This is a genomic window from Massilia sp. CMS3.1 (genome assembly GCF_051262535.1).
In the GTDB taxonomy this organism is placed as follows: Bacteria; Pseudomonadota; Gammaproteobacteria; order Burkholderiales; family Burkholderiaceae_D; genus Telluria.
Map to the genome: position 1 here is coordinate 517,760 of NZ_JBIMES010000001.1, position 228,283 is coordinate 746,042.

Consider the following 228,283-nt stretch of genomic DNA (forward strand, 5'->3'; position numbering starts at 1 on the left):
GCGGCGCTCTACCTGCGCCCGTTCATGATCGCCACCGAAGTCGCGCTCGGCGTGCGTCCGGCCGCCGAATACCTGTTCTGCATCTTCGCTTCCCCTGCCGGTAACTACTTCAAGGGCGGCGCCGCCGGCATCACGCTGTGGGTGTCCGAGACCTACATCCGCGCAGCGCCCGGCGGCACGGGCGACGCCAAGTGCGGCGGCAACTACGCCGGCAGCCTGGCCGCGCAAGCCGAAGCGACGCGCGAAGGCTGCGACCAGGTCGTGTTCCTGGACGCTGTGGAGCGCAAATGGGTCGAGGAACTGGGCGGCATGAACATCTTCTTCGTGTTCGAAGACGGCTCGATCCAGACCCCGCCGCTGACCGGCACCATCCTGCCGGGCATCACGCGCGATTCGCTGATCGTGCTGGCGCGCGATCATGGCATCACCGTGCGTGAAGAGCCGTATTCGATCGAGCAGTGGAAGGCGGACGCAGCGAGCGGCCGCCTGAGCGAAGCCTTCGCTTGCGGCACGGCAGCAGTCGTCACCCCGATCGGCAAGGTCAAGGGCAAGGGCTTCGAGGAGCAAATCGGCACCGGCGAGGCAGGCCCCGTCACCACGCGCCTGAAAACCGCCCTGCTCGACATCCAGAACGGCCGCGCCGAAGACAAGCACGGCTGGATTCACCGCGTGTTCTAAGCAGGCACGATATGTGGGCGCGGCCTGCCGCGTCCACAGCAACTTTCCTCGGCGGCACAGACAAATGTTTCATAAACACAACAAATGTCGGTTGCACGTTGCATTGGGGCAATTGCCTCTTTATCAGTCAATCCACGGCACACGCAAGCCTGCGTCGTCCCGAACGATTCCCTCCATAACGACATGAAAAAATTTGCACTCGCATTCGCGCTTACCGTCGCCTCGCTCGCCGCCGCGCAGGCACAAACCTTTGTCCAGGTTCCGGACGCCGCAAGCAAGCCGCTGCGCTATGTGGCTGGCGCCGGCATTACCTACGGCGGCGAAAAGATCGTCACGGTCAACTACGAGGACGGCGACACGATCGACATCGACGGCGGCGGCAGCATCGCTTTCCTCGCGGGCCTCGACTACCGCGTCAACCCGCAGTTCTCGGTGCAGGGCACGGTCGGCTACCACGTCGACAACGCCAGTGGCAGCAATGGCGACGTGCGCTTCGAGCGCGTGCCCTTCGAACTGCTCGGCTACTACCATGTGAACGACAAGGTGCGCGTCGGCGGCGGCCTGCGCTACGTCACGGGCACCGCCCTGCGCTCGAGCGGCGCCGCCGAAGACATCGGCGACTACAAATTCAAGGACAGCACCAGCCCGGTCGCCGAAATCGAATACCTGTATTCGCCACAGCTCGGCTTCAAGCTGCGCTACGTGAACGACAAGTTCGAGGAAAAGCGCTTCGGCGCCGAGGTCAAGGGCGACCACGTCGGCGTGCTGATGAACTTCTACTTCTGAAGCGCACAGTAAACAGCAAAAGACCACGAGCGATCGTGGTCTTTTTTTTTACTTGTACAGCACGCCCGGCAGCCACAATCCGATCGCAGGGAAGGTGTACAGCAGGATGATCCCCAGCACCTGGATTCCCATGAACGGCAGCATGCCCATGAAAATCTGGTTCAGGGTCACGTGCGGCGGCGAGACGCCCTTCAGATAGAACGCCGACATCGCCACCGGCGGCGACAGGAAGGCCGTTTGCAGGTTCATGGCCACCAGCAGGCCGAAGAACAGCGGGTCGATGTTGAAGTGGGCCAGCAGCGGCACGAAGATCGGCATGAAGATCACGATGATCTCGGTCCACTCGAGCGGCCAGCCGAGCAGGAAAATAATCACTTGCGCCAGTAGCATGAACTGCACCGGCGTCAGGTTCATCCCGAGCACCCATGCGTTGATGATTTCCTGGCCGCCCAGCAGGGCGAACGCGGCCGAGAAAATGCTGGAGCCGACGAACAGCCAGCACACCATCGCCGTCGTCTTGGTGGCCAGGTGGGCCGACTCGCGCAGCAGGTTGAAATTGAAGCGACGGTAGGCGATCGCCAGCAGCAGGCCGCCGAACGCGCCCATCGCCGCCGCCTCGGTCGGTGTCGCCAGGCCGAGCACGATGCTGCCGAGGACCGCCAGGATCATGAACGCCAGCGGAAACAGGGACCCGAGCAGCATCTTGAAAATCTCGAGGCGCGCGAAGCTGAAGAAGACGTAAAAGAGCACCAGCACGACGGCGCCCACGGCCAGCGCGATCCAGAAATTCCTGGACGCCGGTTTGGCGACGGGGTCCGCAGCCGCCGCGGGTGCGGCGCTCGCCTGGGTCGGCGCCACGACCGGCGCTGCCGGCGCCGCCGGTTCCGCCACGGCGCCCTCGACTGCAGGCTCGGCGAGGCCGCCCTCGGTGGGCGGCTCGGCCAGGCCCCCTTCGGCTGGCGGCTCGGCCAGTCCGCCGGCGTCGCCGCTGCCCGCGAAGGTGTCGACATCTTCCTGGGCGCCCATTTCGACCAGCTCAGTGCGGGCCGCTTCCGGCGCCGTCACCATCTTGTAGCTGATGCCCATGACGGCCACGAATGCGAGCGCAGGCAGGGAGGCGACGAACAGGTTCGCCAGCAGCGTGCGGCTCGGCACGTTGGCCGCGCGCGGGCCCTTGATCGCTTTCACCAGGCCGGACACCGCCCCCTTGTGATAGGCGTTCGGAATGGCGTCCGTAAACGCGGGCAGCGCGACGATGCGCTCGCTTGCCGGCAGCGGCGGCGCGGCAGACGGTTTGATCTTCGCGACCAGCAGCACATAGCCTATATACAGGCCGGCCAGCATGATCCCCGGGAACAGCGCACCCGCGTACAGCTTGACCACCGAGACACCGGCCGTCGCGCCATACACGATCAGCAGCACCGAGGGCGGAATCAGGATGCCCAGGCAACCGCCCGCCGTGATGCAACCGGCCGACAGCTGGGTGCTGTAGCCGGCTTTCAGCATGGCAGGCAGCGCCAGCAGGCCCATCAGTGTGACGACCGCGCCGACGATGCCGGTGGCGGTGGCGAAAATCGCGCAGGTCACGATGGTCGCCACGGCCAGCGATCCGGGCACGCGCGCCATGGCGATGTGCAGGCTCTTGAACAGGCGTTCGATCAGGTTGGCGCGCTCGACCAGGTAGCCCATGAAGATGAACAGCGGGATCGAGATCAGGACATCGTTGGCCATGACCGAGTAGGCGCGCTGCACCATCAGGTCGAGCGTGAGACCGACCGCCTGGTCGGGGTCGGTGCTGTGGAAGGCGAACCAGGCGAACATCATGCCCATGCCCATCAACGTGAAGGCGGTCGGGAAGCCGAGCATGATGGCGACCACCACCAGCGCGAGCATCAGGAGGCCAAGGTGGCCGTTGGTCATGTCGGCGGGCGCCGGCATGAGCGCGAACAGGGTGACGACGATCGCCAGCAGGATCGAGAGCCCGAACCAGATTTCCTTTCTCATTTTGCAGGCCTTTCATCAACGTGCACCATCGCCTTGAGCTTGTCGACGTCGACTTCCTCGACATCGGGTTCGCGCGCGGGCCATTCGCCATTACGCAGGCACACGACGCAGCGCACGATCTCCACAAAGCCCTGCAGCAGGAGCAGGATGCCGGCAAACGGAATGACCATCTTGAAGGGATACAGCGGCGGGCCGTTGGCAGTCAGCGTCGAATGTTCGCGGATGGCGAACGACTCGGCGGCGTAGGTATAGCCGGCCCAGCACAAGGCGACCACGCCGGGGACGAAGAAGACGATGTAGAGCAGCAGGTCGAGACCGGCCTGCAGGCGCGGCGGAAAGAAGCTGTACAGCACATCGCCGCGCACGTGGCCGTTTTTCGCCAGCGTATAGGCGCCGGCCATCATGAAGGCGGCGCCGTACATCATGATCATCAGGTCGAAGGCCCAGGGATTCGGGGTATTGAGGACATAACGCGCAAATACTTCCCAGGTGATGAGGAAGGTCAGCGCCACGATCAGCCACGAAAAGGCCTGGCCGACCAAGGTGCTGACCCGGTCGACAAAAAATAATACGTTCTGCATGAAACGGCTCCCGGTCGCAAGAAATTGCCACCCCGGGGCACCGGGGCGGCATACATGACTGCTGCGGATAAACGCCTACGCCTTCTTTGGCGCCGCCGCCTTGCGGCCGAAGTAGTGGTTGTAGGCCATGCGGCGAGGGTTGTTGGTATCCATGTCCCACTTCATCGCCCGTTCGGCAAACGCGCGCATGGATGCCTCGACCTTCTTGAACAGCGGATTGTTGGCCCCTTTCGCGGCCACCACCTTGTCCCAGACCGCCAGCTGCTCCTGCAGCACGGCGTCGGGCGTCTTGTAGAACTTGACGTTGTCCTTGGCCTGCATGTCGCGATAGTCCTTCGAGTAGCGGTCGACGGCTTTCCAGGCCATGTCGGACGACGCCGCCTCGACCGCGTTTTCGATGATCGATTTCATCTTGGCCGGGAGCGCGTTGTACTTGGTCTTGTTGAAGGTGATCTCGAAGGTCTCGGAGCTCTGGTGGAAGCTTTGCAGCATGCAGATCTTCGACACGTCGGGAAAGCCGAGCAGGCGGTCGGAACTGGCGTTGTTGAATTCGGCGCCGTCGAGCAGGCCGCGGTCCATCGCCGGCACGATCTCGCCGCCGGGCAGTGCGTTGACCGCAGCGCCCATGGCCGTGAACAGGTCGATCGCCAGGCCGTTGGTACGGAACTTCATGCCCTTCAGGTCTGCGGTCTTGCTGATCGGTTTCTTGAACCAGCCCAGTGGCTGGGTCGGCATCGGTCCGGTCAGGAAGGAGACGACGTTGGCGCCGATCCCGTTATACAGTTCGGCCAGCAGTTCCTTGCCCCCGCCGTATTTGTGCCAGGCGAGGACCATGTTGGCGTCCATGCCGTAGGCCGGGCCCGAGGTCCAGAGCGCGATGGCGCTCTGCTTGCCGTAGTTGTAGCCCATGACGCCGTGGCCGCCGTCGAGCGTGCCTTTCGAGACGGCATCGAGCAGGCCGAAGGCAGGCACGACGGCGCCGGCCGGCAGCACCTCGATCTTCAGCTCGCCGCCGGTCATGTCGTTGACCTTCTTGGCGAAGTCCAGCGCGTACTCGTGGAAGATGTCCTTGCTTGGCCAGGTACTCTGGAAGCGCATCTGCTTCGGTGTCTGGGCAGTGGCGATCATCGGCAAGGCCAGTGTGGTGCCGGCGGCGGCGGTGCCGAGGAACTTCCTGCGGTTTGCTACGGATTGCTGCGACTCCTTGTCATCCTTCTTCATGCTTATGTCTCCTGTCTGGATTTTTATAAAACGGACTGAATCGATACACACGTTCTGGCTTCAAGCGAACACCCCAGCTAAAAGCCGGCACATCAATTCGCAGGATGGCCCTGTTTCCTTACGGATTTCTTACACCGGGCTTACGAAGGAAATTGTCGCTTAAAATCCGTGTCACCGCCATCGAAACCGATCCGCATGCTCAAACTCAGCCTGGACGCCCTGCTCACCGTCGACACCATTGCCCGCCGCGGCTCGTTCGCCGCCGCCGCGAAAGAGCTGTTCCGGGTGCCCTCGACGATTTCGTACACCGTCGCGAAGCTCGAGGAAGACCTGGGCGTGCAGTTGTTCGAGCGCTTCGGCCCGCGCGTCGAACTGACGAGCGCGGGCGCCGAACTGCTCAGGGAAGGACGTTATCTGTTGAAAGCCGCGGCCGACCTCGAGCGCCGCGTGCGCCGCGTCGCCTCCGGCTGGGAGACCGAATTCACGCTTGCCATCGACTCGATGCTCTCGCCCTGCGCGCTAATCGAGGACATCGCCGCGTTTTATGACGTGGCCGACCAGACGCGCCTGCGCCTGCTGAAGGAAGAATTGTCCGGGACCTGGGAAGCACTGCTCGAACGGCGCGCCGACCTGCTGGTGGGCGCGGCCGGCAGCGGGCCATCGGGAGGCGGCTACACGGCCGAGCCGATCGGATCGATGTCCTTCGTGTTCGTGGTGGCGCCCGGACATGCGCTGGCAAGCATCGCGCGTGCGCTCTCGAAAGCGGACCTCGCCGCGCACCGCGCCGTGTCGGTAGCCGATTCGGCGCGCCAGTTGCAGGCACGCACCGTCGGCCTGCTGTTCGGCCAGGACACGCTGTCGGCGCCGGACATGCAGACCAAGTACCATTTCCAGCGCGCGGGACTGGGCTTCGGCTTCCTGCCCGCGTCCTGGGTGGTCGATGACGTCGCGCAGGGCCGCTTCGTCGTCAAGGAAGTCGAGGAACCGAAGCCTGACGAGACGCTGTATCTCGCCTGGCGCACCGGAGAAGAAGGCGCGGCGCTCGGCTGGTGGCGCGAGCGGCTGCGTGGGGGCGCGGCCATTGCGCGCATGGCGCTGTCGCGCTAGCGCCGGCGCGCAACGCAACTTTCGTACCGGTTGAAATCCCAGCGCCTCCGGCTGCTTACTGCGGCAAATCGAACAGCAGCACTTCCGCGTCAACAGCACCATCCAGACGCACCGCCGCCTCGTCGTCGACGCGCACCGCATCGCCCGCTTTGACCGCCACGCCATTCACGTTCAGCGCGCCGCGCGCCACGTGGACATAGCCGATACGTCCCTGCTGCAGCGGGAAGCTGACAGCATCGCTCCCACCCAGCACGGCCGCATAAATCGACGCATCCTGGCGCATCGACACCGACCCTTCCCGTCCATCCGGCGAGGCCACCAGGCGCAGGCGCCCGGTTTTCGAGGCCACGTCGAAGTGCTTCTCTTCGTAACCGCCTGGCGCCCCAATTTCGTTCGGCTGGATCCAGATCTGCAGGAAGTGCACGGGATCGGTGCGCGAATGATTGAATTCGCTGTGCACCACACCGGCGCCGGCGCTCATGCGCTGGACGTCGCCGTAGCGCAGCACCGAACCGTTGCCCATGCTGTCCTTGTGTTCCAGTGCGCCGTCCAACACATACGAGATGATTTCCATGTCGCGGTGGCCGTGCGAGTCAAAGCCGCGGCCGGCGGACACGCGGTCCTCGTTGATGACGCGCAGCGGGCCGACGCCCATGTGGGCCGGGTCCTGGTAGTGACCGAACGAAAAGGTGTGTTTCGAATCGAGCCAACCGAAATTGGCGACGCCGCGCTCTTCGCTTTTACGGACTTTCAACATGATGCGTTCCTTTTTTGATCGGCCGTTCGAACGATTCGAATATCAGCTTCGGTCGGGTTCCTGCTTGCTTTCCCCCGTTTCCAAGCGTGGCCGCTGTGTGCATGGATTGGATTATGCGCGCCCACTCCGCCGACAAAAAGCGAGTAGTTTGCAGATCTATCATCGAAATTTTCGAACTTCACCTGATCGCCTGCGCTCAGGCGAAGCGCGCGAGTTCTTCCTCGGTGAAACCGGCGCGCCGGCGCGCCTCCAGGTTGAAAGGCCCCTTCAGCACCGGTGCCCGGTACTGAACGGCGAGGTCGTCGTAGGTGGCGCGCAGCGGCAGGCCGCGCGCTTCGCACAGGAAGCCGTACCAGCGGTTGCCGATCTCGACATGCCCGACTTCGTCGCGCAGGATGATGTCGAGGATGGCGGCGGCTGCCGCGTCGCCGGCCTGGGCGATCTTTGCGCGCAGCGGCGGAATCGCATCGAGCCCGCGCGCTTCGAGCGTGCGCGGCACCAGGGCCATGCGCGCCAGCACGTCGCCCTTCGTGTTCTCGACCATTTCCCACAGGCTGTCGTGGGCGCTGAAATCGCCGTAGGCATAGCCCAGCGTCTGCAGGTGATCCGCAAGCAGCGTGAAGTGGTGGGCCTCTTCTTTCGATACTTGCAGCCAGTCGGCGTAATAGGCGTCGGGCATGCCGGGGAAGCGCCACAGCGCGTCCAGTGCCAGGTTCACCGCATTGAATTCGATGTGGGCAAGCGCATGGACCAGCATGGCTCGGCCTTCCAGCGTGGCCATCGAGCGGCGCCCAACCTGGCGCGGCGGGACCAGTTCGGGACGCGCCGGGCGGCCCGGGATGGCGCCGGTTTCCTCGAGCACGGCTGCGCCGTCGAGCGTGACCGTGCCAGCGGCGGACGCACGCGCCAGCGCGGCGACGGCGCAGGCCTTTGCAGCCGGATCGGCCTCGATCAGGCAGCGCAGCGCCTGGGTCCGCAGTTCGAGCGCGTGGGACATCGTGATTCTTCCTGCAGCCAAAGGCGGCAGTGTAGCAAATCCGCTCGAGCGCCGTGCATTCCCCTGGCACCGCTCGGTCATGCGGGTAAACAAGGCCGCAAGGCTGGGGTCGACCTGACCCCAGTTGTGCATTTGTGCGGGGAAGCGCGCCTGCTAAGTACTTGACCGGGAATAAATGTGAATTTTGGCAAACAGGACCGGATGCGGTGCAAGGCGGCGAGTGCGCCGCAGTGCGAGCACTGCAAGCACGAGGCAACGCAGCAACGCGCCGGTTCTGGCAGCCAAAAAGACATTTATTTCTGGGCGAGTACTTAGACTGTCTGCTTGCCAACCCGGTTTCCGCCCCCACCTGCCTGCGATGAACGACCGCGCTCCCGCACCGCTGCTGCACCACGACTTCCACCCCGCCGTGGCAAGCTGGTTCGCGGCCAGCTTTCCGCGCGCGACCGAAGCGCAGCTGCGCGCATGGCCGCTGATCCAGGCAGGCCGCCCGACCCTGGTCGCCGCCCCGACCGGCTCCGGCAAGACGCTCACCGCCTTCCTCGCCGCGATCGATGAACTGGTGCGCGAGAGCGAAAACGGCCCCCTGCCGGACGCGACCCAGGTGCTCTACGTGTCGCCATTAAAAGCGCTGTCGAACGACATCCGGGTCAACCTGCAGGGCCCGCTCGAGGGAATCGGCGCCCAACTGGCGGCCATGGGCGCAAGAGCGCATGGCATCCGCACCGCCGTGCGCACCGGCGACACCACGCCGGCCGAGCGCAACGCCATGAAAAAGCGTGCGCCGCACATCCTCGTGTCGACGCCCGAATCGCTGTACGTCCTGCTCGGCTCGACCAGCGGGCGCGCGATGTTGGCTACCGTGCGTACCGTGATCGTCGACGAGATCCATGCCGTCGCCGGCAGCAAGCGCGGCAGCCACCTGGCGCTCAGCCTGGAGCGCCTCGACGCCCTGTGCGGACGCCGCACGGTGCGCATCGGCCTGTCGGCCACGCAAAAGCCCTTGTCGCTGGTCGCCGATTTCCTGGTCGGGCGCGCCGGCGGCGATTGCGCCGTAGTCGACGTAGGCCACATCCGCGCGCGCGACCTGGCGCTCGAACTGCCGCCGGTGCCCTTGGAGGCGGTGTTGCCGAACGAAGTCTGGGAACGCGTCTACGACCGCATGATGGAGCTCGTGGTGCTGCACAAAACCACGCTCATTTTCGTCAACACGCGGCGCATGGCCGAACGCGTCGCGCGCCACCTGGGCGAGCGTGTGGGCAGCGAACACGTAGCCGCCCACCATGGCAGCCTGGCCAAGGAGTATCGGCTGGAAGCCGAGCAGCGCTTAAAACGCGGCGACCTGCAGGTGCTGGTGGCCACCGCCTCGCTCGAACTGGGGATCGACATCGGCGACGTCGATCTGGTCTGCCAGGTCGGCTCACCCCGGAATATCGCGGCCTTTCTGCAGCGCGTCGGGCGCTCGGGTCACCAGGTCGGCGGCACGCCCAAAGGCCGGCTGTTTCCGACCTCGCGCGACGACCTGGTCGAATGCACGGCGCTTCTCGACTGCGTGCGGCGCGGCGAACTCGATCTGCTGCGCATCCCACGCGCGCCGCTCGACGTGCTGGCGCAGCAGATCGTGGCCGAAGTGGCTTGCCAGGAATGGAGCGAGGACGCGCTTTTTACGCTCGTGCGCGCCGCCGCGCCGTATGCACAGCTCGAGCGCAGCCGGTACGACGCGATCCTGCGCATGCTGGCCGAGGGCTACACCACCCGCAACGGCGTGCGCGGCGCCTATATCCACCGCGATGCGGCAACCGGGTCGCTGCGCGGACGGCGCGGCGGCAAGCTCGCGGCCGTCACCTCGGGCGGCACCATTCCCGAGAACGCCGACTACACGGTGCTGCTCGAGCCGCAAGGGCATTCCGTCGGCACGGTGAACGAGGATTTTGCCGTCGAGAGCCTGGCCGGCGACGTCTTCCAGCTCGGGAATACCTCATACCGCATCATGAAGGTCGAAGCAGGCAAGGTGCGGGTCGAAGACGCCGGCGGCGCCGCGCCGAACATCCCTTTCTGGCATGGCGAAGCGCCGGGGCGCAGCGACGAGCTGTCGATGGGCGTGGCGCGCCTGCGCGCGGAAATCGAGGCGCAACTCACACGCAGTTCAGGCCAGGCGGCGCTCGATCTCGCCGTCGACTGGCTGCTCGAGCATCTTGGCTTGCACGAAGACGCCGCGCGCCAGATCGTCGACTACCTGGCCCGTTCGCGCGCGGCGCTGGGCGCCCTGCCGACCCACGACACCCTGGTGATGGAACGCTTCTTCGACGAATCGGGCGGCATGCAGCTGGTGCTGCACACGCCTTTCGGCAGCCGCATCAACCGCGCCTGGGGCCTGGCGCTTCGAAAACGGTTCTGCCGCACTTTCAACTTCGAGCTGCAGGCCGCCGCCACCGAAGACGCGATCATCCTCTCGCTCTCGACCAGTCACAGCTTCCCGCTCGACGAGGTCTGGCGCTACCTGAAGTCCGCCACCGCCGAACCGATCCTGGTCCAGGCCCTGCTGGACGCGCCGCTGTTCAACGTGCGCTGGCGCTGGAACGCGACCACGGCCCTGGCCCTGCCGCGCTTTGCCGGCGGGCGCAAGGTCGCGCCCCAGCTGCAGCGCATGAAGAGCGACGACCTGCTGGCCTCGATCTTCCCGGACGGCGTGGCCTGCCTCGAGAACATCGTCGGCGAACGCGAACTGCCGGATCACCCGCTCATCCAACAGACGATGGACGATTGCCTGCACGAGGCGATGGATAGCGATGGCTGGCTGGCCCTGCTGCGCCGGATCGAGACCGGCGCCGTGCAGTTGGTAGCGCGCGACCTGCCCGCCCCCTCGCCGCTGGCGGCGGAAATCCTCAATGCCCGCCCATACGCTTTCCTCGACGACGCGCCGCTGGAAGAACGCCGCACCCAGGCCGTGATCAACCGGCGCTGGAGCGACCCCGCAAGCACCGACGACATGGGCGCGCTCGACATCGATGCGATCGCCGGCGTGGCCGAGGAAGCCTGGCCCGCCGCCCGCAACGGCGACGAGGTGCAGGAAGCACTGGTCGCGCTGGCACTGGTGACGGTGGAGGAAGCGCGGGCGCGCGAAGGCTGGCCGCGCTGGCTGGAAGAGCTGGCCGAAGCCGGGCGCGCGGCGCGCGTGCGCGGCGACGGCCTGCAGGCCTGGGTCGCCCTCGAGCGGCTCGACTGCGTGCTGGCTGCCTATCCGGCTGCGGTCGCGACGCCTGATTTGACCATCCCCGACAGCCACCGCGGCAACGACGGCGAGGCCTGGACCCGCGACGACGCACTGGTCGAGATCATGCGCGCGCGCCTGACCGGCTTCGGCCCGCAGCCGTTATCGAGCATCGCAGGAACGATCGCTTTGACCGAGTCCACGGCGGCGATCGCCCTCGGCGCGCTCGAGGCGCAGGGTTATGTCATGCGCGGGCGCTTCACGCCGGGTGCGCTCCAGGAAGAATGGTGCGAACGCCACCTGCTGGCGCGCATCCACCGCTACACCATCAAGCGCCTGCGGCGCGAGATCGAGCCGGTCGAGATCCGTGACTTCATGCGTTTCCTGTTCGACTGGCAGCACCTGACCGAGGATACCGGCTGGCAGGGCCAGGAGGCGCTGCCGCTCCTGCTGAACCTGCTCGAGGGCTACGAGGCCGCCGCCGGCGCCTGGGAAGCGGACCTGCTGGCCCTGCGCATGCGCGACTACTCGATGCTCTGGCTCGACGACCTGTGCCGCGCCGGCAAACGCGTCTGGACGCGGATCGGCGCGCCGCGCGCCGCCGCCGGCGGTCCGGTGCGCGGCACGCCGATCGTGCTGCTGCCGCGCAGGCAGGTGGCGCTCTGGCATGCGCTGCCGCTGCCCGCGGGTCCACCCGAGATGTCGCCGCGCGCGGCCAAGGTACTCGAGATGCTGCGCCGCGATGGCGCCATGTTCTTCGACGAACTGCAGTTCGATGCGCGCATGATGCCGGTCGAACTGGAGACGGCGCTGGGCGAACTGGTGGCCACGGGCCTGGTGAACGCCGACAGTTTCGGCGGCCTGCGCGCGATGCTGCTGCCGGCAAGCAAACGCGCCAGCAATGACAAGAAGCGCCGCCGCGGCGCCGGCCCGACAATGGAGGAAGCGGGCCGCTGGGCAGTGGTGCGGCGCGCCGAACCGGTGGCCGAATTGGCGGCTACCCCACCACGCCGGCGCAAGCTCGATCCCGAGACGCTCGATCATGTCGCCATGACGCTGCTGCGCCGCTACGGCGTCATGTTCTGGCGCCTGCTCGAACGCGAGGCGGCCTGGATGCCGTCCTGGCGCGAGCTGCTGCCGGTGTACCACCGGTTGGAGGCGCGCGGCGAGATCCGCGGCGGACGTTTCATCGCCGGCTTCTCGGGCGAGCAGTTCGCGCTGCCGGAAGCGATTCCGCTCTTGCGCGAGGTGCGCCGGCGCCCGCCCGATGGCGCGCTGGTGTGCATCTCGGGCGTCGACCCGCTGAATGTATGCGGCACCCTGCTGCCGGGCGACAAGGTGCCGGCACTCGGCGCGAACCGCATCCTGTTCCGCGACGGGATTCCGGTGGCGACCGTCGTCGCGGGCAAGATCGCCTACCTGCTTGACCCCGGTGCCGACCGTGAACTGCTGCGTGCGCGCCTGGTCGGGCCTTACTGACGAATCGGCCGCTGCGCCTCAGCGATGCGCCCGGCTTGCCGCAAGTCGGATAGGATAAGGGCCAATCCGTCTTGCATCGACCCGACGTCCATTCCTCTCTCGCCGTCCGACTTACAATGGAAGCATCATCCCTGTACCAGGCAGTCTTTAACAGTTCTCCAACAGGGAATTACCTGTTGTCGCCCACTCCCGAGGCAATCATTCTCGCGGTAAACGACACCTTCCTGAAAGCATCGGGGCGCCGGCGGCAGGACCTGGTCGGCGTCAGTCTGTTCGCTGCTTTCCCCGCCAATCCGAATGATCCTGGAGATACAGGCGAGACCGCTCTGCGCCGTTCTCTCGCGCGTGTCATCGAAACAGGGCAGTCCGATACCTTGCCGGCCATCCGTTACCCGATTCGGGTCGAGCTGCCTTCCGGCGAAGTGCGCTATGACGAGCGTTTCTGGAATGCGGTCAGTACGCCCATTTTCGGAGAAGACGGGAAGCTGGTCTGCATATCGCACAGCACGAACGATGTCACGTCCCTGGTCCGCGCGGAGGCTGCGCGGAGCGAAAGCGAGAAACGCTTCCGGGCCCTGGTCAGCGCGAGTGCGGAAGTGGTCTACCGCATGGGACCCGACTGGACCGAATTGCAGCAGCTCGAAGGTCGCGGCTTCCTGCAAGATGCGCGCGACCCGAGTCGCTTGTGGATCGACGACTATATTCCTCCTGAAGAGCACGAACGGCTGCATGAGGCCATCCGGCTTGCGATCCTTGGCAAAACGGTCTTCGAGCTGGAACATCGCGTGCGCCGCGTCGACGGGACCTTCGGATGGACGCATTCGAGAGCGGTGCCCATGCTCGACCAACACGGCGACATCTACGAATGGATCGGCGCCGCCAGCGATATTACCAAGCGCAAAGAAGCCGAAGAACAGCTGGTGGAATCGGTCCGCCGCAAGGACGAGTTCCTCGCCATGCTGGCGCACGAGCTGAGAAACCCGTTGGCGCCGATCAGCGCGGCGGCGCAGCTGCTCCAGACGATGAAGCTCGATGAGAAACGGGTACACCACAGCTGCCAGATCATCAGCCGCCAGGTCCGCCACATGACGGGGCTGATCGATGACTTGCTGGACGTGTCACGCGTGTCGCGGGGACTGGTCGAACTGAACCAGGTACCGCTCAACATCCGCGACATCGTGGGCAACGCCGTGGAACAGGCCAGGCCGCTGATGCAGTCCCGGGGCCAACATCTCGACGTGCGTGTGCCGCCCGACAACGATATGGTCATGGGCGACGAAAAGCGGCTCGTGCAGGTGTTTGCGAACATCCTGAATAACGCTGCGAAGTACACACCCGGGGGTGGACATATCTCGCTGGAGATCGGCGTGCATGAATCCGAGGTACTCGTCGACGTCGTCGACGATGGCATCGGTATGGAACCCGAGCTGACATCGCGCGTCTTCGACTTGTTTGCGCAAGGACGGCGCAGCGCCGACCGTTCATCGGGCGGCCTCGGTCTCGGGCTTGCCTTGGTCAAGAGCCTGGTTGCGCTACACGGTGGATCCGTGACCTGCGCCAGTGCGGGGAACGGTCAGGGAAGCAGGTTCTCCGTCCGCTTGCCGCGCCTGTTCAAGGACCGGCGCCGCCATCAGCGACACGCCGGCCCTGGCGGTTTCGGTGTGTCGGAAAACCCCTTGCGCGTCATGGTCGTGGACGACAACGTCGATGCGGCCTCGATGCTGGCCATGCTGCTTGAAGCTTCAGGTCATCAGGTGCAGGTCGAGCATTGCCCTTTGCGCGCACTGGAACAAAGCCGGAAAACGGCGCCGCAAGTGTTCCTGCTCGATATAGGCTTACCCGAGATCGATGGCAACGAACTGGCGCGGCGGCTGCGGTCGCAGGCTGAAACCGCCGCTTCCGTCCTGATCGCAATCACAGGCTATGGCCAGGAAAACGATCGGAACGTCACCGTCGCGGCGGGCTTCGATCACCACCTCGTCAAGCCGGTCGATACACAGGTACTCGCGTCGATACTTGCCCGGACCGACGCGACTCGGTTCCCCGCGGCGCATGCTGCTTCCGACACCCCGCAGCGGCGCGCAAACGAACGGCTGCGTTAGCGCTTGCAGCCAGGGCCGGCAATCAGAACGTGTGGCGCACGCCCAGGTTCAACGCCCGGTCGCCGGTGCCGGCATCGGTGTTGTTCGCCACCGTGTACCCTGCGCCGTTCTTGTTGACCATGTGCCCGTAGACGGTATAGATGGTCGAGCGCTTCGAGAGCGCGTACAGGTAACCGATGCCCCAGGAACGCGCGTCCTGGTCGAAGCTGGTCTGGTCGTCCTTGCGCATGAGGGTCGCGATCACATTGCCCGGGCCGACAGGCGCCACCACGCCCAGCAGCACCTCGTTGCCGTCGGTCGATGCCGTCGGCCTGCGGAAGCCGTAGGGATTGTTGGCGTTGCCGAGGGGCGCCGCGTTGAAGCCCTTGTCGACGCTGAAGGCCAAGTAGGCTTTCACCACCTTGAAGTCGTAGTTTGCCGCCAGCAGCTTGTTGCTGCCGCTGCTGCGCACGACCGGCGCCACGCCGGGAGCCGCCGCCACATCCGAGTTCTTGTTGTTGTACGCCAGGCGCACATTCAACGGACCCTTCGCGTAGCCGAGCGAGGCGCCGATGTTGCGGCCGGCCTTGCTGCTGCCGGACTGCTCGCCCATGGCGTAGGCGATGTCGCCCACGAAGCCGCCGACAGCCGGCGTCGTATACATCACCGTGTTGCTGGTGCGGACATTCGCGCCGAAGTCCGGGAACACGTTCTTCGAGCCGCCGGCGTAACCGGTCGCGAACGGGTCGCCGACCTGGGCCAGCGCCTGGTGCCACGGCGTGTACTGGCGCCCGATCGTGACCATGCCGGCCTTGCCCTTGATGCCGACAAAGGCCTGGCGATTGAACATCGAACCGGCGGCGTCGACTTCGCCGGTGTCGAGCCGGTGGCCATTCTCGAGCGTGAACAGGGCCGTCATGCCGCCGCCGATCTCCTCGCTGCCGCGAAAGCCGATGCGCGAGTACGAGCCCATGCCGCTGCCGATCTTGTTGACGGTGCCTGCCGAGCCGCCGCTTTCGCGCAGCAAGCCGGCGTCGGCGATGCCGTAGATGGCGATGGCGCTCTGGGCTTGCGCCGCGCCGGCTGCAAGGGCGAGGACGGCTGCCGCGATGAGGGTCTTGTTCATGCATGTCTCCTGAGTGTTGTAATTTTGATCAATCATGGATGACCGACTGTCTGCTGAGTCAGTCAGCAGTGATCTTACCGACTTCCATCACGTTCTTCCAGCGCGCCGATTCCACCTTCTGGAATTGCGCGCACTGTTCCGGGGTATTGGCGACCATGTCGAAGCCCTGCTCCTCCAGCTTGGCCTTGATGTCCGGCTCATTGAGCGCGGCGACGATGGCGGTGTGCAGCTTGCCCTTGACGTCTTTCGGCAGCTCCTTCGGCGCCGCGAACGCCTGCCATGAATGGATATCCACCCCGGGCACGCCTGACTCGGCCAGGGTCGGCACTTTCGGGAGAATCGCGGCGCGCTGGTCGCCCGTCACGGCAAGCACCTTCAGCCTGCCGGCCTTGGAGTATCAGCCGCGAGCGCTTGCGCCGGGCGCAGGAGGCCGGCGAGAGCGCTCGTTAAGGGTCCGCCTCTCAGGCCGCGGCCATCATGGCTGGCCAAGGATATCGAGGGTATGGCGGGCGATCATCAGTTCTTCGTTGGCCGGCACTACCCAGACCGACACGGTGCTCGATGCCGTGCTGATCCGGACCACGCCGCCGCCGGGGGCGGCGTTGGCCTCGGGGTCGAGCGTCACGCCGAGCCAGGCCGCATCGCGGCACACCGCGGCGCGCAGCGCGACGCTGTTTTCGCCGATCCCGCCCGAAAACACCAGAGCGTCGATGCCGCCCAGCGCCGCCGCCATCGAACCGAGCTCGCGCCCGATCCGGTAGACCATCAGGTCGATCGCCAGCTGCGCACGCGGCTCGCCGCTCGCTTCGAGCGTGCGCATGTCCGACGAGATGCCGGACACGCCCAACAGGCCCGACCGCAGGTACAGCAAGTCCTGCACGGCCGCCACATCCATCCCGAGCTGGTCGATCAGGTACAGCACGACACCCGGGTCCACGGCGCCGCAACGCGTTCCCATCGGCAGGCCATCGACGGCCGTGAAGCCCATCGAACTGGCGACGCTGCGCCCCCTCGCCATGGCGCACATGCTGGCGCCGTTGCCCAGGTGCGCGGCCACCACCCTGGCCGACGCCAGCGCCGGATCGGCATCAGGCAGGCGGCCGGCGATGTATTCGTAGGACAGGCCATGAAAGCCGTAGCGCCGGATACCGAGGTCGGTAATGTCCGGCGGCAGTGCGAATGCCTGGGCCAGTTCCGGTTGCGCGCGATGGAAGGCGGTGTCGAAGCAGCCGACCTGCGGCACGCCAGGCGCCATCGCGATCGCCGCGCGCACCGCGGCCAGGTTGTGCGGCAGGTGCAGGGGTGCCAGCGCCACCAGCGCCTCGAGCGCGGTCAGCACCGTGTCGTCGAGCCACTGCGGGCCGCTGTAGAGCGCGCCGCCGTGCACGATGCGGTGCCCGACCGCACGCAGGTCGCGCCCGCCCGGCTGCTGCGCGAGATAGTCGAGCAAGGCGCGCATGCCGGCCGCATGGTCGAGCGGGTCAGGCCAGGACTGTTCGTGCACGACCTCGTTGGATGTGTCCTGCACCACGAAACGCGTCGGCCCGCTGAACAGGTTCTCGATCCGCCCCTTGAACAGCAAGCTGGGCGCGGTGCCGCCAAAGAGCGAAAACTTGATGCTCGACGAGCCCGTGTTCAGGACCAGCACCTTGTCGTTGGCGGCCATCTCAGGCGCCGAGCAGGCGTTCGCCCGTCAGCTTGCGGTGGGCGACCAGCACCGCCACGGCGCAGGAGGCCAGTCTGGTGTCCACCGAATCGGCGCGGCTGGCCAGGATCAGCGGAACTCTGGCGCCGAGTACGATGCCGGCGGCGCCCGCCCCGGCCATGAAGGAGAGGCTTTTCGCCAGCATGTTGCCGGCCTCCAGGTCCGGCGCGATCAGCACGTTCGCGCGCCCGGCGACCGGCGAGTGCAAGCCCTTGATGGCGGCTGCTTCCGGATCGATCGCATTGTCCATCGCCAGCGGCCCGTCGAGAATGGCGCCGGTGATCTGCCCGCGGTCCGCCATCTTGCACAGGGCCGCCGCATCGATCGTGGACGGCATCTTGGCGCTGACCGTCTCGACCGCCGCCAGGATGGCCACGCGCACCTCCGGAAACTGCAGCACGTGCGCCAGATCGATGGCGTTTTGCACGATGTCGACCTTGTCGGCCAGGGTCGGGTTGATATTCACGGCGGCGTCCGTGATGATCAGGGGTTCGTCCCGTCCCGGCACCTCCATGACGAAGCAGTGGCTCAGGCGTCGCGCGGTGCGCAGGCCCGTGACGCTGTCGACGACCGCGCCCATCAGCTCGTCGGTGTGCAGGCTGCCCTTCATCAGCGCCTCGGCCTTGCCCTCGCGGACCAGTTCCACGGCGCGTGCCGCCGATGCATGGCTGTGCGGCGTGTCGATCAGCACCAGCTTGCCGATGTCGAGGCCGGCCTCCTCGGCCGCATGCACGATGCGCGCGCGCGGACCGATTAGGACGGGGATGATGAGGCCCATCTCCGCGGCGTCCAGGGCGGCTTCGATGGAAAACCGGTCGCACGGGTGGGCGACGGCGGCCCGGACAGGGCCCACGCGGCGTGCAGCCTCGATCAGGCGGTCGAATTGCGGATGCGTCATCGTCGGTGTGGTCATGCTTTCTCCTCGGGATCTGATGACCCAGAATAACAGCAATGAGCCTGCTCAAGCGGGATGGCTCAGGACGCCAGCAAGGCCTGCCTGGCCGCCACCGCCACCGCGCCGCCCAGTTCATCGAGCATGCCCCAGCCCATGGCGCCGAGCGAGGCGGCGACAAAGGCTTCGGTCGAGGGCAGCGTGTGCGGCGGCAGAATTCGGCTCGCGCCGGCTGGCGCCCCTGTTCGCCCGCCCGCGCGCCTGGCAGGTACTCGACGGCCTGATCGGCTTGACCATGTTCGTGCTCTGCGCCATGCTGGTGCGGCACGCTTTCATTGGCATTTGAGGAGTTCACCTATGTATGTCAGGCAGGATCACCGGTTCACCGACGTCGACGCGCAGTACGCGCTGATCGAGGATCACGCGCTCGGCGCATGGGTCATCCACAGCGAGGACGGCCTGGTAGCGAACCACGTCCCCTTCCTGCTCGAGCGCAGCCGCGGTCCGCACGGCACCCTGGTCGGCCACGTCGCGCGCGCCAATCCTGTGTGGCGCGCGCTGGACACGGCGACGGCGTCGCTGGTGATGTTCCAGGGACCGCAAAGCTATATCACCCCGAGCTGGTATCCGGGCAAGGCCGAGCACGGGAAGGTGGTGCCGACCTGGGACTACGCCGTCGTCCATGCGCATGGCGTGGCGCGGGCAATCGAGGACCCGGCATGGCTGATGGACATGCTCGAGCGCCTGACGAACGCGAACGAAGCCGCCCAGCCGGCGCCCTGGCGCGTGAAAGACGCCCCTGCCGACTACATCGACAAACTGCTGCGCGCGATCGTCGGCATCGAGATTCCGATCGCGCGGCTCGAGGGCAAGCTGAAAGCGAGCCAGGACGAGGCGGTGCGCGACAGGCTGGGCACGGTGGAGGGCCTGCGCGGCCTGCTGCGGCCGAAAGCTGCGATGGCGGACCTGGTCTTGACGGCGCTCGAAGGGGAACGCAAGGGCCAGCCCTGATCGGCCCTTCGCACGAGTAAATTGGCGTGGCTGCTTGCTACGCGCAGGAAGCCGAGCGCCTCGGTGAACTTCGTCGTCTACAACCGCGACCGCTGCACACTGGACGCCGCCTGGTGGAGGGCTAAACCTGCGAGCGCCGGTTCAGCGCGGGAACCAATCATGGCTCGGCAGCGTCGAACCATCCGAAAGGCGCATCGGCCATGGATAGAATCGACACAGAGCGCATTGCGGCAACAAAGGCGGCTGCCGGGCCGAAGCCCCTGCTCGGCCTGCGCGAGGCCGTGGCCCTGATCGTCGGTGTCGTGATCGGGGCCGGCATCTTCAAGGCCCCGTCCATCGTCGCCGGGCTCTCCGGCAGTGCCGGGAACATGTTCGGCATGTGGATCCTGGGCGGGCTGGTGTCGCTGGCCGGGGCGCTGTGCTACGCGGAACTGGCCACCTCCTGCGCCCATCCGGGCGGCGATTACTACTTCCTGCGCCGCGCTTACGGGCGATCGGTCGCCTTCCTGTTCGGCTGGGCACGCTTTTCCGTCATTACCACCGGTTCCATCGCCCTGCTCGCCTTCGTGTTCGGCGACTACATGCAGCAGGCCTGGCCCCTCCCGGGCCTGCCCGCGGCCTGGGGTCCGGTCGCCTACGCCTGCGCGGTGATCGCCCTGCTCTCGCTGGTGAACCTGCGCGGCCTGCGCAGCGGCGCGGCCACGCAAAGCTGGCTGACGCTGGCCGAGGTCGCCGGCCTGCTCCTGATCGCGGCCGCCGCCGCCCTGTTCGCCGGTCCCGGTACCGCCCAGCCGCCGCCCGCAAGCGGCGCAACCGTTTCCTTCGGCATGGCCATGGTCTTCGTACTGCTCACGTATGGCGGCTGGAACGAGGCTGCGTATATCAGCGCCGAGGTGCGCGACAGCCCGCGCAACATGGTGCGCGCGCTCATGCTGTCGATCCTGATCATCACCACTCTCTACCTGCTCGTCACCTGGGCCTGCTGGAAGACCCTGGGCATGCAGGGCATGGCGGCCTCCGAGACGCTCGCCACCGATGTCATGCGCAAAACAATGGGCGCCGGCGGCGAAAAGGCGATGTCGCTGCTCGTGGCCGTCTCGGCGCTGACCTCGATCAATGCGACCATGATCGTCGGCGCGCGCTCGGGCTATGCCATGGGCTGCGACTGGCAGCGCCTGCGCCGGTTGGGGCGTTGGGACGGCGAACGCGGCACGCCGGCAGTGGACATGCTGGTGCAGGGCGTCGCCGCCCTGCTGCTCGTCGCTCTGGGCGCGGCCTTCGGCGGCGGCTTCAAGTCGATGGTGGAATTCACGGCGCCCGTGTTCTGGCTGTTTTTCCTGCTCGTCGGCCTGTCGCTGTTCGTGCGGCGCCGGCGCGAGCCCAGCCTCCCGCGTCCCTACAAGGTCCCCCTGTTTCCGCTGCTGCCGCTGCTGTTTTGCGCCACCTGCGCCTGGATGCTGTACTCGAGCCTGTCGTATGTCGCCAGCCAGTCGCTCGGCGGCATGAACGCCGCCTGGATCGGCGTGGCCGTACTGGCGGCCGGCGTACTGCTGCTGCCGTGGCTGGCCACGCACCCGGATCCGGAATCCTGAGCTGCCCCCATCATCCACCACAGGAGAATGACGATGACTTCGCTACCACGCCGCCATACCCTGACCCGGCTCGGCGCCACCGCCGCCGGTTTGCTGCTGCCCCAGGCCTATCTGCTGGCCCAGCCTGCCGCCGCTCCGCAGTCGCTCGACGTGCCCTATGTCCCGACGCCCCAGGAAGTGGTCGAGCGCATGCTGCAGATGGCAAAAGTTGGCAAGAAAGACGTTCTCTTCGACCTCGGTTGTGGCGACGGGCGCATCGTGGTGACGGCGGCGAAAGAACACGGCGCGCGCGGCACCGGCATCGACCTCGATCCCCAGCGCATCCGCGAAGCGCGCAAGAACGCCGAGCAGGCCGGCGTGGGCCACCAGGTCAGCTTCAAGGTGGCCGACCTGTTCGAGACCGACGTCTCGGCCGCGTCGGTCGTGACGCTCTACCTGCTGCCAAACGTCAACACCCGGCTGCGTCCGCAACTGTGGAAGCAGTTGAAGGTCGGCTCGCGCGTGGTGTCGCACGCCTTCGACATGGGGCCCGAATGGCCGCCGGAGCAAACCGACACGGTCGAGGGCCGCGCGATCTACTACTGGACCATCAAGGCTGCGCACAAGCGAGCGCTCCAGAGCTGATCGCCTGATCGATCCGGCCATCCGGCGCCAACGGGTGCGTCATCGTCTCCTGCTTCGTGCTATCGTCCCCAGCACTGGCCGGCGCGCCGGAGCGCGCCTGGATCGGTCGGCGCGGCTTACGGGTCAGCGCCGACCCATCCGGAGACGACATGTCCAGGCTACTGGCGCGCTCACTGCTGATTGCCGGTCTGCTCCTGCCTGCGCTTGCGCCGGCAGCGCCCCTGCGCGTGGTCATGGACCATAACTACCCGCCCTACTCCTACCGCGACGCGGACGGCAAGCTGCAGGGCTATACGATCGACCTGTGGCGCCTGTGGGAGCGAAAGACCGGGCGGCCGGTTGAACTAATCGGGGCCAACTGGGCGCAGGTGCCGCCAATGCTGGCGACGGGCCGTGCCGACGTGATCGATCCCATCTTCCTGACACCGGCGCGTGCCCCGCGCTTCGATTTTTCGCCGCCATATAGCTTCGTTGCAACCTATATCTATGCCAATTCGGCGATTGGCGGCATCCATGACCTGCGCAGCCTGCAGGGTTTCGAGGTCGGGGTCCAGGAGGGCGATGCCTGCGGCGAGCGGCTCGGCCGCGCCGGGGTGACGAACGTGCGCGCGTTCGCCACGTATGAAGCATTGATCGGCGCCGCGGCGCGCCAGGAGCTCAAACTCCTGTGCATGGACGAACATTCCGCCGACTACACGCTGTACCGGCAAGGGCTGCACCGCACTTACGTCAAGACCTTCGCGGTGGCCCGCGACGGCCTGCGGCGCGCGGCGCGCCGGGGCGATGCCGCCACGCTGACGCTGGTCGAGCGCGGCATGGCCCGGGTCACGCCAGCCGAACGCGATGCGCTGCACGACAAATGGATGGGAAGTGCGCTGGTGTCGCCGCGCTACGCCGAACGCCTGCTCGAGGTGCTGGTCGTGCTGGGCGCCCTGGTGCTGTTGCTGGGCACCTGGCTTGCCACGGTAAGGCGGGCGGTGCGACTACGCACCGGCGACCTGAAGCGCGAACGGGCACAATTGCGCACACTGTTCGAAAGCAGTCCCGACCTGATCTGGCTGAAAGACCACGACGGGCGCTACCAGGCCTGCAATGCGCGAGCAGAGGAGGTCTTCGGGGTACCGCGCGACGGGATCCTCGGCAAGCGCGACGCCGACCTGTTCGACGTCGAGACGGCCGAGGGCTTCGTGCGCGGCGATGCCGCCGCCCTGCGTGCCGGCGGGCCGGTCACCTTCGAAGAAACCGCACCGCCCGGCCCCTGGGAGCGGCACGTGTTCGAAACCATCAAGACCCCCGTCACCCAGCCGGACGGCACGGTGATCGGCCTCTTGGGCGTGGCGCGCGACATCACCGAACGGCGCGGGCACGAGCACACGATCCGCGAACAGGAGCGGCTGCTCCAGGAAATGAGCGCCCTGGCCGGGATCGGCGCCTGGGAGATCGACCTCGGCACCGACGCTTTCTACTGGACCGACGAGCTGGCCCGGATCTACGAAATCCCGCCCGGCCTGCCGGTGACGCCGGCCACCTGCACGGCCTGCTACCAAGAGGAAGACCGCGTCCTGATCGGACGTACGCTGGACGCGGCTGCCAGGGAAGGCCGGCCGTTTACGATCGAACTCGAGATGGTCAGCGGCGCCGGCAAGCGCAAGTGGGTGCGCTCGGTCTGCGGCGCCGTGATGGAACACGGCCGTCCGGTGAAACTGCGCGGCACGGTGCAGGACGTGACGCAGCGGCGCGACCTCGAGGAATCGATGCGCATGGCGAACCTGATCTATCAAACGAGTCCGGAAGCGATCGTCGTTACCGACGAAGCGAACCTGATCGTCGACGCCAACCCCGCGTTTACGCGGCAGACGGGCGATGAGCTGCGCCATGTGCTCGGCACGACGCCGACGCTGTTCGATTCGCAGTTGCACGACAGCGGCTTCTATGCGCGCCTGTGGCAGGACTTGCTGGCGAACGGCCATTGGCAAGGCGAGATCCAGGACCGCAACGCGGACGGATCGTTCAGTGCCAAGTGCTTCGACATCCGCGTGATCCGCCATGCCGACGGGCGTGTGCACCGCCATGTGGTGCAGTTCCATGACATCAGCGAGCAAAAAGAGAAGGATGAACTGATCTGGCGCCAGACCAATTTCGACGCCCTGACCGGCCTGCCGAACCGGCGCCTGTTCCTCGACCGCCTCGAGCAGGACCTAAAGAAGGCGGCAGGCGCGGGCCAGGGCCTGGGCGTGCTGCTGCTCGACCTGGACCGGTTCAAGGACATCAACGACAGCTACGGCCACGCGAAAGGCGATGCCGCGCTGGTCGAACTGACGCGGCGCCTGGGCCGCTGCGTGTCCGAAGGCGCCACGGTCGCTCGCCTGGGCGGCAACATGTTCGCGCTGGTGGTGAGCGAATTCGAAGGCCGACGGCACCTGGAGACAACGGCCGACGCCATCATCTGCGCAATTGCAGCCCCGCTCGAGATGGACTCCGAGTCCGTCGCCTATGTGTCGGCCAGCGTCGGCATCAGCGTATTTCCGGACGACGCCTACGACGCGATCGAACTGGTGCGAAATGCCGAACAGGCCGTCTACCTTGCCAAGGGCGCCGGGCGCGGGCGCTTCCAGTATTTCACGCCGGCCCTGCAGCAGCACGCACGCGACAAGCTGGCATTGACGAACGACCTGCGCGCCGCGCTCGCGCGCAGGCAGCTGCAGGTGCATTACCAGCCGATCGTCGACACCGCCACCGGGCGCATCCGCAAGGCCGAGGCCCTGCTGCGCTGGCAGCACCACGAGCACGGCATGATCAGCCCGGCACGCTTCATTCCGCTGGCCGAGGAAGCGGGCCTGATCCACGAGATCGGCGAGTGGGTACTGGGAGAAGCCATCGCCAGCATCGAACGCTGGCAGGACGTCTACGGTCTCACGGTCGAAGTCTCGGTGAACGTGTCGCCGGTGCAGTTCGAACAGCACGCCGGGCTGCCCTGGCTGAACCGCGTCGTGAACGCGGGCCTGCCGCCCAACAGCATCACGATCGAGATCACCGAAGGCGTGCTGGTGAGCGACGCCGAACAGTTCACGCGCTGCCTCGGCGCCCTGCATGCGGCCGGCGCCCGGGTGTCGATCGACGACTTCGGCACCGGCTTTTCCTCGCTCTCCTACCTCAAGCATTTTGACGTCGACTACCTCAAGATCGACAAGTCCTTCATCGACAACCTGACCGAGGACGGCAGCGACCGCGCCCTGACCGAGGCCATCGTCGACCTCGCGCACCGGCTCGGCATCGAGGCGATTGCCGAAGGCGTCGAGACCGGCGCCCAGCGCGACATCCTGGCGGCGCTGGGCTGCGACTACATCCAGGGCTATGTGTACTCGCCGGCCGTGCCGCGCGAGGCCTTCGAGCGTTTCCTCGACCTGCAGACGGTGCACTGAGCAGGCGCGGGATTCTTTTCGTTCACGTATGATGAGCGAACACCCATCGACCAGGGGCCGCGCATGCGCGCAGCATGAGAGCGATCTCGTGCGCGCCGGCCAAGGCTTCGTAAAGGAGACCACATGAGCACTGAAACCAACCAGGACGATTCGCGCGATACCCAACTGCGCGCGGACGCACTCGAATACCACCGCAGCCCGGTGCGCGGCAAGATCGAGGTGGTGGCCACCAAGCCGCTGTCGAACGGACGCGACCTGTCGCTGGCGTATTCGCCAGGCGTGGCCTATGCCTGCGAAGAGATCGCGCTGGACCCCGCCATGGCCGCCGAGTACACTTCGCGCGGCAACCTGGTGGCCGTCATCACCAACGGCACCGCCGTCCTCGGTCTCGGCAACATCGGGCCGCTGGCCTCGAAGCCGGTCATGGAAGGCAAAGGCTGCCTGTTCAAGAAATTTGCCGGGGTCGACGTGTTCGACCTCGAACTCGACGAAAGCGACCCGGACAAACTGATCGACGCGATCGCGATGCTCGAACCCACCTTCGGCGGCATCAACCTCGAAGACATCAAGGCGCCCGAGTGCTTCTACATCGAGAAGAAGCTGCGCGAGCGAATGAACATCCCGGTCTTCCACGACGACCAGCACGGCACCGCGATCATCTCGAGTGCCGCCCTGCTCAACGCCCTGAAAGTGGTCGGCAAGGATATCGGCAGCGTGAAGCTGGCCGCCAGCGGCGCGGGCGCGGCGGCGATTGCCTGCCTCGACATGATGGTCAGCCTCGGCGTCAAGCGCGAACACATTTTCGTGGCGGACTCGAAAGGCGCAATCTACACCGGGCGCGACGCCAGGATGGAAGAGAACAAGGCGCGCTATGCGCAGGACACGAGCGCACGCACCCTGGCCGACATCGTCAAGGACGCCGACGTCTTCCTCGGCTGCTCGACCGCCGGCGTGCTCTCCGCCGAAATGGTCAAGACCATGGCGCGGCAGCCCGTGATCCTGGCGCTGGCCAATCCGGAACCGGAAATCCGGCCCGAAGTCGCGCGCGCCGCGCGGCCCGACTGCATCATCGCGACCGGCCGTTCGGACTACCCGAACCAGGTCAACAACGTGCTCTGCTTCCCCTACATCTTCCGCGGCGCCCTCGATTGCGGCGCGACGCGCATCACCGACGAGATGAAGCTTGCCTGCGTCTCCGCGATCGCCGACCTGGCCGAAGCGGAAGCGAACGACGCCGTGGCAGCGGCCTACGCCGGCGAGGATTTGCGCTTCGGTCCCGACTACATCATCCCGAAACCGTTCGACCCGCGTCTGATGGCGGCCATCGCACCGGCCGTTGCCATCGCCGCCGAACGCTCAGGGGTCGCCGCACGCCCGATCACCGACATGGCGGCCTACCGCGAGCGCCTCGCCGAAATGATCTATCACACCGGCTTCTTCATGAAGCCGGTGTTCACCCAGGCCAAGGCCAACCCGCGCCGCGTGGCATATGCCGAAGCGAACGACGCGCGCGTGCTGCGTGCGGTCCAGACCGTGGTCGACAGCGGCCTGGCGCAGCCGGTGCTGATCGGCCGCGCGGCCGAGGTGGCGCAGGCGATCACCGACAACGGCCTGCGCCTGCGCGAAGGCGTCGACTACACGCTCGTCGATGCGCTCGACGACACCACGCTGCAGGGCGCGCAGATGCTCGCCTCGGGCGAGGTCGACGCCCTCATCTGCGGCATGCGCGGCAGCTACGACAGCCACCTGAATCACGTCCGCAACGTGATCGGCATGGCCCCGGGCGCCAAGGTGCTGGCGGCGATGAACGCCCTCGTGCTCGACAAGCTGACCCTGTTCATCACCGACACCTACGTCAACGACAGCCCGTCCGCCGAGGAACTGGCGGCGATCACGCGCCTGGCGGCGGCGACATTGCGCCAGTTCGGCCTGGAGCCCAAGGTAGCGCTCTTGTCGCACTCGATTTTCGGCTCGTCCGAACGTCCGTCGGCGCGCAAGATGCGTGAAGCGCGGGCCTTGCTGGCGGACTCGGATCCGGCACTGGCGGTTATCGGCGAAGTGCACGGCGACGCCGCTTTGTCCGAGGATATCCGCCGCCTGTACCAGAGCGAGAGTGCGTTTGCCGGCAGCGCCAACCTGCTGGTGATGCCCTCGCTCGACGCCGCCAACATCACCTTCAATATCCTGAAGGTGTCTTCGGGCAAGGGCGTGACGGTCGGCCCGATCCTGCTCGGGGCGGCCAAACCGGTGCATATCCTCAGTCCCAGCGCGACCGTGCGCCGCATCGTGAACATGACGGCGCTGGCGGTGGCGGGCGTGCAGTAGCGGCATCGGGAGAACCGGACGGCGATGGCCCGCGCCCGGCTCACGGGGCGGGCTCGCTATTTGGGCTCGCCCTTGATACTGTACTTTTCGATCCGATAACGCAGGGCATCGCGGGACAAACCAAGCATTTTCGCAGCCCGCGTCACGTTCCACTTCGATGTTCCCAGGGCGGCAATCAAAAACCGGCGCTCCATGCCTTCGAGATTGAAGGCCTGTTCCGCGTCCGAAGCAGTCCGGACAATGGGAAGCGTTCCCGGGTCATGACCCGTCGAGGCGGACGGTAGCAATAGCTCTTCCAGGGTAATTGCATCATGCTGCGCCATCAGCGCAACTTGCTCAAGCATATTACGAAGTTCCCGCACATTGCCCGGCCAGTGCCAATGGATCAGCGCTCGCTGCGCATCGGCGGTCAGATGCAGGTTGGGCTTGCGGTAGCGCGCGCCATGGGCCGCCAGGAATGCCCGGGCCAGCAAAAGGATATCCCCTGGACGTTTGCGCAAGGGTGGCAAGGCAAGCTGCACCATCTTCAACCGGTAATAAAGATCTGCCCGAAATTTACCATCCAGAACGCTGCTCTGCAGATCCTGATTGGTCGCTGCGATCACGCGGAAATTGATGCGGTGTTCGCGCAGGCCGCCAAGCCTGCGCACCTTCTTTTCCTCCAATACTTTCAGGAGCTTGGTCTGCATCGCAAGTTCGAGCTCAGCAATTTCGTCCAGGAACAAGGTTCCGCCGTCGGCTGCCTCGATCAGGCCGTATTTTCGTTCGCGCGCGTCGGTGAACGCTCCCCGCTCGTAGCCGAAGAGCTCGGCTTCGAGCATCTGTGGCGGGATGGACGCGCAGTTAAGTTCGACGAAAGGCTGGGTTTTGCGCGCCCCCTCGTAATGCACCGCCCTGGCGACAAGCTCCTTGCCCGTTCCCGTTTCGCCAGTAATCAGTACTGTGGGCAAATCATCATCCAGCAGCAAGCATTCGGCCTGTGCGAGCCGACGGATGGTCTCTTTCAGCGCCAGCATCGGGGGCGACTCGCCCAACAGGTTTTTCAGTTCGCTTCTGCTGGCCTGCTGCGCTTGCATGTAACTCAGCGTTTTTTCTACACGCTCGTGTCCCAGTGCACGGTCGACAATCAGCTTCAGTTCGCGCAGCACAAGTGGCTTGGACAGGTAATCGAACGCACCGAGCTTCATCGCCTGAACCGCGACCTCGACGGTTGCATTACCGGTGATCATAATCACCTTGATGAGTGGAATCCTCCTGCGGATTTGCGCGAGCACCTCCAGGCCATTCATCTTGGGCAAGTGATAATCCAGCACCACCACATCAGGCATGAATGACTCGAGTCGCTCGATACCCTCCTCTCCCGAATGCACGGCGACCGCCTCATACTGATAACGCTCGAGATAGGCCTTCATGTTCTTGGCAAGAACCAGTTCGTCCTCGATGATCAGGATGGCGTGTGTCATCGGTCAGGCCGTCGCAAAGCGCATGGTGATGACGGTACCCTTCCCTTGGGTGCTTCGAATTTGCATATGGCCGCCAAAACGTTTCACAATGCGTTGTACCAGGGTGAGCCCGACCCCAAGTCCTCTGGCTTTTGTCGTGAAAAATGGGTGAAAGATCTTCGTCATGTTGTCGGGGCTGATGCCGGCACCGGTATCGCTGATCTCGATATGGACGCCCTCCTGCCCGGCCTTTCTGCCACCGGTAATGACAATGGATCCGCCATCGGCGGATATTGCCTCGAGCGCGTTACAGATCAGGTTGTTAAATGCCTGCATTAACAAGGATGCGTTCCCGTGGATCTTCGGGAGCCCATCAGGCATGTCCAGTTCGATCGTGACCTGGCGGCGCTTTGTTTCCAGGGCAAAACCCGCAATGCACTCGTCAATGAGCGGCCGAAGGTCGACTGCTTCCTTGCGGTAGTCGGGGGCGTGCGAATAAGTCAGGAGCTCACGGATCCATCGCTCGATCCGGTGGACTTCGGAAATGATGTCGTTGGCCGAGTCCACACCAATTGCGCCCGGTGCGTCATGCCAAAGCTCTGCCGATGACCTGATCGACGACAGGGGATTGCGTATGCCGTGGGCTACCGCGGAAGCCATCTCGCCCAAGGCACTCATGGTTTCGGATTCGACCAGCCGCTCTTGCTGCGAGCGGATCAGGTGATCCGCGCGGCGGACAATCCAGAACAGGACCAGGTATAAAAACAGGCCGACACCGATCGAAATCATCCAGGTCAACGCGGTGCCCGCATTGATCGCGCGAGACAAGGCGTTCGGGATGCGATAGACCTCCACTACACCGATCACCGCACTGGTGCCGGCATCGCGCATCGGAATGTACAGTTCGACGAAGCGCATCGGCGTTTTGCCGAGATAAAAGTGTTCAGGTTTCGCGGCCGCACCCGTCGGTCCGACACTGCCGCTTTCAATTGCAAGCTGTCCTTTCAGCGCTTTCACCAGTTCGGGATTGTTGCCATATTTTTTCCCCTGATCCAAACGATCCTCGCTGGACCACAACAAGGTCGTGTCCTTGCCATACACGTTGGCCCGTGCCACATCGGGCAGCTTGGCAACGTGCTTGAGAAATCTGACAAGCGACTCGGTCGCCTTCGGGTGCCCGAGCGTATAGTCTTGGCCAATTTCGATTTCCACCATGTTCTGCACGAAATCCCTGGTCAGCTCTGCATCGCGCTGAAGCAGGTGATGCGTCAGGAAACGCGACAGCAAGGTAGCGGAAACCACGGAGGCGAGGCAGATCGCGATCGAGCTGAGCAACAGAAATCGACGCATGAGGTCGAACGGGCTGTCGGCGGCGGTGTCAGTGCGATTCACGATGATCGTTTCCCGCGAAGGTGAGCGAAGGAATTGCTTTAGAAGCGTCAACGGCAAAAGACGGACAATTTTTCTACCCGCCGCGCATACATTCATATTACTCCCGCCCGCTTCGCTAACACATTCATTGAGTTAATTTTTCTACATCGCCATACCTCACTGCGCTGACGCAGAAATGGGTGGGGGATAACACACGCTGGGTGGGGGAAATGGCCCACATTTTTTTGTTGCGGCAACAGAATCGGCATCCGCCTGCGTTTGTCGCCCCACGCGTGGTCGAAATCATGCTTGGCATGAAGATTGCTACGGTCTAGTACTGTGACACCGATGAAGCCGCAGCCATCCAGCGTTCCGCCCCGATACCTATCCAAGGTCGCAGAACCCAAGCCGCAACCGCCAATGACATGCCAGGAGATTGAGATGACGACTAATTACACTGCTTCCTGCACTTCCCCCAATTCGTCGAAGTTGCAGAAGCGACGAACAACTGTTCGCGGTTCCTGCCTGGCATCGCTGGCATTGCTTTTCTTGTCGGGGTTCGCCGGCCAGGCCAGCGCAGCGTCTTCCGATGGTTGCGAAGGCGGAGGATTCACAGTGCTTGGCTTGCAAGCTCCGCAAGATCGCACGATTCCTCCAACGGCACTGGGCAGCGGGGACGTCATTTCTGTGCGCGGAAAATACGTTCAGTTCGATATCGACAAAAAAACCTTCGGCATCCTCAATTACACGCTCACTGGCGCGCCGAACCGGCTAGACATTACTGGCAACAGGCGTACACCGGTCTTCGATAGCAAACTTCCGGATCACCGCGGCCTCGCCTTGACCGGCGAGGTAGAACTTGAGTTGAAAGAAGAGGCACTTGTGATTCTTCGCGAGGGGCCGGGCCTGACAATGAAGGTTCAGGCCAAGGATTGCGCGAATGGCGGACTATTCCAGATGGAACCGGAGCGTGCTGACCAGACGAGCACACTGTTTATCCATGTGCTGGCCCAGGAGACATTTTATTTCGACAACGGCAATTTCCGGCAACGTGAGGGAGAAGTCGTCCGGTACAAGGACACGACGATCGTTGTCCCATCTCGTATTAACTTTGGGAACGATGTTTCGCGGAAGTTCGTCGGCCGCGACAGCCCACAGGTTGCCGAGCGTGTCGATGAGCAGAGGTGCATCAATCTCATCAACAGGCGTATCGGCACGCCCGACACCGTCCGGCATTGCGGCAGGGTATCCCGGTGGATGGTCGCCAGCGGAGGACGCATGGGCCAGGTCATGGGCGAGGATGCCGTCGAGGTTGCGCCGCCAGCGACAGTGTGCGTAAAAAAATGCCAGGGACGAAATCGGGTGCGAGGACAATCCGTGGTTCTCGGATTCCCGTTCCCGGTTCCAATCGATCAGCGCCTGAAGCCACCCTTCCCGTAATGTCGGGCAGAACTGTGCAGGCCTTCATCAGCGCCGAAAGCAAATTTTTTGACGGAACCTAGGGGGTTTACCCGGCGAATCGCCGGGTTTTTTTGTCGCTCAAGCGCGCAAGCGGTAAGAACCCGGCAATCAGACCACGCAACAGCTTCGCGCAACGGTCAATTGCAGTACCCAAGCGGAATTTTTCGCCCACCTTCCTTGCATCGTCCAATTTCCAGCCTTATTGCAGAGCACCCAGATGCTGGCCTCGGGCGAGGTCGACGTCCTCATTTGCGGCATGCGCGGCAGCGACGACAGCCACCTGAATCATGTCCGCAACCTGCAAGGATATCCGCCGCCTGTATCAGGGCGAGAGTGCGTTGCCGGCAACGCCAACCTGCTGGTGATGCCCTCGCTCGGGGCCGCCAAGATCACCTCCAATATCCTGAAGGTGTCGTCGGGCAAGGGCGTGACCGTCGGCCCGATCCTGCTCGGGGCGGCCAAACCGGTGCATATCCTCAGTCCCAGCGCGACCGTGCGCCGCATCGTGAACATGACGGCGCTGGCGGTGGCGGGCGTGCGCCAGGAGTACGGGGCGGGGGTCCCCCCCCGCCTTTTCACGCGTGGCGCGTCGTCGAATGCAATCGATAGCCGGCCGGACTGGCCACGTACAGGTAGCCGAACAAGGCAGCGAACCCGAAATTGAGGATCACGTTGAACCACGCGGTGTCCGGCACGGTGTCGACCATGAGCTGGCGGTAGAGCGTGATCACGAAGCCGAAGGTAAATGCGACCAGGTTGCCGATCAGGACGTAGTGGATTTCGGCGACATCGGGAGCACGGCTGGCAGCAAAGTTCATGACGGCGAAACCGGTCAGTACGGAACCGTACAGCATGGCCATGCCGCGCCCGGGGGTGTTGAGGCTGTCGGCTCCATAGGTTCTCAGCAGTGCATCCGGTCCGAACATCAACGCGAGACCGAACACGATGCCGACAAACGCGGCGAGCCTGAGGATGAGGCGATATTTCATCATACTCTCCTGATAATCCGACTTTTTCGGCGGACCGGACAGGCATGTGAACATGCCGCCGCGCCGCCATAGGGTGTGCCTATTCAGCTTAGGCGACAATCCGGCCGATACAAGCACAAGCTGGGGTCCGGTCTGACATTCCGACACAGGCTCGTCCGTACAGAGCGGACCAGCAATCGGCCAAGGCAGAGGCCGTGTCCGAAGGTTAGCGCTGCTCCAGCCCTCCCCGGCATCCACCTGGACCGGCGTGGCCGCTCGTCGTCGCCGTATCGCTGGTCCTGGCCCATCACACGCCGGAGCAAACGGGCGCACCTATCTGAAGTTACTGTGATTTTCGCCCAACGAGACCCCATAAGGAGGTTAAGGGAAGAGCGGAAGCGGATAAATTCGACTTCATCTGCCCACACCGTCGGCGCATTTGCGAAAGGATTCGTACCATGCTCTGCCTGAAATGTAAAACAGATGTCGCTGTGCTCGTCGAGGTGCGCGTGTGGCGCAGACACGGCCAAACCATTAATACCGTCTTCGACACGACGGAGAACTCGACTTCATTCAAGGTGCTGGAACAGGCGTCCGGTAGCGGTTCGGCTTGACTGCCGACTGCCTGCACTGCGCACGGCGGGCAGCAGGCAGCGTCGGGCAAATCGCTGCTGCTCCTGGCCGTGCATGTGCTGGTCATTGCGAGCCTGATCGTCGGCGTGCCCATCATCGCGATTCTCAAGCACGGCTACGCCGCCCGGCTTACACCAACCCGGTCATGTAATACACGGCGATCACGAAGAACACCGCCAGCGTCTTGACGATGGTGGAATGACACGGGTGCTCCTCTTCTCTAGTAGATGCCGGTCGCGTGATGCGGACGGGCGGTGTTGCTGTTTCTTCGATGCTCGGCGGCATGCCGACGCAAGGGAAGCCGCAGGCCCGGCCGGGGCCGGCCACGCGGGGGCACGATTATTCGTGATCGTTGATGTAATTGAAATACGTAGAACTACCGTATGGAACAGCGTTTGGGACGGGTCGGCGTCGGCCCGGTGGACAAGTGAAGCGCTTATCGCGCGCGCATCAGCCACACCCGGCTGCGCACACCCGGCAGCCGGCAGCTGTTCACAATCGCGATCCGTCCCCCGCGGTCGACGGCCAGCTTCCGGCCCAATAAACCTTGCTCGCTGCCGTTGCCGGCGCCTGCGAACGCGTCGCTGCCCGGCACCTTCGCCGGTGCCGTAAAACTGCGTCCGCCGTCGCGCGAGAGCGTGATGCCGAGCGATTCCGGGCGTCCGTCGGTTCCCATGGTTTCCCAGATGACGCTCAACCCTTTGGCGCCATCGCTTGCCAGCATCGGGTAGGCCGCGCCGCTACTGCCCGCGCTTCTCGAGAGCGTGCGCGCCGGGCCGAATACGCCATCCCGCCCCGCTTGCGTGTAGCGCACCTCGGAGCGATCGCGTGGACTCGGGCGCTGCGCAAAGACCAGGTGCAGCCTGCCGGCGGCGTCGAACGACAAGCGCGGCGCGTCGGCCTGGCCGGCACCGCCGTCGACCAACCGGGGTGCGCCGAAGCTGGCGCCATTGTCGACCGAGCGGGCGACGCGTATCGCGGTCTGGGGGTCTTCGCCGACAGTCCAGGCAAGGTGGACGATGCCGCCGGGTCCGACGGCAAGCGATGGCGCGCGGGCCGGACGCGCGTCGTCGCCGGCGATCCGGCGCGGGTTTGAGAAGCTGGCGCCGCCGTCGAGCGAGCGTGCCATCCACAGCGCGCCGTGGTATTCGGTCCAGGTCGCCAACACAGTGCCGTCGGCCTTGACAACCAGGTCGAGGCTGCCGTTCGACCAGGTCGCGCGGTCGAGACGTCCCTTGCCGTCGCCCCCTTGTGAGCGGGACAGGTTCAAGGGCGCGGCGAAGGTCTTTCCGCCGTCGCTTGACCGGGCGAACAGGATGTCGCCGCCGTGCGAGCCGCCGGAAAAAATGATTTCCTGCCAGAGCAGGCAGATGCGTGCCCCTTGGCGCGGATCGATGGCAATGCGCGGCAGCCAGGACAAGGTGGCCGGGCTGCGCGAGACGTTCACCGGCGCGCCGAGCCGGCCGCTCGGGGCGACGCTGCGCAACCAGACATCCTTGCTGCCCTGGTCGACCCAGGCCACCACCTGCCCGCCGTGCGCGGAAAAAGCGACAGTCGCGTCGTCGACATAGTCGTAGCGCGAGTCGTTCTGCCGCCAGGGAGCTTTCTCGCCGCCTCCGCTGGCGATTTCGACCGGGTACTCCCACGCCGGCCCGGAAGAAGCGGCGCCGCCGCTGCCGGGCACTGCCGGCATGGCAGCAAACAGAGCGAACAGGAATGCACGATCCATGAAAACCTCCCGCCATGACGTTAACACTCCCGGTGCGGGGCCGGCGCCGCGTGCACGACACCGAAGCAGTTCGCGCGCCGCTCGCCGTGCCATCGGACTAATATGGATGAGTGATGCGCGGTGCGCGTTTTCGGGTTGCCGCACGAATAAGGATGAGCGTTGCAGGGAGTGCAATTGCGGTTTTCCCTTAGTTGCATATCAGTCTATTTGCTGGTACAACCAAGCCTGCGTACATACCTGTTCAACAGGATTTCGATCGCGGCGCGTTCCTATGCAAAGGGAGCGGCGCGGATCGTGCATCGGCTGGACGGTTGGGCATAACTTATAAACAGAGACCGAGGAAGACAACATGAAACTTACCCTGATGCGCGCCGCCGCATGCCTGGCATTGTTTGGCAGCGCAATGGCGCATGCACAGACCTACCCGACCAAGACGATCACGATGATCGTTCCGTTCGCCGCCGGTGGCCCTACCGACACGGTCGCGCGCCTGGTGGCTCAGTCGATGGGCACCAAGCTCAAGCAGCAAATCATCATCGAGAACGTCGGCGGTGCCGGCGGCACGATCGGCGCCGCGCGCGTCGCCAAGGCCGCACCGGACGGCTACACCCTCTTCCTGCACCACATCGGCCAGGCCACGGCGCCGTCGCTCTACCGCAAGCTCAGCTACAACGCGATGGACAGCTTCGAGACCGTCGGCCTCGTCACCGACGTGCCGATGATGATCGTCGCACGCAAGGACTTCCCGGCCAAGGACTTCAAGGAATTTCTCGCCTACGTCAAGGCCAACAAGGACAAGGTCACCTACGCCAACGCCGGCGTCGGTTCCGCCTCGCACCTGTGCGGCATGCTGTTCATGACCGCGATCGGCACCGACCTCACCACGGTGCCTTACAAGGGCACGGGCCCTGCCATGAACGACCTGCTCGGCGGCCAGGTGGACTTCATGTGCGACCAGACCACCAACACCACCAGCCAGGTCAAAGGCGGCAAGATCAAGGCCTACGGCGTGACCACCAAGGCGCGCCTGCCGTTCATGAAAGAACTGCCGACGCTGGCCGAATCGGGCCTGCCGGGCTTCGAAGTGGCGGTCTGGCATGGCCTGTACGCACCGAAGGGCACCCCAAAGCCGATCGTCGACACGCTGGCCAGCGCGCTCCAGACGGCGCTCAAGGATCCAACCGTCAAGCAGCGTTTCGCCGACCTCGGCACCGAGCCGGTCGCGGAAAAACGCGCGACGCCGGACGCGCTGCGCGCGCACGTCAAGTCGGAAATCGAGCGCTGGGCGCCGATCATCACCAAGGCCGGCATCTACGCCGACTAAGGCGGGCAGCAAGCATGGGCGGATCGGCCGGGAACACTTCCCGCGACCGATCCGCCGTGCGTGCGGCCGCAAGGCGGGAGACATCCTTGCGGCCGCAACGACACGCAGGACCGCATTCAACAAGCAATAAAAGGAGCGCGCAGTGCCATCATTCATCCGCCATCCAAAAGATTTCTGGACCGGCATTATCTTTCTGTTCTTCGGCCTGTCGGCGGTCATCATCGGCCTCGACTATCCGATGGGCACCGCCGGCCGCATGGGCCCGGCCTACTTCCCGGCGGTGCTCGGCGGCCTGCTGAGCCTGGTTGGCCTGGTGGGTGTGATCCGTTCCTTCCTGCGTCCCGGCGAAGCGATCGGCAAATTCCATATCAAGGAGCTGGTGCTGATCCTGACGGCCGTCATCCTGTTCGGTTTCCTGATGCGCGGCGCCGGCCTGGTTCCTGCGGTGCTGGTGCTGGTGCTGCTGGCCGCCTACGCCAGTCCCAAGTTCACCTGGGGCGCCTCACTGCTGCTGGCAGGCGGCCTGGCCATCTTCGCGGTCGTCGTGTTCGTCAAGCTGCTTGGCCTGCCGATGCCCATCCTCGGCCCCTGGTTCGGCTTTTAAGAAGAAAATATGGAAATCTTTACTAATCTCGGACTAGGCCTGGAAACGGCCTTCACCCTTACCAATCTCGCCTACTGCCTGATCGGCGTGTTCGTCGGCACCGCCGTCGGCGTGCTGCCTGGCCTGGGCCCGATCGCGACCATCGCGATGCTGTTGCCGGCCACCTTCGGCCTGCCGCCGGTGTCGGCGCTCATCATGCTCTCGGGCATTTACTACGGCGCCCAATACGGGGGCTCGACCACAGCCATCCTGGTCAATTTGCCGGGAGAATCGTCCTCGGTGGTGACCGCCATCGACGGCTACCAGATGGCGCGCCAGGGCAATGCCGGCAAGGCCCTGGCCACGGCCGCGCTCGGCTCGTTCTTCGCCGGCACCGTGGCAACCGTCCTGCTGGCCCTGTTCGCGCCGCCACTGGCCGAACTGGCCCTGAAATTCGGCCCGGCCGAATATTTCTCGCTGATGGTGCTGGGCCTGGTCGCATCGGTCGTGCTGGCGAGCGGCTCGCTGCTTAATGCGATCGGCATGGTGGTCCTCGGCCTGCTGCTGGGACTGGTCGGCACCGACGTCAACTCGGGCCTGGCGCGCTACACCTTCGACCTGCCTGAGCTGGCCGACGGCATCAACTTCGTGATCGTTGCGATGGGCATGTTCGGCATCGGCGAAATCATCCGCAACCTCGAGCACGACGAGTCGCGCACGGTGATGATGAAGAAGGTCAAGGGACTGATGCTGACCAAGGACGACTTCAAGCGCATCATCGCGCCGATCCTGCGCGGCACCGCACTCGGTTCGGCGCTCGGCATCCTGCCCGGCGGCGGCGCCATGCTCGCGTCGTTCGCGTCGTATTCGATCGAGAAGAAAATCTCGAAAAACTCGGCCATGTTCGGCAAGGGTGCGATCGAAGGCGTCGCCGCGCCGGAGGCGGCCAACAATGCCGGCGCCCAGACCTCGTTCATCCCGATGCTGACCCTCGGCATCCCGTCGAACCCGGTGATGGCGTTGATGATCGGCGCGATGATCATCCAGGGCATCCAGCCTGGACCGGCCGTGATGACCGAGCAGCCGGCACTGTTCTGGGGCCTGATCGTCTCGATGTGGTTCGGTAACCTGTTCCTGGTTGTGCTGAACCTGCCGATGATCGGCCTCTGGGTCAAGATGATCACGGTGCCTTACCACCGCCTGTATCCGGCGATCCTGATGTTCTGCTCGATCGGTGTCTTCAGCCTGAACAACAACGAGTTCGACGTTTGGCTGATGGCCTTGTTCGGCCTGTTTGGCTACATCTGCGCAAAACTGGGCGCCGAGCCGGCCCCGATGCTGCTGGGCTACATCATCGGCCCGATGATGGAGGAATACCTGCGCCGCGCGCTGCTGCTCTCGCACAGCGACCCGCTCGTGTTCGTCACCCGACCGATCAGCGCCACCATGCTGGCCCTGGCGGCGGCTGCCATGATCGTCGTGCTCTTGCCTGCGCTGCGCAAGAAACGCGAAGAAGCCTTCCACGAAGAGTGATGGCGTCCGCACCCCCGCAATGCTTGCCGGGGGTGCGGTTTTCACATCCGGCGCACCACTGCGGTGCACCGTTCCGGACATTCCCGTCCAGATCTATCTCATATTGAACACACTTCCTGTGCGATTTTGCACAAACACTTCGCAAGTGGCATGAAGTCGTTGACAATATTGACGCATGAAAATACAGTTTCATTATAGATGGCACAGTTCCACCAAGAGAAACGCCGCCGCTATACCCGCAGTACCGCCGTCCGGCCTCGTCGGGGCCGGAGCATACAGAAAACCAGGAGACCGTTTTAATGAAGAAGACCATCCTCGCAATGGCCGTACTCGCCGCCTGCATGTCGACCGCTTCGGCACAGACCAGCGTCACCATTTACGGCATCGTCGATGCCGGCGTCACCCATGTGACCAATGACGGCCCGGTCGGCGACCGTACCACGGTCGAAGCTGGCCAGCTGCAAGTGTCGCGCTGGGGCTTCAAGGGCACCGAAGACCTGGGCGGCGGCATGAAGGCCCGTTTCGGCCTCGAAGGTACCTTGTTCAACGACACCGGCGCTGCCGGCGTCGCCACTGGCGCCGTCCCAACGACCGCGCTGTTCGACCGTGAAGCCACCGTCGGCCTGTCCGGCGCCTTTGGCTCGATCGACCTTGGTCGCCAGAACATTCTCGGTGTCGGCTCGGTCGGCCTGGCGGACCCGCTCGGCCTGTCGTTCGCCGCAACCAGCCCGAACGTGCTCTTTGGCGCGCTGAACAACTCCGGCGTGTATGGCGCCTACGGTGCCAATGGCAGCGGCAGCGGCCTGCGCCAGAGCAACTCGATCAAGTATGTCTCGCCGACCTTCAGCGGTCTGGGCTTTGCCGTGATGCGCGCTTTCGGCGAACAGGCCGATGGCATCCAGAAGAGCTCGTACCAGGGCGTATCGACGTTCTACAACGCCGGCCCGTTCGGCGCCGCAGCCGCCTATGCCCGCCTGAAGAACAACCTCAATACCGACAGGCTCACGTCCATCGGTCTCGGCCTGAAGTACACCATGGCGGCGTTCGTGCTCAAGGGCACCTACATCTCGAACGAGACCGATCTGAACAACCGCAAGATCACGATCGCCGGCGTCGGCGTCGACGTTCCGGTCGCGCCAGCGATGACGGTCACCGGCGCCGTGTACAACACCAAGCGCTACGGCGACCTGGTCGACAGCTCGCAGCAGTACCACCTGATCGGCAAGTACGCGCTGAGCAAGCGCACCGTGGCGTATGCAGCCTATAGCCGCGCCAACACCGATACCGTCATCACCGCAACCGGGATCAACCTGGCGCAGGGCGTCGTGGCAGTCGGCAGCGACCAGGCCAACCGCTTCACGACCGGCGTGATGCACATGTTCTGATGTCAGGCAATCGCTTGACAGGGTAAGATGCGGTACCACGGCGGCCCTCGGGTCGCCGTACTTTTTTGGGCTACCCGGATGTTGAGATGACACTACAAGACGACGACGGCAATGTGCCGGAAGGATTCGAGCGCCTGAAACGAGGCGGCCCCTACATGGCCAGCCTGGGCGACCTGTATTGCCGGCGAGACGCCGACAAGATCGTGATCGCCATGCGCATTACCGAGCGCCACACCAACATGCGCGGCATCGCCCACGGCGGCATGCTGGCCAGCCTGGCCGACTCGGCCTTGGGCCTGGGCCTGACGATGTCCTGCGATGGGCGCAATTCGTTCGTTACCGTCAACCTCGGCACCGATTTCATCGATGCCGCCCGGCCCGGCGATTGGGCCGAGGCGCAGGTGCACATCGGGCGCATCGGCTCGCGTGTGGCGTTTGCGGAATGCAATCTGATGGTGGGAGACAAGCGCGTGCTGCGCGCGAGCGGCGTGTTTGCGGTGATGAAGGCGCTGACGGCGGCGCAGCTCGATGCCGGGTATTGAAAGAACAGCCCCTTCGGTGATGAACAACGGACCAGTCACTGAACGTTGACGGCAAAAAGCCGCCCACTTCGCAGTGCGCGGCTTTTGTCTTGCCTCGGCCGCAATCAGCGGCGGCAGCTCAAGCGCAGCGTTTCATTTTCGCGCGCAACAACCCGTAGCGACTCGCTATCGCCGCAACGATAGACGACGCTCAGGCGCTTCTGTACGCCAGGAGCCGGGTCGCCGCACAGCCCATTTCCGGCGCGGACGGCACCACCACTGCGCTCGACTTCATCGCGCACCGCGCGGCGCGCGTCGCACATTGCACCCCGTGCACCATACTCGGCTTCGACGACGCGAAGGCGGTTTCCCCCTCCCGGACGGCCGCGGTCGTCTTGCGCGGCGCGCTGGCCGGCTGCATAACCCTCGTCGTAACCACGGCGGTAATCGGCACTCTGGGCGAATGCGGATGTGGACGCCGCAGTCAAGGCGAGCACGGCGGCGATACGGATGATGTGTTGTTTAGCAAGTCGCATTTTTTTCTCCTGGTGTCATTGTGGTCGATACTATCGCGCACCCTCCGGCCGCTCTGTACGTACGGCCACAGTGTGTCAGCAAAATCCGCCAAAAGCTGTCGATTCCCCTGTAAGAAACGTTTCAATCTGTAAGCGCACAGCTGGGGTCAGGTTGAGGTAGTCCGGTTTTCAAGACTCCAGCCGGGCCGCGATCTCGATCAGGCGCGGGCGCACTTCTTCCAGCAGGAACCGTTCCGACACACTCGACGACGGCCCGCCGCAGTTGATCGACATCAGCTGGCTGCCGCCGATCGGATAAAACCCGACCGCGATCCCGTTGACATCCTTCTGCCACTCGCCGAACGAGGTGGTGCAGCCGTACTGCGCATAGTCGCGCGTGCCGCGTTCGATCGCATCCTGCACCGCCTTGTAGGCCATCTCGTCGATCTCCAGGTAGCGCGCCAGGATGTCCTGGCGCTCCTGGTCGGTTGCCTTGACCAGGTAGGCGCGGCCGATCGCCGACACCGCCAGCGGCATGCGCGAGCCAACCTGCAGCGCCAGGGCCAGGGCCGCCGTGCTGCGGCAGACCTCGATATAGATCATCGAGAGCCGGTCGCGCACTGCGATCGACACCGTGGTGCCGGAAAACTCGGCCAGCTCCTGCATCATCGGGCGCGCCAACTGGCGGATGTCGAGGCGCGCCAGCATTGCCGCGCCCAGGCCCAGCGTGGCCGTGCCGAGCACGTAGCGCCCGCCGCCGTCCTGCACCAGGTAGCCAAGGCGCGTGAGCGTGTAGGTGAAGCGCGTCACGGTCGACTTGGGCAAGCCGCAGCGCTCGGCAATCTGGTGGTTGGTCAGGCCCTTGTCGGCCGAGCGAAAGCAGGCCAGCACCTCGAGCCCGCGCGCCAGTGCGGTAATGAAATAGCGCTCTTCGTTCTTGCGGGAAGGGTCAAGGGGTTCACCGCCTTCCGGCGCCTTCCCGCTCATGTTCGTATCGCTCGATTGCATTGGATGACCCTGGTCTGGACGGTGGGCATGCGCGCCTACTGAAAGAGGCTTTGCCGCGAAGCGCAAGGCATGGCACACTGGCCTTGCTGTATTGGCAGTTGAGTTGCATCAACACATGAGGTCGTTTCGTTCACGTGCGCCGCGTGCCGTTTGCGGATCGCTAACAAAACGTTGCTACTCACCTGAAATTATCGTATCCTTTTTTTGTTCCATTTTACACCCACTAGTTTCGCGTAGCAAAACCAAAATCGCAGAACGCACCGGGTGCGTCCACCGCGCGCCCATTTCGAGGAGTCGCATGTTCATACACCATGTGTTGGCGAATACCAGGGCAAGCAGCCTTGCCGACGCCGCTACCAGCGGCCTCGCTCCCTCCTCGTGCACCTCCCCCCTGCCGAACACGCACGCGCATTCCCCCATGACCTTCACGCAACGAGGTGCGCTCATGCGGTAAGAACGCGCTCGCGGCAGCATCCAAATCAAACACGATCACACCTATAACGGAGACACGATTTTGGAGCTTTTCCTGCAACAAGTCCTTAACGGGCTGACCCTTGGAGGGGTCTACAGCCTGGTCGCACTCGGGCTCACGCTCGTCTACGGCATCCTGCACGTGCCGAATTTCGCCCATGGCGCCTTCTACATGGCGGGCGCCTATTCGGCATTTTTCATCATGAGCAAGCTGGGCCTCGGCTACTGGTGGGGCATGCTGGGCGCCGCCGTCATCGTGGCGCTGATCTCGGTGCTGTCCGAGCGCCTGGTCTTCCATCCGCTGCGTAAAGCGCCCTACCTGCACCACATGATCGCCTCGATCGGGATCCTGCTGTTCCTCGAGGCGGGCGCCCAGGCGATCTGGGGCGCGGACTTCCACCGCATGGAGACGCCGTATACCCAGCTGCTCGAATTCGGCGGACTGACCCTGCCGGCCCAGCGCCTCCTGATCATCGCGGCGGCCTTCCTGCTGGTCGCCCTGCTGCAGCTGTTCCTGAAGAAGACGGTCACCGGCGCGACGATTGTCGCCATGGCGCAGAACCGCGAGGGCGCGGCCCTGGTCGGCATCGACGCCACCCGCGTGGCGATGCTGACCTTCGCCATTGCCGGCGCACTGGCCGGCGTCGCCGCCGTGCTGTATGCGCCGATCAACCTGGTGTACACCTCGATGGGCAACTTGGTGATCACCAAGGCATTCGTGATCATCGTGCTGGGCGGGATGGGCAGCGTGCCTGGTGCGATCGTCGGCGGCCTGATCCTCGGCTTTGCCGAAGCCTTCGGCGCCTTCTACATCTCGACCGACTACAAGGACATCATCGCCTTCGCGATCCTGGTGCTGATCCTGTCGGTGCGCCCGCAGGGCCTGTTCGCCAAGGGAGCCCACTGATGAAGTTCTTCAATCCCACCGTCGGCTGGAGCGCCCTGCTGCTGCTGGCCCTGGCCTTCCCCTTCCTGGCCGGGAACGACTACCATCTGACCGTCATGTCGACCGCGTACATCTACGCGATCGCCACCATCGGCCTGAACCTGATCACGGGTTACACCGGCCAGTACAACCTGGCCCACAGCGGCTTCATGGCGGTCGGCGCTTACACGGTCGGCATCCTGACGGTCGATTACAACGTGCCGTTCTGGGTCGCGTTTGCCCTGGCCGGCGTCTTCGCCGCCTTCCTCGGCTTCTTCGTCGGCCTCGTGTCGCTGCGCCTGAAAACCCACTTCTTCTCGATCTTCACCCTGTGCGTGGGCTACATCATGTACCTCGTGATCGAAAAATGGGAAAGCCTGACCCACGGCACAGTCGGCATCATCGGCATCCCGGCGCCGCCTTCGATCGGCAGCATCGACTTTTCCGAGGCGCGCCCGCAGTACTACCTGGTGCTGTTCTTCCTCGTTGCCAGCCTCTGGATCATGCACCGGATCGTGCGCTCGCTGATGGGCCGCACCTTCATGGCCATTCGCAACGGCGACGACCTGGCCCAGGCGCTGGGCATCAACCTGATGCGCACCAAGCTGATGGCCTTCATGCTGTCCGTGTTCTTCTCGGGTCTGGCCGGCGGTCTGTACGCGGGTTTCGTGCGCTTCATCGGCCCCGGCGTGGCGAGCGTCGAGCACACCTTCGACATGACGATGTACATGCTCATCGGCGGCATCGGCACCCTGCTCGGACCACTGTTGGGTGCGATCGGCGTGCCCTGGCTGACCCAGTACCTGCAGGTGCTGCAGGATTACCGTTTCGTCGTCTTCGGCCCGCTGTTGGTGCTGCTGGTGATTTTCCTGCCGTACGGGATCGTCGGCACCTACATGAACCGCAAGCGGCGCAAGGAAGCGCTGGCCGCGCAAGCCGCAGCCACGCCGCATCCCGCGCGCGATATTGGCGCAGTGCCGGCCGCGAAAGGAGCGACCCATGCTTGAAATCGATTCGCTCACCAAGCGCTTCGGCGGCCTCGCCGCCGTGAACGACGTCAGCGTGAAGTTTGCGCGCGGCACGATCAACGCCATCATCGGTCCGAACGGCGCCGGCAAGACCACCTTCTTCAACCTCGTCAGCGGCGCGATTGCCCCGACCTCGGGCCGCATCATGTTCGACGGGCGCGACGTGACGGGCCTGCGCGCCGACCAGGCAGCGCGCCTCGGGATGGGGCGCACCTTCCAGAGCACGACCCTGTTCGATACCGCGACCGTGCTCGACAACCTGATCGTCGGCCACCGCCTGCGCACCAAGTCCGGCCTGCTCGACGTCGTGCTCGGCACGGCACGCCTGAAGGAAGAAGAACGGATCTGCCGCGAAAAGGCGCGCGCCGCCCTCGACTTCGTGGGCCTGTCCCACATCGAGAACCGCATCGCCGGCGACATCTCGCAGGAAGAAAGGAAGCGCGTGGCGTTTGCCCTGGCGCTGTCCACCGACCCGACCCTGCTGCTGCTGGACGAACCGGCCGGCGGCGTGAATCCCGAGGAGACGGTGGGTCTTGCGAACCTGATTCGCAAGATGGCCGCCAGCGGCCTGACCGTCTGCCTGATCGAACACAAGATGGACATGATCATGAACCTTGCCGACAAGATCCTGGTACTCAATTACGGCGAAAAGATCGCCGAAGGAACGCCTGCCGAAATCCGCGCCAACCCGGTCGTCATCGAAGCCTACCTGGGGAGCGAACATGCTGCGGCTTGACAAGGTATCGCTGTCGTATGGCAGTTTCCGCGCCCTGCACGACGTCTCGATCCATGCCGACGAAGGAGAACTGGTGGTCTTGCTGGGCTCGAACGGCGCGGGAAAAAGCTCGATTTTCCTCACCATCAGCGGGCTGCAGAAGGCATCGTCGGGCAGCATCCGCTTCGGCGACCAGCAACTGGTGGGACGCAAGCCTTCGCAAATCGTGGCCGACGGGCTGGTCCACTGTCCGGAGGGTAGGAAACTGTTTCCCGGCATGTCGGTGCTGAAGAATTTGACGTTGGGGGCCTACGTGCACCGGCGCGACTCGAAAGGCACGCAACGTTCGCTGGAAGAAGTCTTCGAGCTGTTCCCGATCCTGTTCGAGAAGAAGGACATGGCGGCCGGGTCGCTGTCCGGCGGCCAGCAGCAGATGGTGGCAATCGGCCGCGCGCTGATGGGCCGCCCGAAAGCGCTGCTGCTCGATGAACCGTCGCTGGGCCTGGCGCCGCTGGTGGTCAAGCAGATGTTCGAGGTGATCGCGCGCATCAACCGCGCCGGCACCACGATCCTGCTGGCCGAGCAGAACGCGTATGCGGCGCTGAACATCGCCAGCCGGGCGTATGTGATCGAACAGGGTCACATCGTGATGGAAGGCGGACGCGAGGAATTACTGAACAACGCGCAAGTGCGCAAAGCGTATATCGGCGCATAGATGCCGACCCACCCCCAGTAGCAACCACAACAAGTAAATATTAGGAGACGCAAACATGAAAGTGCAAGCCAAGTTGTCCCGCCGTACCCTGCTGGCCGCAGCCGCGGCTACCCTCGCCTTCGCCGCCGGCGGTGTTCAGGCGCAGGAAGTCATCAAGATCGGTTTCTCCGGTCCCCTCTCCGGCGGCGCCGCCCTGTACGGCAAGAACGTGTTGAGCGGCATGGAAATGGCTGCTGCCGAAATCAATGCCAAGCCGCTCGCCATCGGTGGCAAGACCTACAAGGTCGAGATCGTCGCCCTGGACGACAAGTACAACCCGGCCGAGACCGGCATCAACGTGCAGCGCCTGATCCAGCAGCACAAGACCGCGGCAGTCCTCGTGCCGCACTCGGGCGGCATCTTCGCGGTCCAGGGCATGAACGAGAAAGCGAACATGCTGCTGCTCGCCTACACCAGCCTGCCGCAAGTTACCGAGCGCGGCAACAAGCTCACGATCCGCATCCCGCCTGACTTCACCGGCTACATCGCCCCGTTCACCAAGGCCATGATGGCCAAGCACGGCAAGAACGTGGCCATGCTGCAAGCGGACCACGACTACGCGAAAGCCTGGTCGGCCGCCTTCAAACCGGCCTGGGAAGCTGCCGGCGGCAAGATCGTCGCCGAAAACCCGATGTCGTACAACAAGGCCACCGATTTCTACAGCGGCGTCTCCCGTGCGATGCAGTCCAAGCCCGACGTCCTGTTCATCGGCGGCGCCTCCGAGCCGACCGCGCTGGTGGCCAAGCAGGCACGCGAGCTGGGCTTCAAGGGCGGCTTCATCATCCTCGACCAGGCCAAGATCGACGAAATGGCCAAGGTGGTCGGCGGCATCGCCCCGCTGGAAGGCTCAATCGGCGTGATGCCGCTGGCAAACGACGACCGTCCGGAAGCCGTCGCTTTCACCGCGCGTTATCGCAAGCTCAATCCGGGCAAGGATCCTAGCACCGAGATCAGCCTGAACTACTCGGCCGTGCACGCAACTGTCGCCGCCATGAAACTGGCCGGTACCACGAGCGACGCGACGGCCATTCGCGCCCAGATGGAAAAGGCCTTCACCACCCTGCCTGCGGCGTACAACCCGAACGACATCGACGGTCTGGACAGCAAGGGCGGCACGATCGCCAATACCATCCTGGGCACCGTCGAGGGCGGCAAGATCAAGGGTCAGTTCCTGCGCGCCATGAACGCAGGCAAATAAGGCTGGTAAATAAGCACTAGCGTACTAGCCTTACCGTGTCCGGCCGCCTCCCAGGCCGCCGGACACGACGCTGTTATTGAACTCGGCGCGTTCCGAATACAGCGGATTGGGTGCGACATACACACGCACCACACGGTCAAGGGACCCGACTGGGGCGACCTGGGACAGGTCGAACACCTGCACCAGCGGACTGGTATCGAAAGACCAGGCAAACGCCTGGCTGCCAGCCTCGAAACGCACGACGTCGCCGCCGGTGACGTTCACGTACTGGGTGCCAGAGGTAAGTGCGACGGTACGATTGGCTGCCGCCGGCGGAACCGGGGTGCCAAGCAGATCGGCGCGCGGCGTAACCGCGCTGGCCGACAGGGAGGCCGTCAACAAGCTGACGATGACGACCGGGACAAGTGGACGGATTGACATGGTAGGCTCCCCGAAATAGACAAACGCTTGTTCCAATCTATGCCGTGGACGGCGAGAATTGAAGCACGACAGTGACAAATAATTTCGGGTGTTGGCGTGAGGAATCGAGCGGTGTGTGTCGCCCACGCGTTCAACCCCAGCCGGCACCGACGCACCGGCCGTGATGAACGAATCAAACGACGCCGCGTTCCTTCAGGCCTTTCAGCGTGTCTTCCGACAGCCCCAGCAAGTCAGCCAGCACTTCCTGCGTCCCCTCGCCCAGCGTTGGCGGTGCACTACGCACCGGCAAGCGCTCGCCGTCGAAACGGTAGGGCGAAGACATCACGTCGACACAACCGGCAACGGGATGCGCCATGCTCGTCACCAGCCCCGACTCGACCGCGCGTGGCGAAGTCATCGCTTCGTACAGGCCGGCGACTTCGCCGCAGGGAATACCGACCTGGGCCATGCGGTCGAGCAGGTCGCGGCGCTTGCGTTTGGCCACTTCCTGGCGCAGCTGGGGCGCCAGTTCCTCGCGGTGCCTGGTGCGCTCCAGGTTGGTCTTGAAGCGCTCGTCGCTGGCGATGTCGGGCCGGTCGATGACCTCGGTGCAAAAGCGCAGGAACTGGCTGTTGTTGCCGACCGCGATGACCAGCGGCCCGTCCTCGGCCTCGTACACGCCATACGGCATGATCGACGGGTGGGCATTGCCGTAGCGCGGAGGATCGTTCCCGCGCAGCAGCGCTTCCAGCCCGTAATACGCCGTGATCATCAGGCCGCAGTCGAACAAAGCCATGCCGATGTGCCGTCCAAGCCCGGTCCGTTCACGCTCGTACAGCGCAGCGAGCACGCCTTGTGCCGCATACATGCCGGTCATCATGTCGACTGCTGCCACGCCGAATTTCAAAGGCGGCTGGGTCGGCTCGCCGTTCAGGGCCATGAGGCCCGCCTCGCCCTGGATCACGAGGTCGTAGCCGGGCCGCGCCGCTTCCGGTCCGGTGCGGTCGTAGCCCGTGATCGAGCAGTAGATCAGGCCCGGTTGCTCTTTCTTGAGTTCGTCGTAACCCAGGCCCAGGCGCTCGATGTCGCCGAACTTGAAGTTCTGGATGACGATGTCGCTCTTGCGAATCAGGTCGCGCGCGATTTGCTGGCCTTCCGGGGTCTTCAGGTCGAGGCAGACCGAGCGTTTGTTGCGGTTGACGCTGTTGAAATAGGCCGTCTCGGTGGCGCCGACGCGCATGCCCCAGTCGCGCGTGTCGTCGCCGCGCACCGGGTGTTCGACCTTGATGACCTCGGCGCCCATGTCGCCCAGTACCATCGCGCACCAGGGGCCGGCCAGCACCCGCGACAGGTCGAGCACGCGTACGCCGGCTAGCGGCAGGGAGGGATTAGTTGTCACGTTGTTCTCCAGTGCGACCGCGCAGGGCCGCAAAATCGGGCGTGCGCTTGTCGAAAAAGGCCTTGATGCCTTCCTGCGCCTCGTCGTCGCCCTGCGACTCGGCCATGTAGTGCGCTTCCAGGTCGAGCTGTTCTTCCAGACTCACGTGGCCGGCATGCTCAACCAGATGCTTGATGCGTGCGGCCGCATTCGCAGGTCCCTGCGCGATGCGCTCGGCAAGCTCGATCGCTTGCGTCAGCGCCGCGCCGCGCTCGGTCAAACGGTTCACGGCGCCCAGCGCATGCAGGCGCTCGGCGGGAATCCGTTCGCCGAGCAGGCACAGTTCCATCATCTGCTGGCGCGACAGGCATTGCGACAGGAAGGAAGTGGCGCCGCCATCGGGACTGAGGCCCACCTTCACATACGCCATGGTGAAGAAGGCATCCTTGGCTGCGACCAGCATGTCGCAGGCCAGTGCCAGCGACATGCCGGCGCCGGCCGCACCGCCCTCGACCGCCGCAATCACGGGTTTCGGACAGGCGCGAATCGCGCGAACCAGGTCATGCAGGCGCTCGATTTTTTCGCGGCGCCCCTCCGGAGCGAGCGCGCGCCGGGTGGCCAGCTGGCGCAGGTCGCCGCCGGCGCAGAAGAAGTCGCCCTCGCCTGCAAATACGATCGCACCGACCGACGGGTCAGCCGCAGCCTCGATCAGCGCTGCCGGCAAGGCGTCGTACAGTGCCGGGGTAATCGCATTGCGCGCGGCCGGGTTGCTGTTGACCAGCACCCGTACCGCACCCTGCGTGCTTACCAGCAGGCCCGTGCTCATGCCGCCTGCTGCCGGCCGAGCGCGATGTAGCGCTCCAGGTGATGGTCTTCGTCGCCGAGCTGGTGGTCGATCATCACCAGGCGCTTGGCGTAGTGCGCCAGCGGCAGTTCCCAGGTCATGCCGATGCCGCCGTGGAGCTGGATGCATTCCTCGGCCACGAGCGCACCGATGCGGCCGATGCTCATCTTGGCGGCGGACAGGGCGCGCTCGCGGGTGAGGCGATCCGCGTCGAGTGCGGCTGCCGCGTTGATGACGGCGGAGCGCGCCTGCTCGATTTCCAGCAGCAGGTCGGCCATGCGGTGCTGCAGCGCCTGGAAGCTGCCGATCGGGACGCCGAACTGCTTGCGGGTGCGCAGGTAGTCGAGCGTGGCCGCCTTGGCCGCCTCCATCGCGCCCAGCGCTTCGGCGCAGAGGGCCAGGATGCCGCGACCCGTTGCGCGTTCGAGCGTGGAGAAGCCCTTCCCTTCAGCACCCAGTAGGGCATCGGCGCCGAGGCGCACACCGTTGAAGCTCAGCTCAGCCACATGGCCGCCGTCGATGGTCGGCGTGCCGCGTACGGCCAGGCCTGCGGTGTCGCTTGGCACCAGGAACAGCGAGATGCCCGCTTCGTCGTCGATCGCGCCGGAAGACCGTGCCGACACGACGAAGACTGTCGCCTGCGCGCCCTGCGGCACCACCGATTTGACGCCGTTCAGCACCCAGCCATCGCCCTCGCGCTGGGCAGTAAGGCCGACGCGCGCGAGTTCGTAATGCGTGTCCGGCTCGTCATGCGCAAAGCTGGCGATCGTGCTGCCGTCCGCAATGCTTTGCAACAGGTCGCGCTGCGATTCGTTGCCTGCGCTGGCAATCGCCTCGCCCGCCAGCACGGCACTGGCCAGCAAGGGTTCGAGCACCAGGCCGCGCCCGAGCGCTTCGAAAACGACGGCGATATCGAAACCGGCGCCGCCGAAGCCACCGTCTTCCTCGCGCATCAGGACCCCGATCGCGCCCAGTTCGGCAAAGTGGTTCCACATCTCCGGCGAATAGCCTTCGTTCGTCGCGGCGATCTTGTTGCGGGTCTCGAAACCATAGCGCTCGGCGATGAAGCGGTTCAGGCTGTCGGCGAGCATGCGCCGTTCTTCGGTATGTTCGAAATTCATTTGCGTTCCTTTACAGTCCCAGAATCATCTTGGAGATGATGTTCTTCTGGATCTCGTTGGAGCCGCCGAAGATCGACAGCTTGCGGTTGTTGAAGTACTGCGCCGAAGCGGCCGCTGCAAAATCCGGACCGAACTGTTCGCCCTGATAGTCGGCATCGAGCATGTCCTGACTGAACGGACGCGCATGCACGCCCATCGCACGGCGTGCCAGGGAGGTGATCTCCTGGCGGATCTCGGTGCCGCGGATCTTGAGCATCGAGCTTTCCGCCCCGGGCACGCCGCCGCCGGCGACCGCCGCGATCACGCGCATATTCGTCGTCTTCATGTTCTCGAGGTCGATCTCCACGCGCGCGAGGCGGGCAGCGAACGATGGGTCGTCGAGCAGCGGACGGCCGTTACGCGTCTGGCGTGCGGCAACACGCTTCAGGCGCGCCATTGCCGCGACCGAAAAACCGACGCCGGCGATATTCGTGCGCTCGTAGGTCAGCAGGTATTTGGCGCAGGTCCAGCCGGCGTTTTCCTCGCCCACCAGGTTCTGGACCGGCACGCGTACGTCGGTGAAGAAGACTTCATTGACTTCATGCTCGCCGTCGAGCGTGATGATCGGACGCACGTCGATGCCGGGCGAGTTCATGTCGATCAGGAGAAAACTGATGCCGGACTGTTTCTTCGCTTCGCGATCGGTACGCACCAGGCAGAAGATCATGTTCGCGTACTGGCCGAGCGTGGTCCAGGTCTTCTGGCCGTTGACGATGTAGTGTTCGCCCTGTTCGTCCGTCCCGCGCACGGCGGTGGTCTTCACCGCGGCCAGGTCGGAACCCGCGCCCGGTTCCGAATAGCCCTGGCACCACCAGTCGTCGCCGTTCAGGATGCGCGGCAGCCAGTAGGCCTTTTGCGCGTCGTTGCCGTACTTGATCAGGACGGGCCCGAGCATGTTGACGCCGAAAGGCACGATGCGCGGCGCGTGCGCAATCGCGCTCTCGTTCTCGAAGATGAATTTTTCGATGGCGCTCCAGCCCGGGCCGCCGTAGGCCTCCGGCCAGTGGTTCGCCAGCCAGCCGCGTTCATTCAGGACGGCGTGCCACTCTTCCATGTCGGCCTTGGAGAGGTGCTTGCCCTCGGCAACCTTGCTTGACAAGCGTGCAGGCAGCTTCTCGGAGAGAAAAGCGCGCACTTCGCTGCGGAAGGCTTCTTCTTGCGGGGTGAAATTCAGGTCCATGACGTTCCTTAATAAATCTCGAACAGGCCGGCGGCGCCCATGCCGCCAGCGATGCACATCGTGACGACGGCGTATTTGGCGCCGCGGCGGCGGCCCTCGATCAGGATATGTCCGGCCAGGCGCGAACCGGTCATGCCGAACGGGTGGCCGATCGAGATCGCGCCGCCGTTCACGTTCAGGCGTTCATCGGGAATGCCGAGCTTTTGCTGGCAGTAGATCGCCTGCGAGGCAAAGGCTTCGTTCAGCTCCCACAGGTCGATATCGTCGACCGTCAAGCCGTGGCGCGCCAGCAGTTTCGGCACCGCGAACACGGGACCGATGCCCATCTCGTCCGGCTCGCAGCCGGCCACTGCCATGCCGCGGAACACGCCCAGCGGCTGCAAACCCAGGCGTTCGGCTTCTTTCGCTTCCATCATCACGCAAGCCGAAGCACCGTCCGACAGCTGCGAGGCATTACCCGCAGTGACGAATTTCCCCTCGCCCATCACCGGCGCCAGTTTTGCCAGGCCCTCGTAAGTCGTGCCGCGGCGATTACACGTGTCTTCGCCGACCGTGACTTCGCGCATGCTGACCGCCTTGGTGTCCTTGTCGGTCACCGACATGGTCGTGGTGCAGGCGACGATCTCCTGCGCATAGCGCCCGGCCAGCTGGGCTTCTTCCGTCTTGCGCTGGCTCTCCGCGGAAAAACGGTCCTGCGCCTCGCGCGAAATGCCGTAGCGCGTGGCGACGATGTCGGCGGTCTCGATCATCGGCATGTACAGTTCCGGCTTGTTCTCGAGGATCCACGGGTCCATGCCCGAGTCGCCGCTGTCGCGGGTGCGGATCTGCGAAATGCTCTCGACGCCACCGGCGATGATGGCCGGCGCGCCGTCGACGACGATGCGTCCGGCGCCGATCGCGATCGCCTGCAGGCCCGAGGCGCAGAAGCGGTTCACGGTGGTGCCGGCGATGGTGATCGGCAGGCCGGCACGAATGATGGTCTGGCGCGCGACGTTGCGGCCGGTCGTGCCTTCGGGATAGCCGCAGCCGAGGATCGCGTCCTCGATCAGTCCAGGGTCGATCCCGGCGCGCTCGACGGCGGCGCGCACGGCAAAGGCGGCCAGTTGCGGGCCGGAGGTGATGTTGAATTCGCCGCGGTGCGCTTTGGTCAGCGGGGTGCGGGCGGTTGAAACGATGACGGCTTCGCGCATGGCAAGTCTCCTGTGGGTTTTAGTTATTTGGTGTGGTTCAGGCTGGCGAAGTTGGCGCCGCGCGCGACCAGCTCGAGCAGCAGCGGCGACGGTTGCCAGAACAGCGGATCTTCTTTCGCAAACTCCTGGATGTCGGCCAGGATTTTCTCGAGACCGACCGTGTCCGCGTAGTGCATCGGGCCGCCGCGGTAGCGCGGGAAGCCATAGCCGTGGACAAAGGTCACGTCGACGTCGAGCGGACGCAGCGCGATCTTCTGGTGCACGACATTCGCACCTTCATTGACCATCGCGGCCAGGTAGCGGCGCACGATGTCTTCGTCCGTAAAGCTTTTCGGGCTAATGCCGGCGCGCTGGCGTTCCGCGTCGATGATGGCTTCGACTTCCGGATCCGGCGTGCCGACGCGTGCGGCTTCCGGGTACAGGTAGTAGCCGCGGCCGGTCTTCTGGCCGAACCAGCCGCGCTCGGCCAGGCGGTCCGGAATCTGCACGTAGCGCGCTTGCGGATCGCGGGTGGCGGCGCGGCGCTTGCGCGTGGCCCAGCCGATGTCGCCGCCGGCCAGGTCCGAGACCTGGAATGGCCCCATCGGATAGCCGAAATCGCGCACCGCCTTGTCGATCTGGTAGGGCGAAGCGCCGTCTTCCATGATGGCTTGCGCGGCGGCGCCGTAGACGGCGAGCACGCGGTTGCCGATGAAGCCGTCGCACACGCCGGCGCGCACCGCGGTTTTTTTGAGTTTCTTCGCCAGCTCGAAGGCGGTGGCGACGACGTCGGCGGCGACCTTGGCCGGCACCACGATTTCGAGCAGCTTCATGATGTTCGCCGGCGAGAAGAAGTGCAGGCCGATGACATCCTGCGGGCGCGAGATCGATGCGGCGATCTGGTCGATGTCGAGATAGGAGGTATTCGTGGCCAGCACGGCGCCGGGTTTGCAGACGCGGTCGAGTTCCTTGAACACGGCCTGTTTTACCGCCATGTCCTCGAACACGGCTTCGATGACGAGGTCGACTTGCGACAGCGCGTCGTAGGCGGTGCTGCCGCTCCAGCGCGCCATGATGGCGTCCTTGGCGTCAAGCTTCATCCGCCCTTTGGCGATCAGGCCGGTATAGACCTTGTCGACGTTCGCGCGGCCGCGGGCCAGCGCTTCCTCGTCGCGTTCGATCATCACGACCGGCAGCCCGGCATCGAGCACCGCGACCGCGATGCCTGCACCCATGGTGCCGCCGCCAATGATGCCGACGCTGCCAATGGAGCGTGGCTGCGCCGCACGGGTCTCCGGCGCCTTGGCCGCTTCGCGTTCGGCGAAGAAGGCGTGCACCAGGCCGGCGCGCTGCGGGCTGTCCAGGCATTCGATGAACAGCTTGCGCTCGAGCGCCAGGCCGTCTTCAAACGACAGGTCGAGTGCGCCCTGCACCGCATCGACGATTTTCAAAGGCGAGAACAGGCCGCGTGTCTTTTTGCTCGTCTCGGCACGGGCGGCGTCGATCGCCGCCTGCGTGGTGTCGCGATCGCTCAAGGCGGCGGCCTGGCTGGTACGGCGCGGCGCGGCGCCGGCTTGAATCAGTTCACGCGCGTAGGCCAGACCCGCAGCGGCCGCGTCCTCGCCATCGGCCAGGCGCTCAGCTACCCGATCAACCAGGCCGAGCTTCGCTGCCTCGGCAGCGCCGATGTGGCGGCCGCTGAGCATCAGTTCGAGGGCGGCGGCAGCGCCGATCAGGCGTGGGGTGCGCTGGGTGCCGCCGGCACCGGGCAACAGGCCCAGCAGCACTTCCGGCAGGCCGAGTTTGGCCGTGCCGAGCGCCACGCGGTAATGCGCGCCGAGTGCCACTTCCAGGCCGCCGCCGAGCGCCGCGCCGTGGATGCTCGCCACCACCGGTTTGGAACAGGCTTCGATGCGGTTGCAGACATCCGGCAGCGCCGGCGCCAGCGGCGGCTTGCCGAATTCGCGGATGTCGGCGCCGCCGAGAAAATTGCGGCCGGCACCGACCAGCACGACGGCCAACACTTTCGGATCGGCATCGGCCGTTTCGATGGCTTCCACCAGGGCGCGCCGCACGTCGACGCCGAGCGCATTCACGGGTGGATTATCGATGGTGACCAGGAGGATGTCGTCGTGACGACGGGTGCTGACGAATGCGGGTGCGGCGGAAGTGTTCAAGCCTGTCTCCTTGTAGGAAGTTTCGCTGTGCGAAACATTGTTTTGCAGTTTTCGGCAAAAGCAACGATAACTCATTTTCAAGAGGCCTGCAAATGGCCAGATTCGACATGGCAGGCCTGTCTGTACGCCCGGCAAAAAAGCAACTCATCAATAAAGAAGTCGATCGCTTCATAGGAGCGAACGAAAATAGTTTCGCTGTGCGAACGGCTATTTCACGAAACAGTTGACACTTTTCTTTTGCATGTGTGAATATTCGACCAGACCCGGCCCCAGACGCCAGGCACCGAGACACATCAAGGAATACATGCAACACGAGATCGAGACCTTCGAAGAGGATGCAGCCAAGGACCGCCAGTTCGTGACGGCCCTTGCGCGTGGTCTGGAAATTCTACGCTGCTTTCGCCCCGGCGAGACCTATCTCACGAACAGCGAGATGGCCAAGCGCACGGCGATGCCGAAGCCGACGATTTCACGCCTGAGCCATACCCTCACCAAACTCGGTTACCTCAACTATTCCGCCGACCAGGGCCGCTACCAGCTTGGTGCAGCCGTGCTGGCCCTCGGCTACACTCTGCTCGCCAACCTCGACGTGCGCAAACTCGCGCGCCCCGCGATGCAGGAACTGGCCGAACACGCGCAATGCAGCGTGGCCATCGGCATCCGCGACCGCCTTTCGATGGTGTACGTGGAAGCCTGCCGCGGCAGCGCGGCAGTGACGCTGCGGCGCGATGCCGGCTCGCGCATCCCGCTGGCCACCACCGCGATGGGCAAGGCCTATTTGTGCGGCCTGCCGCAGAACGACCGCGACTTCCTGATGGACCATATCCGCCTGCAGACCGAGACCAACTGGCCGAAGATCAAGGCTGATCTCGAGCAGGGCTTTCGCGACTACGAGGACCGCGGGTTTTGCATGTCCTCGGGCCTGTGGGACGCGAACATCAGCGCCGTCGGCGTGCCGCTGGTCGACCCGGACCCGGCCAAGACGATGGCCTTCAATTGCGGCGGCCCTTCTTTTCTGCTGCCGCAGGAAAAACTGATCGACGACCTGGGCCCGCGCCTGGTGCAGCTGGTGCGCACCGTGGAAATGAGCATGGGCCGCAACCTGGGTTGAGCAAGTAACCAACTTCGCCGGTGGTGGAAGCATCACCGGCTGCAGCAAAGCCGGTCCTTAACAATAAGGACCAGTTCGTGAACATAACTGAAAAGGTGGAGACATGAAGAAGACAACAAGCATCGTCCTGACAATGATGGCAGCGGCCGGCACGTTCGGAGCAAGCGCGGCGCAGGCGGAAGAATTCAAGGTCGGCGTACAGATCCCCCTGACCGGTCCACTGGCCCGGGTCGGCATGGGCACCCAGGAAGGCATCCGTGTCGCTGCCGAAGTATTCAACAAAACCAATGGCAAGCACACGATCAAGCTGGTGACGGTCGATGATGAGTCGGCCCCGGCGAAAGCCGTGGCTGCAGTGGAAAAGCTGGCCAGCGAAGGCGTGGTCGCCGTCACCGGCGGTTACGGCTCGAACAACATCTCGCCGGCGTCGGACGCGGCCAACAAGCTGGGCCTGGCCTACATCACCTCGGGCGGCGTCGATGACGGCCTGGTGCAAGCCGGCCGCAAGAACTTCTTCCGCATTAATAACACCGCCGGCTACCAGAAGGCGCTGGTCGGCCTGATCTCGGACCTGGGCGTGAAATCGGTCTCGATCATCTATTCGACCAAGGATGCGACGCATGGCCTGGCGACCGACGTCGAGGGAACCCTGAAGAAAATGGGCGTCAAGGTCGCGATGCACGCGTTCGACCCGGCGATCACCGACTTCAAGCCGATCATCAACAAGGTCAAGCTGCGCGACCGTTCGGAATTCGTCGCCATGGTCGGCTACGAGAACGATTACGTCGGCATCCTGCGCGCAGCCCGTGTCCTGAAGCCATCGGTGAAAGCAATCGCCGGCGTCTGGTCGCTGGCCACGCCGAAGATGGCGGCCGACTTCCCCGACCTGATGCCGAACGTATACGGCACCGCGGTGCTGCCCTTCCCCGTGAACTTCACCACGCCTGAAGGCAAATCCTTCGGCGAAGGGTACAAGAAGCTGCACAACAAGGAACCGGACTACCTGGGCCAGTTCGGCTATGTGCAGTCGATGCTGCTGTTCGAAGCGATCGCACGTGCGGCCGACAAGGGTACGATCAAGAAAGGCGGCGTGATCGAGGAAATGCGCAAGACCGACAGCCAGACCCTGATCGGCCGCGTGCGCTTCAGCGAAAACGGCGACAACCCGGGCTTCGTCCAGCGCATGGGCCAGCACCAGGGCAAGCAGGTCGTCCTCGTGTGGCCAAAAGACGCAGCGAACGGCAAACCGGTCTACCCTGGCCTGCCTTGGTAAGGTCGTAAGGCAGTCAAGTAGTCAGGAGTGGGCGCAGTTGCGCCCACTCCCCCGCATTAACTTGAATGGAATGCAGACATGACCGAATTAATATTGCAGTCCGTGTACTCCGGACTGCTGCAGGGCGGCTCGTACGCGCTCATTGCCCTGGGCCTGGCGCTGGTGTTCGGCGCCATGAAAGTGATCAACCTGGCGCACGGCGAACTGGTGCTGCTGGCGGCGTATATCGCCTATACGGTCGAATCGAAACTCGGCTGGAACCCGGCCGCGGCGATTCCGATCGCGGTGCTGGTCGTGACCATCACCTCCGCCCTCCTCTACTTCCTGGTTGGCCGCATCAAGACCAACCGCGAAATCAATTCCTTGACCCTGACCTACGGCGTCGGCGTCATTTTGACCAACCTGGTGCTGATGATCTGGAGCGCCGACGTGCGCACGACCAACTCGACCTGGATGCAGGAAGCCTTCGTCGTCGGTGAGCTCTACAGCATGCGCAGCGAAGTCGTGTTCTTCTTTGTCTCGCTGATCCTGATTGTCGGCCTGTGGTGGTGGTTGTCGCGCAGCTGGTATGGCCGCGCGGTGCGCGCCGTCTCGAGCAACCGCGACGCCGCCAAACTCATGGGCATCAACCCGGGCCGCACCGAACTGGTCTCGTTCCTGGTGGCGGGCCTGCTGGCGGCCTTCGCCGGCGTGGCCCTGTTCAGCTATGGCGTGGTCAGCCCGGCTACCGGCGGCGTGCTGACGGTGAAGGCCTTCATCATCACGGTGCTGGCCGGTATCGGCTCGATTCCGGGTGTCCTGATCGGCGCGGTATTGCTCGGCATTGCCGAAGCGCTGACCGTGACCCTCGCCAGCTCGGCCCTGCAGGAACTGGCCGGCATGGGATTGTTCCTGCTGGTTCTCTTTGTCATGCCTAACGGCTTGTTCGGTGCTGCCGGGAGGCGCGGATGAAACTCAACAAACTCCTGATCGTGGTCCTGGCGGCCGCGTATGTCGGCGTGCCGCTCGTGCTGGGCGGGAACGCCTATGTCATGAGCCTGGTGATCGCCTCGCTCGTCATCGGCGGCGTCGCCCTGTCCTGGGCGCTGCTCGGCAACCTGGGCGGCATGGTGAGCTTCGGCCACGCGGCCTTCTTCGGGGTCGGCGCCTACACCTCGGCGGTGCTGACGATGAAGCTCGGCCTGCCGGTGTTCATCGGCCTGGCGATGGGCGGCCTGGGGGCGGTGGTATCGGCCCTCCTGATGCTGCCGGTGCTGCGCCTGCGCGGCCCTTACTTTGCGCTGGCCATCCTCGCTTACGCGCATATCTTCCGCATCCTGGCCACCGAATGGACCTCGGTGACGAACGGTTCGGCCGGCATCTCGTCCATTCCGCGCCTGCCTGAACTGTTTGGTGTCGACTTCGGCGGCAAGACCGGCAACTACCTGGTGATCCTCACCATCGTGCTGCTGTTCGCCCTGGCCTACGACATGATCCGGCGCAGCCCGCACGGCCTGGCCCTGCGCGCCATGCACGACAGCGAGGATGCAACCCGCGTGGTCGGCGTCAATAACACCCTGCTCAAGGCCCTGATGCTGCTTGTCTCGGCCTTCATGTGCGGTGTGGTCGGGGCCTTCAACGCCCACTACATCAACTTCCTGGAGCCGGACTACGCGTTCTCCGCCCTGTGGGTGACGATCCCGATCGTCGCGGCCATCTTCGGCGGCTACCGCACGATCACCGGTCCCCTGGTGGGCGCGGTCGTGGTCTACCTGGTCGACCAGCTGTTCGTGAAGAACATCATGCCAACCGGCCACCAGATGGTGCTGGGCGTGGTGCTGGTGGGGATGATCCTGGCCAGCCCGGACGGCCTGTTTGGCCTGGTGCGCAAGTTCATGAGGAAAAAAGATGCTACAGCTTGAAAACGTGACCGTGCGCTTCGGCGGCCTGACCGCAGTGAACGACGTCTCCCTGAACATCGGCACCGGTGACGTGGTCGGCCTGGTCGGCGCGAACGGCGCTGGCAAGACCACGCTGTTCAATGCCATTTCCGGACTGGTGCGTCCCACCTCCGGCCGCATCGTGTTCAACGGCATCGACGTGCTGCGCGCGCCGATGTACCAGCGCGCCCGCATGGGGATCGGCCGCACCTTTCAGATCCCGCAGCCGATGCACGAACTGACCGTGCGCCAGAACCTGCAGGTCTCGCAGCGCTTCGGCACCGGGCGCCTCGATGAGCGGCGCCTGGACGAGATTCTGGAATTCACGGGTCTCAGCGCCAAGGCCGAACGCGACGCCTCCACCGGACTCGCGCTGACCGAACTCAAAGCCCTGGAAGTGGCCAAGGCGCTGGCCACCGACCCGAAACTGCTGCTGCTCGACGAAGTGCTGGCCGGCCTGGAGACGAACGGCAAGCGCGCCTTCATGAACATGCTCAAGGGCTTGCATGAAAAATTCGCGGTCGGGATCTGCATCATCGAGCACGACATCGAAACCATCAGCAACCTGTGCCCGCGCGTGGCAGTGCTGAACTTCGGCCAGCTGATCGCCGAGGGCACGCCGCAAGAGGTGTTCAGCAATCCGGCGGTCGTGAAGAGCTATACGGGAGCGGACCATGCTTGAAATTACCAACCTGCGCGCCGGCTATGGCGCCATCAACGTGCTGTGGGACTTGTCGCTCTCCGTCGCCCCGGGCAAGCTGACCACCATCATCGGCCCCAACGGCGCCGGCAAGACGACCCTGCTGCGCGCCATCATGGGCCTGGTGCCCGTCAAGCAGGGCTCGATCACACTGAATGGCAAGCAGCTCAACGGCACGCCGACCTGGGAAATGAACGACGTCTCGATGGCCATGATTCCCGAGGGACGCATGGTGTTTCGCGACATGACGGTCGAGGAAAACCTGATGCTGGGCGCTTTCGCGCCCCAGCACCGTGCGAATGCTTCCGCCAACCTCGAGAAATCGTATCTGATGTTCCCGCGCCTGCGCGAACGGCGCAAGCAGCTCGCCGGTTCGCTCTCGGGCGGCGAAGCGCAGATGCTGGCGATGTCGCGTGGCCTGATGAGCGACCCGAAGCTGCTCATCATTGACGAGCCCTCGCTGGGCCTGGCACCGGTGATGGTCAACGAATTGTTCGAGATCCTTGCGCGCCTGAAGGGCGACGGGCGTACCATCGTGCTGGTGGAACAGAACACCCAGCGCGCGGTCGGCATCGCCGACCACGTCTACCTGATGCAAAGCGGCAAAGTCGTGCTGTCGCAGGCGGCTTCTGAAGTCAGCCTCGAGCATTTGCACGACCTGTATTTTGCGCGCTGATGCGCTTACCAACTGATTAAGAGACCATCATGACCAAAACCGCATTCCACTGGGACGATCCGCTGCTCCTGAACAGCCAGCTAACCGATGACGAGCGCATGATCCGCGAGGCGGCCAACTCGTACTGCCAGGACAAGCTGCAGCCGCGCATCCTCGAGGCCTTCCGCTACGAGAAAATGGACAATTCGATCTTCCGCGAGATGGGCGAACTCGGCCTGCTCGGTCCGACCATTCCCGAGCAGTACGGCGGCCCTGGCCTGAACTACGTCGCCTACGGCCTGATCGCGCGCGAAATCGAGCGCGTCGATTCCGGCTACCGCTCGATGGCCAGCGTGCAGTCCTCGCTCGTGATGGTGCCGATCTACGAGTTCGGCAACGAAGAGACGAAGCAAAAATACCTGCCGAAACTGGCCACCGGCGAATGGATCGGCTGCTTCGGTTTGACCGAGCCGAACCACGGCTCCGATCCCGGTTCGATGGTGACCCGTGCGCGCAAGGTCGACGGCGGCTATTCGCTCACCGGCTCGAAGATGTGGATCACCAATTCGCCGGTGGCCGACGTGTTCGTGGTCTGGGCCAAGGATGACGAAGGCGCGATCCGCGGCTTCGTGCTCGACAAAGACTCGAAAGGCTTGACCGCCCCGGCGATCCACGGCAAGTTCGGCTTGCGCGCGTCCGTCACCGGCGAAATCGTGATGGACAACGTGTTCTGCCCGGAAGAGAACGCCTTCCCGGAGGTGCGTGGTTTGAAAGGTCCGTTCACCTGCCTGAACTCGGCGCGTTACGGCATCGCCTGGGGCGCTCTGGGCGCTGCCGAAGCGTGCTGGCACACGGCGCGCCAGTACACGCTCGACCGCCACCAGTTCGGCAAACCATTGGCGGCAAACCAGCTGGTGCAAAAGAAGCTGGCCGACATGCAGACCGAGATCACGCTCGGCCTGCAGGGCTGCCTGCGCCTGGGCCGCATGAAGGACGAGGGTACCGCTGCGGTGGAAATCACCTCGATGATGAAGCGTAATTCCTGCGGCAAGGCGCTCGACGTGGCACGGGTGGCGCGCGACATGCTGGGCGGGAATGGCATTTCGGACGAGTTCGGGATCATCCGCCACATGGTCAACCTGGAAGTCGTGAACACCTATGAAGGCACACACGATATCCACGCGCTGATCCTGGGCCGTGCGCAGACAGGCATCGCGGCGTTTTAAGCGTTTCGGGGCGGCCAGGCCTGGCCGCCCACCCGCCGGAGGCGCGCGCCCGCCATTCTTGAAACCCTCCACAATGCTGCCATATTGACCATTCAAGCAAAGTGGAGGTGCCCCCGTGAGTCCGCAAGATACCCAGCTGTTAGAAAATTTCCTGAACCAGCTCATCCAGGCGCGTGGCCTGCCGAAGGATCCCGCAGCCGAGGCCATGATCGCGCAGGCCGTGTCCTACCAACCCGATGCCGCCTACCTGCTCGTCCAGCGCGCCCTCTTGCAACAGCAGGCGCTCGACAATGCGAAGGCCGAGATCGCGCACCTGCAGCAGCAGTTGCAAGGCGGCGCAGGAAGCCGCGGCTCCCAGGGGAGTCGTTTCCTCGACCCGAATGCCTGGGGCAACAGCGGTCAGCAGCAGCAGGCGCAAGCCTACGGCAGCCAGCCGGCGCAAGGCGGCTACCCCCAGCAGCCTTACCAGCAGCCATCGCTGGCTAGCCGCGCAAGTAACTTCTTCCGCGGCGGCAGCATGGGTGGCGGCATGGGCGGCGCACTCGGCAGTATCGCCTCGACAGCGGCCGGCGTCGCGGCCGGCGCCTTCCTGTTCCAGGGACTCGGCAACCTGCTGGGCAATGACAATCACGACGGCAACGGCTTTCTCGGCAACAACGATAGCTTCTCGTCGCTGACCTCGTCCGTCGATGAGTTTGCGAACAGCGCAAACGGGGCCGGCGACAGTTCCAGCAGCCTGCTCGGCGACAGCAATAGCGACAGCGGCAACGCGCTGCTCGACGATGCCGGTTCAGGCGGCGACGATGTCGCGGGCGACTCCTACGATGGCGGGATGGACGACGCGTCTCTGGGTTGACGGCAAGCCGCCGGCGCGGGCCGCCGTGTTAACATAGCGTGCTGGCGGCAGGGTACGCTCCGGTCCGCCCGGCGTCGGCACACCGCACGTTTCCTCACCCCGGCCTGTCGCCGCAACCCTTTTCACAGAATGTATGGCGCTTCACATCTCCCGGATCCTGCATGCCGGTTATGTCTTCGAATGCGAAGGCACGCGGATCGCCTTCGACACGATCTTCGAAAATCCCTTCAGCCGCAACTGCCACGCCTTCCCCGCGGTGCGCTTCGATCAGGCCAAGATCCGGCAGTTGCGCTTCGACGCCGTCTTCATCTCGCACTTCCACGACGACCACTGCTCGTTCGACAGCCTGGATCTGCTCGATCGCGCGACGCCGATCCACATCTACTGCCTGTTCGACGAACTGTTCGCCATGGTGCGCGAACTCGGTTTCGTCAACGTGCATGCCCTGAGGGTCGACCTGCCGGTGCAGGTCGGGCCGTTGACGGTGACGCCGCGCATCGCGATGGATCCGGACGTCGACTCGATGTTCCAGGTCGAAGCAGATGGCCTGAAGGTGCTCAACGTCGTCGATTCCTGGATCGACCCGGACACGCTGCCGGCGCTGGTCCAACACGGTCCGTGGGACATGGTGCTGTGGCCGTACCAAGCCATGCGCGAGATCGAGGTGCTGTCGCCCTCGCGCGCTTCTACCGCGCCAGAACACCTGCCAGCCGAATGGATCGCGCAGCTGCAGGCCTTAAGCCCGCGCTATATCGTGCCCAGCTCCTGCCAGTTCCTGCAGGAGAGCTGGTCCTGGTACAACCACGCCTTCTTCCCGATCAGCTATCGCCAGTTCGAAGCCGAGATCGGCGCCGCGCTGCCGGATGCGCGCGTGGTGCGCATGAATCCGTCGGTGTCGATGCGGCTCGACCGGGATGGGTTGACGCCCGCACCCAGCCTGGACTGGGTCGTCCCGGTTGGCGCGCAGGATGTCGATTACGACTACGATGCGCAAGCCTTGCCGCCGCCGACAAGCGAGATCGCGCGCCGCTTTCCGGCCTTGAGCGCGGAGCAGGCGGCGCATGTGGCCGAGTACTGCCGCAGCGGCCTGCTCGACAGATACCGCGACATGGAACTGCCCGAGGACAGCTTCTTCGAGCAGGCGCGCGTGTGGCGCCTGTCCGTATTCGATCACGAAGGAATGGCAACGCGCTACCACTACCGCGTGGAGAAAGACAGCATCGCGCCTGCCGCCGCCGATGCACTCCCCCTGTCCTGGAGCACCGACATCCCGACCGCCAAGCTGTACGCGGCTTTGGCCATGGGCGAGTCCCTCACCTCAATGTACATGCGGATCAACGACATGCGGTTCGACGACGCCACCGAAGCCGACCTCGCATCGGCTGAACTGGTGGACGACCCTTTGATCCGCTGCCTCTTCAACGACGCCTTTGGCGCCTATCAGGCCGCGCAACTGCGTCGGCTGAAAGAATCTGAATGACGATCACCATCCTGCCCTACCGGGCAAGCCTCGAGCAAGCCTGCGACTGGCTGGAACAGCAGCTCGAGACCCCCTGGACGCTCGCCGAGCTGATTGAACATGGCGTGACGCCCTATGTCTGGCTCGATTACGACGCCACTTACCCGGAGCTCTTCGGCGACGCCAACGGCGGCTATGCCGCGCCGATCTTCTTCGAGGGCGACACCGCGCGCCTGGCGGCCGGCAGCGACGACGTCCTGATCACGATAACGAAGGACGCCTACAAGATCGTGACCACCCTGCCCGCACCGGGCTTTCGGCGCAAGCTGCACGAACTGCGCTTCCTGAAGAAGGAACTGGAAAAGCTGGTCAAGACCGTCAGGCGCGCCGCCGAGCCGCCACCGGAACCGAAGGCAGCGAGCGAATCGACCTCAGGCATCTACAAGGAACAGGCGATCGCCGCCTTCGGCGCACTGGTAAAACTCGACCTCGATGCGGCCTTGACCGGCGCCGGCGGCATTTTTGGCGACGAGGGCGCGCGTATCAAGGCCAGCACGAAGAAGGCGAAGTCGAAGATCGTCTGGAATCCGGTCGTGCTGGCGCTCGGCCTGCACGACGTGCACCGGGTGCCGATGCGGGGCTTGACGCGCGCGTTCGAGACGCACGCGTTCCTCGATCCGTGGCATGCCGAGTGGGAGCGCAGCCTGGCGCTGCTGGGACACTAAGCGCCTATCCCTGTTCAGCACGCGGTCGGCTTCAACTTTTCCACTTCCAGACCGAAGAACGGACGCAGGCGCGTGCCGATCACGTTGCCGGCGAAGGCGAAGACAAGCCACAGCCAGCCGTGCAGGCTGCCCGACACGATGCCGCTGAAATACGCACCGATGTTGCAGCCATACGCAAGGCGGGCGCCGTAGCCGAGCAGCAGGCCACCGGCGACCGCGGCGATGATCGAGCGCAGCGGCAGGCGCCATACCGGCGCGTAACGACCGGCAAGCGCCGCTGCGAGCATCGCGCCGAGCACGATGCCGATGTCCATCACCGAGGTCACGTCGTGCGACACCGGCGCGGCGAGTGCCGCGGCGTTGGCTTTGGTCGACCAGTAGGCCCAGCTTGCGGTGTCGATCCCGATGGTCGACGCCGCTTTCGCGCCCCACAGCGCGAAGGCGGAGGTCACGCCCCACGGCCGGCCCGACAGCGCGAGCGTGGCGAAATTAAGCACCACCAGCGCGAGCGCGCCTGCCACCAGCGGCCACGGGCCATGCAGCCACGGCGAGCGGTGCGGCGGCTGCACGTGGGAGGCCACGAGCTTGCCATGGCGGCGCTTTTCGACGAGCACGGTGATCGCCGCGATCGCCGCGAACACGCTCCAGTTCAGCAGCAGCGCCGGCGTCAAGCCCAGGGTCTTGACGAGCGAGATGGGTTTCAGCTGGGGCAGCGACGTCCAGAACGGCATGTGGGCGGTGGCAATGACCGAGCCCGCGATGAAGGCGATCAGCGTCACGATCATGCGCGTGCTGCCGCCGCCGACCGTGTAGAGCGTGCCGGACGCGCAACCGCCGCCCAGCTGCATGCCGATGCCGAAGATGAAGGCGCCTACCATGACTGAAGTACCTGCCGGCGACACCAGGCCGGTGACGGGGTTGCCGAACAGCGTGCCGTTGGCCAGCGCCGGGAAGAACAGCGCCACGCCGACGGCGAGCATCAGCATCTGCGCGCGCAGGCCGGCACCGCGGCCATCGGCGATGAACACACGCCAGGCCGACGTGAAGCCGAAGGCGGCATGGTACAGCGCCAGGCCGAGCAGCGCGCCGACGACGAACAGCATTGCCTGGCGCGGGCCGACGGCGCCGCCCAGGTACCAGGCCCCGAGTACGATCAGGACCAGGGACACGCCAAGCGGGGTCGGGTTGATACCGGCGCCGGGACGCAGGGTGGGAGATACGGTAGTGGACATGGCGGAAGGCGGCAGGAGACGGGAAAGCGCACTATTTTCGCGCACTTCGCGGTTTCCTGCAGAGGACGGCTCCGTGTTGGCAATGAAACTGACTGCTGGGGTCAGGTCTGACACAGGGGGGATGTCAGACCTGACCCTAGCTGTGACGATCCTTTAGTTGTGAATATACTTCGCAAACACGTCACTGAAATCGCGCTTGGTGTGCGTATCGAGCATGGCCGTGTTCAAGGCCGCCAGCAGTTCGCCGAATTGGCTGACGAGACTGCCTGCGCCGGGCGCGATATTGAGCTTGTGCACGGAGGCCGTGGCATCCAGCGTACGCAGCGCATTGTCGCGCGACACCGCGTCCCGTTGCTGTTGCTTTCCGATGGTGATCAAGGCCTTGTAGATGTCCTTGAGTTGTTCGATGAAGGTCTTCTTGACGTCGATCGAGAACGCCGTGTTGTCCAGTTTGAACTTGAGCTCGATGTCCATGTCCAGCGTGCCGGCGGTCTCGATGCTGACGCCCGAAATCTGGTGCGAGGAATAATCGTAGCGCTTGATGGTGCGCTTCGACGAAACGGCGGAATCGCCATCCACGTGGATCAGCGCGAGGTTGGTGAAGCAGTATTCGTCTTTCTTGCTTTTGATAAGGAAGAAAATCTGTTCACCGTCCTCGCTGAACAGGTAATCGTCCGCATCGACCTTGCTGTAGTCCGCAGGACCGACGATGACACCGATATCGCTGATGCCCAGTGCTTCCGCCGCAAATTTCTTGAACATGATCGCCCTCGTAGTATGAAAGCAGCCAGATTAACATTGTTCAATTCTGCCAAGTACTCGTCGAGGGTAAGAACAATGGTATTTTTCAGCCTGGGGCGCAGGCCTCGAATGCCGCTTTCGCAGCCAGGAAACGCCGCAGCGCCGTTTCCGGATCGAGCCCGGCCATCACCAGGTTGATGACTTCCTTCTTGTCGCTCGAGGTGATGCTCTTGCAGGCATCGCGGTGCGCGCAGAAGTACGCGTACCAGGACACTTCGGCCGGACGCTCCTTGCGCGGTTTCCAGCGCGCCGGCACGCTCGCCTGCATGGCGCGCGCATAGTCGGCCAGCTTTGCCGGCAACTGCAACCAGTCGCAGGCCAGCACGGCGCGCTGCTCCGTTTCATGACCTGGCGCCAGTTGCGTCGACGCCGGATGCACGGCCAGGCACGCCAGATTCGGATACCCGTTCGCCTTGCAGAACTGAGCAACGAAGCGCAGCTTCATGCCGATACCCAGCACTTCGGCACGGCCCATCGCCGCATCCTTCGGGTCGAAAAAGCGCGCCAACTCGAGCAGATCCGCATAAGCAATCGGCGCACCCTCGGTCTTGTTCGCGTGCTGCACGAGTGCCAGGGTCAGGCGTGCGCCGATCTCGATATCGTTGAGCGTAAGCTGCTCGGCCGAGCCGGCAGGATCCGCCATCAGAACCATGCGTCCTGCATATCGAGCGTGGTGGTGTCGATCGTCTCCAGCAGGTCGAGCTGCTGCGCCGACTTCGGCAACTCCCAGTGGAAGAAGTAGCGGCAGGCCTGCAGCTTGCCGCGGTAGAAATCGTCATCCCCCGCCTTCGCCGCCACCAGCGCCTGCTCCAGCCACATCCAGGCGATCACCACATGCCCGACCGCTTCCAGGTACAGGCTCGCGTTCGCCAGGGTCTTGTTCATGTCCCCGGCGCCGTAGAGCGTCGCAGTGACTTTACCGATGCGCTGCCACAGCGTGTCGAGCTGGCCCGCATAGCCCTGCAGATCGGACGAATCGACCGCGCGCGCCTTGGCAATGGTCGCAGCCACCTCCTCGCCGACCGCCTTGAACAGTGCGCCCTGCTGGATCGACACCTTGCGTCCCAACAGGTCGAGTCCGTGGATGCCGTGCGTGCCTTCGTGGATCGGGTTCAGGCGGTTGTCGCGGTAGAACTGCTCGACATTGTATTCGCGCGTGTAGCCGTAGCCGCCGTGGACCTGGATCGCGAGACTATTCGCCTCCGTACACCATTGCGAAGGCCAGGACTTGGCGATCGGCGTCAGGAAGTCGAGCAGCATGCCGGCGCGCGCCTGCGCATCAAGCGACTCGCCCGTGCGCTGCTCGTCGACCAGTTTTGCGCAGTACAGGATCAGCGCCAGCGCGCCCTCGGTGTATGCCTTCTGCGCCAGCAGCATGCGCCGCACGTCGGTGTGTTCGATGATCGCTACCTGGGGCCTGGCCGGGTCCTTCTCGGCCGGAGGGCGTCCCTGTGGACGGTTGCGCGCATAGTCGAGCGCGTGCAGGTAGCCGGTCACGCCCAGCACGGTGGCGCCGAGACCGACGCCGATGCGCGCCTCGTTCATCATGTGGAACATGTTGGCCAGGCCCTTGTGCGGCTCGCCGACCAGGTAGCCGATGGCGCCCGCCTTCCCCGCCGGCTTGAATTTCCCCTCGCCGAAATTGAGCAGGCAGTTGGTCGTGCCGCGGTTACCCATCTTGTGGTTCAGGCCCGCCAGCGCGATGTCGTTGCGCTCGCCGAGCGAACCGTCCTCGTTCACCAGCAACTTGGGCACGATGAACAGCGAAATGCCTTTTACACCCGGGATCAGCTTGCCGTCCGGGCCGGGAATCTTGGCCAGCACCAAGTGCACGATATTCTCGGCGAGCTCGTGTTCGCCTGCCGAGATCCACATCTTGTTGCCCCTCAGGCGATACTGGCGCTCGCCCTCCGGGCCGTCGACCAGTTCAGGTTCGGCGCGGGTGGTGATGTCCGACAGGCTGGAGCCTGCCTGCGGTTCGGACAGGCACATGGTGCCGAAAAAACGGCCCGCCAACTGGGGCCGCACGAAGCGCTCGACCTGGCGCGGCGTCGCCGTTTTCAGCAACGTGTTCGCATTGCCCATCGTGAGGAAGGTGTAGGCCGAGGTCGCCACGTTCGCCGCCGTGAACCAGGCGGCGATTGCCTTCTCCACCACGCAGGGCAGCTGCATGCCCTCGTACTCGACATCCTGGCCCGCCGCCATGAAACCGGCCGCGCAGAAAGCGTCGAGCGCGGTTTTCACTTCGGGGATGATCGTGACTCGCTCGCCATCGAAATGCGGCTCGTTGGCATCGCTCTTCTTGTTATGCGTGGCGAACAGGTCGGTCGCGATCTGCTCGGCGGTATCGAGGGCCGCATTGAACGTTTCGCGGCTGTGGTCCTGGTAGCGCGCGCGCGCCGTCAAGGCGTCGACGCCTAGCCATTCGTAGAGGAGAAAATCGATGTCGCGGCGGTTCAGGATGGTCGATTGCATGGTGTCCCTTTTATTGTCGTTCGGTCCATTGCAAGGATAACCGATCCGTCCGCGCCGTGCGACCTGCGGGCGACAGCGTGCCAATGGGAGCGCGCGTTCTGGGCTATAGTTATCGACACGACCACCTGTCCGCGCCCTGCCCTTCGGGCGCCGACCACACTTTTTTGAGCCGATACCATGATCCAACCAACCGCGCCCGATACCGCCCTCCCCCTCGACATGATCATTTTCGGCGGCATGGGCGACCTGGCCATGCGCAAGCTGCTGCCGGCGCTGTACATGGCTTACCTGCACGGCAACCTGCCGCCGTCGACCCGCATCCTGTCCACCGGACGCCAGGAACTCGCGCGCGAGGCGTATCTCGCCCATGTGGAGGAGCATTCGCGTTCCTTCATCGCGTCCGAGAACTTCAACGACAAGACCTGGGACGGCTTCCTGCAGGTGCTCGAATACGTGGTGCTCGACGTCCAGGCCGCGCCCGACTTCGCGGCGCTCGGCGCAGCGTCCCGGCCCGGCGCCCAGCGCGTCTTCTATCTGGCGACCGCGCCCTCGCTGTTCACGCTGATCTGCGAAAAACTCGCGGGCGCCGGACTGGTCGACACCAACGCGCGCGTGGTGCTGGAAAAACCGCTCGGGCGCGACCTCGCAACGGCGGTCGAGATCAACGAGGCGGTCGGCCGCCATTTTGCCGAGTCGCAGATCTACCGGATCGACCATTACCTCGGCAAGGAGACGGTGCAGAACCTGATGGTGCTGCGTTTCGGGAACTCGATCCTCGAACCCATCTGGCGCGCGCCGAACATCTCGAGCGTGCAGATCACGGTAGCCGAGGAAGTCGGCGTGGGCAGCCGCGCGGGCTTTTACGACAGCACCGGGGCGATGCGCGACATGGTCCAGAACCACCTGCTGCAACTGCTGTGCATCGTGGCGATGGAGCCGCCCACGTCGCTCTCGCCGGACGCGGTGCGCGACGAAAAACTCAAGGTGCTGCGCTCGCTGCGCCGTTTTGGCCTGGCCGACATCGCGCGCGACACGGTGCGCGGGCAGTACGGCCATGGCGTCAGCGGCAACCAGGAAGTGGCCGGTTACCTGGAAGAGCGCAACGTGCCGCCGGAGACGACGACCGAGACCTTCGTCGCGCTGCGCGCCCACGTCGATACCTGGCGCTGGTCGAAGGTGCCGTTCTACCTGCGCACAGGTAAACGCATGGCGCGCCGCTCCTCGAAGATCGTCATCGAATTCGCAAATCCTCCCTTCCCGCTGTTCCCGAGCACCGTTGGTGGTGTCGCGAACCGCCTGGTCATCGAATTGCAGCCGGAAGAAGCCATCAAGCTGCAAATCATGGCCAAGGAACCCGGCAGCGGCATGCACATGCAGCAGGTGGCGCTGAACCTGGACCTGCAATCGGCCTTCCAGCAGCGCCGCGCCGAAGCCTACGAACGCCTGCTCATCGACGTCGTGCGCGGCCGCCTGACCCACTTCATGCGCCGCGACGAACTGGAAGCGGCGTGGGCATGGGCCGATCCGATCATCGACGGCTGGGGCGTGCTGGGCGAAAAGCCGCATGCCTACGCCGCCGGATCGTGGGGGCCGCCGGAGTCGTTCGCACTGCTGGCGCGCGACGGCTTCAGCTGGGTGGAATAAACCGCCCCCACGCTCCACACCGCGACTGCGGTCGCTCGCTCGCCCTCCCCCCTGTCACCACCATCGCCCCCCCCCCCGGCATCAGCCGGCGCGGGGGCCGACCCGCTTCGCCCTTCCCCACCTGGCTTTCATACGCCGACCAAGATTCTGCCGCTGTAATTTACAAAAAGAAAATATTTACTTGCGCCAAGTGTAATTTCAGCAATACTATCGCTGTCGCGTCCTTGCATTGTTTGCATCGAACGCCGCCTTCCACGGGGCGTACCGGCAGAACCTGAAAAAAGAAGAACGCAAGAACACACCGAATTCCAAACCAGTCGCGAAAGGACATTGCATGAGCTTGAAAGCCTCGACCCCGCCGGATAACGGCGGGCTGCAACAGATGCGCACTTCCCCGGGCAAGCCACGCTTTCTCGCTCTGTGCGTTGCACTGGCCTTTTCCGCCGCGGCGCCGCTCGCGCTGGCGGCCGCGGCCGATGCGCCGGCAGCATCGAACCAGCGCGCAGCACCGTTCTGGCAGGACGTTGCCCTGCCGGCCGCCGCGACCGGCAGGGCATTGACGAAATCGTCGGCCGGTGCAACCTCCGGCACCGCGGCCAGAACACCGGCGCTCAAGCTCAAGCGCTTGCGCGGCGCCGTGCTGGACATGGCCGGCATGCAGTCGCTGACGGCCGGCGCGCCATCCGAGCGCAGCAGCCGCGCGATGGCCAGCCCCTTGACGATCGACCTGCCGCACCCGGACGGCGGCTACCAGCGCTTCACGCTGGTCGAATCGTCGATCATGGAGCCGGGCCTGGCCGCGAAACACCCGAACATCAAAACCTACAAGGGCCGGGGCATAGACGACCCCGGCGCGACGCTGCGCATGGACATCACGCCGCTCGGCCTGCACGCCTCGGTGCGTTCCCCGCGCGGCGGCTGGTATGTCGACCCCTACTATCACCTCGACACCAGCCTGTACGCCAGCTACAGCCGTGCCGACCTGATCAACCAGCACGGCCCACTGGTCGAGCGCGCGGCTCCCGAAGCGCAACTCTCCCTGTCGCGCTCCTTCTACAAGGAAGGCGAAGCGGTCGACGTGCGCGGCTCGGGCTTCGCGCCCGGCGCCAGCGTCCGCCTGAGCGTGCGCGGCGAGGATGACGCGCCGGCGCTGCAAAGCGCGACCGCCACGGCCGACCAGAACGGCGCCATCGCCGTTACGCTGCCGGGTGGCGCAACGCGCAGTGGCGCCTTTGAAGTCAGCGCCACCTCCGGCGAGCAGACCGGCGCCGCGCCGTTTCGCGTAGTCGACGGTGAGCTGGCCCCGAATGCGGCCGTCGGCGGCAACCTGCGCACCTACCGCCTGGCACTGGTTACCGACCCGACCTACGCGGACTATTTCGGCGGCGGCGCCAACGTCACCGCGGCCAAGGTCACCCTGATCAACCGTGTCACCCAGATCTACGAGGACGAAACCTCGATCCGCCTGGTCCTGATCGACGCCACGGATGCGCTGAACCTGAATACCGCGGCCGAGATGACGGGCGCGAACGGGCCGTGCGGCGGTGCTGCCTGCTACACCGCTGCCCAGGCATCGGGCTGCGTCAGCTCCACGCTGACGCGCAACCGCGTCGTCACCGGCCTGCTCGCCGGCGCCGGCAACTTCGACATCGGCCACATCGCCTTCGGCCTGGATGGCGGCGGCGTCGCCAGCCTGGGCGTCGTCGGCGCCAACGCCAAGGCGCAGGGCTGCACCGGCCTGCCGCAGCCGACCGGCGACTTCTTCGCGGTCGACTATGTGGCGCACGAGCTGGGCCACCAGTTTGCGGGCAACCACACCTTCAATGGCACCGTCGGCAGCTGCAGCGGCGGCAACCGCAACCAGACTACCTCGGTCGAAAACGGCAGCGGCTCGTCAATCATGGCCTACGCCGGGATCTGCGGCAGCGACAACCTGCAGAGCCACAGCGATCCGTACTGGTCGCAGCGCAGCTTCGACGAGATCGTTGCCCTGACCTCGAGCGCTGAAAGTACCCTCAATGAAGTCCAGATCGCTGCGCTGACGGGCTTCAACGCAGACGGAAAGCAGTTCCAGGTCGGCTTCAACGGCGCTTTCTCGGCGCCTGTCGTGCGCGGCACGAACTATACAACCGCCGGCGTCAAGGCCGCGATCGAAGGCATCGCCGGCTGGCCGGCCGGCGCCACGGCCACCGTGTCGGCCCTGAACGACACGGCGTTCACCGTCACCTTCGGCGGCACGCTGGCAGGCGTGAATGTGGCGCCACTGCAGCTGGCGAATTGCACCCCGGGCTGCAGCGGCTTCTTCGGCGAAATCACGGTCGGCGGCTTGACCACGCGCCGCGGCGCCGTCTCCGGCGACGGCAACACGGCGCCAACCGTGACCGTCCCGGGCAGCTATGCCATTCCCGTACGCACGCCTTTCGCGCTGACCGGGGGCGCCGTCGACGGCGACGACGATCCGCTCACCTACCTGTGGGAGCAGAACGACCGCGGCGCCGTGACCGGCACCAGCTTGATCAGCAATACCAAGCTCAATGGTCCGCTGTTCCGCCAGTTCGGCACGCGCGCGGTGGTCACCAACGCGCAAACGCTCGAGTACAACTCGGCCGGTGAGAACCAGGCCACCAATGACCCGACGCGGGTTTTCCCCGACATGGCGCAGATCCTGGCGAACAACACCAACGCGCTCAGCGGAGTCTGCCCCACTGCCAGCACGACGCCTACTGTTGCCCAGATCGAGTGCTTCTCGGAGTACCTGCCGACCGCAGCCTACGTCGGCGTCGCCGGTGTGAATGCCGCGCCGGCCTCGCTGAACTTCAAGATGACGGCGCGCGACGGCCGCGGTGGCGTCAACAGCGGCACCACGACCCTGGTGCTGGCGCCAGGAGCAGGACCCTTCCTGGTGACCGCGCCGAATACGGCGCTGACGCTCGACAGCGGCGCGCCGCTGACGGTGACCTGGAACGTGGCCAACACCAACGCAGCCCCGGTGAACACCGCAAGCGTGAAGATCACCTTATCGAGCGACGGTGGCAAGACCTGGCCCCATGTCTTGGCCGAATCTGTCCCGAACAGCGGCAGCGCAAGCGTCAAGTTGCCGGCGGTCGTCACGCAGGCGGCGCGCATCAAGGTCGAAGCCGTCGGCAACGTGTTCTTCGACGTCTCGAACGCGGACTTCGCGATTCGCCTCGGGGGCGATGCGAATGGCGACGGCGCGGTCGATTGCGCCGACCTGGCCGTGGTGAAGGCGTCGATCGGCAAGCGCACGGGCCAGGCCGGCTTCGACCCACGCGCCGACGTGACCGGCGACGGCATGGTCGATATCCGCGACGTCGCGTACGTGGCGCAGCGCCTGCCGAAAGGTACCGCCTGCAGCTAAGCAACCTGGCCGGCCGGATGAGCTCATCCGGCCGGCATTCAACAAGCTTCATTTTAAGGACGAATCAATGATCAAGTGGAAAACCTGCCTCGCCGCCGCCCTGCTGGCCGCCTCCTCCCAATCCTGGGCAGCGCCCATCCTGACGGCCGAGGCCACGCCGAATCCGGCCACGCTCGGCTCGGCGGTGGACGTCGACGTGCGCATTGCCGACATCGCCGACCTGTACGCCTACGGGTTCACGGTGAACTACAACGCCAACCTGCTGCGGGCCATCAATATCACCGAGGGCGCTTTTCTCGGCAGCGCCGGCACGACCTACAGCTACGGCGGGGACATCGACAATACGGCAGGCACCATCTCGTTCATTTTCAATTCGCTGATCGGCCCGATCCCTGGCGCCTCCGGCAGCGGCAGCCTGGCGCAGGTCCGTTTCGAGGCGATCGGCAACGGCAGCGCGGCGCTGTCGTTCTCCGACCTGGTATTCCTCGACAGCGCACTGGCCGATATCGCCGTCGATACCGGCACGCTGCAAGTGGGCGTCGTGCCCGAGCCTGCCAGCTACATGCTGTTCGGGATTGGCCTGATCGGCGCCGCAGCGCTGCGCCGCCGTTCGCAGGCGGTGCGCGGCTGAGACCAGCCGCGGATATCATCAACCAGGCGGCGCCGGCGCAATGAGCGCCATCCCGCGATGCTGCACGAAGCCCCTGATCTCAGGGGCTTTTTTACGTCCCCGGGTATGGACGCGATATCATGACGGGTTACACCCATAAAGGCAGGAATCGTGTTTGATGTTCTCTCGCTCGACATGGGCGCCGCCATGAAGACCCTCGTGCTCACGCTCGACCTGGTCGGCACCTTCGTCTTCGCCCTCAGCGGCGCCACCGCCGGCGCCCGGCGCCGCCTCGACATCTTCGGCGTGCTGGTGCTGTCGTTTGTCGCCGCCAATTCCGGCGGCATCGTGCGCGACCTCCTGATCGGCGCCACCCCGCCGGCCGCGATCAGCGACTGGCGCTACCTCGCCGTCTCGCTGCTGGCGGGGGTCGTGATCTTTTTCTGGTACCCGGTCATCAACCGCCTGCGCTCCCCGGTCCTGTTTTTCGACAGCGTCGGCCTGGCGCTGTTTTGCGTGGCCGGCGCCCAGAAGGCGCTGGTGTATGGCCTGGAGCCCGTGATGGCGGCGCTGCTCGGCATGCTGACCGGGATTGGCGGCGGCATCGCGCGCGACGTGCTGCTCTCGAACGTGCCGGCCGTCTTCAGGTCCGACATCTATGCGGTCGCGGCGCTGGCCGGCGCCTCGGTGGTGGTGGTGGGCGACGCACTGCAGCTGCCGACCACGGCCACCGCGGTTGCCGGCGCGCTGCTGTGCTTCGGCCTGCGCATGGTGGCGGTCCGGTATGACTGGCACCTGCCACACGCACGCGTGCCGGAACACGGGGGTAGCCAGCGCGAAGCCGATGAGCGGGACGATAACCGCTGAGGCCTGCGTATCAGGCCGGCCGGCCACCCAGCGCCAGCGGCAGCGTGCGCGACCACCGGTTCGACGACAGTGAAAACGTCAGCGAACGCACCTGGTGGTACCACCCGGCCGGCACGTACAGCAGGTCCCCCGGTTCGACGACGATCTCCAATAGCGCCGCCTGGCGCGCCAGCGGGAAGCGTGCGAAGTCCGGCGCTTCCGGATCGAACGGAGAGCCGAACAGCAGCGCGTTCGCCTCGACCGGGTAGAGGAATGCGTCGTGGTGTGGGGGCGCCAGGAAGATCCGCTTCGAACCCCAGACCTGCACGAAGATGTTGTCGTCGTAGTCCGCATGCAGCGGCGTCACCGTGCCGGCCGGCCCGAGCCAGAAACGCGGCGGGCCGGGCTTCGCAAAAAAGGCCGGCCAGTGGCAGAAGCGGTTCAGTTCGCGCAATTCCAGGTTGCCGAGATACGGCGGCAGGCCTTCGGCGCCGCCTGCCGCCAGGTCGAGATATTCCAGCATCGACATGTCCTGCATCGCCCGGTCCGGCGCAAACGCCGTGTTGACGTAATCGCCGACGCGGGCACGCACAGGCACTGCACTGAAGCGCTCGCGCAGGGTGTCCGGCGTGAGCTCTGCGAGCGGCCAGCGCGCGGCCAGACCGGGAACCAGGAATGGCAGCCCCCGGGCGGCGCGTTCGAGGAAGGCCGCTGCGCCCAGCTTGCCGACGCGCGGCACCTGCGTGATCAGCGGGAGCTGCCGTGCGGCGTCCTTGATCGCTGCGCGCATCGCATCGATCGAGGTGACGCCGCGCATCTCGGCATCGCGGCGCTCGCGGGCGGCCTTTTTCGCGAGGGCGTCCGCGCCGGCCGTCGCATGCAACCTTGGTGGCAAGCGCGCCAAAGCGCTCCCTCCTGCAGGTTCTCCAATGGACGCTGCTGGATCGTTCTTCTCTACCATTCGCTTTTACAGAGCTCTTGCATCATTCTAGATCCAGCAGATTGTACCGGGCAGGAGGATAGCGTATACGCAGAAAATTCCCCAAGCGTGCAATGGCGCTACCGTCTGCCGCAACTGCGCACAATACCTTACATGTGGTTTCTACCCGACTGGCCGGCAGCCCTCACCCGCGCGCTATTTTTTTCATGAACCAAGTCGCCTGGTCTATCGAAAATGGCAGGCCCTGGTGCTGCCTGCATGGAAGCGGGCGACACCTCCAGCCCGGCTGAGTCGCCCCCACCTTGGTCGCGAATTTTTGTTCGACTGCCTGGTTGGTGGAATTCTCTGACATCAGTACCGAAGTCCTTGGCGGTTGAATATCGGGGCTATTTTGAATTACACGTTGGTTAGTTACATTTTTTGATTGAACGGCGCTCGACGTTGACGGCACGGCGGCTAGCGCCCGTTACTGATCCCGGGAACCCCTGAGCCGTCAAGTCAGCATCGACGGCCGCGTCCGCGAATCAATCCGGAACGTCGTCAGTGCCAGGCCTTGCGGCCGCGCAAACCAGGAATCGCCCGGGCCAAGCCATCAAACATCATGGCACCCTGCCCCGCCAGCCACCCGGTTTACGACGCCAGCAAATGCGGCCCGATCTCACGCACCGATTTCACGCCGGTGAGCACCATGTTCGTGCGCAGGTCCTTCTCCATGATGGCGAGCAGCTGTTCGACCCCGGCCTGGCCGCCGGTGGCCAGGGCGTACACAAAGGCCCGTCCCAGCAGGACCCCGTCGGCGCCGAGCGCGAGCATGCGGAACACGTCGGTCCCGGTGCGCACGCCGCCATCGGCGAAGATCGCCAGCTTGCCCTTGACCGCCTCGGCGATCGCCGGCAGCACCCGCGCCGAGGACAGGGTGCCGTCGAGCTGGCGGCCGCCATGGTTCGAGACGACGATGCCGTCGGCGCCGAAAGCGAGCGCGTCGCGCGCATCCATCGGGTCGAGGATGCCCTTCAACACCAGCTTGCCCTGCCACTCGTCGCGGATCCATTGCAGGTCTTGCCATGCGATGTCGGGATCGAAATTCGCCCCGAGCCAGCCGATGTAGTCGGTCAGGCCCGTGGCGTGACCGCGGTAGGCGGTGATGTTGCCGAGATCATGAGGACGCCCGTGCACGCCGACATCCCAGGCCCAGCGCGGATGCAGCATGGCCTGCAGCACGCGCCGCAGCGGACCGTTGGCGCCGCTCATGCCGCTGTGGGCATCGCGGTAGCGGTTGCCCGGCACCGGCATGTCGACCGTGAAGACCAGGGTCCGCGCGCCCAGTTCCCAGGCGCGCCGCATCACGTCGCGCATGAATGCGCGGTCCTTCAGCACGTACAGCTGGAACCAGATCGGCCTGGATGCCTGCGCCGCCACTTCGGCCAGCGAACACACCGACACCGTCGACTGGATGAAAGGAATCGAGCGACTGCAGGCCGCGCGCACGGCCTGCACTTCGCCGCGCCGCGCATACATGCCAGCCAGGCCGATCGGCGCCAGGGCGATCGGCAGCGCGTACTGCTCGCCGAAATAGTCCACGTCCAGTTCGAGCTTGTCGGAGCCGCGCAGCACCCGCTGGCGCAGCTTGACTGCCTGCAGGTCCTCGACATTGCTGCGCAGCGTCTGCTCGGCGCCGGCGCCGCCATCAAGATAGTGGAACAGGAAGGGCGGCAGCTTGCGCCTGGCGGCCTCGCGGAAGTCGGTTGCGGACGAAATGATCATGGAGAGTCGGCAGTTCGGGTGGTTGTTCAGCTTAGGGTAACACGTGCCCGTCCGGCAACACCCGCAGCGCTGCTCAATCCAGCGCCCGATTGCGCGACTCGACGTCGACACAGGCGATCGCCAGCGCGCCGACGACCAGCAAGAGCGCCAGCATGGCCAGCGACAGCGTGAAGTGCGTCGCCATCACCGGCGCGATGAGCGTCGGCGCGAACAGGCCGCCGAAGCGCGCCACTGCCCCGGCCATGCCCATCCCGCTGGCACGCAGCTCGGTCGGGTAGACCTCGGGTGTGAAGGCATACAGCGCGCCCCAGGTGCCGAGCAGCGCAAAGCTCATCAAGAGTGTCGATCCCACAACGACCGCCGTCGAACTGCCGAAGCTGTAGAACATGCAGCCGACGGCGCTGAGCAACAGGAAGCCGATCAGGGTCGGTTTGCGCCCCCAACGCTCGACGCCGTACGCCGACAAGGCGAAGCCCGGCAACTGCACCACGGCCAGCAGAATCAGGAACTCCTGGCCGCGCATGAAGCCGAATCCCTCGCCGGCGAGTTTCACCGGCAGGTAGACGAAAATGCCGTAATAGGCGATTGAAATGAGCGCCCAGGCCACGCACAGCGCGATGCTGCGGCGGCGCAGGATGCCGGAGAATAATGCCGAGAGCGAGCGCTGCACGGGCGCATCGGGCTGCAATGGCGGAATCGTCACCTTCCGGCCATTCACGGCGGCGACCCGTGCCAGCACGGCGCGCGCCTGCTCCGACTTGCCGCTGCGATTGAGGTACATGGGCGACTCGGGGATGTACAGGCGCAGCATGACCCCGACCAGGGCCGGCAGCCCGGTCACGAAAAAGATCAGGCGCCAGGCATCAGGCCCCCAGCTCACCGCCACCAGGGCCAGCACCGCCAGCAGGATGGTGCCGACCGCCCAGAAGGATTCGAGCAGCACCAGCCAGCGCCCGCGCCGGTCGCTCGGTAAAAACTCGGCCATCATCGTGTAGTCCACCGGCAGCGTGCCGCCCACGCCGATACCGGTCATGAAGCGCAGCACGAGCAGCCAGGTGAAGTCGGGGGCAAAGGCGGAGGCCACGCCGAAGCAGGCGTCGAGCACGACCGCCGCCATGAGCACCGGCCGGCGCCCGATGCGGTCGGCCAGGCGCCCGAAGGCGAAGGCGCCGAGCAGCATCCCGACGAAGAACAGGGTCCCGGTCTGGAGCGCCTGCGGCACCCCGATGCCGAAGGTCTTCGCAATCGACGGTGCGGAAAAGCCGATCGAGAGCACCTGCATGGCGTCGGCCATCCAGACCAGTCCAAAAATCATGAAGAGGCGGTACTGGAACTTGCCGACGCCCGCGGTCTGAATGCCCTGCTCTACCGTGATCGGCAATGTCGACATCGTGTTTTTCCTTGAATTGAGTTTTTCTAATGTTTTACCGCGCGATTCAGCGGGGCTTCACCGGAACGCGGGTGCATTGGCAAAGCAAGCGCCAGTGTGCACAAGAGTGCTGTTGCGAACAGTGCAGTGGGATACATAGGTGCAACAAAAAAGCCCGCAGGCGGGCTTTTGTCGCGCTTTTCACCACAATAATGGGATTAGCCGCCGATATCGCGGAACGGATCGAGCGCCAGATCGATCAGCCGTCGCTCGCGCACGACGATCTCCGCCACCGCCGTCATCCCGTAGCGCAGCGGATAGCTCGTCTCGCCGACCTTGTACTGGGCCCGGTCGAGCGAGACTCGCCCTTCGTACACCGGCTGCTTGCCTGCCAGCGACGGCCTGGTGGCCGGCGAGATGGTTTGCAGCGTACCGCGCACGAGGCCGTAGCGCTGGTACGGAAACGCATTGAATTTCATCTGCACGGCTTGCCCCTCGCGCAGGAAACCCCGGTCGTGCTCGGCGATCTCGATCTTCAGGATCGGCTTCGCGTTCTTTGGCGCGATGCCGCCCAGCGGTGCATTGGCCTGGATCTTGTCGCCGGGCTGGGTCGAGGTCACCTCGGTGATGACGCCGTCGACCGGCGCGACGATGCGCAGAAAGTTTTCCTTGTCGATGTTTTCAAAACGGATGCGCGCCGCCGCGTCGGCCACCAGGCGCGCGGTCTGCACCTGCAGCCGCAGCTTGTCCTCGGCGTTGGCCACTTCGCGGTTGGCAGACTCCGATTGCAGCCGCAGCTTGTCGAGGTCCTGGCCGCTCGTTTCCAGTGCGGAGCGCGCCTGGGTCGATTCAAGGCTTTGCCGCGCCGCCAGCTCATTGACCCGCGCCTGGGCCACCCGCATGGCGTTCTCCGCCGCCTGCAAGGCGTTGCGCTTGCTCTCGACCTGGAGTTGCGACACCCCACCGCCGCCGGGCAAGGCAAACAGGCGCGCATACTTGTCGGCCTCGTCGCGGGCGGCGTCGCGCGCGCGACGGGCGTCCTCGACATTGGTACGCGCTTCCTGCTGCTGCGCACTCTGGCCCTGCGCCAGCTGGCTGGTGCCCTCGGCGAGGCGACGCCGGTGCTGGCGCTCTTCGACCTCGGTCGCTTCGCGCAGCGCGGCGGCGTTGCGTTCCATCAGCGCCTTCTTTTCTGGGAATGCTTTCCACTCGCGCTCGGCGTCCTCGAGTTTCAACCGGGCCTCGAGCGCATTCCTGGCCGCCTCGATGGCGCCGCGCGCATAGATCCGGGCCACGACGTCGCCCGCCTGCACCGGCTGCCCCGCGGCGATGTAGATGGTCGACAGTTCGCCATCGATCGGGGCGTACAGCCGCCGCACTTCGGATGCCGGCGCCAGGATGCCGCCCGCCGTCACCAGCACGTCGGCGTGGCCGAAGAAGGACCAGACCAGGGCTGCGACGACCAGCGCGACCATCGAATGGACCAGCGCCCGGGTGAAGCGCCACGGATTGGCGGTGAGGATCGAGATCCCTTCCGCGCTATGGTCCTCCAGCGCCTCGGCGAGCGGCCTCAAGGCCTGCGGCTTGATCCAGTCGCGCTTCATGGCTGCCCCCTTGCCAGGGCCAGCCGGCGCACATCGCTGAGCGCGTCGGCATAGGCGTCGCGGTAAGCCGGCACATGGGCCGACATGGTCTCGAAGGCGCGCTGGTAGGCTTCGTTGCGTGCTTCCCATTGCGAGAGGAATTGATTCACCCTGGCGCCGTCAGCCGCGTCGCGCACCGGCGCCTGCGCGCCGCCCCGGGTCGCCACAAAGGTTTCCAGCGCAAGGATCCAGTCGAGCTCGTCCAGCAAGGGCCCGAGTTCCGGATTGTTGCGCACGTGCGGCCGCATGGCGGCGACCTGGCGCGCCGCACGCGCATACTCTCCCGCCTTGAGCTGCGCCATCCAGACCGGCAGGTTGGCCTTGAGCAGCGCCTCGGTGCCGAGCGAGGCCAGCCGGCTGTTGCCGGGGTCGTCCGCCAGCGCAGCGCTCGCCAGCGCCGCCGCCTGCGCGTACGCGTTTGCCGCCAGCAGGTCCTCGACCTTGCGCTCGGCGCTGCCGATGCGCAGGCCCACCCACGCCAGCACGACGATGAGCGCCAGCGCCGCGAGTGCCCAGTTGCGCAGGCGCCGCAGGTCGGGCCGCCCCTTGCCGCCGAGCGCCGCATGCAGCCCGGCCAGCATGACCGCGGCGCGGCTCCCTTGCCGCTGCGCCCCGTCGTCCTGCGCTCCCCCCGCAGGCAGCGCGGCGGCATCCGGCGCATCCTCGCCAGGGCCCGCAGCGTCGACGCAGAAGATGTCGAGGAAGGAGTCCGCCGCGGCGACAAAGGTGGTCCTGTCGGCGTCCGGCGCAATCGTGTTGAACGCGGCGCCGATACGCGTGAGGGTCGGGTCGCGCGCCGCCGCTTCCCACGCGAGCTCCACCCTGTAGACGAAGTGGCGCCCGCCGAACGCGAGGACGTCGCCATCGGCCAGCGCGACGGCGTGTTCGTCCAGCCGAGTGCCGTTGACGAAGGTGCCGTTGGTGCTGCCCAGGTCTTCGACATGCAGTTGACCACCGCTGAGGAAGATATGCGCGTGGCGGCGCGACAGGTAATTCACCTGCGCCGGGTCGCTGTCCTTGTAGCGCGCGAAGGTGTCGTCGGCCTTGCTGACCATGAAGGGAAACTCGGTGACGACGATCGGCTGCAACTGCGTGATGCCCTCTTCGGGAGCGAGCGTCAGGCGCGCCAGCCTCGCATGCGGCGGCTCGCGCGCAGCCGGCTCGAACTGCACGCGGTACATCAGCGTCTTGCCGAGACCGAGCAGGTCGCCGTCGCGCAGCGTGGTGACTCCCTGCCGGACGGGCACGCCATTCACGGTGCTGCCGTTCTTGCTGCCGAGCTCGGCAATGTAGACGGCGCCATGTTCGCAAAAGATGCGCGCGTGGCGGCGCGACAGGTCGGCGGCCAGCTCTGGCGGATAGGCGTCGAACGGCGCTTCGGTGCGCCCGATCGCGAACAGGGTCTCGTGAATCCGGATCGGCGCGAGGTTGGGGTGCGAGACGGGCACGAGCACGATCATCAAGCGCCCTGCCGGCGCGGCGCGGGGGGCAGCCAGCATCGCGTCGGGCGCCGTCATGAGCTGCTCCTTTCAGGGCCGCGCCGCATTGCGCACGTCCACTGCCGGCCAGCCGCCGCCGAGGGCTTTATAGAGCAGCACGGTATCGGACAGGATCTGCTGGTGGTTGGCCAGCAGCGCCAGTTGCGACGCCAGCAGCGTGCGCTCGGCCTCGAACACTTCCAGCTGCGACACCACGCCTTCCTGCATCTGGGCGCCGACCTGGGCCGCGACGATGCCGAGCCGCTCGGCCTGCTGCTGGAGTTCGACCCGCTGGCGCCGGTGCGCGTCGAGGTTGACCAGCGCGTTCTCGACTTCCTCGAACGCCGCCATCACGACGCGCCGGTACTCGCCCTCGGCCACCCCGGTGCGCGCTTCGCTGGTCTTCAGGCGCGCCTTGACGCCTGGATCGAAGATCGGGAAATTGATGCTGGGGAGCAGGCCAAAGGTGAACGATTTGAGCAGCGAACCGAGCGCGAAACTCGAGCTGCCGCCGCGCCCGGTCAGGCTGATCGAGGGCAGCTGGGCCAGCTTCGCCTGCCCGACCAGGTCGTAGGCCACCAGCACCCGGTATTCGGCTGCCACGACGTCGGGCCGGCGCTTGAGCAACTGGGAGGGGAGGCCTTCCGGCACCGTGGGCAACTGCACCCGTCCCTGCAGCGAACCGGTGGGCACGGTGAATTCCCCGGCCGGGGTGCCGAGCAGGGTCGCCAGCGCATTGCCGGCCAGGGCGCGCAGGCGCCCCAGCTCGATCAGGTCGCGGCTCTGCCGGTTGATCTCCGCGCCCTGCTGCAGCACCCGCGTTTGCGGCAACAGGCCCTGCCCCATCATCGCCTCGTAGGTCGCCAGGATCGCCTTGTTTTTTGCCAGCGTCTGTTGCTGCTGCCTGATCTGCTCGTCGAACTGCAGGATCTGGAAATAGGTCGTCGAGACATCCGACACCAGCGACAGGTAGCCCGCGCGCCAGTCGGCCTCGGTAGCGCTGAACTCGGCGCTCTGGGCCTCGACACCCTTGGCCACGCGGCCCCAGACGTCGATCTCCCAATTGACCTGGGTGCCCAGGTTGAACTGCTTGGTGAACTTCTGCCCTGTGCTTTTTTCGAAACTCGCGCCCGCCCCGGCGTCGAGGGTCGGCAAGGCGCCGGCGCGCGCTTCGCCGATCCCGGCACCGGCGACGCGAATGCGCGCGGCCAGCACCTTCAGGTCGAAGTTGGAATCGAGCGCCCGGTCGACCAGGCCATCGAGATAGGGGTCGCGGAACTGCTTCCACCAATCCGGCGCGATCATCTCGCTCGGGGCAATCGGCAAGCCCTTCTGGCTCGACCACGCCGTCTTGGCTGGACCGACGGGCGTCTGGTAGGGCTTCATGCTGACATCAGCGCAGGCCGACAAGAGTCCTGCCAGCGTGACGGCCAGCACCGCGTTCCAAGGTAAGCTCGTGTGCGCGTTCATATGCAACCCTGTCGGCCAGCCCGTCAATCACGCGTGGGCGCGTGCCTCCCATCCCTTCGAATCGACGAAGACCTTGAACAGCCGCGCGTCCAGGTGCCCTGCGCGGCACTCCTCCGCGATCAGGTCGAGCGCGCGCTCGACCGGCACCGCCTCCTTGTACGGCCGGTCGCGCGCGGTCAGCGCGTCGAAAATGTCGCTGATCGTCAGGATCCTGGTCTGCAGGCTGATCTCGCTGCCCTTCAGGCCCATCGGATAACCCGATCCGTCGAGCTTCTCGTGGTGGCCGTGGGCGATCGCCGGCACGCCGGCCAGTTCGCGCGTCCACGGGATCAGGATCAGGAACGAATAGGAGTCGGCCACGTGGGCCTCGATCTGGCGCCGTTCGTCCGGTGTCAGGCAGCCCTTGCCGATGGAGAGCGCTGAAAATTCATCGTCGCTGAGGAGGCGAAAGCCCGCATCCTCGCAGCCCGCGCAGGCGTGGCTGCGAATCGCTTCAAGCTCGGGCGGCGCGCTCGAGTGCGAGATCGACGGTTCGTTGGCGCGCACGATGGTGGCGAAGAAGGCGTCGAGCCGCGCTCCCTCCTCTTCCAGCTGCGCCTCGATGCGCTCGCACTCGCGGCGAAACAGCGTCATGCCAAGCTCGCCCTCCAGGTGTTGCTGCGCCAGGGCGCGCCACGCATGCCGTTCGAGGCACGCCCTGGCGTAACGGAAACGCTGTTCGAGCAGGCGCATGTCGGCATGGTGCAGTTTTTTCTCCTTGCGCAGCACGTGCTCGCGCACGCCGACCTTGCCGAAGTCGTGCAGCAGCGCCGCATAGCGGATCTCGCGCAGCTGGGCCGGCGAAAAAGCGGAGCGGCGCAGCAAGGCGTCGTCGGCGCGTTCGATGGCCATGGCAAGACCTTCGGCATAGTCGGCCACCCGGAACGAGTGCCCCGCCGTGACCGGGTCGCGCTCTTCGATCGCCTGCACCGAGGCGCACACGAAACCATCGAGCAGGCCCTTGATGTCGGAATACAGCTGGAAGTTCTTCAGGGCGACGGCGGTCTCGGCGCACACGCCGCTGAGGATTTCAAGGTCGGCTTCCTGGAAGGCATGTGGATCGGACGAGGTGTCCACCTGGATCAGGCCGAGCACCTCGTCGCCCAGGATCAGCGGCACGCACATCACGGACAGGATCGCCTGGGCGACGATCGACTCATGCGCCGCATACTGGCGGTCGGCCAGCGTGTCGACCGAAAGGATCGCGCGCTTCCTGACCAGCACCTGGTCGACGATGGTGCGCGAGATCCGCACCTGCGCCGGGTCTTCCACACCTCCGCCGCGGCGCCGCGCGGCGACCGGCCGCGGCAGTTCGTTTTCGTCCGTGCGCAGCATGATGAAGGCGCGCTCGGCAGGCGGGAACAGATCGAAAATAAAGTTCATGATCTTTTCGATCAGGGTAGCCTGGTCGGTAACCGCGCCCAGCGCGATGCTGACCTGGGCCATCGCATGCAACCGGTGCACGGTTTTTTCCAGGTCGGTGCGCGCGGCATTGGCGGCGTCGACCACGGGCGCGAAGCGGGTGGCGTCGACCGAGCGTGTGATGACGGTCGCCGCGTTCGGGCTCGAAGCCAGCATCAGCGAATGGAAGACCAGCTGCGCCGACGCCAGCGCCAGCTCGTCGCCGTCGCGCAGCAGGTGCCAGGCGCCGGCTGCAAGGCGTTCGCCGCAGACAAAGGTGCCATTGCGCGAGTGCAGGTCTTCGACGAAATAACTGGCGCCGCGGCGCCGTATTCGGGCATGGCGGCGGCTGATGGTTTGTTCGGGAATGCAGATGTATTTATCGGAGGCGAGGGCATCCTGGCGGTCGCGCCCCAGCACGGCCTCGTCGTGCAGCGGAAACACCGCCGGCCCCGGCGTTTGCGCCCCCAGCCATTCGACATAGGCCCGGACCGGATCGCTGGCGCCGGATGCTGCGTCCGGGAATGCTGGGTTCGGTTCCATGGGCGTCTACCGGACGGTGATCGTGATTTTTTTGGAGATGACCGGCGGCACATGCGGGACGTGGTTTGCGTCCCCCATCAACAGCTGCAGCGTGTGCTTGCCGGGCGCGAGCTCGATCATCGTCTCGGTCTCGCCGGCGCCGTAGTGCAGGTGGTTGCGATCCGACGGAATTGGCTGCCCCGCCGGCGGCAGCTCGGTGTCGATCAGCAGGTGGTGGTGGCCCGTGTTTTCAAACGCCACGTCTTTCGGCGCCACGCCCATGTGGCGCAGCCCGAACCAGACCCGAAACGGTTTACCCGCCGCCATGACCTGGCCATCGAGCGGCCAGCCGATGTAGCAGTAGGCATTGGCTGGCGCATTCGTGGCGCCGGTCGTCCCGCTTGTCAGTAGCGCCGTCAGGGCAAGGGCGGCAAAAAGTGTGCGCATGGTGCCTCCATTTTTCGTCGCCTAGCGGACCGTGACGGTGATCTTTTTCGACACCACGGGCGGCTTGTGCGGCACGTGGTTCAAGTCCCCCAGCAGCAATTGCAGGGTGTGGCTGCCGGGCGGCAGTTCGATGCGGGCCTCGGTCTCGCCCGCGCCGAAATGCAGGTGGTTACGGTCGTTGGGGATCGGTTCCGTCATCGACGGCAAGGGGGTGTTGATCAGGATGTGATGGTGGCCGGTATTCGCCATCGCGGTGCCTTTCGGTGCGACGCCCATGTTGCGCAGTCCCATCCGCACCCAGAACTTGCCGCCCGTGATGACGGTGCCGTCGTAGGGCCAGATGAAATAGACCTGGGGACTGCCGGGACTCGGCGCGGGCGCGGCGGCAGGCCCGGCCGCAGCGACACCAGTGGCTGCACCGGCATGCAGGACTGCCACCAGTAGCACGGAAAGAACAGCGGTGTGGCGCATGATCGAAAACTCCAGCCGAGGTCGTATGGATGTGCGCATCGAACCATCTAAATCTGGCACACTCTCACTCAGATCGCAAGTCAAATCCTGTCGAAGGCAGCACGAAAGAGGGGCCGCGTATGTCGCAGAAACTCTTTGATAGCTTAATACTGGCAGGGCTCGCACTCGCGTGTTGCGGTAATGCGCAAGCGCGCGCGCCCGACATGCAAGCGCCCGGCATTGTTCCGCGCGCCAGTCCCGAACAGTTCGAGCTGGCGTTCTGGAATTCAATCAAGGACAGCATCCACGCCAGCGATTACGAGGCTTACCTGAAGGCGTATCCGAAGGGACGCTTCGCGGCATTGGCGCAAGCCAGGATGGCGCGGTTGCGCACGCCGCCCGCGCAGGGCACGCCTGCCGCGCAGGGCACGGCGGCGCAGGGATCACCTCCTCCTGTCAGGCAGAAAACCGCGCCCGTCAAGCCGGCCGCGCCGGCGCCGCGCGTTGCGGCGTCCACGGCGCGACATGGCGGCGAGATCAGGGATTGCCAGTCCTGCCCCGCCCTGGTTGCCCTTCCCGCGGGAACATTCACCATGGGGAACAACGCCAGCGACCCCAGCGAGCGGCCGGCGCACCAGGTCACCATCGACACCCCGTTTGCGATCGGAAAATTCGAGATCACCGTGCAGCAGTGGAATGCCTGCGCAACCGCCAACGGCTGCCAGAAGGTGGCGCAAGCGCCCAACACCAGTCCGAGTGCGCCGATGCGTGACGTCAGCTGGGACGATGCGCAGCAGTATGTGAAATGGCTCGGCCTGATCAGCGGTCAGCCCTATCGCCTGCCGACCGAGGCTGAATGGGAATTTGCCGCCAGGGGCGGCACGGCAAGCCCCTATTGGTGGGGCCAGCAAATGGCATCGGGAAAAGCCAACTGCAAGGAGTGCGGCCAACCCTGGAGCAGCGACAGGCCGGCCAATGCGGGAAGCTTCCCGCCGAACCCCTATGGAGTGCACGACACCAGCGGCAGCGTGTGGGAATGGGTCGCCGATTGCTGGCACAACAACTTCAAGGATGCGCCGCCCGACGGCCGGGCGTGGGACGAGCCTAACTGCAGGGTGCGGGTGATCCGCGGCGGATCGTGGCGCGAAGGGGCTGCCTACATGGTCACCTCCACGCGCTTCAGGTACGACACCGGCGTGCGCCAATCGCAGAACGGCTTCCGGGTCGCGCGCAGCCTGAAGTGACCGGCGTGCCCCTAGCGCCCGCGCGGACGCGTCGCAACCGGCAGGAACTCGACCCCAATGGCGCCGGCGCTGCTGCGCGCGCGCATCTGCGCCAGACTTGCGGCGACGCTCGCCAGGTATTGATCGCTCGGCTCGGACTCGCGGCGCAGCGTCCCGAACAGCGGCGCGGGCGTGGTGACCAGCACGACGACCATGCCCGCCCGCGGCAACTTCCCGACCACCCAATCGCCCGGCCTGCCGACGGTCGCGCGATGCCCTGGAGGCGCGCGGTTATTCAGCGCAAGCGCGTTCGGCAGCAGATGGATCACGCTGGCGTCGGGCGAATAGGCGTCGACCGTCATGAAGGATGCGGCGCCCGGGGTCCTCACGTCGACCACCAGTGAATCGCCCTCCTTCAAGGCCGGGCTTGCCGTGCCGGCCAGGCGCAGCGCTGCGCCCCCGCCGGCCTGGCGGTGCGCGACCCAGTAGGGCGCGAAGGTCGAGACCACCGGACACATGGCAGGGTCGACTTCCCGCACATCGAGCTCCACTGTCGCTACGCCGGGCATTGCCAGCAGCGGCTCCCTGATGCCGGCCTGGCCAAGCGCTGTCGAGACAAAGCCCTGCACGCGTACCGTATTGGCATTGACGCCGGCAACGAGCGCCGCGCACGGAATCCTTGCCAGGGCAGCCGCAACGGCGGCCGATGCGGGCGGTGCGACGGGCGGCGGCGCAGGCGGCGGCACCGGTTCGGCTGCGGCCGGTTCGGCAGGCGCTTGCGCGGCGGCCTGAGGCGGCGCGCTGTCCTGGACGCCAGGTTCGCGCGTGAGAAAGTGGCGGCCGCCGAGCGTCAGCGCCCCAAGCGCGACAATCCCCGCACTCCATGCTGCCAACTGGCTGGAGCGGGACGTCGGCGCGCCCGCACCGAAGTCGGCGAGAAATTTTGTGACCGCAGGCGTGCGGTCTTCGCGTTCCAATGCCAGCGCGCATTTCAAGGCCTGCCATTGCGGCCGCCCGAGCTTGGCCGGACGCTGCGGCTTCATGCCGGTGCCGCGTGCCTGCGCCGACGACAGGCGGTTGAACGGGTGGTGCCCGGTGAGCAGTTCGTAGGTGATACAGGCCAGCGCGTAGATGTCGTCGCGCGGATCGGGTTCGCGTTGCTCGAGCATTTCGGGACTGGCATAGGCCGGCGTCAGTGCGCCCAGACTGCCTGGGTCGAACACGGTGACGTCGACATCTTCCCCGGTCTTCTGGAACACGCGCGCGATCCCGAAATCGATGACCTTCACAAGGCCCGCGTCGGTCACGATCACGTTGCCGGGTTTGAAATCGCAATGCACAAAACCGCGTCCGTGCGCATAGGCCAGCGCATTGCCCATGCCGCCGACAATCGGCAGCACCTGCGCGTAGGGCATGCCGCCAAAACCCGGCGCGCGCAGCACCTGGCTCAGCGGTTTGCCCTGCAGGTATTCCATGGTGAGATACACCATCGGCCCGTCGCGGTCGAAATCGTAGACCGAGACGATGTTCGGATGGGCCAGGGCTTGCGCCTTCCTCGCTTCGCGTTGCAGGGCAATGAGCGACTTCGGGTGGCCGCGAAACTGGACGTTCAGCACCTTGATGGCGATATACGGATTGCGGTCGGAGGCCTCGAGTTTGCGCAGGTCGAGCGCCTTGTACACGGTGCCCATGCCGCCGAAGCCGATGCATTCTTCCAGCACGAAACGGCCGTTCAGGGTTTCGCCCACGCCTTTCATGCGCTCCGGCTCGGCGCCTGGCGGTGCGTCGCCGAGCCGCGGTGGCAGCGACGGCGGCGCATTCGGCACCGTGTGTGCGCCGGGCCTGGTCTGGACAAACGTGTCGTCGCCACCCAGGCGCTGGCGCGCTGCGATCAGGCGTCCGATGCGCAGCTGCACTTCCTGGTAGAGCTCGCCCGGCAGTGGGCGGCGCGCATGCTCTTCGCTCAGCAGCTCGAGCAGGCGACCGGGGCTCTCGGGCGCGCTTTCCAGCACCCGGTCAAGCTGCGCCAGGAATGCGGGATGCTGCAAGGCGCCGCTTTGCAACTGGTGTAACGCGTGCGCGAAACTGTCCATGATGTGGTGGTCTGCATGTCGGGCTGCTGGTGTGAGACTAGCATGAAGCGGACGATGATCAAGCGTTTGCGGCAGCTCAATCCCGCCCGGCACACACCATGTCGGGCCGCACCCAACACCTTGCCTGAACCTGTTTGGAGCGGCCGTTCTTCGCAAGCCCTCGCGCATTCTTCGAGCTCACCCGCTGGCTTCTGAATAAAACGGGATAAACCGTTTGTTTTCAATGACTTGCCTGCCGCCTGCGCAGGTTCGGGCGCACCTGGCACGCCTTTCGCTATATGTCCATTGAGCGCAAACCACATGCCTCATTTAAACCACTTACCACTTCAGGAGAATCACCATGAAAACTTTGACCATCAACGACCTGGCCCGCACCGAAGAACTGGACCGCAGCGCCATGGCGTTTGTGCGCGGCGGCTTCAAGATGGGATCGCCCGGCTACGCTTACGGCGACGTGAACTACGCCCCGACATTCGACTCGTCGATCACAGCCACCCAGAACCTGGTGCAGATGCAGGAAGTCTTGAGCGCAACCGCGAACGGCTCGGCCTTCCTCAGCGGCGTGCACGTCGACAGCAAGGTCGACCAGCACGGCGAAAACAAGATCGTGCGCCACTCCCCAGCAGCCTGAACACGATTGAATCATCCACACACTCGAGGAGCATCACCATGAAAACCCTGACCATCAAGGACCTGGCCCGTACCGAAGAACTCGACAGCCACGCCATGGGGCTTGTCCGTGGCGGCTGGAGCATGTATACGCCTGGCTACAAAGTCGGCGACCTGAGCTACGCGCCGTCCTGGGACTCGTCGATGACGGCCACGCAGAACCTGCTGCAGCAGCAGAGCGTGACCACGGCCACCGCCAACGGCGCGGCGTTTGTCCACGGCGTGCATGTGAACAGCGACGTCCACCAGGACGGCCAGAACAACATCATCGGCTAAGCCAGGGGAACTCCATCATGTCATCCATTGCAATCCACGACCTGGCGCATTCCTGCGAGCTCGACACGCACGCAATGTCGGCGCTACGCGGCGGGAGCGGTTTCGGCGGCGCTTTCGGGAACGGCTTCAACGTGAACGTCAACGTGAACCAGCAGATCGGCCAGTTCCAGCAGATCGGCATCGAGGTCCTCAACAACAATGGCGTGATCGGCGCCGGCTTCACAGGTCCGGACATCGATGTCGCCGCCGCGCTGTGGGCGGAGAACAAGGTGCTACTCTGACCGCATCGCGCCGCAGTTTGTCCCTCCATCCCGGTGGCGGGATGGGCTCCGTTAACGCTGCCTGTTCCCAGGAGGCTTCATGGCTACCATTGTGATTAAAGATTTACCTGAAAGTACTGAACTCGATCGCCAGGCGATGCTGGCGATTGCGGGCGGGTCGCGCTTGCGTACGGGCGCCGTCACTGTCAACGCCGCCCGCGCGCAGCGAATGCGCTTGTTCGACCTCAGCCCGCGCAGGGCGATTGCGCAGGCTGCAGCACGGCCGCCGCCGCGTTGAACAGCGTGTGCTTCATGCCGAACGGTCTAGAAAACAGCTGGACGGTTTTTTTTCGACCACGCGCGAGGCACGCGTGTTGGGCCACAACCGACATCGCCTGGTCAAGCTGTTGTCCCTGGCCCGACGCTTCGCGTGCGCTGTCGTCCCGAACGCCCGTTCTTCCTTGGCTAAACCAATTTCCCTGGGCTGGCACGCCTCGTGCTGTATTGACGTCGTGGGCGAAACAAACGCTCCGCACTTGTCGAAACCAGCCACTCAAGGGGAATAGCATGAACATCCACAAGCACATGGAAGCCATCTTCGTCGTCACCCTCGTCGTCGTCAGCGCGGGCACGTTTGCGTTCGACAACGTCAAGGAAGCCGAGGCCGGACTGTCGGCAGCGGTCGCGCGCGACAGCGTGACGGAGGCCCGGGCCGCCGTGGTGCGCGCACCGATGCTACCGCAGCGTGCGTGAGTGCGGGTGGGCGGCTGCGCGCATGCGCGGCCGCCTGCGATGTGTGATGACAGCGGTATTCTGAGCAAAACTTCCCCTCCTCGTTCTTCCCTTCTGTTCCTGCCCCATTGCGGGCGCCTCCCCTTTCTTTCATGTCCCTTGGCAAAGTCTTGGCGCTTCGGTAGCTCACGATATACGTGCCGGACGACGCGACTGTGCCATACCGCGTGGGCACAAGTGCCCGGTGATCCCGTCATTGGGACCATTGGCCCCAATGACCCCTACGTGTGCATCAGCCACGCCCCCATTTCTTCGCCACAGAACCTGTTGTGCCATGCCGAACAGGCTTCGAAACCTGTTGGTTCCTGCCCGTCACCCTGCGTGTTGTCGCGTGTTGACAAGCTGCTTTCACCAACGCCGCTCAACGATATAAACCGTGTAAATTCAAAGGGTTACCTTACCCAATCGATCTGGCGAAGCATCTGGCACGCGTTTCGCTATATGTCCATTGAGCGCACAGCACATGCCTCACTTAGCCCACTTACCACTTCAGGAGAACCACCATGAAAAGCTTGATCATCACCGACCTGGCCCGTACCGAAGAACTGGACCGCGGCGCCATGGCGCAAGTACGCGGCGGCTGGAAAATGGGTGGCCCCGGCTACTCGCTCGGCGACGTGAACTACGCCCCGACCTTCGACTCGTCGATCACTGCAACCCAGAACCTGGCGCAGATGCAGGAAGTGGTGACCGCCACCGCCAATGGCTCGGCTTTCCTGAGCGGCGTGCATGTCGACAGCAACGTCGACCAGCACGGCGAAAACAAGATCGTCCGCCGGTCCTGATCTGTCCAGACACGATTCAATCAATTCAATCATTCACACATTCAAGGAACATCACCATGAAAACCCTGACCATCACCGACCTGGCCCGTACCGAAGAACTCGACAGCCGCAGCATGGCCGCAGTGCGCGGCGGCTGGAGCATGACCACGCCGGGCTTCACAGCGGGCGACCTGAGCTACACGCCGTCCTGGGACTCGTCGATCACGGCCATGCAGAACCTGCTGCAGCAGCAGAGCGTGACCACCGCCACCGCCAACGGCGCGGCGTTTGTCCACGGCGTGCATGTGAACAGCGACGTCCACCAGAACGGCCAGAACAAGATCATCGGCTAACCGTTCCCGTCGCGCGGCAAGCCCGCTTGCCGCGCAGCGCGCTTCCCACATCAAGGAGAAAACCCATGTCATCCATCGTCATCCAGGACCTGGCGCACAGCGCCGCACTCGACCACCGGGCCATGTCGGCTGTATCAGGCGGCAACGCCTTCGGCCGTGACGTCAACGTCAATGTCAACGTCAACCAGCAGATCGCCCAGTTCCAGCAGATCGGCATCCACGTCCTCAACAACAATGGCGTGATCGGCGCCAACTTCAAGGGCCCGGACATCGATGTCGCCGCCGCCCTGTGGGCGCAGAACAATGCCGTCTTCTAAGCCCTGCTTTCAACATCCATGCAATCGAATCACTTCAGGAGAATTACCATGCACACCTTGACCATCACCGACCTGGCCCGCACCGAACAGCTTGACCGTCCAACCATGGCCGCCGTGCGTGGCGGTTGGAAAATGGGCGCACCCGCCTACGCTTTTGGCGACGTTAAATTTGCCGGCACCTTCGACTCGTCGATTACGGCCACGCAGAACCTGGCGCAGATGCAGGAAGTCGTCACCGCCACCGCCAACGGCTCGGCTTTCCTGAGCGGCGTGCACGTCGACAGCAACGTGGACCAGCGCGGCGAGAACAAGATCGTTCGGCGCTGACCTGCAAAGATGGCGGAAGTTGATCTACACTGGGAAGACCGGCCCCGCTCTTCCCAGCGTGGATCCTCCATTTCCATAAGGAGATGCATCATGGCCAGCATTACCATCAGCGACTTGCCAAGCAGCGCGACACTCGACCGCAAGGCGATGTCGGAGATCCGCGGCGCGGGCGCGCCCTGGGTATTCGGCTGGATCCGTCCCTTCGTCGCCCCATCGCCGAGCCAATATCCGGTGATGAATTTCTACCAGATTAATAATTTCGCCGACCAAATGATCAACCAGTTCCAGACGGTCTCGGTGAACAATTCCGGTGCCGGCTCCACGCTCAACGTGATCGTGGACGAAAGCAGCGTGAACGAAGCGCTGCTGCGCTGAGGCGCACGGGCAAACCAACCTGGACGATGCGATGGGCGTTGACAGTGGCTTGCATTGGACTTCCGCCGCGCGCACCGACATTGGCCTGGTGCGCAGCCGCAACGAGGATGCTTTTCTCGCCCAGCCGCAGCGCGGCCTGTGGGCGGTGGCGGACGGCATGGGGGGCCATGCGTTCGGCGACTTCGCCAGCGGCGCCGTGGTCGATGCGCTCGCCGGCCTGCCGGGTCCCGACACGCTGACGGACTTCATCGAGCTCGCACGCGGCCGCTTGCAGCAGGTGAACGCGAGCTTGCGCATGGAAGCGCGCGCGCGCCAGGTCCCCGTGATCGGCAGTACTGTCGTCGCCCTGCTCGCCTGCGGCCCTGACGCCGCCTGCGTGTGGGCCGGCGACAGCCGCATCTACCTGCTGCGCCAGGGCCGCCTGCAGCAACTCACGCGCGACCACAGCCAGCTCGAGGCCTTGAGGGCGAGCGGCGCCGACATGACAAGCACCACGGCCAGCCCCAACATGATCACGCGCGCGATCGGCGCGGCCGACAACATCGCCTTCGACGCGGTGAGCCTGAGCGCGCGCGATGGCGACATATTTCTCCTCTGCAGCGACGGGCTCAGCACGCCGGTGGAGGAAGGGGCGATCGCGGCCACGCTGGCAAGTGGCGATTGCGCAATGGCGGCCGCGGAACTGGTGGCGCTGGCACTGGCCAATGGCGGGCGCGACAACATCACGGCGGTCGTGGTGCGGGTCGACGATCTGTCGGGCGATAAGACGGTCGTGAACCCGACGCTGTGAAGGGATGCCGTCAATGCTCTTTGTTACGGAAATCCTTGGAATGCAGGCCATGCTTCTTGAGCAGGATCTGCAGGTGCGACCGGTTCATGTCCCAGCGCCGCGCCAGCTCCGCCACCGTGCCGCCGACCTCCTGCAAGCCACGCTCCAGGCAACTGCGTTCGGCCTCGTCGCTCGCCAGCCGCTTCGCCTCGGCCATTGAGGTAGCTGCCGCCGTTGCTTCAGGCGCGACGATACCGCCCGGCACCGCGGGCCGGATATCCTCCGGCAAATGCGACAGGTCGGCCGTCTCGCCCGCCAGGCAGGAAATCCGGTACATGATGTTGCGCAGCTCCCGGATGTTGCCCGGATACCCGTAACGCAGCAGGAAGTCGCGCAGGCGCGGCGTCAATGCCACCGGGCGGCGCTTGAGCGCCTCGCTCGACTCGTCGCCGTACCAGGCGATCAAGAGCGGTATCTCGTCTTTCCGTTCGCGCAGCGGCGGCAGCGTCACGTGGATCACGCTCAGGCGGTAGAACAGGTCTTCGCGAAATGTTCCCTGCTCGATCAGCCGGCGCAGGTTCTTGTTGGTCGCGGCGACGATGCGTGCATCGACCGAGATGGTCTCGTCGGAGCCGACGCGCTGGATTTCGTGCGACTGGAGGACGCGCAGCAGTTTCACCTGGCCCGGCAGGGGCAGCTCACCGATCTCATCCAAAAAAATCGTCCCCTTGTGCGCGCTTTCGAACTTGCCCTTGCGGTCGTTGGCCGCGCCCGTGAACGCGCCGCGCTTGTGGCCGAACAGTTCCGATTCGAGCAGATTCTCGGGGATCGCGCCGCAGTTGACCGAGATATACGGCTTGTCGGCGCGCGAACCGTTGGCGTGGATCACCTTGGCCATCAGCTCCTTGCCGGTGCCGCTCTCGCCATCGACCAGCACCGGCAGGTCGGTCGGCGCCGCCTTCTCGGCGATTTCCAGGGCGTCGAGCAGCTTCGGGTTGTCGCCGAAGGTGCCCTCGAAGACGAAACTGCGCGCGAGCAGCGCCTGGCGGCGTTCGCCGGCCGGCAACTCCGGCGCCGGCTCGGCTGGGGCATCGGCGCGCCGTTCGCTGTCGATCGCCTGGACGAAGCGCTCCTTGTGCGACAGCCCCATGACTTCGTCGCGCAGGGTATTTGCCTGGCGCAGCAGCTTCTCGATGTCGGGCCGGTCGATGCGGGTCGCCCAGCGCAAGGTCGAGCGCATGATCTCTATCTTTTCCAGCAATGCCGCGTACGACATCGCCGAGCCGCGCTCGCCACCGGGGTTGTACAGTTTCATCGCATGTCACCCTGAGCCCAGCTGCTTTTGCACCAGCTCGTAATACATGCCGCGCCGCGCCAGCAACTCGTCGTGGCGCCCCTGCTCCACGATCTTTCCTTCAAACAGCACCACGATTTTGTCGGCCCGCATGATCGTACTCAGGCGGTGCGCGATGATGACGGCCGTGCGCCCCGCCAGGATCGCCTCCATGTTGGCCATGATGTTGCTCTCGGACTGGGTGTCGAGGGCCGAGGTCGCTTCGTCGAACACCAGCAGGCGCGGGTCAATGTACAGGGCGCGCGCGATGCACAGGCGCTGCACCTGGCCGCCCGACAGTCCCACACCGCGCTCGCCCACCACCTGCTCGTAGCCGAGCGGCATCTTGCTGATGAACGCGTGGGCATCGGCCATTTTCGCCACTTCCTCGATGCGGCGCCGGTCCGGGCTCTCGTCGCCGCTGGCGATGTTCTCGGCGATCGTGCCGGAAAACAGCAGATTGCTCTGCATGACATAGCCGACCTGGGCCCGGTAATAATCCTTGTCGATCACGCTCATGTCGTAGCCGTCGACGAAAATCTTGCCCTCGACGGGAGGATAGAAGCCCACCAGCAGTTTCGCCAGCGTCGTCTTGCCCGACCCGCTGCGCCCGACAATGGCCACCAGCTCGCCGGGCTTGATGTCGATGCTGATGTCTTCCAGCACCCAGGGCGTGTCCTCGCCGCCATAGCGGAAATACATGTGTTCAAACCTGAGCTCGCCTTGCAAGTCGGGCAGCACCACGCGCGAGGCCAGGTCGGCCGGCTTTTGCTCCGGCTCGATGTCGAGCACGTCCCCCAGCCGCTCCATGGCGACGGTGGCGTCCGCCATCCGGCTCCACAGGCCGACCAGGCCCATCAGCGGTCCGAGCACGCTGCCCATGAGCGCATTGAAGGCCATCAGCTGGCCGATCGTCAGCTCGCGCGCCAGCACCAGGGTCGCGCCGGCCCACAGGATCACGATCGTGGTGGCTGAATTGAGGATCTGGCTGGCCAGACCCACCAGGATGTTGAACTGTTGCGAGCGGTACTGCACCTCGAGCGCCTTGACGTATTTCTTTTCCCATTTCAGGCGCACCGGGCGTTCGCTGCCCATGCCCTTGACCGTCTCGATGCCGCCCAGCGCTTCCATCAGGAAGGATTGGGCGTCGGTCGAGACGTTGAACACCTCGCGCGCGTAGTCCTTGATCTTCGGGTTCACCAGCACGGTGAGCACGATGATTGGAATCACGAACCCGATCAAGAGCAGGGTCAGTTTCACGTTGTACAGGAACAGGATGGTGAAGTAGATGAACACCATCAAGAGGTTCAGCAGCGTGGTGACGGTCGACTCGGTGAGGAAGGCGCGGATCGTCTGGTTTTCGGAGAAGCGCGCCAGGATGTCGCCCGTCTTGCGCTTGGCGAAGAACGAGTACGGCAAGGACATCGTGTGCTTGAAAAACTGCGCCATCATCGAAAAATCGAGGTTGCGCACCATGTAGTTCGACAGGTAGGCGCGCAGCGTCGCCATGATCTGGCTGAACACGGTGGAAATGACCAGGCCGAGGATCAGCAAGTGCAGCAGCCCCAGGTTCTGGTGCACCAGCACGCCGTCGAGGATGTTCTGGATGATCATCGGCGGCACGATGCCGAGCATCTGGATGACGAAGGTGGCGAGGAACAGCTGCAGCAGGATCTTCTTGTAGGGCTGCAGATAGCTCACGAAACGCAGCCAGGGCGAGCGCGCAGTGTGCAACTGGGCCAGTTGCCCCACTTGCTGGCCGGGCGTGAACACGAGGCAGGTGCCGCTCCAGCCGCGCTCGAACTCTTCCACGCTCATCTTGCGAAAGCCCACGGCAGGGTCGGCCACCCATACGTGGGTCGCCGAAACGCCGTAGACAATGACGTAGTGGTAGCCTTCCCAATGCACGATGAAGGGCAGTTCGAAGCCGAGCAGCGCATCGAAGGTGCATTGCACCCCGCGCGCGCCGAATCCCAGCGCCTCGCCTGCGCGCGCCAGGCTATCTAAGGTTGCCCCTTGCGTGGTGACGTTCGCCAGCTCGCGCAGTTTTCCGAGGGTCATGTTGATGCCGTAATGACGGCACAGCATCGCCAGGCAGGCCGCGCCGCAATCCATTTCCTCGGCCTGCTCGACCAGGGCGAAACGCTTGATGATTTTTTCGCCGGCCTTCGGTTGCGAGGCGAGGTCGAGGATGACGGGGCGCTTGCGGCGTTCGGCGAGGCGCTTCTGGCGATGCAGTTCGCGCTCGAAGAAGCGCACACGCTCTTCGATTACCTCGCGAAATTTGGCATTGCGCTCCAGGATGAAATGGGCCGACTTTTCCGGGACGACGAGCAGGACGCTTTCCGTCGCCGCCACTACCGCGGCCGGCTGCTCCTGACGCATCAGGCAAGCTTTTTCGCCGAAAATTTCTCCTGGGCCGAGCGTGGCCAGCACATACTCGTCGCCGCCATCGTCCACCACGACGCGCACCTGCCCCTGGCGCACGACGTACAGGCGGCGGTCGTCGCGCGCGTTTTGCTTGAGGATTTCCTTGCCGGCACCGACGCGCTTGACGCCGACGCTGCGCACGAACTCTTCCAGCTCTGGTTTACTGACCTTGCCGCGCAGGTCGAACAGGCGTGCCACCAGGCCGCCTGCCGAGCTGATCGCCACATAGTTGTTGATGAAGTCGAGCGCTTGCGCGTTGCGGGCAAGGACCGGCTCGATCGCAGAGCGCGCAATGAACCACAACTCGGTTTTCAGGGCGGCGCGTACCGACAGCTCATGCCGGTAGGGACGCAACATGGCGATCTCGGCGAAGACTTCGCCCGCCTTGCGCACGCCCATGCTGATTTCCTTGCCGTGTTCCTCACCAAACACGCGCACCGAGCCGGACTTGATGATGACCAGGCCGTCGGCCGCATCGCCGGCGCTGCAGATGGTGTCACCAAAAGCATACGAGCGCGTCTCGACCGCTTCGGCCAGCGCGTCCAGTTCGTCCGCGGTGAGGCTCGAGAGGATGTCGACCGACGCCAGGAACTCCGCGAAAGCATGCCGTTGTTGCGCTGATGCGTCCATGTCGGTGGCTGCCGGGCTTTGCGCGTCATCCTCAGCGCGCCGGGACAGCTTCGATGATGTGCTCCTGCGCCCGCGCCGCCAGCCATTCCTCGCGCAGCAGGCGGCGCACCTCGACTGCGGTCTCTTCGTCGAGCGTGGCCGGATACTTGGCATTGACGGCAAAGATCTCGTAGAGGGTGCGGTCGTTTGACCGAAACGGTCCCAGCAGGTCGCCGGCGGCGGCATTGAAGACGCGCGCCTCGAGGTCCGGTTTCAGGGAACCGCGCAACACCTTGCCGATCACCCCGCCGTTTTCGCGCGCCTCGCCGACCGAATGTTCGCTCACCATCTCGGCGAAACTGTCGGGATCGTCGGCAAGGGCCGACATCATCTCCTTGGCCTTGCCTTCCGAATCGAGCACGATATGGCTGATCTGGACGCTGTCGAAGCGGGGAGAATTGAGCTTGAAATACTGTTCGACGGCCTGCTCGCTGCAGACCTGCGCCATCATTTTCTCGTGGTACAGGCCGGCGGTCACGAAGTCTTCGAACTCGTCGAGGCTGACCCCGAGCGAATCGAGGTAATGGTTCATGTCGGCGGCCCGGTGCAGCCCCTGAATGCGACGGAACTGGTCGGCCCGCTCCTGGATGTCTTCAGGGGCGACCGGCAGCCCCGCCTTCTTTGCAGCGTGCACGGTCAGCTTCTCGCGCACCAGTTGCTCGACAAGTCCCTCGAACTGTCCGGTGAGCTTCAATGTCCTGATGAAGTAATCGGTGTCGATGACTTCATCGTCGATGCGCACAATCCCGGCCATACTGTCTCCTCGGCGTCATCCCCCTATGCATGGGACTCCCTGGCGCGAGATTTGTTCCACACATGCCGTCATGCTTCAGGCGCTTGCACGTTTCACCCGGGTGAACCCATCCGCGCTCCAGAGCTCGCTGCCCACGCCATGGTGAACGACGAAGAGCCCGTCCGGGTCGACTGCCCCTTTTACGCGTGCCAGGCGCGCGTAATTGCTGCCCCAGTAGGCGTCCTGCCAGCGGGCCTGGAAATAATCGCTTTCCGACACATAAGCGCCGGCATTCGGCGCCGCTGTCAAGACGGCGTCCATTGCGCTGCGGATGCGGGTCGCCGCTTGCCGCGCCCGCGCTTCGTCGACTGCCTTCCCCGGCATGCCGGGAAAGGCAGGGCCGCCACCGCCTGCGATGATGACCAGCGCGAACGCATCGAGCACGGCCGGATTCATCGCCGTATTGCGCGTCGCGTCCAGGGCCCACTTCGGCGCACCCGCCAGGGCCTTGTTGAAGTGCAGCGCGACGTCCCACTGCGCGGCTGCCGCGCACAGCGCGTCGACCAGCAGCGCCTGGCGCTCTGGGGCGAGCAGCCTGGCGGGCAGCCAGGCCGACTGGTAACCGTGGATGAACCAGCCGGCTTGTTCGCCATCACCGGTCCAGTAATGATGGTCGGGCGAGGCCCCCGCGCGATCGTCCACCGTGATGAACCCGGGCGCATGTTTCTGGAAGAACTTCGAGTCCCAGAAGTGACGTGCCGGGATCGCCATGATGGTCGGCTCGGGAAAGCTGTATTCCTTGCGCTCTTTTACCCAGGCAAAGAACGGCGCCCACGCGGCCCGCGCCTGGGCATCGTCGAGACCCTGGAACACCATCGACAGCTTCAGGGTCTTGCCATCCTTCAGCGTGACCGTCTCGCCCCAGTGCTCGTTGAACAGGCTGGCGCCATAGAAGTCGACAAAGCGCGCCACCAGCGCGCGCCAGGCCTCGTTCGAGCTTGCGCTGACCTCGCCGAACACGGCGCCAAAGAAAGCGGGCAACGCGTGGGTGCGCAGGGTCATGCGCGTGACCACGCCGAAACTGCCGCCACCGCCGCCCTTGAGCGCCCAGAACAGGTCCGGGTTGGTGCAGGCGTTGGCGATGCGCACTTCGCCGTCGGCGGTGACGACTTCGGCCTCGATCAGGTTGCCGGCGGCCGTGCCAAAACCCTTCGAGAAGTTGCCGAAGCCGCCGCCCTGCACCAGTCCGGCAACGCCGACGGTGGTGCAGCCGCCGCCCTGCACGTAGCGCCCGCCCCGGGTAGTCACTTCGGCATACGCATCGGCCCACATGGCGCCTGCGCCGACATGCACGGCCGGCTGGCTTGACGCCTGCGGGCAGCCTTGCGCGACAAATGCGTCGACCATCGTGACCTCCTTCATCGCGCGCGTCCACACCAGCAGGGAGTCAGGCGCATTCGAGGCGCCAAAATAGCTGTGCCCGCCACCCTTGACCACCAGGCGCAGATTGTGGCGACGCGCGAACTTGACGGCAGCGGCCACGTCGGCCGCGTGAACCGCCGCCACCGCGTGGGCGCTGACGCGCGAAGACCAGGCGTCCTGCCAGCCGCTGGTCTGGGTCAGCGCCGGGTTGTCGCCGATGTAGTACGGATTCTTGATGCCGGCCACAGCCTCAAGGCGCACGGCCTCGCTCTGCCCGTGCGCGAAGGGCGAGGTCAAGGTCAGGAGGCGTCCCTCTGTCTGCGTGCGCAAGGCTTGCCATTCTCTGGCGCCCGGCCATTGCGCCGTGCCGGGGCGGGCCCGGGTGCGGCCCGGGACATCCGCCTTGGTGACGCCCCTTGCCAGTGCTGCGGTGGGCATGGCGCCATGCAGCAGTGCTGCGGACATTGTTACGCCTAACAGATCGCGTCGTTTCATCCCATCCCCTCGGTGAATGTCCGCGGCCGGACACCGCTGAGTTTCCTGGAGGATAGCAATTTGCCAAGCCGCGGGCAAGGCATATGTGACTTGGCATCGTTTATTGGAGTGGCTTCATGCAGGATGAGTAATTTGGCTGTTTTCTGCAGTATCGGCCACAATGGACCGCCCCCCTTCGCACTCGATCCGTGAAAGAACCATCCGTCATGTACTCCGAACTGAACCGCGCGTCGATCACCACGCTGGTGGACGACTTCTATGCCGACATCCGGCGCGAAAGCCTGCTTTCGCCGATTTTTAACGGCGCCATCGCTACCAACTGGGAACCACATCTCGAGCGGATGGTCGATTTCTAGTGCTCGGTCATGCTGGCCAGTGGCGAATTCAAGGGCAATGTGTTTGGCACACACATGCAGATCCAGGGGGTGGAAATGGAGCATTTCCGGCGCTGGCTGACGCTGTTCGAGGCGCACGTGCGGCGGCTGTTCCAGCCCGAGGTGGCCGAGCAGTTCATGGCGGCCGCCCGGCGGATTGCGGCCAGTTTGCAGTACGGTTATTTCGGCCGCACCGAAATCATTTAACGGGAGCGCCATGAAAACCCTGCCTGCCGATGTCTCTCACTACAAAACGACGCCGGAGTTCACTCAGGACACTGTCCCGGCGGGATTGCAGCGCGACCACACGACCGCCGCCGGTGTGGGGGCGCATCGTCGTGCACGAGGGCAGCTTGCGCTATGTGATCGAAGAGCCGGACATGGAAGAGCACCTGCTCGTGCCCGGTACGCCGGGGATCGTCGAGCCACGGATTGCGCATCATGTCGTGATCGATGGGCCGGTGCGTTTTTGCCTTGAGTTTTACCGGTAGTCGGTCACTACCTGGCCATGGCTGCGGTTTTGTTTCGACTCGCAAAGTCCCGCAACACCTCGCGCGCAGCATTATGTCCCGGTGCCCCGGTAACACCGCCACCTGGATGCGTCCCAGACCCGCAGGTATACAGCCCAGCAACCGGTCCACGGTAATCGGCATGCCCCAGCATCGGCCGCGCCGCGAACAGCTGGTCCAGCCCCAGCGCGCCATGGAAGATATCGCCCCCGACGAGTCCAAACGTGCGTTCCAGATCCAGCGGACTCATGATCTGGCGGCCGAGCACGGAGCGCTTGAAATTCGGTGCGTGGCGATCGACGGTGTCGATCATCAGGTCGGCCACGCGGTCCCGGTGCGTGTCCCAACTCGACCCATCGGGCAGCTGGGGCGCGACGTGCTGGCAGAACAGGCTGGCCACGTGCCGGCCGGGCGGCGCCAGCGTCGGGTCGAGTGTGGAAGGAATCAAGACCTCGACGATCGGTTCGCGCGACCATCCAAAGGTGCGCGCGTCGTGATACGCGCGCTCCATGTACTGCAGGCTGGGGGCGATAATGATGCCGCTGCCGTGGTGCTCAGCCACCTCCTTGCCGGGCAGGCAGTTAAAATCGGGCAATTCCGACAAGGCCACGTTCATGCGGAAGGTGCCGGAACCGCAGCGCCAGGCCCGCATGCGGCGCAGGAAATCGTCCGGGAGCGCGCCAGGGTCGACCAGCTTGGTGTACAGCAGGCGCGGGTTCAGGTTCGACACGACGACTCTGGCATCGACACGTTCGCCTTTCACCGTAACGACACCGATCGCACGCCCCTTCTCCAGCAGCACCTCCTCCACCGCGCAACCGGTACGAATCTCCACGCCCAGCGCGCCGACAGCCTTCGCCATCGCCTGCGTGATGGCGCCCATGCCGCCGATCGCGTGCCCCCATGCGCCCTTCTTGCCGTTGACCTCGCCGAACACGTGGTGCAGCAGCACATAGGCCGATCCAGGCGAATACGGGCTGGCGTAATTGCCCACCACGCTGTCGAAACCATAGACCGCCTTGATCGGCGCGCTGTCGAACCAGCCGTCGAGATAGTCGCCCGCCGATTTGGTGAACAGGTCGAGCAGTTCGCGCTGCGTCGAGAGCGACAGCTTGCGCATGCGGTTGCCGAGTTTTCCGGCCTTGATCAGCTCGGGCAAGGCCGTGAGCCAGCTGACCTGCCCCAGGTTCGGCGGCGTCTGCAGCACCAGCTCGCGCAGCAGGTCGGCCGCGCTGTCCAGGTGAGCGCTGTAGGCATCGAGCCGGTCGGCGTCGCGCTGCGAGAATTTGGCGACTTCGGCGGCCGTGCGGCCTGCGCCGATCTTCAGGTAGTTGCCATCGTCCAGCGGAAGAAAATTCGACAAGGGGCGCTCGACGATGCGCAGGCCGTGACTGGCCAGGTCCATGTCCTGGATGACCTTGGGGTTGAGCAGCGAAACGGTATACGCCGCGACCGAGTTGCGAAAGCCCGGGTGGAATTCCTCGGTCACCGCCGCGCCGCCGACGACATCGCGCGCCTCCAGCACCGTCACCTTCAAGCCTGCGCGAGCCAGGTAAAAGGCGCATACCAGGCCATTGTGGCCACCTCCAACGATGATTGCGTCGCGCATCCGCTTTCTCCTCATGTCACAACTGCATTATCTAACGAGAAACGCAAAAATTGCACTTGATATTGTTGGGAAAATGCCCCCCACGCTGGATGTCCCCTTTCGGGTGTTTCCAGTCACCCATTTGTCCGGCCGAAGGCGCTGCACGAGGCAAAAGTTGTACAACGGCGATGCCCAACAGCGCGCACGCTTGCGCGCTTCATCACCATGAGCGTCTCCGCCAATCGTCGGCGCTATACTGAATGTGTTCCTGCAGCGACCGAATCGTTTAGCCGAATCCGGTCGGTACCGTGCATTCAACCGCTGACTGTCGAGGGGAGAGAAAATGGATACGTATTTACAGCAAATTCATTCCCAAGGATTAATTAATCAAGAGGAATATGATGCCTTGCTCCCGACGGGTGTCCAATCTGCGGAAGAGTTATATGCGGTGACCCTTCATTTCCCATCCTTGGCCGATGTCATTCCTGGACATAATCTGGCCAAGATTTCCGCAATTTCTGCGCGGGGGACACCGATCGCCTTCCGAAACCTGGCCTTGAGTCAATCCATGTCACCGATTCAATTCGCTAATGGCGCTGAACCACCGTCGAACGCCAGATTTCCGCTCGGCTCAACCACGAGTACCGTTCTTCCGAAGACATCTTCCAGCCCGGGCATCCCATTGAACCGTATCGACCACCACAGCACGGCCCGCGGCATCGGGTGGCCAGTGCGTGACCAGGGCAGACGTGGAACCTGTGTCGCCCATGCGCTCGCGGCATGCAAAGAGTTACTCAGCCTCCAGTCGGGCACGGCACCGATCGGTGACGCCTCTGAACAATTTCTTTTTTGGGGAGCAAAGCAATTCGATCCGAACGCGAATTCGGATGGGACCATGCATGTGCATGCACTCAATGCGCTGCAACACCATGGCTTGTGTCCCGAGGCGGACTGGCCATATGTCCCGCTGGCAGCCGCGACTGTCCATCAGGGTCCACCTCCGGCGTCCGCGCAACACGCCGCATCCCAGAATCTGCATACGGGCGGAACCATCACCAACAATGGCAATGCGGCCCAGCTCTACCAGGCATTGAGCAAATTTCCGGTCGCCATCGGTGTTCCGGTCTTCGCCGACCCGAACGCCCTGACGCACGACAATTGGAATGTCAGCGGCCTCCTGGAATTCGGTCGCGTACTCGACCCGCAGCCACGATCCGTCGTGACCGGCGGCCACGCCGTGTGTGTTGTCGGATTCGAACCGGATCCCCGCGAGCCATCCGGCCATGGATGGTTCATAATACGTAATTCTTGGGGAACCAATAATTGGGGGCACCGCTTGCCCGTGCCCGGATCCTACTGGGGTCCGGAAGCAGGGTATGGACAAATCAGCTGGTACTACGTTGATTCTTTTCTTTGGGAAATGTGCTCGTTAACGTAGAGCCTGCCACTATCTTCGTAGAGGGAACCGTATGAAAATGAGTGCCGACGATAATATCCTGGCTTCGCCGGGAGATTTTTCAACGCGAATCGACGAAGGCGTGCTGATTGCGCCGCCCGCGCTTGTCGAACTGGCGCAAGCCCAGAACCTGGGGTCCGCCGAAGAGTTCGTAGGCTATGCCCGCAGCTTCCCATCCGCAGTTGCCGCTTCCTTAGGGTGGCAGCCGTCCGCCGCCATCGCGGCAGCGCAAACGCTTAGCAACCAGTTGTTTGATGCGGGGATCCTGAATGTCGAAGCAATTCCAAGCCGCGTGTACGGACTTGGATAGTTCGCCATGAAATCCGCCATGTCCTGTACATGGCGGACCAAGACCGCGACCTCACCGGCGGAGGGCGGCTGCGGTATGCGCTCGCCGGCCAAGCAACGGTGTGATGTTCTCCACCAGCGTGAAACAGGCTGGTAACATGCTTATTCGCGCCGCGCCGGTGGCGTGCGACTGTTCGACGGCGCGGCCTGCGGCCCGCTGCTCGGCCCGGCGGTGACCGGCCTGTCGCCCTCCCAATCGAGCCGGTCGATACACATCCGCCGCGTGGTCTGGTCCACGTCCCAGGCATGGTAGACGATCCAGGTCTGGCTGCCGTCGGGCGAGGTGGTGAACGAATGATGGCCCGGACCGATGACCGCGTCCGGCCGGCTGCGCATCAGCAGCGCCTCGTGCCCGCCTTCGGGACGGCGATACGACCCCAGCGGATGATCGGCCACGACATGGCTGATGCCGTCGGTTTCGCGCTCCCAGGCGCCGCCGCTGTAGAAGCAGTAGACCTGGCCATCATGCACCTGCACGAAGGCGCCCTCCACCGTATGCCAGTCGTGGACCCCGCCGTACATGGGGCGATCCTTGCGAAACACATGCCAGTCCTGGTACGGGCGCACCACCACCTGGGGCTGGCCGGCCAGCGTGTGCATATCGAGCAGGCGGTCGAGCATGATGCCGGTGCGGACCCGGTGTTCGCCCACCTCACCAGCGAGGTCGCGGGCGTGAGCGCGGCGCCGGCGCGCCGGATCAGGACCTCGCCATACCAGGTCGGCACCACCCCGCGCGGCAGGCGTTCGAACAGCGCCACGCCGACTGCGTGCTCGAGCTCACCGATCAGCTTCGAGGCGCCGGGCTGGGTCAGCCCGGCCGCTTCGGCGGCATGCACGATTGATACGTGACGACCAAGTTCGACCAGCAGCACCAGGCGGCGCGTCTTGAAGTGAAAACGGATGAAGCGGGTCGAGGATGAGTCGCGCATGCCACATTATGAAATTTCTATCAATAAATCAATAAGCACCCGATGATCGAAGGTCACATCGGCGTGCCGTGGTTTGTCACCATTCGGCAACGTCGGCGCGCAACAAGCGATCAACAAAAAAGCCCACCGCAGTGGGCTTTCCTGCAAGGGAATATCCCCTTATTTGACCGTGACACCGATATCGCCCTTGAAGATGGCCATCTGCAGCTGAAAGTCATCGACCACGCCGCCGGGCCTGCCGTCGACCAGCACGGCGATGGCGCGGCCGCCCTGGACCTGTTTCATTTCGTCGTGCGATAGCGAACGCGCAGCGCCGCTTTCGCTGTGTTCCGATACCTGGGTGACTGCCAGGTTCTTGATAACCAGGGTTTTCATGATCGTGCTCCTCAATGCGAGTGGATGGAAAGGGAATGAGCTTGCCGAATGCGCTCGCTACCAGTCATGCATCAAATGTGCCAGGCTGTGGGGTAGGCCATTCAAGCCCGTCCTGGCGTCTTGATGGTCGTGCCGGAACCAACAGATCGCGAAACACGGGTGGGCGACACCAAACACTCCATAAAGCGGACCGGAAGTGTGGCAGGATCGTGGCTGATGCAAACTTCCTGCACAGGCAAACGAGCAAGCCATGACCCAGATGACCCACCGTGTCGGCACCCGGACCTACACCTTCGCCGACCTGCGCGACCTGCTGGCCAAGGCATCGCCGGCGCGCTCCGGCGACTACCTGGCCGGCGTCGCGGCCGGCAGCGCCGAGGAACGCGTGGCGGCGCAGATGGCACTGGCGGACCTGCCCTTGACGACCTTCCTGAACGAGGCCCTGGTGCCCTACGAGCTCGATGAGGTCACGCGCCTGATCGTCGACAGCCACGACGCCGCGGCGTTCGCGCCGATCCGCCACCTGACCGTCGGCGGCCTGCGCGACTGGCTGCTCGGCGACGCGGCCGACGAGGCGCAGCTTGCGCGCATCGCCGCGGGCATCACGCCCGAGATGGCGGCCGCCGTCTCGAAAATCATGCGCATCCAGGACCTGGTGCTGGTCGCCCGCAAGTGCCGCGTCGTCACGCGCTTCCGGGGCACCATCGGCCTGCCGGGCACCCTGTCGACCCGCCTGCAGCCGAACCACCCGACCGACGATGTCTCCGGCATTGCGGCGAGCCTGTTCGATGGCCTGATGTACGGGAGCGGCGACGCCGTCATCGGCATCAACCCGGCCACCGACAACCTGCCGCAGGTGATCAAGCTGGTCCGGATGCTGGGCGATATCATCGAACGCTATGCGATCCCGACCCAGTCCTGCGTACTGACCCATGTGACGAATACGATCGCCGCCATCGAACGCGGCGCGCCGGTCGACCTCGTGTTCCAGTCGATCGCCGGCACCCAGGCGGCGAACGCCAGCTTCGGCATCGACCTGGCGCTGCTGCACGAAGCCCGCACGGCCGCCCTGTCCCTCAAGCGCGGCACGCTGGGCGAGAACCTGATGTATTTCGAGACCGGCCAGGGCAGCGCGCTGTCGGCCAACGCCAATCACGGCCTCGACCAGCAGACCTGCGAGGCGCGTGCGTACGCGGTGGCACGCGCCTTCAAGCCGCTGCTGGTCAATTCCGTGGTCGGCTTCATGGGGCCGGAATACCTGTACGACGGCAAGCAGATCATCCGCGCCGGCCTGGAAGACCATTTCTGCGCCAAGCTGCTTGGCCTGCCGATGGGTGTCGACGTCTGCTACACCAACCACGCCGAAGCCGACCAGGACGACATGGACGTGCTCCTGACGATGCTGGGGGCGGCCGGTTGCACCTTCGTGATGGGCATTCCCGGTGCGGACGACATCATGCTGAACTACCAGACAACGTCCTTCCACGACGCCCTGTATGCACGCCGCGCCCTTGGTTTGCGGCCGGCGCCGGAATTCCATGCGTGGCTGCGCGACCTCGGCATTTTTACGGACGACGCGCAGGCCACGCTGGGCCGCGCGCTGCCGGCGCCGTTCCAGCGCGCGCTGCTGCAGCTGCCTTGAAGGAGATGTCATGTCGGAGATGACAGTCAAACCAGATCCCTGGCAGGCATTGCGCCAGTTCACGGCCGCGCGCATCGCGCTCGGGCATACCGGGGTCAGCCAGCTGACGGGCGCCCAACTCGACTTCCAGCTGGCGCATGCGCGTGCGCGCGACGCCGTGCACCATGCACTCGACACGGCGCACTTGTCGCGCTCCCTCGCCCAAGCATGGCCGCAAGCGCCCTCCCCGCTGTTGCTGCACAGCGCAGCGGAGAATCGCCACGTCTACCTGCAGCGGCCCGATCTCGGCCGCAGGCTTGACCTGCCCTCGCGCGCCCTGCTCCTGGCTCAGCGCAACAGTACCGTCCATGAACCTCCCTACGACCTTGCCATCGTCGTCGCGGATGGTTTGTCCGCACTGGCCATTTCGCAGCACGCCCCCCCCTTGCTGCAGGCCTTGCGTGCACGCCTGATCGAGGAGGCATGGGTGCGGGCACCCTTGGTGATCGTCGAACAGGGCCGCGTGGCGGTCGGCGACGAAGTCGGCGAACTGCTGGGCGCGAAGATCGTCGTGGTCCTGATCGGCGAGCGGCCGGGCCTCAGTTCGCCCGACAGCATGGGCCTGTACATCACCTGGGCACCGCGCGTGGGACTGACCGACGAGCGCCGCAACTGCATCTCGAACGTCCGGCCGGCCGGGCTGGGATTCGATGACGCAGCGAGCAAGCTGCATTACCTGTTGCGGGAGGCGCGCAGGCGCCAGCTGACTGGCGTCGGGCTCAAGGACGAGACCGACAATGTGGATCAATTAATCGATGCTGGCGGGCGCAGCTTTCTGCTGTAGCGCCCGCCGCGAACTTACACGCCGACCATCGACACCGCCTTGGTGTTCAGATAGCCCTCCATCGCCTCCGGCCCGCCTTCGGTGCCATAACCCGAATCCTTGATGCCGCCGAACGGCAGCTCGGCGCTCGGCGTGGCCGGCTGGTTAATCCACAGCATGCCCACTTCCATGCGGTTCATCAGGAGCTGGGCATTCTTGATCGAGCGCGTAAAGGCGTAGCCGGCCAGGCCGTACGGCAGGCGGTTGGCCTCGAGGATCGCCTCTTCCAGGCTGTCGAAACCGCGGATCGCGGCGACCGGACCGAAGGGCTCGTCGTTGAACACGCTCGCGTCCAGCGGCACATCGGCAAGAATGGTCGGCGCGAAGAAGTTGCCGGTCTCGCCGATGCGCTTGCCGCCGGTGGCGAGGATCGCGCCCCGGGCCTGCGCATCCTCGACGACTTTCGACAGCGCGGTGACGCGGCGCGCATTGGCAAGCGGCCCCAGCGTCGTGCCCTCGACCAGGCCATCGCCCAATGTGAGGCGCTCCGCATGCTGCACGAAGGCGCGCGTGAATTCTTCCTTGATCGCGTTGTGCACCAGGAAGCGGGTCGGCGAAATGCAGACCTGGCCGGCGTTGCGGAACTTGGCGCCGCCGGCGGCTTTGACCGCCAGTGCCACATCCGCGTCCTCGGCGATGATGACCGGCGCATGGCCGCCCAGCTCCATCGTCACGCGCTTCATGTGGGCGCCGGCCAGGGCGGCCAGCTGCTTGCCGACCGGCGTCGAACCGGTGAAGGTGACTTTGCGGATGACCGGGTGCGGAATCAGGTAGCCCGAGATCTCGGCCGGGTCGCCGAACACCAGGCCCACCACGCCAGGCGGCAAGCCGGCATCGACGAAACACTGCAGGAGCGCCGCCGGCGAGGCCGGGGTTTCTTCAGGCGCCTTGCACAGGAACGAGCAGCCGGTGGCCAGCGCGGCGGCGAGTTTACGCACGATCTGGTTGATCGGGAAGTTCCACGGGGTGAAGGCGGCCACCGGTCCGACCGGCTCCTTGAGCACGAGCTGCTGCGCAGCGGGATTACGCGACGGGACGATGCGCCCATACACGCGCATGCCTTCGGCAGCGAACCAGTCGATGATGTCCGCACCGGCCAGGATCTCGCCCTTGGCTTCCGCCAAGGGTTTACCCTGCTCCTGCGTCAGCAGGCGCGCGATATCGCCGGCGCGTTCGCGCAGCAGATTGGCTGCGCGGCGCATCGTGGCCGCACGTTCGGCTGCCGGCACGGCGCGCCAGGTCTCGAAGCCCTTCTGGGCGGCGGCAAGCGCGCGGTCCAGGTCGGCGATCGTGGCGTGCGCAACCTTGCCGATCGGCTGGCCGGTGGCCGGGTTCAGCACGGGGATCGTCTTGCCGCCGGTGGCATCAAGCCATTCGTTGGCGATCAGGAGGCGGGTGTCGGGGTAGCTGGACGTCGTCATGGCGGGTGGGGTCCTGTGTTGGGGAAAGATGGATAGTAACCCGAGTGCCGGCCGCTTGCAGGCGAGATGCAATGTGCGCATGCCAGCTTGCCGACGAGTTCAACGCGCGTCGAACGCTCAGAACAGATCGAGGTTCGGCGACGGCTCCGTCAACTTGCGTGACGCGGCGGGCGCCGCCCAGTCGCGCATGGCGGCTGCCGGATAATGCCGCAGGAAGCTGCGCGCCGACTCGATGTCGGTGCACGCAAGCCAGTCGCCGACCTCGTCGCGCGGGACGATTACGAGCGAACGTTTCTCGTCGTCCGGCTTGTGCATGCGGCGCATCAGGGCATGGTCGTCGGCGTTGATGGTGATCTGCGTGAACGATGACGCCACAGCGCCATCTTCCTCGCTCCAGTCACGCCACAGCCCGGCCACGAAAAACAGCGACTCGTCAGCCATGCCGATCGCATGCCGCACGGCGCGCCCGCTCTCGTAACAGGGTTCGTAATACCAGGCCATCGGCACGGCGCACAGCTGCAGCCGGCGCCAGGCCTGGGCGAAGGAGCGCCGTTCGCCGATCGATTCGGCGCGTGCGTTCATGGTGTCGAACGGTTTTACGTCAGGGGCGATCTTGCGGCGCGGGACCATGCCGTAGCTTGCCAGGCAAGCGGCCGGGCGGCCGTCACGCCCCGCACGCAGGATCGGGGCGGCGTAATCCTTCCAGGTTTCCTCCGGCCAGCGCCAATCGGCGGGCAGCTCGCTGAAGGCGCCGAGCGTGCCGAATTGTTCCGGCGTGGGAGGACGGTAGTTGACGCACATGTTGCGGTCGGATCAAAAGCCTTCGAGCACGATGTCAAGGTGGGTGACGCTCGGAGCGCCGTCGAAGCAGTGACCGACGAGGCGGCGCCACTCCTGGAAGTCCTCGCTGCCGCGGAAATGGACGGTATGGTCTTCGAGCGTCTCCCAGCGCACCAGCAAACGGTAGGCGCGCGGGTTCTCGATGCCGCGCTGCAGCTGCATGCCTTCACAGCCGCGCGCACGCTGGAACAGCGGCCTTGCCTGGCGTACGGCGGCTTCGAATTCGGCTTCCATGCCGGCCTTGATCATCAGTTCCGCACTCTCGAGTACCATCGTTCAGCCCGCCGCGTCGAGGAAGAAAATGGCGTGGGCCTTGGCCGGCGTTTCCACGGTCGGCTTCTCGACCTGCAGCTGTGCACAGTCTTGCGCGACCAGGCTGCGCCAGTTGCGCATGCCGGCGTTGGCGAACAGCGGATTGGCCTTGGCCGCCAGGCTGATGTCAAGCGCCAGGCGCGCATTGCGCGGGCCAGTTTTGGCATAGCTGACGCCCCGCAATTCGATCCCGAAAGCGGCCAGCCACGGCTCCCACAGGCCCGATTCGGTGCCCGCTACGATGCGTTCGAGCATGTCATTGAAGGAAACGCCCTTTTTGACCACGCCGCGCAGCAATTCCAGCGATGGCGCGAAGCGCGCGTCGGTGCTTTGCTTGCCCGCGCCGTGGTCGGCGATCGCCTTCAACTCTTTCGAGAAGGTGGCATCGCGCTCGGTGTAATCGCGCACGCGGTCATAGAACCCGGCATCGATAAATGGATTCTCTGGCCGCCCGGCAGGCGCGCCCTCTGGTTTGCCCGCTGGAGGCTGTTTTTTGTTCGTCATGGCTTCTGAAACTTCGATGGTAAGGCGGCAGTTTATCACTGTATCGATCGGGCCTGCGCAATGCCGGCGCACATCGATCCGGCTTCTTATCCTACGAAACGCCCCGCCAAGTCCTTACATGCTGCACCGCACCATTTCACTATACTGGCCAAAAGACATACCGGAGACGCCTGAATCGCCATTGATGAGGCAACCATGATTAACCTAGCAACTGGAAACTGGCCTTTTTTTGGCTTCAACCCTTGGGCCGGCGTGCTCGAGAGCCCCGACGTCTCGCGCAAGACACCCCCAGCCGGAGGCGAATTCCTGTCGGGGACATTCGACAACGATTCGCGGTCCTTACAATATAAACTGTATATACCGAGCGGCGACAGGAATGCGCCGCTGCCGCTCGTGGTGATGCTCCACGGTTGCGGACAGAGTGCGGCTGATTTCGCGCTTGGCACGGGCATGAACGAACTTGCCGAGGAAGCGCAATGCCTGGTTCTCTATCCCGAACAGTCCTCGCAGGCGAACTGGAACCGCTGCTGGAACTGGTATGAGGAAGCGCATCACGAGCGTGACGAAGGCGAACCCGCGCTCATCGCGGCCCTGACGCGCAAGCTGATCGCCGAATATGCCGTCGACGAGTCGCGCGTATCGGTCGCGGGCCTGTCCTCAGGTGGGGCAATGGCAGTCATTCTCGGACGGACCTATCCCGACTTGTTCAAGGCGGTCGGCTGCCACTCGGGCCTTGCGCATCGCAGCGCAACGGACGGTTTCTCGGCCATGACCACCATGCGCGATGGCGCCGATCCGGCCTCGATGAAGCAGGCAATTCCCCAGTCCAGCATCCCGGTCATCGTGTTCCATGGCGATGTGGATCGCACGGTACACCAGAAAAACAGTGCCGACGTGGTGCAGCAAACCATCGCCTGCCATATGGCACAGGTGCCTGGCGAAACGCGGGAAATGGCCATGCACGAGGAAACCGGCGAGGCACGCGGACGCAGTTTCACCCGGCATACGCATCGTGACGAGATGGGCGACGTCATCGCTGAACACTGGACCATCCATGGTACCGGTCACGCCTGGTCGGGCGGGAATTCGCACGGCAGCTACACCGATGCGAGCGGACCCGATGCGAGCAGGGAAATGCTGCGTTTTTTCGCCGGGCAATAAGCGGGCCCGCGCCGGCGTGGTCGATCAGCTGAGCGACCACGGCAGTCACCTGCCTCCAGAACATCAGCGTCATCCTGAAGCCCTGCGTCCGCCGTCACCCGGCGGCAACGCATCATGACGATGGGGAGTCCTCACCACGCGCGCCAGGTCACGTCCGCCCTGTCGACCTGCGGCCCTACTCTCGGTAACTCACGCGTGAATGCTAGACTTTGCCATCAATGGCTTTACCGGCCGTCGCTCCGCACCCCGGGTAGCCGCGCCACACGGCTGCCCCAGTCAAAGGACATGTTTTGAGTACCCGTTTTATGCCGTTCAAGTTAATCCTCCTTTTTATGGCCGCTCTGGTCATGCCGGCAAGCGCGGCCCCCTTTGGCGAGCCGGACACACCTGCCACTGCCGTCGCCGAGCCCGACCCGCTCGGCCGGGACACACCGCGCTCGATGATTTCAGGGATGATCAAGGCTCTGGCCGAACACGATTACGACCGCGCCGCCCAGTTCTTCGACCTGCCTGGCAACAGTAACCGGCAGCGCGTCAACGCCGCGATCCAGGTACGCGGCTTCCAGGCGCTGCTGGACGATGGCGGCTCGCTCGAACCTTACGTCGCCTTGTCGAATGAGGCTGTCGGCAGGATCGACGACGACCTGCCCATCGACCAGGAACGCGTCGGCCAGATCACGATCCAGAACAAGAAAGTGCCGGTCCTGCTGGCCCGCAGCGAGGAGGCCGGCCAGCAGATATGGCGCATTTCGCAGGAGACGGCGAGCCAGATCGCGGCGGCGACCAGGCAGCCCGCTGCGGCCCAGGCCCTGGAACCGGACAAATTCGTTATCGCCGGCGCACCCTTGAAGGACTGGGCGCTGCTGCTCGGGCTCGGGGTGTTCATCTTCGGCGGCTTGTGGGTCGTGTCGGCACTGCTGATCGGCGCCGTGCGCCGCCTGGTGGCCGACCCCGCGGCAAGTGGCTTCTACCGCTTCCTCGAGGCTGCCCTGCCGCCGCTGAGCCTCCTGGTCGCCGTCATCCTGTTCCTGAACTGGGCAGAACGGCTTCCGGTCGCTATCGTGGCCCGGCAAACCTTGCTGCGTTATACCGGCATCCTGTTCGTCATCGCCTTCGTCTGGTTCGGCCTGCGCCTGGTCGATGCAGTCGCCGAGCTGGCCATCGTGCGCATGCAGCAGCGCCAGCGCCGCCAGGTTGTTTCCGTGATTACCTTACTGCGGCGTAGCGCGAAAGTGTTGTTGCTGGTGTTTTCCGGGATCGGCATTCTCGACACCTTCGGCATCGACGTCACCACGGGGATTGCGGCGCTCGGCATCGGCGGTATTGCCCTGGCGCTCGGCGCCCAGAAGACGGTCGAAAACCTGGTAGGCAGCGTCACCGTGATTGCCGACCGGCCAGCACAGGTGGGCGACTTCATCAAGGTTGGCGAGGTCGTCGGCACGGTCGAAGACGTCGGCATCCGCTCTACCCGCATCCGCACCGGCGAGCGCACGGTGGTGACCATTCCCAACGGCGACCTGTCGGCGCGCCACATCGAGAACTTCGCGACGCGCGACCGCTTCCTGTTCAACCCGGTCATCGCGGTCGATTATGGCGTCTCGTCCGCGCGGCTCAGGGAAGCGATCGGCATCGTCCAGGGGGTGCTCTCGGAGCACGAGCGCATTGCCGAAGGCGCGCGCGCCAACCTGGCCAAGATCGGCGAACGCTCGTTCAACATCGACGTATTCTCGTATATCGACGTGCCGGACTTCGACGAAAGCGTCCTCATCCGCGAGGACTTGCTCCTGTCGATCTACGAGGGTCTCGAAGCGGCGGGAATCGGCCTGGCGTTCCAGACCAGGACCATCGTGTTTACGCCCGAGCAGTTCCAGGCAATGAGTGCGCGGCCGGCCGTCGCCGAATTGCAGATCGCGCCATGACGCGTCAGTTACCGCAATACCGCTTCCGCCCTTCCCCGCGCCTGATGCAGTTTCTTGTAGCTGTCGATCAGGCGGTGATGCCTGTCGAGACCTTCCAGTTTCATGCTCGTAGGCGTTAAGCCGAAGAAGCGCACGCTGCCGTCCACCGAGCCCAGCACCGCGTCCATCCGCGGGTTGCCATACATCCGGCGGAAATTGACGACGTAATCGTCCAGTTCCAGTTCGTCGTCGAGCGTTACCTCCAGCACCACATTCAAGGCCTGGTAGAACAACCGGCGTTCGACGGTATTATCGTTGTACTGCAGGAAGGCCCCCACCAGCTCGTGCGCCTCGTCGAACTGCTGCAAGGCGAGGTTGATCAACAGCTTCAACTCGAGTACCGTCAGCTGACCCCAGTCCGTATTCTCGTCGAATTCAACCCCAATCAGGGTCGCGATGTCCGAGTGCTCATCGAGCTCATTGTTCTCCAGGCGCTCGAGCAGTGCCGCCAGGCTGGCATCGTCCAGGCGATGCAGGTTCAGGATATCTTCGCGAAACAGCAGTGACTTGTTCGTGTTATCCCAGACCAGATCTTCTACCGGATAAATTTCCGAATAACCCGGCACCAGGATACGGCAGGCGACGGCGCCCAATTGGTCATATACCGCGGTGTAGACTTCCTTGCCCATGTCTTCGAGGATGGCGAGCAAGGTCGCGGCTTCCTCGGCATTCGAGTTTTCGCCCTGGCTTGAGAAATCCCACTCGACAAAATCGACGTCTGCTTTGGCGCTGAAGAAGCGCCACGACACCACACCGCTCGAATCGATGAAGTGCTCGACAAAGTTATATGGTTCCGTCACGGCTTCGCTTGCAAAGGTAGGCTGAGGCAGATCGTTCAGGCCTTCGAAACTGCGGCCTTGCAGCAATTCCGTGAGACTGCGTTCCAGCGCCACCTCGAAGCTCGGGTGCGCGCCAAACGAGGCAAAGACACCGCCGGTGCGCGGATTCATCAAGGTGACGCACATGACCGGATAGGTCCCGCCGAGCGATGCATCCTTGACCAGCACTGGAAAGCCCTGCTCTTCCAGGGCCTCAATCCCAGCCAGTATGCCGGGGTATTTCGCCAGCACTTCCTGCGGCACATCAGGCAAGGCCATTTCGCCCTCCAGGATTTCGCGCTTGACCGCCCGTTCGAAAATCTCGGACAGGCATTGCACCTGCGCCTCGGCCAGCGTATTGCCCGCACTCATGCCATTGCTGGCGTACAGGTTTTCAATCAGGTTGGACGGGAAATAGACGACTTCGCCATCCGAATGCCGCACGAACGGCAGCGAAACGATACCGCGCTGCGCATTGCCGGAATTGGTGTCGATCAGGTGCGAACCGCGCAACTCGCCGTCGGGATCGTAGATGCCCAGGCAGTACGCATCGAGAATGTCGCCTGGGACCGCATCGCGTTTGCCAGGCTTGAACCAGCGCTCGTTCGGGTAATGCACGAAGTCGGCGTTGGCAATGTCCTCGCCCCAGAACGCACCAGCATAGAAATGGTTGTTGTTCAGGCGCTCGATATACTCGCCCAGGGCCGATGCCAATGCACTTTCCTTGGTCGCGCCCTTGCCATTGGTGAAACACATGGGCGAATGCGCGTCGCGGATGTGCAGCGACCACACATTCGGGACGATATTGCGCCAGGAAGCGATTTCGATCTTGATGCCCCAGCTTGCCAGCATGGCCGACATATTCGCGATGGTCTGCTCGAGCGGCAGGTCCTTGCCGGGGATGTAAGTCTGCGATCCCTCATCCGCCTGCAAGCTCAGCAGCGCCTGCGCGTCCGCATCCAGGTTCGCGACCTCTTCGATCACGAACTCTGGTCCTTCCTGCACGACTTTCTTGACGGTGCAGCGCTCGATAGAGCGCAGGATACCCTGGCGGTCCTTGTCCGAGATATCGGCCGGCAGCTCGACCTGGATCTTGAAAATCTGCTTGTAGCGATTTTCCGGGTCGACGATATTATTTTGCGACAGGCGGATGTTTTCGGTCGGGATATTGCGGGTATTGCAATACAACTTCACGAAATAGGCCGCGCACAGGGCCGACGAGGCGAGGAAGTAATCGAAGGGACCGGGCGCCGAGCCGTCGCCCTTGTAGCGGATCGGCTGGTCGGCGATGACGGTGAAGTCGTCGAACTTGGCTTCGAGCCGCAGTTTGTCGAGGAAGTTGACTTTGATTTCCATGGGAGAATTCCGAAGTGGTGCTGAAAACGATGAATCCGACATTATCCGTCGTTTCAGCCCCGGCTCCTATGCAAAACATGCAGCCTGTAAAACCCGAACGCATTCCCGCCCTCATTTCGGGCCGAGAACATCGCCGATGGCAGCCCTGCTCAGCGCCACTTGCGCGGCATCCTCTTGCAGCAGCCGAAGCCGTCGCTGCAGCGGCGCCCAGCCGGGCCACTCCGCGATCCAGGTCGTCCGCCCTTGCGACGGCGCTGGCCCACCTCCAGGCGCCGCGCCCAGGCTGGTCCTAACCTCGGCAAACATGCTCTCGAGCGCTGCCTCGACCTCCCGCGCGGGCAGGTTCTGCGCATAGCGCTGCAACAGCAGGCGCAGCGAGGCCATGTGGGCCGCCAGCAGATAATTCTGCACGGTAAAGCGGTTCAGTTCATCCGGCGCACGCCGCTTCGCCGCCGGTTCGTCGAGCATGCGCCCGATCGCCCCGCTGAGCATCGCCAGGCTGTCCATGAAACGCTTGCGGCTGATCCGGTAATGGACGTCGTCGTCCGTACGCCGCAAGAGCAAGTCGGCGGCCGCATCGATGTACTTGCGGTTGGCCTCCAACACCGCATCGACCAGGCGCGGCAGGTTCTGGTACTCCCAGCTCGGCAGCACGTAGCTGAAGAAGGTGGCGATCAGGGTCCCGAGCAGCGTGTCCAGCAGCCGCTCGGTGATGCCGCTGCCCCCATGCGGCACCGTGAGTCCAATCAGCAACAGCGCCTGCACGCTGGCGGCGACCGCCGTGTAGCGGTATTTGATCGCCAGAAAGCTCGAGGCCGCCACGGTCGCGACGAACATGAAACCGATCAGCAGCGCGGGCGTGTGCACAAAATGCAGGATCACGGCGGTAATCATGCAGCCGATCAGCGTGCCGATCAGGCGGTCGGCACGGCGCTGGCTGGTCAGGCTGAAGCTCGGTTTCAGGATCACGGCGATGGTCAGCGCCGTCCAGTAGCCATGCGAGGTATACGGCAGCCAGCGTGCCGACACGAGACCGATTGTAATCGCCATCGCCACCCGCAGCGCGAAGCGAAAGACCGGCGAACTCCAGCGCAGGTTCGCCAGCAGCATGCCGACGCTGTAGCGCTGCTGGGTGAGGAAGGGCGTCATGTCCGAACGGGACATCATCGGCAGCGCGCTGTGGGACGCCTGGCTGGCAGCATGCAGTTGCCCGATCATCGCGATCACTTCGCTGATCTTGTTGACAGTGGCGCGCAGCGCCGCCTGCGCATCGAAGTCCTCGTCCTCCCCCGAAGGCAGCTCGCGCAGTACGGCGTCGAGGGCGCGCAGCGCATGCTCGTAATCGACCGTGGAGGTTGACGGCTGATCACGGGTCATCGCGTACGCCACTGCCTCGATGTCGCGCGCAGCCTTCCCGATCAGGTCGCCCAGCAGCGCCAAGGTGGTGCCGCCGGCAAAATGCTGGCGCAGCACGCCATAGTCGGTGTCGGTCGACAGGACCAGTTCGTACAGGTCGAACATGGCGTAATGCACCTGCACCAGGATCGCCTCGTCTGGCGCGGGCTTGCCACGCAGGATCAGGTCGCGCGAGGCTTGCTGGCGTTCGGCCAGCACGCTTTGCTCGCGCACCAGCTTTTCCATCTGCGCCGGCAGGCTGGTGGCCGGGTCGTAGCATCCCGCCTTGATGTTGGTATAGACCGCCAGTTCGTACAGCGCTTCGGCCAGCACCTGCTGCTTGAGACGGCGCCGCAGCCGCCACACGACAACCATGGCATAGGCCATGTATCCGGCGCCGCCGGCAAAGAACAGTGCGGCGTGCTGGAGCGCCTGCAGCGGCGTGGCCGGCGCCTCGCTCGCCAGCATCATTACGAACAGGGCCGCAAATTGCAGCGGCATCGCCTTCCTGCCGTAGACCACCATCATGCTGGCCAGGAAAGAGACCAGCACGATGACCGCCAGCAGGAGCCACTCCACTCGCGAACTCAGGCTGACGACCAGCGCCACAACCGAGCACAGCAGCACGCCTGCCAGCATCTCGTTGAACTTGTGGCGCAAGGGGCTGGGCATGTCCATCAGGCTGGTGCACAAGGCGCCCATGGCAACGGCGACCGCCGTCGGGAGGTCGGCGACCACGTAGGCCAGGTAGGTCAGGCCAATGATGCCGGTGGCGATGCGCAGGCCGGTGTAGAAATAGTGGCTGAAGAGGAAGGTCCGGGGAGCGAGGGCGTAGTGCATGGGGGTGGGTCGCTCGCTTTCGTGGATGAGCCAATGCGGGAGGGAATGTTGAGTTGATTATAAAACAAGGTGAGCTGAGCGCCCATCGGGCGCGGCGTTCCGGATCAACCAGCCCTGTCAGTGCGCTTGCCGCTCCGGTATCATTCGGGGATGAATGAGATTTTTTCCCCTCCCTTTATCATTGGTGTCGCCGGCGGCAGCGGCAGCGGCAAGTCGACGGTGACCCAGCAAGTGCTGGCGTCATTCGGCGCCGATATGGTGTCGGTCGTGATGCAGGACGATTACTACCGCGACCAGTCCGATCTCACCCCGGAAGTGCGCCGCAGGCAGAATTACGACCATCCGCAGGCCTTTGACTGGCCGCTGCTGATCCAGCACGTCCAGGCCTTGCGCAATGGCGAAGCGATCGAGATGCCGGAGTACGACTTCACGATCGACAACCGCTCGACCAAGACCATTCCTGTCAAACCAGCTCCGGTTATCGTCATCGAAGGCCTGTTTGCCTTGTATGACGCGCACTTGTGCAACATGATGTCGCTGAAGATCTTTGTCGACACCGCTCCGGATGTGCGCTTCATCCGCCGCATGCAACGGGATATCGCCGACCGCGGCCGTTCGACCGAGAGCATCGTCAACCAGTACCTGGAAACGGTGCGGCCGATGCACAAGCAATTCATCGAGCCGACCAAGCGCAACGCCGATGTCATTTTGCCGCATGGTGCGAATGGGCCGGCGGTCGATGTGATTACGACCAAGGTGGCGAGCGTTATTGGGCGGTTGAAGCGGGTTTGATCGTATCGCCCGCTTGCGGCCCGATTGTCTTCTTAGTTTATTTTTGCCAGCATTCCTCGATCTACTCCATTACACGGACGGGGGCGAATGCAAGCGTCCATCAGTTTCCGTTTGCGTGCGCGAATGCCATGCTTAACCCGCGCTGTATTCCTCGAGGCCGGCGGGATTGACCTCGCCATTGGCTACCTCCCGGACCGGGAGGCGCGCAACTTCTTCCAGCAGCGCCTGTTCACCCACTCCTTCATCAGCCTGCTCAACGCAAAGCATCCGGTCCGCGGCAAGCGCATATCGATGGGAGACTTCCTGCGCATCGGCCACGCCGTGATCCGCGCAGAGCGACGCAGTCAGGAAGTCTTTGAGCAGCTGCTCGCGAAGCAAAGGATCGAGCGACGCATCCTGCTGTCGGCGCCGCACTTCATATCGATCCCGTTCATCATCACGTCGACCGATTTAGTGCTGACGGTGCCATATGCGATCGGAAAACCGTTTGCCAAGATTGCGAACATCCGGCCGACTTGGCCAAGCGTAAATCGCCCGTGAATGAAAAAACCTTAACCTGAAAGCGCTACCTGTCATACCATCGACGGAGAACCACTGCGGTTCGTTCCAGAACGGGAAACAGGAGACGACAACGATGAACTTGCGCGCAAGTTTCAGCGATATGAAGGACAGTACCCGGGAAGACTGGCAGCTGATCGGCCAGGAATTCTTGCCCTTTGCTAAAGGCCTGCCCGACCGCATTTTGGAGGCGGCCATTTTGAAACCTTTTGTCAGCGACGCCAATCACTGGATGGTGCAGAACCACAGCGTATTCCAGGGCTATCACTTCTTCCATCATCTGGGCTTGAACCGCGAGATGCGCGACCAATTCACGGGCCATTCTTTCTATGGCACCACGGTCGAATTCTGGGACCTGTATGACGCGCCGGCATTCGACAAGCATGCGGAAACACTCCCACCCACCGAATTCGAGCCAATGCTGCGCCGCGTGTTCGAAAAGCCGCGCCGCAGTCTCTATCGCGGGGCCAACCCACCTGAACAACCGGCCTGAACCCACATCATCCAAGGAACCGTCATGAATATCCCCTCCATCAAAGACCAGGTCAGCGCCGACGAGTGGCAACTACGATGCGATCTGGCCGCCTGTTACCGGCTCGTTGCGATGTACGGCTGGACCGATTTGATCTTTACGCATATCAGCGCCCGGGTCCCTGGGCCTGAGCACCACTTCCTGATCAACCCCTACGGAATGATGTTCGATGAGATCACCGCATCGTCCCTGATCAAGGTCGACCAGGACGGCAACAAGCTTTCCGAGTCGCCCCTGCCGGTCAACCGCGCCGGTTTCGTCATCCACAGTGCCATTCACGCCGTGCGTGACAACGCCCAATGCGTGATTCATACCCATACCCGCGCCGGGGTGGGAGTCAGCGCCCAGCGCAATGGCGTGTTGCCGATATCCCAGCAATCGATGTTCGTTCTCGCCTCGCTGGCGTATCACGACTACGAAGGCGTCGCGCTGCATGACGCTGAAAAGCCGCGCTTGCAGGACGACCTGGGCATGGCCAATTTCCTCATGTTGCGCAACCACGGCTTGCTGACGGTCGGCTCCAGCATCGCCGACGCCTTTCTTTCGATGTACACATTCGAAAACGCGTGCCAGATCCAGCTGGCAGCACAGGCGGGCGGCGGCGAATTGCGAATGATTGCACCAGAAATCCTGGGCAGCGCCGCCGAATCGCTCAGGGCCCAAACGTCGGGACTGGGTGGGGCATTCGCCTGGCCTGCGCTGATACGCAAGCTCAACCGCGTCGACGAGAGCTACCTGACGTAAGCCATCCTGAATACAAACGATAAGGAAACATGCATGAACAGTTTTATCACGCTGTTGCCGACCCTGCTGATCGGCGCACTCGCCCTGATCATGTTTGGACTGGGCCTGTCGCTCACCCTTGCCGACTTTCGCCGGCTGCTCGGGCATCCCAAACCGGTGGTGCTGGCACTTGTGTTGCAGGCATTGGTGCTGCCTGCGATCTGTTACGGCCTGATTGTGGCGCTGGACGTGTCGCCGGTATTTGCCGTTGGCCTGATGCTGCTCGCTGCCTCACCGGGCGGCGTATCGGCGAACTTGTACAGCCATCTTTTCGGCGGCAACGTTGCAATGAATATTTCGCTGACGGCCATTAATACGGTGCTATCGATCGTCAGCCTGCCCCTGATCGGCAACTTTGCGATCAACAGCTTTGCCCGAACTGGCCAGGTTGTGCCAATGCAAACGGGAAAAGTGATCGAGGTGATCGCGATCGTGCTGGTGCCGGTGGTGATTGGCATGTTCGTGAAAAGCCGTGCGCCGGCTTTCGCCGCTCGCTCGGAAAAACCCATGAAACGCTTTTCGATGGTGGTGCTGGCCGCGCTGGCACTGATCGCCATCGCCAAGGAGTGGACCGCTTTGAGCTCCTCGTTCGCCTCGATCGGATTAGCCGTCATTGCCTTCAACGCCATCAGCCTGGGACTGGGTTACTACGTACCGCGTCTCGTCGGGCTGGACAAGCCGAATGCGATAGCGATCGGCTACGAAATCGGCATCCATAACTCGACGCTGGCGATTTTTGTCGCGGTATCGGTGCTGGGCGACTTCCAGCTGATGGTACCGGCGGCGATCTACTCCGTCAGCATGTACGTGCTGGCCACGGCCTTCGGTTTTCTTGTATTGGGAAGGCAGCCGGCCGCGGTTGCGGCGCGGGCCTGATGTCGATTCAGGAGATGGCGCTTGCCAGCGGCGCCATCTCGACCGCCACGCCGGACAGGACTGCGTTACCCGACAATGGGTCGCGCAGGTTCTCATCAAACAGGGCGTTCAGGTTGACACCGGGCCGCTCGGCCGCCACGCCGAGACGGGTGCCGGCCAGGTCATGGCCCCAGCCATGGGGCAGGCTGACCACGCCAGGCATCATCTCGTCGCTCACTTCCACCTGTACGTCGATGCGCCGCGCGCCGTTACGGATCTGCGCCATGCCGCCATCAAGCAGGCCGAGCCGGGCGGCGTCGATCGGATGAACCAGCGCCGTGCAGCGGTAGGCGCCCTTGGCCAGCACCGGCAGGTTGTGCATCCAGCTGTTGTTCGAGCGCAGCTGGCGCCTGCCGACGATCACGAGATCCGGTTCGGGCGCGGCCAGCTCAAGCGCCACACGCGCCAAGTCATCCAGCAACATGGGCGGGGCAAGTTCGATCTTGCCGGACGGCGTGCGTAAGGCTTCCGGAATCCGCTGGGTCATCGGTCCCAGGTCGATGCCGGACGGGGCGTGCCTGATTCTATCCAGCGTGAGCCCGCCGGGCACCCGGCCGAACCCGTCGCCATAAGGGCCGGTGCGCAGCGCCAGGTCGAGCAAACGCTCCGGCCCGCGCTGCGGGGCCAGCGCCGCCGAGACCAGCCCGGCGGCCGGACCAAACGCCTTGTCCAGCTCCTGCGCCAAAGCGGCGTCGTCAAACGCCTCGATGTCGGCCCTGGCGCCCTGCCCTTTCGCGATCGCGGCGATGCGCAGCAGGCTCTCCCATTCATCGGGCTCACCTGGCTGGCGGGCCAGCACCGGCGGGCTGTAGCGCGCGTGATTATGGTGCGAGAACTGGGTGAAGGTGACGTCGTAGTGCGCGTCCTCCAGCGGCGACGGCCCGGGCAGGATCACGTCGGCGTGGCGCGACGTTTCGTTGAGGTAGATGTCGAGGCTGACCATGAACTCCAGCTTGTCCAGCGCGGCGGCCAAACGCGGGCCGTTGGGAGCCGAGAGCACCGGGTTGCCGGCGATCGCGATCAGCGCCTTGATCTGTCCCGGGCCGGGCGTATCGATTTCTTCGGCCAGGCAGGTGATCGGCAACTCGCCCGCCACCTCTACCGCGCTCGAGACGCGCGAGCGATGGCGGCCGCTGACGACCCCGCGACCGACGCCCGGCTTGCCGCGCGTGTTGGCGCCGAATGCCGCGGCCTTGGGAAACATGGCGCCGCCCTCCTGGTCCAGGTGGCCGGTCAATACATTGATCACATCGATCAGCCAGGAGCACAAGGTGCCGAACTGCTGGGTGCACGTGCCGATGCGGCCGTAGATGGCCGCGCGCGGTGTGGCGGCGAGCGTACGGGCCAGGCTGCGGATGGTGGAGGCATCGATGCCACAGCGCGCGGCAACGCGTTCGGGCGCGTAGTCCCTAACGGCCGCGGCAAGCTCCTCAAACCCATTGCAGTGCCCGGCCAGCCGGCCGGGCCGCACCAGAGCTTCTTCGAATAGCGCTTGCACCATGCCGAGCAGGAAAAAGACATCGGCGCCGGGACGAATGAAGTGGTGGGCATCGGCCACCCCGGCGGTCTCGGTGCGGCGCGGGTCCACCACGACGATCTTGCCGCCGCGCGCGCGCAATGCCCTGGCCTTGCCGCGGAAGTCAGGCACGGTCCACAAGCTGCCGTTCGACACCATCGGGTTGGCGCCGAGGATCAGCAAAAAATCGCAACGTTCGATATCGGGGACGGGAACCGACAGCCAGCTGCCGAACATGAGACCGACCGAAAGCATCTTGGGTACCTGGTCCACGCTCGATGCCGAGAACATGTTGCGGGTGCCCAGTGCCTTGGCCAAACGCGGGAAGTAGAGCATCAGGCTCATCTTGTGCGAGACCGGGTTGCCCAGCACTGTCGCCACCGCGTCCGGCCCGCCAGCCGCGATAATGGCGGGGAGGCGCCGCTCGATCTCCGCATAGGCCTCGTCCCAGCTGGCTTCGACGAACTTGCCGTCACGCTTGATAAGGGGTAGGCGCAAGCGGTCGGGGTCGTCGTGCAGGTCCTTGAGGCCGATTGCCTTGGGGCACAGGAAGCCCTTTGAGAACACATCGTTTTTATCGCCGCGAATGCGGACGACGCGGCCCTGCTCCAAGTCCAGTTCAAGACCGCAACTGGCCTCGCAGAAGGGGCAGATACGGTGGGCGACTGCGGTCGAACTTGTCATGGCGACCCTTTTAAAAGGAAAACCGAACGGTCGTGCGATTGTGGGTCAGGGGTGGCGCGGCTGTCAAGCAGCTAGCGGAGGCTAGGATAATTGCCGGCAGCCGCGGCGGCTATTCCTCATAGCCTGCCACGCAACGAAGTAGCGTGTTTTTGTGTCGGAAGCGTTGGTTATGAAATGCCTCCATGTAAAAAAGCCCCGAACTCGAGGCTTTTCAAAAATCTTTGGAACGCGCAACCTGAAATATGATCACTCGCACTCGATGATCAACGGCTGAGCCAACCCATTGATTGTGCGGGAGATCTCATCAATACCGCTGATCGATACCACGCGCCGTACCATGGCAGGCTCGCGTATAGGTTCGGACCCTCAGATGGGGAATAATACAGCCTTTGACAGGGTCTCCGTCGGGATTGCTCGTGATCAAGGTGGCGCCATAATCGGCGCACGCCGCCAGCTACCCGGTGCGCGCGGCCGGCGCGCCTTCGAGCGCGTCGATTATCTTTAACAGCTGGCGCATTCGCCCTGGTTGGCGGCAGCCGGCGCAGGTTTCCCAAAGCAGGTCGAATTCGGCCACGGCCGCCTGGTAGTCGAGTGGCTCCGGACAAAGGGCCGCCGCATGTGTCGACTCGGTGCGGTCTTCGTGCTGTCCTGGTCTCATGCGCAGACTCCTGAGGATTTACTTTACGCCGCGCCACCAAGGCTGTCCGGCCTGCGGTTGTTTGAGGCTGACGGCTTCGCCTATCTGCGGTGTCGTCAGCGAGACGCGCTGCTGTGCGGCCAGGGCCGCGATGCGCTCGAACGGCGCCTGCCATCGGTGCAGGCCGAGATCGAAGGTCCCGTTGTGGACCGGCAGCAGCCAGGCGCCCTTGACGTCCGCAAACGCCTGCAGGGTTTCCTCGGGCTGCATGTGGACGTCCGGCCACTGCTTATCGTAGGCGCCGTTTTCGATGATGGCCACGTCGAACGGCCCATACTTGGCGCCGATCTCCTTGAAGCCGCCAAAGTATCCGCTGTCGCCGCTGTAGAACAGGCGCACGTCGCCATGCATGAAGACCCACGAAGCCCACAGGGTGGCGTTGCCGTCGGTAAGGCTGCGTCCCGAGAAGTGTTTGGCGGGCGTGGCCACGAAGCGCAGGCCGTCGATTTCGCCGCCCTCCCACCAGTCGAACTGCTGCACCTTCGCCGCATCCACGCCCCAGTCGACCAGGCGCTCGCCGACGCCGAGCGGCGTGAGGAAGAACTGCGTCTTTTTCGCCAGCGCCTTGATGGTGGCGTGGTCGAGGTGATCGTAGTGGTCGTGTGAGATGAAGACCCCCTTGATCGGCGGCAGTTCCTCGATGCTGATCGGCGCCTCATGGAAGCGCGCCGGGCCGGCCCATTGCACGGGCGAGGCGCGTTTCGAGAAGACCGGGTCGAGCAGGTAGAACTCGCCCCCGAGCTTGATCAGGGTGCTCGAGTGCCCGAGGCGGTACAGCGTGTTGTCGGGTGCGGCCAGGAGCGCACTCCTGGTCATGGCCCGAACCGGTATCGCGCCCGCGGGCACGGTGCCCTCGGGTGCGTTGAACATGAAGTCCCATATGAGGCGCGCCATTTCGGTGGCACTGTGCTCGGGCATCGGGTCGGCGTTGTGGAACTGGCCCTCGCGGAACTGGGGCGACGCGTGCCTGGTGCCGGACGCCGAGGTCGCCGCGAACACGGACACACCCAGCAACAGGCCGCTCAGGATGGCGACGATCAGGGGACGCATGGTCCGGCGCCTTCGCACTGCGCTCCATACCTCTGCGGGCTCTGCAGGACGAGCGCGCGGATGTCGCTCGACTCGAGCACCCGCACCGATGCGCCGCGGCGCAATAGGCCAAGCATCGCTTCGCCCAGTAACTGCGTGCTCAGCACCGCGCCGGGCGCAATCCAGCGCAGCAGCGGCAGCACGGGAGCGAGGATGCGGTACAGCACGCGGTAGGAACGGGTCTTCGAGCGCGCGCCGTGCAGCGGCTGAATCAGGGCCGGGCGCAGGATGAAGCTGTTGGCGAACGGCAGGCGCAGGATCGCGTTTTCGGTCTGTCCGCGCACCCGGGCCCACATGCGCCCGTTGCGCTCCGTACTGTCGGCGCCGGCGCCGGACACGTAAACAAAGACCATGCGCTCATTCATGGCGAGCAGCTTGTTGGCCACCGCCAGCGTCAAGCCGTACGTGAACTTCTTGTACGCCTCGGCGGACATGCCGGCGGAGCTGGCGCCGATGCAGAAGAAACAGCCGCTCACGTCTTTCAGCTGGGCGCGGTGCAAGCTCAGGTCGAGCAGGTCATCGACGACGATCTGGCGCAGTTTCGGGTGGTTCGGCGCCAGCGCCTGGCGCACGACGACGATCACCTCGGTGACGTCGGGTGCCAGCAGACTTTCGCGCAGCGCGCCCTGTCCCACCATCCCACTCGCTCCAAACACCAGAATCTTCATGCCGCTCTCCAAATTAAACGTGTACCGCTTTCCAACTAACTAGTTGGTTGATATACTGTAGGCTGCAATCCCCAGGTTGTCAACCAACTAGTTGGTTTATTTTTGAGTCAAACCGGAGCGAAAATGAGAAACCCCGAAGAGACCAGGCGCCGCCTGCTCGAGGCCGCGACGGCGGAGTTTGCCGCCTACGGCATTGCCGGGGCGCGCGTCGACCGTATCGCGGACGCAGCAGGCTGCAACAAGCAGTCGATTTATGGCTATTTCGGCAGCAAGGATGGCTTGTTCGAAGCGGTGCTGGACGCGATCGTGGCGCGCGCGGTGTCCGAAGTGCCAGTCGACGCCAACGACCTGGCGGGCTATGCGGGGCGCGTCTTCGACTGGTATGGCGATAATCCCGAGGTGCTGCGCCTGTGGAACTGGATGCAGCTCGAACAGGGCGACCCCAAGCAGATGAGCGAGGCCATGCTCGCGGCCCGTACCGACAAGCGCGAGAAGGTGCGCGCCGCGCAGCAGGCCGGCGTCATCACGGACGCCATCCCGGCTGAACAGCTGCTCGGTTTCGTCAACCGCCTGGCGTCGACCCAGATCGACTATTGCAGTCTCGATTCCTGCGAACGCAGCGCGCTGCGCGCGTCCCTGGTGGAAGCGGTGCGGCGCTTGGTCGCACCTTGACTGAAAGGCGCGTACGGCAGCCGGTCAAGGCAATCGGGCAGCTTTGGTGTCTTATACGATGCGCTGCCAGGCGTTGACGCTGGCCGCTCCCGCATGCGCGCATACCAGGCGCGCATCGCTATATAAAACCGCAGTGGATCGCCACGACAATTGTAGACTCCTAAGCCATAATTCTGGGCACAAAATCTCTCGGGCATGCACGAGCTGACGCCTTGAACGATGACGAAAGCCGTTGACCATTCACTCGGAATGATCAACGGCTTTCAGTTTTCATTTCAAAATCAGTTGCTTAGAGGACTCCGGTCACTCCCACTCAATCGTCGCCGGCGGCTTCCCCGAAATATCATAAACAACGCGATTAATCCCGCGCACTTCATTGATGATCCGGTTCGACACCTTGCCCAGCAGCGTGTGCGGCAAATGCGCCCACTGCGCCGTCATGAAGTCCAGCGTCTGCACCGCGCGCAGGGCGACCACGTACTCGTAAGTACGGCCGTCACCCATCACGCCCACCGACTTCACCGGCAGGAACACGGCAAACGCCTGGCTCGTCGCTTCGTACCAGTTCACCGGCGCTTTGCCGGCATCGATGCCGGCCACCGGCGGCAGTTCGAACGGGGTGTTGCGCAGTTCTTCGATAAAGATGGCGTCGGCTTCGCGCAGCAGGTCGGCGAATTCCTTCTTGACTTCACCCAGGATGCGCACGCCCAGGCCCGGGCCCGGGAACGGATGGCGGTAGACCATGTCGTGCGGCAAGCCGAGGGCGACGCCGAGTTTGCGCACTTCGTCCTTGAACAGTTCGCGCAGCGGTTCCAGCAATTGGAGGTTCAGCGTTTCCGGCAGGCCGCCCACGTTGTGGTGGCTCTTGATGGTCTGGCCCTTCTTGCCCTTGCCGGCCGATTCGATCACGTCCGGGTAGATCGTGCCTTGCGCCAGCCATTTCGCGTTCGTCAGCTTGCCGGCTTCGACCTGGAACACTTCGACGAATTCGCGGCCGATGATCTTGCGCTTTTGTTCCGGGTCGTTCACGCCGGCCAGGTGGCCGAGGAACTGGTCTTCGGCGTCGATGCGGATGACCTTGACGCCCAGGTTCTTGGCGAACATGTTCATCACCATCTTGCCCTCGTCCTTGCGCAAGAGTCCATGATCGACGAAGACGCAGGTCAGCTGGTCGCCGATCGCGCGGTGGATCAGGGCTGCGGCGACGCTCGAATCGACGCCGCCCGAGAGACCCAGGATGACGTCATCCGTGCCGACATGCGCGCGGATTTTTTCGACCGCTTCGCCGATGTAGTCCGGCATGTTCCAGTCGGATTTGCAGCCGCAGATGTCGTGCACAAAGCGGCCGATGATGGCTTCGCCTTGCGTCGTGTGCGTGACTTCGGGATGGAACTGCAGCGCGTAGAAACCGCGCTCTTCGTCGGCCATGGCGGCGACGGGGCAGGAATCGGTGCTGCCCATCAGCTTGAACCCTTCCGGCATGTCGAGCACCTTGTCGCCGTGGCTCATCCAGACTTTGAGCATGCCGTGGCCTTCATCGGTGATGAAGTCGTTGATGCCGTTCAGCAGTTTGGTGTGGCCGCGGGCGCGCACTTCGGCGTAGCCGAATTCGCGCAGCTTGCCGTTTTCCACTTTACCGCCGAGCTGGGCGGCCATGGTTTGCATGCCGTAGCAGATGCCCAGCACCGGGACGCCGAGTTCGAACACGGCTTGCGGGGCGCGTGGCGAGTCGCCTTCCAGGGTCGAATTATGGCTGCCGGAGAGGATGACGCCGGAGGCGCCGTAGGCACGCACGAAGTCGTCACTGACGTCATACGGGAAGACTTCGGAGAAGACGCCGGCGTCGCGCACGCGGCGGGCGATGAGTTGGGTGACCTGGGAGCCGAAGTCGAGGATGAGGATTTTGGAGTGCATTGAGGCAGTCAAAAAATAAGAATTTTGTGGTCGCGGGTGGCCGATCAAGGTCAGCCACAGAAGCAAATGCTAAAAGCGGCCGTCTCCGGCCGCTTTTCACTTACTCCGAACGGTAGTTCGGCGCTTCCTTGGTGATCTGGACGTCGTGGACATGCGATTCGCGCATGCCGGCCGAGGTGATCTCGACGAATTCCGCCTTTTCGCGCAGTTCGTCGATGGTCGCGCAGCCGCAGTAACCCATCGACTGACGCACGCCGCCGACCAGTTGATAGATGATCGCAAGCACGCTGCCTTTGTAGGCGACGCGGCCTTCGATGCCTTCCGGTACGAACTTGTCGGCTTTCGCCGTCGCATCCTGGAAGTAGCGGTCGGCCGAGCCCTCGGCCATCGCGCCCAGGCTGCCCATGCCGCGGTAGGACTTGTAGCTGCGGCCCTGGTACAGGATGACTTCGCCCGGCGCTTCTTCGGTGCCGGCAAACATCGAGCCCATCATGACGGTCGAAGCGCCCGCTGCGAGTGCCTTCGAAATGTCGCCCGAGAAACGGATGCCGCCGTCGGCGATGCAGGGCACGCCGCTGCCGGCGAGTGCTTCGGCCACGTTCGAAATCGCGGTGATTTGCGGCACGCCGACGCCGGCAACGATACGGGTGGTGCAGATGGAACCAGGGCCGATACCGACTTTCACGGCGTCAGCCCCATGTTCGACCAGCGCCAGGGCGGCGGCGGCGGTGGCGATGTTGCCGCCAATGACATCCACGTGCGGGTAGCGGTCCTTGATCCACTTCACGCGATCCAGAATGCCTTGCGAGTGGCCGTGGGCGGTGTCGACCACGAGCACGTCCACGCCAGCGGCGACGAGCAGCTCGATGCGCTCTTCGTCGCGCTGGCTGACGCCCACCGCCGCCCCGACGAGCAGCTTGCCCTGCGCATCCTTCGATGCGAAGGGGTGCTCGTGCGACTTCATGATGTCTTTCACGGTGATCAGGCCGCGCAGCTCGAACTCGTCGTTAACGACCAGCACGCGCTCGAGGCGGTGCTTGTTCATCAGGCGCTTGGCTTCTTCGGTGTTCGCTTCCTCGTTCACATACACCAGCTTTTCGCGCGGGGTCATCTTGGTGCGCGCCTCGGCGTCGAGGTCTTCTTCGAAACGCAAGTCGCGGTTGGTGATGATGCCGACCACCTGCTTGCCTTCAACGACGGGGAAGCCGGAGAAGCCGTGCTGGTGCTGGAGGGCGATGACGTCGCGGATTTTCATGCTTGGAGGCACAATGATCGGGTCGCGGAGCACGCCGGCCTCGAAACGTTTTACACGCGCCACTTCACGCGCCTGGTCCTTCGGACCGAGGTTCTTGTGGATGATGCCGATGCCGCCCTCCTGCGCCATCGCGATCGCCAGACGGGCTTCCGTCACGGTATCCATCGCCGCCGACAGCAGCGGGATATTGAGCGTGATGTTGCGGGTCAGCTTGGTGCGAAGGGAGGTATCGGCCGGAAGAACGTTGGAGTAGGCCGGGACGAGCAGCACATCATCGAACGTGAGTGCTTTTTGAAGTAAACGCATAGCATTTTCCTATAGGCGCAAAAGCGAATTATACAGAATGCAGCGAACCCCGTCGCACGTCGCCAAAAAAAGACCATTCGCTTTTCCCGCATTGACAGCCCTGGTGAATCGTGGAGAATCCCTAAGTTAGTTACCACAGGAAATATTTCGACCATGTCTTCAGCTCTCCGCCCCCGCTTGTCCCGGCTCGCCACCCTGCTCTTGTTCTGCTGTGCCGGCGCCGCACAGGCCCAGTTCGTCTGGATTGGCCCGAACGGCACGCGCCAGTACTCGGACCAGCCGCCACCGCCCGGCACGCCGCCATCGAAGGTCCTGAAAGCACCCGGTCGCCCCGCGCCGGCACAGGACTTGCCGCAAGCCGCGGCCGCCGTCGATACCGTCAAGCCGAAGGCGCCGCCGACGCTGGCCGAGCGCGATGCCGACTACCGCAAGCGCGCCAAGGAGCGCGAGGAAACGGAACGCAAAGCGCAGCTCGCCTCACAAAGGGCGGTCGCGCAGGCCGCGTATTGCGAGGGCGTACGCAAGGACAAGCGCCTGATCGAATCGGGCATCCGCATCGCCGACATCGGCCCGGATGGCGAGCAGCGTTACCTGAGCGACGCCGAACGGACGGCGCGCAGCGAACGCATCGCCCAACAGATGAGCGAATGCCTCTAGTTTCAAGTGTCGGAATTCCTTACAGCTGAGATTTGGAATTTTTAATGCCACAAATAACTTGTTGTTTCTATTAAATAAATTTTCCTGGCACGGTAATTGCTAATTCTGCCACATTACTTACCAAATGGAAAATTTCATGAAACACTTGACCACAACTCTCGCCGCTGCCCTCGCCTTCACCTTCGCCGCCTCGGCCCAGGCCGCGCCTATTCCTTATGCCAATGAAGGCACCGAGAGTAATGTGCAGTATGAATTCCGTGCGGCGGCGACCGGCGACGTGGTCGCCTATTTCGCCGGCTCCGATGCTTCCTACATGAATGAAATCGCCTTGCTGGTGAATGGTGTCGATACCGGAATCCGCGGCCTCAACAATCAAACCTCCGTGTACGGACAGATGCTGAACTTCGGCCTCGTCAGCGCCGGTGACCGCCTGGTGTTCAAGCTTGTCAACCTGAACCCGGCCGATGTCGGCCCGTTCTACTCCGACCGCTCGCTCAATTCCGACGGCTTCAATCACATCTATTCGGCCGCGTACGGTGGCGACGGCGAGATTCCTGCCGGTATCGCCGTCGGATTCGAGGACCTGCGCAATGGCGGCGACTTCGACTACAACGACGAAAATTTCGTGTTCGTGAATGTGGCCAACGCGACCGATGTGCCTGAACCGGCATCGATCGCCCTGCTCCTGGCCGGCGTTGCGGGCCTGGGCATGAGCCGCCGCGCGAAGCGCGCACGCAAGGCCTGAACCTCGTTCAGAACCTGCTCTCACTGCGCCCGCCGGTGCGCTCGACGCGCGCCGGCACCGGCGCACTGACCACCCGATTGCGCCCGCCGGCCTTGGCGGCATACAGCGCGGCGTCGGCCCGCGCCATCAGGTCGACGAGTGTTTCGTCCCGCGCCAGCGTCGCCACCCCGATACTCACCGTATAGCCGATCCGAATGGTCGACGGCGCCTGGTGCAGCGCACTGTCGAGCGCGGTGCGCAGGCGCGCCGCGACGTCCAGCGCCGTCTGGAGGTTGGCGTCGGGCAGCAGCACGGCAAATTCCTCGCCTCCCGTCCGGGCGCAATAATCGATCTTGCGAATGATTTCCTGTGCCTGCGCCACCATGGCGCGCAACACCCGGTCGCCCGTTGCATGGCCATGGGTGTCGTTGATGCGCTTGAAATGGTCGGCATCGAACACCAGCAGCGACAGCGGGCCTCCCTTGCGCTCAGCACGTGCGTGCTCGTGCTCGGCAAACCTGAAAAATGCCCGGCGCGACCAGGCGCCGGTGAGGTGGTCGTGGTCGGCGGCGTAGGCGGTCTCGAAGAGCACCTTGGCATTGGCCATCATCACCGCACCCAGCGTCACCGCCGGCAGCGCGAGCGTGCCGAGGGCCACGAAGGCCAGGTTCCAGGCCGCGGCATCGTCGGATGCGGAAGGCGCCCAGCTTTGCACCGCATAAAAAGCGCCGCGGAAGGCATGGGCCGCGCCCAGCACGAAGGCGGCCGCACAGGTGAAGCCGAACGGGTAGCGCAGGCGTGGCTCGACGCTGTGCCCGATGCTGGCGGCGATGCCGAAACATACCGCGGCGTGATAGATCGACACGCTCACAATGCGCAGCGGGACCGAGTCGATGAGGTAGTGAAAGACGGCGACGCCGCCGAGGGCCAGCACGCCACCCAGAACCAGCGGCAGCGTCGACACGGGCAGGGACAGGTGGCGCCGAAAGCCCAGGTACATCAGCGCAATCGTGACCAGCAGCAGGCCGTTCGCCACCTCGATCGACAGGACGTCGGGCACGACGCCGCGCGCAGCGAACAGCAACAGGCCCAGGACCGCGATGCCGTTCGCCTGCGCCCATTCGCGCACGCCGGCCACCTTGCTGTCGATAAGCGAGGTCAGCACGAACAGCATGACCACCGACAAAGCGGTCGTGACCAACAGGAGAATCAGGGCAATGGGCATCGGGGCATGGCGGATGGCAGCGAGCCCATGTTAGCAAAGAATGCCCTGCAGTACAGTTTCAGTAAGAACGCTGTAACGACAGATGGTGTCTCAGGTGGCCGGCCTGGACGCGGAGGCGTCTTTTTTGGCGGCGCGTTTGCGGCGCGAATCCTTGGGATCGGCCACCAGCGGGCGGTAGAGCTCGATGCGGTCGCGCGCGCGCAAGACCGTGTCGAGCGTCTTCTTTTTGGCAAAGATGCCGACCGGCTGGGTCACCAGGTTGATCTCCGGGAAGGCGGCGAGGACACCACTCGCTTCAATCGCCTGGCCGACCGTCGTGCCTGGCGCGACCGCGAGGGGAAACAGAAATTCCTGCATTGGCGTCGCATAACAGACGACGACCTCCAGCTTCTCAGCCATACACCGTCTCGGCGCGCTTGCAGAAGGAATCGACCATGCTGTTGGCGATCATGCCGAACACCGGTCCGACCAGCTGTTCGAGGATAATGCTGGAGAATTCGTAATGCATGTCGAAATCGATCTTGCAGGCATCGGCGCGCAGTGCCTTGAAGTTCCAGGTGCCTTCCAACACTTTGAACGGACCGTCGACCAGGTGCATCTTCATCTGCGTCGGGCGCATGTTGTGGTTCGAGGTGGTAAAGCTTTGCTTCACGCCATGGAAATTGATGGCCAGGCTAGCCATCAGCTTGTCCTCGCCGCGCTCGATCACTTTGACGCCGCCGCACCAGGGGAGGAACTTCGGATAATCTTCCACTTTCGCCACCAGATCGAACATCTGTTCGGCGCTATAGCCCAAGAAAACTGATTTGTGCACTACTTCCATTGGTCAACCGTTTGTTATGATGTTGGACAAGTTGCAATCTGCGCCCTTCCCGGGCGCGACAGCTATAGTTTAACCGACCCGGGGATTTTCGCTATTTCATGAGCATCGCTGACAATAAAAAAGCATTTTTTGATTACTTCATCGAGGACCGCTACGAAGCGGGGATTGTGCTCGAGGGCTGGGAAGTCAAAGCCATTCGCGACGGACGCGTCAACATCAAGGAAGCCTACGTCGTCGTGCGTGGCGACGAGCTGTTCCTGTTCGGTTGCCACGTCAGTGCGCTCTCCACCGCCTCCTCGTTCAGTCACCCTGAAGCCCTGCGCACGCGCAAGTTACTGTTGCATCGCGCCGAAATCGACAAGCTGCGCGGCAAGGTCGAGCGCTCGGGCTATACGCTCGTGCCGCTCAACCTCCACTTCAAGGGCGGGCGCGTGAAGTGCGAAGTGGGCCTCGCCAAGGGCAAGAAGCAGCACGACAAGCGCGCGACCGAGAAGGACCGGGATGCCAAGCGCGAGGTGCAGGCGGCGATGAAGACGAACAAGCGCTGATTGCGACCGCGCCGGTGTGAACATCGGCGCGGCATGCACATGCACGTCAAGCGCGTGGAGTCGGGACTCCCCCCCTACGCCAGCTTGCTCGCCCGCCACGCCGCAAAGCTCAGCAGCAGCCCCACGCCGACCCCGCACGCCAGCTTGAACGCGCTATCGAACAGCATCGGCGCCACCAGCCCCGACACCAGCGCAAACGACATCATCTGGATAAACCCGAGCATCGACGAGGCCAGCCCTCGGTTGTCCGGAAACAGCCCCAGCGCGCTCATCTGGATTGCCGGCATCGCCACCGCGAGGCCGAAGGTATACATCGCCAGCGGCAGTACCGCCCATGGAATCGCCGCCGGGAAGAACGCGTTGTAGCCGATGTTGAGCACGGCAGCAAGCGCCATCGTGCCGAAGCCGATCCACTTCATGCGGCCAGGCGCCATGCCCGCCGCGCGCTTGCCGCCCCAGGCCGACCCGAGCACCATGCCGCCGATCAGCGGGATGAACATCCAGGCGAAGGCCGTCTCCGCCAGGCCGAGGATCACCATCACGAAGTTCGCCGCCGAGCCGATGTACAGCGACAGGCCGCCGAAGGCGAAGCCGACCGCCAGTGACAGGAGCAGGAATTGCGGGTGCCCCAGCACCTTCAGGTAGTTGCGCGCGATGCTGCCGAAATGAAAGGCGTGGCGCTTTTCGGGCGGCAGGCTTTCCGGCAGCAGGCGCAGCGTCAGCACGATCAGCAGTGCGCCGAACAGCGCCAGGAACAGGAAGGTCGAGCGCCAGCCGAAGTGCACATGCAGCCAGCCGCCCAGGATCGGTGCGATGGCCGGCGCCAGGCCGAACACCATCATCATGTTCGACATCATCTTTTGCGCTTCGGCGCCCTTGAGCCGGTCCTGCACGATGGCCTGGCCGACCACCGAACCGGCGCCCGCCGACAGCCCCTGCAGCGCACGGAAGGCCAGCAACCAGCCAAAGGTCGGGGCAAAGGCCGCGCCGACCGAGCCGATCGTGTACAGCACCAGCGAGACAAGGATCACGCGGCGCCGGCCGAAGGAATCGGACAGCGTGCCGTAGAACAGCATCATGAAGGCGAAGGTAAACAGGAAGACCGACAGGGTTTGCTGCACGGCCACCGGGCCGACGCCGAATTCGCGTCCGATGGCGGGCATCGAGGGCAGGTAGGTATCGATTGCAAGGGCGCCGGCCATGCCGAGGCAGGCCAGGACGACGGTGAGGGTTCTGTACATCAGGAGCTTTCAAAACATGGCGCGCCGTAACAGGCGGCGCGCGAGGCGGCGATTGTACCGAGTTTCCACGGCCCATGCCTGAGCTCGCCCTTCCGCAAACATCCCTTGTGCTTGGTCAGCGCTGTCCTACACTGAGTTATCCGCAATGGGTAAGCGTTTTACCCGCATTGCGGCAAGCCGACTTCGCGACACCCCGCTGACCCGCGCGGCGCCTGTCCCGAAAACTGACCAGTGCTTCGTGAAGGAACGATCATGCGACCCCTGTCTTCCCTGCTTCCCGCATCCCTCTTCGTGCTTGCTTCCGGCGCGCTCGCCCAGGCCCTGCCCTATCCGCAGGCTGAACCGCTCTCGACCGTACAGGTGACGGCGCAGCGGTCGGTCTGGCTCCGGGACGACCATGCCCGGCAGATCGCGGGCTACTACGCGATGTCGAATGGCTGGCAACTCAAGGTGCGGCCCTCGGCGCGTTTCATCGACGCCACCATCGACGGCCAGCCGCCGTTGCGGCTTCTCCATGTCGCGCCGGATAAATTTGTATCCAGCGACGGCAACGTGACCATGGAATTCAATCGCGGCGAGGCGGGCGACGAGATGTCGATGCGCTATGTACCGGACCCGCGCCTGGCACAGGTCGTCGTCATTTCGTCGAAGATGGCGCAGCGCTGAGCGCCGCCGGTGCAGACTTTTCAATGCCTTGTGAAGGAACGATCATGCGTCTTTTATCCATCCTGATTCCAGCATCCCTGCTTGCGCTCACTGCCGGCGCAGGTGCCCAGGATCTACCCTATCCAAGAACCGGCACGGAAGCGATGTCGACCGTGCAGGTGACGGCCCCGGCGAAGCCGGTCCTGATCCAGGACGACGAGGCCGAGGTGGTTACCGGAGCCTATGCAATGTCGAACGGCTGGCGCCTGAAAGTGGACACCGGGTCGCGCCACATCAACGCGACCATCGACAAGCAAAAGCCAATGCGGCTGCTTGCGGTAGCGCCATATAAATTCGCGTCCAGTGACGGCAATGTGACCATGGAATTTAACCGCGGTCCCTGGGGCGACGACATGGTGATGAGTTATGTACCCGATCCGCGCCTGGCCCAGGTGATCGTTATCTCTTCGAAGATGGCACAGCGCTGAGCGTCACTGACGCGTCTCGATCGCTTGGTGCTAGTCGCGCAGCGACATGCCGAAGCGATCGAAGCGCGGCGCGTAGTGACCGAGCATATCCGCCGACACCAGCACCCGCTCGGCGCGGCCGATCAGGAGCGCGCGCGGCACGAAGCCGATGTAGCGCGAATCGGCGCTGTTGTCGCGGTTATCCCCGAGCATCATGTACTGGCCGGGCGGCACCGTCACCGGTCCGAAATTGCGGGCGGGCGACTGCGCTTGCGGGATGAACTGGACGCGGCGCGCATGCCCGTCGACATGTTCGGAAAGGCGCAGCGCCGCAACCTGGCCCTGGCCCGCCGGCTCCATCACCTGCTGGACTTCGTCGTACCGTGCCTGCTGACCATTGATGATCAACAGCTCGTTGCGCAGCTCGACCACGTTGCCCGGCACTGCGACCAAACGCTTGATCAGGCGCGTCCCATCGACGGGGGAACTGAAGGTGACGACGTCGCCGCGCTGCGGTTCGCCCGTGTGCGTGATGACGTGGTCGGTCAGCGGCACCTTGACGTTGAATGCGAGGCGGTTGACGAAGACGACATCGCCTTCGAGGAGGTTGGGCCGCATCGAAGCCGAGGGAATCGGGTTCCAGTCCGCGACCGCCGTTCGGAACACGCCGAACAGCAACATGAACAATATAAAACCCTTGTTGGCGCGGATGAAGCCCTTCATTGCAGTCTCCCGATGTGATGGTTGGTGTCCACTTTATACGGGGCAATACTTTGGCGATGCTTAAGACTTCGGCAAGGTAAGGAAGGCTTCAGCAAGACTTAATGGAAGCAGCCGCGCAGGGTATGCCAGGCGCCGATCGCAACCGGCGCGCCGAGCGTGAAAGCGGACACGATGTCCCAGATCCCGTCGCCCAGCAGTGCGCTGATGAGGCCGATCGTGGTCAGCACGCCGAGCAGGACCGGCATTGCCCACAGGTGCGTGAAGCGGCGCTTCATTGACCCGTTCCCGAACGCACCAGGGCCGGCGGCACCAGATTCTCCCCTTGCGCGACAGCCAGCGCGTGTCGCTTCACCGCGCGGCCGCGTTGCACCCACAAGTACAAGCCGCTGCCGAGCACGATGATGGTCGCCACATCGAGCAGCGCCCACAGGAACTGCATCCAGGCGCCGCCGTAGTCGCCGAAGTGCAGCGGCTGCGAGATGAGCAAGGCCGTCAGGTACCAGGGCAGGTCGCGCTGGTCGGTGATCGCGCCGGTCTGGGCGTCGATCAACACCGGCTTGTACAGGCGCGAAGAGAAGGCCTCGTCCCCGCGCATGTAGACGCCGAAGTGATGGGGACTCGCGAAGGGCGTGCCCGGGAAGGCGACGAAGGCGACCTGCATGCCGGGGGCCGCGGCTTGCGCGGTGTTGACGGCCGCCTCCATCGAGGCCAGCCTGACCGGCGCCGCCGCACCTTTATACGGCTCGAGCATGTCGGCGATCTCGGTCGCCTGCCAGTACTTGAGCAGCACGTCGGCCCAGGTATTGACCATGCCGGTCGCGCCGACCACCAGCGCCCAGACCAGCGTGACGATGCCCAGTACATTGTGCAGATCCAGCCATTTCAGGCGTGCGGTGCGGCCATGGCGCACGGTGCCGAATTCGAGCTTGCGCATGAAGGGCGCGTACAGCACCACCCCGCTGATGATCGCCACGATCAGCAGCAGGCCCATGAAGCCGAGGAAAAGTTTACCCGGCAGCCCTGCGAACAGGTCGACGTGCAGGCGGAACATGGTCGACATGAAGGCGCCGCCCTCGAACGCCGGCTCCGTAATCACTTTCGCGGTGCGCGCATCGACCGCGATCGGCTTGTAGTGTTCGTCGGTCGGTGAATCGCCCAGGGTGACGTTCCAGATCGCCGGTTCGTCTGCCTCCTGCGACATGTACATCATGATCTTGTTCGGATACAGGGCGCGGCCGGCGGCAATCACGTCGTCGAGATTCGCGCGTCCGGCGCCCGGCGCGAGCGCGGGCGCCTCGACATCGTTGCCCAGCAGGTGGCCGATTTCGTGGTGATAGATCAGCGGCAGGCCCGTCAGGCACAGCAGGAGCATGAAGACGGTGCAGACCAGGCTGCTCCATTTGTGGATCCAAGACCAACGGCGTAGGGAGTGCGATGACATGGGATTCGGATTCGATGATGAGTCCAGATAATAATGGTTCTCATTTACAGTCGCAAGCTTTGCGCGCATAATAATGATACTTATTCTCATCTAACAGCCATTGTCCACCATGAACCAGCCCCGCTTCACGCTCACTCCCCTCGCCTTCGGTGCCTTCCTGCTGGCCGCCGGCCATGCCGCGGCCCAGACCACTGCGCCAGACACCACCGGCCAGCCGATGCAGACCGTGGTCGTGACGGCATCGGCCGACGCCTCGGCCCAGGGCTTGCCGAGCGATTACGCCGGGGGCCAGGTCGCGCGCGGCGGCCGCATTGGCCTCTTGGGCAATGTCGACATGATGGACACGCCCTTCAACACCACCAACTTCACCCACGCGCTGATCCAGGACCAGCAGGCCAAGAGCGTTGCCGACGTGGTGCAGAACGATCCGTCGGTGCGCGTTGCGCGCGGGTTCGGCAATTACCAGGAGCTGTACGTGATCCGCGGCTTCGCGGTCAATTCCGACGACCTGGCCTATAACGGCCTGTACGGCCTGCTGCCGCGCCAATTCGTCGCTTCGGAGTTGCTCGAACGCGTCGAAGTCTTCCGCGGCGCGAACAGCTTCGTGAACGGCGCGGCGCCGGGCGGCGGCGGGGTCGGCGGCATGATCAACCTGCTGCCCAAGCGCGCACCGAACAAGCCCTTGAACCAGGTCACGCTGGGCGTTGAAACCGGGGGCCAGGCCTACGGCGCCGCTGACCTTGCGCGCCGTTTCGGCCCCGAGAACCGCGCCGGTTTGCGCATCAATGCCGTGCGGCGCGAGGGCGAGACCGCGATCGAGGGCGAAGAGCGCGAGCTGAGTGTGTTCTCGATCGGTGCGGATTACCGGGGGCGCGGCTACCGCGTTTCAGCCGATGCGGGCTACCAGAACCACGCGCTGCGAATTGCCCGTCCGAGCGTGACGATCGCCGCCGGCCTGCCGATCATCGAAGCGCCCGACGCCGACAGCAACTGGGCCCAGCCCTGGACCGTGTCGAAAGAGCGCGACGTCTTCGGCACCCTGCGCGCAGAGGTCGACCTGCCGCATGGCGCGGTGGCCTGGGCAGCGCTCGGCGCACGCAAGGGCAACGAATCGAACATCCTGTCGTCCGCCACCGTCACCGGCCTTGACGGCAGCGCAACCATGACGCGTTTCGACAACGTGCGCGTCGACCGCGTGCGTACCGGCGAACTCGGCGCGCGCGGCCAGTTGCGCACCGGCACCGTCAAGCATGGCCTGTCGGCCACGGTGTCGGGTTTTTACATCGAGTCCTTGAATTCCTATGCGTTGAGCGACTTCGCGGGTTTTGCGACCAACATCTATCGTCCGGTCGCTAGCGCTGCGCCATCAAATGCCTTCTTCACCGGTGGCAACCTGGCCAATCCGGTGCGGACCCAGCGCAGCATCCTGACCAGCGCGGCCGTCGCCGATACGATGTCCTTTGCCGACGACAAGGTGCTGCTCACGCTCGGCCTGCGCCACCAGCGCATTCGCGACGCGGGCTACAACTATGGCAGCGGTTCCGTGCTGCCCGACTACGACGCGAGCGCCAACACGCCAGTCGCCGGTCTGGTTTACAAGCCGGTGCCGGGTCTGTCGCTGTACGCGAACTATATCGAAGCGCTGCAAAAGGGCACGGTCGCCAGCAACGGCGGCTTCGGTCCGCCGCTGACGAACCAGGGCGCCGTATTCGCTCCCTACACCTCGCGCCAGAAGGAAATCGGCGTGAAGGTCGATGCCGGCAAGTTCGGCGCCAGCGCCGCCCTGTTCACCACCGCGCAGCCGCTGGCCTATGTGGCGAACAATACTTTCGGTTTGTTCGGCGAGCAGCGCAACCGCGGGCTCGAACTGTCGGTATTCGGCATGCCGGCGCGCGGCCTGCGCCTGCTGGGCGGCGCCACCCTGCTCGACAGCCAGCAGCGCCGCAAGGTCGATGGTCTCACCGATGGCCGCGAAGCGATCGGCGTGCCGGAAATCCAGTTCAACCTTGGCGCCGACTGGGATGTGCCGGCCGTGTCGGGCCTGTCCCTGAATGCGCGTGCCGTCCACACCGGCACGCAGTTTGCCGACGCGACCAACCTGCAAAAGCTGCCCTCATGGAACCGCCTCGACATCGGCGCGACCTGGATGACGCGTCTGATGGAGCGCGACTTCACCCTGCGTGCGCGCATCGACAACGTCGCCGACAAGAACTACTGGGCATCAAGCGGCGGGTATCCGAACTTCGGCTACCTGGTGGCGGGTGGACCGCGCACGGTGACGGTGTCGGGGTCGATCGACTTCTGATGGACTCAAGCGGCCTGCGTGATTGTTCCTGCGAACATTCCCAGGCCCGCCGCCAACATCAGCAGAAACGCATACCCAAGGCAGCACAACAAGGCGCGCAGACGCCGGCCGCGCTCGCGGCTGCGCAACAGATAGACAGGAATGGCAACCGGCGCCAGGAAGACGATGCCCGCGTTCATCCAGCGTGAACGCCGGTAGGCGCGCAGGTCGCTGTCGAGCCGGTACCAGTAAAACGGCAGGAAATTCTGCAGGACGGCGAACAGCACCGTGGACACGAACAGCAGCCAGGGCCCGGGTGTGCGCTCTTCGCTCAGGCCCGCCACGAAAATCACGACCAGCAGCGTCCAAAGGACGTTGCGCGCGCGCTGTTTCTCCTCTGCTTCGCGCTGCCCGCTTCCCTCGACCACTCCCCGCCCTATTTCTGCGTCTTGACGATCTGCAGCGCGCTGGCAATGAGCCCGCTCATCTCGCCCAAATTCGCCGGCACGATGATCGAATTGTTGGTCTTCGCCAGCTTGCTGAAGGCATCCACATAATGCTCGGCCACCCGTAAATTCATCGCATCCTCGCCGCCCGGCTCGCGAATGGCCGCGCCCACCTGGCGCAGCGCCGTGGCGCTTGCTTCAGCCAGGGCGACGATCGCGCTGGCCTCGCCCTGCGCGCGGTTGATCGAGGCCTGGCGCTCGCCCTCGGAGCGCGCGATCGAGGCTTCCCGTTCACCGCTGGCGATGTTGATCTGTTCCTGGCGCCGGCCTTCGGAGGCGGCGATCAGCGCGCGCTTTTCGCGCTCGGCGGTGATCTGGCGCTGCATCGAGTGCAGGATCTCGGCCGGCGGCGTCAGGTCCTTGATCTCGTAGCGCAGTACTTTTACCCCCCAGTTCGCGGCCGACTCGTCGATTGCATTCACGATCGTGGTGTTGATGTGGTCGCGCTCTTCGAATGTCTTGTCCAGTTCCATCTTGCCGATCACCGAACGCAGCGTGGTTTGCGCCAGCTGGGTGATGGCCTGGACATAGTTCGAGGCGCCGTAGGACGCGCGCATGGCGTCGGTCACCTGGTAATACAGGATGCCGTCGACCTGCAGCTGGGTATTATCCCTGGTGATGCAGACCTGCGGCGGCACGTCGAGCGGGATTTCCTTCAGGACGTGTTTATAGGCGATGCGGTCGATAAAGGGAATCACGATGTTCAGTCCGGGCGCGAGTGTCGCATGGTATTTGCCGAGACGCTCGACGACCCAGGCGTGCTGCTGCGGTACGACATTGATCGTCTTGAAGACGAACACCATCGCAATGATGAAGATAACCAGCGCAACGATTTCGAACGAAAATTCCATGGGCTTTTAATAATTTTTATTTTGAACAATTAATATCGCGAGTCTAGCGCGTTTTGGCGTAGAGTCAATCCATTCACCATGGCGTTTTTTTCCCGCATGCCCGGCACAGCCGATGCAGATCAATCGTGCACCGTTAGCCGCTACGCATAATCGCCAGGATTCACCCATCATTCACCTTCCCGAGGTTCACAATGCGCAGCCAGATGAGCGAAGAGATCACGTTCCGCAAGCTCGAGGTGCTGATCGCTTTCATGGAAGGCGGTAGCCTGAACAGCGCGGCGGAACTGCTCGGCATCAGCGTCGTCAGCGTGCACCGCGCCCTGCATTCGCTGGAAGAAGGCCTGGCCTGCCAGCTGTTCGGCCACAAGGGCCGCAACCTGATCCCGCTTGACGCAGCGCGCGTGTTGGCCGAGGTTAGCCGCGAGGTCATCAAGTCAATGGGCGACGGCATCGCCGCCACGCGCAAGGTGGCCGGCTACGCAGCGAGCCACCTGAAGATCGGCTCGCTGTATTCGCTCACCAACAGCACGGCGCCCGACATCCTCTTCGACATCAAGCTGCGCCGGCCCGAACTGCAGACCGAACTGGTGCTCGGCTCGAACGCCGACCTGCTCCACAAGCTCAGGCACAACCTGATCGACGCCGCCCTGATGGCCGTGCCCGAGCTTGACCCCGAGATCGAATCGATCGCGCTTTTCGATGACGAGATCTATTTCGCCGCGCCCAGCGGCTCGCCCTACGCCAACGAGACGGCGATCGATCTGCGCGCCTGCGCCGGAGAAAAATACGTCAGCCTGTCCGAAGGCTTCGCCACCTACCACGGCTTCGTCGAGGCGTTTCGGGTCGCGGGCTTCGCGCCTGCGGTAGTCATGCGGGTGAGCGACATCTTCTCGCTGATGAACCTGGTCAGCGCGGGCCTGGGCTACACGCTTTTGCCGGGACGCGTGCGGGACGTCTTCGGCGGCAAACTCCAGCTGATTCCCCTGAAACCCGAGTACCGCATGCAGCAAACCATCGGAGTCAGTTTCCTGCGGGTGCGCGAGCGCGATCCGAACCTGCTGGCCCTGGCGGCGTCCTGCCGCATGCTGCGCCACAGCAAAATCGTCGCCGGCGCCGGCCTCGCCGCCTGACGTTTCCGCCCAGCGTAAACGTTCAGCCGCCCGCGCTAATTGTTCGCGGAGAGATTCGGCGCTACCTTAGCCTTGTATTGTCAGGACCACAAAACCGGCGCGCATGACGCGTCACCGAGTCCCCCCGTTCAAGGCGAAACGCATGTCCTCTCACATGATGTCGATTTACGTCCTGGTTGCGATGTTCGTGCTCGCCACCGTCCTGCCCATCAACATGGGCGTGATCGCCTTTGTCGGCGCCTTCCTCGTCGGCACCCTGGTCGCCGGCATGGAAACGAAGGCGATCATGGGCGGGTTCCCTGCCGAGCTCTTCCTTACCCTGGTCGGCATCACCTACCTGTTCGCGCAGGCGCAAAACAACGGCACCATCGACTGGCTGGTGCGCCTGGCCTTGAAGGCAGTGCGCGGGCAGGTTGCGGCCATTCCCTGGGTCATGTTCTTCATTACCGCGCTGCTGACGGCGGTCGGCGCCGTCAGCCCGGCGGCTGTCGCCATCATCGCGCCGATCGCACTCGGCTTTGCCGCCAAGTACGGCATCAACCCGCTGATGATGGGCCTGATGGTGGTCCACGGCGCCCAGGGTGGCGGCTTCTCGCCGATCAGCATCTACGGCGGCATCACCAACAAGATCGTGCAAAAGGCGGGCCTGCCGTTGTCGGAGCTCACCACCGCTTTTGTCAGCCTGGGCGTCAACTTCGCCGTCGCCCTGCTGCTGTTCATCATGTTCGGCGGCCTGGCCCTGATGCGCCAGCGCCAGGGCGGGCCGTCGCCGAGCGGCGTCGAAACCACACCGTTCAATACGCAGGTGGCAATGCCGGCGTCGGGCCCGCAAATTTTCGACGAGGCCGAAGGCGAGGCAATGACCGAGGAGCGCCTGACCATGAAGCGCTCGCCCGATGCGCTCAATGCCAGCCCGGCAACAGGCACAGCCGGCGCAAGCGCCGCTGCGGCGCTCCAGCCGGGCGCCGACCATGCGGGCGCCACCATGCAGCAGATCGTCACCGTCACCGGCCTGATCGCGCTCGCCGTGCTGACCCTGGTCTACAAGCTCGACATCGGCTTTGTCGCCATCACAATCGGCCTGATCCTGTCGATCCTCGCGCCGAACGTGCAGAAACGCGCCATCACCCAGGTCTCGTGGCCGGAAATCATGCTCATCGTCGGGGTCAGCACCTATGTCGGCGTGATGCAAAAAATGGGCACGATCACGTTTGTCGGCGACAGCGTTGCCACACTCACCTCGCCTCTCGTCGCCGCCCTGCTGCTGTGCTTTGTCGGCGCTGTGGTATCGGCCTTCGCCTCCTCGACTGCCGTGCTCGGCTCCTTGATCCCGCTTGCCGTTCCCTTCCTGCAATCGGGCACCGGGGTCGACCCGATCGGCTTCATCGCGGCCATGGCGGTTTCCTCGACCATCGTCGACGTCAGCCCGTTCTCGACCAACGGCGCGCTGGTGCTGGCCAATGTCCAGGGCGTGGACCGCGACAAGTTCCTGCGCCAGCTGATGATCTACGGCGGCATCGTCACCCTGGTGGCGCCAGTCGTGGTCTGGTTCCTGTTCATCGTCCTGTAAAGTAACGATCATGGAGAACATGACAATGGGTCGTCCCGGCGCCGCGCGCAACTGGAACCGCCAGGGGGAAAACCGCGCCGCGCGCCTCGCACGGGCACAGGAGGCGCTGGGAAACCGGCTGGCGGGCAAGATCCTGGGGCACGAGCACATCGCCGAACTGCTGCATCAGGTGATCGAACCGGGCGACCGGGTCTGCCTCGAAGGAAACAACCAGAAACAGGCCGATTTTCTCGCCAAGTCGCTGGCCAGACTCGACCCGGCACGCGTCCACGACCTGCACCTGCTGCTGTCGGTGCTGTCCCTGCCTGAACACCTCGATGTGTTCGAGAACGGCATCGGGTCGCGCCTCGACTTTTCGTTCTCCGGCCCGCAGGCGGCGCGCCTGGCACGCCTGGCCGGTGCCGGCAAGCTCAATATTGGCGCGATCCACACCTACCTCGAGCTGTTCGGCCGCTATTTCGTCGACCTGACGCCGCGCATCGCGCTGGTGGCGGCCGAAGCCGCGGACCGCCACGGCAACCTGTACACCGGGCCGAACACCGAGGACACCCCGGCGATCGCCGAAGCCACCGCCTTCAAGGGCGGCATCGTGATCGCCCAGGTCAACCAGATCGTCGATACCCTGCCACGGGTCGACATCCCGGCCGACTGGGTCGGCTTCGTGGTGCAGTCGCCGCAACCCTATTACATCGAGCCATTGTTCACGCGCGACCCGGCGCAGATATCGGAAATCCAGGTCTTGATGGCGATGATGGCAATCAAGGGCATCTATGCCGAATACGAAGTCCAGCGCCTGAACCACGGCATCGGCTTCGACACCGCGGCGATCGAACTGCTGCTGCCGACCTACGGGCTCGAACTCGGCCTGAAGGGCAGGATCGCCACCCATTGGGCCTTGAATCCCCATCCGGCCCTGATTCCCGCGATCGAGGCCGGCTTCGTCGAATCGGTGCACTCGTTCGGCTCGGAGCTGGGCATGGAGAACTACATCCGCGCCCGTCCCGACGTGTTTTTTGTCGGCCCCGACGGCTCGATGCGGAGCAACCGCGCCTTCTGCCAGGCCGCCGGCCATTACGCCTGCGACATGTTCATCGGCTCGACGCTGCAGATCGATTTGCAAGGCAATTCCTCGACCGCAACGCTGGGACGCATCTCCGGCTTCGGCGGCGCACCGAACATGGGCAGCGACGCACGCGGCCGGCGTCATGCGAGTCCCGCCTGGCTGAAAGCGGGCCGCCAGGCACGCGAAGGCCGCGCCACGATTCCGCGCGGCCAGAAGCTGGTGGTGCAGATGGTGGAAACCTTCCGCGAACACATGGCGCCCGCCTTTGTCGAGACACTCGATGCCTGGCAACTGGGCGAACAGACCGGCATGGCGATTCCGCCGGTAATGATCTACGGCGACGACGTGACTCACATTCTGACCGAGGAAGGCATCGCCAACCTGCTGCTGTGCCGCACTGACGAGGAACGCGAACAGGCGATCCGCGCCGTGGCCGGGTACACGCCGGTCGGCATGGGGCGCGACAAGCGCATGGTGGAAAACCTGCGCGACCGCGGCATCGTCCAGCGGCCCGAAGACCTCGGCATCGACAAGCGCCGCGCCACGCGCGACCTGCTGGCGGCCAAGAACATGAAGGACCTCGTGCGGGCGTCGGGCGGCCTGTACGACCCGCCGAAACGCTTTCGCAACTGGTAAGGACGCAGTGAGAACCCACTATGGAAACCCTCAATTTTCGGTTTGAAAACGGACGCCGCCCCTTGTCTGCGACGCCCCAACTGGTTGGCGTCGTCAGTTCCGGCAACCTCGAAGTGCTGATCGAACCGCTGCCATTGAACGGCGCCTGCGAGATCGAGATCCGCACCGCCGCCAATGGTTTCGGTGCCACCTGGCAGGCAGTCATGACCGACTTCCACGAGCGCTGGCAGTTACAGGACACGCGCATCTGCATCAACGACATGGGCGCAACCCCGGCCGTGGTCAGCCTGCGCCTGGACCAGGCGGCCGAGACCATGACCGGGGGCCTGCCATGAGCAGCTACCTCGAATGCAACGCCCGCGAACGCATTGCGCGCCTGTTCGATCCGGGCAGTTTTGAAGAATTCCTGCCGCCGGCGGCGCGGGTCGTCAGCCCGCACCTGGCCCAGCTCGACGCGCCGGTGTCCTTCGACGACGGCGTGATCGTCGGCCGCGCGCAGCTGGGTGGCAAGTCGGTGTTCGGCGCGGCCCAGGAAGGCGGCTTCATGGGCGGCGCGGTCGGCGAGGTGCACGGCGCCAAGCTGGTCGGCATGCTCGAGCGCGCGGTGCTTGAAAACGCGCACGCGGTGCTGCTGCTGCTCGAATCGGGCGGGGTGCGGCTGCATGAAGCCAATGCCGGCCTGATCGCGGTATCGGAAGTCATGCGCGCGATCCTCGGCGTGCGCGCGGCCGGCATTCCGGTGGTGGTCCTGATCGGCGGCTCGAACGGCTGCTTTGGCGGCATGGGTATCGCCGCGCGTTGCGCGAATGCCATCGTCATGTCGGAAGAAGGCCGGCTCGCGATGTCGGGACCGGAAGTGATCGAGACCGCGCATGGCGTCGAGGAATTCGATTCGCGCGACCGTGCGCTGGTCTGGCGCACCACCGGCGGCAAGCACCGCTACCTGCTGGGCGACTGCCAGGTGCTCGTCGCCGACAGGGTCGACGCCTTCCGCCTTGCGGCGCTGGACGCGATCGCCGCCGCACAGGGGCACGCCGCGCTCACGCTGGCCGACCTGCAGGCCGAACACCTGATGCTGTCCACCCGCCTGCGCGACTTTGGCGCTGCAGCCGAGCCCCTGCGGATCTGGGAAGCGCTGGGCATCCCCGACGCCGCCATGATTCCCATGCTCGACGCCGGTGAATTTACCGACCTCGCGCAGCCCTACCGCAAAGGAGCCAATTGATGGACTGGCAATCATTGGCCTCCCGGCTTTTCCCGCAAGGGCACACCGTTCACGAGCACGAGCAATTGCTCCTTGGCACCGGGACCGTCGAAGGCGAAACGGTTGCGGTCCTCGGCACGACCGGCCATGCGCCGATCGGCATCGAAATCGCACTTGCCCAGGCAACCGCCGTGCTCGCCACCGTCCGCGAACATCCCGGACGGACCATCCTGATCCTGGTCGACACCCAGGGCCAGCGCCTGCGCCACCGCGACGAAATGCTGGGCATTAACAGCTACATGGCCCATCTCGGCAAATGCATCGACTTCGCGCGCCGCCAGGGCCACAAGGTCATCGGCCTGGTGTACGACCAGGCCTTGTCCGGCGGTTTTATTACGAGCGGCCTGATGGCGGATGCCTGCTTCGCCCTGCCCGACGCGACCATCCGCGTGATGGGCCTGCCCGCGATGGCGCGCATCACCAAGGTGCCGGAAGAAAGGTTGACCGAACTGGCCAAGGTCGATCCGGTCTTCGCCCCCGGTGCCGGCAACTACCTGCGCATGGGTGGCCTGCAGGCGATCTGGGAAGACGATTTCGCCGCCAGACTGGTGGCGGCGATTCGCGACGCCGACCCGGTCGACCGCCGGCGCGCGCTCGGATTCGAGCGCGGCGGACGCAAACTGGCGCAGCCGGTCGCGCAGGCGGTCAGTTCGGGGGCACATGTTCTCCCGACATGAGCTGGTCTGGCTGTCGGCGCGCGGCTGGGAACGCGCCTGTGCAGCGGCGCCGCCCGCTTCGCGCGCGGCCATTGCCTGCTGGGGCGCCGCGGGCTGGCCGGCGGTCGTCACGCGCAGGCCAGCCAGTCTCGAAGCTGGCCAGGTGGCGCTCGGCATCGCGCTGCCGCCGCGCCCTGATGGCAGCAAGCCGCGCATCGGCGTCCACGCCGATGCCGCCGATATCGTGCGCACGCACGCCCCGATGAGGCTGGGCCACGCCATTCCGACGGCCCCAGGCCCCTGGCGCACGGCACTGGCATCGCTCGACGACGAGGCGGGCCGCGCGGGCCTGGCACTACGCGTCTATGGCTCACTGGCCTTCCAGGCACTGACGGGACAGCCTTACGTCAGCGCCACTTCCGACATCGACCTGCTGCTGCATCCGGCCACGCCGGCCGAGTACCAGCGCGCGCTGGCACTGCTGGCGCGCCACACGCAGGCACTGCCGCTGGACGGCGAGCTCGCCTTCGCCGGTGGGTACGCCGTGGCATGGAAGGAGCTGGCGGCCTGCCCCCACGGCCAGGCGCGCGTGCTGGCAAAATCGCTGCACGGCGTCTCGCTCGTGACAATCGACGCCTTGCTTGCAGCCTCCAGCGAGGACGCGCCATGCACGAGCTGATCGACAGCGCGCCCGACGCGCAGCTCGCGCCCCATACGCGCCACGTCTGGCGGGGCACCCTCCCCGGAACCGCTCCCGCCAAGGGCAAGCAAACCCATCCCCCACTGCCGCGCGGGCACGACCGCCGGTTTTGCGCGCGCATCGCCAGGCTCGCCGTGCGCAGCCTGTATGCGGAATTGACGCTGTACCCGAAGCCGGGCCTGGTATCCCCCGTCGACAACGGCAGCCACCAGGACATGACGGCGGACACCTTCATGCGCAGCCTGTTCGCCCTGCGCCACTATTTTGCGCGGATCACTCTGGCCGGCTTGCAGGGCGCGCCCTTCTCGCAACTGGCCGCGCTCGGGGTGGAGGCCGAAGGGCAGATGCTGCGCGCCACAGGCGGCGTGAATACCCACCGCGGCGCGATTTTTGGCCTGGGGCTGCTGTGCGCCTCGCTCGGCGCCTGCCATGCCATGGGCGCAGGCGCCTGCGCGGCCACCCTGCGCGCCGTGCTGGTGTCGCGCTGGGGTCCCGCTCTTGGCGCCCATGCGCGCCTGACGACGGCCGATTCGCACGGAACCCAGGTCGCGGCGCGCTACGCGGTGGGCGGCGCGCGCCAGGAAGCGGCGCTCGGCATGCCCGCGGTGTTCGACATCGCGCTTCCCGTATTGCGCCAGGCCCTTGGGGCGGGACGCGGCATGCGCCGCGCGCGCATCGACGCGCTCTTTGCGCTGATGGCGCACATCAGCGACACCAATGTCTACCACCGCGGCGGCAGCGCGGGCGCAGCGACGGTACGGCAGCACGCGCTCGACTTCCTGGCCGCGGGCGGCACGGCGGCGCCGGACTGGGAAGCACGTGCGCAGCGCTGCCACACCGTGTTCGTGGCCGAGCGGCTCTCTCCGGGAGGCGCCGCGGACTTGCTCGCTTGCGCTTGCCTGGTCGACGCGGCCACCGGCGGCACCGCCTGGCGATGACGGGCCGCCTTGCCCTGCTCTGCCCCGGCCAGGGCGCTCAAGGGCGCGCCATGTTCGACATGGCGCGCACCGATCCCGGAGCCGGCGCGCTGCTCGATACAATGATCGCGCGCGCCGGGTTCGACGCGCCGCTTGACGACGTGCTGGCAGACGATGCGCTGCTGTTTTCGAACCGCTACGCCCAGCCGTTGGTCGTAGCGGCCACGCTGGCGAACTGGAAGGCGCTTGAAACCGCCCTGCCCGCGCCGGCACTCGTTGCCGGCTACAGCATCGGCGAAGTCGCCGCCTACGCGGTCGCGGGCGCGCTGCTGCCCGCCGAGGCCGTAGCGCTGGCGCGCATGCGTGCCGACCTGATGGATGCCTGCCTGCGCACGACACCGCGCCAGGCATTGCTCTCCGTGTCCGGCCTTGCCGTCGCCGCCGTAGAAGCGCTGCTGCGCGGGCACGATTTCCATATCGCGATCGTGACCGGCGAAGACAGTGTGATCGTGGGTGGCAGCGCCGACGGTGCCGACGGCCTGACGCGCGCGCTCGCCGCGCTAGGGGCACGCGCCGGGTTGCTGCCCGTCGAAGTCGCCTCGCACACGCCCTTCATGGGCGGCGCCGTCGCGCCGCTCGCGGCTGAACTACGCGGGCGGCTCGTGACCGATCCACGTGTTCCGGTGTTGTCCGGAATCTCGGGCGAACCCATCAGCGGGCGCGGCAAGGCGATCGAGCACCTGTCGCGCCAGGTCGCCGAACCGATCCTGTGGCGCGACTGCATGGATGCGCTGGTGGAAGCCGGCATCACTGTGGCGCTCGAGCTCGGTCCAGGCGTCGGCCTGTCGCGCATGCTGCAGGCCCGCCACCCTCAGATTGCCACGCGCTCGGTCGCCGACTTCCGCTCGTTGGGCGGCGTGGCGGCCTGGCTGGCGCGGCATGTCGAATAAGCTATTCACCCATCCCATACCTGATATTGCCAATGAGAATTGGAAAAACCGCCGGGTCGCCCCTATAACCAGGGTATCGGCGAACCAGTCGGCATTTTCAGGAGATGGACATGAAACAGGTATTGAACACAGTTGCGCAGCTGCTGACCCAGGCCGCGCGCGGGCGCGCCGAGCAGGTAATCCAGGCGCAGGCGAACGCAGTTGCCCTTGACGACTACCGCGCGAACGCGGGCGGCTGGAACTGAGGCTGCAGTCAGGGTATTAAAAGCAAAATGCCAAGCTCAGAGTTGGCATTTTTTTGATGCAGCCGGCCTTATTCTCAGGCGTTCGCCACGATCAGCCGACTGCCCTGCACTTCGACGATGCGGTAGTCGCCCGCTTCCGGCAGCGCGCCCGGACCAAGTTCCACATCCCACAGCGCGCCCCGGTACATCACGCGTGCGCGGCCCTCGTGCCAGCTGGGGACGGCGACGCGTGCCCCGATGTCGAGATTGACGTTCTGGTCGCGTGTCGGATTCGTCTTGGCTGGCCGGCCGAAGCGGCTGCGGTGCAGGATCGCGGTCGCGCCCAGGCCGACGGCGGCGGCAGTCAAGGTCTGGATCGGCCCGCTCACGCCCAGCAGCGCAGCAATGCCGCCGAAAGCCAGGCCGATGGCGATCATCAGCAAGTAAAAGGTGCCGGTGAACAGTTCGGCGATCACCAGGATCCCCGCCCCCACCAGCCAGTTCATCCAGTCCGACATTGCTGTCTCCTTCCATCAGATTCGGGAACGCGGCGTGGACTCATCCGTTCTTGCGCGGGGTGAGCACTGGGGACGCGCTCGCCGGTGCCTGGCAGGAGCGCGTGCAGCGCCGGTAGGTGTCTTCGCAGTTGGCGTTGCGCCCGATGCGGCGCGCCTGCACGCTCGAGCGCTCATTCGCAAGCGTGGCCGCCGACGGGGTATGCGTTTTCGCGGCAGTGCGTGCCAGCTGATTGCGCTCCTGCATCACGAGCAGGCCATCGCCATCCTCGGCGGCCAGTTGCTGGACGTCGGCCCTGCAGGCACGCCGTTCGCTGTCGCAGACAGACGCACAAAACGACGGCTCGGCGGCCAGGCTGGCGTTTGACACCAGCATCCCGAAAGCAAGCATGAACAGCGCATGGCGCATGAATTTCTCCAGTCAATGTCAAAAAACCCGCGCCAGCGCAGGGTGACGAGGGTTTCCAAAAGTGTAACCCGTTCCCGCGCCGAGTCAAGTTATTTGTTGCCTTTGAGCTATGACCATTGGCATCGTAATGCCCGTACAAGAATCCCGTGCGCCGCACCGGAAATAAAAAAACCCTCGCTGCCGCAAGGCAGGAGGGTTTTTTCGATGCCCTGATGGGCGCGGTACCGGCTTCGCCGATTACATCGCCGCCAGCTTCTGCCAGGTCTCGATGACCGAATCCGGGTTCAGCGACATCGACTCGATGCCCTGCTCCACCAGCCACTGAGCAAATAACGGATTGTCAGAAGGACCCTGGCCGCAGATGCCGATGTACTTGCCCTGTGCCAGGCAAGCCTTGATCGCCAGCGACAGCATGGCTTTCACCGCCGGGTCGCTCTCGTCGAAGTCCGCTGCCAGCAGCGGCATGCCCGAGTCGCGGTCCAGGCCGAGGGTCAGCTGGGTCAGGTCGTTCGAGCCGATCGAGAAGCCGTCGAAGAACTCGAGGAAACGCTCGGCCAGGATCGCATTCGACGGCACTTCGCACATCATGATGACGCGCAGGCCGTTTTCGCCACGCTTCAGGCCATATTTGGCGAGCAGGCCAATGACCTTTTCGGCCTGGCCCAGGGTGCGCACGAAGGGGATCATCAGCTCGACGTTGGTCAGGCCCATCTCTTCGCGCACGCGTTTCATGGCGATGCATTCCATCTCGAAGGCCTCGGCGAAGTCTTCGGCCAGGTAGCGTGCGGCGCCGCGGAAGCCCAGCATCGGGTTCTCTTCGTCCGGCTCGTAGCGCGAACCGCCGATCAGCTTCTTGTACTCGTTCGATTTAAAATCGGACAGGCGCACGATGACCGGTTTTGGCCAGAACGCCGCGGCGATCGTCGCCACGCCTTCGGCCAGTTTGTCGACATAGAAAGCCTTTGGCGATGCGTGGCCGCGCGCGACCGATTCGACCGCTTTCTTCAGGTCGGCGTCGATGTTCGGGTACTCGAGGATCGCCTTCGGGTGCACGCCGATGTTGTTGTTGATGATGAACTCGAGGCGCGCGAGGCCGACGCCGTTGTTCGGCACCGACTGGAAGTCGAAGGCGAGCTGCGGGTTGCCGACGTTGAGCATGATCTTGGTCTTGATCGGTGGCAGTTCGCCACGCGAGACTTCGGTGATCTCGGTTTCCAGCAGGCCGTCGTAGATCTTGCCTTCGTCGCCTTCGGCGCACGAGACCGTGACAAAGGTGCCGTCCTTCAGGATGTCGGTCGCGTCGCCGCAGCCGACAACAGCCGGCACACCGAGCTCGCGCGCGATGATCGCCGCGTGGCAGGTGCGGCCACCGCGGTTCGTGACGATGGCGGAAGCGCGCTTCATGACCGGTTCCCAGTTCGGGTCGGTCATGTCGGCCACCAGCACGTCGCCCGGCTGGACGCGTTCCATGTCGGCCGGGTCGGTAATCACGCGCACTGGACCGGCGCCGATCTTCTGGCCGATCGCGCGGCCGTGGGTCAGCACGGTGCCGGTGCCCTTCAACGAGAAACGCTGCTGGGCGTCGGTCGCTTTTTGCTGGGATTTGACGGTCTCCGGACGCGCCTGCAGGATGAACAGTTTGCCGTCGCGGCCATCCTTGCCCCACTCGATGTCCATCGGACGGCCGTAGTGGTTCTCAATGATGACGGCGTATTTCGCCAGTTCCACGACTTCCGCGTCGGTCAGCGAATAGCGGTTGCGCAGTTCGATCGGCACGTCCACGGTTTTTACGGAACGGCCGGCCTTGGTTTCGCTGGTGAACTCCATCTTGATCAGCTTCGAGCCGATGTTGCGGCGGATGACGGGCGACTTACCCTGCTCGAGCATCGGCTTGTGGACGTAGAACTCGTCCGGATTGACCGCGCCCTGCACCACGGTCTCGCCCAGGCCGTAGCTCGAGGTGATGAAGACAACGTCCTTGAAGCCCGATTCGGTATCGAGCGTGAACATGACGCCGGCGGCGCCCAGGTCCGAGCGCACCATGCGCTGCACGCCGGCCGACAGGGCCACTTCGGCGTGGGTGAAACCTTTATGGACGCGGTACGAAATCGCGCGGTCGTTGTAGAGCGAGGCGAAGACGTGCTTCATCGCTTCCAGCACATTGTCGATGCCGACCACGTTCAGGAAAGTCTCCTGCTGGCCAGCGAAGGACGCGTCCGGCAAGTCTTCGGCGGTGGCCGACGAGCGCACGGCGAAGGACATCTCGGCGACTGAATCGGCCACCAGGCGTTCGTAATAGCTGCGGATCTCTTCTTCCAGGCGCGGCTGGAACGGGGTGTCGATGATCCACTGGCGGATTTCAAGACCAGCGGCGGCGAGCGAACGCACGTCGTCGGTGTCGAGGCCTTCCAGGCGGGTGGCAATGCGCTCGGCTAGCGGAGCGCCGCCGTCGATCGAATGCTCGAGGAAGTCGCGGAAAGCCTGGGCCGTGGTGGCGAAGCCGGTCGGCACACGCACGCCGGCTTCGGCGAGCTGGCTGATCATCTCGCCGAGCGAGGCGTTCTTGCCGCCGACCGATTCGACATCGGTCATACGCAGGTTCTCGAACGGGGCGACGTACACGCTCACGCCTTGTTCGGGGTCTTTCAATGCTGCATTAGACAGGTTAGTCATGGTAAAGCACCTTACTTGAGATAGAAATCTGGTGGCGCGGCCGCTGGTGTTTTCTTGTTATTCTGGTCGCCGTGCAGCACAATGCAAAAAACCGTTGCCGAGCATTCTACCGCGTGTGCCCCAGAATCACATCGCACAACACTCCGAAACCTGACAACATTTGTTAAAAAAATACCATGACAGTTGAAGGCCGCCCTCCGCTCCCCCCGTCCACCCGCACGGTGTTCTTCGTCTCCGACGGAACCGGCATTACCGCCGAGACCTTCGGCCACGCGGTGATGAGCCAGTTCGAGATGCGCTTCCGCCAGATCCGCATTCCCTTCATCGACACGCTCGACAAGGCGAAAGACGCGGCGCGCCGCATCAACGAACACTACGCCGCCGACAATCAGCGACCGATCGTCTTCTCGACGCTGGTCAAGCACGACCTGTCGGGCATCATCCGCGGCTCGAACGGCATGCACATGGATCTGTTCCAGACCTTCGTCGCGCCGCTCGAAATGGAACTCGGCGTGAAATCGACGCACACGATCGGCCGCATCCACAACGTGGTCGACTCCGAGGAATACAAGAACCGCATCGAGGCGATCAACTTCTCGCTCGCGCACGACGACGGCCAGTCGCACAAGAACCTGGCCGAGGCCGATGTGATTCTGGTGGGCGTCTCGCGCTCGGGGAAAACCCCGACCAGCCTGTATCTCGCGATGCAGTACGGGATCAAGGCGGCCAACTATCCGCTCATTCCCGACGACTTCGAGCGCGGCAAGCTGCCCTCCTCGCTGCCGCCGTTCAAACATAAACTGTTCGGCCTGACGATTTCGCCGGAGCGCCTGACCCAGATCCGCGAAGAGCGCCGCGCCGGCAGCAAATACGCCTCGATCGAAAACTGCCGCTACGAGGTGAACGAGGCGGAAATGATGATGAAGCGCGAAGGGATCCGCTGGCTGTCCTCGACCACCAAGTCAATCGAGGAGATTGCGACCACGGTGTTGCAGGAGATCAAGCCGGACCGCCGCGAATACTGAGGGGACCTTGATAAACCTGCTGCGCGTTCGAGCTTCGTCCTGCGGTGCTCGCTGTACAGTCGTACAGCTCCGCGCCTCTGCCATAGCTCCTTGCGCTCGCTACGGTTTCTCAAGGCCCCGATACGCTGGTTGAAAACCGCACCTGCGAGCCAAGCGGTATTCGTTTGTTTCATCCACTGTCCACCTTACCCTGCCCGGCCACGCACCATCGCCAGCACCTGCCCCAGCTTGTCCGTATCCATCGGCTTGACGAAGTGATGCTCGAAGCCGCTCGATTTCGACAGGATGCGGTCGTGCGCCTGGCCGTAGCCGGTGAGCGCGACGAACAGCGCGCTGGCGGTGGCCGGGTCGGCGCGCAGGCGGCGCGCGAGTTCGTAGCCGTCCATCTCGGGCAGGCCGATGTCGAGGATGAAGACCTGGGGCGGGTCCCGGCGTGCTGCCGCCAGCGCCTGCACCGGGTGCGACTCCACGCGTACGCGATGGCCTTGCGCCTCGAGCAGCACCGCGAGCGACTCGGCAGCGTCGATATTGTCGTCGACGATCATGATCCGTACCGGCGCCGTACTGGGCACACCCTCGCGCGCCGCGCCTTCAAACTGATCCTTCACGCCCCGCGCCACCGCCGGCAGGCGAATCGTGAAGGTGCTGCCCGTGCCGGGACCGGCGCTGTCGGCCGTCACCTGGCCGCCATGCAGCGCCACCATCGTCTTGACCAGCGCCAGGCCGATGCCCAGGCCCCCTTGCGCGCGGTCCGGCGTACGCTCGGCCTGGGTGAACAGCTCGAAGATATGCGGCAGCAGGCGCGCGTCGATACCGATGCCGTTGTCGATGACGCTGATGTCGACCCATTCGGCCTCGGCGTGCACCGCGAGCGTGATCTCGCCGCCCTGCGGCGTGTATTTCGCCGCGTTGTTCAGGAGGTTGGCGATCACCTGCACCAGGCGCGTGCGGTCGCCCAGCACGGTCGCTTGCGAAGCGTCCGTGCGCACCGTGAGCGCGTGGTGGCGGACCTCGATCAGGGGCCGGGCCTGCTCGACGGCGTTCGCCACCGCGGCCTTGATATCGACCAGTTCCTTGTCCAGTTCGACCAGCCCGCGCGTGACGCGAGAAACGTCGAGCAGGTCGTCCACCAGCGCCGTCATGTGCCTGACCTGGCGGCTGATGACTTCACTGGCCTTCTTCGTGCGCGCATCGGCAGGGGCGGTCAGGCGCAACATCTCGGCGGCGGTGGCAATCGGCGCGAGAGGATTACGCAGTTCGTGCGCCAGCATGGCGAGGAACTCGTCCTTCTTACGGTTCGATTCGCGCAGTTCGAATTCGGCCTGGTAGCGCTCGGTCACGTCGACCGTCACCCCGCGCATGCGGACCGGCTGGCCGTCGGCGTCGAACTGGACCTTGCCGCGGCTATCCAGCCAGACCTGGCGGCCGTTGTCAGGGCGAATGAAGCGCACCACTTCCTGGTAGGCCCCGGCGCCGCCCAGTGCATCGCGGTGCGCGTCGGCGATCTTGTCGCGGTCGTCCGGGTGGATGTGCTCGCCAACAAGACCCATCCTGCGTGGCGAAAAACCGAGCACGCGGTCGATGTTTTCCGAGTAGGCCAGTTCGCCGCTGTCGAGGTTCCAGTCCCAGACCACCATCTTGGCCGCATCCATGCCGTCGCGCAGGCGTTCGTCGCTTTCGCGCTTGGCCGCTTGTGCTTCGACCGAATCGGTGACGTCGTAGCCCTGCGCGAAAATGCCGATCGTGGTGCCGTACTGGTCCTTGTAGGGCTGGTACACCAGATCGATGTGGCGTTGCACCAGCGGCCCGCCGCGCTCGTATTGGACTTCGAAAGGCATGGCGCGCGTGGACCAGGGCACGCCGGTGCGGTAGACCTGGTCGAGGAATTCCTCGAAACCCTGGCCGGCCACCTCGGGCAGCGCGTCCCATAGCGCTTTACCGACCAGCTCGCGGTGCCCAACCAGCTGGTAATACGCTTCGTTGACCATTTCGAACACGTGCTTCGGCCCCATCAGCACCGCGACGAAACCCGGCGCCTGGTTGAACAGGCTGCGCAGGTGTTCGCGCTCGTTGTTCAGGATGCGCGAGAGCGCCTCGTGCATCTGGGCGCGGTTGAAGTTCTCGGCATTGCTTTCGCCCGGCCGCGTGAGCTGCAGCGTGGCCACTTCCGACTGCTGGTCGAAGCGGTACAGTTCGGTGACGTCGACCGGGTTCTGGAATACCAGGACCGGCTTGCCGTCCTGGTCCAGCACCGGCGTGTGGACGGTGCTCCAGTAGCGTTCCTCGAACCGGGTCCCGTCAGGCGTCGCGACCGGAACCGAATAGCGCACAAAGGCGGTCGTATCGGGCTCGCCCTTGGCCAGCGCGCGCAGCAGCGAGGCCTTCACCTCGCTGACGTCGGTCGCATCCGGATCGTCGGGGTCGGCCGGGAAGGCGTCGAATACATACCGTCCGACGATCTCTTCCTCGGAGCGCCCGACCGAACGCAGGTAGGCGCCGCTGGCCCCGACGATGGTCAGGTCAGGCGACATCACGAGATAGGGATAGGGCGAGGCGCGAAACAGCGCCTGGTAATCGTCGAGGGTCATCATGCGCGCGATTGTCGCACGGATGCCCGCGGCTGACTATCCACCGGGGAGGCAAGGCTCGCTGTCCGCGCCGTGCCGGAAGTGCTGCCGCACCGATCCCACCTGCCCGCAAGCGGCGCCTCATGTAGAATCGGCGGCATACGCATTACTACGGGCAGCGGCACATGGGTTGGCTGAACAAACTGACAGGCGGCGAGAATACGGCCAAGGCGCACGCTGTGGCCGCGGCGGCGCCCGCGCAAGCGCACGACGCGGCGCCGGCCACGAGCGCCGAGGTCGACGCGGTCTGGTACCGCTGGCTGGCGCAGGGGTGCCCGCCGCACGCCACACCGCAGGCCGAGGTGGGCATCCTCGATGAACTGGCGCGCATGGTGCAGTCGCCGGTTGCCGGCGCTGCCCTGGTCCCGCGCGTGCCGGAAATCATCCCGCAGCTGATGCGCACCTTGCAGGGCGACGACATGAACGCCGCCGAACTGTCGCGCCAGCTGGGCCGCGACCCGGTGCTGGTGGTCGAAGTCTACCGCGAGGCAAACCGGCCGGCCTACCTGCCGCGCTATCACAGCGGCCCGCCGATCAACAACATGCAAAGCGCCATCATGCTGCTCGGGCAGAACGGCATGCGCATGCTGCTGGCGCGCGTGGCGTTTCGTCCGATCGTCAGCATGCACAGCGGGCGCCTTGTGAAACGGGTCGGGCCGATTATCTGGCGCCAGTCCGAAAAAACCGCGCTCGGCGCCAGCCTGCTCGCCGCTGGCCTGCATGCGAACGCCTTTGACGCCTATCTCGCCGGACTGATGGAGAACGTGGGACTGGTGGTGGCCTTGCGCCTGGTCGACCAGGCTTGCTGTGACGAGGCCCTGCCCTGGTCCGATCCCTTCATCGCCACCTTGTTCGAGCAGGCGCGCATCCTGTCGGCGCGCATCGCCGCGCTGTGGGAATTCCCGGACGCGGTGGTGGAAGCGATCGGCAGCGCCGGCCAGGTTGACGCCCCCGCGCTGGCACTGGCACTAGCCCTGGGCGACCGCCTGGCCAAGCTGCGCATGCTGGTCGATGCCGGGCAATACGCAACCGGCGATCCTTTCGTCGTCGCCGGGCTGGACGAAGCGGCGCTGTCGGTGCTGGGCAAACTGCACGACGAGGACCAGGATTAGGCCAGCAGGCGCTGCGGATGGCTGTAGACGACATGACGGCCGCCGCGCACGAAGCCGGCCAGCGTCAGGCCCGCACCCTCGGCCATCCGCACCGCCAGCGCCGTTGGCGCGGAAATCGCAGCGAGCAAGCCGAAGCCGGCGCGCGCCGCCTTCTGCACCATCTCGAAGCTGGCGCGGCTGGTCACCACCGCGAAGCCCCCGTCCGGCGCCGTGCCAGAACGCGCCAGTGCTCCGACCAGCTTGTCGAGCGCATTGTGGCGCCCCACGTCCTCGCGCATGCACAGCAAGGCGCCGTCAAGCCCGGCCCAGCCGGCGGCATGCGCCGCGCCGGTTGCCCCGTGCAGCTGCTGGCGCGCCGCCAGCTCGACCATCGCGCGGTGCAAGGCCGCCGCTTCGATACGTTGCGTGCTGCAAGCTGGCTGCGGCGCACACGGGTCCGGCAGGCAGGCGTCCTGCTCGAAGTACTCCAGGCTGTCGACACCGCACAGGCCGCAGCCGGTTTTTCCGAGGCGCGCACTGCGCGTGACCTTCAGGCGCGCCAGCGCGCCTGAAGCGATGCGCAGCGCAATCGCGATCCCCCGCGGCGTGTGTTCGACCTCGATGTCGTAGACGTCGCGCGCCTTGCGCACGATGCGCTCGCCCAAGGTAAAACCGAGCGCGAAGTCTTCCAGGTCGAGCGGCGACGCGAGCATGACGGCGTGCGTGACGCCGTTGTAGCTGAGTGCCACCGGCACCTCGTCGGCCACCAGTTCGCTGCCCTCGTCGGCCGCCTCGCCCGCGCAGCGGATCGCAGCGAGCCGGCGCGTGCCCTCGGGAACCTCATGGCCCCCCATTGCAAGGAAGGGTTCGGCCGCTTTCATGGCGTGCTCCCCTTCTCGACCAGCACGTCGATCGCTTTCGCGGCCGGCACCTTGCTCTCCTTCGCATGGTGCCAGAGCGGAATCAGGGGATTACATTCGGGGAAGTAGCCGGCAATGGTCCCTTCCGGAATATCGTAGGGGACGACGGCCAGGCCTGCCACCTTGCGTTCGACGCCGTCGTCGCTGGCACAGCGCAGCGTGACCAGGTCGCCCTGCGCCAGTGCGCGTTTGGCCATGTCGGCGCGCCCCATGAACACAACCCTGCGGCTGCCGTAGACGCCGCGAAACCGGTCGTCGAAACTGTAGATCGTGGTATTGAACTGGCCGTCGCTGCGCACCGTGAACAGGCGCATCGTCCCCAAGCCGGCTTTCGTGTCCGGGTCGCCCGGCAAGCCCTCCGGCACCGTGAAATTGGCCTTGCCGCTGTCGGTCTTCCACTGCCGCTCAGCGGCGCCGACCGGTTTGCGAAAGCCGCCCGGCGTCCACATGCGCGCATTGAAGTCTTGGAAGATGTCCGGATAGGTTTCTTCGATCGCCGCGCGGATGGTGCCGTAATCGGCCACCCAGGCGTCCCAATCGACACGGGGATTGGGGTTCAGCGTGGCGCGCGCGAGGCCGGCCACGATCGCCGGTTCCGAGCGCAAGTCGTGCGACGCCGGTTCGGCCATCCCGCGCGAGCCGTGGATGCAGGCGGTGCTGTCCTCGACCGTGACGGCCTGCTCGCCCCCCAGCTGGCGGTCGACCTCGATGCGCCCCAGGCAGGGCAGGATATAGGAGGCCTTGCCATGGATGATGTGGTTGCGATTGAGCTTGGTCGAAATCTGGACCGTCAATGGCAGTTCACGCCAGGCCGCTTCCATCAGCGCCGTCTCGGGCACGGCGCGCAGGAAATTCCCGCCCAGAGCGATGAAGGCCGGCACCTCGCGCGCCAGGATCGCTTCGCAAGCCTCGACCGTGTTCATGCCTTTTGTGCGCGGCGGCTCGAACCCGTATTGCTCCTTCAGTTTATCCAGCGGCGCCAGCTCCGGCTTTTCCGTGATACCGACCGTGCGCTGGCCCTGCACGTTCGAGTGGCCGCGCACGGGACACACGCCGGCGCCGGGTTTGCCGATATTCCCGCGCAGGAGCAGCAGATTGACGATCATTGCCACGTTCTGCACGCCATTGCGGTGCTGGGTCAGTCCCATGCCGTAGACGGCCATGACGGCTTTCGCACGCGCATACACCCATGCCGCGCTTTCAAGCGATGCGCGTTTCAAACCCGATTCGCGTTCAATATCGGGCCAGCCGCAAGTGCGTACCGACGCCAGGAAGTCGTCCAGGCCATGCGTGTGCCCGGCCAGGAAAGCAGTATCGAGCACGCGCGCGGCGCCGCCGTCGAGCGCCGCATCGTCGAGCGCCAGGATCGCCTTGCACAGGCCCATCAGCGCGGCCGTGTCGCCGCCGGGCCTGACCTGGTGGTACTGGGTGCTGATGGCCGTCTCCTGCCCGGTCAGCATTTCGCCGGGCGACTGGGGATTGGTGAAACTGACCAGCCCGCGCTCGCGCAAGGGATTGAAGGTGATGATCGGCACGCCGCGCTTGCGCGCGGCCTGCAACTGGTGCAGCATGCGCGGGCTGTTCACGCCCACGTTCTGGCCAAAGAAAAAGATGCAGTCGGTCTGCTCGAAGTCGCCAAGTACCACCGTGCCGACGCCGTCGCCGATCGTCTTTTGCAGCGCTACCGAGGTGCTCTCGTGGCACATGTTGGAGCTGTCGGGCAGGTTGTTGTTACCGTACATGCGCGCCAGCAGGCCATACATGTAGGAGGTTTCGAGCGACGCCCGTCCCGAACTGTAGAACACCACTTGTTCCCGCTTTGCCCCGCGCAAGGCCGCGCCGATCTCTGCAAACGCCGTGTCCCAGGAAAGCGCCCGGTACTTGTCGCTGGCCGCATCCCAGCGCAGCGGCGTGGTCAAGCGGCCCTGGTCTTCCAACTGATGGTCGCTCCAGGCTTCGAGTTGCGTCACCGTGTAGCGCTCGAAAAAATCGGCGCCGATCGTCTTGCTGGTCGTTTCCCAGGCCGTCGCCTTGGCGCCGCTTTCGCAGAACTCGAAAGGGTGCGGGTTGGCCGGTTTGGCCCAGGCGCAGCTGACGCAGGCAAAGCCGTCCGACTTGTTCTGCTTCAGGAGCAGCCCGCTGTCTTTGAGCGCCGCGCGCTGCTCGAACAAGATGTGGGCGACCTCCCCCACCGAGCCCCAGCCGCCGGCAGGCATCGATGCCGGCTTGATACGTAGATTGTCGGAATCGCTGCTCATGCTGCCCCCTCGCTAACGGATAATGCACCCTAGCCCTGGGCGCACAAGGATTCTGTGCGCTTGCGCACGCAGTAGGATGACGCACCCCGCGCGGCGGGTCAGAGCCGGGTCAGTCCCCACCCTTCCCCGCAGGCGGCACGGGCCGGCCAATCTGGCTATACTGCCGCCATGCGCATACAGCTGTTTTCCGACCTCCACCTCGAACGCTATCCGGCTTTTCAGCCCGAGATCGCCCCCGGCATCGACGTCGTCGTCCTGGCCGGCGACATCGGTTCCTATCAACCCGGCTCGCGCCTGACCGGTACCGACTTCGGCCTCGAACGCTTCGCGCCCGCGCTCGGCGTGACGAAGGCACAGGTCCTGTTCATCCCCGGGAACCACGAATTCGACGGCCTGGACTTCAACGTCACCTATGAACGGCTGCGCGCCACCTGCGCGCGCCTGGGGATTGTCTGGCTCGACCGGGAGACGGTCGTCATTGATCACGTACGTTTTGTCGGCACCACGCTGTGGTCCGATTTCGACGCCCTGGCAAGCGGGCACGAACTGACGAAGCAGCTGCAGCTGCGCGACAAGGCGATCCGCGCCGCCAACTATTACCTCAGCAAGAACACGACCTTGCGACATGGCGAACCGGTGCTGGCCGACGGCTGGCGCGCGATGGCGCTCGACTGTCAGGCCTGGCTGCGCGCGGCACTGGCCGAGCCGTTCGACGGGGTCACGGTCGCCGTCACCCACTTCGCGCCCAGCTTGAAAAGCGCCGACCCGCGCTATGGCGTCACGCCCGGCACGGCCGGCTTTTGCAATTCGCTCGACGCGCTGTTACCCCTGGCCGGTCTCTGGATGCACGGCCACCTGCACTGCCTGAACGATTACGTGGCCACAGGCGTCGAGAACGGACGCCCCTGGTCGTGCCGCGTCGTCGCCAATCCGCTGGGCTACCTGAGCAAGGGCGAGCAGGAAGGCTTCCGGCCGGGACTGGTCATCAGCCTCTGAGGCGCGCTCGTTCCATCGGGAAGCGGCACCCTGTATCGCCTTGGCGCGGGCCCGGCACGCGCCGTCGAATTCGTCACTGTCGACGCGGCCGAGGGCCAGGCAAGCTACCGGATCGTCGACCTGGCGGGTGCAATGCCATCCTGATCGTTCAGAACGTCATTTCCAGCGTGGTGCGCAGCGACACCCCGCGCGGGTACCGCCAGGTGCGCGTCTCGACCCCGCTGACCGGGTCCGAGTAGCTCGGTCCGAATTCGTCGTCCTGCTCCAGCAGGTTCGACGCCGCCACCCGCAACTGGAGCGCCGGATTGAACGCCCACAGCGCATAGGCGTCCAGATCGCTGCGCGAAGACCTGTCGAACCCGCGGTTCACAGTGACCCGCACCGGGCGGCCACGGCGGTGCGCCAGGCTGGCGCCCGTCGTCAGCGCGCCCGCCTTGTAGTCGACGCCCAAGTTCGCCCCAGCGCCAGCAGATGGCCGCCGTCGATGGTGCGAGTCGCCTTGCCGGTCGAGTTGACGCCCCTGGCGTGGGTATCGGCGAGCATGCTGCCGTCCGTCTCCGGCCTGCCATCGGCATCGACACCGAATCGGTCCACGTAGGACTTGCGCGATGACCATTCGGCCCCGAATTTCGCGTCGAGCTGGCTGCCGGACGCCGTCTTGCGCTGCCAGCGCAGGTCCGACTTGAGCAAGCCGTCGTCGAACTCGCCGAAGATGAGCAGGTCGGGCACCCGCGGCGCCCGGCCGATCGGGGTCGCTACCCTGATATGGTCGTCGTTGCGAAAGCTGCTGCCGGTGCCCAGGGTTTCCCAGGCGACGGTGTCGCCGTTCGCCAGGGTCCAGTTGAAGCGCGGGCCGAGGTTGAGCCGGTTCACGCGGCCCTGTTCTGCCAGGGTCGTGATGCGGCGCAGGTCGAGGACACCATCCGGGCGCCGGTTCTCCTCGAGCCCGCTCGACTCGCGCGACATGCTGTCATGGTTGCCGCTGGCCGTGACCGCCCACGAAGACGCTTCGCCCCGGTCGCCGGCCTCGAGGTTGAAAGTCGGCCCCCAAAAGGCGCTTGACGCCAGGTAGCCCAGCTTGGCCTCGCGCTGGCGCTTGCGCGCCGCTTTGCGCAGCACAATGTTGATGGTGCCGGCCACCGCCTCGGTGGAGAACTCGGCGGTCGCCACGCGCAGCACTTCGATGCGCTCGATCTGCTCGGGCGCCAGGCTCTCGAGCGCAAAGCCCGCGGGAGTGCGCTCGCCATTCACCAGAATCTGGGTGTAGCCGCCGCCCAGGCCGCGCATCAGGACCTCGATGCTGCGGCCCGATCCGCTGGTGATCGCGACGCCAGGAATGCGCTTGAAGACGTCGGCCAGCTGGGTGTCGCCGTAACGCGCGATTTCCTCGCGTCCAACGACGATGCGCGCGGCGGTGTCGTCCCTGCGCGGATCGTAGCTGGCCGAACCTTTCACCTCTACCTGGGCGATGGGACCGTCCGGCGCGGACTGCTGGGCAGCTACCTGGGCCGACAGCGCGGCGAGGAGCATGGCCAAATGACGACGGTTCAGCAAGGGCATGTTCTACTCTCCAGAAATAGTTATACGCGTTGTGCGAACAACTATATTCCAAATTGTAGTAATTAATAAAAGATAATTGGAATAATTTATTGCTATATACTAGCAATTTTTAATTCCACCTGCCCACATACCCGGATTATTCAGCGTGCCAGCGCCGAACGCTCTTCCAGCGTCAGGACGCGCGGCGGTCGCACCGGTGCGCCGGAGGCATCAAAGAAGGGGTTGTCGCGGTAGCCGCCACCGATGCGCGCCCTGACCAGCATGGCGCCGATCGCGGCCACGGCAAGCACCGTCGCCACAGGCCTCGCCGTCGTCGGCCCGCAGGCCGATCCACGGTTCGCGGTAATGTGCGAGCGCCCGAGCTGTCGGTCGAGCTCCTCGGCCGGCGCATCGAGGCAGGTGCGCACCAGGCCCAGGTAGGACATCCGGGAATTGCGCGGGGTCGTTCCAACCGGCGTATTGCAACACGCCGCATACCAGCGGTAGAGTCCTTTCGGGCCGAGCGACATGCAGGCCAGGTGTTCGAGGCCTGCGGTGAAGCGCACCGCGCCCGGCAGCGTCGCTTCCACCTCGGTGCCGCCCGACGCGTCGAGCACCCTGTCCTCGGCTTTCAGGAAGCGCGCAAACGCCTGGCAGTCCTTGCAATAACAAACCGCGCGCGCCGCGACGCGCCGTGCGTCCACTTCCCCCTGCAGCTTGCCGCAACGGCAGCGCAATTGAAGACTCATTACCCCCCCCAAAAAAGTAGGTTTAAAGAAGTAAGACTGCCTGCAGACACGCGGCGTAACGGGGGCTCGAGAAACCGTAGCGAGCGGAAGTAGTTTTGTCCGAGAAGCGCAGCTGTACGCATGTACAGCGAGCATCGCAGGGAAAAAATACGACGCGCAGTAGCTTGATCGAGGCCCCTAAGTTAGAAGAAGTGGCGCCAGTCTTCCAGCCAGCCTGGGAAGGCACTGGCTTCCATCGGATTGGCGATGTGGTAACCCTGCGCATAGGTGCAGCCCAGGCCTTGCAGGAAATCCCAATCCTGGCGCGTCTCGACGCCGACCGCCACCGACATCCGGTCCAGGCTGTGCGCGAGCGTCAGGCAGGAGCGCAGCACGGTGCCGAGCGGGCGCCGCTTCGAGGCGCCGTCGACGAAACTGCGGTCGATCTTCAGCTCCGAGAACGGGATGCGCGCCAGCAGTTGCAGGTTCGAGCGTCCGGTGCCGTAATCGTCGATCGCCAGGCCAAAACCCATCATCCGCAGGCGCACCAGGCGCTCGATGAAGTTGGGGTCGGTGTTCAGCACCGATGACTCGGGCATCTCGAAGGTGATGTAGTCGGGCAGGACCGCGTGCCGTCCCAGGCAGGCCGTAATCTGGCGGATGAACGCCGGATGCGCCAGCGTCTCGGGGGCCAGGTTGATCGAGATCGAGATCGGCGTGCCCTGGTCGTGCAGCCAGCGACAGCGCTCGACCGACAGCTCGATCATGCTCCAGTCGAGGAAATCGATGCGGTTGTTCTGCACCAGGGCGTCGATGAAGGCGGACGGACCCAGCAGGCCATACTCCGGATGGTTCCAGCGTGCGAAGGCCTCCAGGCCCTTCACCTGGCCTGTGGCCAGCTCGATCTTCGGCTGGAAGAAGGGTTCGAACTGGCGCTTTTGCAGGCCGTTGCCGATCTCGGCGAATTCGAAGCGCGGCGCGTTGTCGACCGTCGGCGGGCTGGGGGCCGGCGCGTAGTTGTCGATCAGGGGTTTGAGCTTGGCGGCGGTGACGGGCTTGGCCACCGATCCGAGCAGGTCGATGCCGTAGACCTGGGCCAGCGTCTCGACCGAGAACAGCAGGTTCGGCGGCTGGGCGCCGGTGACGATCAGGCTGATGCCGGAATCGAGTGTGGCCAGGTTGCGGATCAGTTCCAGACCGTCCATGCCGGGCAGCGCGAGGTCGATGACGGCGATATGTACGCGCGGCGTGAAGCTGGCCTGGAAGGTGCGCAGCGCCATATGCCCGTCGGGCACGTCGGTGACGCGGCTGGCGCCGAGGCGCCCCAGCATCTCGACGGTTGCGGCACGCTGGGCGCTATCGGCTTCGGCTACCAGGAAATGCAAATGCGCGATGTCCATCTCTGCTCCACGAATGATTAGCCGGAGCTTACCCTACCGGCGGCAATGCCGTCCATCACCCTCGCTGGCGCAACTGCTCGAAGAAGCAGATGGCCGCCGCCGCGGCCACGTTCAGCGACTCGACCTGGCCCGCATGCGGGATCACCACCTGGTGCGTGGCGCGCTCCATCAGTTCGGCCGCCACGCCCTGCCCTTCATGGCCCAGCAGCCAGGCGACCGGGCCGCGCAGGTCGACCTCATACAGCTTTTGATCGGCATAGCCGCTCATCGCCAGCACCGACATACGGGAGTTGTCGATCAGGGCCTTCAAATCGACGTTCTCGAAGATCTCGAGCACGAAGTGCGCGCCCATCGCCGCACGCAGCACCTTCGGCGACCAGCAGAAGGCCGTGCCGGCGCTGCAAAACACCTGGGTGATGCCGGCCGCACCGGCGCTGCGCAGGATCGAACCGACATTGCCCGGGTCCTGCACACCGTCGAGCAGCACGCTTGACACGCTCAAGCCCTGCGGCTGCACGGGCGATGGCGTGTCGACCAGGAACAGCAGGTTGACGCCGTGTTCGACCTGGCTGACGGCGCCGAACAACGCATCCGGCAAGGCCGTCACATGGGCGTGCAGGCTTTCGCAACGCGCGACGATCTCGATGACCTCGGGGTTGTGCAAGGCGCCTTCGGACACCACGCAGTGGCCTGGCGCGCCGCGCAGCGCCAACCAGGACTGGCACAAATGCACGCCGTCGAGCAGCGTGCGCCCGGCACGGCGCCGCGCCTGCGAGCTGGCGGCCAGCGCCTTGAGTTCCTTGTAGAAGGAATTGTCGCGCGAGGTGACCGACTTCATGCGGGCAGTACCTCGCCGAAGGCGTCGTCGGGCATGGGGGCGGCGAACAGGTCGACCTGCAGCAGATTGCGCACCGGCGCGAACGAGCGGCGGTGCACCGGCGAAGGGCCGTGCAGGCGCAGGCGCTCCAGGTGCAGCGCGGTCGAATAGCCCTTGTGCTGGTCGAAGCAGTACTGCGGGTACTGCACGTGCAGGCGCACCAGTTCCGCGTCGCGTGCGGTCTTGGCCAGGATCGAGGCGGCCGAGATCGCATGGCACTTGTCGTCGCCCTCGATGACGGCGTGGGCGCGAATGTCCATCGGCGGGCAGCGGTTGCCGTCGATCAGGGCGAGCGTCGGGATCATGTGCAAGGCTTCGACCGCGCGCCGCATCGCCAGCATGGTGGCGTGCAGGATGTTGAGGGAGTCGATTTCCTCGCACGAGGCTTGGCAAATAGCCCAGGCCAGCGCGTATTCGCGAATCTGCGGCGCCAGCTCGTCGCGCCGTGCTTCGCTCAGCTTTTTCGAGTCGCGCAAACCCTCGATCGGGCGTTTCGGGTCGAGGATGACGGCCGCGGCGTACACCGGCCCGGCCAGCGGGCCGCGGCCCGCCTCATCGACGCCGCAGACGATGTCGAGGTCGGTAAACGGGCGCAGCCGCGGCGGCAGGCCGGGATAGAAATTGACGCGTTTTTTGCTCATGGTGCTTTACTCGTTATTGACCGATGACCCGCAGGACGGCCTGCGCACTCTCCTGGGCACTGTTGCGCAGGAGGCTGTGGTGCATGTCGGTGAAGCGTGCCGCCAGCTTATCGCGCAGGGGCGTATCGTTCAACTGCTGCCAGACGGCATCAGCCAGCGCCTCGGGCGTCACCGCGTGCTGCAGCAGTTCCGGCACCAGGAATTCGCGCGCCAGGATGTTCGGCAAACCAATCCAGGGCTGGTAGCCCATGTGGCGCATGATTTCCCAGGATGCGCGCATGACCTTGTAGGCGATCACCATCGGCTTCTTGAACAGCGCCACCTCCAGCGTCGCCGTGCCCGATGCTACCAGCACGGCGTCGGCGGCCGCAATGGCGGTGTGCGAATCGTCGACCAGTGTCACATCGATGCCGCCCAGTCCCGCCTGCGCCACGATCTCGTTGAAGTAGGCGCGCTGCTTCTCTCCCGCCACCGGCACCACGAAGATCAAGCCCGGATCGCGTGCGGCAAGCAGGCCTGCCGCGCGTACGAAGGGCTCGGCCAGGTATTTCAGTTCGCCCATGCGGCTGCCCGGCATGACGGTGACGACGCGCGCACCCGGCGCAATGCCCAGCGCGGCGCGTGCCGCCGCCACGTCCGGCACCAGCGGGATCGTTTCCGCCAGCGGATGGCCGATATACGTCACCGGCACGCCGGCATTCTTGTAGATCTGCTCTTCGAACGGGAAAATCACCAGCATGTGCGACACCGCGCGCTGGATCTTCTTGATGCGCCCGCCGCGCCAGGCCCAGATCTGCGGGCCGATAAAGTGCACGGTCGGGATCCCGCTTGCCCTCAGCTGTTCTTCCAGCCCGAGGTTAAAGCCCGGATAGTCGGCGCCGATGAAGGCGGCCGGGCGTTCTTCCAGCAAACGGTCGCGCAGGCGGTTCTGGATACCCTTGATCTCGCGGTAGCGCGGGATGATCTCGAAGATGCCGCGTACGGTCAGGGTCTCGATCGGGACGTCCGACACGAAACCCTGCTCCATCATGCGCGGACCGCCGATGCCGTGGAAACGCGCGTCAGGGAGATGGGGGCGCAGCCCGGCCAGCAGCCGTGCGGCGAGCATGTCGCCGGACACCTCGCCGGCGACCAGGGCCAGGGAAATATCAGCGGACGATGCCACGGGTGGCGGCGCCCAGGAAGTCGCGCATGGCGCGGATGTCGAGTGCCGCTTCCGGCATCGCTTCTTCTTCGCGCGCCAGGGCGGCCTTGGCTTCTTCCAGCGTCAGGTTCGAGCGATAAATGTGCTTGTAGGCGGCGCGGATGCCGTCGATTTGCGCGCGCGTGAAGCCGCGGCGCTTGAGGCCCTCGATGTTCACGCCGCGTGCGCCGGCCGGATTACCCGACACCAGCACGAACGGCGGCACATCCTGCGTCAGGCTGGTGTACATGCCGATAAAGGCGTGCGCGCCGATCTTGCAGAACTGGTGCACACCGGCGTAGCCGGACAGGATCGCATGGTCGCCCACATGCACGTGGCCTGCCAACTGCGCGTTGTTCGAGAAGATCGTGTGGCTGCCGACCTGGCAATCGTGCGCCAGGTGCACGTAGGCCGAAATCCAGTTGTCGTCGCCCAGGCGCGTCACGCCTTCATCCTGTGCGGTGCCCAGGTTGAAGGTGACGAACTCGCGCACCGTGTTGCCGTCGCCGATTTGCAGGCGGGTCGGCTCGCCCTTCCACTTCTTGTCCTGGGGCGGCGCGCCGATGGAGCAGAACTGGAAGAACTTGTTGTCCTTGCCGATCGTCGTATGGCCGTCGATGACAACGTGCGGACCGACCACGGTGCCGGCATCGATGCGCACGTGCGCGCCGACGATCGAATACGGGCCGACTTCGACCGAGCTGTCGAGTTCAGCCTTCGGATCGACGATCGCGGTCGAATGAATCTTGCTCATTACTGCCCCGCTGCGCTCTCGTTGGCGCGGATCGTGCACATCAGGTCGCCCTCGACGGCGATCTTGCCGTCGACGCTGGCGGTCGCCTTGTACTTCCAGATGCCGCGCGAGACGCGCACGATCTCGACGTCCATGACCAGCTGGTCTCCCGGCTCGACCGGACGTTTGAAGCGCGCGTTGTCGATGCCCACGAAATACACGACCGAGTTCTCGTCCGGCTTCACGTCCATCGTCATGAACGACAGGATGGCAGCAGTTTGCGCCATCGCCTCGATCATCAGGACGCCCGGCATGACCGGCTTGTGCGGGAAGTGGCCGTTGAAGAACTCTTCGTTGACGGTCACGTTCTTGATGGCGGTGATGCGCTTGCCCACTTCGACGTCGAGCACGCGATCGACCAGCAGCAGCGGATAGCGGTGCGGCAGGTATTCCTTGATTTCGTTGATGTTGAGGGTGCGTTTTTCGGTGTTGGTGGTCATTTTGGTTCTGTGATCGCTTTCATTGTTTTCTCTAAGGCGCGGATCTTGTCGCGCATCGTATTCAGGTTGCGCACGATCGCCGCCGACTTCTCCCATTCCGCGTTTTTCGCGAGCGGATAAAAGCCCGTGTACTGGCCCGGTTCCAGCACCGAGCGCGAGACCATGCTGCCCGACGAGATGTGCACGTTGTCGGCGATCTCGAGGTGCCCGAGCACCATCGCGGCGCCGCCGAAGGTGCAGCGGCTGCCGATCTTCGCGCTGCCGGCAACGCCGACGCAGCCGGCCATCGCCGTATGCTTGCCGATGTGGCAGTTGTGGCCGATCTGGATCTGGTTGTCCAGCTTGACGCCGTCTTCGATGACCGTGTCGGCCAGCGCGCCGCGGTCGATCGACGTGTTCGAGCCGATGTCGACGTCGTCGCCGATCACCACGCGGCCGGTCTGGGGAATCTTGATGTACACCCCCGCATCATTGGCAAAGCCGAAGCCGTCGCCGCCGATCACCGCGCCCGAGTGGACGATGCCGCGCGCGCCGATGACGCATGCGCGGTGGAAGGTGACGTTCGCAAAGAAGTGCGTGCCCTCGCCGACCACGGCCTGTCTGCCGATGAAGCAGCCGTGATCGATGACGGCGCCGGCTTTGACAATGACGCCCGCTTCGACCGTCACATGGGGCCCGATATGGGCCGACGCATCGATCTGCGCCGACGGATCGACGACCGCGCTCGGGTGGATGCCCGGGGCGGGTGCGGCTTCTTCCAGCGACACGAAATACTGCGCGGCGCGGGCAAACCAGGCGTAGGGGTTGGTGGTGACGATGCGCGCGCCCGTATAGGTGGCGGCGACCGACGGGTCGTCCAGCGGCGAGAGGATCAGGGCCGCGGCTTCGCTTTGCGCTGCCAGCGCGCGCAGCTTGCTGTTGGAGAGGAAGCTGATCTGGGTGGGACCGGCGCTGTCGAGCGGCGCAATAGACGCAACGGTGAGGCCGGGATCGCCCGTCAGCTGGCCGCCGAAACGCTCGACCAGGTCGCCGAGGCGTACGCCCGGCTGGGAGTGTTCGCGATGTTCCAAGTTACTTGTCCAGCAGTTTCAGGATCCTGTCGGTGATGTCGATGCGCGGGCTCGACCATGCGGCTTCCTGCAGCACGGCGTCGAGCTTTTCCTGCTCGGCGATCTGCTCGATCAGCTTGTAGGCCTTGGTGGCGATCGCGGCGCGCTCTTCGCTCTTGCGCTGCATGAGGTCTTCGGTGAACTCGCGCTGCATGCGCTGCACGTCTTTTTCCATGTCGAACAGTTCGCGCGCACGGCGGGTGCGCTCGATGTCGGTCAGGCGCGGCGCGTCGGTGTCGAACTTCTCGCTCATCTGCTTGAACTTGGCCAGCATTTCCTCGGTCGTCTTCTGGCGCTTCGAAAATTCGGCCTGGATCTTGGCGTCGGCCGCCTTGGCCATTTTCGATTCGGTCATCAGGCGCTCGGTGACCACGAAGCCAATGCGGCTCGGCGCCGACTGCGCCCCGGCCAGCGGCGCGCAGGCGCACAGGGCTGCCAGCACCATCAGTCGTGGCAGCGAGGCTATCGGATTTTTCAACATTGTTCTCCGCGATGAAAAGGTAAAAGCCGAGGGGCGCGGGTCAGAAGCCCGTGCCCATCTGGAACTGGAAGCGCTCTTGCTGGTCGCCCGGTTTGGCGTTCAGGGGCTTAGCATAACTCAAGCGAAGCGGACCGACCGGTGAAATCCAGGACAGGCCGATACCGCCCGAGTAACGCAGCTCGCCCAGCAGGATCTTCGACTTCTCCTGGTACACCTGGCCGCCATCGATAAAGGTGAACCAGCGCAGGCTGCGGTCCTTGGAATTGCCCGGGAACGGGAACTGCAACTCGGCGCTGCCGATGACGCGCTTGGAGCCGCCGATGGCGTCGCCGTAGGTCGGGTCGACCACGCCCAGTGTCGAGCTCTCGTAGCCGCGCACCGAACCGATGCCGCCGGCGTAGAAGTTTTTAAACACCGGATACGCGCTGCTGCCGATGCCCTTGCCGTAATCGAGTTCGCCGCGCAGGGCCAGGGTCATCCAGGACGTCACGGGACGGTACCACTGCTGCTCGTAGACGACGCGGTAGTATTTCGCGTCGCCGATCGCGTCGATCTCGAAGTTGGCGCGCTGGTAGCGGCCGATGCTCGGCGTGAGCGCGCTGTCGCGGCTGTCGCGGCCCCAGGCCACGGTCAGCGGGATCGAGATGCTCTTGCCGGTGCCGATACCGAAGGTCGACGGATCGGCTGCATTGCTCGGGCCGCCGTTCTGGGCCACGAAATTGCGGTACAGAGCCGGCGAAGTACTGTCGGTCTGCAGCGTGGTGCGTTCCAGGCCGGCGCCGAAGTAGACGGTATCGGTCTCGGAGAACGGCACGCCGAAAGTCATGTTGCCGCCGGTCTGGCGCACGGTGTACGAACCGATGTTTTCCAGCGGTGGACGGGTCGTGCGCAGGTAGACCTGGAAGGCGCGCGAGACGCCGTCGTCGGTGAAATACGGATTCGTGTTCGACAGCGCGATGGTGCGGCTGTACTTCGAGGTGTTCAGGTCGATGCCGACGGTCTGGCCGCTGCCGGCGAAGTTGGCCTGCTGGACCGAGGCCGTGAAGGTGAATTTCTCGGCCTGCGAGAACGAGCCGCCGACCATGAAGTTACCGGTCGGCTTTTCCTCGACCGTCAGGTTGATATCGACCTGGTCGCTGGTGCCCGGCGACTCCGGCGTATCGACCTTCACTTCCTTGAAGTAGCCGAGACGGTCGACGCGGTCGCGCGAGAGCTTGACCTTGTCACCGTCGTACCAGCTGCTTTCGAACTGGCGGAATTCGCGCCGGATCACTTCGTCGCGGGTGACGGTATTGCCGGCGATGTTCAGGTGGCGCACGTAGGCGCGCTTGCCCGGATCGACGACGAAGGTGAAGGCCACTTCGCGCTTCTCGCGGTTGATCTGCGGGTCGGCGCTCACGTTCGCGAACGCATAGCCGAAGGTGCCCAGGCGCGCGGCGATGCGCTTGCTCGAGGCTTCCTGCAGCGCGCCCGAATACGCCTTGCCCGGTTGCAGGACGATCAGCTGGCGCAGCTCTTCCTCGCGGCCAAAAGTCTCGCCCTCGAGCTTGACGCTCGAGACGGTGTACTTCTCGCCCTCGGTGATGTTGACCGTCAGGTAGATGTCCTTCTTGTCCGGCGTGATCGACACCTGGGTCGATTCGACCGTCGCTTCCAGGTAGCCGCGGTCCAGGTAGAAGGACTTGATCGCTTCCAGGTCGCCGGTCAGCTTGGTCTTCGAGTACTGGTCGGCTTTCGAGTACCAGGTCAGCCAGCCGGAGGTGGACAGCTGCAGTACCTCGCGCAGTTCCTTGTCCGAGAAGGCCTTGTTGCCGACGATGTTGATCTGGCGGATGCGCGCCATCTCGCCTTCGTCCACGTTGAACATGACGTTCACGCGGTTGCGCTCGATCGGGGTGATGGTGGTCGTGATCTTCACGCCGTACAGGCCATGCGACAGATACTGGCGCTTGAGTTCCTGCTCGGCGCGGTCGACCGCGGCCTTGTCGTAGATCTTGGCTTCGCCGACGCCGATGTCTTTCAGCGCCTTGACCAGCATGTCCTTCTCGAATTCCTTGGTGCCGGTGAAGTCGACCGTGTTAATGGCCGGACGCTCTTCGACCAGCACCACCAGCACGCCCTTTTCTTCCTCGAGGCGGATGTCCTTGAAGAAGCCGGTCGCGTACAGGGCCTTGATCGCGGCGACACTTTTGTCGTCGTCGAAGGTCTCGCCCACGCGCACCGGCAGGTAGCTGAACACGGTCCCGGCTTCGGTACGCTGGATGCCTTCGATGCGGATGTCCTTGACGACGAACGGAGTGACGGCGAGCGCAGGAGAAGCGCACAGGGCCAGCACGGCCGCGCCGATCAGGCTGCGGCGAATGAACGGCAGGGCAATACGATCTGGTTGTGATTTCATTGGCTAATCAATGGTCAGTCATTGGACAACATACATATTCTTGTTTACCGGTGGCGCGCTGTCGGTCGATTCGCTAGAGCCGCTGCGACAGGTCATTGAAGATGGCGAGCGCCATCAGCATGAACAGCAGGGCCACCCCGGCGCGCTGTGCGAGTGCGTGGACTCGCTCGGGCAGGGGGCGCCCGGTCAAAACTTCCAGCGAATAATACAGCAAATGGCCACCATCGAGCACTGGTATTGGTAACAGATTCATTACGCCAAGGCTCACGCTGACGACCGCGATGAAGCCTAAAAAGGTCGCCAGTCCCATGCGTGCGGTCTGTCCGGCGTAGTCCGCGATCGCGATCGGACCGGTGATATTCTTCAGCGAAGCCTGGCCCGTGACGATCTTGCCGATCATCTTGAAGGTCAGCAGCGTCATCTCCCAGGTACGGCGCGCGCCTTTCACGAGCGCGTCGACCGGGCCGGATTGCACCGTCACGCGCTCGATCGCCGGCGCCAGCTGCACGCTTGCCAGGCCCTGCCCTTTTGCGTCCCTGGCGGGCGTGAGCGGCAGCGTGAGCGTCTGTTCGCCGCGCCGCACCTGCAGCTGCAGCGTGCGTCCCGGTGCGGCGCGCACCGCCTGCACGAAGTCGGCGGCATGCGCGAACGGCTTGCCGTCGGCGCCCAGCACAGTATCGCCCTTGCGCAAGCCCGCGCGTGCGCCGGCCCCGCCATCGACCGCATTCTCGACCAGTGGCATGCCGATCCAGACATCCAGGCCAAGCGCGGCCATCGCATCGCTCTCGGGACCTGGCTCCTTCATCGCGCTGGCCGGAATCGTGGCCGCGTACTGGCTGCCGTTGGCGGCGCGCACCTCGAACCTGGCATCGACCTTGTCGACCGCCATGTGCGTGACCTGCCAGCGCAGGTCGGACCAGCCGGCCACCGGTTCGCCGTTCACGGCGACGATGCTGTCGCCGCCGCGCAGGCCGGCGGCATACGCGGGCGTGTTCGATGCCATCGGGCGCAGTTTGGTTCCGGGTTCTTCAAGGCCATGCATGAACAGTGCCGCGAACAGCGCGATGGCCAGCAGGAAGTTGGCGATCGGCCCGGCCGCCACGATGGCGATGCGTTTCCAGACGCTCTGGCGCACGAAATCGCGCCCACGGTCTTTTTCATCTTTCGGCGCCGTCTCGGGATCGCGGCTGTCGAGAAACTGTACATAGCCACCCAGCGGCAGCGCCGAGATGGCCCATTCGGTCTGGTCACGGCCGAAGCGGCGCGACCACACGACCTTGCCCATGCCGACCGAGAAGCGCAGCACTTTTACGCCGCACGCGCGTGCCACCCAGTAGTGGCCGAGCTCGTGGAAAATGATGAGCGGACCCAGCGCCAGCAGGAAGGCGACGGCGGTGTAGAGGAAGCTCATGATGAACCCCTGGCGATGGCGGCGACGATGGTCGAGGCGGCAACGCGGGCGCGCGCATCCTGGGCCATCACGGCATCGATGTCGTGGGCGGCGCCATGTTCATTTTCATCCATCACGCGGCGCACGACGCGGTCGATGTCGCGAAAACCGATGCGCTCGCCGAGAAAAGCTTCGACCGCGATTTCGTTGGCCGCGTTCAGCAGGGCTGGGGCCGTGCCGCCGGCGCGCAAGGCGTCGAAAGCCAGCGCCAGGCAGGGGAAGCGCATGTAATCGGGCTGATGGAATTGGAGCGCGCCCATGGTGGTCAGATCGAGCTGGGCCACGCCGGAATCGATCCGCTCCGGGTAGGCCAGCGCGTGCGCGATGGGCGTCCTCATGTCGGGGTTGCCCAGCTGTGCCAACACCGAGCCGTCGACATACGACACCATCGAGTGGATCACGCTTTGCGGGTGGATCACGACCTCGATCAGGCTTGCTGCCGCACCGAACAGCCAGTGCGCCTCGATCACTTCCAGGCCCTTGTTCATCATCGTGGCCGAGTCGACCGAGATCTTGCGGCCCATCGACCAGTTCGGATGCTTGCAGGCCTCGGCCGGCGTAACGTTCTCGAGCGTTTCGACGGCGCGGTTCAGGAACGGGCCACCGGAGGCGGTGAGCAGGATCTTCGCCACGCCCGACGCACCCGGCGTGCGTGCGTAGTCGCCCGGCAGTGACTGGAAGATGGCATTGTGTTCGCTGTCGATCGGCAGCAAGGTCGCCTTGTGCTCGCGCACGGCGTCCATGAACAGCTGGCCGGACATGACGAGCGCTTCCTTGTTCGCCAGCAGGATCTTCTTGCCGGCGCGCGCGGCGGCCAGGGTCGGGGCCAGGCCGGCGGCGCCGACAATGGCGGCCATCACGGTGTCGGTGTCGGCGCTGGAAGCAATCTCGCACAAGGCCGCTTCGCCATACGACACGTCGACGGCCAGGCCGTTCAGCAGGCGCGCCAGTTCGCTTGCGGCTTCAGGCGTGCCGACCACTGCGCGTTGGGGGCGAAACTGGCGGCACTGGGCAGCCAGTTCCTCGACGCGACTGTGCGCGGAGAGCGCGTAGACCTGGTATTGCGCGGGATGACGCGCGAGCACGTCGAGGGTCGAGACGCCGATCGAGCCGGTGGCGCCCAGGATGGTAATGCGTTGCATGTTAAAACTCCTTACAGCCAGGCGCCGATCAGTGCCGCCAGGGGCAGGACCGGGACCAGCGCGTCGATCCGGTCGAGCACCCCGCCGTGACCCGGCAACAGGTTGCTGCTGTCTTTCATGGCGGCGCGGCGCTTGAGCTGGGATTCGAAGAGGTCGCCGACGACACTGGCGGCGACGATCAGGATCAGGACGAGGAAGGTCGCAGCCCAGCCGAGGCTGGCCTGGACGCGTATCGGGAACGTACCGGCCAGCTGTTCGCCGGCCAGCACGATGGCGAGCGTGGACAGTACCAGCACGGCAATGCCGCCGCCGATCGCGCCTTCCCAGGATTTGCCCGGGGAGATCGATGGTGCCAGCTTACGCTTGCCGAAGGCTTTACCGGAAAAATAGGCGAAGATGTCGGCGCACCAGACGATCACCAGCACCGACAGCAGGTACAGCGGCGAGTAGGCGTACAGGGCGACGATCGCCGCGAAACAGCCGACCAGGGACACCGCATAGGTCAGGCTGAGCAGGGTATTGCCGACGCTGTCGAGCGGCGGCAAGCCAGTCTTGAGGCTCGGCACGAAGCGCAAGACCCAGACCAGCACGCTAATGACGAACCAGAAGCTCTGGCCCGCGCCGTTGGCGCTGAAAAAGAAGGTCCAGGCAAAGGCCGCGGTCCAGAACACGGCGACGATGACCGCCTTGTTCGACTTCGGATTAAACAGGCGGAAGGTTTCCCAGACCGAGGCACCGAAAAACGCGGTCACCACCACCGCGAACGCCGTGAAGTTATTCGAATACAGCACTGGCAGCAGCACTGCCAGCAACAGGAGCGCGGTGAGGATCCGGGTTTTGAGCATCAGGCTTGGTGGGTTTTATTGGCTACTTGTTCGCCGGTGCGTCCGAAACGACGCTCCCGGTGTTGGTAAGACGCGATCGCCGCGTCCAGCGACTCGACCGAGAAATCCGGCCAATAGGTGTCGGTGAAATACAGCTCGGAATAGGCCAGTTGCCACAGCAGGAAGTTCGAGATCCGCTCTTCCCCGCCGGTGCGGATGAACAAATCAGGTTCCGGCGCATACGCCATCGCCAGGTGCGGCGCCAGCATGTCTTCGGTGTACTCGCTCACGCCGGGGTTGCTTGCGACCATCTTGCTGGTGGCCTGCATGATGTCCCAGCGCCCGCCGTAGTTGGCGCAGACCGACACCGTCAGGCGCGTGTTGCCCGCCGTGCGGCGCTCGGCGTTGGCGATCATCTCGCGCAGCTTGGCGTCGAAGCGCGACAGGTCGCCCACGACTTTCAAGCGGATGTTATTCGCGTGCATTTTCGAGACTTCACGCTCGAGCGCGCTGACGAACAGGCGCATCAGCAGCGACACTTCCTCTTCCGGACGCCGCCAGTTTTCCGACGAGAAGGCAAACAGGGTCAGGTATTCGACCCCGCGCAGCACGCAGGCTTCGACCACGCCGCGCACCGCTTCCACGCCTTTGACATGCCCCGCGACACGCGGCAGCAAGCGCTTCGTGGCCCAGCGGCCATTGCCGTCCATAATGACGGCGATATGACGCGGAACCTTCGGCACATCGGGAACTACAGTCGTCGAACTCTTAAAGATCATAAATCGTTTGCCATCATGGCGCGTACGGTAGGAAAGCGGGTAAAAATGGGGAAATAAGCGGACCCTGCCCGATTGTGCCCGGCAATGGTCCGCGTACTGCGTGTCGTTACTTCTGCTTACTTTCTGGTACAGAGCAGCGCATCTTACACGGTCAGGACTTCTTTTTCCTTTTCGGCGACGAGCTTGTCGATGTCCATGACGAACTTGTCGGTCAGCTTCTGGATTTCGTCCGAGGAGCGGCGCTCGTCGTCTTCCGATGCCGTCTTGTCCTTCACCATTTTTTTCAGCTGTTCGTTGGCGTCGCGGCGAATATTGCGCACGGCAATCTTCGCGTCTTCGGCTTCCGACTTGCACAGCTTGACCATCTCTTTACGGCGCTCTTCGGTCAGCGGCGGGGTCGGCACGCGGATCATTTCGCCCATCGACGATGGGTTCAGGCCGAGGTCGGAATCGCGGATCGCCTTTTCGATGGTGCTCAGCAGCTTCTTTTCCCACGGCTGGACGCCGATGGTGCGCGCATCGATCAGGGTGACGTTCGCCACGCCGGTCAGTGGCGTCGCCGAACCGTAGTAGTCGACCATGATGTGGTCGAGGATGCCGGTGTGCGCGCGGCCGGTACGGACCTTGGCCAGATCGGCACGCAGGGTCTCGATCGACTTGGTCATGCGCTCTTGCGCATTCTTTTTTACGTCAGCTAAGGACATGCTGCTCTCCTGTTATTCAGTATTGAGTAGTTCGTGTTGTTAAACGTGCACCAGTGTACCTTCGTCTTCGCCCATGATCACGCGCCTGAGGGCGCCTGGCTTGACGATCGAAAACACCTTGATCGGGAGTTTCTGGTCACGGCAGAGCGCGAACGCGGTGGCGTCCATCACCTGCAGCTGCTTCGAGATCGCCTCGTCGAACGAGATCGTCTCGTAACGGGTGGCGCTCGGATCTTTCTGCGGATCGGCAGTGTAGACGCCATCGACCTTGGTGGCCTTCAGGACGATTTGCGCACCCACTTCGGCGCCGCGCAGGGCAGCGGCGGTGTCGGTGGTGAAGAACGGGTTGCCGGTGCCGGCGGCGAAGACGACGACCTTGCCTTCTTCCAGGTATTGCAGCGCTTTCGGGCGTACGTACGGCTCGACCACCTGGTCGATGCCGATGGCCGACATCACGCGCGCGGTGATGCCGACATGGCGCATCGCATCCGCCAGGGCCAGTGCGTTCATGACCGTGGCCAGCATGCCCATGTAGTCGGCGGTGGCGCGGTCCATGCCCTGCGCACCCGGCGCGACGCCGCGGAAGATGTTGCCGCCGCCAATCACGACCGCCAGCTCGACGCCCAGCTTGGACACTTCGGCGATGTCGGCGACCATGCGGTCGATGGTGACGCGGTTGATGCCGAATTGATCGTCGCCCATCAGTGCTTCGCCAGACAGTTTAAGCAGGACTCGTTGGTAGGCTGGTTTTGTCATGATGAAGCGCTCTCCTATGTGTTTGATTCGAATTCGATTCCGGCCGCAGGCTCATGGCCTGGAGCCTCATCTGCAAATGTACAGATGGCGGCGAAACTGGCGCGCACGCTCGGACGCGTTGTGGCGTGTACCCTGCCCCGGGCGCCAAGCCGTGCGGGCAAAAAAACGGGCCTCTCGGCCCGCTTTCACATTACTGCTTGTTAGCAGCCATCTGTGCTGCGACTTCTGCTGCGAAGTCGTCGACCTTCTTCTCGATGCCCTCGCCCACGACGTACATCGTGAAGCCCTTCACCGTGGTGCTGGCGGCTTTCAGCATTTGCTCGATCGACTGCTTGTCGTTCTTCACGAACATCTGGTTCAGCAGCGACACTTCTTTCAGATACTTCTGGACCGAACCTTCAAGGCGCTTGGCCAGGATTTCCGGCGACTGGGCAGGCTTGCCTGCGGCAACAGCTGCGTCCGCATCTTCCTGGGCCTTCAGCTGGGCAACCGAACGCTCTTTCTCGATCAGTTCAGCTGGCACGCCGTCCGACGACAGGGCGACCGGCTTCATGGCGGCGATGTGCATCGCGACATCTTTACCAACTTGCTCGTCAGCACCTTCGTAGTCGACCATGACGCCGATACGGGTGCCGTGCAGGTAGGAAGCGAGCTTGCCGGTGGTCTCGAAACGCTGGAAGCGGCGCACGGTCATATTTTCACCGATTTTACCGATCAGCGCCGAACGCAGCGCGTCGAAGGTCTGACCACCGACGTCGAGCTCGGACAGGGCGGCGACGTCGGCAGGATTCTGCTCGGCGACCAGCTTGGCTGCCAGGTTGGCCATGGCCAGGAAGTCGTCGTTCTTGGCGACGAAGTCGGTTTCGCTGTTGATTTCGACCAGCGCGCCGATGTTGCCGGAGATGAAGCTTGCAACCACGCCTTCAGCGGTGACACGCGCGGACGCCTTCGATGCCTTGCCGCCCAGCTTGACGCGCAGGATCTCTTCGGCACGGCCCATGTCGCCTTCGGCTTCGGTCAGGGCTTTCTTGCATTCCATCATCGGCGCATCGGTCTTCGCGCGCAGTTCACCAACCATCGCTGCAGTAATCGCTGCCATGTTTTTCTCCTAAATGTGTTCATTGGTACAAACGCCAGGGCATTTGCACGAGATGTAATACTGAATCTTGTACTTAAAAAAAGGGGTGCTCAGCCACGGCTCGGCACCCCTTCTGTGCAATGGCAGGCGCTCAGGCCCGCCTGCAATTTATGCCTGCTCGGAGACTTCGACGAATTCGTCGCCGCCGGCTGCCTTGACCATCTCGGCAACTTCGTTGGTGGCGTTGGCACGGCCTTCCAGGATCGCATCGGCCACGCCGCGTGCGTACAGGGCGATGGCTTTCGACGAGTCATCGTTACCAGGGATCACGTGGGTGACGCCTTCTGGCGAGTGGTTGGTATCGACGATGCCGATGACCGGGATGCCCAGCTTGCCGGCTTCGGTGATGGCACCCTTGTGGTAGCCGACGTCGACGACGAAGATTGCGTCAGGAACGCCGCCCATGTCCTTGATGCCGCCGATCGATTTTTGCAGCTTGATCATTTCGCGTTCAAACATCAGGCCTTCTTTTTTCGACAGCTTCTCGACCGAACCGTCTTCGATCTGGGCTTCCATGTCCTTCAGGCGCTTGATCGAGGTCTTGATGGTCTTGAAGTTGGTCAGCATGCCGCCGAGCCAACGCTGGTCGACGTAAGGAACACCAGCGCGCTGGGCTTCAGCGGCGATGAGGTCACGCGCCTGGCGCTTGGTGCCGACCATCAGGATGGTGCCGCGGTTGGCCGAGATCTGCTTGATGGTCTTCATCGCATCCTGATACATCGCCATGGTCTTTTCCAGGTTGATGATGTGGATCTTGTTGCGATGACCGAAGATGAACGGTGCCATCTTTGGATTCCAGAAACGGGTCTGGTGGCCGAAGTGAATACCGGCTTCCAGCATTTCGCGCATAGTAACGGACATGTAATTCTCCAGGGTTAAATTCTTGAACATCGGCCAGTCACCCTTTGGGGCACCCTTGGCGGCCGACTTCGCGGATTTGAATAAATAAAATAGGCTACTTAAATGAACAACTGAGCAACATTGCCGGACCAGAGCCCAAGCAACCCGAGATTCTAGCGGGATTCGACCGTTTTTTCAAGGGGAACGATGCGGGCGCGGCCATTGGCGGCGATATCGCCCCCCCGGCCAGGCTCTCGGCAGGGGCCGTGGCTATCCCTTATAATGAGATGATCATGGCAACGCCGCCTTCCTGCCGCGCCAGCCCAACATCGAACCGATACTGACCCTTATGTCCATCTCCATCAAGACCCCTGAAGAAATCGAAGGCATGCGCCTTGCCGGACGCCTCGGCGCGGAAGTGCTCGACTACATCACGCCTTTTGTGAAGGTGGGCGTCACCACCGGCGAACTCGACCGCCTGTGCCACGCCTACATGACGGACGTGCAAGGCACGGTGCCGGCACCGCTGAACTATGCGCCGCCTGGCTACCCGCCCTTCCCGAAGGCGGTGTGCACCTCGATCAACGACGTCATCTGCCACGGCATCCCGGGCGACAAGGTCCTGAAAAGCGGTGACGCCCTGAACATCGATGTCACCATCATCACGAAGGACGGCTTCCATGGCGACAACAGCCGCATGTTCCTGATCGGCGAGCCGTCGATCCTGGCACGCCGCCTGTCGGAAGTGACCTATGAATGCATGTGGCTGGGCATCTCGAAAGTCAAACCAGGCGGCTATCTGGGCGACATCGGTCATGCCATCCAGCAACACGCCGAGAAGAACGGCTATAGCGTGGTGCGCGAATTCTGCGGCCACGGCATCGGCCGCGTGTTCCACGAAGAGCCGCAGGTCCTTCACTACGGCAAACCGGGCACGCTCGACAAACTCGAGCCGGGCATGATCTTCACGATCGAGCCGATGATCAACGCCGGCCGCCGCGAGATCAAGGAAATGCCGGACGGCTGGACCATCAAGACCCGCGACCGCAGCATGTCCGCGCAATGGGAACACATGATCCTGGTGACCGAGACCGGCTACGAAGTGCTGACGACGTCAAACGGCACCCCGCCGCCCCCAGGCATCGTGCTCAAGCAAGACGCCGTCCCGGCCTGAGAGCGAACGATGTCCGCCGCCGCCCTCAACGAAGCCCGGCCCGAGCTGAAAAGCCGGCTCAAGGCCGAGCGCCAAGTCCTGTTCGCGGCCTTCCGCGAGGACGGCAAACCGGAAAAACTGTTACGCGGGCTGCGCCAGTGCGTCGACGACATACTCGCCGATGCCTGGGTGGCGGCGCGCCTGCCCGCCAATACGGCGCTGGTCGGCGTGGGCGGCTACGGCCGCGGCGAGCTGTTCCCGCATTCCGATGTCGACTTCCTGATCCTGCTGGGCGCCCGTCCCGATGCGATCACCCAGGCCAAGCTCGAGGGCCTGGTGCAGCTGCTGTGGGACCTGGGCCTGGAGATCGGACATAGCATCCGCACGGTCGACGAGTGCCTGCTCGAGTCAAGCGCCGATATCACGGTGCAAACGAGCCTGTTGGAGGCGCGGCTGGTCACGGGCGACGCGGCACTGTTCGAGCAGCTGCAGGAACGCTATCAGGATGCACTCGACCCGCAAGCCTTCTTCCAGGCCAAGACGGCCGAGATGCGCCTGCGCCACGCCAAGTATGAGTACACCGCCTTCGCGCTCGAGCCCAACTGCAAGGAAAGCCCGGGCGCGCTGCGCGACCTGCAGGTGATCCTGTGGGTGGCGAAAGCGGCCGATCTTGCCAATTCCTGGGGCCAGCTCGCCACGCGCGAGTTGATCACGCAAGACGAAGCGCGCCAGCTGATGGAAAAGGAGCGCGCCTTCAAGGACATCCGCGTGCGCCTGCACCTGCAGACCGGCCGGCGCGAAGACCGCCTGCTGTTCGACGTGCAGACGGCGATCGCCGAATCGTTCGGACTGGTGTCGGATCCGCCCGGTCCCGGTGCGCGCCGCGCCAGCGAATACCTGATGCAGCGCTACTACTGGGCGGCGAAAACGGTCACCCAGTTGAACACGATCCTGCTGCAAAATATCGAAGCGCGCCTGTTCCCGACGCCAAAGCTGCCGCTGCCGATCAATGCCTGCTTCAACAAGGTCGACGGCCTGATCGACATCGCGCACGACGACACCTTCGAAACGACGCCCTCCGCCATTCTCGCCATTTTCGTCGCCATGACCGAGCGCCCCGAGATCAAGGGCATGACGGCGCGCACCACGCGCGCACTCTGGCATGCGCGCAACCTGATCGACGACGCGTATCGCGCCGACCCGGGCAACCGCGCCAACTTCCTGCGCATCCTGAAGGCCCCGGTCGGCCTGGTGCACGCGCTGCGGCGCATGAACGACTTCGGCGTGCTGGGACGCTACCTGCCGAACTTCCGCAATATCGTCGGCCAGATGCAGCACGACCTGTTCCACGTGTACACCGTCGACCAGCACATCATGATGGTAGTGCGTAACCTGCGCCGCTTCACGATGGCCGAGCACGCGCACGAATACCCGTTCTGCAGCGGCCTGGTCGCCAACTTCCGCGACCGCTGGCTGCTGTACGTGGCCGCCCTGTTCCACGACATCGCCAAGGGACGCGGGGGCGATCACTCCGAACTCGGAGGCGTCGATGCCTTCGAATTCTGCACGGATCACGGTATGTCGGAGACAGACACCGAGCTGGTGGTGTTCCTGGTCGAGCAGCACCTGACGATGTCGCAGGTCGCGCAAAAACAGGACCTGTCGGACCCCGACGTGGTCCAGGCCTTTGCCGCCGTGGTGAAGGACGAGCGCCACCTCACCGCCCTGTATTTGCTGACGGTGGCCGACATCCGCGGCACCAGCCCCAAGGTGTGGAATGCCTGGAAGGCGAAGCTGCTGGAAGATCTGTACCGCATCACCCTGCGCGTGCTCGGTGGCGAGCCGCATTCGGCCGACCGCGAACTGCGGATGCGCCAGCAGGAGGCGATCGCCACGCTGCGCCTGTTCGGCCTGCCCGCCGACGCCCACGAGGCACTTTGGAACCAGTTAGACGTGGTCTACTTCCTGCGCCACGATGCCTCCGACATCGCCTGGCAGACGCGCAGCCTGCACGACAAGTTAAACAGCGCGCGCCCGGTCGTGAAAAGCCGCCTGGCGCCGGTCGGCGAAGGCTTGCAGGTGGCGGTGTACGTGAAGGACCAGCCCGACCTGTTCGCGCGCATCTGCAGCTATTTCGACCGCAAGAATTTCAGCATCCTCGATGCCAAGATCCACACCACGCGCGACGGCTATGCGCTCGACACCTTCCTCGTCACCGAGGAAAACTTCGCGCAGAACTACCGCGACATCATCAGCCTGATCGAGCACGAGCTGTGCCAGCTGTTGGTATCGAACGCTCCGCTGCCGCCGCCCACGCGCGGGCGTTTGTCGCGCCTGTCGCGCCACTTCCCGGTCGCCCCGAGCGTGGAACTGCGCCCGGACGAGCGCGGCCAGTACCTGCTCTCGATCGCGGCGAACGACCGCACCGGTTTGCTGTACACGATCGCGAACGTGCTCACGCGCTACCGCATCAACGTGCACACCGCGAAAATCATGACGCTCGGCGAGCGCGTCGAGGACGTGTTCCTCGTCGACGGCCCGAATTTGAACAACCCGCGCGTGCTGGTGCAGCTGGAAACCGAGCTGCTCGACGCGCTGGCGATCTGAATCAGACGATCTGATACAGCCCATCTCACTTAATCAATTGCTTCCTCCATGACCGAACCGCTCCGCCTCTCCAAACGAATGTCCGAACTGGGCCTGTGCTCGCGCCGTGAAGCCGATGAATGGATCGCGCGTGGCTGGGTGCGGGTTGACGGCAAGGTCGTCTCGGAGCTCGGCAGCAAGGTGCTCCCCGACCAGCACATCACCGTCGAACGCCAGGCCGCGGCCGAGCAAAGCAAACGCGTCACCATCCTCATCAACAAGCCGATGGGCTACGTGTCCGGCCAGGCCGAAGACGGCTACACGCCGGCCGTGGCTCTGATCAAGCCCGAGAATCGCTGGCCTGACGATCCGGCGCCGGAACAGTTCCATCCAACGCAGCTGCGTTCGCTGGTGCCTGCCGGGCGTCTCGACATCGATTCGGTGGGCCTCTTGGTGCTGACCCAGGACGGCCGCGTTGCCAAGACGCTCATCGGCGAGACCACATCGATCGACAAGGAATACCTGGTGCGGGTGGAATACACGAAAGAGGGCAAGCTGCCCGAGAGCGACCTCAAAAAGTTGTGTTTCGGTCTCTGGATGGACGGCAAGCCCCTGTTGCCGGCCAAGGTACGCTGGCAGAACGACGACCAGCTCAGCTTTACCCTGCGGGAAGGCAAGAAGCGCCAGATCCGCCGCATGTGCGACATGGTGGGCCTGAAGGTAATTGGCCTGAAGCGGGTGCGCATCGGGAAGGTCAAGCTCGGGGATTTGCCGGTCGGGCAGTGGCGGTATTTGCGGGCGGACGAGCAGTTCTGAGGTAATCGCGAAGGACGTCGGGGATGCGGACGCGATCTGGATCACCGAAGCCTGGGACAGCGCCGCCAGCCACAAGGCCTCGCTTGCATTGCCGTCGGTACGGGCTGCGATTACCCAGGGCAAGCCGATGATCGCCGGCTTCGGCGAACGGTTCGAGACCCAGCCTGTGGTCGGACTTAAGCCGGCCTAGGTGTCGAAGCCTGGCACACCCCACCCCACTCCCTTTCAGGATTGCATCTTCCGTTGGCCTGGCGTAGCATGCAACGGCTTGTCGCTGGTCATGAGCTGGCGGTGAAGAATCATCCAACAAGGAGACAAATTGAAAACGGAAATCCTTCCGACCAGCCAGACCCGCTCGTTCGTGACAGTGTGGATGATCGAGTTGTGGGAGCGCTTCGGCTATTACGGCATGCAGGCGCTGATCGTGTACTTCATGGTGCAGCGCATGGGCTTCGACGACAGCCGCGCCAACCTCGTCTGGGGCGCCGCAGCGGCCCTGATCTACGTCGCCCCGGCCATCGGCGGCTGGATCGGCGACCAGGTGCTGGGCACCCGCCGCTGCATGGTCCTGGGCGCGATCATCCTCTCGCTCGGCTATGCGCTGATGGCAATACCGTCGACCAACACCTGGCACCTGTTCTCGGCGCTGGGCGTGATCGTGGTCGGCAACGGCCTGTTCAAGCCAAATACCGCCAACCTGGTGCGCAAGATCTATGAAGGCGACGACTCGAAAATCGACAGCGCATTCACCATGTACTACATGGCGGTGAACGTCGGTTCGACCTTCTCGATGCTGGCCACGCCCTGGATCAAGGACCATGTCAACGCCACCTACGGCAACGAGCTGGGATGGCACGTGGCCTACGCCGTGTGCAGCGTCGGCCTGATGATCGGCCTTATGACGCTGATGCTGATGCGCGCCACGATCCGCCATGTCGGTTCGACCCCGGACGAAAAGCCGCTCGACATGGGCAAGCTGGCCATGGTGCTGGCGGGCGGCGTGGTCGCGGTCGGCCTGTCGGCCGTGATCCTGCAGTACCAGAGCCTGGCGCGCATATTCGTCTACCTGGCCGGTGTCGTGGTGCTGGGCATCTTCGTGCACCTGATCAGGAAGAGCGAGCCGAGCGAACGCGCCGGCCTGATCGCGGCCCTCGTGCTGACGCTGCAGACCGTCTTCTTCTTCATCTTCTACCAGCAAATGTCGACCTCGCTGTCGCTGTTCGCCCTGCGCAACGTCGACCTCGAATTCACCGTGCTGGGCAACCACCTGTGGACCTGGTCGCCGGCACAGTTCCAGGCCCTGAACGCGATCTGGATCATGGTACTGTCCCCGGTCCTGGCCTGGATGTATACCCGCGCCGGCCGTAGCGGCAACGACCTGTCGATCGCCGGCAAGTTCGCGCTTGGCTTCGCGGTGGTGGCCGCCGGCTTCTTCACCTACGGTTTTGCCGGGGCGTTCGCGGAGGGCGGCATGACGTCGTCGTGGATCATGATCGCCGGCTACGGCCTGTATTCGCTGGGCGAGCTGCTCGTTTCCGGTCTCGGCCTGGCGATGGTGGCGCGATATGTGCCGGCACGCATGGGCGGCTTCATGATGGGCGCCTATTTTGTCGCCACCGGTATTTCCCAATACCTGGGCGGCGTGGTGGCGAACTACGCCAGCGTCCCGCAAGGCATGACCGACCCGCTGCAGACGCTGCCGATCTATACCAGCCTGTTCAACAAGCTGGGCATTGCCGCGGTGGTCTGCACCCTGATCGCGCTGGCCGTGCTGCCGCTGATGCGGCGCCTGACGGCGACGCATCACGCGCACCAGTAAGCGCGTTTGAATGAAGGGCCGGTTCGCCGGCCCTTTTTTGTTGGCGAACCCGACATCGAAAAACCATGACGACACTCACTACCCCCCGCCTGCGTCTCGAACCGATGGACGACCACCACTTCGACGGCTTGCACGCCATGAACCGCCTGCCTGAAGTGATGCGCTTCATCAGCGGCGAACCGGAAACGCCGGAGGTGACGCGCAGGATGATCGACGTGGTCAAGGGCCGCTGGGAACAATTCGGCTTCTCGTGGTGGGCCTTCATCGAACGCGGCACAGGCGAGCTGGTCGGCGCCGGCTGCATCCAGTACCTCGGCCGCGACCCCGCTAACCCGCACGAAATCGGCTGGCGCCTGGTGCCACAGCGCTGGGGCCAGGGCCTGGCGTCGGAAGCGGCGCAGGCAATGGCCGCCTTCGCCTTCGAGTCGCTGGACGCACCGACGCTGGTGGCAGTGTGCCTGCCCGGGAACACCGGTTCGGCGCGCGTGATGGAGCGCCTCGGGATGCACTACCGCGGCCTGGAAACATGGTACGAGAGGCCGCACGCGACTTGGGAGATGACGCGCGCCGAGTGGCGGCACGCGAGCAAAATTAGCTGCGTGCCGCGACCAGCGCCAGCAGGGTATCGGGATTGACGGGCTTGACCAGGTAATGGTCGAACCCGGCCGCTGCCGCCCGTGCGCGGTCCTCGGCCTGGCCATAGCCCGACAGGCCGATGGTCACCGGATGCGCGCCCTCGTTCGAGGCGCGCAGGCGCCTCATCACTTCCAGCCCGTCCATGCCGGGCAAGCCGATGTCGCAGATGACGACATCGCAATTCCCTGCCAGCAGCGCGGCCAGACCGGCCGGGCCGTCGTGCACCATGCTGACCTCGTGGCCTTCCATGTCGAGGAAGGCCTTCAGGGTTTCGCAGGCATCGAGGTTGTCCTCGATGATCAGGACGCGGCAGGAGCTGGCGGCGGCGGGATGGTCATCACACTGCGGCGCCGCCGCGTCGGGCAGCGCGCAGGACCGCAAGCGCAGGATGAAACGGCTGCCATGGCCGATGCCCGGACTTTCCGCCGTGATCGTGCCGCCATGCATGGTGACCAGGTTGCGCACCACGTTCAGGCCGATACCGAGCCCGCCCTCCGAGCGCGCCAGCGAACGCGGTCCCTGGGTGAACAGGTCGAAAATATGCGGCAACACGTCTGGCGCGATGCCGGTGCCGTTGTCGCTGATCGTGGCAACGATCTCGCCGCCGTCGAGTGCGACCGTCAATGCGATGCGTCCGCCGTCGCCCGTATACTTCGATGCATTGCCGATCAGGTTAGTGAACACCTGGGTCAGGCGCACGCGGTCGCCGCGCACGCCGATCGCCTGCGGCGGCAGCGCGAGCACGAACTGCTGACCCCGTTCGCTGATGCGCGGCAACACCGTTTCCAGGGCCTGGTCGATTGTGCCGGAGAGCGACAGCGGCTCCGGGTTCAGGGTGATCTTGCCGCTGCTGATGCGGGCCGCGTCCAGCAGGTCGTCGAGCAGGCTGGCCATGTGGTCGACCTGGCGCCGGATAACCTTGGTGAAATTGAGCAGCTGCGGGGTCCCGTTCACCGAGCGTTCCAGCAGCATCGACGACATGCTGATCGGCACCAGGGGATTGCGCAGCTCGTGCGCCAGCATGGCAAGGAATTCGTTCTGGCGCCGGTTTGTATCTTCAGCGTCGTCGCGCAGGCCCTGGGCGCTGATCGCGGCGATAACCAGATGCTCGTTCGCTTCGCGCAGGCGCGCCGCGCTCATCTCCAGCTCGTCCTTGTCTTTCAGGGCTGCGCGCAGGCGCGCGACTTCGTCTTCCAGGCTGTGTACATGGCGCAGCAGCGCGCCAGTATAAGCGTCCGGCTGGACTTGCCCGTCTGCCGGATCAGGGGAACGTTGCATCGAGCTGTTTTCGTTTTCGTGAACCATTCCCTGTTCTCCTCAAGCAGGCGCTACGCTTCGCGCTGCGCCACCACCAAAGACACCGAGGACTTCGGTCGGAAGTTCGTCCACCTCCAGGCCTGCGTCGGTGATCCGGTAGAGGCGCACGTCGTTACTGTGGGCGCAGCCGCGCACCTTGACCACGGACATGAATTTTTGCAGTCTCCCGTCCACCTCGGCATAGCGCAGGCTAACGATGCCGTCGGTCAGGAACGGGATATTCGACTCGCCGAAGCGCAGCTCGCCGAACGCATCGTTCAGTCCGATCGTCACCATTGCGCTGACGCCCAGCTTGGCCACTTCCGACAGCAGGCGAAACACTGCGAGGCGCAAGTCGGCGTGGTACTCGGGCGCCATGTACAGGTCGAACTCCGACAAGGAATCGATGACCAGCCGCTTGGCGCTGGTGCGCTCGATCGTGCGCACCAGTTCATCGATGAGTTCGTCCACCGTCAGGTCGAGCAGACGGCTCTCGACGACGGAAACGTCGCCATCCTGTACGAGCTCGGCCAGCTCGGCGTTGCGCAGGCGCGGCGTGCCCTTTTCGAAATACATGGCCACGCCCTTCTCCCCCTGGCGTACGCCTTCTTGCAGGAAACGCGTGGCAATGATTGTCTTGCCCGATCCGGTGGGACCGGACAGCAGCATCGTGTGCCCTTGTGGCATGCCGCCGTACAGCAACGCGTCGAGACCGGGAACGCCGGTCGAGATGCGGCGCGGGTTGCGGTCGACTGGAACGCCGGGAACACGATCGTCCGCCAGCGGCGGCAGGATGCGCGGGTAGATACGCAGGCCGTCGTCGGTCATGCTGAAGTTATGCGAACCGGCCAGGTGGGCGCGGCCGCGCATCTTCACGATGCGCATCTTGCGCACAACGGTGCTGTGCTGCTGCACCTGGGCCAGCGAGATCACGCCGTCGGCCACCGTCGTGATCGGATTGGCTTCCGGATCGGAACTGGCATATTCGCCAATAAGGAAGCTTGTCGCCTGCCAGCTCGTCATGCGTGTGCCGAGTTCCTGGATGAAGAACTCGAGGTCCGCCACGCCCTCATTGCCGGACCTGGCGGTCTGCACCACCGAGCGGAACGAGTCGACGAACACCAGCGCGGGCGAAAATGCTTCGACCTCGACCATGATGCGTTCGAGCACGCCGCTGAGGTCCCCGGCGCGCAGGCTGTCGCTCAGGTTGACATAACGGATCGCCGGACCGACCTTGTTCATGTCGAAGAACGAGAACTGCTGCTGGTATCGCAGCATCTTCAGGGGCGGCTCGCCCAGCACAGTGAAGAACAGCGCGCGCCGCTCGGCGGTGGCGACGGCGAACATGATCTGGTGCGCCAGCGTGGTCTTGCCGCTGCCGGGCGGGCCGGCGACGAGATTGAACGAGAACTCGGGCAGTCCGCCGCCGAGCAGCGTGTCCAGTCCCGGCACACCGGTTTGCAACAGCCGAAGGGCTACTTTATCGTTCATTTACCTCTGCTCCTGTCCATGCGTCTGCCCATCCCCGCTGACCTGTGCGACGTGTAACAGCTGTTTCGTTAACGCGTCGCCGATCAAGGTGCCCAGCAGTGTGGTGAATGTCTCGAGCAAGGCACGATTCGCGGCGTCCGCATGCTCGGGTCCCATCTCGTTCAGGATTCTGGTCAGGGACGTGAACAGACCGGCTACCGGCCGGGAACTGTCGCAGGCGGACAGGCGCTCGAAGCGCGGGGTCGACAGGCGTAGTGCGCGTCCGAACAGGGCACAGAAGCCGCTCTCGCCAACCAGGGGTGTCAGCTGCTCGCACAAGCTCAGCCAGGGAAGTACCAACGCGGCAGCGCCTGCCTTGCTGGTCATGTCGTCCTCGCCAGGCGACCGGGGCCGCTGCCCTGAGATGTGATCCATGCGCGATTGGGCTGTCGTTTGTTTTGTGTTCGCTCGCCGTTTGGCCGGCTGAAGGGCAATTATATAGGCAGGACATATAATTTTTACAAAATTCCATGATGACGGCATGAAGTCCTACGCACTTGCTTCACCTGCGACATAATGTCCAACAGCAAATTCAATAGGAAGGCGGAGAAATGATGACACTGACGGTGGCAGGCGCCCTGTGCGCGGCTTCAATCCTGGTAGCTGGACAGGCGCAGGCCGCCACCGGACCTGGCGCCGCTGCGCCTGCGCGCACCGCCTCCTTGTCGGCGGATGCGCGCTTCACCGCGATTCACCGCGCCGAATGGGAATGGCGTATCAAGGGAGGGCTTGCGGTCGACGAATCCGAACGCGGCGGGGTCGACCCTGATTTCGAACGCGTCGATGCCGCCTCGCAGGCCGCCCGTTTGCAGCACTGGCAAGGTGTGCTGCGCCAGCTCGGGACGATCGATCCGGCCGCACTCACGGCGCCGGAACAGCTGAATTACCAGGTCTACCGCGCCCAGATCGCAGCCTTTGTCGAAGCACTGCGCTTTCGCGAGTACGAAGCCCCCGTCAACGCCGACAGCGCCTTCTGGACCGACGTGACCTATGGCGCGCGCCAGCCCTTTGCCACACGCGAGGATTACCGACACTATCTGGCTCGCCTTGGAAAGCTGCCGCGTTACTTCAGCGAGCAGCTTGGGAACTTGCGCGCGGGTCTGGCGCGCGGCTTCACGCCGCCGCGCGTCACGCTTCAAGGACGCGATGCCGCACTCGCCTCGGTGGTCGAGGCAAAGCCGGAAGACACTGTGTTCTACACGCCGTTCAAGAGCATGCCGGCCGCGATTCCCGCCTCCGAACAGGCCGCCTTGCGCGCACAGGCGGTCGTGGCGATTCGCGCGCACGTGCAGCCGGCGCATGCGGCGGTGCTGGCCTTCATGCGTGAACAGTACATACCCGGCGCGCGCACGGCGCTCTCCGCCGAGAGCCTGCCCGACGGCAAGGCCTACTACCAGTCGAAGATCGTCGAATTCACGACGACCACATTGAGCGCCGACGAGATTCACCGCATCGGCCTGGCCGAAATGGCGAAGATCCGCGCCGAGATGCTGCAGACGATCTCTGAATCCGGCTTCCAGGGCGACCTGCCCGCCTTCCTAAAGTTCTTGCGCAGCGACCCGCAGTTCTACGCGAAGACGGCCGACGAACTCCTGATGCGCGCGGCCTGGATCTCGAAGAAATTCGACGCCAAAGCCGGCCAGTATTTCGGCTACCTGCCGCGCCAGCGCTTCGCGATCCGCCCGGTGCCGGCCGACCAGGCGCCCTACTACACGGCCGGCCGCGGCGGGCCCGGCGTCTACCTGGTCAACACCTATAATTTGCCGGCGCGCGCGCTCTACAGCCTGCCGGCACTGACCCTGCACGAGTCGGCCCCGGGCCACGCCTTCCAGATGCCGATCGCGCTCGAGCAGAAAGGCGTGCCGCCGTTTCGCCGCGCCTACATTTCGGCCTTTGGAGAAGGCTGGGCGCTCTACACCGAACGCCTCGGCACGGAAATGGGCATCTACGAGACCCCGTACGAAGTATTCGGCATGCTCAGCTACCAGGCCTGGCGCGCATCGCGCCTGGTGGTCGACACCGGCATCCACGCCAGGGGCTGGACCCGCGAACAGGCGCAAGCCTACCTGCGCGAGAACACGGCGCTGTCCGAACACGAAGTGACGACCGAAGTGGACCGCTACATTTCCTGGCCGGGCCAGGCGCTGTCCTACTACCTGGGCCAGATGGCGATCATGGAAGCGCGGGCGAAGGCCGAGAAGGCGCTCGGCGCCAGGTTCGACATCCGCGCCTTCCACGACACCGTGCTGCAGCTGGGGTCGGTGCCGCTGCCGGTGCTCGGCAGCCGGATCGACCGTTTCATTGCCGAGGGCGGCAAGAGTCCGTATCCGAAGGGCGGTTGATCGTTCAATCGTCGGCTGCGGGATCGAGGCCGGGAAACATCACGTCCGTAAAACCAAAGCGCGAAAAGTCGGTAATGCGCATCGGGTACAGGATGCCGAGCAAATGGTCGACCTCGTGCTGGACCACGCGCGCATGGAAGCCGTCGGCGTCAACCCGGATCGGTTTGCCATGCGGGTCGACGCCTTCGTAGCGCAGGCGTACAAAGCGCGGCACGCTGCCGCGCAGGCCCGGCACCGACAGGCAACCCTCGAAGGCCTCCTCGATCTCGTCCGACAAGGGTGTGAGGACAGGATTGAGCAGCACCGTTTCCGGCACCTGGGGTGCATCGGGATAGCGCGCGTTGCGCTGAAAGCCGAAGATCACCAGCTGCAGGTTGACGCCGATCTGGGGCGCGGCCAGGCCTGCGCCATTGGCTGCGTGCATGGTGTCGAACATGTCCTTCACCAGGGCATCGATCTCCGGCGTGCCGAATGCGCGCACAGGCTCGGCCACGCGCAACAGGCGCGAGTCGCCCATCTTCAAAATTTCACGTACCGCCATATCCGTTCTCCTTTGCCAGCTGCGCCAGGAAGGCGCCGAAGCCAGCGGCCGTTTCAGGGTGCTTCAGCCCCATCGCGGCGGTCGCCTGCAGGTAGCCCAGTTTCGAACCGCAATCATACCGCTGTCCGGCATAGCGGTAGGCCAGTACGCGCTCGGCCTGCATCAGGGCGGCGATGCCGTCGGTGAGCTGAATCTCGCCGCCAGTACCGGCGCCGAGGTTCTCCAGGTGGTGAAAAATAGCACCGGTCAGGATGTAGCGGCCGACCACGGCCGATGTCGACGGGGCCTCATCGGGCAGCGGTTTTTCGACGATGTTCGACACCAGTTCCAGCTTGTCGCGGTAAGGCTCGGCCTTGACGATACCGTACTGGCGCGTATTCTCGCGCGCGACTTCCTGCACCGCCAGCACGCTGCATTTTTCGTAGCTGAAGACTTCGGCCATCTGGGCCAGCACCGGCGCGGCGCCGGGCGCGGTGTCCATGAAATCGTCGGCCAGCAGCACCGCGAACGGCTCGTTGCCGACCACCGGGCGGGCGCACAGCACGGCGTGGCCCAGGCCCAGCGGCGCCGACTGGCGGATGTAGATGCAGGTGACGTTCTTCGGGATGACGCCGCGCACCAGCTCGAGCAAGGCCTGCTTGTTGGCCGCTTCCAACTCGGCCTCGAGTTCGTAGGCCGTGTCGAAATGGTCCTCGATCGCGCGCTTGTTGCGGCCGGTGATGAAGATCATCTCGGTGATGCCGGCGGCGACCGCCTCCTCGACCGCGTACTGGATCAGCGGCTTGTCGACGATTGGCAGCATCTCCTTCGGCTGCGCCTTGGTGGCGGGAAGGAAGCGGCTGCCCAGGCCTGCGACCGGAAAAACGGCTTTGCGAATGTTATGCATGGTGTGTTCCCTGGTGTTCAGTATATGTCATTGCGGCGCCGCCGCGGCCAGCAAGGCCAGCAGCCCTGCTTCGTCGAGCACCGTCACGCCGAGCGACTCGGCTTTGGCCAGCTTGCTGCCTGCCTCCGCGCCGGCCACGACATACGCCGTTTTCTTCGATACCGAACCGGACACCTTGCCCCCGGCCGCCTCGATCAGGACACCGGCGTCGTCGCGCGACATGGTCGGCAGCGTGCCGGTCAGGACAAAGGTCTGCCCACTCAGCGCGCCCCCCTGCTCTTGCGCTTCCTGGGGCAACTGCTCGAATAATTCGCGCCGCAGGTTCGCCAGGGCCGTTACCGTCTCGCGGTTCGCGGGCACGGCCATCCAGGCGTCGAGGGCGGCGACGACGGACTCGGGCAAGCCGAACACGCCGAACACACGCAGGTGCGCCAGGTCTTCGAGCGTGCGCCCGGCCAGCAGCTGGCGCGCGCGCGGCTCGGTCAGCTTCGGGATGTCGAGCGCGGCCAGCAGCGCCACTTCGTCGAGGCGTTCGCGCAGCGCGGCTTTCGGCGGATGTTCTCCCTGCGGCGACACGCCCGTTTCCAGCAGCGCATCGAGCGCGGCCTGATTCTTCGGCTCGAGAAAGAAGTCGGCGATCGATTCGGCCACCGTGCCGCCGATGTCCGGCAGCACGCGCAAGAGCGCGGCGGGTGCGCGGCGCACCAGCGCCAGGCTGCCCAGCCAGTCGGCAAGGGTCTTGGCGGTCGACTCGCCGACGTGGCGGATGCCGAGCGCGAACAGCAGGCGCTCGAGTGGCGGCTGGCGGCTGGCGGCGATCGCGTTCAACAGGTTGTCGGCCCACTTGGTCGGCACCTTGCCCTGCCGGACCGTATCGGGCGTGCTGCCGTCGCGCTCGTCGGCCAGGCGCTTCATGGCCAGCAAGTCATCCAGGTTCAGTTTATACAGGTCGGCCACGCCGTGGATCAGGCTGCACTCGACCAGGCTGTCGATGTAGCGGTCGCCCAGGCCCTCGATGTCCATCATGCGGCGGCCGGCGAAGTGGCGGATCGCTTCCTTGCGCTGGGCCGCGCAAGAGAGGCCCCCCGAACAGCGTGCGATGGCTTCGCCCTCTTCGCGCACCACGTGCGAGCCGCACACCGGGCAGACGTTCGGCAGCGTGTAGACCATCGGTTCCGGCGTCGGCCGGCGCTCGAGCACGACCGAGAGCACCTCGGGAATGACGTCGCCGGCGCGGCGCACGACCACCGTGTCGCCCACGCGCACGTCTTTGCGGCGCACTTCAATCTCGTTGTGCAACGTCGCGTTGGTGACGGTCACGCCGCCGACCGACACCGGCACCAGGCGCGCCACCGGTGTGATCGCGCCGGTGCGGCCCACCTGGACGTCGATCGCGGAGACGACCGTCAGCGCTTCCTCGGCCGGGAATTTATGGGCAAGCGCAAAACGCGGCGCGCGCGACACGAAGCCGAGCGCGCGCTGGTCCGGCAGGCGGTCGACCTTGTAGACGACACCGTCGATTTCGTAAGGCAGCGCCGCGCGGCGTGCGCCGATATCCCGGTAGTAGCCGAGGAGGCCCTCGCGGCCCGTGACGACAGCACGCTCTTTCGACACCGGCAAGCCCAGACGGTCGAACCAGTCGAGCACTGCCGAATGGGACTCCGGCATGCTGGCCCCTTCCAGCAGGCCAATCCCGTAGGCGAAGAAGCGCAGCTTGCGCTGGGCCGTGATGCGCGCGTCGAGCTGACGCAGGCTGCCGGCGGCGGCGTTCCTCGGGTTGGCGAATTCCTTCTGGCCGGCATCGCGCTGGCGCCCATTCAGGCGCGCGAAGTCTTCCTTGAACATGAGGACTTCGCCGCGCACCTCCAGCACCGCCGGGATGTCGTCGCCGTGCAAACGCAGCGGAATCACGCGCACGGTGCGGATGTTCGCCGTCACGTCCTCGCCCGTGTAGCCGTCGCCGCGGGTGGCGGCCTGCACGAAGACACCGTTCTCGTAGCGCAGGCTCATCGCCAGGCCGTCGAATTTCAGTTCGGCCGCATAGGCGACTTCGCCGTTGTCGAGGCCATCGCGCACGCGGCGGTCGAAGTTGTCGACGTCCTCATCGGCAAAGCCGTTGTTCAACGACAGCATCGGCACCGCATGGGTCACCTGCTTGAACTCGGGGATGGGCGCGGCGCCCACGCGCGAGGTCGGGGTGTCGGGCGACACCGCTTCCGGGTGCGCGGTCTCGAGTTCCTGCAGTTCGCGGAACATGCGGTCGTACTCGGCGTCGGGAATCAATGGCGCGTCGAGCACGTGGTAGTTGTAGATGTGGCGGTTCAGTTCCTCGACCAGCGCCGCCATGCGCGCCACGTGTTCTGCTTGCTCCCTCATCGACACCTCCTCAGCTGAACAGGCGCAGTGCGCGGGTCGAGCCGGCGGGAATATCGGCCGCGTCCATTTCGGTATAGAACTCCTTCACCTGGCCGGCGATTTCATCCAGGGTCGAATCGAGCAGCGGCTGCTCGAAATCGTCCACCATGCTCCCATCCAGGCGCAGCACCAGGTCGCGCGCAGCAGTCACCATGGCGCCAAAGCCGTCACGTGCGGGAGCCACGCAAGGCACATCGAGCAGCAGCGTCAGGCGGTCGGTGGTGTCTGCGCCGAGCGTGACGTTGGTCGAGAGCGTAAACAGCACGCCGCCGGCGCCGTCAGGCATGGCGAAGCGGCCATCCGGGCGCACGTCGAAACCGGCTTTCTCGAGCGCGCCGATCAGCGTGGACATCGCCCACGGCGGGCCGTTCGATTTCAGGTTCACACCCAGCTGGGCGTCGTGGCCGGCGACGAACTTGTGCAGGGTGCGCGCTTCGCTCATCACCTCGATCATGTCCGGCACTTCCGGCTCGGCGCCGATCTCGTCGGCCACCGCACGCAGGCGCGTGACCAGCTCCGAGTATTCGAGTTCGTTCAGCGCCGTGGTACGGGTGGCCATCTGCACGCCCGCCTGCAGCTTGGTGTACACGCCGCCATGCACGATCGGCTCCCAGTCGCCGCTCACGGCCAGACCGATGTAATGGATCGGCTTGTTGCCGATGCGGCGCAGCTGTTGCAGCGCCGGCAGGATCTTGTCGCCGCGCGCCGCGCCATCGAGGGCCAGCGGGATCATGCAGTCGATCAGCGGGTCGACCAGGCTCTCGGCCAGTTCGGCGGGCGCAGGAGCGTCCTGCAGCGGCCCGGCCGGGGCCAGGGAAGCCGGCGCATCGGATGCGCCGGAGGAGGAAGCTGCGCCGGCGGAATGCGTGCCGGCGGGCGCACCGGCGGCGGGCTCATCCGCGGCGGGTGCACCCGTGCCGAAGCCCGGTTCGACCGGCCCCATCGGCGGCGTCGCGCCGATGTCGAGCACCGGTTCGCTGCGCTCGACCGGCGTGCCGTCCGGGCGCATCAGGACGTCGTCGTGGTCGGAGGCGAAGGCGCGCTCGACGCTCTTTCGCGCCTTGTGTTCCTGCCACTTGTTATAGGAGATGACGCCGACGACGAATACGCCGCCCGCCGCGATCAGGCTCATTTGAAGGTCTGTCATGCTGCTTGTGCCTCTTGTGCGAAATGGGTGGCGGACTCCATGTCCACCGCCACGATGCGCGATACGCCCTGCTCCTGCATCGTCACACCGATCAGTTGATTGGCCATTTCCATCGCAATCTTATTGTGCGAAATGAAAAGGAATTGGGTATGTTCGGACATGCGCTTGACCATGCGGCAAAAGCGCTCGGTATTGGCGTCGTCGAGCGGCGCGTCGACCTCGTCCAGCAGGCAGAACGGCGCCGGGTTCAGGCGGAACATCGAAAACACGAGCGCGGTCGCCGTCAAGGCCTTCTCGCCGCCCGACAGCAAATGGATGGTGGCGTTCTTCTTGCCCGGCGGCTGGGCCATCACCTGCACGCCGGCGTCCAGGATCTCGTCGCCCGTCATGACGAGCCTGGCATTGCCGCCGCCGAACAGGATCGGGAACAATTCCGAAAAGTGCGTATTGACGCGCTCGAAGGTGTCCTGCAGCAGCTCGCGCGTTTCCTTGTCGATGCGGCGGATCGCGTCTTCCAGCGTGGCGATTGCCTCGTTCAGGTCCGCGTTCTGCGCGTCGAGGAAGCGCTTGCGTTCGGAAGCCGTCGCCAGTTCCTCGACCGCGGCCAGGTTCACCGCGCCGAGCGCCGCAATCGCATTCGTCAGGCGCGTCACCTCGCCCTGCAGGTAGGGGGCTTTCAGGTCCGGATCGAGCTTTTGCGCCAGCTGCGTCTCGTCGGCGCCGGTGGCGGCCAGGGCTTCGGCGAACTGCTCCTGGTTCAGGCGCGCGGCCTGTTCCTTCAGCTGCATCTCGGTAATGCGGTCGCGCTGCGGTTGCAGGTTGCGGTCAACACCGGTGCGCGACTCTTCGGCATGGCGCAAAGCTTGCGCCACCTGGTCCAGTTCATGGCGCGCTTCCGACAGCGCCTTTTCCTGCGACGTGCGCCGGTCTAGCAGTTCCTGCAAGCCTTCGTGGGCGCTGCCGCTTTCCAGGCTGGCGAGTTCCGCCTGGCCGCTTGCCAGGCTGCCGGCCACCTGCGCCGCCTGTCCATGCGCAGTGCCGATGCTGCGCCGCAGCTCCTCGATCTTCGCGCGGCCGGTCTTCTCGGCGAACAGCGCTTCCTGGGCGCCGCGTTCGAGCTCGCGCAGCTTGTCGCGCGCCTCGGACAATGCGCTTTCCCTCTGCAGGAACAGGGTCTGGCCGTCTTCGAAGCTGCCCTGCAGTTCGGCCAGTTCCATATCGAGCTGCTCGAACTGCTGCTCCGCTTCCTGCTGGACCATGCGCTGCTCTTCTTCCTGGGCCGCGATCTCGGCGAGATCGACGTCGATCTGGCTGCTCCTCTGGTTGAAGCGCGATTCGACTTCGTTCTGGCGCACGACCTCGATCTGCAGGGCGTGGGTTTCGCGCTGCAGCGTGGCGATGCGTGCACGCGCATCCTGCAGGCGCCGCGTGAGTTCCGTCACGGCGGCATCGGCGCGCGTGGCGCGGGTGCGCGCTTCGTCCGTCAGCAAGACCTGGGCACGCAGCTGTTTGCCGATGTTGTCGATGTCGTGCTGGCGCGCCAGCATGCCATCCTGCTCGGCGTCGGCGGCGTAGAAGCGAACGCTCGAACCCGTGATCACATGGCCCTGGCGCGTAACGAAGGATGCGCCCTGGGGCAAACGCGCCCGTTCGGCAAAGGCTTCGGTCGCCGTCTCGGCGATGAACACCAGGTGGAGCCAGTCGTTCAACACGCCGCGCAGGCCCGGGTCGTTCAATTTGAGCAGGCTGGCAAAGGATTTCAGGCCCATCACCTCGAACGATGCGGGCGCGCCAGGCGCCGGCGCATAGATCGCCAGGCGGCTTGGGGGCGCGTCGCCCACGAATGCCTTGGCCCAGTCGATGTTCGAGAGTTCGAGGGCGCCGGCGCGCTCGCGCAGCACGGCTTCGAGCGCCGTCTCCCAACCCTCCTCGACCTGCACCTTCTGCCACAGACGCGGCAGCGTGTCGAGTTCGTGCTTGCGCAGCCAGGGCGCGACCTTGCCCTGGGTTTGCACACGTTCCTGCAGCTGCTTCAAGGCCGACAGGCGCGCCTCCAGCTGGGCATTGGTGGTGGACTCCTGCTGCAACCCGGCGTGCGCGGCGCGGCGTTCGGTCTCCGCCGCGTCCTGCATGGCAGCGGCTTCTTCCTGCAGCAGGGTCTGTTCTTCCAGCGCCTGCTGCTTTTCTTCCAGCTGCATGCGCAGATTCGACAGGTGCGCGCTGTCGGGCGGCGCCAAGGCCTTTTTTTCCGCTTGCAGCCGCTCGCGCCGGGTGGTCAGGCTATTCAAGATATTGCCCGCATTGCGGCCATGGGCGGCGGCCAGCTCGATGCGCTGACGCACCTCGCCGATGCGGGCACGGGCTTCGTCACCGCGGCGCTGGGCTTCGCGCCAGGCGGTGTCTAGTTCCGGCAGGCGTTCGCTGTGCGCTTCGACCGCGATCTGGGCGCCTTCCGCGCGCGCGGCGAGTTCCTCGACCTTGTAGGTCGCTTCCTCGATCTGTTCTTCGTATTCATCAGCTTGGGCCAACCACGTGTCGCGCTGGGCAGTCAGGGTGCCGAGCTGGTTCTGCAGGCGGGTACGCGATTCGATCACGAACTTGATCTGCGCTTCCAGGCCGCCGATTTCGGAATTGGTTTGATACAGCGCGCCCTGCGCCGTGTGCAGGCGGTCGCCCACCGCAAAATGGTGCTGGCGCAGGTGTTCGAGCTCGAGCTCGACGTTACGCAATGTCGCGGTCTGCTCTTCCAGGCTGTTCTGGGCTTCTTCCATCTCGCGGAAATAGCGCGTCTGTTCCGTTTTGGCTTCGTTCTTGCGCAACAGCCAGAGGAGCTTCTGCTTTTCTTCCTGGTCCGCTTGCAGCTGGTGGAACCGCGTTGCCACTGCCGCCTGGGCTTCGAGCTTGTCGAGGTTGGCGTTCAGTTCGCGCAGGATGTCTTCGACGCGCAGCAGGTTTTCGCGGGTATCGGATAAGCGATTCTCCGTTTCGCGGCGCCGCTCCTTGTACTTCGAGACGCCGGCCGCTTCTTCCAGGAAGACACGCAGTTCTTCCGGACGCGACTCGATGATGCGCGCGATCATGCCCTGGCCGATGATGGCATAGGCGCGCGGGCCCAGGCCCGTGCCGAGGAAAATGTCCTGGATGTCGCGCCGGCGCACCGGCTGGCTGTTGATGTAATAGGTGGAGGTGCCGTCGCGCGTGAGGGTGCGCTTGACGGCGATCTCGCCGTACTGGCCCCACTGGCCGGCGGCCTTGCCGAGACTGTTGTCGAACACGAGTTCGACCGAGGCCCGGCCCGAGGGCTTGCGGTGGGTGGAACCGTTGAAGATCACGTCCTGCATCGACTCGCCGCGCAACTCCGACGCTTTCGATTCGCCCAGCACCCAGCGCACGGCGTCGATGATGTTCGACTTGCCGCAGCCATTCGGGCCAACCACGCCAACCAGTTGCCCGGGCACCTGGAAATTGGTGGGATCGACGAAAGACTTAAATCCCGACAATTTAAGGGAGGATAGTCGCACGTTGCTTGGGGTACTCGGGAATCGATGAAGGACGCATCATACCATCTGCTGCTTGCTTTTCGGCCAAGTTTGCAAGCAAACGGGACGATGCAGCCCCGGCAGGCGCCGGGCCGATCAGAGCGCGGCGCGCAGCGGCGCCGGGTCGTTGACGGCGTCCTGCATCGCCCCGACCAGCACGCGCCCGACCACGCCCTCGAGCGCGAGTACCTCGATATTGCCGGCGCGCACGGCCTCGAGCAGCTTGTCGGCGGACAAGGAGAACGATTCCTGGCGCGTTCCGCTCGAGAAAATGAAGAGCGAGCGCAGCGGGCTGACCCAGGCCAGCCTGACCTTGCGCACGCCGCCGCCCGGCTGCCTGAACTCGAGACGCACGCCGCGCTCCAGTGCGTCGACGAGGATGGCTGCCTCGTCCTTTTCCGGCCCCTCCTCCCCGGCGGCGACGGCCTGCTCCTGGGCGATGCGGCGCAGCGCGTCCTGCCGGGCTGCTTCCACGGCGATCTCGAGCTGGCGCTCGGGCGACAATTCCAGCGGCGCGCGCACGATCGAAAGGTGGCATTTCGCCAGTTCGGCGAAAAATTGCAGGCGCTCGGCGTCCTGCCACTTGATGGCGTCCAGCCATTTGTTGAGCGCAGTGAGCAGGCCCGGGAGCTTGGCAATGAGCGCTTTACGCTGCTCTTGCGTCGCTTTCGGCTTCACGGTCCAGACCAGCTCGTCCATCGTCCGGGTCGCATTTCCTACCGCGCCCGGGCGTTCTTCCTCGATCAGGTGGGCAAAGGTCAGCACGTCGAGCCAGCGCTGCGCGAGAAAGCTGGACACCACGCCCACCAGTTCGCCGTCGGCGACGCGTACCCGTACCGCCTGGCGCGCCGAGCGCAGGGCGACGGTCTGCTTTTCCTGCTGTGTGGCACGCGCGATCGGCGCGGCGATCGCTTCCTCGGCCGCGCGCTCCTCGACCGCCAGCTGCGCTTCGAGGTCGGCGACTGCCTCGGCAAAAGCGGCCGGCTGGGTATCGCCCTCGCGCCCGATCCTGGCGACACCGCGGCGCATGGCCTGCACCACCGGATCGTCGCCGCTCTTGCGGCCCTCCCAGCCCATGGTCGAGAGCAGGTCGATCATGCGCCGCGCCGGGTGCGCTTCCTCGAAGAAGAAGTCCTGGTCGAGCAGGGCCGCTTTCAGCACCGGCACCTGCAGGAAGCGGATCAGTTCGCGTGTCTCGGCCGGGATGCTGTCGTCGAGCAGCACGGTTTCGAAAATGCGCGACAACAGGTCGAGCGTGTTTTCTTCGCCGCGCGACAGGGCGCCCTGGGGCAGGCTTTGCTTGAAGCGCGGCAGGTAAAAGACATTGTGCGGCAGCGCCGCCGGTGCGTTCGCGCTGGCGCCAGGAGCTGCTGCTGGCAGTTGCAGGCCGGCCAGCAGGTCGAGCAGCGAGGCGTGCTGGCCGGCTGCCGCAATGGCGCCGGCGGCAGGCAGGGCTGACGCGCCCTGCCCTGGAACGAAGCCGGGAAAAGCCACTGTCGCCGCGGCGTGGGCGCTGCCTGGCGCCACGCCAAACCCTGTCGCCGCACTGGGACGCCATCCATTTCCCTGCGGCATATTCGGCAACTCAGGCACCAGCGCTGCCGCGCCCGCCTCGTCCCCCGCGCCAGCGAGCAGGCTGCGCAGCTGCCGGGCCAGCGCGGCATCCATGCCTGGCCGGCGGCGGCCGGTATCGGCCGTCTTGCTGATGTGGAAGCGTTCGCGCGCCTGCTTGCTCCGTGCGCGTAAAGCGGCGTCGAGCGCTTCCAGCAGCGGTCCCAGGTCGAGGAAGAGCTCGGGGCGCAGCAGCGGCAGCAGCAGCGGGTGGTCATCCTGCTCCGGCGTGAAGGCGCGCCAGGCATCGTGGACCGCGGTCAGGAAGACTTCGGGGCGGAAGGGATTCTGGCCGGGCCGCAGCAAGTCGCGCCCGAGCAGCTGGCCGATGCGCACGCACAGGCTTGCCAGGGTTTCGGAATGCGCGATGTCGAAGGGCCGGCACAGCGCGCCGAAAGCGACTTTGGACTCCATCACCTCGATCGGCACCAGCGAGAGCGAAATGGCATCGGCGCGGGTCTTTGCGCCCGGCACCAGTTCGTCGACCGCTTCACGCAGGGCGCGCTCGATCGCCTCGCCGGCCAGGTGGACGAAGGCGTAAGTGTTGCTTTTCAGGAGGTTGCCGGCCCTGGCGCGGCGGTAGGCGCCCTGCGGGTCGAGGCCGGCCGTGGTCATGTCGGCCATTGCCGCTGCGAGCCGGTTGACCATGCCGGTCAATTGCTCGTTGACGCCAGCGCAGGCGTCGCGGACGAGTTCGGCCAACACCCCGCGCGGAAGCGCGGGCGGCTTGGGGCTGGCGGGTTCGTTGGCGGCGTTGGCCATGATCTGGTTCATCCTGTGGCGCCTTGCGCCGACACGTCATTGTTGCACATTATTTCCGAAAGGCAATAGTTCGGACCATGAAATTTTCGCGCTCCACCGTTCACGGCATGTCCAGGCGGCATCTTTAACTTTGCGATGACGCAAACAGACTCCGTTTTGTTTCCCTAACATAACAAGGTCCCCTTTCCCCCATCCCGCCCGAGGAAGCTCCCATGAAACAGATTCGTCAACTCGACACCAGCTTCAAGATCGTTGGCGCATTCGCGCTGCTGTTCGTGCTGGGTGCCGCCTGCATGCTGTGGCTGCTGTCGCAACCGGGCGACGCCGCGGGTCTGCAGGGCCGCGCGGTGCTTTGCCTCGGGTTCGGCCTGATCGTGACGATCCTGCTGGCCACCTGGGTCGCGCGCGAAGCCAGGCGGCCGCTGCACGAAGCCCTGACGGTGGCGCAGCGCGTGGCCGAGGGCGACCTGCGCATGCGCGCCGCGCCCGGCGCCGCCGGCGAAAGCGCTGCGCTAATGGCGGCGCTCGGCGCGCTGGCCGGCAAGCTGGCAGGCATGATCGGCGAGGTGCGCGAAGGCGCTGCGGGGATTGCGACCGGCACCACCGAGATCGCCAGCGGCAACATGGACCTGTCAAAGCGCACCGAACAGCAAGCCGCCTCGCTGGAGGAAACCGCCTCCTCGATGGAAGAGCTGACCGCCACCGTGCGCCAGAACGCCGACTCCGCGCACGCGGCCAGCAAACTGGCGCTGTCGGCCTCGGAAGTGGCGGTCAAGGGCGGCGCGGTGGTGACCGACGTGGTCGGTACGATGGCCTCGATCAACGACTCCTCGAAGCGCATCGCCGAGATCATCGGGGTGATCGACGGCATCGCCTTCCAGACCAACATCCTGGCCCTCAACGCGGCCGTGGAAGCGGCCAGGGCCGGCGAACAGGGGCGCGGCTTTGCCGTGGTGGCCTCGGAGGTGCGCAACCTCGCCCAGCGCTCGGCTGCGGCCGCGAAGGAAATCAAGGCCCTGATCGACGATTCGGTGGCCAAGGTCGATGCCGGCACCCTGCTCGTCGACAAGGCCGGGCGCACGATGGATGAAGTGGTCACCAGCGTCAAGCGCGTCACCGACATCATCGGTGAAATCGCTGCCGCCAGCGCCGAGCAGACCGCCGGCATCGAGCAGGTCAACGGGGCGATTGCGGCAATGGACCAGGCGACCCAGCAGAACGCGGCGCTGGTCGAGGAGTCGGCGGCGGCCGCCACGACGGTGCGCGAGCAGGCGGCAGCCCTGGGCCGCGCGACGGACGGTTTCGTGCTGGCCGGCGACGCGGCGCCTGCGGCGTCGCCAGCCTCGCCTGCGACCGTACGCCAATTGCCGTCGGCGAAAAAGCCGGCGCCGGCGCCGCGCAAGACTGCCCGGACATCCGCCTCATCGGCAGCGCCAAAAACCGTCACGCCGATCCGGCGCGTCGCGACCAAACCGGAGGTGGATTGGGAGGAATTTTGAGGTGATGGCAAACGTCGCTAACGAAAAACATTGACCTATTCGAAGCATGCATTATTTTCAATATGTAGGTGACTATCCTACACGGGCTCAAGCGGTCATCCGATAGCGGCCCACCAGGTCGGCTCGCATGATTGCAGCACCGAAAACAACTGCTGAATAAACGCAGTATTTCGGCGAGCAGGCATATTTCTCATTCATTGAAAGGAAATAATCATGGCCCCGAATCAGAAAAAAGGAACGCAAGGCGGCACTCCCGAACAGCACGCAGACGCCGGTCGCCAGAGCCACAAGAACGATGCGAACAAACAGTTCGGCTCGGGCGCCGGCTCGCGCAGCGGCGCCCAGGAAGACACTCTCGCGGAGGGCCGCCAGGGCAAGCGCGAAGGCAACAAGCAGTCCGTCTCGGGCACCCGTGGCGGCACGCCGGAACAGCACGCCGCAGCCGGTCGTCAAAGCCACAAGAACGACGCAAAGAAGTAATGTCGCACCCTCCGTCACCTGGGGTGACGGCGATAAAAAAGAGCCCGGCGCCTTATTGCGGTCCGGGCTCTTTCATTATGTGGCGTGCATTCAACTTGCCGGGTTGTATTCAATGCAAATATTCTTTGCCTGAAACCGCTTATGTGCAAATACTGTTTGCACCGGTTTGGGGGGCTCAGATATTGCGCAGGATTGCACCTTTCGGCGGGATGAAATCGGCCACCTCGTTGATCATGTTGGCGCTCTTGGCATCGCGCGAATTGAGATGCAGGTCGGAATACTGGTGGATTGCCCACTGCTCGGGCGAGAGCTCGACATGCTTGCGCAGGATCGACTCGGTGCGCGCATCGTCTGCACGCAAGCCTTCGACGATAATGTTGAGCGCATCCGGCCGGGCGCCCGGCGAGGCCGTCGCATGCGACTTGTGCACCATGAAGCGCGCTGTTTCGCTGGCGTAACGGCGCGAACCCGACAGATACATGATGACGGCGATCGAGGCGACCGCACCGCCGTTATACATCACGAATTCGATCGGAGACTTCGACATGAAGTTGTACAGGCACAGGCCGTCGCTCACATAGCCGCCGTTCGACTGGACCAGCACGTGGGCCGTCTCGATGCCGTCCTCGGTCATATGGCCGACCGCCTCGAATACCCGGTGCACCATGTCGCTGTTGACGTCGCCTGACAGGGTGAACCACGCTTCCTTGCTGTGTTTTCCTTGATCTTCGCTCATGGTCTTGTTTTACCCCGCAAAGTGTGACCCCCAGTTTATCAAATCGAGGAAAAAGCCTGCGCGCATGAACACCAACAGTGCGCAGCATCAAAGCGAGCTCGACATTTCGTTGCGCAGCCGATAAACGCCCGCGCGATTGACAGGGACATCGAGGTGACATATTCTCCACAGTCTTGATCGGGAGAGGTCAGCGATACGCTGACGCCGAAGGGGCATCACCCAAAAACTCTCAGGCAAAAGGACCGGTCAGGGGTCGGCGCGCGACGCGCGCAGATCAACTCTGGAGAGCGGCCGCGGTCAACACACCCGGGCCCACCGAAGGGGCAGGCGATTTCGATTGCTATCTCTCAGGTACCAAGGACAGAGGGGCGCGCAGCGCACGTACCGGCACGGCCGGCGTGGCAGCCCCCCTATTGTTCTGCCCTGAGGATTCCATGACGCTCAAAACGACCCCGCTCAATTCCGCACACCGCGCCGCCGGCGCCAAGATGGTCGATTTCGGCGGCTGGGACATGCCCGTCAATTACGGCTCGCAAATCGAAGAGCACAACGCCGTGCGCCTCGATGCCGGCATGTTCGACGTCTCGCACATGTGCGTGGTCGATCTCGAAGGCGCCAATGTACGCGCTTTTCTCCGCGGCCTGCTGGCCAATAACGTCGACAAGCTGCAGGTGCCCGGCAAGGCGCTCTATTCGTGCATGCTCAACCCCGAGGGTGGCGTCATCGACGACCTGATCGTCTATTTCTTCCGCGAAGACTGGTTCCGCCTGGTCGTCAACGCCGGCACCGCCGAGAAGGACATCGCCTGGATGCGCCAGCAGAACGACGCCACGAACAGCGGCCTGACGATCACCGGGCGCCGCGATGGTGAGAATGCCATCGCCCTGGTCGCCGTGCAGGGCCCGAACGCGCGCGCAAAGGTCTGGCAGGTGCTGCCCGAAACCCAGGCCGCCTCCGACGCCATGAAACCCTTCAACGTCGTGATCGTGCCGGATACCGCATTCGGCGAAGTCATGGTCGCGCGCACCGGCTACACCGGCGAAGACGGTTTCGAGCTCGGCTGCCCGGCCGACAAGGTCGAAGCGCTGTGGAATGCCCTGGTGACCGAGGGCGTCAAGCCGGCAGGTCTCGGCGCACGCGACACGCTGCGCCTGGAAGCGGGCATGAACCTGTACGGCATGGACATGGACGAGAACGTAAATCCGCTCGACGCCGGCCTGGCGTGGACCATCGACCTGGTGTCCGAGCGCGACTTCATCGGCAAGGCGGCGCTGCAGGCGAAGGGCCAGAACGCGAACTTCATGGGCCTGATCCTGCGTGAAAAAGGCGGCATCCTGCGCGCCCACCAGCGCGTCGTCGCCGCATCCGGAGAGGTCGGAGAAATCACCAGCGGCACCTTCAGCCCGTCGATGCAGCAAGCCATTGCGCTGGCGCGCGTGCCGCTCGATGTCGCGGTCGGCGACACCGTGCACGTCGAGATCCGCGACAAGAAGCTGGCGGCGACCGTGGTCAAGCTGCCGTTCGTCCGCAACGGCAAAGTGCTGGCCGTCTAATATAATATCGCCCTATCCCAACCTGGAGCCCTGACCATGAACATTCCTACCGACCTGAAATACACCGAGTCCCATGAGTGGGTCCGCCTCGAGACCGACGGCACGCTTACCGTCGGCATCACCGAGTATGCGCAGGACGCACTGGGCGACATCGTGTTCGTCGAACTGCCGCAGGTCGGCAAGACCCTCACGGCCGGCCAGGACGCCGCGGTGGTCGAGTCGGTGAAGGCCGCCAGCGACATCTACGCACCCGTCGCCGGCAGCGTCGTCGCCGTGAACCAGCCGGTCGCCGACGCGCCGGACTCGATCAACGAAGATGCCTTCAGCGCCTGGCTGTTCAAGCTGCAGCCGACGGACGCGAATGCGATCAACGGCCTGCTCGACGCCGACGCCTACGGCAAGTCGACCGGCAATTAAGGCAGAATCGAGCAGTCAACGCCCTGCGCCGCACGCGTGCCACGCAGGGCTGTCGCAGAGCCCCGTACCGAATCCCACCCATTGACCGGCCGTTTTATCTGCCACCGTCACCTCTTTTTGGCCACCACCATGACCCGCACCAGCCTCACCCAACTCGAAGCCCGCGATTCCTTCATTCCGCGCCACATCGGTCCATCGACTGCCGTGGAAGCGTCGATGCTCTCGACCCTCGGCTACGCTACGCGCGCCGCGCTGATCGACGCGGTCGTTCCCGCCAACATCCGCCGCAAGGACAAGCTCGACCTGGGCCAGTTCTTCGAGCCGCTGCCGGAGCAGGCAGCCCTCGCCAAGCTCAAGGCGATCGCATCGAAGAACAAGGTCATGAAGTCGGTCATCGGCCAGGGCTATTACGGCACCCATACGCCGGCTGTCATCCTGCGCAACATCTTCGAAAACCCGGCCTGGTACACCGCCTACACCCCGTACCAGCCCGAGATCTCGCAGGGCCGCCTGGAAGCGATCCTGAACTTCCAGCAGATGATCACCGACATGACCGGCATGGGCATCGCCAACTCGTCGATGCTCGATGAAGGCACCGCCGCCGCGGAAGCGATGACGCTGATCCAGCGCGTCGGCAAGTCCGCCTCGAAAGTGTTTTATGTCGCCGACGACGTGCTGCCGCAAACCCTGGAAGTGATCCGGACGCGCGCCGAGCCGATCGGCGTCGAAGTGCGCACGGTTGCAGCAGGCGATATCGAGAACCTGGATGACACCTGCTTCGGCGTACTGCTGCAATACCCGGGCGTGAACGGCCAAGTGCGCGACTACGGCATTGCCTGCGAAAAGCTGCATGCGGCCGGCGCGATGGTCGTCGTCGCCGCCGACCTGCTGGCCTTGACCGTGCTCACGCCGCCGGGCGAATGGGGTGCGGACGTGGTCGTCGGTAACAGCCAGCGCTTCGGCGTGCCGCTCGGTTTCGGCGGCCCGCACGCGGGTTTCCTCGCCACGCGCGACGAGTACAAGCGCTCGATGGCGGGCCGCCTGGTCGGCGTGTCCGTCGACGCGCAAGGCAACAAGGCCCTGCGCCTGGCGCTGCAGACGCGCGAACAGCACATCCGCCGCGAGAAAGCGACCTCGAACATCTGTACCGCCCAGGTGCTGCTGGCCGTGATGGCCGGCATGTACGCGGTCTACCACGGCCCGCAAGGCTTGACCCGCATCGCCCGGCGCGTGCATCGCATGACCGGCATCCTGGCTGCGGGCTTGTCGCAGATGGGCCTCGCGCTGGCCAATGACACCTTCTTCGACACGCTGACGATCAAGACCGATCGCGCCGCCGAACTGCACGCAGCCGCGAACGAAGCCGGCGTCAACCTGCGCCGCGTCGATGACGGGCACGTCGGCCTGTCGCTCGACGAAACCACGACCCGCGAAGACATCGCCCTGCTGTTCTCGGTGTTTGCGAACGGCGCTGCGGTGCCGGATATCGAGTCGCTCGACAAGGATGCGGCTGACGCCTTTCCGTCGACCCTGGCGCGCAGCAGCGCCTTCCTGACCCACCCGACCTTCAACCGCTACCACGCCGAGCACGAGATGCTGCGTTACCTGCGCGCTCTGGCCGACAAGGACCTGGCGCTCGACCGCACAATGATCCCGCTGGGTTCGTGCACGATGAAGCTGAACGCCACTTCGGAAATGATCCCGGTCACCTGGCCCGAGTTCTCGAACATCCACCCGTTCGCACCCGACGACCAGACCGTCGGCTACCGCGAGATGATCTGCCAGCTGGAAGAGATGCTGTGCGCCGTCACCGGCTACGCCGCCATTTCGCTGCAGCCGAACGCCGGCTCGCAGGGCGAGTACGCGGGCCTGCTGGTGATCCAGAAATACCACCAGGCGCGTGGCGAAGGCCACCGCAACATCTGCCTGATCCCGTCGTCCGCGCACGGCACCAACCCGGCATCGGCCAACATGGTCGGCATGCAGGTGGTGGTGACGGCCTGCGACGAGAACGGCAACGTCGATCTCGCGGACCTGAAGAAGAAAGCCGAACAGCACAGCGCGAACCTGGCCTGCGTGATGATCACCTACCCGTCCACCCACGGCGTGTTCGAGGAAGGCATCGCCGAACTGTGCGAGATCATCCATGCGCACGGCGGCCAGGTTTACATCGACGGCGCCAACATGAACGCGCTGGTCGGCGTGGCCGCGCCCGGCGCCTTCGGCGGCGATGTGAGCCACCTGAACCTGCACAAGACCTTCTGCATCCCGCACGGCGGCGGCGGTCCCGGCGTCGGCCCGATCGGCGTCGGCGCCCACCTGGCCCCATTCCTGCCGAACCAGCGCTCGACCGGCTATGTGCGCAGTGAAGAAGGCATCGGCGCAGTCAGCGCCGCGGCCTACGGCTCGGCCTCGATCCTGCCGATCTCGTGGATGTACATCGCGATGATGGGCGGCGAAGGTCTGACCAATGCCACCGAAACGGCGATCCTGAACGCCAACTACATCGCACGCCGCCTGGCGCCGCATTATCCGGTGCTGTACACGGGTCATGACGGCCTGGTCGCGCACGAGTGCATCATCGACCTGCGCCCGCTGCAGGACAAGACCGGCATCTCGAACGAAGACGTCGCCAAGCGCCTGATGGACTTCGGCTTCCACGCCCCGACCATGAGCTTCCCGGTGCCGGGCACCCTGATGATCGAGCCGACCGAGTCGGAGTCGAAGATCGAGATCGACCGCTTCATCGAGGCGATGATCACGATCCACGCCGAGATCGTCAAGGTCGAGCGTGGCGAGTACGACAAGATGGACAACCCGCTCAAGGGCGCGCCGCACACGGCCGAAGTGGTCACAAGCGACGACTGGCAGCACACCTATTCGCGCGAAGTGGCGGCCTTCCCGGTGGCGTCGCTGCGCAAGAAGAAGTACTGGCCGCCGGTGGGCCGTGCGGACAACGTGTATGGCGATCGCAACCTGTTCTGTGGATGCGCGCCGATCAGCGATTACGAATAACCGTTAGCTGGTGAGTCAAACGGCGGCGTGGGGAGCGATCCCCGCGCCGTCGTACCACCTCAATCCCGCCGCGACGCCAACCGCAAATGCGGCCTCGGCAACTTGCGCCGCTCGATCTTCGGCGCGGCGCTGGCATCGCGCCGGCCATCCTTCAATACCTCGCGCATGTCGGGTTCGGCCACGCTCGACTGCCGCGGCGGAGGCTCCGGCGGTAGCACCGCCTCGTCCAGCCGGAAGGTCGCGACCGCCTTCGACAGGGTCAGGGCCTGCATCTGCAGCGTGCGCGCCGCTTCCGCCGCCTCTTCTACCAGCGAGCAATTGCGCTGCGTGACCTGGTCCATCTGCACGATCGCATCGCTCACTTCCGACAGTCCGCTGGCCTGCTCGGCGTTCGCCGAACTGATCTGGCTGATGATGTCGCCCACCTGCTGCACCGACACCGCGATCGTCGCCATGCTGCTGCCGGCCTGGGCGGCAAAGGCATTGCCGCCCTCGATCTCGGCCACCGACTGGTTGATCAGTTCCCGGATCTCGCGCGCGGCGCTGCCGGTGCGCAGCGCCAGCGAGCGCACCTCGCCCGCCATCAGTGCGAACTCGCGCCCGCCCTCGCCTGCGCGCGCCGCCTCGAGTGCCGCGTTCAGCGCCAGCGTGCCGGTCTCCACCGCGATGGCGTCGATCTGCCGGCAGATCTCGCCGACCCGGCAGGCGCTGCCCTTCACCGAGGCCATGGTCGTCACCAGCCGCTCGGTCACATCCCCGCCCTGCTGGGCGACGTTCGAGGCCGATTCGGCCAGCCGGTTGGCGGCCTGCGCGCTGTCGGCCGTCAGATGCACGGTTGCGGCCAGTTCCTGCATCGAACAAGCCGTGTGCTCGAGCGAATTGGCGCGAAACACGGCGCGCGTGGTCAGGTTCAGGTTGCCCAGGGCCAGGTCGCGCGAGGCCGTGCCGATCGAGCGTGCCGATTCGAGGATGGTGCGCAGCGTCACGTTCAGGTTGCGGATGCTGGCGTTCAGGGCGCGCGAGGTTTCCGCGATCTCGTCGTTGCCGTAGACCCGGTCCTTGACCGTCAGGTCGCCGCTGGCCAGGTCGATCGCGGCCGCGCTGATGCCGCGGATCTCCTCCAACAGCGCGCGCCGCACCGCCACCGTGATGCGCAGCGAGACGCCGATCGCCAGCAGGATCACGAAGGGCATCAGCCAGGTCATGGCGCGAAATTCGGCGGTGGCGCGGTTCGAGGCTTCCTCCGAGAGCATTTGTTCGAGCTGCGCCAGGGCGTTCAGGCGCTGGGCGACGTCGGCGAACGCGCTTTCCGCCTTGCTCATCGCGTTGGCGCTGATCGACTGGTCGTCGCGCGCCAGCTCGATCACGTCCACTACGGCCTTCACGTAGCGGACATAGGCGGAAGCGGCGCCGTCGACATAGCGGCGCTCGTCGCCATTCAACGGCGTTGCGCGCGCCAGATCCTGCAGTCCAGTGCTGGTGAGCGCATGCTGGCGGTGGATGTCGCGAATCAGGGGCTCGATGCGGCTTTTCGGGAAGCTGCCGCCGATCCAGCTTTGCAGCTGGTAGATTTCGGCATGCCCGCGCTGGGCCGTGAATACCAGGTTGCTGGCGGCGCGCATGTGGGCCGCGCGGCGCCCGACGATGTCCTCGAGCGAGGCGTTCTGGCGCACCATCGCGTACCAGGCGCCGCAAGACAGCAGCACCAGCAGCACCAGCACGACGCCGGGCGCGAGCAGCAATTTGGGGCCGATCTTCAGGCGCGATAGCATCTCAGCGCCCCTTGACCGAGAAAAACGTCGTGGCGCCAGGGGCCGCGGCGGGGAAATGCCCGAGCTTGTGCATGATTGCCTCGCAGTGAAAAAATGCGCGATATTTTCTTAACGCATTCGGCCAATCTACGGCAACAGCTTGGCCCCGCCTTTGCGCCGGATCAACACCATCCCGCAGGTGGACAATTGCAGACAGGTCGGTAACACTAGCGCCATGAAGATTGCCGTCCACCTGGCCCGGCACCGGCGCCTGGTGGCGTGGGTCGGGCTCTCCCTGCTGCTGCACCTGCTCGCGTTTGCCGTGCTCGACGTCCTGGTGACGCCTTCCCCGCCGCCTGACAACGGCGCACCGCTTGCGCTGCGCCTCGTGGACGAGCGCCTGGCCGCGCTGCCAACGCAAGCGGATCCGGCACCGGCGCCGGCGCCGGCCGCGTCGCCCCCGGCCAGCGCAGCGGCGCCCGCCCTGCCCCTGCCGGCGCTGCCAGTGCTGGCGTCCCCACCCGCATTGCCGGATCCCGCTGCCACCACGCAGGCGCCGGCGGCGCCGGCGGCGCCTGCTGCCGCTGCCGCGGGCATCGCACCGCTGCAAATGCCAGGCCGCTACCGCGTACGCCTGCCGCCCTCGGCGCGCCTGCGCTACACCGTCACGCGCAGCCTGCCGGGCCAGTCCGGCGTCACCCAGGACAGCGCGCAGCTGCTCTGGGAAAAGACCGGCGGCACCTACCGCCTGCGGGTCGACGGCGTGCTGGGTGAGCTGAGCAGCGAAGGGGGCGAGGACGACGCCGGGATTGCCCCGCACCAGGCCAGCGAAGGGCTCGCTGCCGGCGCGCAGCAGACGCGCTTCGACCATGAGCAGGGACGCATCGAACACGGCCTGCTTGGCGCCAGCACGTCCCTGCACCCGGGCAGCCAGGACCGCGCGTCGGCGCTGCTGCAGCTGGCCGGCATGGGTCTGGCCGATCCGGACCAGATCCAGGGCCCGATCGATATCGTCGTGGCCGGCCCGGGCGGCACGCGCATCGAGCAATGGCAGGTCGTCGGCAACGAAGACTTGCCGACCTCCGCCGGCCGGCTGGCGACCGTGCGCCTGGCGCAGCCGGCCCGGCCCGGGGAGACGCGGGTGGAACTCTGGCTGGCGCCGGCGCACCACTGGCTGCCGGTGCAGCTGCGCGTGACGGGCGCCGACGGCACGGTGGCCAACCAAGTAGTGTCAAGCATCGAGAGCGACCCGCAGACGGCGCTGCAATAGGCACGAAAAAAAGCCGGCAAGCTGCCGGCCTCTTGATCACTGCAACCAGGATTTACCCCAGCCTGGCCGCGTGTTCGCGCGTCGCGTGGAAGGTCAGCTTCGGCCAGCGTTCCTGGGTCAGGCGCAGGTTCACGCCCGAGGTTGCCAGGTAGGCCAGGTTGCCGGCTGCATCGTAGGCCACGTTGTGCCCCAGCTGCGCCTCGAAGTCGGACAGCGATTTTTTATCGTCGCTCGAGACCCAGCGCGCGCTGCTGATGCTGGACGATTCAAACACGGCATCGACGCCGTATTCGTTCAACAGGCGGCTTGCCACCACCTCGAACTGCAGCACGCCGACCGCGCCCAGGATCAGGTCCGAACCCAGCAGCGGCTTGAACACCTGCACCGCGCCCTCCTCGCCCAGCTGCTGGAGACCCTTGTGCAGCTGCTTCACTTTCAGGGGATTCCTGATGCGCACCGTGCGGAACAGGTCAGGCGCGAAGTACGGAATACCGGTGAAGGTCAGCGCCTCGCCTTCCGAGAAGCTGTCGCCGATCTGCATGTTGCCGTGATTCGGCAGGCCGATGATGTCGCCCGCGTAGGCTTCCTCGACCTGCTCGCGCGAGGAGGCCATGAAGGTCACCACCGACGACAACTTGACTTCCCTGCCGAGCCGCAGGTGCTTGACCTTCATGCCCTTTTCGAAACGCCCCGAGCATACGCGCAGGAACGCGATACGGTCGCGGTGGGCCGGGTCCATGTTGGCCTGGATCTTGAACACGAAACCGGTGAATTTCGGCTCGCTTGGCTCCACCGCGCGCACCGTGGCGTCGCGCTCGCGCGGACCCGGCGCCCAGTCGACCAGCGCCGAGAGGATCTCGCGCACGCCGAAGTTGTTGATCGCCGAACCGAAGAACACCGGCGTCTGCACGCCCGACAGGAAGCGCTCGAGGTCGAACGGGTGACTGGCGCCATGCACCAGCTCCACTTCCATCTTCAGCTGCTCGATCTCGAGCGGGAACATCGCGGCCAGCTTCGGATTGTCGATGCCCTTGAGGATCTCGAAGGCGCCGTCGGCCTTCTCTTCACCGGCCTTGAACAGCATGATCTCGTCGTTGAGCAAGTGGTACACGCCGCGGAAGTTCTTGCCCATGCCGATCGGCCAGGTCACCGGGGCGCACTCGATCTTCAGCACCGATTCGAGTTCGTCGAGCAGTTCCAGCGGGTCCCGCGTTTCGCGGTCGAGCTTGTTCATGAAGGTGACGATCGGCGTGTTGCGCATGCGGCAGACGTCGAGCAGCTTGATCGTCTGCGTTTCCACGCCCTTGGCCGCGTCGATCACCATCAGGGCCGAGTCGACAGCCGTGAGCACACGGTAGGTGTCTTCCGAGAAGTCCTGGTGGCCAGGCGTGTCGAGCAGGTTGATCACGTGGTCGCGGAACTCGAACTGCATGACCGAGGACGCGACCGAAATGCCGCGCTGCTTCTCGATGTCCATCCAGTCCGAAGTGGCGTGGCGGCCGCTCTTGCGGCCCTTGACGGTACCGGCGAGCTGGATCGCGCCCGAGAACAGCAGCAGCTTCTCGGTCAGCGTGGTTTTACCGGCGTCGGGGTGGGAAATGATGCCGAAGGTGCGGCGGCGCCCCACTTCGCGTGCGATGGTAAGGGCGGAGCGCGCGTTGATGGCGGCGGCGGAGTCAAGCGTGTCGTCGCCGGGAGCGTCGTTAGCGAGGATGTCAGGATCGTTGGACATAGTCGAGCCCCATTGGCCCAGATGAAGAAAACCCTCGATTTTACCGATTCCGGGGGCAACCGTGTGAAGAGAATGTGAAACGGCGCAGCAGCATTCCTGCTGCTGCGCCGTCCCCTTGTCCGGCCACCCGGTGCTCAATCGCGCACGCGGCGCCAGCCGGCGCGCGAGGCGCCTTCCGAATTGGCCGCCGCCACCGCGGTCGTGACCATGCTGCCGTCGGCATTCGTGGTGATCTGCTTGAGTTCACCCGACGGCAGGCTGATGATGATCGAACCGACCGCCGCCGCCGCGTTCGACAGCGTCTGGCCCGCCACCATGATGGTCTCCTTGCCCGGCTTGCCGTCCGTGCGGTCGATGTCGAACGCCACCAGCGGCTCGCCCGTGCACGCGTTGACCTGGTAGACGTTGCTGGTGCCGCCCACGTCGCAGCTCGTCGCGTTGCTCGGCATGTTGGTCACGATGTTGAGCGAGCCGGCGACGATCTTCGGGTCGAGGTTGACGCGCTCGCCAGGATTCTGGTTGAAGTCCATGAACCAGCCGTTCTGGCTGGCCAGGTCGATCTTCACGCCGTTGATCGCATACGCGCTGGTGCCCTCGACCTGCGTCAGGCTCTGTTGCGCCATGGTCGCGGCGGAGCGCAAGTCCGTGATCGCCTGGCCCTTGTCGACCAGCACGTAGGCGCTCTGGGTTGCCGTGTTGGCGATGTCTTCCAGCGCCAGCAGGCGTCCGGTGCCGAAGGCCACTACGCGCTTGAGTTGCCCGGTCTCGCCGCCGGTCGCGGCGGCGCCGCCGGGGCGGCACAAGGTCACGTCGGGACGCGTCGTCACCGGACGGCTGCTGCCGGCGTCGCCCATTTTCAGGAGGCTCGGCGCGCCCTTGCTGGTGAAATCGAAGCGCCACATGCGCCCCAGGTTGTCGCCGCCATAGATATAGGTCACCAAAGGATCGGTGTTCGGGTTGTCGCTGATGGCCGTGATGCGCGCCAGGCCCGAAGGCGTGGTGGCCGTCACGTCCTTCGCGACGCCCGCGGTCGTCTCGATCACGCGGCCGGTGCCCGTCTTCGAGAGCACGGCGCCGGTGGCCACGTCGACCACGTACAGGTAGCCTTCGCCGCCGCCGTTGTCGAGATCGTCGGTGCCTTTGATGTTGTTGTAGCCCGAGGTCAGGAACACCACCCAGCGCTCCACGCCTGCGCCGTCCTTCCAGGTGCCGAACTGCGGATTGCCGAAGGTCAGGCCGATGTCGGCGTCGTAATTGATGCCGCTGCAGACAGCGGGGTCGGCGCACAATTCCCACAGCGCCGTGGGCGCGGCCGGATCGGTCACGTCGAGGGCGTAGTAGCCGCGCCCGCCGCCATTCAGGCCCGCCACCAGCACCGAGCGCCACTGCCCGCAGATTTTTACGTCGGCCACCTCGGGCGAGCCGTCGACCGTGAACTGGTGGCTGCCCGCATAGGTCGTCCCGGCCTGCCTGTAGAGCTTTTTCATGGTGATGCGCGGCGCGTAGGCCCAGATCTCCTCGCCCTTGGCGGCATCGAAGGCATGCAGCATGCCGTCGTTGGCGCCGACGAAGACGGTCGCCTTGCGGCCAAGATTGGCCTGCTTGAAGTCCAGGTACTCCTTCTCGGGGTAGGCCTTGCGCGGGTCGCGCAGGTAGGCCGGCTTGGAGGAGGCGATATCGCCCAGCAGGATCGGCAGCGGGACGACGGGCCCGCCCTTGGCGACGTCGGTCTTGCTATAGGCGCGCAGCACCTTGTCGTCGGCGTGCTGCTGCTGCCCGCGCAGCCAGTTGACGATATGGAGGCCGTTGTTGACGGTCTCGCGCTGCGTCTGCGTCAGCGTCGCGCACTGGGCCAGCTCGCCGCACTTGCCCGCGAACCAGGCCTGCTCGCCGGCGGTCATCGCCTCGAACTTGAAATTTTTCAGGCTGCGATTGGCCGCATCGAGCATCAGGATGGTGCGGCTGTCGCTGGCGGCGCCGACCTTCGTGCCGACCGTGTTCGACGAAGTCCAATCGGGTTTCTCGGCGACCACGCCGTCGACGACGTTGATCTTCCTGCCCTGCAGTTCGCCGAACCAGCGCACCGTGGTGAAGGTGGCGGCGAAAATGTCGTTGTCCTCCACCGAGATGTTCGGAGTCGAGGTCGCGGCGGCGGCGGCGGCGCCTTGCGTGACCTTGATGGCCAGCAGCGCTTCGCCCAGGCCGTCGATCACCCCCAGCGGGTCCGAGGCGCTGAAGTACTTGCCATGGCCATTGATGGCGGCATGCCACAAATCGTCCACGCGCGACTGGTAGGCCGCGCTGCCGGAATCGTCGCCAGTGGACGGGTTCGGCCAGATCCATGGCCCGTTGTTGTTCCACGGGCAGCCGGTCGGGACGCCGTTGACCAGTTTGCTGAAGTCCGTGCCCGACGTGACCTCCTTGTCGTAGTTCTTGTCGTAGGTCATGAGACCGTCGACGCCCAGTCCCAGCGCATAGGTCTTCATGTGCAGGCGTGTGTTTTCCCCGCTGCCGGCGCCGACATTGCCGGTCGTCTTGTTCCAGTTCTCGAGCTGAGGACGCAGCGAACTGGCCGTGTCGTTCGAGCCGCCGTTGTACCAGTACAGCGCGACGTCGGCCAGCGAATTGGCGCTCTGCGCGCTGGTGTCGACGCAGCCCTTGGCGCGCGAGCAAAAGCGCGCCACGCTCTCCTTGTTGTCGTTGTTGACGACGTCGGCGGCGGCGCCGCCGTTCCAGTAGCCGTCCGTGGTCACGAAGGTGAAGTTCTGCTGGCACGGGAACTGGATCACCTCGTTGCCGGCCGAGTAGTTGTAGGGCGCACGGTTCGCATACATCTTGCCGACCGAATGCAGGGCCTGGCGGATCGGCGTCGAGCCGGTGCCGGTCATGGCGTACAGGGAGTTGTACCAGGCCCCGCGCGAGGTGCCGGCAAACGGTTTCGGCCCCGTCATGGCGCCTTCGGCGGCGGCCACCGACAGCGCGACGATGCCGACATTGTAATTGTCGGCGATCGGCCGGAAGGCCCGGCCGACAGCGGTCTTCATCATCTGGTTGCGCGTCTTGTAGTAGGCGTACCAGTTGGCGAAATTGGTCATCTCCTCAATGTAGGTGCAGGTGGCGCCAAGGCAGTCATCCCGGGCGATGTCGCGCGGGTAGCTGTTGCGGCCCGGGACGATGTCGGTGCGTACGAACACGGAAGCGCCGAGCGGCGTCACCGCCGTCGGGATGCCGTCGCTCACGGCGGCATTCGCGGAAAAGCTCAGGTAGGCGTTCTTGCCGTTGTTGTAGGTGTTGTTCGTCAACTGGCCCAGGCCGACGTTCTGGCCTTCGCGGTTGAGCGCGGTGGTGACGAGGCAGACCGTGTTTGCGCTCGCCGCGGCGCACGCGAGGGAGGCGGTGTTTGTACCGGCAAAGGCCTGGACGGCGCCGAGCGTGCCGATCCTGCCGACGATCGCGTTTGCCACCGCCGACGCGCTGGCGCCCTTGGCCAGGCGCAGCGGCGTGCTCGTAAACAGCTGGGTGCCGCCCAGCGTCACGCCGGCCAAGTCCTGGTTGCTGCCGTTGTTGGCGGTGCCCGAAACCGAGAGCAGCGCCGTCACGTTGGTGGCGCCCGACACGATCAGGGTGCGGCCCGCCCGGCTGCCGTCGACCAGCAGCGCGCACTGGTTGAGGCTCTTGCTGGTGGCGGTGGCCGGGCAGCTGATCGGCACCACGGCCACCACGTCGTTGCTGTCGAGGGTGATGCCGAAGCTCGAGCACGCGGGCACGCCGGCCAGGGTCGGGCTGCGTACGCAGGCCGTGTACTGTTCGCCCACATTCTTTTTGGCGACGATCGACAGGGCCAGCGCGTTGGCAACCGCGGCCTGCTCGGCAGCGGTATTCGTGCCGTTGGCGGCAAGCACTTCGGAGTTGGTCAGCACCTGGGTCCCGTTCGGCGTCACCACCTCGACCTGGGTGATGCGCGCCTTGCTGTCCGAGGCCGAGGCGCGGATCGTGATGGTGCCGTAGAAGTCGGGATTGCGGGCCGGGTCGGAGAAGCGCGGGTACTTGTAATTGCCGACATACTTGGCCTGGCATCTGGTCAGCGCCCGGCTGTCGCACCAGCGCACGGGCGCGGCCACCGGATAGCCGGCCGGCGCCGGCGCGCCGACGGCGGTGACGCGGCAATTCGTGAGCGTGGCGTCGGTGCAGTATTCGGCGACGTTGATCGCGTAATAATAGGGATTGGCGAAGAAATTCTCGGGCGTGGTGTGGGTGGCGTCCGGATAGGCATAGCCGGCCGTGTTATAGCCGCAGTTGCCGTTGCCGTCGCACCAGCGCAGGTCGGGAAAGCCGGTCAGGAGATTGGTCGTGGCGACTCCTTTGCCCAGCAAATCGACCTTGTCGACATTGAAGGCGTCCGTCGGCACCGCCTCCCATTTTCCCGTTTCCCCGCTCGTCATCGACTTGAACGAGACACCGGCGGCATCGACCGGCGGCTCGTAGCGCACCTTCGGGTTGTAATACTGCTTGTTGAAATCGGCACTGGCAAACGGCGGGTCGCCGATGCGGCAGCCGCGCGAAGTGGCGATCGTGTCCTTCGCGCGGCAGGTCGTGGCGTCGTCGACGTAATCGGGCGTGAAGGCGCTCTTCATCGAGCCCGAGTTATCGTACAGGAGCATCAGGTTCGGCTTGACGGTGCCGGTCCCGCTGATGTTCAGCAGCGGCAGCGTGGCGATCGCGGTCGGGGCGGCCTGCGCGCCCGGGAGCAGGAGCAGGAGTGCGGTCAGGGCGAATAGTCGGTTCATGCGTGTTTCCATTTTCTTTGACCGGCATGGCGCCGGGTGGGTACGAGCTTCCGGGGCGCGGTTCAAGCGCCGATCTGCACCACCAGCTGGTTGACGACGTTGCCGCCGCGCGCACCGGCGATGCGGGCAGTGACGACGTAATGGACTTTCGGAATCGTGGTGAAGCGCGGCGCGTCCAGGGCCAGGCTGTCGCCGACCTTGACCGACGAGCCCATGGCCGACGGGTTGTCGGAGGTCAGCACGCAGGCATTGTCCTTGTGGTCGTACGGCAGCTTTAGCGAGCACAGGCGGTGGATCACATACTCGATGCGCTGCTGGTTCACCTCGACGACGCGCCCGCCTTCCCAGAAGGCCTCGGAACGCACGCTCTGTCCCGCCATCAGGATGGCGACATAGCCGTTGGCGGACGAGTTCTCGTTGAGCAGCGCGCGGTTGGTCTTCGCCGTGTCGCTCAGCCACTCGAAGCCCTGGTGCAGGCCCGCGTCGACCGCCCTGCCCTGGGCCGAATCGTAGGCCAGGTTGGCGGCCGTGAGCGTGGTCGTATTGCTCGACTTGAGCAGGTAGACGCTCGAAATGAGCATCACCAGCAGGATGATCAGCATGACCGGCAGGGCGATTCCCTGCTCGCTACGGTGAAAGGATCGGTTCATCTCACGGCCTCCAGAGGGCATTTTTCAGCGGGACGATGGTTTCGAAGACGCGGTAGCGGT

Annotated in this window: 198 protein-coding genes, 5 pseudogenes and 2 riboswitches (2 of these 205 cut by a window edge); of the genes and pseudogenes, 96 read left to right on the forward strand and 107 right to left on the reverse strand. The window is 64.7% G+C overall.

Annotation, left to right across the window (positions count from 1 at the left end; all coding sequences use genetic code 11):
- Both ACHAC9_RS02285 and ACHAC9_RS02290 read left to right on the forward strand, forming a co-directional pair.
- On the forward strand, positions 1–678 hold the 3' portion of the coding sequence (locus ACHAC9_RS02285) for a branched-chain amino acid aminotransferase (RefSeq protein WP_435756726.1). 420 nt of this gene lie to the left of the window's left edge; only the last 678 of its 1,098 coding nucleotides appear in the window; its start codon lies beyond the left edge, outside the window; it ends in the stop codon at positions 676–678.
- Positions 679–861: 183 nt separating this feature from the next.
- A complete protein-coding gene (locus ACHAC9_RS02290) occupies positions 862–1,464 on the forward strand; it encodes an outer membrane beta-barrel protein (RefSeq protein ID WP_435756728.1) in 603 nt (200 codons plus the stop codon).
- Between the two features lie 48 nt (positions 1,465–1,512).
- On the opposite strand, the gene ACHAC9_RS02295 is transcribed toward ACHAC9_RS02290, so the two are convergent.
- The 3 genes from ACHAC9_RS02295 to ACHAC9_RS02305 all read right to left on the reverse strand — a co-directional run bounded on the left by ACHAC9_RS02295 (position 1,513) and on the right by ACHAC9_RS02305 (position 5,270).
- The gene (locus ACHAC9_RS02295) at positions 1,513–3,468 is read right to left on the reverse strand and encodes a TRAP transporter large permease (protein ID WP_435756730.1); all 1,956 of its coding nucleotides are present in this window, start codon (positions 3,466–3,468) and stop codon (positions 1,513–1,515) included.
- Positions 3,465–4,049 (reverse strand): TRAP transporter small permease subunit, encoded by a 585-nt coding sequence (locus tag ACHAC9_RS02300; RefSeq protein WP_435756732.1) that lies wholly within the window; start codon positions 4,047–4,049, stop codon positions 3,465–3,467. Before ACHAC9_RS02300 ends, ACHAC9_RS02295 begins: the two co-directional genes overlap by 4 nt.
- A gap of 75 nt (positions 4,050–4,124) precedes the next feature.
- Complete coding sequence (locus ACHAC9_RS02305; protein WP_435756734.1) at positions 4,125–5,270, reverse strand: TRAP transporter substrate-binding protein; 1,146 nt, start codon at positions 5,268–5,270, stop codon at positions 4,125–4,127.
- A 195-nt stretch (positions 5,271–5,465) separates the two neighbouring features.
- Here ACHAC9_RS02305 and ACHAC9_RS02310 point away from each other — a divergent pair, with 195 nt between their 5' ends.
- Positions 5,466–6,377 (forward strand): LysR substrate-binding domain-containing protein, encoded by a 912-nt coding sequence (locus ACHAC9_RS02310; RefSeq protein ID WP_435756736.1) that lies wholly within the window; start codon positions 5,466–5,468, stop codon positions 6,375–6,377.
- Between the two features lie 55 nt (positions 6,378–6,432).
- Here the strand turns inward: ACHAC9_RS02310 and ACHAC9_RS02315 are convergent, their stop codons facing one another.
- Both ACHAC9_RS02315 and ACHAC9_RS02320 read right to left on the reverse strand, forming a co-directional pair.
- Positions 6,433–7,134: a pirin family protein gene (locus ACHAC9_RS02315; protein ID WP_435756738.1), complete on the reverse strand. Its 702-nt coding sequence runs from the start codon at positions 7,132–7,134 to the stop codon at positions 6,433–6,435.
- Between the two features lie 196 nt (positions 7,135–7,330).
- Positions 7,331–8,131: a ferritin-like domain-containing protein gene (locus tag ACHAC9_RS02320; protein ID WP_435756740.1), complete on the reverse strand. Its 801-nt coding sequence runs from the start codon at positions 8,129–8,131 to the stop codon at positions 7,331–7,333.
- A gap of 358 nt (positions 8,132–8,489) precedes the next feature.
- Between ACHAC9_RS02320 and ACHAC9_RS02325 the strand changes: the two genes are divergently transcribed.
- Positions 8,490–12,821 (forward strand): DEAD/DEAH box helicase, encoded by a 4,332-nt coding sequence (locus ACHAC9_RS02325; protein WP_435756742.1) that lies wholly within the window; start codon positions 8,490–8,492, stop codon positions 12,819–12,821.
- A 116-nt stretch (positions 12,822–12,937) separates the two neighbouring features.
- A complete protein-coding gene (locus ACHAC9_RS02330) occupies positions 12,938–14,923 on the forward strand; it encodes a hybrid sensor histidine kinase/response regulator (RefSeq protein ID WP_435756744.1) in 1,986 nt (661 codons plus the stop codon).
- A 22-nt stretch (positions 14,924–14,945) separates the two neighbouring features.
- On the opposite strand, the gene ACHAC9_RS02335 is transcribed toward ACHAC9_RS02330, so the two are convergent.
- From ACHAC9_RS02335 to ACHAC9_RS02350, 4 genes and pseudogenes are all read right to left on the reverse strand, one after another.
- Positions 14,946–16,028 (reverse strand): porin, encoded by a 1,083-nt coding sequence (locus tag ACHAC9_RS02335; RefSeq protein ID WP_435756746.1) that lies wholly within the window; start codon positions 16,026–16,028, stop codon positions 14,946–14,948.
- A gap of 58 nt (positions 16,029–16,086) precedes the next feature.
- Positions 16,087–16,410, reverse strand: a pseudogene (locus ACHAC9_RS02340) (tripartite tricarboxylate transporter substrate-binding protein); the annotation flags it as partial.
- Between the two features lie 93 nt (positions 16,411–16,503).
- Complete coding sequence (locus tag ACHAC9_RS02345; protein ID WP_435756748.1) at positions 16,504–17,694, reverse strand: acetate/propionate family kinase; 1,191 nt, start codon at positions 17,692–17,694, stop codon at positions 16,504–16,506.
- Position 17,695: 1 nt separating this feature from the next.
- Positions 17,696–18,646 (reverse strand): phosphate acetyltransferase, encoded by a 951-nt coding sequence (locus ACHAC9_RS02350; protein ID WP_435756750.1) that lies wholly within the window; start codon positions 18,644–18,646, stop codon positions 17,696–17,698.
- Between the two features lie 196 nt (positions 18,647–18,842).
- Here ACHAC9_RS02350 and ACHAC9_RS02355 point away from each other — a divergent pair.
- From ACHAC9_RS02355 to ACHAC9_RS02380, 6 genes and pseudogenes are all read left to right on the forward strand, one after another.
- Positions 18,843–18,971: pseudogene (locus ACHAC9_RS02355) on the forward strand (amino acid transporter); the annotation flags it as partial.
- Between the two features lie 11 nt (positions 18,972–18,982).
- Positions 18,983–19,636 carry an FMN-binding negative transcriptional regulator gene (locus ACHAC9_RS02360; RefSeq protein ID WP_435756752.1) on the forward strand — a complete coding sequence of 218 codons (654 nt, stop codon included), beginning with the start codon at positions 18,983–18,985 and terminating at the stop codon, positions 19,634–19,636.
- 200 nt (positions 19,637–19,836) lie between these two features.
- Positions 19,837–21,228 carry an APC family permease gene (locus ACHAC9_RS02365; protein ID WP_435756754.1) on the forward strand — a complete coding sequence of 464 codons (1,392 nt, stop codon included), beginning with the start codon at positions 19,837–19,839 and terminating at the stop codon, positions 21,226–21,228.
- 33 nt (positions 21,229–21,261) lie between these two features.
- A complete protein-coding gene (locus tag ACHAC9_RS02370) occupies positions 21,262–21,852 on the forward strand; it encodes an SAM-dependent methyltransferase (RefSeq protein WP_435756756.1) in 591 nt (196 codons plus the stop codon).
- 149 nt (positions 21,853–22,001) lie between these two features.
- Positions 22,002–25,274 carry an EAL domain-containing protein gene (locus tag ACHAC9_RS02375; protein ID WP_435756758.1) on the forward strand — a complete coding sequence of 1,091 codons (3,273 nt, stop codon included), beginning with the start codon at positions 22,002–22,004 and terminating at the stop codon, positions 25,272–25,274.
- Between the two features lie 123 nt (positions 25,275–25,397).
- A complete protein-coding gene (locus tag ACHAC9_RS02380) occupies positions 25,398–27,599 on the forward strand; it encodes an NADP-dependent malic enzyme (RefSeq protein WP_435756760.1) in 2,202 nt (733 codons plus the stop codon).
- Positions 27,600–27,655: 56 nt separating this feature from the next.
- On the opposite strand, the gene ACHAC9_RS02385 is transcribed toward ACHAC9_RS02380, so the two are convergent.
- Both ACHAC9_RS02385 and ACHAC9_RS02390 read right to left on the reverse strand, forming a co-directional pair.
- Entirely contained in the window at positions 27,656–29,062 is a 1,407-nt protein-coding gene (locus tag ACHAC9_RS02385) for a sigma-54-dependent transcriptional regulator (RefSeq protein WP_435756762.1), read from the reverse strand.
- 3 nt (positions 29,063–29,065) lie between these two features.
- Complete coding sequence (locus tag ACHAC9_RS02390; RefSeq protein WP_435756764.1) at positions 29,066–30,433, reverse strand: sensor histidine kinase; 1,368 nt, start codon at positions 30,431–30,433, stop codon at positions 29,066–29,068.
- 420 nt (positions 30,434–30,853) lie between these two features.
- On the opposite strand from ACHAC9_RS02390, the gene ACHAC9_RS02395 reads away from it, so the two are divergent.
- The gene (locus ACHAC9_RS02395; protein ID WP_435756766.1) at positions 30,854–31,852 is read left to right on the forward strand and encodes a hypothetical protein; all 999 of its coding nucleotides are present in this window, start codon (positions 30,854–30,856) and stop codon (positions 31,850–31,852) included.
- A gap of 361 nt (positions 31,853–32,213) precedes the next feature.
- Positions 32,214–32,411 (forward strand): annotated as a pseudogene (locus ACHAC9_RS02400) (phosphate acyltransferase); the annotation flags it as partial.
- Between the two features lie 37 nt (positions 32,412–32,448).
- On the opposite strand, the gene ACHAC9_RS02405 reads toward ACHAC9_RS02400, so the two are convergent.
- On the reverse strand, positions 32,449–32,862 hold the full coding sequence (locus ACHAC9_RS02405) for a hypothetical protein (protein ID WP_435756768.1): 414 nt from the start codon (positions 32,860–32,862) through the stop codon (positions 32,449–32,451).
- Between the two features lie 437 nt (positions 32,863–33,299).
- Here ACHAC9_RS02405 and ACHAC9_RS02410 point away from each other — a divergent pair, with 437 nt between their 5' ends.
- The gene (locus ACHAC9_RS02410) at positions 33,300–33,455 is read left to right on the forward strand and encodes a hypothetical protein (protein ID WP_435756770.1); all 156 of its coding nucleotides are present in this window, start codon (positions 33,300–33,302) and stop codon (positions 33,453–33,455) included.
- A 148-nt stretch (positions 33,456–33,603) separates the two neighbouring features.
- Here the strand turns inward: ACHAC9_RS02410 and ACHAC9_RS02415 are convergent, their stop codons facing one another.
- Positions 33,604–33,759 (reverse strand): hypothetical protein, encoded by a 156-nt coding sequence (locus tag ACHAC9_RS02415; RefSeq protein ID WP_435756772.1) that lies wholly within the window; start codon positions 33,757–33,759, stop codon positions 33,604–33,606.
- 151 nt (positions 33,760–33,910) lie between these two features.
- The gene (locus ACHAC9_RS02420) at positions 33,911–35,203 is read right to left on the reverse strand and encodes a sialidase family protein (protein WP_435756774.1); all 1,293 of its coding nucleotides are present in this window, start codon (positions 35,201–35,203) and stop codon (positions 33,911–33,913) included.
- Positions 35,204–35,552: 349 nt separating this feature from the next.
- Here ACHAC9_RS02420 and ACHAC9_RS02425 point away from each other — a divergent pair, with 349 nt between their 5' ends.
- From ACHAC9_RS02425 to ACHAC9_RS02445, 5 genes are all read left to right on the forward strand, one after another.
- Positions 35,553–36,527, forward strand: a complete 975-nt coding sequence (locus tag ACHAC9_RS02425) for a tripartite tricarboxylate transporter substrate binding protein BugD (RefSeq protein WP_435756776.1) — start codon at positions 35,553–35,555, stop codon at positions 36,525–36,527.
- Positions 36,528–36,669: 142 nt separating this feature from the next.
- Positions 36,670–37,131: a tripartite tricarboxylate transporter TctB family protein gene (locus tag ACHAC9_RS02430; RefSeq protein ID WP_435756778.1), complete on the forward strand. Its 462-nt coding sequence runs from the start codon at positions 36,670–36,672 to the stop codon at positions 37,129–37,131.
- Positions 37,132–37,140: 9 nt separating this feature from the next.
- Positions 37,141–38,643 (forward strand): tripartite tricarboxylate transporter permease, encoded by a 1,503-nt coding sequence (locus ACHAC9_RS02435; protein ID WP_435756780.1) that lies wholly within the window; start codon positions 37,141–37,143, stop codon positions 38,641–38,643.
- A gap of 299 nt (positions 38,644–38,942) precedes the next feature.
- Entirely contained in the window at positions 38,943–40,028 is a 1,086-nt protein-coding gene (locus ACHAC9_RS02440; RefSeq protein ID WP_435756782.1) for a porin, read from the forward strand.
- 86 nt (positions 40,029–40,114) lie between these two features.
- Positions 40,115–40,570 carry a PaaI family thioesterase gene (locus tag ACHAC9_RS02445; RefSeq protein ID WP_435756783.1) on the forward strand — a complete coding sequence of 152 codons (456 nt, stop codon included), beginning with the start codon at positions 40,115–40,117 and terminating at the stop codon, positions 40,568–40,570.
- A gap of 104 nt (positions 40,571–40,674) precedes the next feature.
- On the opposite strand, the gene ACHAC9_RS02450 is transcribed toward ACHAC9_RS02445, so the two are convergent.
- On the reverse strand, positions 40,675–41,085 hold the full coding sequence (locus tag ACHAC9_RS02450) for a hypothetical protein (protein WP_435756785.1): 411 nt from the start codon (positions 41,083–41,085) through the stop codon (positions 40,675–40,677).
- Positions 41,086–41,253: 168 nt separating this feature from the next.
- Positions 41,254–42,072: an IclR family transcriptional regulator gene (locus ACHAC9_RS02455; protein WP_435756787.1), complete on the reverse strand. Its 819-nt coding sequence runs from the start codon at positions 42,070–42,072 to the stop codon at positions 41,254–41,256.
- A 514-nt stretch (positions 42,073–42,586) separates the two neighbouring features.
- Here ACHAC9_RS02455 and ACHAC9_RS02460 point away from each other — a divergent pair.
- From ACHAC9_RS02460 to ACHAC9_RS02480, 5 genes are read left to right on the forward strand one after another with little or no spacing between them, the layout of a single operon-like run.
- Entirely contained in the window at positions 42,587–43,450 is an 864-nt protein-coding gene (locus ACHAC9_RS02460; RefSeq protein ID WP_435756789.1) for a branched-chain amino acid ABC transporter permease, read from the forward strand.
- On the forward strand, positions 43,450–44,475 hold the full coding sequence (locus tag ACHAC9_RS02465; protein ID WP_435756792.1) for a branched-chain amino acid ABC transporter permease: 1,026 nt from the start codon (positions 43,450–43,452) through the stop codon (positions 44,473–44,475). The genes ACHAC9_RS02460 and ACHAC9_RS02465 overlap by 1 nt, the downstream gene beginning before the upstream one ends.
- Positions 44,468–45,232, forward strand: coding sequence for an ABC transporter ATP-binding protein (locus tag ACHAC9_RS02470; protein ID WP_435756794.1), 765 nt, complete (start codon positions 44,468–44,470; stop codon positions 45,230–45,232). Before ACHAC9_RS02465 ends, ACHAC9_RS02470 begins: the two co-directional genes overlap by 8 nt.
- Positions 45,219–45,926 (forward strand): ABC transporter ATP-binding protein, encoded by a 708-nt coding sequence (locus tag ACHAC9_RS02475; protein WP_435756796.1) that lies wholly within the window; start codon positions 45,219–45,221, stop codon positions 45,924–45,926. Before ACHAC9_RS02470 ends, ACHAC9_RS02475 begins: the two co-directional genes overlap by 14 nt.
- Positions 45,927–45,981: 55 nt before the next feature.
- Entirely contained in the window at positions 45,982–47,163 is a 1,182-nt protein-coding gene (locus ACHAC9_RS02480; RefSeq protein ID WP_435756798.1) for an ABC transporter substrate-binding protein, read from the forward strand.
- Between the two features lie 30 nt (positions 47,164–47,193).
- Here the strand turns inward: ACHAC9_RS02480 and ACHAC9_RS02485 are convergent, their stop codons facing one another.
- The 7 genes from ACHAC9_RS02485 to ACHAC9_RS02515 all read right to left on the reverse strand — a co-directional run bounded on the left by ACHAC9_RS02485 (position 47,194) and on the right by ACHAC9_RS02515 (position 55,545).
- On the reverse strand, positions 47,194–47,583 hold the full coding sequence (locus ACHAC9_RS02485) for a CzcE family metal-binding protein (protein WP_435756800.1): 390 nt from the start codon (positions 47,581–47,583) through the stop codon (positions 47,194–47,196).
- A gap of 172 nt (positions 47,584–47,755) precedes the next feature.
- On the reverse strand, positions 47,756–48,961 hold the full coding sequence (locus ACHAC9_RS02490) for a CaiB/BaiF CoA transferase family protein (RefSeq protein ID WP_435756802.1): 1,206 nt from the start codon (positions 48,959–48,961) through the stop codon (positions 47,756–47,758).
- The gene (locus ACHAC9_RS02495; RefSeq protein WP_435756804.1) at positions 48,951–49,766 is read right to left on the reverse strand and encodes an oxepin-CoA hydrolase, alternative type; all 816 of its coding nucleotides are present in this window, start codon (positions 49,764–49,766) and stop codon (positions 48,951–48,953) included. The genes ACHAC9_RS02490 and ACHAC9_RS02495 overlap by 11 nt, the downstream gene beginning before the upstream one ends.
- Complete coding sequence (locus tag ACHAC9_RS02500; RefSeq protein WP_435756806.1) at positions 49,763–50,905, reverse strand: acyl-CoA dehydrogenase family protein; 1,143 nt, start codon at positions 50,903–50,905, stop codon at positions 49,763–49,765. The genes ACHAC9_RS02495 and ACHAC9_RS02500 overlap by 4 nt, the downstream gene beginning before the upstream one ends.
- Positions 50,906–50,915: 10 nt before the next feature.
- Positions 50,916–52,124: an acyl-CoA dehydrogenase family protein gene (locus ACHAC9_RS02505; RefSeq protein ID WP_435756808.1), complete on the reverse strand. Its 1,209-nt coding sequence runs from the start codon at positions 52,122–52,124 to the stop codon at positions 50,916–50,918.
- Between the two features lie 8 nt (positions 52,125–52,132).
- On the reverse strand, positions 52,133–53,314 hold the full coding sequence (locus tag ACHAC9_RS02510) for an acetyl-CoA C-acyltransferase (protein ID WP_435756810.1): 1,182 nt from the start codon (positions 53,312–53,314) through the stop codon (positions 52,133–52,135).
- Positions 53,315–53,337: 23 nt separating this feature from the next.
- Positions 53,338–55,545, reverse strand: coding sequence for a 3-hydroxyacyl-CoA dehydrogenase NAD-binding domain-containing protein (locus ACHAC9_RS02515; RefSeq protein WP_435756812.1), 2,208 nt, complete (start codon positions 55,543–55,545; stop codon positions 53,338–53,340).
- Between the two features lie 229 nt (positions 55,546–55,774).
- Here ACHAC9_RS02515 and ACHAC9_RS02520 point away from each other — a divergent pair, with 229 nt between their 5' ends.
- The 10 genes from ACHAC9_RS02520 (at position 55,775) to ACHAC9_RS02565 (ending at position 65,394) form a co-directional block, all read left to right on the forward strand.
- Positions 55,775–56,581: an IclR family transcriptional regulator gene (locus tag ACHAC9_RS02520; protein WP_435756814.1), complete on the forward strand. Its 807-nt coding sequence runs from the start codon at positions 55,775–55,777 to the stop codon at positions 56,579–56,581.
- 103 nt (positions 56,582–56,684) lie between these two features.
- Positions 56,685–57,854 carry an ABC transporter substrate-binding protein gene (locus ACHAC9_RS02525; protein WP_435756816.1) on the forward strand — a complete coding sequence of 390 codons (1,170 nt, stop codon included), beginning with the start codon at positions 56,685–56,687 and terminating at the stop codon, positions 57,852–57,854.
- A gap of 78 nt (positions 57,855–57,932) precedes the next feature.
- Positions 57,933–58,805, forward strand: coding sequence for a branched-chain amino acid ABC transporter permease (locus tag ACHAC9_RS02530; protein ID WP_435756818.1), 873 nt, complete (start codon positions 57,933–57,935; stop codon positions 58,803–58,805).
- On the forward strand, positions 58,802–59,755 hold the full coding sequence (locus ACHAC9_RS02535) for a branched-chain amino acid ABC transporter permease (RefSeq protein WP_435756820.1): 954 nt from the start codon (positions 58,802–58,804) through the stop codon (positions 59,753–59,755). The genes ACHAC9_RS02530 and ACHAC9_RS02535 overlap by 4 nt, the downstream gene beginning before the upstream one ends.
- Positions 59,742–60,455, forward strand: a complete 714-nt coding sequence (locus ACHAC9_RS02540) for an ABC transporter ATP-binding protein (protein ID WP_435756822.1) — start codon at positions 59,742–59,744, stop codon at positions 60,453–60,455. The genes ACHAC9_RS02535 and ACHAC9_RS02540 overlap by 14 nt, the downstream gene beginning before the upstream one ends.
- Complete coding sequence (locus tag ACHAC9_RS02545; RefSeq protein WP_435756824.1) at positions 60,448–61,149, forward strand: ABC transporter ATP-binding protein; 702 nt, start codon at positions 60,448–60,450, stop codon at positions 61,147–61,149. The genes ACHAC9_RS02540 and ACHAC9_RS02545 overlap by 8 nt, the downstream gene beginning before the upstream one ends.
- A 29-nt stretch (positions 61,150–61,178) precedes the next feature.
- The gene (locus tag ACHAC9_RS02550) at positions 61,179–62,354 is read left to right on the forward strand and encodes an acyl-CoA dehydrogenase (protein WP_435756826.1); all 1,176 of its coding nucleotides are present in this window, start codon (positions 61,179–61,181) and stop codon (positions 62,352–62,354) included.
- A gap of 115 nt (positions 62,355–62,469) precedes the next feature.
- Positions 62,470–63,210 carry a DUF2076 domain-containing protein gene (locus ACHAC9_RS02555; protein ID WP_435756828.1) on the forward strand — a complete coding sequence of 247 codons (741 nt, stop codon included), beginning with the start codon at positions 62,470–62,472 and terminating at the stop codon, positions 63,208–63,210.
- Between the two features lie 133 nt (positions 63,211–63,343).
- A complete protein-coding gene (locus tag ACHAC9_RS02560; protein ID WP_435756830.1) occupies positions 63,344–64,690 on the forward strand; it encodes an MBL fold metallo-hydrolase in 1,347 nt (448 codons plus the stop codon).
- Positions 64,687–65,394: a hypothetical protein gene (locus ACHAC9_RS02565; RefSeq protein WP_435756832.1), complete on the forward strand. Its 708-nt coding sequence runs from the start codon at positions 64,687–64,689 to the stop codon at positions 65,392–65,394. Before ACHAC9_RS02560 ends, ACHAC9_RS02565 begins: the two co-directional genes overlap by 4 nt.
- Before the next feature lie 14 nt (positions 65,395–65,408).
- Here the strand turns inward: ACHAC9_RS02565 and ACHAC9_RS02570 are convergent, their stop codons facing one another.
- The 4 genes from ACHAC9_RS02570 to ACHAC9_RS02585 all read right to left on the reverse strand — a co-directional run bounded on the left by ACHAC9_RS02570 (position 65,409) and on the right by ACHAC9_RS02585 (position 69,902).
- The gene (locus ACHAC9_RS02570) at positions 65,409–66,626 is read right to left on the reverse strand and encodes a YeeE/YedE family protein (protein ID WP_435756834.1); all 1,218 of its coding nucleotides are present in this window, start codon (positions 66,624–66,626) and stop codon (positions 65,409–65,411) included.
- A gap of 153 nt (positions 66,627–66,779) precedes the next feature.
- Positions 66,780–67,388 carry a PH domain-containing protein gene (locus ACHAC9_RS02575; protein ID WP_435756836.1) on the reverse strand — a complete coding sequence of 203 codons (609 nt, stop codon included), beginning with the start codon at positions 67,386–67,388 and terminating at the stop codon, positions 66,780–66,782.
- An 85-nt stretch (positions 67,389–67,473) separates the two neighbouring features.
- Complete coding sequence (locus ACHAC9_RS02580; RefSeq protein ID WP_435756838.1) at positions 67,474–68,079, reverse strand: hypothetical protein; 606 nt, start codon at positions 68,077–68,079, stop codon at positions 67,474–67,476.
- Positions 68,070–69,902 (reverse strand): acyl-CoA dehydrogenase, encoded by a 1,833-nt coding sequence (locus tag ACHAC9_RS02585; protein WP_435756840.1) that lies wholly within the window; start codon positions 69,900–69,902, stop codon positions 68,070–68,072. The genes ACHAC9_RS02580 and ACHAC9_RS02585 overlap by 10 nt, the downstream gene beginning before the upstream one ends.
- A gap of 177 nt (positions 69,903–70,079) precedes the next feature.
- Here ACHAC9_RS02585 and zwf point away from each other — a divergent pair, with 177 nt between their 5' ends.
- From zwf to ACHAC9_RS02605, 4 genes are all read left to right on the forward strand, one after another.
- The gene (gene zwf, locus ACHAC9_RS02590) at positions 70,080–71,546 is read left to right on the forward strand and encodes a glucose-6-phosphate dehydrogenase (RefSeq protein WP_435756842.1); all 1,467 of its coding nucleotides are present in this window, start codon (positions 70,080–70,082) and stop codon (positions 71,544–71,546) included.
- A gap of 334 nt (positions 71,547–71,880) precedes the next feature.
- Complete coding sequence (locus ACHAC9_RS02595) at positions 71,881–74,925, forward strand: M12 family metallo-peptidase (protein WP_435756843.1); 3,045 nt, start codon at positions 71,881–71,883, stop codon at positions 74,923–74,925.
- A gap of 67 nt (positions 74,926–74,992) precedes the next feature.
- Complete coding sequence (locus ACHAC9_RS02600; RefSeq protein WP_435756845.1) at positions 74,993–75,556, forward strand: cohesin domain-containing protein; 564 nt, start codon at positions 74,993–74,995, stop codon at positions 75,554–75,556.
- 150 nt (positions 75,557–75,706) lie between these two features.
- Entirely contained in the window at positions 75,707–76,402 is a 696-nt protein-coding gene (locus tag ACHAC9_RS02605; protein ID WP_435756847.1) for a trimeric intracellular cation channel family protein, read from the forward strand.
- 10 nt (positions 76,403–76,412) lie between these two features.
- Here ACHAC9_RS02605 and ACHAC9_RS02610 read toward each other — a convergent pair whose 3' ends face one another.
- The 9 genes from ACHAC9_RS02610 to ACHAC9_RS02650 all read right to left on the reverse strand — a co-directional run bounded on the left by ACHAC9_RS02610 (position 76,413) and on the right by ACHAC9_RS02650 (position 87,925).
- Entirely contained in the window at positions 76,413–77,342 is a 930-nt protein-coding gene (locus tag ACHAC9_RS02610) for a cupin-like domain-containing protein (protein ID WP_435756849.1), read from the reverse strand.
- A 609-nt stretch (positions 77,343–77,951) separates the two neighbouring features.
- A complete protein-coding gene (gene lldD / locus ACHAC9_RS02615; protein WP_435756851.1) occupies positions 77,952–79,085 on the reverse strand; it encodes an FMN-dependent L-lactate dehydrogenase LldD in 1,134 nt (377 codons plus the stop codon).
- Positions 79,086–79,158: 73 nt separating this feature from the next.
- A complete protein-coding gene (locus ACHAC9_RS02620) occupies positions 79,159–80,475 on the reverse strand; it encodes an MFS transporter (protein ID WP_435756852.1) in 1,317 nt (438 codons plus the stop codon).
- A 197-nt stretch (positions 80,476–80,672) separates the two neighbouring features.
- On the reverse strand, positions 80,673–82,058 hold the full coding sequence (locus ACHAC9_RS02625) for an HlyD family efflux transporter periplasmic adaptor subunit (RefSeq protein ID WP_435756853.1): 1,386 nt from the start codon (positions 82,056–82,058) through the stop codon (positions 80,673–80,675).
- Complete coding sequence (locus tag ACHAC9_RS02630) at positions 82,055–83,614, reverse strand: FHA domain-containing protein (RefSeq protein ID WP_435756854.1); 1,560 nt, start codon at positions 83,612–83,614, stop codon at positions 82,055–82,057. The genes ACHAC9_RS02625 and ACHAC9_RS02630 overlap by 4 nt, the downstream gene beginning before the upstream one ends.
- Positions 83,615–83,626: 12 nt before the next feature.
- Positions 83,627–85,045 (reverse strand): efflux transporter outer membrane subunit, encoded by a 1,419-nt coding sequence (locus ACHAC9_RS02635; protein WP_435756855.1) that lies wholly within the window; start codon positions 85,043–85,045, stop codon positions 83,627–83,629.
- A 27-nt stretch (positions 85,046–85,072) separates the two neighbouring features.
- A complete protein-coding gene (locus ACHAC9_RS02640) occupies positions 85,073–87,028 on the reverse strand; it encodes an HD domain-containing phosphohydrolase (protein WP_435756856.1) in 1,956 nt (651 codons plus the stop codon).
- Between the two features lie 6 nt (positions 87,029–87,034).
- On the reverse strand, positions 87,035–87,454 hold the full coding sequence (locus tag ACHAC9_RS02645; RefSeq protein ID WP_435756858.1) for a DUF4399 domain-containing protein: 420 nt from the start codon (positions 87,452–87,454) through the stop codon (positions 87,035–87,037).
- Between the two features lie 21 nt (positions 87,455–87,475).
- Complete coding sequence (locus ACHAC9_RS02650) at positions 87,476–87,925, reverse strand: DUF4399 domain-containing protein (RefSeq protein ID WP_435756859.1); 450 nt, start codon at positions 87,923–87,925, stop codon at positions 87,476–87,478.
- 203 nt (positions 87,926–88,128) lie between these two features.
- Between ACHAC9_RS02650 and ACHAC9_RS02655 the strand changes: the two genes are divergently transcribed.
- Positions 88,129–89,148, forward strand: a complete 1,020-nt coding sequence (locus ACHAC9_RS02655; protein WP_435756861.1) for a formylglycine-generating enzyme family protein — start codon at positions 88,129–88,131, stop codon at positions 89,146–89,148.
- Positions 89,149–89,159: 11 nt separating this feature from the next.
- On the opposite strand, the gene ACHAC9_RS02660 is transcribed toward ACHAC9_RS02655, so the two are convergent.
- Entirely contained in the window at positions 89,160–91,220 is a 2,061-nt protein-coding gene (locus ACHAC9_RS02660; protein WP_435756862.1) for a serine/threonine-protein kinase, read from the reverse strand.
- Between the two features lie 340 nt (positions 91,221–91,560).
- Here ACHAC9_RS02660 and ACHAC9_RS02665 point away from each other — a divergent pair, with 340 nt between their 5' ends.
- The 11 genes from ACHAC9_RS02665 to ACHAC9_RS02715 all read left to right on the forward strand — a co-directional run bounded on the left by ACHAC9_RS02665 (position 91,561) and on the right by ACHAC9_RS02715 (position 96,143).
- Positions 91,561–91,851 carry a hypothetical protein gene (locus ACHAC9_RS02665; RefSeq protein WP_435756864.1) on the forward strand — a complete coding sequence of 97 codons (291 nt, stop codon included), beginning with the start codon at positions 91,561–91,563 and terminating at the stop codon, positions 91,849–91,851.
- A gap of 38 nt (positions 91,852–91,889) precedes the next feature.
- Entirely contained in the window at positions 91,890–92,165 is a 276-nt protein-coding gene (locus ACHAC9_RS02670; RefSeq protein WP_435756865.1) for a hypothetical protein, read from the forward strand.
- Between the two features lie 17 nt (positions 92,166–92,182).
- The gene (locus ACHAC9_RS02675) at positions 92,183–92,446 is read left to right on the forward strand and encodes a hypothetical protein (protein ID WP_435756867.1); all 264 of its coding nucleotides are present in this window, start codon (positions 92,183–92,185) and stop codon (positions 92,444–92,446) included.
- A gap of 79 nt (positions 92,447–92,525) precedes the next feature.
- Positions 92,526–92,723, forward strand: coding sequence for a hypothetical protein (locus ACHAC9_RS02680; RefSeq protein ID WP_435756868.1), 198 nt, complete (start codon positions 92,526–92,528; stop codon positions 92,721–92,723).
- 269 nt (positions 92,724–92,992) lie between these two features.
- Positions 92,993–93,178 (forward strand): hypothetical protein, encoded by a 186-nt coding sequence (locus ACHAC9_RS02685; protein ID WP_435756870.1) that lies wholly within the window; start codon positions 92,993–92,995, stop codon positions 93,176–93,178.
- 542 nt (positions 93,179–93,720) lie between these two features.
- Positions 93,721–94,002 carry a hypothetical protein gene (locus ACHAC9_RS02690; RefSeq protein ID WP_435756871.1) on the forward strand — a complete coding sequence of 94 codons (282 nt, stop codon included), beginning with the start codon at positions 93,721–93,723 and terminating at the stop codon, positions 94,000–94,002.
- A gap of 56 nt (positions 94,003–94,058) precedes the next feature.
- Positions 94,059–94,334 carry a hypothetical protein gene (locus tag ACHAC9_RS02695; protein WP_435756872.1) on the forward strand — a complete coding sequence of 92 codons (276 nt, stop codon included), beginning with the start codon at positions 94,059–94,061 and terminating at the stop codon, positions 94,332–94,334.
- Positions 94,335–94,399: 65 nt separating this feature from the next.
- The gene (locus ACHAC9_RS02700; protein ID WP_435756875.1) at positions 94,400–94,651 is read left to right on the forward strand and encodes a hypothetical protein; all 252 of its coding nucleotides are present in this window, start codon (positions 94,400–94,402) and stop codon (positions 94,649–94,651) included.
- Between the two features lie 48 nt (positions 94,652–94,699).
- Entirely contained in the window at positions 94,700–94,978 is a 279-nt protein-coding gene (locus ACHAC9_RS02705; protein ID WP_435756876.1) for a hypothetical protein, read from the forward strand.
- A 90-nt stretch (positions 94,979–95,068) separates the two neighbouring features.
- Complete coding sequence (locus ACHAC9_RS02710) at positions 95,069–95,353, forward strand: hypothetical protein (protein WP_435756877.1); 285 nt, start codon at positions 95,069–95,071, stop codon at positions 95,351–95,353.
- A 31-nt stretch (positions 95,354–95,384) separates the two neighbouring features.
- The gene (locus ACHAC9_RS02715; protein ID WP_435756878.1) at positions 95,385–96,143 is read left to right on the forward strand and encodes a PP2C family protein-serine/threonine phosphatase; all 759 of its coding nucleotides are present in this window, start codon (positions 95,385–95,387) and stop codon (positions 96,141–96,143) included.
- A 10-nt stretch (positions 96,144–96,153) separates the two neighbouring features.
- Here ACHAC9_RS02715 and ACHAC9_RS02720 read toward each other — a convergent pair whose 3' ends face one another.
- From ACHAC9_RS02720 to ACHAC9_RS02735, 4 genes are all read right to left on the reverse strand, one after another.
- Positions 96,154–97,437, reverse strand: a complete 1,284-nt coding sequence (locus ACHAC9_RS02720) for a sigma-54 interaction domain-containing protein (RefSeq protein WP_435756880.1) — start codon at positions 97,435–97,437, stop codon at positions 96,154–96,156.
- 6 nt (positions 97,438–97,443) lie between these two features.
- Positions 97,444–100,515: a peptidase domain-containing ABC transporter gene (locus tag ACHAC9_RS02725; RefSeq protein ID WP_435756882.1), complete on the reverse strand. Its 3,072-nt coding sequence runs from the start codon at positions 100,513–100,515 to the stop codon at positions 97,444–97,446.
- A 31-nt stretch (positions 100,516–100,546) separates the two neighbouring features.
- Complete coding sequence (locus ACHAC9_RS02730; RefSeq protein ID WP_435756883.1) at positions 100,547–101,308, reverse strand: peptidylprolyl isomerase; 762 nt, start codon at positions 101,306–101,308, stop codon at positions 100,547–100,549.
- A gap of 75 nt (positions 101,309–101,383) precedes the next feature.
- Entirely contained in the window at positions 101,384–103,174 is a 1,791-nt protein-coding gene (locus ACHAC9_RS02735) for an FAD-binding oxidoreductase (RefSeq protein WP_435756884.1), read from the reverse strand.
- 218 nt (positions 103,175–103,392) lie between these two features.
- On the opposite strand from ACHAC9_RS02735, the gene ACHAC9_RS02740 reads away from it, so the two are divergent.
- The 3 genes and pseudogenes from ACHAC9_RS02740 to ACHAC9_RS02750 all read left to right on the forward strand — a co-directional run bounded on the left by ACHAC9_RS02740 (position 103,393) and on the right by ACHAC9_RS02750 (position 104,069).
- Positions 103,393–103,560 (forward strand): hypothetical protein, encoded by a 168-nt coding sequence (locus ACHAC9_RS02740; protein WP_435756886.1) that lies wholly within the window; start codon positions 103,393–103,395, stop codon positions 103,558–103,560.
- 9 nt (positions 103,561–103,569) lie between these two features.
- Positions 103,570–103,785 carry a hypothetical protein gene (locus ACHAC9_RS02745; protein ID WP_435756887.1) on the forward strand — a complete coding sequence of 72 codons (216 nt, stop codon included), beginning with the start codon at positions 103,570–103,572 and terminating at the stop codon, positions 103,783–103,785.
- A 10-nt stretch (positions 103,786–103,795) separates the two neighbouring features.
- Positions 103,796–104,069 (forward strand): annotated as a pseudogene (locus ACHAC9_RS02750) (DUF1971 domain-containing protein).
- Between the two features lie 7 nt (positions 104,070–104,076).
- Here ACHAC9_RS02750 and ACHAC9_RS02755 read toward each other — a convergent pair.
- Positions 104,077–105,696, reverse strand: a complete 1,620-nt coding sequence (locus tag ACHAC9_RS02755) for a phytoene desaturase family protein (protein WP_435756889.1) — start codon at positions 105,694–105,696, stop codon at positions 104,077–104,079.
- Between the two features lie 322 nt (positions 105,697–106,018).
- Between ACHAC9_RS02755 and ACHAC9_RS02760 the strand changes: the two genes are divergently transcribed.
- Both ACHAC9_RS02760 and ACHAC9_RS02765 read left to right on the forward strand, forming a co-directional pair.
- A complete protein-coding gene (locus ACHAC9_RS02760) occupies positions 106,019–107,113 on the forward strand; it encodes a C1 family peptidase (RefSeq protein WP_435756891.1) in 1,095 nt (364 codons plus the stop codon).
- Between the two features lie 31 nt (positions 107,114–107,144).
- Complete coding sequence (locus ACHAC9_RS02765; protein ID WP_435756893.1) at positions 107,145–107,441, forward strand: hypothetical protein; 297 nt, start codon at positions 107,145–107,147, stop codon at positions 107,439–107,441.
- 140 nt (positions 107,442–107,581) lie between these two features.
- Here ACHAC9_RS02765 and ACHAC9_RS02770 read toward each other — a convergent pair whose 3' ends face one another.
- The 3 genes and pseudogenes from ACHAC9_RS02770 to ACHAC9_RS02780 all read right to left on the reverse strand — a co-directional run bounded on the left by ACHAC9_RS02770 (position 107,582) and on the right by ACHAC9_RS02780 (position 108,783).
- A complete protein-coding gene (locus tag ACHAC9_RS02770; RefSeq protein WP_435756895.1) occupies positions 107,582–108,001 on the reverse strand; it encodes a family 43 glycosylhydrolase in 420 nt (139 codons plus the stop codon).
- A 152-nt stretch (positions 108,002–108,153) separates the two neighbouring features.
- A pseudogene (locus ACHAC9_RS02775) lies at positions 108,154–108,408 on the reverse strand (helix-turn-helix domain-containing protein); the annotation flags it as partial.
- Positions 108,409–108,567: 159 nt separating this feature from the next.
- Positions 108,568–108,783: a hypothetical protein gene (locus ACHAC9_RS02780; RefSeq protein ID WP_435756897.1), complete on the reverse strand. Its 216-nt coding sequence runs from the start codon at positions 108,781–108,783 to the stop codon at positions 108,568–108,570.
- 250 nt (positions 108,784–109,033) lie between these two features.
- Here ACHAC9_RS02780 and ACHAC9_RS02785 point away from each other — a divergent pair, with 250 nt between their 5' ends.
- Both ACHAC9_RS02785 and eutC read left to right on the forward strand, forming a co-directional pair.
- On the forward strand, positions 109,034–110,425 hold the full coding sequence (locus ACHAC9_RS02785; protein WP_435756899.1) for an ethanolamine ammonia-lyase subunit EutB: 1,392 nt from the start codon (positions 109,034–109,036) through the stop codon (positions 110,423–110,425).
- 10 nt (positions 110,426–110,435) lie between these two features.
- Positions 110,436–111,248 (forward strand): ethanolamine ammonia-lyase subunit EutC, encoded by an 813-nt coding sequence (gene eutC, locus ACHAC9_RS02790; RefSeq protein WP_435756900.1) that lies wholly within the window; start codon positions 110,436–110,438, stop codon positions 111,246–111,248.
- Positions 111,249–111,262: 14 nt separating this feature from the next.
- On the opposite strand, the gene ACHAC9_RS02795 is transcribed toward eutC, so the two are convergent.
- The 4 genes from ACHAC9_RS02795 to ACHAC9_RS02810 all read right to left on the reverse strand — a co-directional run bounded on the left by ACHAC9_RS02795 (position 111,263) and on the right by ACHAC9_RS02810 (position 114,364).
- Positions 111,263–112,708: an NAD-dependent succinate-semialdehyde dehydrogenase gene (locus ACHAC9_RS02795; protein WP_435756902.1), complete on the reverse strand. Its 1,446-nt coding sequence runs from the start codon at positions 112,706–112,708 to the stop codon at positions 111,263–111,265.
- Between the two features lie 117 nt (positions 112,709–112,825).
- The gene (locus tag ACHAC9_RS02800) at positions 112,826–113,509 is read right to left on the reverse strand and encodes an SOS response-associated peptidase family protein (RefSeq protein WP_435756903.1); all 684 of its coding nucleotides are present in this window, start codon (positions 113,507–113,509) and stop codon (positions 112,826–112,828) included.
- Positions 113,510–113,521: 12 nt separating this feature from the next.
- Complete coding sequence (locus ACHAC9_RS02805; RefSeq protein WP_435756905.1) at positions 113,522–113,821, reverse strand: antibiotic biosynthesis monooxygenase family protein; 300 nt, start codon at positions 113,819–113,821, stop codon at positions 113,522–113,524.
- Between the two features lie 3 nt (positions 113,822–113,824).
- Complete coding sequence (locus ACHAC9_RS02810) at positions 113,825–114,364, reverse strand: hypothetical protein (protein WP_435756906.1); 540 nt, start codon at positions 114,362–114,364, stop codon at positions 113,825–113,827.
- 195 nt (positions 114,365–114,559) lie between these two features.
- Between ACHAC9_RS02810 and ACHAC9_RS02815 the strand changes: the two genes are divergently transcribed.
- Positions 114,560–115,525, forward strand: coding sequence for an extracellular catalytic domain type 1 short-chain-length polyhydroxyalkanoate depolymerase (locus tag ACHAC9_RS02815; RefSeq protein ID WP_435756908.1), 966 nt, complete (start codon positions 114,560–114,562; stop codon positions 115,523–115,525).
- Between the two features lie 332 nt (positions 115,526–115,857).
- Positions 115,858–117,444 carry a mechanosensitive ion channel family protein gene (locus ACHAC9_RS02820; protein ID WP_435756910.1) on the forward strand — a complete coding sequence of 529 codons (1,587 nt, stop codon included), beginning with the start codon at positions 115,858–115,860 and terminating at the stop codon, positions 117,442–117,444.
- Between the two features lie 8 nt (positions 117,445–117,452).
- Here ACHAC9_RS02820 and ACHAC9_RS02825 read toward each other — a convergent pair whose 3' ends face one another.
- Positions 117,453–119,657, reverse strand: coding sequence for an OsmC domain/YcaO domain-containing protein (locus ACHAC9_RS02825; RefSeq protein WP_435756912.1), 2,205 nt, complete (start codon positions 119,655–119,657; stop codon positions 117,453–117,455).
- Positions 119,658–119,768: 111 nt separating this feature from the next.
- Positions 119,769–121,892 (reverse strand): FUSC family membrane protein, encoded by a 2,124-nt coding sequence (locus ACHAC9_RS02830; RefSeq protein WP_435756914.1) that lies wholly within the window; start codon positions 121,890–121,892, stop codon positions 119,769–119,771.
- A gap of 150 nt (positions 121,893–122,042) precedes the next feature.
- Between ACHAC9_RS02830 and udk the strand changes: the two genes are divergently transcribed.
- From udk to ACHAC9_RS02855, 5 genes are all read left to right on the forward strand, one after another.
- Positions 122,043–122,684, forward strand: coding sequence for a uridine kinase (gene udk, locus ACHAC9_RS02835; protein WP_435756916.1), 642 nt, complete (start codon positions 122,043–122,045; stop codon positions 122,682–122,684).
- An 87-nt stretch (positions 122,685–122,771) separates the two neighbouring features.
- The gene (locus ACHAC9_RS02840) at positions 122,772–123,224 is read left to right on the forward strand and encodes a hypothetical protein (protein WP_435756918.1); all 453 of its coding nucleotides are present in this window, start codon (positions 122,772–122,774) and stop codon (positions 123,222–123,224) included.
- A 94-nt stretch (positions 123,225–123,318) separates the two neighbouring features.
- Positions 123,319–123,735, forward strand: coding sequence for a hypothetical protein (locus tag ACHAC9_RS02845; protein WP_435756920.1), 417 nt, complete (start codon positions 123,319–123,321; stop codon positions 123,733–123,735).
- Positions 123,736–123,759: 24 nt separating this feature from the next.
- Positions 123,760–124,518 carry a class II aldolase/adducin family protein gene (locus tag ACHAC9_RS02850; RefSeq protein ID WP_435756923.1) on the forward strand — a complete coding sequence of 253 codons (759 nt, stop codon included), beginning with the start codon at positions 123,760–123,762 and terminating at the stop codon, positions 124,516–124,518.
- Positions 124,519–124,551: 33 nt separating this feature from the next.
- Positions 124,552–125,433, forward strand: a complete 882-nt coding sequence (locus tag ACHAC9_RS02855) for a bile acid:sodium symporter family protein (RefSeq protein ID WP_435756925.1) — start codon at positions 124,552–124,554, stop codon at positions 125,431–125,433.
- Positions 125,434–125,440: 7 nt separating this feature from the next.
- Here the strand turns inward: ACHAC9_RS02855 and ACHAC9_RS02860 are convergent, their stop codons facing one another.
- From ACHAC9_RS02860 to ACHAC9_RS02875, 4 genes are all read right to left on the reverse strand, one after another.
- The gene (locus ACHAC9_RS02860) at positions 125,441–127,672 is read right to left on the reverse strand and encodes a molybdopterin-dependent oxidoreductase (protein ID WP_435756927.1); all 2,232 of its coding nucleotides are present in this window, start codon (positions 127,670–127,672) and stop codon (positions 125,441–125,443) included.
- 454 nt (positions 127,673–128,126) lie between these two features.
- On the reverse strand, positions 128,127–128,330 hold the full coding sequence (locus ACHAC9_RS02865; protein ID WP_435756929.1) for a hypothetical protein: 204 nt from the start codon (positions 128,328–128,330) through the stop codon (positions 128,127–128,129).
- Between the two features lie 18 nt (positions 128,331–128,348).
- Positions 128,349–129,419, reverse strand: a complete 1,071-nt coding sequence (locus ACHAC9_RS02870; protein ID WP_435756930.1) for an MBL fold metallo-hydrolase — start codon at positions 129,417–129,419, stop codon at positions 128,349–128,351.
- Entirely contained in the window at positions 129,407–130,126 is a 720-nt protein-coding gene (locus ACHAC9_RS02875; protein WP_435756932.1) for an epimerase, read from the reverse strand. Before ACHAC9_RS02875 ends, ACHAC9_RS02870 begins: the two co-directional genes overlap by 13 nt.
- 123 nt (positions 130,127–130,249) lie before the next feature.
- Between ACHAC9_RS02875 and ACHAC9_RS02880 the strand changes: the two genes are divergently transcribed.
- A complete protein-coding gene (locus tag ACHAC9_RS02880) occupies positions 130,250–130,798 on the forward strand; it encodes a TetR family transcriptional regulator (RefSeq protein ID WP_435756934.1) in 549 nt (182 codons plus the stop codon).
- A 303-nt stretch (positions 130,799–131,101) separates the two neighbouring features.
- Here the strand turns inward: ACHAC9_RS02880 and guaA are convergent, their stop codons facing one another.
- Both guaA and guaB read right to left on the reverse strand, forming a co-directional pair.
- Positions 131,102–132,712 (reverse strand): glutamine-hydrolyzing GMP synthase, encoded by a 1,611-nt coding sequence (gene guaA, locus ACHAC9_RS02885; RefSeq protein ID WP_435756936.1) that lies wholly within the window; start codon positions 132,710–132,712, stop codon positions 131,102–131,104.
- Positions 132,713–132,812: 100 nt separating this feature from the next.
- Positions 132,813–134,273 (reverse strand): IMP dehydrogenase, encoded by a 1,461-nt coding sequence (guaB, locus tag ACHAC9_RS02890; protein ID WP_435756938.1) that lies wholly within the window; start codon positions 134,271–134,273, stop codon positions 132,813–132,815.
- 153 nt (positions 134,274–134,426) lie between these two features.
- On the opposite strand from guaB, the gene ACHAC9_RS02895 reads away from it, so the two are divergent.
- Positions 134,427–134,930, forward strand: a complete 504-nt coding sequence (locus ACHAC9_RS02895; RefSeq protein WP_435756940.1) for a DUF4124 domain-containing protein — start codon at positions 134,427–134,429, stop codon at positions 134,928–134,930.
- Positions 134,931–135,066: 136 nt separating this feature from the next.
- Positions 135,067–135,675, forward strand: coding sequence for a DUF4114 domain-containing protein (locus ACHAC9_RS02900; protein ID WP_435756942.1), 609 nt, complete (start codon positions 135,067–135,069; stop codon positions 135,673–135,675).
- A 7-nt stretch (positions 135,676–135,682) separates the two neighbouring features.
- On the opposite strand, the gene ACHAC9_RS02905 is transcribed toward ACHAC9_RS02900, so the two are convergent.
- From ACHAC9_RS02905 to ACHAC9_RS02915, 3 genes are all read right to left on the reverse strand, one after another.
- Positions 135,683–136,879, reverse strand: a complete 1,197-nt coding sequence (locus ACHAC9_RS02905) for a diguanylate cyclase (RefSeq protein ID WP_435756944.1) — start codon at positions 136,877–136,879, stop codon at positions 135,683–135,685.
- 90 nt (positions 136,880–136,969) lie between these two features.
- Positions 136,970–137,278: an RnfH family protein gene (locus ACHAC9_RS02910; RefSeq protein WP_435756946.1), complete on the reverse strand. Its 309-nt coding sequence runs from the start codon at positions 137,276–137,278 to the stop codon at positions 136,970–136,972.
- Positions 137,271–137,702: a type II toxin-antitoxin system RatA family toxin gene (locus ACHAC9_RS02915; protein WP_435756948.1), complete on the reverse strand. Its 432-nt coding sequence runs from the start codon at positions 137,700–137,702 to the stop codon at positions 137,271–137,273. The genes ACHAC9_RS02910 and ACHAC9_RS02915 overlap by 8 nt, the downstream gene beginning before the upstream one ends.
- A 98-nt stretch (positions 137,703–137,800) precedes the next feature.
- On the opposite strand from ACHAC9_RS02915, the gene smpB reads away from it, so the two are divergent.
- Complete coding sequence (gene smpB / locus ACHAC9_RS02920; RefSeq protein ID WP_435756950.1) at positions 137,801–138,250, forward strand: SsrA-binding protein SmpB; 450 nt, start codon at positions 137,801–137,803, stop codon at positions 138,248–138,250.
- Between the two features lie 74 nt (positions 138,251–138,324).
- On the opposite strand, the gene ACHAC9_RS02925 is transcribed toward smpB, so the two are convergent.
- A complete protein-coding gene (locus tag ACHAC9_RS02925; protein ID WP_435756952.1) occupies positions 138,325–139,491 on the reverse strand; it encodes a multidrug effflux MFS transporter in 1,167 nt (388 codons plus the stop codon).
- Positions 139,492–139,743: 252 nt separating this feature from the next.
- Here ACHAC9_RS02925 and ACHAC9_RS02930 point away from each other — a divergent pair, with 252 nt between their 5' ends.
- Both ACHAC9_RS02930 and ACHAC9_RS02935 read left to right on the forward strand, forming a co-directional pair.
- Positions 139,744–140,157 carry a hypothetical protein gene (locus ACHAC9_RS02930; protein ID WP_435756954.1) on the forward strand — a complete coding sequence of 138 codons (414 nt, stop codon included), beginning with the start codon at positions 139,744–139,746 and terminating at the stop codon, positions 140,155–140,157.
- Between the two features lie 44 nt (positions 140,158–140,201).
- The gene (locus tag ACHAC9_RS02935; RefSeq protein ID WP_435756956.1) at positions 140,202–140,624 is read left to right on the forward strand and encodes a hypothetical protein; all 423 of its coding nucleotides are present in this window, start codon (positions 140,202–140,204) and stop codon (positions 140,622–140,624) included.
- Positions 140,625–140,654: 30 nt separating this feature from the next.
- Here ACHAC9_RS02935 and lepB read toward each other — a convergent pair whose 3' ends face one another.
- The 3 genes from lepB to ACHAC9_RS02950 form a co-directional block, all read right to left on the reverse strand.
- Positions 140,655–141,326, reverse strand: a complete 672-nt coding sequence (gene lepB / locus ACHAC9_RS02940) for a signal peptidase I (protein WP_435756958.1) — start codon at positions 141,324–141,326, stop codon at positions 140,655–140,657.
- 98 nt (positions 141,327–141,424) lie between these two features.
- Positions 141,425–141,601 carry a hypothetical protein gene (locus ACHAC9_RS02945; protein WP_435756960.1) on the reverse strand — a complete coding sequence of 59 codons (177 nt, stop codon included), beginning with the start codon at positions 141,599–141,601 and terminating at the stop codon, positions 141,425–141,427.
- Complete coding sequence (locus ACHAC9_RS02950; protein ID WP_435756962.1) at positions 141,598–142,767, reverse strand: PepSY-associated TM helix domain-containing protein; 1,170 nt, start codon at positions 142,765–142,767, stop codon at positions 141,598–141,600. The genes ACHAC9_RS02945 and ACHAC9_RS02950 overlap by 4 nt, the downstream gene beginning before the upstream one ends.
- A gap of 109 nt (positions 142,768–142,876) precedes the next feature.
- Here ACHAC9_RS02950 and ACHAC9_RS02955 point away from each other — a divergent pair, with 109 nt between their 5' ends.
- On the forward strand, positions 142,877–145,072 hold the full coding sequence (locus tag ACHAC9_RS02955; RefSeq protein ID WP_435756964.1) for a TonB-dependent receptor: 2,196 nt from the start codon (positions 142,877–142,879) through the stop codon (positions 145,070–145,072).
- A gap of 5 nt (positions 145,073–145,077) precedes the next feature.
- On the opposite strand, the gene ACHAC9_RS02960 is transcribed toward ACHAC9_RS02955, so the two are convergent.
- Together ACHAC9_RS02960 and ACHAC9_RS02965 are read right to left on the reverse strand one after the other, a co-directional pair.
- Positions 145,078–145,479, reverse strand: coding sequence for a hypothetical protein (locus ACHAC9_RS02960; RefSeq protein ID WP_435756966.1), 402 nt, complete (start codon positions 145,477–145,479; stop codon positions 145,078–145,080).
- A gap of 8 nt (positions 145,480–145,487) precedes the next feature.
- Positions 145,488–146,408 (reverse strand): SPFH domain-containing protein, encoded by a 921-nt coding sequence (locus tag ACHAC9_RS02965; RefSeq protein WP_435756968.1) that lies wholly within the window; start codon positions 146,406–146,408, stop codon positions 145,488–145,490.
- A 191-nt stretch (positions 146,409–146,599) separates the two neighbouring features.
- Here ACHAC9_RS02965 and ACHAC9_RS02970 point away from each other — a divergent pair, with 191 nt between their 5' ends.
- The 10 genes from ACHAC9_RS02970 (at position 146,600) to ACHAC9_RS03015 (ending at position 155,539) form a co-directional block, all read left to right on the forward strand.
- Positions 146,600–147,538, forward strand: a complete 939-nt coding sequence (locus ACHAC9_RS02970; RefSeq protein WP_435756970.1) for a LysR family transcriptional regulator — start codon at positions 146,600–146,602, stop codon at positions 147,536–147,538.
- A 142-nt stretch (positions 147,539–147,680) separates the two neighbouring features.
- A complete protein-coding gene (locus ACHAC9_RS02975; protein WP_435756972.1) occupies positions 147,681–149,108 on the forward strand; it encodes an SLC13 family permease in 1,428 nt (475 codons plus the stop codon).
- 19 nt (positions 149,109–149,127) lie between these two features.
- Positions 149,128–150,807, forward strand: a complete 1,680-nt coding sequence (gene mdcA / locus ACHAC9_RS02980; protein ID WP_435757239.1) for a malonate decarboxylase subunit alpha — start codon at positions 149,128–149,130, stop codon at positions 150,805–150,807.
- Between the two features lie 20 nt (positions 150,808–150,827).
- Entirely contained in the window at positions 150,828–151,142 is a 315-nt protein-coding gene (gene mdcC, locus ACHAC9_RS02985; RefSeq protein ID WP_435756974.1) for a malonate decarboxylase acyl carrier protein, read from the forward strand.
- On the forward strand, positions 151,139–152,032 hold the full coding sequence (locus ACHAC9_RS02990; RefSeq protein ID WP_435756976.1) for a biotin-independent malonate decarboxylase subunit beta: 894 nt from the start codon (positions 151,139–151,141) through the stop codon (positions 152,030–152,032). The genes mdcC and ACHAC9_RS02990 overlap by 4 nt, the downstream gene beginning before the upstream one ends.
- Positions 152,032–152,748 carry a biotin-independent malonate decarboxylase subunit gamma gene (gene mdcE / locus ACHAC9_RS02995; RefSeq protein WP_435756978.1) on the forward strand — a complete coding sequence of 239 codons (717 nt, stop codon included), beginning with the start codon at positions 152,032–152,034 and terminating at the stop codon, positions 152,746–152,748. Before ACHAC9_RS02990 ends, mdcE begins: the two co-directional genes overlap by 1 nt.
- Complete coding sequence (mdcG, locus tag ACHAC9_RS03000; RefSeq protein WP_435756980.1) at positions 152,732–153,406, forward strand: malonate decarboxylase holo-[acyl-carrier-protein] synthase; 675 nt, start codon at positions 152,732–152,734, stop codon at positions 153,404–153,406. Before mdcE ends, mdcG begins: the two co-directional genes overlap by 17 nt.
- Entirely contained in the window at positions 153,394–154,365 is a 972-nt protein-coding gene (gene mdcB, locus ACHAC9_RS03005) for a triphosphoribosyl-dephospho-CoA synthase MdcB (RefSeq protein ID WP_435756982.1), read from the forward strand. The genes mdcG and mdcB overlap by 13 nt, the downstream gene beginning before the upstream one ends.
- Positions 154,362–155,294, forward strand: a complete 933-nt coding sequence (locus ACHAC9_RS03010) for an ACP S-malonyltransferase (protein ID WP_435756984.1) — start codon at positions 154,362–154,364, stop codon at positions 155,292–155,294. Before mdcB ends, ACHAC9_RS03010 begins: the two co-directional genes overlap by 4 nt.
- A 110-nt stretch (positions 155,295–155,404) precedes the next feature.
- The gene (locus ACHAC9_RS03015; protein ID WP_435756986.1) at positions 155,405–155,539 is read left to right on the forward strand and encodes a hypothetical protein; all 135 of its coding nucleotides are present in this window, start codon (positions 155,405–155,407) and stop codon (positions 155,537–155,539) included.
- A 74-nt stretch (positions 155,540–155,613) separates the two neighbouring features.
- Here ACHAC9_RS03015 and ACHAC9_RS03020 read toward each other — a convergent pair whose 3' ends face one another.
- The 3 genes from ACHAC9_RS03020 to ppsA form a co-directional block, all read right to left on the reverse strand.
- A complete protein-coding gene (locus tag ACHAC9_RS03020; RefSeq protein ID WP_435756988.1) occupies positions 155,614–156,036 on the reverse strand; it encodes an NfeD family protein in 423 nt (140 codons plus the stop codon).
- 40 nt (positions 156,037–156,076) lie between these two features.
- On the reverse strand, positions 156,077–156,442 hold the full coding sequence (locus ACHAC9_RS03025; protein WP_435756990.1) for a hypothetical protein: 366 nt from the start codon (positions 156,440–156,442) through the stop codon (positions 156,077–156,079).
- Between the two features lie 237 nt (positions 156,443–156,679).
- Positions 156,680–159,034: a phosphoenolpyruvate synthase gene (ppsA, locus tag ACHAC9_RS03030; RefSeq protein WP_435757241.1), complete on the reverse strand. Its 2,355-nt coding sequence runs from the start codon at positions 159,032–159,034 to the stop codon at positions 156,680–156,682.
- Between the two features lie 257 nt (positions 159,035–159,291).
- Here ppsA and ppsR point away from each other — a divergent pair, with 257 nt between their 5' ends.
- Positions 159,292–160,140, forward strand: coding sequence for a posphoenolpyruvate synthetase regulatory kinase/phosphorylase PpsR (gene ppsR / locus ACHAC9_RS03035; protein ID WP_435756992.1), 849 nt, complete (start codon positions 159,292–159,294; stop codon positions 160,138–160,140).
- Between the two features lie 185 nt (positions 160,141–160,325).
- On the opposite strand, the gene ACHAC9_RS03040 is transcribed toward ppsR, so the two are convergent.
- Entirely contained in the window at positions 160,326–162,731 is a 2,406-nt protein-coding gene (locus ACHAC9_RS03040; protein ID WP_435756994.1) for an ATP-binding protein, read from the reverse strand.
- Between the two features lie 161 nt (positions 162,732–162,892).
- On the opposite strand from ACHAC9_RS03040, the gene ACHAC9_RS03045 reads away from it, so the two are divergent.
- The gene (locus ACHAC9_RS03045) at positions 162,893–163,879 is read left to right on the forward strand and encodes an HDOD domain-containing protein (protein ID WP_435756996.1); all 987 of its coding nucleotides are present in this window, start codon (positions 162,893–162,895) and stop codon (positions 163,877–163,879) included.
- On the opposite strand, the gene fdhD is transcribed toward ACHAC9_RS03045, so the two are convergent.
- Together fdhD and ACHAC9_RS03055 are read right to left on the reverse strand one after the other, a co-directional pair.
- A complete protein-coding gene (gene fdhD / locus ACHAC9_RS03050; protein WP_435756998.1) occupies positions 163,876–164,739 on the reverse strand; it encodes a formate dehydrogenase accessory sulfurtransferase FdhD in 864 nt (287 codons plus the stop codon). The two genes, ACHAC9_RS03045 and fdhD, sit on opposite strands and share 4 nt — an antisense overlap.
- Complete coding sequence (locus tag ACHAC9_RS03055) at positions 164,736–167,036, reverse strand: FdhF/YdeP family oxidoreductase (protein WP_435757000.1); 2,301 nt, start codon at positions 167,034–167,036, stop codon at positions 164,736–164,738. The genes fdhD and ACHAC9_RS03055 overlap by 4 nt, the downstream gene beginning before the upstream one ends.
- A 168-nt stretch (positions 167,037–167,204) precedes the next feature.
- On the opposite strand from ACHAC9_RS03055, the gene ACHAC9_RS03060 reads away from it, so the two are divergent.
- A complete protein-coding gene (locus tag ACHAC9_RS03060) occupies positions 167,205–168,032 on the forward strand; it encodes a metallophosphoesterase (protein ID WP_435757002.1) in 828 nt (275 codons plus the stop codon).
- 148 nt (positions 168,033–168,180) lie between these two features.
- Here the strand turns inward: ACHAC9_RS03060 and ACHAC9_RS03065 are convergent, their stop codons facing one another.
- The 20 genes from ACHAC9_RS03065 to rpsB form a co-directional block, all read right to left on the reverse strand.
- Positions 168,181–168,483: a hypothetical protein gene (locus ACHAC9_RS03065; RefSeq protein WP_435757004.1), complete on the reverse strand. Its 303-nt coding sequence runs from the start codon at positions 168,481–168,483 to the stop codon at positions 168,181–168,183.
- Positions 168,453–169,592, reverse strand: a complete 1,140-nt coding sequence (locus ACHAC9_RS03070) for a TonB-dependent receptor plug domain-containing protein (RefSeq protein WP_435757006.1) — start codon at positions 169,590–169,592, stop codon at positions 168,453–168,455. The genes ACHAC9_RS03065 and ACHAC9_RS03070 overlap by 31 nt, the downstream gene beginning before the upstream one ends.
- A 140-nt stretch (positions 169,593–169,732) precedes the next feature.
- Positions 169,733–170,320, reverse strand: coding sequence for a DUF6151 family protein (locus ACHAC9_RS03075; protein WP_435757008.1), 588 nt, complete (start codon positions 170,318–170,320; stop codon positions 169,733–169,735).
- A gap of 182 nt (positions 170,321–170,502) precedes the next feature.
- Positions 170,503–171,699, reverse strand: coding sequence for an EAL domain-containing response regulator (locus tag ACHAC9_RS03080; RefSeq protein ID WP_435757010.1), 1,197 nt, complete (start codon positions 171,697–171,699; stop codon positions 170,503–170,505).
- A gap of 55 nt (positions 171,700–171,754) precedes the next feature.
- Positions 171,755–172,537 (reverse strand): TrmH family RNA methyltransferase, encoded by a 783-nt coding sequence (locus tag ACHAC9_RS03085; RefSeq protein ID WP_435757012.1) that lies wholly within the window; start codon positions 172,535–172,537, stop codon positions 171,755–171,757.
- Positions 172,534–173,217 carry a ribonuclease HII gene (gene rnhB, locus ACHAC9_RS03090; protein ID WP_435757014.1) on the reverse strand — a complete coding sequence of 228 codons (684 nt, stop codon included), beginning with the start codon at positions 173,215–173,217 and terminating at the stop codon, positions 172,534–172,536. Before rnhB ends, ACHAC9_RS03085 begins: the two co-directional genes overlap by 4 nt.
- Before the next feature lie 13 nt (positions 173,218–173,230).
- Positions 173,231–174,382, reverse strand: a complete 1,152-nt coding sequence (lpxB, locus tag ACHAC9_RS03095) for a lipid-A-disaccharide synthase (protein WP_435757016.1) — start codon at positions 174,380–174,382, stop codon at positions 173,231–173,233.
- The gene (gene lpxA / locus ACHAC9_RS03100) at positions 174,366–175,154 is read right to left on the reverse strand and encodes an acyl-ACP--UDP-N-acetylglucosamine O-acyltransferase (RefSeq protein WP_435757018.1); all 789 of its coding nucleotides are present in this window, start codon (positions 175,152–175,154) and stop codon (positions 174,366–174,368) included. The genes lpxB and lpxA overlap by 17 nt, the downstream gene beginning before the upstream one ends.
- A complete protein-coding gene (gene fabZ / locus ACHAC9_RS03105) occupies positions 175,154–175,633 on the reverse strand; it encodes a 3-hydroxyacyl-ACP dehydratase FabZ (protein ID WP_435757020.1) in 480 nt (159 codons plus the stop codon). The genes lpxA and fabZ overlap by 1 nt, the downstream gene beginning before the upstream one ends.
- Entirely contained in the window at positions 175,630–176,703 is a 1,074-nt protein-coding gene (gene lpxD / locus ACHAC9_RS03110; RefSeq protein ID WP_435757022.1) for a UDP-3-O-(3-hydroxymyristoyl)glucosamine N-acyltransferase, read from the reverse strand. The genes fabZ and lpxD overlap by 4 nt, the downstream gene beginning before the upstream one ends.
- Position 176,704: 1 nt before the next feature.
- On the reverse strand, positions 176,705–177,223 hold the full coding sequence (locus tag ACHAC9_RS03115; protein WP_435757024.1) for an OmpH family outer membrane protein: 519 nt from the start codon (positions 177,221–177,223) through the stop codon (positions 176,705–176,707).
- Between the two features lie 40 nt (positions 177,224–177,263).
- Positions 177,264–179,621 carry an outer membrane protein assembly factor BamA gene (gene bamA / locus ACHAC9_RS03120; RefSeq protein WP_435757026.1) on the reverse strand — a complete coding sequence of 786 codons (2,358 nt, stop codon included), beginning with the start codon at positions 179,619–179,621 and terminating at the stop codon, positions 177,264–177,266.
- A gap of 73 nt (positions 179,622–179,694) precedes the next feature.
- Entirely contained in the window at positions 179,695–181,032 is a 1,338-nt protein-coding gene (gene rseP / locus ACHAC9_RS03125) for an RIP metalloprotease RseP (protein ID WP_435757028.1), read from the reverse strand.
- Complete coding sequence (gene ispC / locus ACHAC9_RS03130; RefSeq protein ID WP_435757030.1) at positions 181,029–182,213, reverse strand: 1-deoxy-D-xylulose-5-phosphate reductoisomerase; 1,185 nt, start codon at positions 182,211–182,213, stop codon at positions 181,029–181,031. Before ispC ends, rseP begins: the two co-directional genes overlap by 4 nt.
- Before the next feature lie 11 nt (positions 182,214–182,224).
- Positions 182,225–183,058, reverse strand: coding sequence for a phosphatidate cytidylyltransferase (locus ACHAC9_RS03135; RefSeq protein ID WP_435757032.1), 834 nt, complete (start codon positions 183,056–183,058; stop codon positions 182,225–182,227).
- Positions 183,058–183,816 (reverse strand): polyprenyl diphosphate synthase, encoded by a 759-nt coding sequence (uppS, locus tag ACHAC9_RS03140; protein ID WP_435757034.1) that lies wholly within the window; start codon positions 183,814–183,816, stop codon positions 183,058–183,060. Before uppS ends, ACHAC9_RS03135 begins: the two co-directional genes overlap by 1 nt.
- 143 nt (positions 183,817–183,959) lie before the next feature.
- Positions 183,960–184,520 (reverse strand): ribosome recycling factor, encoded by a 561-nt coding sequence (gene frr / locus ACHAC9_RS03145; RefSeq protein ID WP_435757036.1) that lies wholly within the window; start codon positions 184,518–184,520, stop codon positions 183,960–183,962.
- Between the two features lie 39 nt (positions 184,521–184,559).
- Entirely contained in the window at positions 184,560–185,276 is a 717-nt protein-coding gene (gene pyrH / locus ACHAC9_RS03150) for a UMP kinase (protein WP_435757038.1), read from the reverse strand.
- Between the two features lie 190 nt (positions 185,277–185,466).
- Positions 185,467–186,375 (reverse strand): translation elongation factor Ts, encoded by a 909-nt coding sequence (tsf, locus tag ACHAC9_RS03155; protein WP_435757040.1) that lies wholly within the window; start codon positions 186,373–186,375, stop codon positions 185,467–185,469.
- A gap of 147 nt (positions 186,376–186,522) precedes the next feature.
- Positions 186,523–187,275 (reverse strand): 30S ribosomal protein S2, encoded by a 753-nt coding sequence (gene rpsB / locus ACHAC9_RS03160; protein ID WP_435757042.1) that lies wholly within the window; start codon positions 187,273–187,275, stop codon positions 186,523–186,525.
- A gap of 328 nt (positions 187,276–187,603) precedes the next feature.
- Between rpsB and map the strand changes: the two genes are divergently transcribed.
- The 5 genes from map (at position 187,604) to ACHAC9_RS03185 (ending at position 194,263) form a co-directional block, all read left to right on the forward strand.
- Complete coding sequence (map, locus tag ACHAC9_RS03165) at positions 187,604–188,428, forward strand: type I methionyl aminopeptidase (protein ID WP_435757044.1); 825 nt, start codon at positions 187,604–187,606, stop codon at positions 188,426–188,428.
- A gap of 9 nt (positions 188,429–188,437) precedes the next feature.
- Positions 188,438–191,014 (forward strand): [protein-PII] uridylyltransferase, encoded by a 2,577-nt coding sequence (locus ACHAC9_RS03170; protein ID WP_435757046.1) that lies wholly within the window; start codon positions 188,438–188,440, stop codon positions 191,012–191,014.
- A 48-nt stretch (positions 191,015–191,062) separates the two neighbouring features.
- Entirely contained in the window at positions 191,063–191,809 is a 747-nt protein-coding gene (locus ACHAC9_RS03175) for a pseudouridine synthase (protein ID WP_435757048.1), read from the forward strand.
- Positions 191,810–192,128: 319 nt separating this feature from the next.
- Entirely contained in the window at positions 192,129–193,628 is a 1,500-nt protein-coding gene (locus ACHAC9_RS03180; protein WP_435757050.1) for a peptide MFS transporter, read from the forward strand.
- A gap of 65 nt (positions 193,629–193,693) precedes the next feature.
- Complete coding sequence (locus ACHAC9_RS03185; RefSeq protein ID WP_435757052.1) at positions 193,694–194,263, forward strand: GNAT family N-acetyltransferase; 570 nt, start codon at positions 193,694–193,696, stop codon at positions 194,261–194,263.
- Here the strand turns inward: ACHAC9_RS03185 and ACHAC9_RS03190 are convergent.
- The 3 genes from ACHAC9_RS03190 to ACHAC9_RS03200 are packed head-to-tail and all read right to left on the reverse strand — an operon-like array spanning position 194,220 to position 197,417.
- On the reverse strand, positions 194,220–195,542 hold the full coding sequence (locus ACHAC9_RS03190; protein ID WP_435757054.1) for a hybrid sensor histidine kinase/response regulator: 1,323 nt from the start codon (positions 195,540–195,542) through the stop codon (positions 194,220–194,222). The genes ACHAC9_RS03185 and ACHAC9_RS03190 overlap by 44 nt on opposite strands.
- Positions 195,543–195,581: 39 nt before the next feature.
- Positions 195,582–197,051 carry an RAD55 family ATPase gene (locus ACHAC9_RS03195; protein WP_435757056.1) on the reverse strand — a complete coding sequence of 490 codons (1,470 nt, stop codon included), beginning with the start codon at positions 197,049–197,051 and terminating at the stop codon, positions 195,582–195,584.
- Positions 197,052–197,417, reverse strand: a complete 366-nt coding sequence (locus ACHAC9_RS03200; RefSeq protein ID WP_435757058.1) for a hypothetical protein — start codon at positions 197,415–197,417, stop codon at positions 197,052–197,054. It lies immediately after the preceding gene.
- 224 nt (positions 197,418–197,641) lie between these two features.
- Here ACHAC9_RS03200 and ACHAC9_RS03205 point away from each other — a divergent pair, with 224 nt between their 5' ends.
- Entirely contained in the window at positions 197,642–199,432 is a 1,791-nt protein-coding gene (locus ACHAC9_RS03205; RefSeq protein ID WP_435757060.1) for a DUF885 domain-containing protein, read from the forward strand.
- Between the two features lie 4 nt (positions 199,433–199,436).
- On the opposite strand, the gene def is transcribed toward ACHAC9_RS03205, so the two are convergent.
- The 6 genes from def to ACHAC9_RS03235 all read right to left on the reverse strand — a co-directional run bounded on the left by def (position 199,437) and on the right by ACHAC9_RS03235 (position 210,345).
- Positions 199,437–199,973 (reverse strand): peptide deformylase, encoded by a 537-nt coding sequence (def, locus tag ACHAC9_RS03210; RefSeq protein WP_435757062.1) that lies wholly within the window; start codon positions 199,971–199,973, stop codon positions 199,437–199,439.
- Positions 199,960–200,859 carry a UTP--glucose-1-phosphate uridylyltransferase GalU gene (gene galU / locus ACHAC9_RS03215; protein ID WP_435757064.1) on the reverse strand — a complete coding sequence of 300 codons (900 nt, stop codon included), beginning with the start codon at positions 200,857–200,859 and terminating at the stop codon, positions 199,960–199,962. Before galU ends, def begins: the two co-directional genes overlap by 14 nt.
- A gap of 27 nt (positions 200,860–200,886) precedes the next feature.
- Positions 200,887–203,235 carry an NAD-dependent DNA ligase LigA gene (gene ligA, locus ACHAC9_RS03220; RefSeq protein ID WP_435757066.1) on the reverse strand — a complete coding sequence of 783 codons (2,349 nt, stop codon included), beginning with the start codon at positions 203,233–203,235 and terminating at the stop codon, positions 200,887–200,889.
- A 10-nt stretch (positions 203,236–203,245) separates the two neighbouring features.
- Entirely contained in the window at positions 203,246–204,421 is a 1,176-nt protein-coding gene (locus ACHAC9_RS03225) for a cell division protein ZipA C-terminal FtsZ-binding domain-containing protein (RefSeq protein ID WP_435757068.1), read from the reverse strand.
- Positions 204,418–207,942, reverse strand: coding sequence for a chromosome segregation protein SMC (smc, locus tag ACHAC9_RS03230; protein WP_435757070.1), 3,525 nt, complete (start codon positions 207,940–207,942; stop codon positions 204,418–204,420). Before smc ends, ACHAC9_RS03225 begins: the two co-directional genes overlap by 4 nt.
- 114 nt (positions 207,943–208,056) lie before the next feature.
- Complete coding sequence (locus tag ACHAC9_RS03235) at positions 208,057–210,345, reverse strand: DUF1631 family protein (RefSeq protein ID WP_435757072.1); 2,289 nt, start codon at positions 210,343–210,345, stop codon at positions 208,057–208,059.
- A gap of 200 nt (positions 210,346–210,545) precedes the next feature.
- Between ACHAC9_RS03235 and ACHAC9_RS03240 the strand changes: the two genes are divergently transcribed.
- Positions 210,546–211,832 (forward strand): methyl-accepting chemotaxis protein, encoded by a 1,287-nt coding sequence (locus ACHAC9_RS03240; protein WP_435757074.1) that lies wholly within the window; start codon positions 210,546–210,548, stop codon positions 211,830–211,832.
- Between the two features lie 213 nt (positions 211,833–212,045).
- On the forward strand, positions 212,046–212,312 hold the full coding sequence (locus tag ACHAC9_RS03245) for a hypothetical protein (protein WP_435757076.1): 267 nt from the start codon (positions 212,046–212,048) through the stop codon (positions 212,310–212,312).
- A 175-nt stretch (positions 212,313–212,487) separates the two neighbouring features.
- Here the strand turns inward: ACHAC9_RS03245 and ACHAC9_RS03250 are convergent, their stop codons facing one another.
- Complete coding sequence (locus ACHAC9_RS03250) at positions 212,488–213,048, reverse strand: ATP-dependent Clp protease proteolytic subunit (RefSeq protein ID WP_435757078.1); 561 nt, start codon at positions 213,046–213,048, stop codon at positions 212,488–212,490.
- A gap of 168 nt (positions 213,049–213,216) precedes the next feature.
- A riboswitch (glycine riboswitch) is annotated at positions 213,217–213,303 on the forward strand.
- A gap of 15 nt (positions 213,304–213,318) precedes the next feature.
- Positions 213,319–213,422, forward strand: a riboswitch (glycine riboswitch).
- A gap of 60 nt (positions 213,423–213,482) precedes the next feature.
- Between ACHAC9_RS03250 and gcvT the strand changes: the two genes are divergently transcribed.
- The 3 genes from gcvT to gcvP all read left to right on the forward strand — a co-directional run bounded on the left by gcvT (position 213,483) and on the right by gcvP (position 218,033).
- On the forward strand, positions 213,483–214,601 hold the full coding sequence (gcvT, locus tag ACHAC9_RS03255) for a glycine cleavage system aminomethyltransferase GcvT (RefSeq protein ID WP_435757080.1): 1,119 nt from the start codon (positions 213,483–213,485) through the stop codon (positions 214,599–214,601).
- A gap of 36 nt (positions 214,602–214,637) precedes the next feature.
- Positions 214,638–215,018, forward strand: a complete 381-nt coding sequence (gene gcvH / locus ACHAC9_RS03260) for a glycine cleavage system protein GcvH (RefSeq protein WP_435757082.1) — start codon at positions 214,638–214,640, stop codon at positions 215,016–215,018.
- A 129-nt stretch (positions 215,019–215,147) separates the two neighbouring features.
- A complete protein-coding gene (gcvP, locus tag ACHAC9_RS03265) occupies positions 215,148–218,033 on the forward strand; it encodes an aminomethyl-transferring glycine dehydrogenase (RefSeq protein ID WP_435757084.1) in 2,886 nt (961 codons plus the stop codon).
- A gap of 59 nt (positions 218,034–218,092) precedes the next feature.
- Here gcvP and ACHAC9_RS03270 read toward each other — a convergent pair whose 3' ends face one another.
- Positions 218,093–219,805: a methyl-accepting chemotaxis protein gene (locus ACHAC9_RS03270; protein ID WP_435757086.1), complete on the reverse strand. Its 1,713-nt coding sequence runs from the start codon at positions 219,803–219,805 to the stop codon at positions 218,093–218,095.
- Positions 219,806–220,019: 214 nt separating this feature from the next.
- Here ACHAC9_RS03270 and ACHAC9_RS03275 point away from each other — a divergent pair, with 214 nt between their 5' ends.
- Positions 220,020–221,054: a hypothetical protein gene (locus ACHAC9_RS03275; RefSeq protein ID WP_435757088.1), complete on the forward strand. Its 1,035-nt coding sequence runs from the start codon at positions 220,020–220,022 to the stop codon at positions 221,052–221,054.
- A 52-nt stretch (positions 221,055–221,106) separates the two neighbouring features.
- Here the strand turns inward: ACHAC9_RS03275 and ACHAC9_RS03280 are convergent, their stop codons facing one another.
- From ACHAC9_RS03280 to ACHAC9_RS03295, 4 genes are all read right to left on the reverse strand, one after another.
- Positions 221,107–222,786, reverse strand: coding sequence for a peptide chain release factor 3 (locus ACHAC9_RS03280; RefSeq protein WP_435757090.1), 1,680 nt, complete (start codon positions 222,784–222,786; stop codon positions 221,107–221,109).
- A 134-nt stretch (positions 222,787–222,920) separates the two neighbouring features.
- Positions 222,921–227,573, reverse strand: coding sequence for a pilus assembly protein (locus ACHAC9_RS03285; RefSeq protein WP_435757092.1), 4,653 nt, complete (start codon positions 227,571–227,573; stop codon positions 222,921–222,923).
- A 62-nt stretch (positions 227,574–227,635) separates the two neighbouring features.
- On the reverse strand, positions 227,636–228,223 hold the full coding sequence (locus ACHAC9_RS03290; RefSeq protein ID WP_435757094.1) for a pilus assembly PilX family protein: 588 nt from the start codon (positions 228,221–228,223) through the stop codon (positions 227,636–227,638).
- Between the two features lies 1 nt (position 228,224).
- Positions 228,225–228,283, reverse strand: the final stretch of a protein-coding gene (locus tag ACHAC9_RS03295; RefSeq protein WP_435757096.1) for a PilW family protein. The gene runs 1,099 nt beyond the window's last position; 59 of the gene's 1,158 nt are visible here — the last part of the coding sequence; its start codon lies beyond the right edge, outside the window; it ends in the stop codon at positions 228,225–228,227.

Excerpts from the sequence above, each read along its gene's own strand:
- mdcG (WP_435756980.1), top strand. The coding sequence starts at position 152,732 with ATGTTCTCCCGACATGAGCTGGTCTGGCTGTCGGCGCGCGGCTGGGAA.
- ACHAC9_RS02350 (WP_435756750.1), bottom strand. The coding sequence starts at position 18,646 with ATGACCACACCGACGATGACGCATCCGCAATTCGACCGCCTGATCGAG.
- ACHAC9_RS02330 (WP_435756744.1), top strand. The coding sequence starts at position 12,938 with ATGGAAGCATCATCCCTGTACCAGGCAGTCTTTAACAGTTCTCCAACA.
- ACHAC9_RS03025 (WP_435756990.1), bottom strand. The coding sequence starts at position 156,442 with ATGCGCCATGCGCTGTTCATGCTTGCTTTCGGGATGCTGGTGTCAAAC.
- ACHAC9_RS02515 (WP_435756812.1), bottom strand. The coding sequence starts at position 55,545 with ATGAGTTATCGTTGCTTTTGCCGAAAACTGCAAAACAATGTTTCGCAC.
- ACHAC9_RS02335 (WP_435756746.1), bottom strand. The coding sequence starts at position 16,028 with ATGAACAAGACCCTCATCGCGGCAGCCGTCCTCGCCCTTGCAGCCGGC.
- ACHAC9_RS02375 (WP_435756758.1), top strand. The coding sequence starts at position 22,002 with ATGTCCAGGCTACTGGCGCGCTCACTGCTGATTGCCGGTCTGCTCCTG.
- ACHAC9_RS02795 (WP_435756902.1), bottom strand. The coding sequence starts at position 112,708 with ATGACGACGTCCAGCTACCCCGACACCCGCCTCCTGATCGCCAACGAA.
- ACHAC9_RS03225 (WP_435757068.1), bottom strand. The coding sequence starts at position 204,421 with ATGACAGACCTTCAAATGAGCCTGATCGCGGCGGGCGGCGTATTCGTC.
- frr (WP_435757036.1), bottom strand. The coding sequence starts at position 184,520 with ATGTCCTTAGCTGACGTAAAAAAGAATGCGCAAGAGCGCATGACCAAG.
- ACHAC9_RS02800 (WP_435756903.1), bottom strand. The coding sequence starts at position 113,509 with ATGTGCGTCAACTACCGTCCTCCCACGCCGGAACAATTCGGCACGCTC.
- ACHAC9_RS02685 (WP_435756870.1), top strand. The coding sequence starts at position 92,993 with ATGAACATCCACAAGCACATGGAAGCCATCTTCGTCGTCACCCTCGTC.
- mdcC (WP_435756974.1), top strand. The coding sequence starts at position 150,828 with ATGGAAACCCTCAATTTTCGGTTTGAAAACGGACGCCGCCCCTTGTCT.
- ACHAC9_RS02395 (WP_435756766.1), top strand. The coding sequence starts at position 30,854 with ATGACGACTAATTACACTGCTTCCTGCACTTCCCCCAATTCGTCGAAG.
- ACHAC9_RS02780 (WP_435756897.1), bottom strand. The coding sequence starts at position 108,783 with ATGAAAACCCTGGTTATCAAGAACCTGGCAGTCACCCAGGTATCGGAA.
- ACHAC9_RS02610 (WP_435756849.1), bottom strand. The coding sequence starts at position 77,342 with ATGGTAGAGAAGAACGATCCAGCAGCGTCCATTGGAGAACCTGCAGGA.
- ACHAC9_RS02600 (WP_435756845.1), top strand. The coding sequence starts at position 74,993 with ATGATCAAGTGGAAAACCTGCCTCGCCGCCGCCCTGCTGGCCGCCTCC.
- ACHAC9_RS02620 (WP_435756852.1), bottom strand. The coding sequence starts at position 80,475 with ATGTCGACATTGCCGATCACGGTAGAGCAGGGCATTCAGACCGCGGGC.
- ACHAC9_RS02640 (WP_435756856.1), bottom strand. The coding sequence starts at position 87,028 with ATGGAACCGAACCCAGCATTCCCGGACGCAGCATCCGGCGCCAGCGAT.
- ACHAC9_RS02345 (WP_435756748.1), bottom strand. The coding sequence starts at position 17,694 with ATGGCCGCCAACGACAAGGTGCTGGTCCTGAACACGGGCTCGTCGAGC.
- ACHAC9_RS02520 (WP_435756814.1), top strand. The coding sequence starts at position 55,775 with ATGCAACACGAGATCGAGACCTTCGAAGAGGATGCAGCCAAGGACCGC.
- ACHAC9_RS02545 (WP_435756824.1), top strand. The coding sequence starts at position 60,448 with ATGCTTGAAATTACCAACCTGCGCGCCGGCTATGGCGCCATCAACGTG.
- ACHAC9_RS03010 (WP_435756984.1), top strand. The coding sequence starts at position 154,362 with ATGACGGGCCGCCTTGCCCTGCTCTGCCCCGGCCAGGGCGCTCAAGGG.
- ACHAC9_RS02950 (WP_435756962.1), bottom strand. The coding sequence starts at position 142,767 with ATGTCATCGCACTCCCTACGCCGTTGGTCTTGGATCCACAAATGGAGC.
- ACHAC9_RS02470 (WP_435756794.1), top strand. The coding sequence starts at position 44,468 with ATGCTTGAAATCGATTCGCTCACCAAGCGCTTCGGCGGCCTCGCCGCC.
- ACHAC9_RS02365 (WP_435756754.1), top strand. The coding sequence starts at position 19,837 with ATGGATAGAATCGACACAGAGCGCATTGCGGCAACAAAGGCGGCTGCC.
- ACHAC9_RS02815 (WP_435756908.1), top strand. The coding sequence starts at position 114,560 with ATGATTAACCTAGCAACTGGAAACTGGCCTTTTTTTGGCTTCAACCCT.
- ACHAC9_RS03070 (WP_435757006.1), bottom strand. The coding sequence starts at position 169,592 with ATGCCCTTGCTGAACCGTCGTCATTTGGCCATGCTCCTCGCCGCGCTG.
- zwf (WP_435756842.1), top strand. The coding sequence starts at position 70,080 with ATGATCCAACCAACCGCGCCCGATACCGCCCTCCCCCTCGACATGATC.
- ACHAC9_RS02510 (WP_435756810.1), bottom strand. The coding sequence starts at position 53,314 with ATGCGCGAAGCCGTCATCGTTTCAACCGCCCGCACCCCGCTGACCAAA.
- ACHAC9_RS02410 (WP_435756770.1), top strand. The coding sequence starts at position 33,300 with ATGCTCTGCCTGAAATGTAAAACAGATGTCGCTGTGCTCGTCGAGGTG.
- ACHAC9_RS02705 (WP_435756876.1), top strand. The coding sequence starts at position 94,700 with ATGCACACCTTGACCATCACCGACCTGGCCCGCACCGAACAGCTTGAC.
- ACHAC9_RS02450 (WP_435756785.1), bottom strand. The coding sequence starts at position 41,085 with ATGCGACTTGCTAAACAACACATCATCCGTATCGCCGCCGTGCTCGCC.
- ACHAC9_RS02415 (WP_435756772.1), bottom strand. The coding sequence starts at position 33,759 with ATGCCGCCGAGCATCGAAGAAACAGCAACACCGCCCGTCCGCATCACG.
- ACHAC9_RS02955 (WP_435756964.1), top strand. The coding sequence starts at position 142,877 with ATGAACCAGCCCCGCTTCACGCTCACTCCCCTCGCCTTCGGTGCCTTC.
- ispC (WP_435757030.1), bottom strand. The coding sequence starts at position 182,213 with ATGCAACGCATTACCATCCTGGGCGCCACCGGCTCGATCGGCGTCTCG.
- ACHAC9_RS02665 (WP_435756864.1), top strand. The coding sequence starts at position 91,561 with ATGAAAACTTTGACCATCAACGACCTGGCCCGCACCGAAGAACTGGAC.
- ACHAC9_RS02925 (WP_435756952.1), bottom strand. The coding sequence starts at position 139,491 with ATGTACAGAACCCTCACCGTCGTCCTGGCCTGCCTCGGCATGGCCGGC.
- ppsA (WP_435757241.1), bottom strand. The coding sequence starts at position 159,034 with ATGACCGATGTCGAATCGGTCGGCGGCAAGAACGCCTCGCTCGGCGAG.
- ACHAC9_RS02540 (WP_435756822.1), top strand. The coding sequence starts at position 59,742 with ATGCTACAGCTTGAAAACGTGACCGTGCGCTTCGGCGGCCTGACCGCA.
- ACHAC9_RS02770 (WP_435756895.1), bottom strand. The coding sequence starts at position 108,001 with ATGTACGGCGGGGTCCACGACTGGCATACGGTGGAGGGCGCCTTCGTG.
- ACHAC9_RS02840 (WP_435756918.1), top strand. The coding sequence starts at position 122,772 with ATGCAAGCGTCCATCAGTTTCCGTTTGCGTGCGCGAATGCCATGCTTA.
- rseP (WP_435757028.1), bottom strand. The coding sequence starts at position 181,032 with ATGAGCTTCCTCTACACCGCCGTCGCCTTCCTGCTGGCGCTGGGTCCG.
- ACHAC9_RS02765 (WP_435756893.1), top strand. The coding sequence starts at position 107,145 with ATGAAAATGAGTGCCGACGATAATATCCTGGCTTCGCCGGGAGATTTT.
- ACHAC9_RS03205 (WP_435757060.1), top strand. The coding sequence starts at position 197,642 with ATGATGACACTGACGGTGGCAGGCGCCCTGTGCGCGGCTTCAATCCTG.
- fabZ (WP_435757020.1), bottom strand. The coding sequence starts at position 175,633 with ATGACCACCAACACCGAAAAACGCACCCTCAACATCAACGAAATCAAG.
- ACHAC9_RS02725 (WP_435756882.1), bottom strand. The coding sequence starts at position 100,515 with ATGGACGCATCAGCGCAACAACGGCATGCTTTCGCGGAGTTCCTGGCG.
- def (WP_435757062.1), bottom strand. The coding sequence starts at position 199,973 with ATGGCGGTACGTGAAATTTTGAAGATGGGCGACTCGCGCCTGTTGCGC.
- ACHAC9_RS03195 (WP_435757056.1), bottom strand. The coding sequence starts at position 197,051 with ATGAACGATAAAGTAGCCCTTCGGCTGTTGCAAACCGGTGTGCCGGGA.
- rnhB (WP_435757014.1), bottom strand. The coding sequence starts at position 173,217 with ATGAGCAAAAAACGCGTCAATTTCTATCCCGGCCTGCCGCCGCGGCTG.
- ligA (WP_435757066.1), bottom strand. The coding sequence starts at position 203,235 with ATGAGGGAGCAAGCAGAACACGTGGCGCGCATGGCGGCGCTGGTCGAG.
- ACHAC9_RS03190 (WP_435757054.1), bottom strand. The coding sequence starts at position 195,542 with ATGCAACGTTCCCCTGATCCGGCAGACGGGCAAGTCCAGCCGGACGCT.
- ppsR (WP_435756992.1), top strand. The coding sequence starts at position 159,292 with ATGACAGTTGAAGGCCGCCCTCCGCTCCCCCCGTCCACCCGCACGGTG.
- ACHAC9_RS03015 (WP_435756986.1), top strand. The coding sequence starts at position 155,405 with ATGAAACAGGTATTGAACACAGTTGCGCAGCTGCTGACCCAGGCCGCG.
- mdcA (WP_435757239.1), top strand. The coding sequence starts at position 149,128 with ATGACAATGGGTCGTCCCGGCGCCGCGCGCAACTGGAACCGCCAGGGG.
- ACHAC9_RS02360 (WP_435756752.1), top strand. The coding sequence starts at position 18,983 with ATGTATGTCAGGCAGGATCACCGGTTCACCGACGTCGACGCGCAGTAC.
- ACHAC9_RS02425 (WP_435756776.1), top strand. The coding sequence starts at position 35,553 with ATGAAACTTACCCTGATGCGCGCCGCCGCATGCCTGGCATTGTTTGGC.
- ACHAC9_RS03135 (WP_435757032.1), bottom strand. The coding sequence starts at position 183,058 with ATGCTCAAAACCCGGATCCTCACCGCGCTCCTGTTGCTGGCAGTGCTG.
- ACHAC9_RS03275 (WP_435757088.1), top strand. The coding sequence starts at position 220,020 with ATGAAGATTGCCGTCCACCTGGCCCGGCACCGGCGCCTGGTGGCGTGG.
- ACHAC9_RS02870 (WP_435756930.1), bottom strand. The coding sequence starts at position 129,419 with ATGCGTCCCCTGATCGTCGCCATCCTGAGCGGCCTGTTGCTGGGTGTG.
- ACHAC9_RS02880 (WP_435756934.1), top strand. The coding sequence starts at position 130,250 with ATGAGAAACCCCGAAGAGACCAGGCGCCGCCTGCTCGAGGCCGCGACG.
- ACHAC9_RS02645 (WP_435756858.1), bottom strand. The coding sequence starts at position 87,454 with ATGCGCACACTTTTTGCCGCCCTTGCCCTGACGGCGCTACTGACAAGC.
- ACHAC9_RS02440 (WP_435756782.1), top strand. The coding sequence starts at position 38,943 with ATGAAGAAGACCATCCTCGCAATGGCCGTACTCGCCGCCTGCATGTCG.
- ACHAC9_RS02865 (WP_435756929.1), bottom strand. The coding sequence starts at position 128,330 with ATGAGACCAGGACAGCACGAAGACCGCACCGAGTCGACACATGCGGCG.
- ACHAC9_RS02580 (WP_435756838.1), bottom strand. The coding sequence starts at position 68,079 with ATGGTTCTGATGGCGGATCCTGCCGGCTCGGCCGAGCAGCTTACGCTC.
- ACHAC9_RS02420 (WP_435756774.1), bottom strand. The coding sequence starts at position 35,203 with ATGGATCGTGCATTCCTGTTCGCTCTGTTTGCTGCCATGCCGGCAGTG.
- lldD (WP_435756851.1), bottom strand. The coding sequence starts at position 79,085 with ATGATCATTTCGTCCGCAACCGACTTCCGCGAGGCCGCCAGGCGCAAG.
- ACHAC9_RS02405 (WP_435756768.1), bottom strand. The coding sequence starts at position 32,862 with ATGAAATATCGCCTCATCCTCAGGCTCGCCGCGTTTGTCGGCATCGTG.
- ACHAC9_RS02825 (WP_435756912.1), bottom strand. The coding sequence starts at position 119,657 with ATGGAAATCAAAGTCAACTTCCTCGACAAACTGCGGCTCGAAGCCAAG.
- ACHAC9_RS02595 (WP_435756843.1), top strand. The coding sequence starts at position 71,881 with ATGAGCTTGAAAGCCTCGACCCCGCCGGATAACGGCGGGCTGCAACAG.
- ACHAC9_RS02845 (WP_435756920.1), top strand. The coding sequence starts at position 123,319 with ATGAACTTGCGCGCAAGTTTCAGCGATATGAAGGACAGTACCCGGGAA.
- ACHAC9_RS02785 (WP_435756899.1), top strand. The coding sequence starts at position 109,034 with ATGACCCAGATGACCCACCGTGTCGGCACCCGGACCTACACCTTCGCC.
- ACHAC9_RS02310 (WP_435756736.1), top strand. The coding sequence starts at position 5,466 with ATGCTCAAACTCAGCCTGGACGCCCTGCTCACCGTCGACACCATTGCC.
- ACHAC9_RS03055 (WP_435757000.1), bottom strand. The coding sequence starts at position 167,036 with ATGAGCAGCGATTCCGACAATCTACGTATCAAGCCGGCATCGATGCCT.
- ACHAC9_RS02690 (WP_435756871.1), top strand. The coding sequence starts at position 93,721 with ATGAAAAGCTTGATCATCACCGACCTGGCCCGTACCGAAGAACTGGAC.
- udk (WP_435756916.1), top strand. The coding sequence starts at position 122,043 with ATGAATGAGATTTTTTCCCCTCCCTTTATCATTGGTGTCGCCGGCGGC.
- ACHAC9_RS02660 (WP_435756862.1), bottom strand. The coding sequence starts at position 91,220 with ATGGACAGTTTCGCGCACGCGTTACACCAGTTGCAAAGCGGCGCCTTG.
- galU (WP_435757064.1), bottom strand. The coding sequence starts at position 200,859 with ATGCATAACATTCGCAAAGCCGTTTTTCCGGTCGCAGGCCTGGGCAGC.
- uppS (WP_435757034.1), bottom strand. The coding sequence starts at position 183,816 with ATGATCTTTAAGAGTTCGACGACTGTAGTTCCCGATGTGCCGAAGGTT.
- mdcE (WP_435756978.1), top strand. The coding sequence starts at position 152,032 with ATGGACTGGCAATCATTGGCCTCCCGGCTTTTCCCGCAAGGGCACACC.
- ACHAC9_RS02745 (WP_435756887.1), top strand. The coding sequence starts at position 103,570 with ATGCTGGCCAGTGGCGAATTCAAGGGCAATGTGTTTGGCACACACATG.
- guaB (WP_435756938.1), bottom strand. The coding sequence starts at position 134,273 with ATGCGTTTACTTCAAAAAGCACTCACGTTCGATGATGTGCTGCTCGTC.
- ACHAC9_RS02625 (WP_435756853.1), bottom strand. The coding sequence starts at position 82,058 with ATGAAGCGCGACTGGATCAAGCCGCAGGCCTTGAGGCCGCTCGCCGAG.
- ACHAC9_RS02480 (WP_435756798.1), top strand. The coding sequence starts at position 45,982 with ATGAAAGTGCAAGCCAAGTTGTCCCGCCGTACCCTGCTGGCCGCAGCC.
- ACHAC9_RS03250 (WP_435757078.1), bottom strand. The coding sequence starts at position 213,048 with ATGAGCGAAGATCAAGGAAAACACAGCAAGGAAGCGTGGTTCACCCTG.
- ACHAC9_RS02320 (WP_435756740.1), bottom strand. The coding sequence starts at position 8,131 with ATGTCCCACGCGCTCGAACTGCGGACCCAGGCGCTGCGCTGCCTGATC.
- ACHAC9_RS02730 (WP_435756883.1), bottom strand. The coding sequence starts at position 101,308 with ATGGCCGGGATTGTGCGCATCGACGATGAAGTCATCGACACCGATTAC.
- ACHAC9_RS03235 (WP_435757072.1), bottom strand. The coding sequence starts at position 210,345 with ATGAACCAGATCATGGCCAACGCCGCCAACGAACCCGCCAGCCCCAAG.
- ACHAC9_RS02565 (WP_435756832.1), top strand. The coding sequence starts at position 64,687 with ATGACGATCACCATCCTGCCCTACCGGGCAAGCCTCGAGCAAGCCTGC.
- ACHAC9_RS02560 (WP_435756830.1), top strand. The coding sequence starts at position 63,344 with ATGGCGCTTCACATCTCCCGGATCCTGCATGCCGGTTATGTCTTCGAA.
- ACHAC9_RS03200 (WP_435757058.1), bottom strand. The coding sequence starts at position 197,417 with ATGACCAGCAAGGCAGGCGCTGCCGCGTTGGTACTTCCCTGGCTGAGC.
- ACHAC9_RS02820 (WP_435756910.1), top strand. The coding sequence starts at position 115,858 with ATGGCCGCTCTGGTCATGCCGGCAAGCGCGGCCCCCTTTGGCGAGCCG.
- mdcB (WP_435756982.1), top strand. The coding sequence starts at position 153,394 with ATGCACGAGCTGATCGACAGCGCGCCCGACGCGCAGCTCGCGCCCCAT.
- ACHAC9_RS02380 (WP_435756760.1), top strand. The coding sequence starts at position 25,398 with ATGAGCACTGAAACCAACCAGGACGATTCGCGCGATACCCAACTGCGC.
- map (WP_435757044.1), top strand. The coding sequence starts at position 187,604 with ATGTCCATCTCCATCAAGACCCCTGAAGAAATCGAAGGCATGCGCCTT.
- ACHAC9_RS02315 (WP_435756738.1), bottom strand. The coding sequence starts at position 7,134 with ATGTTGAAAGTCCGTAAAAGCGAAGAGCGCGGCGTCGCCAATTTCGGT.
- ACHAC9_RS02700 (WP_435756875.1), top strand. The coding sequence starts at position 94,400 with ATGTCATCCATCGTCATCCAGGACCTGGCGCACAGCGCCGCACTCGAC.
- ACHAC9_RS02525 (WP_435756816.1), top strand. The coding sequence starts at position 56,685 with ATGAAGAAGACAACAAGCATCGTCCTGACAATGATGGCAGCGGCCGGC.
- ACHAC9_RS02435 (WP_435756780.1), top strand. The coding sequence starts at position 37,141 with ATGGAAATCTTTACTAATCTCGGACTAGGCCTGGAAACGGCCTTCACC.
- ACHAC9_RS02720 (WP_435756880.1), bottom strand. The coding sequence starts at position 97,437 with ATGAAACTGTACAACCCCGGTGGCGAGCGCGGCTCGGCGATGTCGTAC.
- bamA (WP_435757026.1), bottom strand. The coding sequence starts at position 179,621 with ATGAAATCACAACCAGATCGTATTGCCCTGCCGTTCATTCGCCGCAGC.
- ACHAC9_RS02370 (WP_435756756.1), top strand. The coding sequence starts at position 21,262 with ATGACTTCGCTACCACGCCGCCATACCCTGACCCGGCTCGGCGCCACC.
- gcvH (WP_435757082.1), top strand. The coding sequence starts at position 214,638 with ATGAACATTCCTACCGACCTGAAATACACCGAGTCCCATGAGTGGGTC.
- tsf (WP_435757040.1), bottom strand. The coding sequence starts at position 186,375 with ATGGCAGCGATTACTGCAGCGATGGTTGGTGAACTGCGCGCGAAGACC.
- ACHAC9_RS02855 (WP_435756925.1), top strand. The coding sequence starts at position 124,552 with ATGAACAGTTTTATCACGCTGTTGCCGACCCTGCTGATCGGCGCACTC.
- ACHAC9_RS02505 (WP_435756808.1), bottom strand. The coding sequence starts at position 52,124 with ATGGACCTGAATTTCACCCCGCAAGAAGAAGCCTTCCGCAGCGAAGTG.
- ACHAC9_RS03270 (WP_435757086.1), bottom strand. The coding sequence starts at position 219,805 with ATGCTATCGCGCCTGAAGATCGGCCCCAAATTGCTGCTCGCGCCCGGC.
- ACHAC9_RS02300 (WP_435756732.1), bottom strand. The coding sequence starts at position 4,049 with ATGCAGAACGTATTATTTTTTGTCGACCGGGTCAGCACCTTGGTCGGC.
- lpxA (WP_435757018.1), bottom strand. The coding sequence starts at position 175,154 with ATGAGCAAGATTCATTCGACCGCGATCGTCGATCCGAAGGCTGAACTC.
- ACHAC9_RS02655 (WP_435756861.1), top strand. The coding sequence starts at position 88,129 with ATGCAAGCGCCCGGCATTGTTCCGCGCGCCAGTCCCGAACAGTTCGAG.
- ACHAC9_RS03075 (WP_435757008.1), bottom strand. The coding sequence starts at position 170,320 with ATGAGTCTTCAATTGCGCTGCCGTTGCGGCAAGCTGCAGGGGGAAGTG.
- ACHAC9_RS02585 (WP_435756840.1), bottom strand. The coding sequence starts at position 69,902 with ATGCAATCGACCATCCTGAACCGCCGCGACATCGATTTTCTCCTCTAC.
- ACHAC9_RS02630 (WP_435756854.1), bottom strand. The coding sequence starts at position 83,614 with ATGACGGCGCCCGACGCGATGCTGGCTGCCCCCCGCGCCGCGCCGGCA.
- ACHAC9_RS02445 (WP_435756783.1), top strand. The coding sequence starts at position 40,115 with ATGACACTACAAGACGACGACGGCAATGTGCCGGAAGGATTCGAGCGC.
- ACHAC9_RS02990 (WP_435756976.1), top strand. The coding sequence starts at position 151,139 with ATGAGCAGCTACCTCGAATGCAACGCCCGCGAACGCATTGCGCGCCTG.
- ACHAC9_RS02290 (WP_435756728.1), top strand. The coding sequence starts at position 862 with ATGAAAAAATTTGCACTCGCATTCGCGCTTACCGTCGCCTCGCTCGCC.
- ACHAC9_RS02935 (WP_435756956.1), top strand. The coding sequence starts at position 140,202 with ATGCGTCTTTTATCCATCCTGATTCCAGCATCCCTGCTTGCGCTCACT.
- ACHAC9_RS02295 (WP_435756730.1), bottom strand. The coding sequence starts at position 3,468 with ATGAGAAAGGAAATCTGGTTCGGGCTCTCGATCCTGCTGGCGATCGTC.
- ACHAC9_RS02670 (WP_435756865.1), top strand. The coding sequence starts at position 91,890 with ATGAAAACCCTGACCATCAAGGACCTGGCCCGTACCGAAGAACTCGAC.
- fdhD (WP_435756998.1), bottom strand. The coding sequence starts at position 164,739 with ATGAAAGCGGCCGAACCCTTCCTTGCAATGGGGGGCCATGAGGTTCCC.
- ACHAC9_RS03285 (WP_435757092.1), bottom strand. The coding sequence starts at position 227,573 with ATGAACCGACTATTCGCCCTGACCGCACTCCTGCTCCTGCTCCCGGGC.
- ACHAC9_RS03020 (WP_435756988.1), bottom strand. The coding sequence starts at position 156,036 with ATGTCGGACTGGATGAACTGGCTGGTGGGGGCGGGGATCCTGGTGATC.
- ACHAC9_RS02975 (WP_435756972.1), top strand. The coding sequence starts at position 147,681 with ATGTCCTCTCACATGATGTCGATTTACGTCCTGGTTGCGATGTTCGTG.
- ACHAC9_RS02965 (WP_435756968.1), bottom strand. The coding sequence starts at position 146,408 with ATGGAATTTTCGTTCGAAATCGTTGCGCTGGTTATCTTCATCATTGCG.
- rpsB (WP_435757042.1), bottom strand. The coding sequence starts at position 187,275 with ATGTCCGTTACTATGCGCGAAATGCTGGAAGCCGGTATTCACTTCGGC.
- ACHAC9_RS02860 (WP_435756927.1), bottom strand. The coding sequence starts at position 127,672 with ATGACAAGTTCGACCGCAGTCGCCCACCGTATCTGCCCCTTCTGCGAG.
- ACHAC9_RS03170 (WP_435757046.1), top strand. The coding sequence starts at position 188,438 with ATGTCCGCCGCCGCCCTCAACGAAGCCCGGCCCGAGCTGAAAAGCCGG.
- ACHAC9_RS02810 (WP_435756906.1), bottom strand. The coding sequence starts at position 114,364 with ATGACGAACAAAAAACAGCCTCCAGCGGGCAAACCAGAGGGCGCGCCT.
- ACHAC9_RS02830 (WP_435756914.1), bottom strand. The coding sequence starts at position 121,892 with ATGCACTACGCCCTCGCTCCCCGGACCTTCCTCTTCAGCCACTATTTC.
- ACHAC9_RS02875 (WP_435756932.1), bottom strand. The coding sequence starts at position 130,126 with ATGAAGATTCTGGTGTTTGGAGCGAGTGGGATGGTGGGACAGGGCGCG.
- ACHAC9_RS02695 (WP_435756872.1), top strand. The coding sequence starts at position 94,059 with ATGAAAACCCTGACCATCACCGACCTGGCCCGTACCGAAGAACTCGAC.
- ACHAC9_RS03085 (WP_435757012.1), bottom strand. The coding sequence starts at position 172,537 with ATGAAGTCGGTCACCTCGCGCGACAATTCCTTCTACAAGGAACTCAAG.
- ACHAC9_RS02710 (WP_435756877.1), top strand. The coding sequence starts at position 95,069 with ATGGCCAGCATTACCATCAGCGACTTGCCAAGCAGCGCGACACTCGAC.
- ACHAC9_RS02945 (WP_435756960.1), bottom strand. The coding sequence starts at position 141,601 with ATGAAGCGCCGCTTCACGCACCTGTGGGCAATGCCGGTCCTGCTCGGC.
- ACHAC9_RS02575 (WP_435756836.1), bottom strand. The coding sequence starts at position 67,388 with ATGTTCAAGAAATTTGCGGCGGAAGCACTGGGCATCAGCGATATCGGT.
- ACHAC9_RS02325 (WP_435756742.1), top strand. The coding sequence starts at position 8,490 with ATGAACGACCGCGCTCCCGCACCGCTGCTGCACCACGACTTCCACCCC.
- ACHAC9_RS03060 (WP_435757002.1), top strand. The coding sequence starts at position 167,205 with ATGCGCATACAGCTGTTTTCCGACCTCCACCTCGAACGCTATCCGGCT.
- ACHAC9_RS02715 (WP_435756878.1), top strand. The coding sequence starts at position 95,385 with ATGGGCGTTGACAGTGGCTTGCATTGGACTTCCGCCGCGCGCACCGAC.
- ACHAC9_RS02895 (WP_435756940.1), top strand. The coding sequence starts at position 134,427 with ATGTCTTCAGCTCTCCGCCCCCGCTTGTCCCGGCTCGCCACCCTGCTC.
- ACHAC9_RS02915 (WP_435756948.1), bottom strand. The coding sequence starts at position 137,702 with ATGGAAGTAGTGCACAAATCAGTTTTCTTGGGCTATAGCGCCGAACAG.
- ACHAC9_RS02755 (WP_435756889.1), bottom strand. The coding sequence starts at position 105,696 with ATGCGCGACGCAATCATCGTTGGAGGTGGCCACAATGGCCTGGTATGC.
- ACHAC9_RS02735 (WP_435756884.1), bottom strand. The coding sequence starts at position 103,174 with ATGTCCGCAGCACTGCTGCATGGCGCCATGCCCACCGCAGCACTGGCA.
- ACHAC9_RS03185 (WP_435757052.1), top strand. The coding sequence starts at position 193,694 with ATGACGACACTCACTACCCCCCGCCTGCGTCTCGAACCGATGGACGAC.
- gcvT (WP_435757080.1), top strand. The coding sequence starts at position 213,483 with ATGACGCTCAAAACGACCCCGCTCAATTCCGCACACCGCGCCGCCGGC.
- lepB (WP_435756958.1), bottom strand. The coding sequence starts at position 141,326 with ATGAAGGGCTTCATCCGCGCCAACAAGGGTTTTATATTGTTCATGTTG.
- ACHAC9_RS02760 (WP_435756891.1), top strand. The coding sequence starts at position 106,019 with ATGGATACGTATTTACAGCAAATTCATTCCCAAGGATTAATTAATCAA.
- eutC (WP_435756900.1), top strand. The coding sequence starts at position 110,436 with ATGTCGGAGATGACAGTCAAACCAGATCCCTGGCAGGCATTGCGCCAG.
- ACHAC9_RS03245 (WP_435757076.1), top strand. The coding sequence starts at position 212,046 with ATGGCCCCGAATCAGAAAAAAGGAACGCAAGGCGGCACTCCCGAACAG.
- ACHAC9_RS02530 (WP_435756818.1), top strand. The coding sequence starts at position 57,933 with ATGACCGAATTAATATTGCAGTCCGTGTACTCCGGACTGCTGCAGGGC.
- ACHAC9_RS02805 (WP_435756905.1), bottom strand. The coding sequence starts at position 113,821 with ATGGTACTCGAGAGTGCGGAACTGATGATCAAGGCCGGCATGGAAGCC.
- ACHAC9_RS03040 (WP_435756994.1), bottom strand. The coding sequence starts at position 162,731 with ATGATGACCCTCGACGATTACCAGGCGCTGTTTCGCGCCTCGCCCTAT.
- ACHAC9_RS03080 (WP_435757010.1), bottom strand. The coding sequence starts at position 171,699 with ATGGACATCGCGCATTTGCATTTCCTGGTAGCCGAAGCCGATAGCGCC.
- ACHAC9_RS02850 (WP_435756923.1), top strand. The coding sequence starts at position 123,760 with ATGAATATCCCCTCCATCAAAGACCAGGTCAGCGCCGACGAGTGGCAA.
- ACHAC9_RS02930 (WP_435756954.1), top strand. The coding sequence starts at position 139,744 with ATGCGACCCCTGTCTTCCCTGCTTCCCGCATCCCTCTTCGTGCTTGCT.
- ACHAC9_RS03175 (WP_435757048.1), top strand. The coding sequence starts at position 191,063 with ATGACCGAACCGCTCCGCCTCTCCAAACGAATGTCCGAACTGGGCCTG.
- ACHAC9_RS02465 (WP_435756792.1), top strand. The coding sequence starts at position 43,450 with ATGAAGTTCTTCAATCCCACCGTCGGCTGGAGCGCCCTGCTGCTGCTG.
- ACHAC9_RS02535 (WP_435756820.1), top strand. The coding sequence starts at position 58,802 with ATGAAACTCAACAAACTCCTGATCGTGGTCCTGGCGGCCGCGTATGTC.
- ACHAC9_RS02475 (WP_435756796.1), top strand. The coding sequence starts at position 45,219 with ATGCTGCGGCTTGACAAGGTATCGCTGTCGTATGGCAGTTTCCGCGCC.
- gcvP (WP_435757084.1), top strand. The coding sequence starts at position 215,148 with ATGACCCGCACCAGCCTCACCCAACTCGAAGCCCGCGATTCCTTCATT.
- ACHAC9_RS02385 (WP_435756762.1), bottom strand. The coding sequence starts at position 29,062 with ATGACACACGCCATCCTGATCATCGAGGACGAACTGGTTCTTGCCAAG.
- pyrH (WP_435757038.1), bottom strand. The coding sequence starts at position 185,276 with ATGACAAAACCAGCCTACCAACGAGTCCTGCTTAAACTGTCTGGCGAA.
- ACHAC9_RS02905 (WP_435756944.1), bottom strand. The coding sequence starts at position 136,879 with ATGCCCATTGCCCTGATTCTCCTGTTGGTCACGACCGCTTTGTCGGTG.
- ACHAC9_RS02485 (WP_435756800.1), bottom strand. The coding sequence starts at position 47,583 with ATGTCAATCCGTCCACTTGTCCCGGTCGTCATCGTCAGCTTGTTGACG.
- ACHAC9_RS03290 (WP_435757094.1), bottom strand. The coding sequence starts at position 228,223 with ATGAACCGATCCTTTCACCGTAGCGAGCAGGGAATCGCCCTGCCGGTC.
- ACHAC9_RS03045 (WP_435756996.1), top strand. The coding sequence starts at position 162,893 with ATGGGTTGGCTGAACAAACTGACAGGCGGCGAGAATACGGCCAAGGCG.
- ACHAC9_RS02635 (WP_435756855.1), bottom strand. The coding sequence starts at position 85,045 with ATGAACGCGCACACGAGCTTACCTTGGAACGCGGTGCTGGCCGTCACG.
- ACHAC9_RS03115 (WP_435757024.1), bottom strand. The coding sequence starts at position 177,223 with ATGTTGAAAAATCCGATAGCCTCGCTGCCACGACTGATGGTGCTGGCA.
- ACHAC9_RS02970 (WP_435756970.1), top strand. The coding sequence starts at position 146,600 with ATGCGCAGCCAGATGAGCGAAGAGATCACGTTCCGCAAGCTCGAGGTG.
- ACHAC9_RS02650 (WP_435756859.1), bottom strand. The coding sequence starts at position 87,925 with ATGCGCCACACCGCTGTTCTTTCCGTGCTACTGGTGGCAGTCCTGCAT.
- guaA (WP_435756936.1), bottom strand. The coding sequence starts at position 132,712 with ATGCACTCCAAAATCCTCATCCTCGACTTCGGCTCCCAGGTCACCCAA.
- ACHAC9_RS02680 (WP_435756868.1), top strand. The coding sequence starts at position 92,526 with ATGGCTACCATTGTGATTAAAGATTTACCTGAAAGTACTGAACTCGAT.
- ACHAC9_RS02500 (WP_435756806.1), bottom strand. The coding sequence starts at position 50,905 with ATGAATTTCGAACATACCGAAGAACGGCGCATGCTCGCCGACAGCCTG.
- ACHAC9_RS02305 (WP_435756734.1), bottom strand. The coding sequence starts at position 5,270 with ATGAAGAAGGATGACAAGGAGTCGCAGCAATCCGTAGCAAACCGCAGG.
- ACHAC9_RS02675 (WP_435756867.1), top strand. The coding sequence starts at position 92,183 with ATGTCATCCATTGCAATCCACGACCTGGCGCATTCCTGCGAGCTCGAC.
- ACHAC9_RS02495 (WP_435756804.1), bottom strand. The coding sequence starts at position 49,766 with ATGAGCACGGGCCTGCTGGTAAGCACGCAGGGTGCGGTACGGGTGCTG.
- ACHAC9_RS02910 (WP_435756946.1), bottom strand. The coding sequence starts at position 137,278 with ATGGCTGAGAAGCTGGAGGTCGTCGTCTGTTATGCGACGCCAATGCAG.
- ACHAC9_RS03280 (WP_435757090.1), bottom strand. The coding sequence starts at position 222,786 with ATGTCCAACGATCCTGACATCCTCGCTAACGACGCTCCCGGCGACGAC.
- ACHAC9_RS02455 (WP_435756787.1), bottom strand. The coding sequence starts at position 42,072 with ATGCAATCGAGCGATACGAACATGAGCGGGAAGGCGCCGGAAGGCGGT.
- ACHAC9_RS02900 (WP_435756942.1), top strand. The coding sequence starts at position 135,067 with ATGAAACACTTGACCACAACTCTCGCCGCTGCCCTCGCCTTCACCTTC.
- smpB (WP_435756950.1), top strand. The coding sequence starts at position 137,801 with ATGAGCATCGCTGACAATAAAAAAGCATTTTTTGATTACTTCATCGAG.
- ACHAC9_RS03240 (WP_435757074.1), top strand. The coding sequence starts at position 210,546 with ATGAAACAGATTCGTCAACTCGACACCAGCTTCAAGATCGTTGGCGCA.
- ACHAC9_RS02570 (WP_435756834.1), bottom strand. The coding sequence starts at position 66,626 with ATGTCCACTACCGTATCTCCCACCCTGCGTCCCGGCGCCGGTATCAAC.
- ACHAC9_RS02550 (WP_435756826.1), top strand. The coding sequence starts at position 61,179 with ATGACCAAAACCGCATTCCACTGGGACGATCCGCTGCTCCTGAACAGC.